The organism is Thalassoroseus sp. (assembly GCF_984380535.1).
In genome coordinates this window covers 173014-403699 of sequence record NZ_CFHRBF010000002.1, presented here as the reverse complement: position 1 = coordinate 403699, position 230686 = coordinate 173014, and the positions used below count along the sequence as shown (strand labels likewise).

Here is a 230686-nt window from a genome sequence, read left to right as displayed (position 1 = left end):
CGGGACGTACAGGAGTGGTCGGCGAGAAAGGTGTTTCAACAATCGCGGCAACGCCTGCTGCACTTGGGTCGGTTTGCGGGTCAGGATTCCCCGGTAGACTTCCAGAACCGCGATTTCTTCGGCGGACCGTTTGCGGGACTCGCCAAGCAGGTTGTAGCCCACCGGAATGCAACTTCGCAGCGACCGTTCCGCTCCCTGCAAACCGACAGTGGTCGTCATGATGGTCTGCACGAGATAGAACTGGGTTTGCACCTGCTCGTCGTATTCGATGTTCGAATCGGGATCACCTGAAGACGGCAGGATGTCGTAGTCCCAGATGGTGGTCATCAATTTCTGCAAACCACGTTGCAGGCGATTGACGTGCTGGATCCAACCTTGCACATGCGAGAGCAGGGCAGAGGTGTCGTCGTCAATCGGGTCCGAGACGTTCCGCAGTCGTTCGGCAATCGGGTGAGCCGCCATTTCCCATAATTGGGCCAAGGTTTCGAGAAACCGTAACCGCGGTTCGAGTTGGTCGGCCAGTTGTTCGATCGCGGTGTCGCCGCTGCGGCCGCCTTCGTCGACGGTGTCGCTGTCGAAGCCGTCGTCGGCACTGTCTTTGAAGACGACATCGTCGTAAGCGGCTCCGAAGAGTTTGTCTTCGTCGTCATCATCGTCGTCCCAATCGCCGGAATCGTAAGCATCTTCGAGCAGGTCCTGATCCTCGGCTTCTTCTTCCATGTCCTCGATCTCACCGATCCCAAGGACATCGCCGAGATTGGGCGGCTGCCAAAGATTTTCCGCGTTGGCTTCCAACAAAGCAAACAGTCGTACAATCGTAGACAACGCATTGCCATCGGAAGTGCCCATGGCATCGTCGGTGACTAACCGCATCCAGCGTACTAATCGGACCGTCAATGAGTACGTACCGGACTCCAGACCGATGTCGTCGGTCTCGCTGAGCCATTGCATGAGCAACCCGAGCGCCGCAACCCGGTCGCTGCGTTCGAGCAGGGCATCCACGACGACGGCGTAAGCTTTCGAGGACTGAAAATCGTCGACGTGTTGACGCCAAAAGGAAATGTCGCCCGCTGATGCCCCTGCTGATTGCCATTCGGACAATGCGGCAGCAACGTGTCGAGCAGAACTGACGGATTCCGCTCCGGAAACGTCCGGCAGATCCTCAACGATCGTGGTGGCGAACCGGTCCCACCATTCCGCGAGTCGGCCGTAACGCTGTGACAATTCCCGTCCAAGTTCCGAATTGCCCCGGGCGGCGGCCTCGGTCAAGGCATGACTGTGAGCGCGGAAAATTCGCTCCATCATCTCGATCAGCGTTTCCGCTCGCATGTCATGCAGCGAGTCTTCTCGCGTGTGAAACAGCGGGAATTGCCCCTGAAAGCCGAGGATGTTCCACGGGTCAATCAACGCACCACATTCGATGCCGCGATGGAGCATGTCCTCGATCGAGCGAACACATTCCGCCACTTTCGTGAGTTCCCCGCGTTCGCTGCGGAGGTGTGTTTCGGTGATCAGACATTGAATCTCACATTCGAAACGAGCCGACGGAACGGGAATCGTCAACGCTTGCTGTCGGGCAGCGTCGAAGTACCCCATCCGCGCGTAGAGTTGCCCGAGGTGTCGGGTTTGCACTTGCCGAGCACCGTACTTCGCCAGTTCGATATTCAACCGTTGACGCACATGGCCGAAGGGTTGCTGCGTCAGGCGGGCTTCCCGATTGAGACGTTTCGCCCGAGCGCCACTCGCTTCTTTCAAGAGTCGTTCGTAGAAGGCATCGCGTTGTCGGGCGACTTTCGGCAGAAGTGACGTGAGGGTCGTCAGTGAATCGTGCATGCCGGGGCCGCTGCCACTGATCGACGATGCCATCAACATCGTGCCACAAAGAACCGCGGAGGCATCGTGTAGTAGTTCGTCGCGTCCGATGCCACGTTGACGGCGAGCGGCGTCGGTCATCCAGACAAGTAAGGCATCTAAGATGACTTTTCGCAGCACAAACCGCTTGTAGTAGCCTTTACTGTCGATCAGGTGCGGGTCCCACTCGCCGAACATGTAGTTGGTGCGTTTGTTGGCCGGGTGGAGGTGATCATGGGCTCGCAAATCGAGTGAGATTTCATCCAACTGAGCCAAGTCGAAGTAGGAAGATTGTTGGATACCGGTCGGTGTGTTTTCAAAGAACTCCAGGGTGCGAGTAATCAACTCCTCGTAGGGACCAAAAGCCACACCGGCGTCTCGAATGTAGAGCGGGACGGGCCGGAACCGTTCGTGGGGATACGGCTGCATTTGCTGGCCGTTCTCAAGCACCGCGAGCGGGCGATATCCGAGGTAGTCGTTCAACTGATCCAATGCACCGCCGACAATGCGGTCGGTTTGGTCCCAACTCGGCCCCTGCGAAAGCACCGCTTCGAACATCCGCACCAGCAGATACGGATGGGCGAAATCTTGATCGGTCAGGTGGAAGAGTAAATCGCGGTGGAAATCCCGGTAGGCGGGCAACAAATGGTTGAGTGTGAGGTCGATAACCGATTTTGCCTGACCGACATCACTGAAAGCCGCATTTTGAGGCGAGGCGTGTTCCAAAGACGCCAGCAACGAGTCATGCAGTTCGCTGGGTTGCCAACCGGGTCCCAATTGGCGGCAGAGTTCATTGACTCCGCGTTGAAATTCCGCGTTGGCCTCGCCTCGCGAAAAGTTCAGATAGCCAACCAAGGAAATGTCCGCCACCGGAGTCGCTGGCCCCGTTTTTGGCGAGTTTTTCGTCTTCCGTTGCGTCATATTTTAACCAAACGACCGAATGCCAACCGTATATGTGCCCGATGCCGTCGTTGTGTGAACGATGCAGGTTCGGTCTCGCAATTATTGCATGAGCCCAGATTGATTTCCCACGAACCCGGCCCCCATGGCACCGGAATGGTTCGGGCCGACTTCGATAAGTGTCAAGTAGAACAAGCGAGCCTCACTTTGGAAAGGCGCGAGTCGACACCAATCGTGTTTGCGAGACGAACCGACGGTGCAGTTTCGATCGTTCTATGGAATTTCCGATCCAAAGCCAGGCAGTTTCCGTGGTCAAATGTCTGTGAGAAACAGAGGGCTAGAGTGTCTTCATGCGCAAATAATACCAAAAAATGCGGACATCCTACAATGAACGACTTGGTTTACCGTATAGTGTGATTGAAGATGTACGACTCTCGGGGGTGCATCAGTACCAAAATGCGATGTGCGATAAGGGCACGATAACATGTTGAACCTCACCGGTCGCGGAACTGCCCATACATGTGATGGCATCACTCGGCGAGACTTTCTTCAAGTCGGTACTCTGGGGGTGACCGGCCTGACCCTGGCGGATTATTACGCAGCCCAGGCTGCCGGTGCGGTCGATCAGTCCAAAGACGATCGCGCCTGCATCATGATTTTCAACCTCGGGGCACCCAGTCAGCTGGACACGTTCGATATGAAGCCGGACGCACCGGCGGAAATTCGCGGCCCGTTCAGCCCGATCGGAACATCTGTCCCAGATTTGCACCTCTCCGAAATCCTACCACGACACGCGGAAATCGCTGATAAGATTTCCTTCGTCCGCTCTTGTCACCACCGGGGGGCAGCGGTTCATGATGCCGGTTGGCAGATGATGCAAACCGGTCGGTTGTTCTCTGGCGGCGTGAACACACCGCACGTCGGAGCGACAGTCAGCTACTTGCGAGGACGAAAAACCGACTTGCCGCCGTTCGTCGTCCTGCCGGAGACCATGGGGCGGGGCGGCGGAAATCTACCGAACGGGCAAAGTGGCGGTTTTCTCGGCAAAGCACACGATCCGTTTGCGCTCATGGCGGACCCGTCGCAGCCGAATTTCCAAGTGCCCGACTTACTGCCACCGGCATCTCTCGGCGAAGCCCGGTTGGCTCGTCGGCGGAAAATGCGGGACATCGTCGATGAGACCGTCCGCAACTTCGAAGCCACCGAAAACGCCCAGCTTCTTGACGACAACTTCCACGCTGCTTTCCGCTTGATGACCAGCACACAAGCCCGTGATGCGTTCGACCTTTCCAAAGAGCCTCAGTCACTGCGTGAAAAGTACGGCATGACGCGGTTCGGCCAGTGCTGTTTGTTGGCTCGGCGTCTCATCGAAGCCGGGGTGCGGTTTATCACAATCAACACCTTTTTGACCGTGTTCGACGAACTGACCTGGGACATTCACGGCTCAAAACCGTTTACCAGCATTGAGGGGATGAAGAACATTGTCGCGCCGATGTACGATCAAGCTTACGCGGCGTTGATCGAAGATTTGGTCGATCGTGGCTTGCTTGACAAAACATTGGTCTGCAACTTGGCCGAGTTCGGTCGTACGCCGAAAGTGAACCCAGCCGGCGGACGCGATCACTGGCCGCAATGTTTTACGACTTACTTCGCCGGCGGCGGTGTCCAAGGTGGACGTGTCGTTGGTGCGAGCGATCCGGTGGGCGGCGTTCCCGCAGATCGCCCCTGTGAACCGGCCGATATCGCCGCCACGATTTATCACAGTCTGGGGTTCAACTTGGAATCCACCTTGCCCGGTCCGGCCGGTCGACCGTTCCCGCTCGTTGACTTCGGCCACAAGGAAATTCACGAATTGTTCTAACCGTGTCGGTCAGACCATGCCTTTCGAACTTCACTCCGCTTTGGCGGGTTCTGACTTTGGTTTTTCGTCGCTCGGTTGATCGCTAGGCGTCTTAGGAGCCGACGCGGTAATTTTGAAGGAGTTCAAAAATCGCTCACGTGATGCGGCTGACAACTTTCGACCAGCCGTCTCTGTGAGCATCTGTGAATACACACGGTTGCCAACTTTGACAGTCCGGCAAATGATCGAGTTCTGTTGGGAGTCCTTCCCGGATTTCGCCACGAACAATTCCGAGGGATAGCCCTGAAATTCGGTCTCGGGTTCCTGGGTGATCACAGCCCCGGGCAAACTTTCGGCGGTTCGGTTGGCAACAGATTGGAAAAACTCGGCGGCATCGGTGTCGTTCACCATTTCTTCGGGAAATGTGCTCACCGTAACGCCACAGGAAATATAGCCATTATCAGCGACACAAAGCTTGCCCACGACGGTGATCGTTTCACCCTGGATGTCGACAGTTCGGGAGATGTTTTCCGGTTTGCCAGGCAAGTCGACGCTGTATTCGCTTTTGATATCCATCACCGTGTTCCACTCCTCGCGAGCAGCACACGACGAAAGCAACACAAGGCTACAACCAACAAAACGAAACAAACGATTCATCAGCAAGTTCAAAAATAGTCAAAACTCTCGTGAGAGCTTATTGGGCCGATCGAGTCTTTCAAAAAACTGTAACGGGCTTCCATCATGAACACAATGGGCACTCTGCGAACGTTCGCCCTCGATAATTTGGGGAATGGACGAATTCCGCAGGCCTTGGGAATTCTGATCGTTGTCATCTGCGTTTTTACTTCGTCAGTGGTCTTGGCGGACGAGACGCAATCATCCGGTCAAACGGCTTCGGAAATGACGCCCCCCGAAGACGGTTGGAGTTTTCGCAACCACGTATTGCCGGTCCTGTCGCGTTATGGGTGTAACTCCGGTGCGTGTCATGGGGCATTGGCGGGCAAAGGCGGTTTCAAACTCTCATTGAGAGGTTACGATCCCGACCGTGATCACTATGTGATTACACGTCAAGCACGTGGTCGTCGAATCAGCCCTCACGATCCGGGTCGAAGTTTGCTACTTGCCAAACCGAGCGGCGCGATTCCCCATAAAGGTGGCCTACGGTTTGAGCCGGGCTCTCACGACTATCAGGTCCTCGCCGATTGGATTTCCGCAGGGGCACCGGCGCCTCGGTCTGATGATCCACGACTTCAGAAACTCGAAGTTCTGCCAAAGCAAGTCACGCTCAAACCCCAGGATCAACAAACGCTAAAAGTCCATGCGCATTATACTGATGGTCGAGTGGAAGACGTGACTCGATGGGCGATGTTCACCTCGACAAACGAAACCGTCTGCCGAGTCAGCGAAGACGGTCTAGTGAATGTGGTCGGTTCCGGCGAAGGCGCGGTAACGGTTTGGTTTTCGAGCCAGATATCTGTGGCCCGAATGACGGTGCCCTATGATCAGTCGATTCCCGAGGAAGTCTATACGAACGCCACCCGACAGAATTTCATTGATGAGCTCGTTCTCAAAAAACTCAAAGAACTCAATCTCAAACCATCACCTCCCGCAGATGATGCTACCTTTCTTCGCCGAGCATACATCGACACAATTGGCACCTTGCCAACGATCGAAGAAACTCGCAAGTTTCTCGCCGACTCTAGTCCCGATAAACGAAATCAGTTGATCGAACACCTGCTTTCGCGTCCTGAGTTTAACGACTATTGGACATTGAAATGGTCTGATATTCTGCTATTGAGTGGTACGAAACTTCGTCCAAAGGCATTAGAGACCTACTATCACTGGATTCATAACCACGTTGAACAAAACACGCCTTGGGACGAATTTGTTCGCGAGATAGTCACTGCCCAAGGATCGAGTTACGAGAATGGTGCTACGAATTTCTATTCGCTGCATCAAACACCCGAAGACATGACCGAGAATGTTTCGCAAGCATTCCTCGGGCTGTCGATTGCTTGTGCGAAGTGTCATAACCATCCGCTCGAGAAATGGACGAACAATCAATACTACGCCATGGCGAATCTCTTCGCCCGAGTTCGCACGAAAGGGTGGGGCGGGGATTCTCGGAACGGCGACGGATTGCGAACACTGTATGTGGCGACTAGCGGCGACTTGGTTCAGCCTCTCACCGGCAAACCGCAGCCGCCGACTCCGCTCGATGGTGAGCCACTCCCGTTTGATGATCCCAGTGATCGTCGTGAACTCCTCGCGGATTGGCTGACATCGCCTGAAAACCCTTATTTTTCACGTTCCATCTCGAATCGTATCTGGGCGAACTTTATGAGTGTGGGTCTCGTGGAATCCATTGACGACATGCGAGAGTCAAACCCTGCTAGTAATGAAGAATTGCTCGACGCATTAGCGAATCATCTCGTTGAAAACAAGTTTGATCTCAAAGCATTGATGCGTACGATTCTGCAGTCTGCGACCTATCAACGTAGTAGTCAGCCGCTGCCTGAGAACGAGGACGAGCATCGATATTATAGTCGTTACTATCCAGAGCGGATGATGGCGGAAGTGTTATTAGATGGCATTTCGCAAGTCACATCGGTGCCGACGGAGTTCAAGCAGATCGAGTTCCCAGGAGCTGATGTTCGTAGTACCGACTTCTATAAACCGGGAACACGTGCGATCGGGCTCTATGATTCGGCTGTGCGGTCCTATTTCCTCAAAACTTTCGGTCGCAACCCACGTGACATTACCTGTGAATGCGAACGTAGCGAAGAGCCGAGTATGGTGCAGGTGCTACATCTCTCGAATGGCGATACCGTCAATGAGAAACTTAAAGCCAAAGATAGCCGCGTGACGCAACTCTTGGAATCTAAGAAGTCGCCAACCGAGATTGTCGAAGATGTCTATCTATCAGCTCTGTCGCGACAACCAACTGACCGCGAACGTGAACAACTGGCATCGCTGATTGAAGCCGCCCCGGAACAAGAAAAACGCACGGCGATTGAAGACTTGTTCTGGGCCGTCTTAACAAGCAAAGAGTTTTTGTTTAGTCATTAGTCGATCTTGTTGGCTGACTTTGTGGTTTGAATGCGATTCCAAACTGTGAGAACAAATGCTGGGACTCGTCCCAGTCGATATTTCGCTTCGAGTTTAGGCTAGTTCGATGAGACTTTCAGATACTCTATTTGCCTTGCTTTGTCTTTGTGTTTCAGGAGTTCAAGCGGCGAGTCCCACGCCTGACTATGGCAAAGATGTCGCGCCGATTTTGCGGAAGTATTGCACGGGGTGTCACAACCCGGAGGACAAGGAAGGCGGGTTGTCGCTGGAGACGTATGCCCAGATCAATGCCGGTGGCAAACATGGTGCGGCGTTGACGGCGGGAAGCGTCGATTCCAGCCGAATGATTGCCATGATCACCGGCAAAGCCGAACCCGTCATGCCGCCGGATGGATTGGATGTGCCAACCGAATCGGAAATCGAAACGCTCAAAGCCTGGGTGGAGTCGGGAGCAAAGGGACCGGACGGTGCAGAACCCAGTCGGATGACATTGCTCGTGCCAAAATTGACACCCGCCGAGACCAATCCCGCGATCACCGCGGTCGCATGGTCGCCCGATCGCATCGTGGCCATGGGGCAGTTCAAGACAGTGAAGATCTTACCGGCCAACGGCAAGAGCGACTCAAAGTCACTGGAAATTCCGCATGGGTCGGTCAACGATCTGGAGTTCACCGCCGACGGGAAACGGCTGCTGGTCGCTACGGGGGTTTCCGGGCTTTACGGGCAGGCGATGTTGTTCGACACGACCGATTGGTCGGTCATTCAGGAGTTCCAAGGGCACCGCGACACCCTGTATTCGGCGACTCTCAGTTCCGATGGCACAACGTTGGCGACGGCTGGGTACGATCGACGGATTATTCTGTGGGATGTGAAGACCGGTCAGGCCGTGCGAACGCTGGAAGGACACAACGGCGCCGTTTACGACTTAGCTTTTGATCCCAGTGGCCAAGTGCTCGCGAGTGCCAGCGGCGATGAAACTGGGAAGGTTTGGCATGTCACTACGGGAAAACGCTTGGACACACTTTCGCAACCCGAGGCCGAGCAATATGCAATCGCGTTTCATCCAAACGGTCAGCATGTGGTGGCGGGGGGGGCGGATAATCGCATTCGCGTGTGGAAGTTCGTCTCGAAGACCAAACAGCAAATCAATCCGTTATTGCATGCTCGGTTTGCCCATGAGGGAGCGGTTGTCGCGATGGCGTTTTCGCCGGATGGCAAACGTCTACTGACGGCTTCGGAAGACCGAGTCGTCAAGCTGTGGGAAACCAAGGGCTACACGGAACTCTACGCTTGGGAAAACCAACCCGACGTTGCAGAAACGCTCGCATTTTCTCCCGACGGTCAGCGGTTTGTTGTTGGCCGAATGGATGGCACGTTGGTGACGCTCACCGTACCGGACACGACCGACGACTCCCACCAGCAGGTGGCGAAAGTGACTGCTCGGCTTGTCGACTCCGCAGGGGAAACAGTGACAGTGACTGAAGCGGAACCGAACAATCAGCCGACAACCGCAATGCCGGTCTCTGCGCCGGCAGTCATTGAAGGCGTGATCGAAGACGGTTCCGAGGTCGATCTCTTTCGCTGGACCGCCAAGGCGGGCGAGCAGTGGGTGGTTGAAACGAATGCGGCTCGTTCCAAGTCTCCGCTCGATACGAAAATTGAAGTGCTCGATAGTGAGGGCGAGCCAATTTTGCGAACGCAGTTGCAGGCGGTCCGCGATTCCTACTTCACTTTTCGGGGAAAGGATTCGGACACCAGCGACGACTTCCGCGTGCACAACTGGCAGGAAATGGAACTCGACGAATACTTCTACTCGAACGGCGAAGTGAACCGGTTGTGGCTTTATCCCCGTGGACCGGATTCGGGCTTCAAAGTCTATCCGGGACGAGGAAAGCGACACACGTTCTTTGATACGCCGGCTCTGTCGCATGCATTGGGCGAACCCGGTTACATTGTGCGACCGATTCCTCCGACGGAACAGATCGTTCCCAACGGGCTGCCCGTATTTCCGATTTACTTCGAAAATGACGACGACAGCCAACGCAAGTTGGGGGCCGATTCAAAACTCACGTTCACCGCACCGGCTGATGGTGAGTATCTCGTTCGCATTCAGGATGTGCGTGGCTTTGGCGGTCCGGACTATAAGTACAAGTTGACGATTCGCCCGCGAAAACCGGATTTCCAGGTTCGGCTGGTCGGGGCGAATCTCAAGGTCAATGCCGGGAGCGGCAAAGAGTTTCGGGTCGAAGCGACCCGCTTGGACGACTTCGACGGTGCCATTCAGGTGGACATCGCCAATGTGCCAGCCGGGTTTCAGGTGACGACACCGTTAGTCATCGAACCAGGCCAAGAACTGGCCTATGGTGTCGTGACTGCAGACCCGGAATCGCCGGCAAATGCGGAGAAGACCGGTGACAAACCGGCCGACATCCAGGTGACCGCATCGGCCGAAATTGCCGGTGAACGTGTTTCGAAGTCCGTCAACAGCCTTGGGAAAATCGAACGGATCGAAAAGCCGAGTTTGAAGGTTGAACTTCTCCCAGCCGATCCGAATGCCTCGTTTGATCCGACCAAGCCGTTGGAGCTTACGGTTTCGCCTGGTGAAACCATTGCTGCCCGCGTGCGGATTGATCGTAACGGTGATAATGGACCGATCAGTTTCGGAAAAGAAGACTCCGGGCGGAATCTGCCTCATGGAGCGTTTGTGGACAACATCGGTCTCAACGGCTTGCTCATCATGCCGGGCAAGAACGAACGCGTGTTCTTTATCACGGCTTCGCCGATCACGCGGGAGGGCACCCGGACGTTCCACCTCAATACCGGTTCAGGCGGTGGGCAGGCGTCGGCACCGGCGATCATTCACGTTCGTCGGGATCGGTCGCAAGCTTCGGCTGAATGAATTTGTCCAAATGCCGATGAAGTTCGTCGGCTCCGGCGTGAATACGCGTCCGGATGCTAACGGCCTTCAACGGCGGACCGGTCCAATTCTCGGGTGAGATTTTGACGAGATCCTTGAGCGTCGTCAGTACCGAACTGGCACTACGCTGGCGGGCGAGTTCGGCGAGCGAATCCAAATCTGATTCGGAATAAGCGTGATGATCCGGGAAAACGCCGAAGGCGTCTGCTGTTAGTTTGAAACCGGCATCGGTCAGTACTTGGCGAAAGCTGTCCGGATTGCCAATGCCGCAGAATGCAGTGATCCGTTCGTTCGGGTCCGCGTTGAGTGGCGATACTTGACCGTCGAGGCCAATCAACTGATCCGCCGGGTAACTGACTTCAACGATTTGGAGTCCGGCGGAATACCGATCGATTTGGGAGCGAAGCTCTGCGAGACGTTCGGGCGAGATTTGATCGACGCGGGTAATAACCACCAAACTTGCCCGCTTGAATCCGCTGCGGCGTTCACGCAGTAAGCCGCGTGGCAGGAGATATCCGTAGCCCCAGGGGTTCGTTGCGTCGATGAGGACGATATCCAAGTCCCGTGCGAGTCGTCGGTGTTGGAAACCGTCGTCGAGAATCAGCACGATGGTGCCGTCTTTAGAGATTGATTCCTGAGCGATCTGGACCCGATCGGGATTCTGGCGGTGAGGCACGCCGGGGCAGAGACGATTGAGGACCCGTTTTTCGTCGTTTTCTTCGCCGTCCAGCGAGCCGTAGCCACGACTGAGCAAACCGACTTTAACATTTCGCTCGGTGAAATAGTTCGCCAGATATGCCACGAATGGTGTCTTGCCGGTGCCGCCGGTAGTCAGATTGCCGACGCTGATGACGGTGCCGGGGACGCGATGGGACTTCTTCCAACCCAGGTCGAACAACCCGTTGCGGACGCGAACGGCGGCGGAATAACCGAACGAAAGCACCCGCAATCCGAGTCGCAGCCCGCTGGCAAGCAGTCCCTGTTTACGACCGGAAATCAGTTCTAGAAAGGAGGCGGTATCCATGCCCGTCGTCCACGAAAAAGCCCCAGGGGAAGTGTCCTGGGGCTTTGGATGTGTTGGGTGGCACTGGCTTTGCCAGTGCGAAGTCGGTTTGAACGTGGATTGCTGATTGCACTGGCAGAGCCAGTGGCACCCGATAATGAACCCGGAAAAGCACGGCTCACAGAGCCGTGGCACACGCTGGGTTGTGCGGAAATCTACATTTTCTTACAGATGGCTTCGGCCATTTCTTGGGTGCCGACGGCGGTGGGGTCGTTGCGGTCGGGCTTCATGTCGTAGGTGACGTCTTTGCCTTCAGCAATGACTTCCGCAACGGCGTTGTCGAGTTTCGCAGCTGCTTCATGTTCGCCAAGGTGGTCGAGCATCATTTTGCCGGAAAGAATCAACGCGGTCGGGTTAACCTTGTTCTGGCCTTTGTACTTCGGAGCACTCCCGTGAGTTGCTTCAAAGATAGCGGCATCAGGGCCGATGTTCGCACCAGGAGCCACACCCAATCCGCCGACGAGACCGGCACACAGGTCACTCAGAATGTCGCCGTAGAGGTTTTGCGTAACGATCACGTCGTACTGCTCTGGCTTTTGGACCAGTTGCATGCACATGTTGTCGATGAGTCGTTCCATGTAGGCGACTCCGCTGCCGTCTTCGACTTTGCCTTTCAGGGTTGGGTCGGCTTCCACGCCCTCGGCGAGTTCTTCCCACTCGAACTTGGCACCGTAAGCCAATGCAACGGCTCGGCATTCATCGTAGAACAGACCATCGGTGAACTTCATGATGTTCGCCTTGCAGACGCTCGTCACGGAAGAGCGTTTTTGCTTGATGGCGTAATCGAAGCTGTATTTGCAGATGTCGCGTGTGCCCGGCACGGAAATCGGCTTGATGCTGATGCCGGTTTCGGCGGCGGGCGTGTTGATCTTCTTGCCGGTCGCGATCGCGTTGATTTGATCGATCAACGTGGCTGTCTTGTCTTCACCAGCTTTGAACTCGACGCCGGCGTACAGGTCTTCCGTGTTTTCGCGGATCAGGACCAAATCGACTTTGACGTCTTCGAAGAACGTTCGCACGCCTTTGTAAGTCTTGCAGGGACGAACGCAAGCGTACAGACCGAGTTCCTGTCGCAGGTACACGTTGACGCTGCGGAAGCCTTTGCCGATCGGGGTGGTAATTGGGGCTTTCAAAGCGGCATCGGTGCTGCGGATTGATTCCAGCACGCGGGGCGGCACACCGCCTTCAGCTTCGATAACTTCGATTCCGCATTCTTGATGATCCCAATCGATCTTCACGCCGGTCGCGTCGATACATTTCCGGGTCGCTTCGGCGATTTCGGGGCCAACTCCGTCACCGGGAATCAGGGTTACTCGGTACATAATTCGCTTCGTAAATTAGAGAAATGGTTGCGCTGGAAAGCTACCATAGGCAAATTTCGATTGCAACCATTGTCATTCGGGTTCTATTGGTGGTTCGATTCTTGCGACGGGGAATTGTCAGTCGGGGAATCGGAAGACGACGCATTCGGTTTCCGTAGATACCAGAGCGGATCGAGTTGGGAGGATTGAGGAAGCGATTGGCGGGCGAGGCGACGTGTTCGACGTCCCCAAATGGCGAGCAGCGAAACCGATGCGACGCTGACGATCACGAGTAATAACAAAAGCAATCCGCCAACGATGGCCGATTGCTCTTTGCGGTCGCGTTCCTTTTCACCGTCCGGTTTGGCATTCTCGGCAACTGATTTTTGGGCGGGCGGTGATACGTCGGGCTCCTGGGCAAGCGAGACCTCCCCCAGGATTCCGACTAACACTGCGATCAAGGCCGGTAGCCATTGCCAGTGCGTATTCCTGAAATCCGAGTTTGTCAGGTGATTCGCACAGCTCACAAATTCAGGGCACGCCCTCGAAGTCCTCATGACCACAGTCCTTCGCGTGGTTGGTGGGTATTGAGGTCGCGAAGTTGCTCGTAGAGTTTGCGGGATTCGTCGTCGGCGTTTTTCGGGACGACGATTTTGACTACGACGAGCTGATCGCCTTTGGTGCCGGTTTTCCGATCCGTAACTCCAAGCCCACTCATGCGAAGTTTTCCGCCGCTGGATGTGCCGGGTGGAATTGTCAACGTGACCCGCTCACCGGAGAGGGTCGGAACTTCGACTTTCGCTCCCAAAACCGCTTCAGCGGGCGAGATTGGCACGTCGATGAGTAGGTTGTTTCCCTCACGACGGAAGTAGGGGTGGGGAGAAATCTTGAGTTTCAACAGGACATCACCCGCCGGTCCACCAAATTGTCCCGGATGGCCTTGGCCGGACAGACGGATCTTCGCGCCGTCTTGCACGCCGGCGGGAATTTTGACGCTGATGCGTTCGGTCGATCCGTCTGGGCGGCGGATGGGCACTCCGTAACTTCCACCTTCAGCGGCCATGTTAAAAGGAATTTCGGCTTCCATTTCGATGTTCTGACCGGCCGACGGTCGGGGTTGGCGGGTTTGTCGACGTCGTCCACCTCCACCACCGAAAAGATCGCCTAAATCAAGTTCCCCGCCGAAGAGATCGCCCAAATCGATCGGTCCCGCACCGCCCGGCCACGGTCCTTGACCGCCCGCTGCTCCACCGGCATGTTGAAACGCCTTGCCGAATCGGTCGTATTGGGCTCGCTTTTCCTTGTCGCTCAGAACCGAGTACGCTTCGCCGATTTCCTTGAATTTTTCGGCGGCAGAGGCGTCATCGGGGTTGCGGTCGGGGTGGTATTGCTTAGCCAATTTCCGGTAGGCTTTGCGAATCTCGTCATCAGAAGCTGATTTCGAAACGCCAAGTGTCTTGTAATAGTCGTCAGAAGCCATAGGTAAACGATCTGGGGTGAATTAACGAACCGATGTCAATTTGGCAGATGGTTCTATCATTTCGTGGAAAACTCAAGCGTCAACTGCAAAGTCGCTTGAACTGCGAACGGAACGGGGAATCTCGCTGACCGAGACTTTTGAACAGGCTTGCAATTCCATTGTCAGCCGGCGAATCATACTGCAATTGGGCTGTGAATCGGTCGAGTTATCGATAACAATCAGGATTTTTGATTTTCACGCAGTTTGCGGGAACGATTCGAACCGATTTCACCTCTAATTGGTCGGTTGCAAATTCAGTAGTGCTAAAACCGCAGTTGGGTTTACCGATGAACGAACAGTCGGCTCATGAACAACTTTCCGCTTACCTCGACGACGAGTTGTCGCCCGAGGAACGGGCTGTTGTGGAGTCGTTGTTAGAGGAATCGGCAGCGGCTCGGCAAGAATTGGCAGAACTTCGGCAAGTCCGAGAATTGTTATTTTCGCTGCCACCGGATTCGTTGTCCGAAACCTTCCCTGCAGAAGTTCTACATGCATGTGAAAAACGCATGTTGTTGGAAGACGTTCGGCCCGTGTCTCAAGATGCATCGGAAAACTCGAAGCCGAAGCGAAGCCGATTTGTTTGGCTTGGCGGTTTGGTGGCTTCAATTGCGGTCGTGGGCATCACTGCATTGTGGTGGAATGTCGACTCCCCAAGGTCGGAAATGGCGATGCAAGATGAGCGTGGCATCGTCGCAGATCGGGACTTTACGGAAATCGACGAATTGATTCCGATTTCGCGAAACCGAGCACTCGAGTCAGGGGTCGCGGAGGACGCGGAATTCGCGGACGGTGTGGCATTGCAAGACGACGCACCAATTTTGAAGTCGCGGGATCCGAGCAGCAGGGATGAGTTTTCCCCTCGGATTGCAGCGTCGGAACCGCTTGGTGCCGAAGCATTGTCGGGCATGGCCGGCGCAAGTGCGCCGTTGCCAGAAGCTCCGATGATGGCAACAGAAGCCGCTCCGCTTAGTGTGCCGGCGGATACATTGGGGCGAGCCGGAAATCACAACCTGGCATTCAAAGACGATTTGAAGACTGCGCAGGTTGGCGAGGTGGTGCGGGCTTTGCAGCGTCAGGATGACAAGGTCATTGTCGTGGAACTGACGGTCGTCGATCGTCGTCAAGGTTTGGAACAACTGCAACTGTTGTTGGCACGTCATCGGATTCTGGTCGAGGAATCGGAAACCGAAAGTGAAGGGGGCGAGGCGATAAAGTCGCCCGCGGAATCGAACTCATTGGGAGTTTCGAATCAGCTGATGGCAGTTCATGTGGAGGCCCCAAGTACGCAGTTGCAGGCGGCCTTGGCCGAGTTGCGGTCGGCGGCGGCAGTCTCCCAGATCAAACAGCGACCGTCCATTTCGCCCACCCAATTGGCAATGGCGGCGAATTTTGATTCGTACTCCTTGGAACAAGAGCGAGCCGAAGCCAAACCGAGGGACAAAAAGGATACCAGGACAGTCACAGAGCCAGCGATGAAGAAGTCTTCCGTCCCTCTGGCAGACCGCAATTCTGGAAATCGAGAACCAGCCGCCAGCCCCGATAGTTTCACTCAGCGGAAAGACAACGTCGCTGAGGAAGTTACCGTCGCTTTGCAGGCACGTCAGCGGCGATTGACTGTGAAGAACGATGTTCTGGAGGTCGGTAAGCAACTTGGAAACGGAGTCGGTGGGGGGGCATTTGGTGCGTCGGAGAAACCAGCGTCACCGTCGGGCGTCGCGGATGCGGATTCGAGCCAGTCTGACCCTGCGAAGACGGCGTTCCGAATGCGTGTGCAGGCTCCACAACGGTTTATGGTGAAAGCCCCGGGCCAGGAAAATGCTGTCCGTGGTGGCCAGCCCGTGCAGTTGTTGTTTGTTCTGGTATCACAAGATCGACAACCACCTCCGCCGCCGTTGCCCGATGATGCCGGTGCCGCCTAATCGTGTCGGGCGGACTGTGCGAGTGTCAATCTCGGAATTTTGCAAAAGCTCCGTAACGTCGCCTTGTGGCGGGACAACTCCCTACAGAACCAGTTTTATTGATTCTGTAGGAGCGTTTCTACCGTGGGTAGGTTTCGCATTGTAGTCACCGGAGTCTTGCTAACGCTGCTTGTCGCACGTCCTGTGGCGGCGGTTGGGCCGTGGGAAACGACCCCGGAAGCTGAAGCCGCCCTGGATCGCGGGTTGGAATGGTTAGCCCGTAACCAAGGTCCAAAAGGGAACTGGGGTTCCAACGACCTTGGATTGGTCGGCATGGGCACCTTGGCGTTTCTCGCCGCCGGACACATGCCGGGGCACGGTCCCTATGGGGAGCATGTCGATCGCTCGATCAACTACATTCTCGATAATGCGAAACCGTCTGGTCTGCTCAACATCGCTGATCCGCATCGCGATATGTACAATCATGGGCTGACGACGTTCGTCCTTGGTCAAGCGTATGGAATGACCGACGATGCCCGGATCGGTCGCACGCTCGATGCCGCTTTAAAACTCATTTACAATACGCAATGTCGTGATGGCGGTTGGGATTACCAAGCTCGTCGACAAGAACGCGGCCACGATTTGAGTCTCGCCGTGATGCAAGCCAAGGCGATCCGCAGTGCTGCCGATAGCGGATTAGCCGTGCCACCCGGAATTGTGCCGCTGGCAATTCAAAGTGTCCGCGAGCACTACAAAGCGGAGAACGGGACCCGCGGTTTGGACAATCCGAAAGTCAAAGACGGGCCCGGGCAGTTTACTTACGACGGCAATCGTGGCACCACCGCGATGGCTGCCGCTGGTGTTGTGTGTCTGCAAGAATATGGCCAATACGACGACTGGCGGATCCCGAAGAATATGACGCTCATCTCCCGCGAGATTGACCGACTCAAACCGAACAATAGCCATAACGGACGTTTGCCGTTCGATGCGTATACCCTGTATTACGTGGGGCAGGCGTTGTATCAGGTGGGCGATCGGGAAGACATCAACGAACCGTATTGGCGACGGAGTTACCCCAAGCTCCGCGATCATCTTGTGGGCTGTCAACGGTTGAAGCCGGGGGATGTGAACGAACACGGTTCTTGGGATGCCACCGGGCATGTGAGCGGTCAGCCGGGACGATTGTACGGCACGGCTGTCGCATGTTTCATCCTGGCAATTCCGAATCGATATCTTCCGATTCTTCAGGAAGGTAAGATCGAAGGTCTGACTCAGAAACTGGGTCTTGACTGACGTATTTATGGGGTTCTGAACGGCTTTTTCATCTCTTACCATTCGAATTGTCTTGTCTCGATGATCGACTTTCTCGTCCAACCTTTTGCCATCGCTGGAGCCATTGCCGCTGCAGGGCCGATTGTGATTCACCTGCTGAATCGGCGGCGGTTTCGGACGATTTCCTGGGGGGCGATGAACTTTCTGCGGCAGGCGATGCAACGGAATCGACGCATCCTGCAACTCCGCGATCTGTTACTGCTGTTGTTACGCTGTCTGATTGTGTTGTGCATCGGGTTGGCGTTGGCTCAACCGTTCTTTCGGAACAGCGGAAACAATTCGCTGTTGGCAACCGTTTGGCCATGGGTGGTCGGTGTGGGTGCGATTGTTGCCGGCATTTGGGCGGTGGTCGCAGCAACCAAAAGCATGAAAATTGTCGCCACCGCTGTGGCATTATTTCTCACAGGGTTCGCGGGTTGGGGTGTCTATCAGAACTTCCGATCGCGAGCGGTTGCCGATTCCGCCACCAACTCCCGGCAACCCGTGCATGCGGTACTGGTGATCGACAACAGTCTCAGCATGGCGTACGAAACGCTCGAAGGTGATCTGCTCGACCGGGCTCAGGCCAGAGCCGCGGAGTTCATCGATCAATTGCCGTCGGGCAGTCGCATCAGTGTGATTCCCACAAGCGGCGCGAGCAAATCCTTTAGCTTGGATGCCTATCGCAACAAAGACGATGCTCGGGATGCAGTCGGTCGGATCGAGGTCGTCGATCAATCGGCTTCGGTGTCGACGGCCCTTGCACTTGCGGCGGAGGCGTGTGATCGACTGCCAGAACTGGCGGCCAAACGCGTCGTCCTGTTCGGTGATCAACAAGCCTCCGGCTGGCCCGTCGAAAGAGCGGGCGACGACCTGAAGCAACTGCCCGAATTGCAAGTCGTGCAAGTCGCACCCGAGGAGCCGCAAAACGTCTGGGTATCCGAGTTTCGGTTGGCCAGTGGTGTCGCGGATATCGAAACGCCGTCCACGTTCATTGTCGAGTTGGAACATTCCGGCACACTTCCACTGGAAGATTTGCAAGTTACGTTGTCGCTGGATGGCATGTCGGTCGCGAGTCAATCGATCGATCTCGAACCGGGGCAACGACGGCAGGTCGAATTCAAGTATCAAATTGATATCCCCGCCGAACCCGGGCGACCGCAATTTGTCACGGCAGAAGTGCTTGTCGAAACACCAACTGTCGATGGCGACCGCCTCAAACGTGATAACAGCCGTTCGCTGAACGTGCCCGTCGTTGCCGGCTTGCCAGTGGTGTTTGTGGATACGCTTGGCTCGAAGGAAAATGTCGCCAGTGGGGAAGTCGGAGAAACGTACCCGCTGCGACGGTATCTGGCTCCGAAGCTCAGCCGTGATGAATACCAACGTCAGTTAATTGATGTGCGTCATCTCACCATCGACCAGGTCGACATCGCAGCGCTCGCCGATGCTCGTTTGGTTGTGGTTGCGGGGCTTGAATCTCCGGGGGCGGCTGTGGAGATGCTCCGGGAATTTGTCCAGCAGGGTGGGGCACTCGTCTTGACCGCAGGTGGCGACTTCGACCCCGCCATCTGGACGCAACTGGCCTGGAACGATGGGGCCGGAATCTTGCCGGTTCCACTCGCCGGTAACGCCTTCGGCGAAACGCCCGAACAGTTGGAACTGCAAGCCAATCTCGATTCGCTCAAGCTGTTCCATTTGGATTACAGCACGATGCAGCACCCGTACTTCGTACTCGAAAACGAAGACGACGAATTCCTCAGCGACTGGTATCGGCAAACCCTCTTCTTCAAAGCTGCGATCGCGGATACCTCGGAAGAAGTCCTTACGCGTTTATTAGAAGCCGATCGCAAACGCCTCAGTGATGTCGTCGCAACGACCGAGGATGATTCTGCAGATGACGCCACGAATGGGCCACGTTGGCTGTTGTGGGCGGCGGATCGGGCGACCGAGTTACCACGTTCAGCCGAAGCCATCGAGTCGACTGCTCGGCAAATGCAGCCGCGGGTTCTAGCCGCGTTCGATGTGACAGCGTCCGAAGCCGGTTCCGACCCGCTGCCGTTCTTGGTGGAACGCAAGGTGGGTGCGGGTCGGGTGTTGTTCTTCTCGTCCGGAGTGTATTCAAGTTGGAACACACTCTCTGGCAAGAACAGCAACATTGGGTTGTTCGATCGGATTCTGCGGCGACTCATTGAAGAGACATTACCCGAACGAAATTTTAATGCCGGCGAACGCATCGTATTGCCGGTCTCGCCGGACCGTCGCTTCCGTTACACACTCGACCGTCCTGACGGCGAAACGGAATCGCTGACCGTCGAGGCGCTCGGAGGCGATCAATTCGGTGTCGACATTTCCAATGCGGACCGTGCCGGGGTTTATCAACTTGTTCGCACCGAAGGCGACGGCAGCGAGTTGGATGAGGCGTCTCGCAAGCAAGTCACTCCTTTGGTCGTCAACGCGCCACTGCAAGAATCCGAGATGGTGTTTCTCGACGAAGCCAAGTTGGCCGAACGGTTCGGCTCCGATGAAGGAACCCCCTGGCATTGGGTCGGGCCGGGGGAGCGTATCACGACTGAAGGGGCCGAAATCCAAGGGCGGAACTACTGGCAAATGTTCGTTTTGCTCGCCATCGTGGGGTTGCTAGCCGAGATGCTGATCCTCGCTTGGCCACACCTGCGAGATTGGCAAACCGGCGAACAACCAGTCGGAGATCAAGTGAAAGTCTCTTGAGAGAATTGGCCTTCCATTGAACAGGTGTCACTGCAGGAAATTGCATGTATTAAAGACAATATTACGTAACATTCAATGCAGTTTATGTTTGGGTGGCATGCCCACCGTTTGGGGTGGGCATGGGCCAGCGGTGTTTTAATGTCCAATCATGCCCACGTAAAACCGTGGGCATGCCACCCACGATGCTATATCGATGCAGTTTCCTGCACTAGCTTTGACACTACGAATGAAGAAAGACACACAATCGGTAAGGCGTTGGCAGAGACAGTGACACACACGAGTAAGATGGCTTGATCATTCAAGCTGGCAAGCACGGCTCACACAGCTGTGGCACACCAACTTCGAACAGAACTAACGGGAATGAACGGCACGGAAACAACACCAGACCTTTGGACCAGTTGGATCGGGTGGGCACTCGGTTACGACAACGTCTCGCGGATTGAATCCTGGCGAGTCAGTTTCGGAGCCGATTGGGCACACAACGGTCCGGCGTGGTTGATCTTTGGCTGTCTGGCGGTGTCGTTGCTGTCGGTCGTGTTCTATCTGAAATTTCAAAAACAGGCCCATCGTCGTCGCCGGATTCTTCTGGGTGTCTCCCGGGCGTTTCTGATGTCGCTGCTGTTGTTCGTCCTGGCGGACCCGATTCTAGAAATTCGTCTGGTCGATCACCCGAAGCCGATTCTTTGGGTGCTTTTCGACGGCACCGAAAGTATGGCGATCGAAGATAAACTTCCCGTCGAACAACAGGAAAAACTGGCCACCGCGACGGATTGGGCCGGGTACCGCAAGCAACGAGAAGCCGCCGGGGTTGCACTCACCGAGACTCCGACACGGATGGATTACCTACACGCGTTGGTGCAAAAGTCGGACGAGAATTTCTTCACGGATCTCTCAGAACGCTATCGCCTTCGCGGTTATGTGTTGGATCGAGCCGATGGTGTGCGGGCGATTGATCTGACCGATTCCGAGAATCAATTCGATCCCAAGAAAGTCGCCGAGCAACTGACTGCCACCGGTGAGGTGACCGCTCTCGGTGCCGGCTTTGAAGATTTGGCGTTGCGTCACGCCAGCGGCCAGGTTGCCGGTTTGTTAGTGTTTTCAGACTTCAACCGCAACGCTGGCCCGATTCCCGAACCCGCCGCTAAGAAACTGAAAACACCGGTTTACACCGTTGGCTTGGGAGCCAAGTCGGCGATTGATTTGGCACTCGATCACATCGAAAGTCCGGTCAAACTCAAGAAGGCCGAACAATCCACGATTTCCGTAGCGATCCGTCAGCAAGAACTTCCCGGTGAAACAGTTCATGTGCGACTTTCGGCGCGGGAGATTGGCGGCGAATCGGGCATCGCAGCTGCACCGATTGTGATCGGTGAAAAAGATGTGCAATTCGCTGCGGGTAAACTCTCTGTCGATTTTCCCTTCACGCCGACCGAGACCGGTCGCTATGTGCTCACCGCTGAAGTCGGAGAAATCGGCGATCGCACCGATCCGCAAGGACTTACAGCAATCGAACCGCTCGGCGAGGAAATCGTCAGCCAGAATAATGCCATGACGCGGGAAATTACCGTCATCGATGATTTCATGCGACTGCTCTACGTGGCGTATGAACCAACCTGGGAATGGCGGTTTGTGAAGGAAGTGTTCCACCGCGATGAACTCGTCGGCATGCGTGGATTTCGCACGTTTTTGCGGAGTTCCGACCCGATCGTGCGGGAAAGCAACGAGTTGTTCCTGCCGAGTCTTACGCTGCCGCGGAATGAGTTTTTCAGCCACGACGTGATCTTCCTGGGCGACATGCCCGCCGACGCACTCTCCACGCGGTTCTGCGAAATGACGAAGGAGTTCGTCAGTGAATTCGGCGGCGGTTTGGTTGTCATCGCCGGCTCGCGATTCGGTCCCGGTCAGTTGGCGGGGACACCGCTTGCAGACATGTTGCCGGTGTTCGTCGATGCGGACGCCCGTCCGCGAACCGATCGCCCGTTCCGCATTCAACGCACGCCCATCGCATCAGCGGCTCAGTTCGATTTCATGCAACTGGGCGAAACGCCGGAAGAGACATCAACAGCCTGGGACAACATGGGCCGGCTCAATTGGTATCAACCCGTGCAAGCGGTGGAACCGTCTGCGACGACCGTTCTCGCCGAGCATCCCACCGATATGTGCCTCAACGGGCAAACGAAACAGCCGTTGATTGCAGTGCGTCAATACGGACGCGGCGAAGTCGTTTACATCGCGTTTGACGAACTTTGGCGACTCCGGCGGCTCTACGGTGAGAAGTACTACCGCAACTTCTGGGGTCCGCTAATCAAACGCTTGGGCCTCAGTCACGCACTCGGTCAACAGAAGCGATTCGTTGTGCGGACCGATCGCAAGGAATACCAGGCCGACGACAAAGTTCTGCTGTCGATCGAAGCCTACGACGAAGATTTTCAACCGCTTGGTGAAGACGATGTCGAATCAATGACGCTGCAGAAAAGTCTCGATTATGAACTGTTGCCACCGAATCAGGGCATTGATGTGGACAACATCCAACAAGGCCAAGTTTCGCAGCTTCGACCGGGTGTGTTTGAGGCCCGCATCCCAGTGTTTCAGCCGGGGGAATACACGCTCAAGGTGCGTGACCCTGTCACATCGGAGTGGGCTGATCCGGTGAACTTCCAGGTCGCGAGTTTGTCGGTGGAACTTCGAAACCCCACGCGGAATGTTTCGGTGCAAACAGGACTGGCGACAGCCACGAATGGCAAAACTTACGAACTCGACACGCTCCCGAACTTTCTGAGCGACACCGAACCGCCCGCACTGACCGAACGCACAACCGATATTCGCCCCTTATGGGCCACATGGCCGTGCTTTGTGCTGCTGATGCTGCTTTGTCTGAGTGAATGGTGGGTTCGAAAACTCGCCAGTCTCCCGTAGATGATTTTTTGTCGAAACTGAAAGGTAACTCGTTGATGATCCACAACGTCTCTGCGAGCAAGAATTGCGGAGAGTGGAGAACAGAGAGCCGGAATCTATCGAAACCTGCGCTGAACTAGTCTGGCTCTCCACGGGAATTCATTACGGCGAAACCAGGAACAATATCAGTGTGGCCATTAGCAAGTGACGACTCATTAGACCGTAAAAAACAATGACTCAACTTTCCGTTCTCACGACACAATTGAACCGACTCCGCCGTCGTCGCCTCTTGACGCGCTGGGCCACGGCGTGGGCGGCGACGATGCTGGCGTGTTTGTGGGCGGTGATGGTTTTGTTCGCTCTCGACTATCTGCTCGAAATGAGCGTCTCGCAACGCATTGTTGGATTGGTATTCGCTGGTCTGGCTGTCGCGTGGGTGTTCCGACGCTACACCTGGCCGTGGTTGGGGCATCGGGAAGACCTGCTCGATGTTGCATTGCTCGTTGAAGATCGACAACACATCGACAGCGATCTCGTCGCCGCGTTACAGTTTGAGCAAGCCGAATCGAAAGGCTGGGGGTCAGCGGATCTCAAGCAGGCAGTCGTCAACTACGTGGCCGAATTCAGCCCAAGTTTGGACGTGTTCGAAGGGTTCGGATATCGTCGGTTTCGGCGGCGAGTTGTCACGTTGCTGCTCACGCTGTTGGTGTTGGGTATTCTTGGGGTGTTCTGCGGGGAGTACCTCCAGGTCTTCGCGAACCGGATGTTGCTCGGAGCGGCTCACTATCCCACCGACACACAGATTGAATCCATCTCCGTTAATGGACAAACCACTTTCCAAGCTGGCGATGACGCCCAGACCCAGAAGATCACCATCCCCTATGGCCAACCGCTGACTTTTGATGTGCGGGCAGCGGGAGTGTTGCCGGAGGCCGGTCGCATTCGGCTGACCAACACGGAACGCGGTCTTTCAGTCGAGGAAGAGCTGACGAAACTTCCCGAATCGCCAGACGAAAACGTTTACCAATGCACAATTTCGAAGTTGGTCGACACCGTTTCGTATCAAGTGTTCTTGGGGGATGCCTGGGCGGACCCGCTGACGATTGACGTCATTCCCCAACCGGTAGTGGCCGTCAATCTCACACCGAACCCACCGCGATACGCCACGTTGGTCGAGGATGACCGGCTAGTCGCTCGGGAAGGCACAAGACAACTCGCAGTCATTGAAGGCACTGATGTCGTCATCGATGTTCATTGCGAAAACAAGCAACTCAGTCGGGTTTGGTTGACCGTCGATGAAAACGACTACCCTCTCGAACGTAGCGACAAAGATGGTCACGCTTGGCAGCTCGCGGGAGACGAATCGCCGTTGTGGGACGTGACGGAATCCGTCAGCTATGCCGTCCAGGTCGAAGACGAAGACGGTCTACAACTTGACCAACCAATCCGTGGCACCATTCGAATTCGGGCCGACCGCAAGCCGATTTTGCGTAACGTTCTGTTGGGCACGAAACAAGTACTTCCAACCGCGAAGCAATTAATCTCCTATCAGGCGACTGACGACTACGGGCTCTCGAAACTCCGGTTGCGAGTCCAGGTCGTGCGGAATGACGGCGAGATGGAGACGCAGAATCTCGATCTCGTGATCGTGTCAGAGAAGGAGCAACCACAGCGGACGCTCTCGGGAAATTATCGCCTCGATTTGGAACCGTTCGGTCTGGAAAAAGGCGACGAACTGAAACTCACCCTCGAAGCGTTCGATTACCGGGGCGAGGCACCGCCGCAATCGAATTTCAGTGAACCGCTGGTGATGAAAATTACCGATCTTCAAGGAATTCTGGCTGCACTCGGCGAGGGAGACGAGAAAGCGGCAGCCGACTTGGGGACGATTATCGAACTGGGAGCAGGGGACACTGAATGAACCGCTCACAAACTGTTGGCACCTCCAATCAATTCATGAACCAAGGTCGGGAGATCGCGATGGAGACTGTGAAACGAACACGATGGTCGGTCGTTTTGTTGTCGTTTGCGATGATGATGCTGATCGGTCTGATTGATTGCACGACCGTGTCGGCACAAGACGGTTCATCGGATCGAGACATCCGCGCCCGTCAGGCGGCTCAAAGCCGTGCCCGACGTCTTGCCCGGGAACTGCTGTCGAACATTCTTGATACGCAGCTCAAGCAACTCGAAATCAATGGGCTGCAGCAAGAAACCATCTACAACGACATTCGCACGATGCGGGCCAACATTGAAACGCTCGTCGAAAACGAAATGAATCAAGTCGTCGAGCTTCTCGCAGATGCCCAGGAAGCCGACGCGGCTGGTCGTCAACACAAAATCGTCGAGGCACGCCGACTGATTCGGCGAATCATCATTCAATTGTCCGTCGAACGACGGAAACTCTTGCGACGATTGAAGGCGGCGGAAATCACGGAGTTGGTTCGACAACTAATTCGCCTCGAAACCGCCGTTCAAGACAAAACCAAACGCGTCCCGTCGGAAACGCCCGGACGTCGTGAGGAACTGGCCCTCACGCTCCAGGAAGACCAACGCGACATCAACAAACTCTTCTTAAACTTGCTGGAAACATTGGCTGATGTCAGCCGGTGGGACGGTCCACTTGCGACCGGTGCAGCCAAGGGCATTCGCATTCTCGCCGCCGCCGAGACTGGCTTGCATCTTGATGAAACGCTCGTGCGGTTGGAGACGGCTCAGTACACGGCGGCTGTTGTTCACGAACAAAAAGTCATCGACGGTCTCCGGCAACTTCTGCGGGTGGTCGAACGCGCACAAGGACTGATCGGAACGGAACGGCAACAACTCTTGGCGAAAGTTCGCGAACTTCAAGAGGAGCAAACCGAACTCCGCGAAAAGACCGAGAAAACCGACCTTGCCAAAATGGACGCCGTTAAGGAATTAGTCGAGGAGCAAACCGAGATTCAAAAGGAGTTGGCCGAACTCGCGGGGCAACTGACCGACGAGCCGCGTGCGGAAACCCATCTGCAGCAAGCCCAGGAAGCCGCCGAACAAGCCACGATGGAGCTCTTCGAGGGCAACAAGGAGGAAGCCGCTAAAGATCAAGGGCAGACCTTAGGGCATCTTTCCGCGTTGGAAGAATTGCTCGAAGACATGGCGAACGGGGACTCCGCCGACAAAAGTGCGGACGAGTTGGCCAAGACCATCGAAGACTTGGAAGCCGCTCGGGAAGACGTGAAAGCTGCTCAAGAGAAACAAGCCGAAGCCTCGGCTAAGGCCGACGAAAAAACCGACGAAGCTGCGAAGGCAGAAGCGGAAGTCGCGAAGAAGACGGAAGAAGCCGCCAAGGAACGTGAACTCCCCGAGAACGTCGAGAACCGCCTCGCGGAAGCCACTGATGCCGCGAAAGCTGCTGAGGAAGCGTTGAAGGAAGCCACCAACGCGGAAACGGAAAGCGACAAACAAGCTGCCAAAGAACAAGCGGTTGAAACCGCGGAAGAGGCGCTCGAACGTGCCGCTGCGGAGATCGAAGCCACACTCGCGGAAGCCAAACGGAAGCAATTGGCCGTCAAGGTAGGAGAGTTGGCACGGGCCGCCGAGTCACTCGAACGGGCCGCCGCGGTCGAACGTGAAATTGCTCGCAAAGCCAACGATGCCGCTAAAGAAAACGGTCTGCAATCGGAAGACACAGACGATTTGCAGGCCGATCAGAACGAGGTCGACGAGATCGCGGAGAAGGTCGCTGAAGGCGTGAAGCAAACCGCTCCGCAAGCTGCGAAAGCATTGGAAGAATCGAAAAAGAAATCCGAAAATCTCAAAGCCGCGTTGGCCAAAGCAAAAGACGCTCCCGGCGAAGACTCGAAGCCGGCCGCGAAGAACATCGCCGAAGAGGCGACTGCGATGGCGAACGAGTTGTCTAAAGCTGCCGACGCCCTGCGTGAAGAGATCGGCGAAACCGCAAACGAGTTGGTCGCCGTCAGTGATGAGCAACTCAAGGCTGTCTCGCCGGTGCGGGAAGCTGTCGAGAACGCGTTGAACGAACGCCCGGATTCACTCTCGGAGCGGATCCAGCGCCTCGAAGACGCGAAAGCGAAAACCGCTACGGCGGAAATTGAACAGCAGAAAGCGAATGGTCGCCCCGAGGCGGCGGAAGCGATGGAACTTGCAGGGCAAATCGCACAAGCTCAACAAAAACAAGATGCAGCCGATCAGTCCGCGAAAGAATTAGCCAACGGGAACGCGGCCACTCCACTCGATGCGACGGCTAACCAGCAAGAAGTGGCCGACGCCCTTCAAGACGCTAAGAAGCAGGCTGAAAGTCGTGCTGCCGCCCAGGCTAAAAAGGAAGCGGGCGAAGGCGACGAACTTTCCGAAACGCTGGCGAAAGCTCAGCAAGCCGCTGCCGAGGCTGCGAAGCAAACGCTCGAAGGCAATCGTGAAGCTGCGAAGAAGGCTCGTGATGAAGCCCGCGAGGCACTCAAGCAGGCGGCCGAACTGGCACAAACGGAAGCTCAGGCCGCGACTGCAGCCGAACCCACCGGCGAACCCGACGCCGAGGCTCAACAGCAAGTTGCCAAGAACGCGGGTGAGGCTGGCGAGTTAGCACAGATGGAATCGGGCTCTGCCGCGGAAAAACTGGCCCAAGCTCAACAACAAGCGGAGAAAGCCGCCGATGCTCTCGCGAACGAGAACGCGGAAGCCGCCAAGCCCGCTCAAGCAGACGCAGGGAAAGCACTTGCGGATGCGAAGGAAGCGATTGATTCCGCACTGAAAGACTTGACCGAACAACAAAACGCTCAAATGGAACAGCAAGCCGAGCAAGCAATGAACTTGGCTCAACAGGCGGCGAATGTTGACCCCGGTGCAACATCGGCATTACGCGAAGCCGCTCAGTCGGCAAAGCCGATGCCCACACAGCCCATGAATGCCGAGGCTGTTGCGAACACTGACAAAGCCGTTCAAGAAGCGATGGAACGAGCGGTCGCCAACTTGGCGGCTCAGGAGCAACAAATTGCACAGGACAAAGCCATTGCTCAAGCCTTGGCCGACTTGGCGCAGAAACAGCAAGACGCCGCCGAGCAAATTGCGGCTAACCGCCAACCTGTGAACGAACCGGCAAAACCGATCGACCCGAATTTGGCCCGTGCGTTGCAGTTGTTCGCACAAGCTCAACGGGCGACGGGGCAGGGTGCAGCTCAAATCGCCGAACAAGAAGAAATCGCGAATCAGCCGATTCGTGAGGCCCTGGAGTTGGCTTCGAATTTGAATCCGTTTGCACCTCCTGAAGGCACACCGATGCCGACCGACCCAAGCAATCCAGTCGGAGAACCGAGCCAAACACCACCAGCCGGAGAAGGCACGCCAACCGGTCAGCCGATGCCGGGACAACCAGGCCAAACACCGCCTGGTCAAGGTGATCAACCGGCTGTCGCGCAAGCGATTGATCCGAACTTGGGCACCGGATTCGTTCCGAATTCGCCGGAACTGACGGCTCAAATGATGGCCGGTCCACAAGCCACTCAGATGGCCGCTGCCAGTCCAACCGGCCAACCAACTCCCGGCCAGCCCATGCCGGGACAACCCGGTCAAACGCCGGCGGCTCAGCCGACACCGGGTGTGCCGACCGCTTCGGTGTCGCCCGTTGCAGTCGGCGGCAGCACATCTATCGCAGGTCTCTCCGCAGAGAACGATGGACTCAAAGACGGACCGCTGGATGCTTCCCCTGTGCAAAATGAAGGCGATAGTCGAACCGGAAATAGCACCAAAGATTCCGATGCCGAATCACGCCGATTCCGACGTGACACTTGGCTGACCAAACTCCCGCCGGAAATTCGCAATGCGATTCGCTCCGGAACCACCATGCGTGCTCCACGAGCCTATGAAGAACGCCTGAAACGGTACTTCGAAAGCATCGAATGACCGCGCAGTAAGCAACAATCCAAAAAGTAACTTCAACGTTCACCGAGTCGAGGGTCACACAAAATTTTCGGGAGGGTGCCACTGGCTCTGCCAGTGCCTCACAAGTCGAATGCTAGTCTGAGTTCGCACTGGCAAAGTCAGTGGCACCCGAAAACGATCTTTTGACAGACCACTAGCAAAGATTTGACCATGACCGACACCACCGCTTCGCCCGATGATCTTGCAGCCGTCCAAGCCTGCGAGCAGTCTTACAACCGCGTTCGTGATGAACTTTCGAAGGTCATCGTGGGCCAAGATGAAGTGATCGAGCAAGTTCTCATCGCGATTTTCGCCCGTGGCCATGCCCTGCTCGAAGGGGTACCGGGATTGGCGAAAACGTTGCTGATTTCCTCGCTCGCCGAAGCACTCGATCTCACGTTTAAACGGATTCAGTTCACCCCGGACCTGATGCCGTCCGACGTAACGGGCACGGAGATTATCCAAGAGAATCTGGAAACCGGACGGCGGGAATACACCTTCTTGCCCGGTCCGATTTTCGCGAACTTGTTGCTGGCGGATGAAATCAACCGGACGCCTCCGAAAACGCAGGCGGCGATGCTCGAAGCGATGCAGGAACGGCAAGTGTCGGCCGGTGGTTCGCGGCATGTGTTGCCGAAACCGTTCTTTGTGCTCGCCACGCAAAACCCGCTCGAACAAGAAGGCACGTACCCGTTGCCGGAAGCCCAGCTCGACCGGTTCTTGCTTTACATCCGTGTGGGCTACCCGACCGGTGCGGAGGAGTGGGAGATTGCTCGCCGCGTGACTGGCGGACACATGGGCAAAATCGCGCCGGTGATGAGTGGCGAGGAAATCGTCAAATATCAGGAACTTGTCAACCGCGTGCCGGTGAGCGACCAAGTTCTCGGCTACGCATGGGCACTCGTGCGAGCTTCGCGTCCCGGCGAAGCGGAAGCGCCGGAGTTCATCAATAAATGGGCCAGTTGGGGAGCCGGTCCGCGTGGCGTGCTCACCCTCGTCACCGCCGCCAAAGCCCGGGCGATTCTCTACGGTCGCTATCATGCCACCGTCGAAGACGTCAAATCCGTCGCCGGTCCCGCATTGCGTCACCGCCTCGCCGGCAACTACGCCGCCCAAGCCAACGACATCGGTAGCGAGCAACTCATCGAAATGCTGCTGAAAGAAATCCCCAGCGACAAAAAATACGAACGCCCGGCGGCATAGAGTCCACCGTTCGAATGTTCTAAATTGAAACGCCGAGTGAGCCAATGGCAAACTCGGCGTTCTTCTTTTTCGATGGCGATTTATACTTGAGACCTCGCCCGCCAATGCCAATGATTGGGCATGATTCGAATATTCGTTGGAGCCGAAAGATTTGTCCGCGCGTGAGGTGATGACAGCCAGTATTGATGTTGATTCGCTGCTTTGTTTTCGAGAACCGTTTAGCAGTTTTAGCCACCTGATCGCTGCCGTGGTCTTTACCGGTATGACTGGGCTACTGATTCGTCGTGGACGCGGTGATTTCGGTCGAGTTGTGGCGTTGGCGGTGTTCGGGTTTACAAGTGTTTTGCTGTTGGTGATGAGCAGTCTCTATCACATGCATTGGCCTGGCAGCGGTCGGGATGTGATGGAACGCATGGACGTCGCTGCGATTTTTGCGCTGATAGCAGGCACGTTCACGCCCACATTTACAATTCTCTATCGCGGTCCCACCCGGTTGCTTCTCCTTGTCGTTGTTTGGGGAGCAGCGATCTTGGGAATGACTTTCCGAATCCTTTATTTCAATTCAACATCTGGTTGGTTTGGCACAGGCCTGTTCTTGGCATTTGGTTGGATCGGAGCGTTGTCGGCCTTGAACCTTTGGAAGCGATATTCGTTTTCGCTGATTGAGCCGTTGGTCTGGGGGGGCGTCGCTTATTCATGCGGGGCAGTTCTGCTGCAATTGCACTGGCCCATCTTGATTCCCAGGGTCCTTGGCCCACATGAACTTTGGCATGTCGCTGTATTGATTGGACTGAGTTGCCATTGGTTCTTCATCTGGCACATTGCCGATCGAGAGACGCTTGATGATCAGCGGGGGTCCACACAACATGCTCATCTTTAGAGCAGACTAAGTTTGATCGTCGCGAGTTCTGTCTCGCGAAAGTTGGAGAACAAAGGCTGCTTCGCGTACTTTACGGATACAGAGAACCGTCACACGGTCTCGGTGAAAGCTCACGCGTTTTCGACTTCCGCCGGTTTCCTGTATAGCGCAGGAATTTAGAGGCACTTCGCACTTGATGATGTTACTTCTCGCTGGAACCCAGTTCTTCAATCACGACGCCGCTGCGGGCGAAGGAGATGCCTTGTTGGGTGTTGGTGTCGATCATGATGGCTTCGATCACTGGGGCGGAGACGGTCGCGTCTGACGTCCATTTGACGAGGAAGTTCGCGCCGCTACCGCCGGTGGTGTCGTCGCGTTCGACGAGGAACTCGGTGGTCGCGAGCGGACCGAGTTTGAGTGGCTTCTTGAGATACGATTTGACTTCCTTGCCGTTGGTGTCGAAGTAGCGGACGGAGTCAACGACGATGCCATGTTGCAAACTGGTGTTGCGGACACTCAGGGTAATCGTCAGCAGAGACGGTTTGCCATCGGAGTGGTAGATGTGCGAGTAAGCCGGCACATAAACCGTCTGACCTTGCACCGGTGGGCCGATGAGTGCGGAATCTGTTTGCGGCGGTTGGTCGAGACTTTCCGCGGGTGGCCGATAGCGGGCAGCTTCCTCGAAGGTTTCCGTACTCTGATCCAAAAAGATCACCAGAAAGCCGAGTCCCAGCAGGCCCACAATACTGACAATCGCAAACAGCTTAATCTGTCGGATTGTGTGATAGAGCTCTTCATTGGTTCGATGATTCATGAATCGTATCCTGGCATCTCAATCAAATTGAGTTGCCGTTGTGAATTAATCGCCGATGCCCACACTACGAACGAAAAACATGGCTCCCACAATGATCATTCCATAATAGACAGTGAATGGCTCGCCGTCCTTAGCTGCACTCATTGTGACAGCAGTTCCTGCGACTCCCAAGAGACAAACGAAGGCTCCGAACAACGCTTTCCCGGTGCCCATTTCCGAGTTCGCTTTGGCAATTTTGCGACAAGATTCCACGACAACTTTCGCAGCCGTCTCTTCGTCGAGTCCCTGGTCGATCAATTCCTCTCGGATTCGGTCGGTCGGACAGTTCTGCTCTAAACGTACTTGGGCATATCGTCGGGCGGCTCGGTATTGACGTCGATCCTGCATTGCAATCACCTCGGTTCGTTGAATGCTTCACACTCAAATGAGATTCGCCCCCTTAGGTGATCGAAAATCCACTAGCCATCACAATGGCTCTCTGGTGTGGTTTTGTCAACGATGTTCGGCTTCGCGATCAGGAGTAGTAACGACGCATAGCAATCACGTACGCGGCGACTCCTGGCAACGAACCAACGGCGCTTGCAAGAAACAACACTTCGAGCGGGTACTGACCGCCGAGATCGAGCAGTGACGATGTGAGCCCATACGCACCGGCCCCCGCGATGGCACCGGGCACGAAGGCCAACGTAATTGGGAGTTCCTCAAACCAACTGTGAATCGCGAGCGAAAACGCCCCAGCCATCGCAGACAGGCCACAAAGCAGCGGGATAAATCCGGCCGCGTCCACCTTCCATTGATAAATCGAAAATGGCACGGCTCCAATTCCGGCGAAGAAGAATAGCCACAGCCATTCCTCCGCGGACGATCTTGGCTTCTCGGGATCGGTATCCCATTCGTCGAAATTTAATCGCATCTTGCTTAAAGTCAGTGACAAGATTCCAGGGCGGCGATGATCTTCTCCAGGTCATTTTCAACGACGACCGGGCTGTTGGCATTTGGGGTCGCGGTGATGGTTTCTTTGCCGAGAGTTGCGTTGATTTTCTCGGTATCACTCATGTGCCAACCGACGGTGATGTTCGGGTCTTTGAGCTGGTGACCGGTGAGGATACAAACCACGCGGTCGCTGGGGGCAATCACACCTTGCTCGCGGAGAAGTTTCGCACCCGCCACACTCGCACCGCTAGCGGGTTCACAACCGAAACCGCCGCGTCCCACGACCGCTTTGCCTTCGAGAATCGCTTGGTCGGGCACTTCCCTTACGACACCGTCGCACACTTCGATGGCCCGCAAACACTTGGTGAGATTCACCGGGCGGTTGATTTCGATCGCGCTGGCCAATGTCGACGCACGACGGTTTTCACTGTCCATCTCATCATAGAACTTCTGGACAAGAGCGCGGTCGACATTTCCGCCATTCCACGCGAGCCCGTCTTCCTCGACTAACCGATACAGCGTATTCGCACCGGCGGCATTGATGACGGCCAACCGTGGAATACGGTCGATCAGGCCGAGTTCCTTGAGTTCCATGAACGCTTTGCCGAACGCGCTGGAGTTGCCCAGGTTGCCGCCAGGGACGACGATCCAATCCGGCACTTCCCAATTCAGCCCTTCCAACACGCGATACATGATCGCCTTCTGGCCTTCGAGTCGGAAGGGGTTGACGCTATTGCACAGATAGATGTTCCGCTCGCGACACACCTCCCGCACGCGGATGAGCGCGTCATCGAAGTCGCCAAGAATCTGTAGTGTGAGGGCACCGTAATCCAGGGCTTGCGAGAGTTTGCCATAGGCGATTTTTCCGCTGCCGACAAACACGACGGCTCGGAATAATCCCGTCGCACTGGCGAAAATCGCGAGCGAAGCTGACGTATTCCCGGTGGACGCACACGCGGCGATTTTTGCACCGACCATCCGGGCGTGTGTCGAGGCGGCGGTCATCCCGTTATCTTTGAAACTGCCGCTGGGGTTCAATCCCTCGTACTGCAGAAACAGATTTCCGGCATTCACCCCGACATGTTTGGCGGCGACATCCGACGGGCGGAGCATCGTTTGACCTTCGCCAATCGTGACGATCTGCTCCGGCGGTGCAAATGGGAGCAACTCCCGAAATCGCCACACGCCACTGTGATCCAACGGGTTCTGGATGTTCGCCCGTCGTGCGCTGAACTCGTTCAACGACTTCGGCAGCGGTACACGATCCCAGTCGTAGGCGACGTCCAACAGTTCGCCGTCCTCCGGGCTGGCATGATGAACCTCATCAACGCCGTACTGCTGGGTCGCGGTCGGAGAAATCGATCGTTGAAAGGCCGTTTCTTCACTCAGTGCAGTAGACATCGAAGACTGGGTTCCATTGGCGACGCGGTAAAGTCATGTGAGTCTTGTATTCTGATTACCCGGGCATTCGCTGGCAACCCGCTTTTTCGATGCGGAAACGATTCGCCGTAGGATGGTGCATTTTTGGCCGTCCGTTTATAATCCGCATCGGAACAATGCGCCAAATGGTGGGGCACCCCGGATCAGGTTGGTTGATGAGGAGAGAAGTCATGCCACTTTACGAGATCGAAACCAACGCACACATCATGATTGGGTGGGCGGACAGCCAAGATGCGGCTGTCGCACTCGCCAAAGAGAATTACCCCGACGATGAAGTGCTCCGCACCACGGTTCGTCCACGCGACGTATGGGTGATTTCCAAAAGCCTACTCGGTGTGCAAGGAACGGCGGAACCGTCGGACATCGCTCGCGATTGCCTCGCGCGGGCTCGTGGCGACAAACTCCACGCCATCCGGTTGTTCATGCAAGACACCGGCTCCGATCTGCACGAAGCACAACGGGCGATCGAAACGAATATGTCGCTCGGCTGGTAGGGGCAGGAGGCAAGGAACGGGAGACAGGAGTCAGACGGTGCGGGGGTTTGAGTCCCTGGCACGCAAGAAATATTCCGATCAAAGGGTTTTAGTTCGTTGGCAGATTCATCACGGTTATTGTCGGGTCAGACGGCTCTCGTTACCGGTGCGGGGCGGGGGTTGGGGCGTGCGTTTGCAGAGCAATTGGCAGCGATGGGTTGCCAAATCGGTGTGCATGGCATGCGGGAGCATGGTCCGAGTGAATACGGCGAAGGCACCACCCTGACCGACACCGCGAAAGCCATCGGCGAGACGCACGGCGTGAAAACGCATCGTGTGCTCGCCGACCTTACAAAACCCGAAGACGTCCAACGAATCGTCGCGGAAGTCACCAGCGAACTCGGCCCAGTTGATATTCTCGTGCACAACGCTGGTGGCGACATCGCGGCAGCGGGCGGGAAACCCAATCCGAACGATTCCGTCAACATCAAACCCGAAGACGTCCGCAGCGTGCTCGAACGGAATCTGCTCACCACGGTTTACATCTGCCAAGCCGTCGCGTCCGGCATGATGGAACGCAAACAGGGCCGGATCATTACGATCAGTTCGATCGCGGCGTTCAAAGGCAACGCGAACAGTGCGATTTATTCGACCGCAAAAGCCGGGGTTGTGGAATACACGCGGTGTTTGGCCGAACAACTTCGCCCGCACAACGTGAACGTCAACACGTTGGCTCCTGGCGACACACGGACCGGGCGGTATCTCGGCACACGCCAAGCCGACCCGAACAAACTCATGGAAGGTGGCACACTCGATCGGATCGCCCTCGTCGATGAAGTCGCGCGGGTGATTCGTTTCTTCGCCGGTCCCGATGGTGCTTTCGTCAGCGGACAAGTCTTGCGAGTCGACGGTGGTAGCCAAATCTGGCCAGCATGATTGCAGATGATATGATGAGGTGTGAATAGACCAAGTTGAGTCAATCACATCATCATACCAGTCCTCATCACATCATCATCTGCTCCATCTATGCCGAATCGCATTGCGTATCTCAACGGTTCGTTCGTCCCCGAACGCGAAGCCCGCGTCTCGTTTTACGATGCCGGCGTACTGTGGGGAGAGATGGCGTTCGAATCGACCCGCACATTTCGCGGGCGTCCGTTCGAGTTGGATCATCATCTCCGTCGGTTGGAGCGAACGCTGCGGACCTTGGGAATCGACTGTGGTTTATCACGCGACGAAATCAGAACACGCACGCTCGAAACGCTAGAGATCAATCAGGCGACCGAAGCGGAAGACATGGAATGGCAAATTCTGCACAACATTTCACCAGGGCCGGGCGGTGAGTATCGTGTCGCATTCTCCGATGAGGATTTGCGACCGACCGTCTGTATTCAATGTTTCCCCTTGATTGCCCGGCTGGCGAAGTTTGCGAATTATTACGAGGCCGGTGTGCGATTGGTCGTCCCCGAGCAGCGAGCAATGCCCCCAAGTTTGCAGAATCCGCATACGAAAACCCGCAATCGCATTCACTCGCAGATCGCAATCCAACAGGCAAACGCAATTGAACCGGGGGCATGGCCATTGATGTGCACTGCCGACGGGTACGTTACGGAAGGTCCGTCGTGGAACGTCTTCATGGTCCGAAACGGCGAGCTGTTCACGCCATCCACCCGATTGGTGCTTGATGGCGTCAGCCGATTCCACACGTTACGGTTGGCTGGGGAGTTCGGAATCACCACTCATGAAGCCGACTTGACGCTTTCGGATTTTCGGGAAGCCGAGGAAATTTTTTGCACCGCGACGTCATTCTGTTTACTATACGGAGCGACATTCGAACAACATCCGGTGGGAGATGGCCGCCCCGGCCCGGTGTATCAGCGGTTGCAATCGGCATGGAAGGAGTTCGTCCAGGTCGACTTTGTGAGCCAAGCCCAAGACTTTGCGAATCGCCAACGTAGTTGGTTGGCTCGTGAGAGGACAGCTGAGTAGGTTTCATTTCCTAGACAAGAGGACTTACAAACTGTTAGCGTCGAACGATTCAGGATGCTAGACTTTGAGGAGTCTGTACGGGTCGGTACGCTGCCGTCGGGCTTTTTCTTCAGCTTTTTCGGGAGATTGAGTGTCTTGCAATCGGTTCTCGAATTCCATCAAGTTCTAAAAACAGAGCAGGGCGAACACACCATCGTCGTTTCTCCGCAGGGGGAAGCGTTTGGGTTTCGCTATACTGACATTCAGACAGAGTACAATCGGATCTATCAACTGTTCGAGCAGCCCGAGATCAAGAATCTCGTGGTCGACTTTTCGCAGATTGAATTCATCGATTCCACGTTCATTGGCGTCTGTCTCAGCTTGGCCAAGAAAGCGAAACTCTGCAAAGGTCAGAGTCGGTTGTGCGGCATCAATGAGAATGTGCGGGAGTTGCTGAAGAAATCTCAGCTCATCGAGAACGATCGCTTCGACTTTCTCTGGTCCGAATGCCCCACCCGCGAAGACGCCTTAGCCGAGTTAGAACCCTCCACGTAGACGGGTTTTTGGCCGGTAATTGGCGGCTGTGTTGCCTGTCCTCCGTGCCTCGATTAGGCTAGCTCTGGAAATGGCGCGAAATCTCTAATTATCGCGCTCGTGATATCTCCATTTCGTAAGGGCAAAGTTTAATGCGCACGTTTGGCAAATTGAGTGTTTGGGCGGTTGTTGCGATTGCATGCTGTTCGGTCGGCGTGGTTCAAGCCGATGACAAAGCCACCGATGAAGACGGCTGGGTAGAACTCTTCAACGGGAAAGATTTGACCGGTTGGCGATTCAACGAGAACGGCAAGTGGAAGGTGGAAGACGGTAAGATCGTCGTCAATGGCGAGCGGTCACACTTGTTCACCAAGCGGGAGTTCAAGGACTTCGAACTGCGAGCCGAAGTCATGACAACACCCGGTAGCAACTCCGGAATTTACTTCCACACCAAGTACCAAGAGTCCGGCTGGCCGGAATTGGGACACGAAGCGCAAGTGAACTGCACGCACAAGGACCCGGTTAAAACCGGCAGCTTGTACAACGTCAAAAAGAACTTCGAATGCCCACACAAAGATAACAAGTGGTTCGTCTACGACATCAAAGTCGAAGGGCAACACATCACGTTGACCGTGGATGGCAAAACCATCGTCGATTACACCGAGCCGACCGATATCGAAGGCGGACGCAAACTCAGCTCTGGCAGCATCGCGTTGCAAGCACACGATCCGGGTAGCGTGGTCTATTACCGTAGCATCAAAATTCGTCCGCTGAACGAAGATTAGTCAGTCCGAATTCGCGACGATTCCCCAACTTCAAATTGGTCCGGTTGAAACGATTCTGCCGTTTCGGTCGGGCCGATTTTGTTGGTTTCGTGGGTTTGCGGAAACATGAAGGTAGATTCAATCGATTTGCAAGGGATGCTGTTAGAGCAGGCTCACGACTGAATGAGTCACGTTTTCTTGCTTGAGGAACAGTCGCTGTGTCCACGACTTTAGAAGCCGAGCCTCCGCCAGTCGAAAGTTCCGCACCACACAGTTCTTGGTTCCGCCAAGATTCTGGGGTCGCCAAGATCGCCGAACGGATCGCCCACATTGTCGGTGGCGTATGCGTTCTGGGCCTGTTGCTCCGTTTGACGTTCCGAGATCACATCCCGCGGATCGCGGTTGTGTACTACATGACGCCGTTGATCGTCCAGTCTGTCAGCTATTTCGGCATCGCAGCGGTCTTCTGGTGGCGGCGGAAAATTCCATGGGCCGAGTTGTCAGTCTGCCTTGCGGTGTTGTGCGCTGGCTGGTGGGGAAGTTCGTGTCTGTTCCTGAAGGCGAACCCGAACGAACCATCGCAGGTGTCCGTGCTCCTGTGGAATACCCAACGCGGCGTACACGCTTGGCCGAAAATTGCGGAATTCCTTCGCGATCATGATGCCCCGATCATCGGCCTCGTGGAAGCCGCCACGATCACAGCCGAACGTCCGGAGTTTTGGATCAACGAGTTCACCGATCGCAACGTCGTGACGTTTCCACATCAGTTAGCAGTGATTACGAAGGCAGAAGTGCTTTCTCGAGAGCATGGGGAACTGCATCCGGGGTCATTCTACGGCCGCGTCGACTTGCGTTGGAAGCAGCAAGTACTGACGGTGTTCGTCGTCGATATCAAAAGCAAGGCGTGGGGCACGCACCGCGAGGCGGCGTTGAAATCGCTTGAAGAACTCGTTGGGAAGGTGACGGAGAACCCGGCGATTGTCATGGGCGACTTCAACACTCCGACCGATTCGGTGTTCTTCGATTCCTGGCGAACAACAATGCGGAATTCCTTCGAGGAATCCGGCCAAGGCCATGCCGCAACTTGGCCCATACCGTTCCCGGTCTTGTCGCTCGATCAAATTTGGCTCGTCGGCGACATTCACAGCGTTTCCACGCGACATTTGGCCCCACGCTTATCGGACCATCAAGTCGTCGTCACGAAGCTCGCCTGGTAGGAATCACTGGAGTTTGCCGCGACCGAGGATCGGCCAAACGGTTTCCACGATGCCATCACGAATGCCGTAGAAACGATCGTGGAGCACGGTCGTCAAATCCGCATAGCCGACGAACAATTCGACTTTGTCACCAATCGTCAGGTCCTGCGATTCCGGCCCAAGTTCGACGAGACAATGCTCTGCCGAAAGCGATTGCACCTTCGCATCGGGGAAGTGTTTGACGATCGGAAGTTCCAAATCCGCATGGAGCGTTTTGCGTCCGGAGTCGAGCACCGCGCGGGTCAGGCTTGGACGACTGACAACTGTCGCGAGCACCGTCAATGCGGAATCGTGGTCCGCGAGTGCACACTGCTTGATATAGAACGGATCGCCGAAAATCCCGCCGCCAGCTTGCAGTTCGGTGACGCCTTCGCAGTCGGCGGTAATTTGATACGAACCGGTTCCACCGGCGGAAACAATATCACAATTCAAACCGTTTTCGAGCAGCCGATCACGACAGTGAATCAGTGTGCCGATGGCCTCGTGGATTTGTCGGCGTTTTTCCTCAGGGTCGGGAATTCGTAGCAAATGCCCTTCGTACCCCATGATGCCGGCTAGTTGGACGCCCTTTAACCTGTCGATGCCCTGGGCCAACTCCAACGTGTCTCGTCCCGGCCGAACACCGACACGGTTCATACCGATGTCGACTTCAATAATCATTCGGCAAGTCACGCCACGACGACGACACACTTCCGCAAGTGCTTCCGCCTGAACGAAGTGATCACACGCGACAACGGGGTCAGCCCAGCGACACAAGCTAGCTAAGCGTTCGAGTTTCCGCTCGCCGACGATCATGTTGGCAATCAGCAAATCCCGCACGCCGGAACTGGCCATCACTTCCGCATCGGAGACTTTCGCACAGGTCATTCCCATCGCACCGGCGTCGAGCAATTTATGGGCGATCGCGGGGGTCTTGTGACACTTTTGATGCGGCCGCCATTGTACATTCCGCTCACGCAGATGCGTCGCCATCCGCTCGACGTTCCGGTCCATCGCATCCAAATCGATGCACAATGCAGGCGTATCGAGTTCGGCCAGCGGTTCGCCGTAAGGTTCTAAATTCACGAGATGAGATTCTCAATCGGTTTGGACCTGAATCCGTCGCGGCTCGGATTTTCTGGCCTTCGGGAGGACAACACGCAGTACGCCGTTGTTCAAAGTGGCTCGGATGCGGTCGTGATCGACTTCATCGCTGAGAATGAACGAACGGAGAAAGTCGCCAACCCGGTATTCGCAATGCGTCAGTTGTGCATCGGGCGGTGCAGGGGGGGCGACCCGACCGAACAGTGTGAGTTTATTGTCCTGAACCTGCAAGTCTAACGTCTCCAACGACACCCCCGGCAAGTCGGCATGGAGAACCAACCCTTCCTCGGTTTGGTAAATGTCGATTGGCGGAGTGAAGAGGAAACGTTCTTCGCTGCCGTAGTCCTCGCCAGAATACTCTTCCGGTTCAGCGGAAGTAGCATCGTCCGTGGGCAGCGGATTGGTTCCATCCGGATTCTGTTCGATCGGGACTTCGTCCGCAGATCGTGTGGGGTCGGAATGATCTGTCATGTGTCGTGACTTTCCACCACCGGGATTTGACGCGGTGACGTCTCTTCCCCTTTGGGGAGATGGACCTTCAGGATGCCATCGTTGAATTCGGCCGTCATTTCCTCGTCGCGAACGCGATCGGGAATGGTGACCGAACGCTGCCAGTTGCCATGAAACCGTTCGCTTCGCCGAAATTTCTCTTCGGGCACATCTTTGAGTTCATCGCGACGGCCTTTCAGTGTGAGAATTCCGCCGGCAACGGTCAGTTCCAGGTCTTCGCTCCGCGTTCCCGGGAGTTCCGCGGTCAGCAGGTATTCGTCCGGGAGTTCATAGAGATTCAGCGGTGGGTATTGCCGCCCGAAACGCACGCCTTCGAACGTTAAATTCACACCTTGTAACAGCCGATCGACCTCACGTTCGAGGTCGCGGAAGGCACCGCCCCAAGCTTGCCCCCAACGAAAAACGGGCATCGCTGGCTCTCCTCACTCCACATTGAATCCACAAACCGGCGGGACCGCCGATATGTAGGGATGACATCCCAATTTATGAAATCTGAGTTGTATGTCAGTTGCAACTCGCTGCAGTTGGTCTGTTCGTGCACATTTCGTACCAACGGATAGAAGTTACTAGTGAATCGACTGGTATTTTGTCAGTTCATGACGTAACTTTCACTATGTTATGTAGTTGTGGTAAGTAGTGTTCGTGGTGTCAGTGCGTGGTGTTACTGACAATTTGGCAGGGGGCAGTTTGTCACAAAGATCCTCAACCGCCGCCTCGATTTTTGTTAAGCTACGTCGTCAATGAAATTGCTTCTAGCGAAAGTTGTGCTCAATGACAGCGCCGAATTCTCGCCACGCGGTTTACGTGGGTAGTTTTGATCCTGTGACACTTGGTCACGAGGACTTGATCCGTCGTGGTGCTGAGGTGTTCGATTCGCTCACGGTTGGCGTCGGGATCAACCCCTCAAAATCTCCCTTGTTTACCGTGGAAGAACGCATCGAACTGATCCAAACGATCTTCGCGGACGTCCCCGCCGTTCGCGTCCAGGCGTTCAACGGGTTGGCTGTCGATTTCGTGCGAAGTTGCAACGCGAAAGTGATGCTCCGGGGCCTGCGGACACTGACGGACATCGAAGCCGAATTCACGATGTCGCTGGCGAACCACGTTCTCGCGCCGGAACTGGAAACCGTTTTTCTAATGTCGAGCGAGAAATACACGCACATCTCTAGCTCGCTGATCAAGCAGATCGCCCAAATGGGTGGCGACGAAACCGCGAAGCAGTTGGAAAACTTCGTTCCCGCCCCCGTCATCCCAGCGCTCTTGGAGAAACTTCACAAGTAGCGGCTGTCACTTGCGGACGACCGTCATCCGAATCGCCAAACAGTCTGCGGAGTTCACTCGTTACGGTGGACGCAGGTCACGCTAACCGTGTAAAGTTGGTGTCCGGAAGTGTTCCCGCGTTCAATGGTCGTTGTTCTCTTGCAACGACTTTTCCCAGAAAGTTCATTTGTGATGATGTTGTCGAAGCTTTTTAATTTGATTCAGGGTCAAACAGGTCGGCAGACGCGAGCAGGACGTCGCCGACGCACATGGTTGACCGGCATCGAACGGCTGGAAAGCCGAACGTTGCTGACCACGTTCCTCGTCGATGCGGCCGGCAACGGCGATTTCACGACGATCCAAGCCGCCGTCGACGCGGCTGCCAATAATGGTGAGGGTGACCATATCACCATCGCCCCTGGAACGTATGTCGAAAACATCAGCATTGGCGAACAGGATGGATTTCTTTCATTCCGAGGCTTAGGAGCCGAACCTGGCGATGTCATTATCGACGGCAGCGGGGCATTGACACCGACGGATACTTTCAACATTCGAACGTCGGGCGGTCAATCAGTGATCATGTCTTCACTCACGGTGATCGGCGGGCGTGACGGGATCCATGTGCGAGGAACGACCGCTGGCCGTACACCAAGTTCGATTCGTCTCGAAGATGTGGTTCTCCGTGACAATCAATTGAGTGGTATCGCTGTCATTGACTATGGACGGGCAACGATCATTCGAAGCGATATTCACGGGAATGGCCATCGCGGGATCTATGTTCGAAATCTCGACGATGTCTATGTCTCGGATTCCAACGTTTCGGAAAACATGCTTGATGGGATTGACGTCGGCAACACGGACGAAGTGGTTTTACGGGAAAGCCACTTCGACGATAATCAAAGCGAGGGTCTATTCGCGTTCGGTGTGGACACGTTCGATATCGCGGAATCGACATTCAATCGCAATGTCGATAACGGCATCGACATTCGCGAAAGCGGTTCCGTTGTCATCAGCCAAAGTGAAGTCAACGCGAACGGCCCAATGTCAAATGGGAATAACGTCAGCGGTTTTTTCGCCGGTGATCTCGACTTTGTCGAGTTGTACTCGACAACCATCCGCGACAACAGTTTGCTTGGTCTCGATATTTTCAACATATCAGGTCGAGCGATTGTCGATGGCTTGGAGGTCAGCGGTAATCGCTTCGCCGGGATACGGTTTATTCAGGATAAAGATGCAACGATTGCCAATGACGCCGAGGTGACGATTGCAAATACGCTCGTGCAGGGCAATGTCGGTCGTGGACTCCATTTCGAAGAGATTTCGCGAGTGAATGTGTTTAATTCGCGTGTTCTCGATAACGGTGCGACCGACCTTACGTATTCCACTCCTGGTGTTCATATCGCCGGTGGTGACGACATCCAAATCGTTCGCTCGCAGATTGCCAACAACGTTTCCGGTTTCGTCGGTGGCGCGGTTTATGTCGTTCAAGATGTCAGCCTGACGATCTCGCAAAGTGAAGTCACGGGGAATCGAACGACCTTGGCCGGCGGAGCATTTTGGATTGGTCAAGAAGCCACAGTTTCGATCAACAATTCCACTGTCTCGTTAAACTCCGCCAACGGTGTCGGTGGCGCGATCGGGAACCAAGGTGACCTTTCGATTCGGAATTCGACGCTAGTTCTTAATACTGCCGATTCCGAGTCATCAACAGGTGGCGTGGGGGGCGGCATTTGGACGGATTCGGATTCATTTGCGACCACACGGCTGCACAATTCGATCATCGCGGGCAATGAACTCGGCGATGGCACTCCTAACGACTTAGACACCGGCACGGTCGATGCAGCGAGTTCATCGAATCTTATTGGAGATGCAGCGACATCCGGCGGACTTGTCGATGGGACGAACGGCAATCAAGTCGGTGTCGACGGTACCGGCACCGTTGATCTTGGTACGGTCATCGAAACGATGCTCGCCGAGAATGGTGGACCGACCCGCACGCATGCCTTGGTTGACGGAAGTCCGGCCATCGGTGTGGGGGACAATCGTCAAATTCCAGGCGAAGCCGCAACGGATCAACGCGGTGCCGGTTTTCCTCGAATCAATGGTTTGCAAGTGGATCTGGGAGCCGTCGAAAGTTCCACGATCGAAACTGGCTTTGAAGTTGGGCCGCTGAACACGCTTGCGAGTGACCCCATTGGTACGACCGTGATCAATGGAAGTTATACCCATCAAGTCGCCGGTAACTTCGGGAACAACACGTCATCGCCCGGTCTGGATCGGGATGATGATCTCTTCTACTGGAACCCGGTTTCAGGAGAAAATCGGTTGGTCTTTGGAGATGGTCGTATTCAGACGAACGCGATTGTGCCCAGCGTGATTAACTTTGATTTCTTAGACTTCGTTGTTGGTGATTTCGACGGTGTAGGCCGAGATGAAATCCTGTTCTGGAATCGCACCACCGGGAAGAACCGTATTGTGCAATTCGAAGAAACCGTTTTCGGTGTGCGGTCGACTTTTCAGACTAATACGATTCAAACGGGCCTCCTGGACCGAAATGAATGGGATGACATGGTTGTCGGCCAGTTCGATACCGATTCGTCCGATGACTTATTCCTTTGGAATCGGCGCGTCGGTCAGAACGTTGTGTTCCTGTTCAACCAAGGGATTCAACCGGAGAACTACGCGGGTGAGCGAATCGAATTGTCGGCTCATCCGGCTGTCATTCCGATTGCTGCGATTAACGGGGAATTCGATCAAGTCGTGGCCGGAGATTTTCGCCCTGGCGGGCTGAGCGAATTGTTGTTTGTTGATTTCGCCTCGGGACGAAATCGGTTGGTGGAGTTGAAGAGCGTGTTATCGACGTCAACCTCGGCCCTGACGGATGTCGAATTCGTCGGCTTCGATCGCCTGACCAACGACGCGATTGATCCGACGGCGCTCAACGGCAACGACTTTTCCACGCTGGTTGTTGGGGACTACAACTTGGATGGTGTGGACGATGTCTTTGCCTTCCAACCAGGGAGTGGGCGGAATCGGTTGTTCCTGAATACGACCGATTCGGCAGCGGGTAACGTTTCGTTTTCCACCGTTACGCAGCCGATCCAACCGACCGTGATCAACGGGGAATTCAGCCAGATTGAGGCGGTGTTCGTGGAAGCCGAAGACGGATTGTTCAGTTTTGGTCTCGCGTTCTGGGACCCGATCACCGGTCGTAATCGCCGCACCTTTACCGACTTGATCGATACCATGTAACCCCCGCTTTACTTCCCTTCATGATCGGCCAGGACTTTTTCTTTCTCGGCGACGGCGAGGTCGTGGTCGGTCATGATTTGGGCGAGTTCGCGGAAACTAACTTTCGGTTCCCAACCGAGCACGCGACGGGCTTTGCTGAAATCGCCGTGAAGGTGATCGACTTCGCTGGGCCGGAAGAATTCCGGATCGATGACGACGTGGTCTTGCCAATCCAGATCGAGGTGGCCGAAGACTTCGTCGAGAAACTCCCGCACTGAATGCGTTTCGCCGCTGGCGATCACGTAGTCATCCGGTTCGCTGTGTTGCAGCATGAGCCACATGGCTTCGACATAATCGCCGGCAAATCCCCAATCGCGTTTGGCGTCGAGGTTGCCGAGACGGAGTTCTTTCTGCAAACCAAGTTTGATGCGAGCCGCCGCCTGCGTGATTTTGCGGGTGACAAAAGCTTGCCCACGTCGGGGGGATTCGTGATTGAACAAAATCCCGTTGCAGGCGAACATCCCGTAGGCTTCGCGGTAATTGATCGTCTGCCAGTAGGCATACACCTTCGCACAGGCATATGGGCTCCGCGGGTGAAACGGCGTGGTCTCGGTTTGCGGCGACTCGACGATTTTGCCGTACATCTCGCTGGAAGACGCCTGATAGAACTTCACCTGTCGACCGGTGTGCTCCTGATGTTCGTGGATCGCATTCAAGACCCGTGTGGTGCCGACGCCGGTCACATCCGCTGTGCGCACGGGAAGTTCGAACGACAACTTCACATGGCTTTGGGCAGCGAGATGATAGACTTCGTCCGGGCGAACGGAATCCATAATCTCTCGCAGATTCGTACCGTCGGCCAAGTCCGCGAAGTGAATGGTCGAATCGTGATTGAAAAAACCATGCGAGGTGCACGGCGAAATGCCATGCACGTCATAATCTTTCTCCAGCAAAAACTCGGTCAGGTAGGAACCGTCTTGACCGGTAATGCCGGTGATCAAAGCCACACGTTTCACTGAAATTCCAATCCCAATTGTCTTGCAATCAACGTCCAGAGCGAATTGAACCGACCACTATGACGGACACATGAGCTGGCTGGCAACGCCAACGGGCACCGTTTCCAAAGATGTTACAATTCCCGAAACGGTTCTGCGGGATCGGTGGAACCGGCTGAATTCTTCGGAAATTATCGGGTGCTTTATGCGGTACTGCACGCACCCTATGGAGTTCTCGTGCAAATCATCCGGTTTGGGGTAAGTCCATGAGATCTCCGAAGCGTTCCAGTACGCGTATTTTCGTCGGGGCAAATTCCGGTCGATCGAATTCGCCTTCCTCCACAATTCGGAAGGCAACCTTACGGGTTTCACGTAGCATTTTTTGATCGAATTCCCGTCGTAGGTCCGCCACTTTCAACGGCATCTGCCCGTGTTGCCGAGTTCCCAGGATATCTCCCGGCCCCCGCAATTCGAAGTCGGCTTCGGCAATCCGGAACCCATCGGTGGTTTGCTCCATCGCGGTGAGACGTTTATTGCCCTCGTCGGTTTCCACATCGGAGAATAAGAAGCAATACCCCTGGAACCGTCCGCGACCGATACGACCCCGCAATTGGTGCAACTGCGATAGCCCGAATCGCTCGGCTTGATTGATAATCATCATCGTGGCATTGGGCACATCGACGCCGACTTCCACGACCGTCGTCGACACCAACACTTGTGTCTCGCCATTGCGGAAGGCGTCCATCGCGTTGGCTTTGGCTTGCCGATCGAGTTGCCCATGCACCAGCCCGACCCGGAAGTCGGAAAGTTCCCCTGTTCGAAGTTGCTCGTAAACATCCTCGGCACTCGCGGGAAGGGAATTCGATTCCAAGGGCAGGGCGGGCGTGTCTTGTTCGTCGGCAGTTCCCTCACTCGCTAGCCGTGGACAGACGACATAAGCTTGCCGACCTTTTCGAAGTTGCTCTTTGATGAACTTCCATGCCCGCTCGCGGGACTTCGGACCGATCACCCGGCTGGTCATGATTTTTTGTCGTCCGGGGGGACGATCGGTGATGGCGGTGACATCGAGATCGCCAAACTGCGTGAGACACATGCTGCGTGGGATCGGTGTCGCCGTCATGACCAGTACGTGCGGCGACGTATCTTCATTGGTCGTAAAACCGGCGCGTTGCATCACGCCGAATTTGTGTTGTTCATCGACGACGGCCACTCCCAGCCGTCCGAATCGCACGCCTTCTTGAATCACCGCCTGGGTGCCGACCACAAGTTGCGTCGCCCCGACACGAATGTCGTCCAGCACGCGACGGCGTTGGCTGGCGGTCAATTGCCCGGTGAGAAAGACTCGTTTCACACGGCTGTGCGCGAGAGCCGCGTCGAATGTGGCCCAATGTTGCGAGGCGAGCACTTCGGTCGGTGCCATCAGGACTGCTTGATAACCCGCCGCGATTGCCACCAACATCGCATAGATCGCCACGGCGGTCTTGCCGGCACCCACGTCGGCTTGCAAGAGTCGGTGCATCGCTTGACCGCTAGCGAAATCCTTCGCGATATCCTCGACTGCTTGGTTTTGTCCAGCGGTAAACTGGAACGGAAACAGCCGACGAATACGGGCGTCGATTTTTGCCGTCGTCGGCAACACGGGGGCGGAATGCCGTTTTCGCCAGGCACGTCGTCGCAATGCGAGAGCCAGCTGAAACTCGAACAGATCGTCAAAGAGAATCCGTCGCAAACCGGATTGGTATTCCTCGGAAGACTCCGGCAAATGCACCGCTCGTAAGGCGGCGGAGAGTTTCAACAGATCATGGCGTTCTCGGAACGCCTCTGGTAGATGTTCCGGGACGGCATCGGCGAAACGGTCGATTGCGGTTCGCATCACGCGGCGGACGTGATCTTGCTGCAAACCTTCCGTGAGACCGTAACGGGCCAGCATTTCGCCGCCCGTTTCGTCGTCCGCACTCTGCAATTCCTGCACGATCGGATGCGTGAATTCCCAGCGACCTTGGTTTCGCTTTGGTTTGCCCGCGAAGGTGACGACGTTCCCCAACTGATATTTCCGCAGCACCCACGGTTGATTGAACCATGTGCCCCGCACGGATTCGCTGCCACAATCGATGAGGATTTTCGTCAGCGTGCGGTTGTTGCGAGTCGGTCGGCTATCACGGTCGATCACCACCCCACGCACCGTTTGCACAACATCCGGCACGAGTTCACGAGGGTCACTGATATGTGTGAGATCGAGCACTTCCCGCGGCAGATGCCACAGCAAATCTTGCACGGTTTGCAAACCGAGCCGAGCGAACAACTCCGCCCGATCCGGCCCACAACCGGGAAGATATTGCAACGGTGTCTGCAGAGGATCTTCGGACATGACTTCGCTGATCGAGCAAACCCGACCGAGTGTGGCATGCCCACAGCTTTGGGTGGGCATGAGTTTTCAGATTCGAACGACGAACCATGCCCATGCAAAGCCATGGGCATGCCACCCGATTGTGAGTAATCAACGGCTCGCGGGTTTGCGATAATCCAAAGGTGGTTTCTGTCCGGGTTGCATGAGCGATTGATATTTTCCGTCACCCAGTCGTCGATTGAGTTCTTCGTTTGCGGCTTGCAAGACGTCTGGGCTTTGGAACAAATCCCAGGCAGTCACGGCGAGTGTTTTCGCGGCGAGAACCATGCCTTTCTTGGCAATTTCCGTTCCGCCACATGCGACCGCCTGCCAAGAATGCCCGGGCGTGCCTGGCACCCAACACGCGGTGGAAAACCCCGTCGTCGGCACGACCCAAGAGACGTCACCGACGTCCGTTGAGCCTTTTCCAATGGTGCCGCTGCGGTCGTTGACCGTATAAATTTCATCAAGCGGTTTCGCGTTGGACAAGGTCGCTTGCAGCTTCAGCGCAAACTTGATTTCACTTGGTGAATATTTCAGGTCATTCAAATCTTCGAGGTTCTGCTTCGTGATTTGAGCCAGTGTATTGTTCGGCATGATTTCACGAATGCCGCCTTCGAAGCGAATCTTCAATTCGGTTTCTGTGCCGAGCGCTCCTGCCTGAGCACACTTCACCAACCGCTTGTACAAATCACGCACGACTTCGCCTTCAGGATGGCGAATGTAGTAGTAGACTTCGGCGAAGTCCGGCACGACGTTGGGGGCTCCGCCGCCTGCTGTGATCACATGGTGAATCCGCGTGAAGTCCGGTGTGTGCTCCCGCAACAGTTGAGCGGCGAAGTTGGTGAGTTCAACCGCGTCCAGAGCCGATCGACCTTGCTCCGGCGCTCCCGCCGCATGCGCACTGCGTCCATGGAATTGAAACTTGACTGCCATCCGTGCGAGTGAGGACCGATCACCCGCCGAGTTCTGCGAACTGGGATGCCAATGCAGGACGGCATCGCAATCCTTGAACAATCCCTCGCGAACCATAAAGACTTTTGCGCTGCCGCCCTCTTCCGCCGGACAACCGTAGAATCGCACGGTTCCTTTGAGTTCGCCGGATTTGATTTGCTCCGCAATGACGATCGTCGCTGCCGCGGATGCCACGCCGAACAGGTGATGTCCGCAACCGTGACCGTAGGTGAGTTTGGGATTTGCCTCGCGATACGGAACGGCGTTCTGTGTGAGACCGGGCAGGGCATCGTACTCCCCGAGAATCCCAATGACGGGTTTGCCGGAACCAAATTCTGCGGTGAAAGCCGTCGGAATGTTCGCCACACCTCGCGTGACTTTCAAGCCCGCCGCTTCCAACTGCTCAGCCAACAACGCCGATGATTGCCGTTCCTGATAACCAGGTTCCGCCCACTGCCAAATCTGAAGTGCGGTTTGCCAATCGGCATCGGCCCGGTCTTCGATTGCCTTCGGCAATTTCGACCGCTGGGCAAAACAAGGTCCTTGCGAAAGAGTTGCGGTCAGGACGATCAATCCAAGAATTCGTAACGCCATGAATCGGATCTGTTCGGTGAAGGGAGAAGTGGTGACGACTGGAATCAGTAACTAGTGAGATCGCCTGGGGAATCGAGATTTTCCCGCAACCAACGTTCGATAGAGGTGATGAACTCCGTTCGTTGAGCTTCCAACCGCGGTGCAAGCGGACGCGCGATGATGCGACCAAGCCCGCTTTCCGTGAATCTCGGTTGTGAGGCCACTTGTTCCATGATGTGGTTCAATTCATGGAGTTGTTTCTTCGAGAAACGCGGCGGCTTCGTGGTGACTTCGAATTCCGCGTCGCTGGCGGCTCCGCACTGCTGCACGTCTTTGAGCAGTGCCGCAGACCGACCCGTCAGCATTTGCCACATGTCGCGGTCGGCTTGGATGATCACGGTTCCGGTTTCCTCGTCGTATTGTCGTTTGTCGATTGCGGTGCCGAAGAAACCGGCCAATCCGCCAATCAATCCGCCGATCACCGCTCCGGTGCCGAACGACGCTCCGCCGACGAATGCATCAATCGTTCCGCCGGTGGTTGCTCCGCCAATCACGCCACCGCCAACACCTTTTCCAAAGATGCGGAGAGAATCTTTGCTGAACACTTCCCGCGTCCACAACGGAGCCGATCGACCGGCATCGCCTTGGTTGTGTAAACGCGTGGGTTCGATGTCGTAGATCTCCAAAATTCGCTGGAATGCCTGAAATTCACGGTCTTGAATCTGCTTGCGGAACTTGTCGACGACGATCGCCTCCACATCTTTCCGCGTCTCCTTCGTAACGTTCGTCGCACTTTCACGGTACGAGACGCAATCGACGAGCATCTCCGCGATCGCCCGGCGAGCGTGTTTCGCCATCTCTTCGTTGCGACGTCGACTGTCGGCCGACCGCCATTGCAGAAACTTGCGATGCAACGGATTATCGTCGAGCTTTTCGATCATCCGCTTGTAAAGTTGCTGCTCGTGCGCGGGACTGTAGTGGTGGGCGTCGTAGCGGGTGAATTCGTGATAGTTGAACCGCCGAAGCGTGGTTTTCCAGTCCTGCTCGTGGTTCTCCCGCTCGTTCCCCACAAAATTGAACAACGGCAACACCGGCACGAGACACTTCGAGAGGATATGAAAATCGTCGCGGAGTCGTTCGCTCGGTGGTTGGCTGACGTCAATCACGTACAGAATGATGTGGCTCTTGCGGGCCTGTTCGAGTGCCAACCGATCATGACGGTAGCGGTCATCTTGGAAGAACTGCTCGAAATCCTCGATCTGAGCGAGTTCGCCACAGGCTTCGATGGCGAGGCTCGAATACTGAAACCCTGGCGTGTCGTAAAGTTTGAGGTACGTTTTGCCTTGGAGAATGAACCGTGTGAAGCCGACTTCCTGTGTGACGCCAGGTTCGTCGCGAACTTCGCCAAATTTGCGATCTCGCGTGAAGGTGCGGATGATCGACGTCTTTCCGTGGTTCGCATGCCCGGCAACGGTCACAACGATCGGGTCGGCGTTGATTTGCTCCAAATCCGCGAAGCTGTAGCCGTGCAGCAGCGTATCCAGGTTGCCCGGTGTGGAATGGTTGGATTCCGTACCGCTACTCATTTCCGATCATTTCATTTCGAATGATGACACAAATTCTTCGCCAAAACATCGCACCGACGATCATGAATATCCCGCGTTCCTGACAGGTGCGTTCGAAGGATTATCGCGTTCGGCGTGCGATTCGGCAACGATGGTTTCGGTTCGACTGGCGAGTTGTTCCAGCCAAGCGTGAGTTTGTTCGGGAGTCAACAGCGGCGTATCGGGCAGCGGATCGAGAATTTGCTCGAGCAAACGGGCGATTTGTTCTTCCGCCGTGCCTTGGAATTCCAGGATTAAAGCCCACAACGCGTTCGGTCGGACCAGGTCATCCAGTGTGAAGGCCGGAAACTCCGATTCCGAGGGCGTTTCGTCTTCCGATTCCGTCGTGGAGTTCTCACTCGACCACCCCCACTTGGCGGCCAAATGCGGCGCGTGAGCCGACACCACACCGCCGAGCATGCCCGCTTTCGCACCGATCATTGCGGCCGGTACGATCGCAGGGATCAACGCCGGGGACGCCATGATTGTGAGTGCTCCGCTGCCAACGCCGCAGAGTACACCGCCCGCGATTGCCCATTTTCCGCTGAGTCGCTGTGTATAACGGCTGATGGTTTCGCTCATGCGGCTGAGTTGTTCGAGTTTCTCGAACTGACCGCCCACGGCTCCGGTGGTTTTTTGAACGGCCGCTTGGAGCCGATTGGTGTCGATCGACACATTTCGAAAAGCTGCTTCCAACTGATTCGCTTGCTTCTGATACAGCCCGCGGAGTTCATCGTGCAGACGCACCGCCTCGCTGCGAAGTTCGTCTTCCGATTTGTCCGCGACATCACGACCGACATGTCCGGAGATCAACGCCGTCGCTTTGCGGATGTGACCGGCCGCCTGGATTTTCACTCCCGATGAGTGATGTCCGTCACGCTGTGGAGAGCGTGCGGATAGACGCGACTCCAACGCGGACCGTGCGGTTGCGGTGGCGTTTTCGAAATCGTATTCGAGGATTCCGTCATTGTCGAAACCCGACTGAACCGCTCGTTGTTTCCAAAGATCCACACGGGCGGCGATCTTGGATGCATCGCCGGCAAAGCGTTGTCGGAGTCGTTCACCGCCCGAGAGCAACATCGTTTTAACGGCACGTGGATCGACGGCATCGACGACTTTCTGCGCAAAATCTTCGAACAAGCCGTCGGGGTTGTCGGTGAGATTCGCGATCAGCAGAACGCTGCCAATGTCAGATTGTTGATCGGTCAGTGTGGTTAGGATTCGCTTGCGAGAGTCACGAGTGGCACCACTGCCCAGATCAATGGGCTTGCCGAGCGGATGCAATGGCAACGCAGTGGCCCAACCATCCGCTGGCGAGTCCAAATCGAAGCCGAACACCGCAACGTTCGCTCCCAGAGGTGGAACGGTATCAACGGCCGATTCTGCTGGTGTTTCGACTGGCGGTGGCTGTGGTATCGGAGCAGGGGATACGGCCACAATTGCAACCGGTGGTTGCGGCGACGGTGATTCTTCTGTGTGAAACGGCGGGTTTTCGATCCAGTCCAGAACTTGCCGAAAGTAGGTATCGTTCGTTTTCGGCACCAACTCACGCCAACCGCGTTTCGCCAGAGCGAATGAAATCAGTGTCAGTATCAGCCGAGGAAGGACGCCGTAGTACATTAAAAACGCAAGGAACAATCGTCCCCAGGCTTGTCGTGCGGCTTGGGAGCGTTCAGCGATTTCGGTTTCTGTCAGTGTCTGGCCGGGTTCGATGGGAACTTCGCCAGTCGTCAGCCAATGGACGTCGGCTTTGTTCGGCACCATCACGAACGGCCATGACTGAATCGGTGTGGCTAACGCTCGCGTCGAGTCGAGCATGAATTCGCTCGAAACAATCGTGGCTCGCCAACGGAAATCGTATTCGCGGAACAGCCCCATTTTGCCGAGTGAAACGAAGATCCCCAGGCTGATCAATAACCAAATCAAGTTGCTAGTCGCGGCGGTCTCCAACGCAAAGCGACGGGATTGATCACTCAGTGTTTCTAGGGCGGCCTGGGAAAGTGTTTCGAGTTGGCGATCTCGTTCGGGGGTATGGTCCTTTTCGCGTTTGAGAATCCGTCGTTGCACCCAGGGCAATACCTGCCGAATGAGTAGGGACATCACCCAGTGGACGACGAGTAACTTCGAAAGTGACCGTGTTGCGAACCCCGCTTCCGATTTCGTGCCGCGTCTGGAAAAGATAGCCGTGATCATCAACAAAGTGGCGATTGTCATCGACAGCACGAGCGTGACGAGGAATCCGAAGATCCACTCGACGTTGACGACTTCGCCTTCACTCAGCCAAGGCTCGGCGGCACTGAAAGCCAAAACGAACGCCAAGATGCAGCCGATGACACGGAATATCTTCAGCCATCCGACGAGTTCGCCGACCCATCGGGTTTGAAACCCGTAACGCGTCTGCAGAATCTCACCCGCGCGATCCGCTAGAACCGCTGCAGGTTGGGTGATGTGACCGTCGCTGTCTCGGTTAGATTCCTCGGACAACCGCAGATCGACATCGGGATAGTATTTCGGGGTGTCGTCCTCAAGTCGTCGGACCGTCTGCACAGCCAATAAATCGACGAAGGGAAGCCGATCGCGAGGTGAAGTCATAACACCGGACAGAAGCGGACAGGAAGCGACGGGGCGTGAAACGAGCGAAACAAGTTCGCTTATCATAAGAGGTTCACGCCGATTGTGCCAATCCGGAATTGTTTCCGTTGGCAATGCGTCGGCGTTTCTGCGGTTGTCTCGTTCCTGATCACTCGGCCTGTTTCAGGGCAGGACAGGGGTCGTCAATTCGGCATGGCGTTCTAAAATTGGCTGTAAAGTCAACTTTTCGAAAGGAGTTTCCATGATTGACCCTCGCACACGATATCCGCAGCCACCATTCCCGCAAGAGCCGCAAGATCTTCCCGGTACCGATGAAAAGATGAATCCGCCCGCCTCGCATGGGGAAGATTCTTACCAGGGAAGCAACAAACTTGCCGGTTACCGGACATTAATCACCGGCGGGGATAGTGGAATCGGCCGCGCAGTCGCCGTTGCGTTCGCCCATGAGGGAGCCGATGTGGCGATTTCTTATCTCAGTGAAACCGCCGATGCGGAAAAGACCAAATCGCTTGTCGAAGCGGTCGGTCGCAAGGCCATTCTGATTCCCGGGGATCTGAAGGACGAGGCGAACTGTCAACGGGCCGTCGAGCAGACAGTCAAGGAACTTGGTGGCTTGGACGTGCTCGTCAACAATGCCGCCTATCAGCAGACCCGGGAATCGATCGACGAGTTCTCATCGGAACTATTCGACGACATCATCCGCACCAACTTGCATGCGCCGTTCTATCTGTGTAAAGCCGCGTTGTCGCATCTGCAGCCGGGGGCGAGCATCATCAACACGGTTTCGATTCAGGGGTATGATCCCTCTGGCATGCTTCTGCCATATGCGACGAGCAAGTCCGCATTGATCGGGTTCACCAAAGCCGCCGCCAAGTTGGCGATTTCGAAGGGAATTCGCGTGAACGCTGTGGCTCCTGGACCCGTTTGGACACCGCTCATTCCGGCCACGATGCCGAAGGAACAGGTTAAGAATTTCGGAGACAACACCTTGTTCGGTCGTCCGGCACAGCCTGCGGAGTTGGCTCCCTTGTTTGTCTGGCTGGCTTCGCCGGAGGCTAGTTATGTGACGGCGGAGGTCTACGGTGCAACGGGCGGAATGACGCCGTTCTAATCCGTGTCTCGGCACTCGTTGCCTGCGGTCGACCGGAAAACGCCATCGCGTGACTCCATCCGCAGGCAACCTGCCCAGAATGCCGATATTGAAAAAAGCCCGCCAAGAATCTTGGCGGGCTTTTTTAGGAATTGATTCAAATCTCTTAAACGGCTGACTTTCAATCGTCGTGGCTTCTGCAGATCCAGAAAACCTTGAGACGATTTAGTTGGCAGCGGTCCAATTATATTGACCGAGTTGCAACACCAGAATGACGCAGCCAAGCACCAATGACAGGAAAGCGACGAGCATCAGACCGGTGTAGATTCCCAAGGTGGGCGGTTCATTAGAGCTTCGTGGTGACATCGTCGTCCTTCTGAATTCTGCCGTTGCGGACTTCGTCGATCACGCGGCCAACGGCGGCGTCCGGCGTGGTATAGAGAATCTGAATTTGACCGAGGTATTTGCCACGCCCTTGGGTGTTATAGACGTCCAAGACGTGACCTTTGGCGATGCCGTCGTCACTGCCGATCGTGATTTCCACAAGCACGACTCCGCCATCCGATTTTCGCGTACGAACGACCTTGCCGCTGACAGCGGGCGGGGGCTCGGAGGCGGCGACGAATTCTTCGATATCAATACCAGCCTGATTGACAGCTTGCACATAGTTCGCCATTTCGTCGAGCAACTTGGTTTGCTTGACGGCGACTTGTTCGAGTTGCGTGTCCTTGCTGAAGATTTGGTCTCGCAAATCCTGCATTTGGACAACAGCTTGGTTGAGTTCTTCGTTCAACTTGGCGTTGATGACTTTGTATTCTTTCGCTTCGACGGCCCGTTGCTTGGCTTCTTGTTGGTTGAGGTCGGAAAGAACCTGCAGACGGTTGGTTTCTTCTTTCTGACGTTCCAACTCGACCTTGGTGTTTGCCAAGTCCATGTCTTGTCGTTGGAGTTGCGCTTGGGCATCTGCCAAGTCGTTCGCCAACTGCTTGAGTTGGGCCTTCACCCCGGGATCGGTGATATGAGCGGTGAGGGCATCGTAGCGGGCTTGTTGCAGGTATTCGGTGAGGTTGGTTTCGATGACCTCGTCCGCTGCTTCGTCGGCTTCCATCAGCCGAATTTTTTCGTTCGCTTCACCGAGTTGGTTATTGAGTTTGGTCACCTGATCCTGTGAGGTGTTGTAGGCGGTTTGCCAGTCTTCCTGAAAGCTGTACACAGCTCCCGCGAATGCCATAAAGCAAACGCTGAGAATCATTTGCACAACGACCAGAATTTTTCCAACAAATGTCATCCTGCCGCTCCTTGTCGAATCGATCGCCGTCTAGCAGGGCTGCAAAACGCGACGAGATCGGAAAAGTTTGAACAAATTCCTATGAGTTTTCGAACGTTCTGCCTACGAACGCTCGTTTGTGACGGCTGCAGCGGTTGGAGACGCCGCAGTCGCGGTGTCGTCCGAATCCTGATTCGCGAGCCGAGTCTTCAATTGTTCGCGTCGATGTTCCAACCGGTTGATGGTCCCCAAGTAGCGTTCCCGCACATCGCGAAGTTTGGCCTGCAACTCCACGATTCGGAACCGATCCGCTTCGAGTTCCTTGACCAAGTTCTGCAAGCGAAATACGTCGTCGCGTCGTAACTTGGCTTCGTCGTGCAAAGCTTCCGCCGCTTGGGCTTTTTGAGCCAACTGCGTTTGGGCGTCGTGAACTTGTTGATTCAAATTCGCGATAACGGTCCGTAAACTGTTCGCGGATTCTTCAAGAGCCCTGATGTCCGCTGCAATAAAACTCTGCATGGTGCTCACGCGTTGTTTCAGGAACGGAATGCTGGGCTGGTTTGGTGAACCTTGGGTCAAGGCGGTGATCCGGTTTTGTTGCTGTTGTTTCTTCTCATTCAGGGCATCAACGATTTTCTGAGCGAGCACTGGAGAAGGGGAGCCCACATTTTGACCGGTTTCCAAATTCTTCACCGACCAAGTGGGGTTCTCACCTTCGGTTCGTGTGAACTGGTATTCTGGTAATTCTTGCTCGGCGATACCCTTCCAGTTCGGTCCACCGACGCCCGCGACTCCGGCGATAGCCAGAAAGGCAATGCTGAAGACGGTAACGAGAACCGCTAAGATTTTGCTGATTGTCGTTAACACACCGCACCTTCAAGAGTTGAGTCGACCGAGTGGGTCTTCGATTATGCCGTCCCGTTGTCATCGGATTTGATCCGGCTCATGGCGGAGCCGATGGGACGTTGAATAGGCCCAATTGGGAAGGGAACCTGTACGGAACCCTGCACTGTTTGATCTTACGAGCCATTCTGAGGGCTGTCAAACAAATTCCCGCCCCCGGATTGAGACGGAAGCCAAGTCACAAACAGCCGTTGCAACGACTGATACCGCCAACACGACCGCCGCGTCCGCGCCAAGACGCGTGACCCGATTCCCTCGTCAAGTTTGGATGTCTTTTTCAAGATTTGATGAAGACGAACTTCAGAGAATTTTCCCCGGCGGACCATTGCGTTTCACGCATGAGCCGACGATGATGCAATTGCGTGTTTCATCTCGATTCTATTCCGAATTTATACATGAATCTGCGTTTTCTTCCGAAAAATTTCCATTTCGCGTAGAGTTGCCGTTCTGGCCAATCACATGGTTTTGTCTTTGCGTCAAACCGAATAACACTGATGATTTCCCGAAATTGTCGGCTCGTCATAAGGAGGGTCTCGTGTCCACAGGTGAGTCCACGTTGCACTATGAGACACTTTCAGGGCGGCATCTTGTGGTGCTCAATCCCTCGTTATCGGATGCCCCGTGGACTGATGTGGAAGCGGCCGGAGGGCGGATCATTCAGTTGATTCGCGAAGATTCCGAGCCCGGCGTCCTGGTCGATCTGACAGAACTGAATTACATCAGTAGTACCATGGTGGCGTTGGTGGTGCGGATTTGGAAATCCGTGAACTCTGTCGGCGGTCGGATGGTGGTCGTCAATTCGCATCCCGTGGTCGCCGAAGTGCTGCAAATTGCCGGTCTGCTGAAGGTTTGGGAAGTTGTCGGCTCGCGAGAGGAGGGGCTGAAAAAGCTCGGGCAACCCCGACAAGTTCAGATCGAGAAACGCGAAAGCCGGGTGGTCGCGATCGTTGCTCCACTGATGGCAATCGTCGCGTTTTGCTGCTGCATCCTGTATTGGTTGATGCCCTCACTGCTTGGACACTCCGTTTGGACAACGCTCATTCTTGGGAATGCGACCGTCGCGGCGATTCTTGGCGTGCTGTGTATCGCCAAGTATCAGCGTGGCCTGCGTGTGTTGGGTGGAGTGACGGTCGTGGTGGCGATTTCCGCGATTCTGATGAGTCAATTTGTCGACCCGACCGGACTGCGTGCCGCCTTGAGAAACGCACTGGCCGATCCGCACGAAGAAAAAGACTTCGAAACCGATGCTCATGCATCACATGGGGAAACGTCGGAGCATGGCGAGTCGTCGGAGCACGGCGAGTCGTCGGAGCATGGCGAATCGTCTTCGCATAGCGAGACACCGCCGGAAGACGATCCGTCGTTGCCTACCGAAGATCTCGGTAACGGCGGGAATTCACCCGATGCACATGCTGCCCCCACGGATTCTTCATCGGAACCTGCGAAGAATCCCGATAACACCGAAAGAAATGATCCCGAATAGGTAGCGGCGATATTTCTTGCTATCATTGATGTCCGCGATATCTGCCTTGATACCAACGATTGAAGAGTCGACTTTCCCATGAATGAGACCAAGCAGGATCATCCCGATTTGGAAGGCCGGCAAAACGCGTTGCGGGCTGAGTTGAACCAGTTACAAGATGTTGTCGGTCCCGGACCGCTCGTCGATTTGTTGTTGGAGCGAGCGTTTCAGCTCAAGGCCACCGACATTCACCTCGACCCCACCAATGATGGGTTGCGGATTCGGTTGCGAGTCGACGGCTTGCTTCACGACATCGTCAAGCTCCCGCCATCGATGACTTCGCACGTGGTTTCGCGAATCAAGTTGATGGCCAACATGAACCTCACGGAACGACGGCTGGCCCAAGATGGCCGGATTTCCGGTTCCATGTCCGATCAACCGCGGGACATTCGCGTTGGCAGCGGTCCGACAATCTACGGTGAGCGAATCGTACTACGTTTGATGCCACAGACTGAGGGTTTTCAAGAACTCGAAGACCTTGGTCTGGAACCGGAACAAGCCGATTTGCTGCGTGAGCAGTTGGAATCACCGTATGGAATGCTGCTCAGTGTCGGGCCGGTTGGCTCTGGCAAGAGTACGACGATGTACAACTGCCTGGAGCGGCTCAACGACCCTCACCGTTGTCTCACCACGCTTGAAGACCCAGTCGAACGACGAATCGACAACGTCGTGCAGGTGCAGACGGATGGGAAAATTAACTTCGGTTTCGTTGAAGCCCTTCGCGGTGTGCTTCGACAAGACCCGGATGTTTTGATGGTGGGAGAAATTCGCGACCCTGAGACCTCGCACATCGCCTGCCGGGCCGCACTGACTGGTGTGCTGGTTCTGTGTACGATGCACGCCAACGACTGTGCCAGCACGATCGACGTGTTTCGGGAATTCGACGTCCCACCGATGTTCATCGCCGATAGCGTGCGGTGCATCATCACTCAACGACTGGTCCGCCGGGTCTGCACTAATGCCCGTGAGTTGTACCATCCTGATGAAGCAACCTGTCGGATGCTGGACATCAACCCGGAAGATGCTGCCACCGTGAATTTGGCGCGAGGCATTCCGGCTGCCGAAAACTTCCACACCGGTTATTCCGGCCGGGTCGGAGTCTTCGAAGTGATGGCAATCAGCAAGGATATTCGCGATGCAATCTTGAAGGGCAAAAGCAGCTCGGAGATTCGGGAAATCGCGAAGAAAGAAGGCATGATGACGCTCGAAACCGCGGGACGAAAAAAGGTTCTCGCGGGCACGACCAGCATTGAAGAACTGCATCGGCTCTTGCTGTCGTCAACTCTGGGTGACAGCCAGCTCTAAGGTCTCTTTCAAATACATCCGAGAAAAATCTGGAAAAACTCCGGTTTTCGAGTAACTTCCTGAGCAGAAGGTTCCAACTCCTCTAAGAGCGGTTCACGTTCGGTCGGTTCGGGATTTTATCCCTCCGCAAACGTGGAGTTTGGATTCTTTCATCCACCGCCGACAAGCGAGACCGTCCTTCGGTTCAAGCTCGTTTTCACCGTTGGTTCCAACGCTTCGTGGGGGAAGATTCTCGGATGATCAAAAAATCCCGTTGGACAATCGCAATTCTCGCTGTTCTTTCTGGAACCCTTTCCCTGGGAGAGGCGGCTGAGATACCGACTATCGACGAAGTTCTGCAAACCGAACTCCGAAACGGCGGTGTGGACCGAGAACCGCTGTCACCAATTGATGACTTGGCCTACCTGAGGCGTGTCAGTGTCGATCTGATCGGGCGGATTCCCACTGGTGCGGAAATCGACGAGTACATGGCGTGGCCGGCGAAAGTTCGTCGTCAGCAAGTCGTCGAGAAGTTGCTACACCACGAACGATTTACGGATCGCTGGACGGTCTTCTTTGCGGACTTACTCCGACTCCGCAGCAACGCCGAAGGCGGTTCCGCATTGATTGCGTATGTGCACAAGGCCGTTGAAGATGGGATGCCTTACGATGAATTGGCTCGTCGACTGATTTCTTCGGGTGGAAAAGCCGGCTCGGTGCCCGAGGTCGGATTTATTCTGGGGGACGACGCTGATCCCATGGCGCTCGCTGGGATCACGTCGCAGGTTTTCATGGGTGTGCGAATCTCGTGTGCTCAGTGTCACGACCACCCGTTTGACAAATGGACCCAGAAGGATTTCTACGGCTTCGCGGCTTACTTCGGAAAAACGCGACGTCAGGAACGAAGGATCAACGACCGCATCCTGGGTGTCTATACGACCGAACTGCCGCAGTCGACGGTAATGTGGCCGCCTGAAGGGGCCGTCGACGACGAAGACCGTCGGCCGATGCCACCCGTGTTCCCGATCTCGTTCGTGAAAGAAGAAAGTCCGTACCGACCGTTGGCACGGTTGAATCAGCTTCGTGAGAAAAGTGAAACGCCGGAACCGGTCGCTTCGAACGAGCCTTCGCTCGATGACTTGTTAGCCGGGGCCGCGAAAAAAGCGAATCGGCAAACCGCGGGCTCTTTGGGGGCTCTCGATGTATTCGATGAGGCCAAGAGTGATGTTCGCGAGATCGATCTCAAAGCCGCTGCGTATCGCAACAGCGAACTACGGGCGAAACTGGCGGAGTTGGTAACTGATCCGCGAAACCCGTACTTCTCGCAGTCGTTCGTCAATCGCGTCTGGGCGGAATTATTAGGGCAGGGGTTCGTCGAGCCGCTCGACGATTTTAGTGACAACAACCCCGCCAGCCATCCCGAGACGTTGGCGTTCCTGGCCGATGAATTTGTGGCGAACGGATTCGACCTTCGCCAACTGGTGAAAATGATCGTTCTCAGTGATGCCTACCGCCGTTCTCGGGCCGACGGGCTTCCGGAACCTGATCGGTTGGCGTTGGAACGAAATTTCCAAGCGGCCCCCATGCGTCGGATGATCAGCGAAGTTCTGTACGACAGCATTATCACTGCCGGACACCTCTTTACAGTCAAACATCCGGAAGGCCAGAACTTAAAAACGGTCTGGCAGGAAAGTCGCATGACGAAGAAGCCGGCCGGGGATGATTCCATCAATCTGGCCGCTTTGGAATCCAAACCGAATGCAAACCCCGCCATGTCCAAAACGATGACGGGGCCAAGTGCGATGACCGCGAAGCAGTCCGGGTATGACTTCGAGAAGGCCATCGAAATTGACTTCGACGCCGTCCTCGCTGATGCAAAAGCCGAAGATGCGATCGAGGTCGAGCAAATGATGGTCAAAACCCCCGAAGAACTCGAAGCCGAACGCTTGGCGAACGAAATGAAACGTCAACGGATGGGTTATGTGGACGTGTTCACGCGGGCAATTATTGACGATAACCCGACGTTTTCGACTGCGATGCGGATGCCGTCACCCGCTCCCGATGGCCACTTTGTGCGAGTCTTTGGTCAGACCGACCGTAACGAACTTGGAGCGGAACGCGATCAAAGTCCGACAATGCGTCAAGCATTGATGATTCTAAACGGACAGCTGACAAATGAAGCGGCTCGTGTCGGCGAACTGGAACCAATCTACCCGCTGATTTCCGGCAAATCTCCGAACTTGAACGCTGCGATCACGTTGGCCTATCGGGAAATTCTGACTCGCAAACCAACCGAAGCCGACTTAGAAACAGGGCGAGAAGTCATCGGATTGGCGGAAACTCCACAGCAGGGCTTGGCTGACTTACGCTGGGTATTGCTGAACTCACACGAGTTCCGGTTCTTGCCGTAGCTCGAAACCATTGTTGTCTCACCATTCACCAGTTCCTATCTGGATGCAAAGGGTACCTAGTATGAGTCGAGGATGTGCGGATTATCGAATGTCTCGCCGAGCCATGCTGGGTGCCACTGGCGCGACCTTGCTCGGATTACAAGTACGACACCTGTTAGCCTACGCGGGCACGGATGGCGAGCAAAAAGCCGAGCATGTCATCCTGTTCTGGAATGGCGGCGGGATGAGCCATATCGATACTTGGGACCCAAAACCAGGGCGTCCGACGGCCGGTGAGTTTTTACCGATCGACACGTCAGCTCCCGGCGTCCAGATTTCGGAAATCTTTCCCGAACTCTCGAAGCAAATGCACCATGCCGCGTTGATTCGCTCAATCGCTGGGACGCAGGGTGCCCATGGCCAAGCGACTTACAATCTGCAAACCAGTTACACGCAAACGCCGAACATTCGGCACCCCGGCATCGGTTCGGTTGTCACGCATGAGAAACCGAAAATCGGTGACCTGCCGGCATTCGTGTCGATCAGCGGACGTGCTCCGAAGGCGACGTATCTCGGGCAGCGTTGTGAAGCTTACTTTGTGCCTCAACCGGGAGCCCAAGATCCTTATCTGGCTTTCCCCGAAGGCATCACACAGACGCGTGGTGACCGTCGACTCGAGATCCTCTCGAAATACAATCAACGCTACGCGAGCAACAAAAAAGCCGCTGCCCTTACTGCCACGGAAACGGCAATTAGCGACGCTGTGACGCTAATGCGGTCGCCAGCGTTAGAAGCGTTCGAGTTGAATACCGTGCCCACGACCACATTGAATCGCTACGGCGACACCACTTTCGGTCGTGGTGCTTTGCTCGCCAAACGCCTCGTGGAAACGGGTGTGCGATTCGTGCAAGTCAATCGCGGTGGATTCGACACGCACTCGAACAACTTCCCGGCTATGCGGGGGCATGGTCAAGCGATGGACGCAGCTCTGGCATCGCTCATCGCTGACTTGCACGAAAGTGGCATGCTTCAGAAAACGCTGATCATCATGCTCAGTGAATTCGGTCGGACGCCGAAGATCAACATGAACGCGGGACGTGATCACTGGCCGAACGTTTTCAGTTGTTTCCTAGCGGGTGGCGGGATTCAAGGCGGGCAGGTCATCGGTTCATCCGATGCCGACGGCTTCGACCCTCACGATCGTCCGGTTCAAGTTGCCGACTTGCACGCCACCATCTGTCATTCCCTCGGAATCGATCCGGATAAGGAAGTCCTCACGCCGTTGCAACGACCGATGAAACTGGTCGACAACGGCACACCGGTCGCAGAGTTATTCAGCTAATGCGACCCGCAGACTTCACGAAGCCACGAGCGATTCGCTTGTGGCTTTTTCAATATCGACAGTTCAAAATGTGATCGGCGTTTATCGCACGATCAAACATTCAATTCGCTTGGAAAATGTGATGGTCACGGTTCGTTCGTTGTTGTTCGTTTTACTTGTTGCGTTCAGTCAGTCGGTGTTGGTCGCTCAAGACTCTGAACGCCCGGCTCGCGGTTCATTTATCGAAGACCGTGCCGCGAAGAAACTCCTCGAAGCTGGCGATGCTCGGTTGGAAGCCGACGAAACTCGCAAAGCGGTCGAAATTTGGCAAAGCGTGATCGAACGATATCCTCGCAGCAAAGTTCGGTTTGAAGCCCATATGCGGTTAGGGGATTATTTCCTCAATCGAGAACGTGCCTACGACCGGGCTCGCGCTCAGTTTCAAGCTGCGGCTGATGAAGAAAACCGCGATGCGGAGGCCCGTGCGAAGGCACTCGTACAGACCGGAATCTGTTTTTACGAAGTTCGCAACTATGGCAAGTGTTTTGCGATTATGCGAGACGTCATCGAACAGTACCCGGTTAGCAGTGAGGTCAACCGCGCTTACTACTATATCGGTCTTGGTCACTTCCAACTCGGACACTACAGCCGGGCGATTGACTCGCTCGAAAAGGTCGGTACTGCATTGACCGAAGACGATAGTCGCCGCGAGAAAGCGGAAGCCGGCAAGCGACTCTTTATCAAGATCGACGATGCCGACCTCGCCGCGTTAGAACCGGGGCAGTCGATTGAAGTGCTCTGCGAAACGAGTGGTGGAGACAGTGAGAAAGTTCGATGTTTCCAGCTCGGTCGAAATGTGCGGGTGATGTTAGGGAACATCGCAACGCGGTTGGGAGCCCCACAAAAATACAATGAGTCGCTGGAAGTGAATGGCGATGATTCAATCACAATTAGTTATATCGACGAACACACCGCCGACCGCGAATTCAATCGTCCTGTGACTCGCAAGATTCCGATTGTCGCCAATGCAATCGTGCAAATGACCGATGGTGCATTCCGAGAAACGTTGCAAGGCGTAGTGCTGGGCAAACCGGTGAATGTGCAGGTGACGGACTTCGATCGAGATCGCGGCCCTAACGCAGAAACGATCACTGCTGTGGCCGAGGTTTATCGACGCAAGTCCGAAGACGAACTCAATGATGAAATCGCGACTCTTGCAGGTAGCGATACAACGGATTCGGAAACCCCAGTCGAACCGGACCCCTATAAATTGATTGATCGTGTGCAACTGACACTCACGGAATCAAAGACCGTTCAAATTGCAGAGTCTTTGCAAGATGAAGATTCGTCTGCAGACGAGACCCCTAATGAAGCGGCCGATGGTGTCTATTCCGGTGTGTTTCGGACGACGGTTCCGCTCGTCAAAACCGAGTCTGTGATCGCCGATGATGCTGCTCTACAAGCTCTCACTGGGGATGTGATCCGAATTACATATCTTGACGAACGCAATACAAGTGCCGGTGCGAATTCCGTGCAAGCGTCTGCCAAGTGTGTCGATGGAAACTTGGGCGGCGTTCGGGTGACACGCAGCGTGATTAGTGATGAAGAGTTACGTATCCGAACGCGACTGCGAACTGCGGATGCTCTTACCAATATTGGTAATCGTTACAAGGAATTTGGTCTGCAGAAACAGGCCGATGCCAAGTATCAGCAGGCACTTGAAGTTTGTGAAGATGTAACTCGCGATGCCGTCAAACTAGGAGGCACATTACTTGAGCAAACCTATGTGCAACTGTGGGAAATCTACTATGAGATGGACAATCTCAACCTTGCCGCCGCGATGGCAACTCGACTTCAACGCGAGTTTCCAAATAGTGGCTTCGTTGATGATGCACTCCTGCAGTTAGCTGATGTGGCACGCACGCAAGGGAATATCAATCGGGCGATTGGGATTTATAATCGACTGGTTGGAATGCAAAGTAGTGACTTACGTGGCGAAGCACAATTTGGAATTGCCGCATGCTATGAACAACTTGCTGAAGACACGGTCGATGCAAGACGGTCGCAACTGCTAGACCGAGCGTTTCAAGAGTACAAAAAGGTCTTCGATCAGTTTCCTGAGAGCGGTCGAGTTGGTGAAGCGGTTTCGAAGATGGCGAACCATTACTATCAACAACAAGACTATGCCCGGGCGATCGATACCTTCGAGACCGTTTTAACAGATTACCCCGATGCAAAGTTCTTAGATGTCATCCTCTTTAACTACGGTCGGTGTTTGTATCGAATGAACCGTCGTGCGGATGCTCGTCGTCGGTTTGATCAACTCATCTCTGAGTTCCCAGAAAGTCCACTCGCGACTGATGCGAAAAAGATATCGGATGCTTTGGCACGGGCTGGTGTTTAGTCGATTTCGTTCTCTGTCGACTACTCTCCGTCTCGCCGATTGATTCGAAACCTTTGGAAAGCTTCTCACTATGTTATATCGATTCTTCTGGGCTTTGTTGTTTGCATTCAGTCTCAATCCTGTCTTTGACGCGGTCGCACAGGAAGACCCCTCAGTCGACGATGTCAGCCAACAAGTTTCAGACTTGGAAGCCCAGTTGGGGAAGTATAACGATAGCACACCGGAAGCAGCCGATGTTATGACGAAACTCGTCGAGCTTTATCATAGCAACGCACGGGTGTTCGGTTTGATTCGGGTGGGTCAGCGGTTTACGGTGGCTCATCCAAATGACTCGCGACACGAGTCTGTTATGTTGAAACTGTTAGATGGGCTCGAAGCCACGAGTCGAAATCAGGATTTCACAATCTATGCTCGTCAGTTTTTAGCAAAGTATCCAAAGTCTTCCGCTTGTGCCTCTGTCGAACGCCGACTTGCGGAAACATTGAGTCAAATGGATGACGCTTTTGCGGCGGCACGCGGTTGGCATGCGGTATGGACTCGCCAACCCGATGCAAATGGACGGGCGGCTGGTGCGAAGGCTGTCGAACTTTATAGTCGAGTCAATAACTCGAAGTCGATCGAAGCGGGTGCTGAACTTGCCGCGGAGATGTTTCAGGCATTGCCAGCTGGTTCATTCACAGAGGAGTGTGGCTGGAAAGCTTTTTGGGACTGGCGACGAATTGGCAAACGCGCGGAAAGCAATCAGATCGGGACGGCCTTAATCAAGGCTGGTTTGCCGAAAGGGGAAGAACGTCGTTGGACGCTGCACCGATATCTCGCGGAGAACTATTGGTCGCTCGGTCAGCATGCGAACGCTGCTCGAAGTATCGAAGCCGCCCTGAAGATTCGTGATGATCAATACCTGCAAGGTCAACTTGTCGAGCAACTCTGTCAATCGGAAGCACCGATTTCGCAAATTGAAACAGCTGTTAAGCAATACGAAACTAAGTATCCTGATGCCGATGACCGTTGGGCGAAGCGGATTCGCTATGCTCACTCCGTTGCTAAAAGTGGTGACGAAACCAAAGCGGCACAGATTTTAGAACAGTGTCTTGCGGCTGATGCACAGTCCCATAGTGCGGCTCAATATTTCGTGCAGTGGAACGGTACCGAACCGGATCGATTGAAACACGCGGAAAATGTTCTTAAAGCTGCTATTCAGAAGAACGAAAAACATCGCGCTTATCTCCGCTATGTTTTGGCCTATACGCTCTATCGAGATCGCATCAAAGATGAGGCAAAGACGCGGGAGACACTCCGGCAACTCGTCTTTGATTCGCCTAGTAACGACGGTTACACATCAAGTGCAATGAGCTGGCTGCTCTCAACAGAGTCCGACCAAGCCGCCTTTCAGAAACTCGTCGCAGAGATATTAAAGTCGCGACGAGAGCATATTCATCACAAGAATCTTGAAAGCTATCTTCGTCAGTGGGCGAAGAATGCAAAGCGACGGGAAGAGACCGTTGCACAAGCTGAGTATCTTGAAAAGCAGCTGGATCAGCAGAATCGCGATGCGTACGTCAAGACTTGGATGGACATTACAGGGTATCGGGAGAAGGAATCAGTCGCCGCGAGACAACGGTTGTTGCAGGATGACTATTATCGCCAGTTGAGTGACGAACAGGCTGAACAAGTTCTGTATCAGCAGGCCTATTACTATCGGCATTATTCGCCAAGTGATCAGCGGTCGCAATCCGCAGAACTATACGGCCAAATGGCTGCTCGGTTCCCACAGCGTTATGACGTTGCGTTGTGGTATCTTCAATCGGCAACCGACACCGCGCCGCCAGAAGTTCAGAAACAAGCTGCCGAACATCTCCTGAAGTTTCAGCCGCAATCTCAAGATGCCGATGCTTGGCGACGGATGATGATTGCGAGCGATAAGAATCAGGACGCTCAACTCGCCAAACGCATCTTGCAATGGATCCAGACCGCGGAATCAAAGTTTGGGCCGTCTCCCTACGCTGCCGGATTTATCGGTGATGTTTTGAGTCGACTCGAACTCGAGAACGAGGCAGTGGACTATTGGACGAAACATCTCGATTTAAGCGAAACCGATAGCGATTGTTATTACTGCGTTGAGCGATTACTGAGTCGCATGGGAGACGAACAGACACAACAGCGACAGGAGTTTCTCAAGAAACGTCTCCAGGTTGAATCTGACTTTCATGGCCGATATGCGCAGTTGCTTGCGTATGAGTATTTGCGACAAAAGAATATTCAGGCATTTCTCGAGACACTAGCTGCCGCACGGTCCAGGCAAGACGAACGGCCATTTCGGAATAGTGGGTTCGATGATGGGTTGGCTAGTAACGCCATTCGGTTTGTGCAGTCGACCAATGAGAATGTGTCTGTCGAAGATCAGCAACGTGTCTTTGCTGCAATACGTGACTTGCAGTTGTCATGGGGATCAGCAGCGGCTGAATTACAGTTGTTGCAGGCCGGTCTTGAAGAAAATGGTGTACAGCTTCGGGACTTGCTCAACTTCCAGCATGTGACACGTGTTGTCGGTGACGGTTCACATCAATGGGATGTGGTATTGTCCGCAGTCCAAACGGCGATGACTCAAAAGCAATACCAAGTTGCTGCGACATTGCTCACGGGAATGTTGTCTAACATTCAGAACGTCGAGTCGCGACGTGTCGAACGCGGACGCGAGCTTGTGGCTCAGTCTTATTCTCGGATGGGAGCGGTTGGTCTAACGATTGATGAAAGCAGCCCGATCGCACCGCTCTTGCAAGCCGCTTTGTATTTACGGTTAGGTGACCGAGCCTTGGCGGATGAAACCTATCGGGCGAATATCGCTTTGTTCGATAAACATCAAACGCAGGTGCCGACGGACCTTCTCTTGTTCGTGAGTGAACGCCACCTTGCTGCCGGTGGGGATGAGAACTATCAACGTGTGGAAGACCTGCTGCGAGCTTGGTTAGTCAAGAACAGTGAATCCAAAGAGTACGACGCCCAAACAAAGGCGGAAGTTCAGCTGTTGCTCGCGAAAAGTTATGTCAAAGCGCAGCGGTATGATGTTGCTCGTAGTGAGTATCAAACGGTTTTGAATCGGTATGCCGACACGCCTGAGGCCATCGAAGCGGAGTTTGGCATTGGCGAAACTTTGATGGCACAGAAAGTCTATGACCAGGCCGAACAAGTCTTTCAAAAACTAGCAGCGAGTCGCGAAGCGGACGTCACGGTGCGGGCGGAGTTTCTGCGAGGGGTGCTTGCTTATCGGCGGGGGGACCGTGACGATGCGAGAGAAATCTTCCGCACGGTGCTGGATCGTGTGCCGAACGTCACGCTGGCGAATCAGGCGTTGTTCAATCTCGCGGAAGTCTATGGCGACGAAGAACGCTATATGGACCAACTCAACTTGTTGCGGACCGTTGGTCGACTCGGACGGGCAAGTAAACGCTGGCACCGTCCGGGGACACCGTTGTCGATTGTTGTGCAAGACAGCGACTTAGGAATCAGTCGGGGGCATAACAAGATCCCGGTTCGTATTCGCACCGTGCCCGGTGGTGATGCGGAGACCATTTACCTCACCAGCGGTGGGGCCGGGAAGGGGTTGTTCCGGGCCGATTTGGAAACGAAGCTTGGAACTGTCGAAGCGGGAGACAACGTATTGCAACTCTCAGGACGAGATGTCATCACCTGTGACTATCCCGAAGAGTTCAAGCAAGAGTTCAAAAATGTGGCGTTGTCGGATGCGGAGATTCAAGTTGCCGCTGATGCCGAATTTGAAGTGGCTAGTAGTCAGATCGTCGACGCGGACGAGGAAACATTCAGTCAACGACTGGCACGTGAGCAAGCATTGCGAAATTCCGATCAGCCGATTTCTCAGGTCCGACCGGCGAACCAGGTCAAGCCGGGGAACACTGTCTACCTACGTGTCACCGATCCGGACCGCGACATTTCAACTGAAGCAGACTCTGTGACGGTGAAAGTCACTGCCGACAGTGGCGATGAAGTTCAAGTCACGTTGAAGGAAACGGAACCGCATACCGGTTTATTCGAAGGCACACTGAGCACTCAAGAACTACCCGCCGGTGCCCTGGCGAGTGACACAGCAATCGAGCATAGTCCTTTGATGGCGATCGATCAGGATGCCGATTCGTTCTGGCTGAGCGAACCCGATGGAGCCACTCCGAAATGGCTTGCCGTCGATATGAAGGACTTGAAATCAGTGTCTCGAGTCACTGTCACAACGCCACAAACTGATGAGCACCGACCGGTGCGGGGCGGTGTCTATGGGAGCAACGACGGATTGTTGTGGTTCCATTTGGCGAGCCATCCGCAGTTGCCTAGCGTCGAACATCCTGAGTGGGATTCCCCTCAGATGACAAGACGTGTCTATCGAGGAAACCATTATCGCAAAGATTCTTGGAGTGATGTGCTGAATCTGGCGAACAATGGCAACCCTGCAGACCAAGCGGAAGTGGACACGCTCAGTTGGGTGCGTGAGGACGAGGAAGACCTGGAGGAAGGCGAACGTGGCGATTCTTATGGAGTGGTCTGGAATGGGCACTTTATTCAAGAGCGAGCCGGAGCCGTGCGTATTGCAGTGCAAGGTCAACAAACCGCGTTCGCCATCAATAACCGACTTCATTTGCCACTAGGAGCCGGCTCGCGGTTCGCCGATGTTTGGTTGGAACGTGGGCGGCATTCACTCACCATTTTTGCGGCCGCGACGACCACCACTCGCCAACTCTCGGCAACGCTGATGCGGTCTGATCATCAAGCGTCGTCCATTCAACTTCATGCGTTTCGACATTCCGATTTCGACCTGACCCAACCAGCCGCAAAGATCACTTCGAACGAGAAATCGGAAGAAGCCGTTGGCGAGTCGTTTCCGTTGTCGATCGAAACTGCGGAGATTCACAAGAAAACAGAGCAGTTCGGCATCCAGGATATGAAGGACGATCGTAAGGCGATCGGTTACTGGCAGAACACGGAAGACTGGCTGGAATGGAAAACCGCCATTCCGCAGGCGGGACGGTATGAAGTGGTATTGGATGTGTCGCATGGCGGTGGCGGTCGAAGCCAAGGTGTTTTTGCGGTTGGTGAACAGTCGATCGCATTTGAAGTTCCGAACACGGGAGATTGGAACCGCTCTCAGCCGCTGAAGATCGGTGTGGTGGAACTGACCGCCACCGACGCCGCAACGTTCTCGATCAAGCCCACGTCACTCAACGGTGGCGGGTTGATGGATCTGTTTGGCATTACGTTGAAACCTACAACTGGCGAAAGCGTGGTTCTGACAGATCGCAACTGGTCCTTCGCATTCCCCGAAAAGGATGTCCGTTATATTCGGTTCTCGATCGACGAGTATCTCGGTGAGGCAGTTGCGGTGAGCAACATCGAAATTCGCAACGAGACGGCCGCGCCCTACATTCCGACGGAAACCGACGTCCTGGCGTTGGCGTCGAACAACACGCTCGAAATCGCCGGTGGGGATGTGGTGACTGCGACCTACACCGACGAATTTACACAAAGCGTCGGCGGGCGAAGTCGATTGTTGAGTGATCGACTGACCGCCACATACTTCAACGCCGCAATTACGCCAATCGCGTACGACTTCATCAAATTGCAGAATGGAGCGGTGGATGAAGTTCGCAAGGAGATGATGCGGATCGATCCCGGCGAGCGGATCATTGTCGAAATCGTCGATTACGACCGCGATCAAACCAGCGAGCAAGACACTGTGGAGTTTGAGGTGGTCATCAATGATGGCAAGCCGGTTCGTTTTACCGCGACGGAAACGGAACCATATTCGGGGGTATTTACGAAGGAAGTCGACACTTCTGCAAAGGACGAGGACGAAGGTTTGGTGGTCAAATCCGGAGACCGAATTTTCTGCCGATATCTCGATGAGCAGAATACGTTTCCCGGTCATTCCGTGCCGCGAGAAAGTATCGTGTATGTCACCAAACCTTCGACGGCGAAGGTCCGAATTCTCGAAACGCGTCTGATTCCCTCACCACCCAATTCCAATCGTCCGCCGCGTGTCAGTTATGAACTACCGGACGAGGAACAGGAACTCAGTCGTGTGGCTTTCGAAGCTCCATTGACTGTTGAAGTTATCGATCCTGATGCGGCTCGTGATAGTCGGAGTCGGGTGCTGTTGCAGTTGTCCACGACCGATGGTGCAACCGTAGACTTGGAATGTGTGATTTCGAATGCATTCGCCACTCGGGAACAGAACGCGGGTCCGCCGAACTGGCCACTTCGCGAAGGTCGGTTCGTGGGGCAAGTCGTACTGCAACTTGGTGGGGCGAAAAGTCCGGTACTTGTGCCCTTGTCGGCCGAGATGCCACGGAATCTCATTGGCGGACCACCGATCGAAGATGAGAATCTCTCCGACTTCGACCGCAATCTGGTCACAAAGGTGTTGAATCTGACGGGACAAGACGTCATCACGGCGACTTATGCCGATAAGCGACGCGAGTCGAAAGGCCAACCGACAGTGGCTACCCAAGGCCGGTTGATTTCGAATGGCGAGTTGGCGTGCGTTGATCGCGACTATGAAAACGCGGTCGAACAGTTGCACGTCGGCGAGAAGCTGTTCCTCATGGTGACCGATGCCGACCGGGACACTTCCGACCAGCGTGACACAACGACAGTGACGGTCACGACCGAACGCGGTGAGGCGGAAGAAGTCGTGCTCGCGGAAACGCTGACGCACTCGGGCATCTTCACCGGGTCGCTGACCCTGAAAGCCAGCGAACAACCGACGCCGGGCAATCTCAGTCTCGATGAACCGACGATCGAAACCTACTTCGGCGATTCGCTCACGATCACCTACACCGACCCAGCGGCTAGTACCGAATCGGGAGAATTGGAATCGACAACGACAATTCCCGTCGTGATTGGCACCGACGGACTTGTCGCCGCTTTCAGCAAGACCTTCAGCGACGAGCAACTAGCGGTCGAGACGAAGTTTCACATCTCGGAAAGCTACTTCGAGTTGTTCAAAAGCCACAAAGAACTGGGGCGAAAAGACGAACAACAAGCCGACTTGCAAGCAGGGCGGCGATTGCTTCAGGAAGTGATGGAAGACTACCCGGATCCCAAATATGTCCCACGGGTGGCGTATTTGCTAGGCCAGTTTTCACAGGAACTTGGGGAATGGGATTCGGCAATTGATTCCTATCAGTTGATCGTCAACCAGTACCCGGAACACTCGTTGGCCCCCGATGCGCAATACAAGTTGGCTCAGGCTCATGAAGAGTCCGGCGATTTCGATGCGGCGTTGGAGGCGTATGTCACGCTAGCGGCGACGTACCCGAAAAGCCCGTTGATCGCGAGTGTGATGATTCGCATCTCTGATCACTTCTATAAGAACAAGGTCTACGATATTGCAGCTCAGGTGGGAGAACGGTTCCTGGTGAAGTTTGCGTCGCACGAGCATGCTTCGCGGATGGCGTTCCGAATTGGGCAATGCCATTTCAAGGCTGAGCAATTCCGCGAAGGCGGGACGGCGTTCGACCGATTCTCGAAAGAGTTCCCCGATGCCGAACTCGCTCCGGATGCGTTGTTCTGGGCGGGCGAAAGTTACCGGATGGCGAAGAACAATCGGGAAGCTTACCGGCGGTACAATAAATGTCGGTGGGATTACCCCGAAAGCGAAGCGGCCAAATACGCACGCGGCCGGTTGGCGTTGCCGGAGATGCTGCAACAGTTCGAAGCCGACGCCAACAGCATCGACGCACCGTGATGGCTATCCGTATCGATCCAAGGAAGTCGAGTCTGGCGACTTTGCGGAATAAGCGGCTTTGGAAATGAGGATGGAAGATAGAGAATGGCGATCGGATGCGATTGCTATCTTCCATTTTCAAATCGCAATCCTCACAACCGAATGTCTGGTCGCGGCGAAGTTCGATTTCAATCTCCAAACCGCAAGCTTGCCTGTCCTACCGAATCCGAGAAATGCAATCTTGTCAGTAGGGAAACGATCGAACCGGCCAGTCTCGGGTTGATCGCGTACCCGATTCGATTACGATAAACTCTTCGCGATGGAAATCTCTCCATCGCTGGGTGGTTCGATCCTACATTTCTTGATCGGTCTGGGCAGCGAAGATTGATCGGTCGGCTTGATTGGAAGGTGTCATCTCATGTCGGGCATTGATTTCGGGCAATTGCTGGAAGACGTTCAGAAAGATATCGAAGATGCCGAGTTGGAGATTGTCGAACTGAAGGGGATTCAGTCGTACGTCCAGCGGAAGAAAGAGAATCCGTCCGAATCGAGACTGCGACCGGAACTGTTGGATGAACTACTCACTGCCGTCGATGAAGATTTGCAAGCTGTCGAAGATAAGATTCCGGAACTCGAAGGTGTCCGCAAGTACGCTCAGATGAAAGCCGGCGGACCGATTCTGAAAAACGTCAAGAAGCAGACACCTCCGCCGCCCGGTAAACCGATCGAACAACGCGATGCTCCCAAGCCGCCGCCGTCGAAAGTGGTCGACAAAGAACCGACACCGTCGGCCAAGCCTTTCCAACCGTCTGGCGACGATGAGCCGGACGTTGCTGATTCTGGTTCGAAGGGTGGGAAAGACATGCGGACAGTCGTCTTCGGCCCTGACGGTTTCCCCGTAGGCGACTAATCGAGTTGAGGCGTTAGATTGTATATGCCCGACGCCATTCGGGGATGATCGGGTCTTCGTTGCAGTCATCGCGAATCTGCTCTGCGAGTGCGTTTGCCGCATGGGGTTCGCCGTGAACGACGAAGGCCTGACCGACGCCGCCGGTGTCCGTGAGTTTGCGGAACCACCACCGTGTATCTTCGGCGTCCGCGTGTGCCGAGAGACCGGAAAGCGTTTCCACGGTGGCTCGCACTGGTGTTTCGTAGTCAAGGACGGACACCGTTCTTGCACCTTCCTGAAGTGTCCGTCCGAGAGTATTTCGGGCTTGGTAGCCGATCAGGATGACGGTGTTGTTCTCATTGGGCAGGGCGTGTCGCAGGTGATGGCGAATCCGGCCGTGTTCGCACATGCCGCTCGCGGCGACGACAGCAAACGCGTCCTGACGAGAATTCAATGTAATGCTATCGAGCTGAGTGCGAACGGTGTGCACATTCGGTAGATCGCTGAACAATGCCACCTTGGTCGATTTCCAGGCATCGGGATGTCGTTCGTAGACTGTCTCCAAGCGATGAGCGAGAGGACTGTCGATGAACAGTGGAATGTCGGGCAGTTGCCCTGATTCGTCGAGTTCCCGCCAGATCGCGATTAGCGTTTGCGTGCGTCCTAAGCTGAATGCGGGGATGATGACGCGTCCGTTTTGCTCTGCTGCACGATTCAAGATGTGCGCGAGGCGGTCTTTCAGAACGGACAGCGACGGATGCACAGCATTCGCGTAAGTCGACTCGATGATCAACACATCGCAAGCGTCGACTTGTGTGGGGTCGGGCAGGAGGGGCATGTCGCAGCGACCTAAATCACCCGTGAAAACCAGCCGACGGAGTTCGCGGTCGTCATCGATTTCCAACTCTGTGATCGCGGCTCCCAAAATATGCCCTGCATGCTGGAAACGAATTCGAAGCGGCTTCCCCACACGGTGCCATTCGCCCGGTTCCAAGGTTTCGAACTGTTCGCAAGCGGCTCGAACGTCGGCTTCGGTGTAGAGCGGTTCGATCGGCGGGGCACCCGGGCCCAGACGGTCGGCTAGGTATGCAGCGTCTTCCTGTTGGATGTGAACACTGTCGAGCAGCATGACTTCCGCGACATCGGCCGTTGCTGGTGTGCAAAAGATAGGGCCTGCGTAACCATGTTTCACCAATCTGGGCAGATTGCCACAATGGTCGATATGACCGTGTGAGAGAATCACCCCGTCGAGTTTTGGCGGGTCGCAGAAGAAGTGAGCGTTCTTGGCGTATGTCTCCGCACGTTCACCTTGGAAAAGTCCGCAATCGAGCAGCAACCGCAGTGAATCGGTTTCAATCAAATGCTGACTGCCGGTAACTTCGCCCGCGGCTCCGAGACAAGTGAATTTCATGAGGGGGGAGGGGTTAGGGAAGGAGATGCCAGCGACGACTTCAGAATTTTAGCCCCTAAATCCTATTCCCTAAATCCTAACCCCTAAAAAGTCTTGACCCATCAGAGCGAATGTGCAACATTCCGGCCCGATGTGCGGCGACGGTCCGATTGACCGATCCAGACGCCAATTTTCATTCGTAGCCCCTGGGAAGTGAAATTCGCTGGGGTCCTTCGGCACAGCAAAGGAGTGCAGGCCGTGAAGAAGTTCACAACCCTTGTTGCAACGTTCGTTCTGGTCGCCGGACTCGCTGCCACACCCGCAGCGTACGCCCAAGCAGAGACCAGTAGCCAGTTCAAAGTGGGCCTGATCGACATGGCTCACGTGTTCAAGAACTACAAGAAGTTCGAAGCTCTCCGCAACGATTTGAAAGCGGAAATCGAACAAAGCGATCTCAAAGCCAAACAGATGGCGGGTGAGCTGAAGCAAATCCAAGAGAAAGCCAAAACCTTCAAAGAAGGTAGCCCGGAATTCAAACAGTTCGAATCCGAACTCGCTCAGAAAGCTTCGCAATTCGAAGCGTTCCGCAAGATCGCTCAACGTGATTTCCTGCGGAAAGAAGCGGAAATCTACAAGACCGTTTACCTCGAAGTCAGCGAAGCCGTCGAACTGTATGCCAAGCACTACAAGTACTCGCTGATCATGCGGTTTAGCCGCGATGGCGTGGAAACCGCTGAAGGCAATCCGCAACAAATCCTCCAAAGCATGAACCGTCAGGTTGTCAGCTTCGGCAAGGAACTCGACATCACCGACACGGTTCTCGAGTACCTCAACCGCAAGTACTCCACCGCTCAAGGCGGAACCGGCACAACGACCAAATAGTTTGTGCTTGGCACGTCAGATTTTCAGCCCGGGGGTTTGGAATTCTTGGAATTCGCCTCCGGGCTTTATCGGACCGGAATCGATTGTGTGCCACGGACACCAGAATCGAACGCTTCTGGTCATAGCATTCGCGGTTGGGAGAGCACTTGTGACGCCACGACGTCAGCAAACATTGGCTCATTCGGTGTGGACGGACGGGATCGGATTTATCACCGGTGCCGATGTCCGCGTGTACTTTCATGCGGCCGCCCCGAATCATGGAATTCGATTTCTGCGAACAGACGTTCCCGGATCGAAGGCCATCCCTGCACGAATCGAGTATGCCATTCCCCGCGAACGCCGTACGGCGATCAGCATGGATGGCGTGACGGTGGAACTCACCGAACACGTGATGGCGGCTCTGGCTGGGTTAGAAATCGACAACTGCTTGGTGGAACTCAACGCCGCGGAACCGCCCGGTTGTGACGGGTCTTCACAAGCTTTTGTAGAAGCATTGTTGAAGGCCGGCTTGGTCGAGCAAGATGCTTTCTGCTCGCACGTGGCCGTGGAACAATCGTGCGTTGTGCCTGGGAAAAACAGCAAGATCGAAGCAGAACCGGAATCGAGTGGGAAACTCATCATCGGTTATTCGCTCGACTATGGTCCGGGGTCTCCGATTCCCGCTCAAGAGCGATCGTTCGAGATTACCCGCGAAACATTCATCAACGAAATCGCGTTCGCGCGGACGTTTATTCTCGAAGAAGAAATTGAAGCCCTGCGGGCACTCGGTTACGGCAAACGCACGAACGCGAGTGACCTGTTGATCTTCGGAAAGAACGGTGTGGTCGGGAATGAATTGCGAGCCGCCGATGAGTGTGCTCGTCACAAAATTCTCGATTGTATCGGTGATTTCGCGTTGTGTGGCGCGACGTTGAGCGGCCGATTCCATGCGGACCGTTCGGGACACCAAATGAATCGCGAGATGGTTCGCGCGCTCCAAAACCAACACGGTTCCGGCGCGATCGAGAACCGAGCTGCGTAGGGCTGGAAAAGTTGGGATGGTTGGAAACCTCAAAGTTTACCAAAAGTGCCGAATTCGAATTTCTTGACTCCTGGCCGGGGGTGATGTGTGCCGATGATCGAGGAAAGGTAACCTCAATTCGGATCGAACGACTTTGGTCATGACTCGGCCCCCATGATCAGCCAGGGCGATGCAAGGACTGCGTCAGCCGGTCGTGTCGTAGCACAAGGACGATGCTATGTCTTGCAAGATTTCTCCTCTCGCTCACGTCGATACACATGCCCAACTCGGTAACGACGTCGAAGTCGGTCCGTTTTGCGTGGTTGGTCCGCATGTCACAATCGGCAACGGGACCCGCTTGCACGACCACGTGACAATTGTCGGTCATACCAAAGTTGGCCAACGCAACGAATTTTTTTCCGGTTCGGTGATCGGGTCTGCTCCACAGGATCTTAGCTACCGCGAAGAGGGCGAAACCTACGTCGAGATTGGCGACGACAACCAATTCCGCGAAGGCGTGTCTGTCAATCGGGGAGCCGAAAAAGAAGATCACACAACCCGCATCGGCAACGGCAATTTGCTGATGATCAACTCCCATGTGGCTCATAACTGTCACATTCGCAACGGCGTCATTCTGGTGAATGGCGTGTTGCTGGGCGGGCACGTGCACGTCCACGATGGAGCCATCGTCTCCGGCAACTCTGTGGTGCATCACTTCTCAACGCTGGGCAAACTCTGTTTTGTGAGCGGGGGATGTCGGGTGCCGCACGATGTGCCACCGTTCATGCTGACCGCCGGCAGCGATAATCCCGAAATCAAAACGATCAACATCGTCGGCATGCGACGCAAGGGAATTTCCAACGACACGATTCGCGTCATCAAACGTGCGCATCGGTTGTTGTACCGCGAACATAAACGACTCGAAGTCGTGCGTGACACATTCATCAGTGAACTGGGAAGCGAACTCCCGAGTGAATTGGCGATGTTGCTCGACTTCGTCGAAGCACAGCAATACGGAAAAATGGGACGGTCACGTGAGGCCGTCCGCAATGTACCGAAAACGAACGAGACTCTTCCCGCGGATTCGGCAGCGATCGAGAATCCGCAGGACACAACGATTCATCGGAGAGCGGCATGAAACGGTTGCGGATGGCAGTGGTTGGTGTGGGAGCTTTGGGACGACATCACGCGAGAATTCTCTCGGAGATGCCGGGCGTGGAACTTGTTGCCGTCGCCGACCCCAGCCCAAACGGAGAGCGTGTCGCTCAGGCGTGTCACTGCCAATGCATCGATGATTACCGTGACCTGTTGACTTCGGAATTCAAGATCGATGCGGTTTCGATCGCTGTACCGACGACGTTTCACCTCGACGTCGCATCGCAGTTCTTGAAAGCTCGCATTCCTGTCCTCGTCGAAAAGCCATTGGCGATCGATGTCGATCAGGCCCGCGAACTTTGTCGCCTGGCGGCAGAGATGAATGTGCCATTGCAAGTCGGACATGTCGAACGCTTCAACCCCGCGACCGTGGCTGCGAAGAACGGTTGTGGCTCACCGAAATACATTTCTGCCGAGCGGCTCAGTCCGTACTCGTTCCGCTCGACGGACATCGGCGTTGTTCACGACTTGATGATCCACGACATCGACTTGGTGCTCGACTTCGTCGATTCCCCGGTCCGTGACGTGCATGCGTTCGGCATGTGTGTGATGGGCGGGAATGAAGATGTCGTCAAAGCTCGGCTGACATTCGAAAGCGGATGTATCGCCGACCTAACCGCCAGCCGCGTGAATCCAAGTGGCAGCCGATCCATGCAGGTTTGGTCGCCGCAGGGGACCACAACAGTGGATTTCACGAGTCGTGAAGTCACTCGGTATGCTCCCTCGGAAACGCTGTTGTTTGGCACCTCGCCTTTGGAACGCTCCCAACAACCGGGCGCGAACATCGAGCAACTCAAGAGCAACGTCTTTGGCAAATTCGTAACTGTGGACACCATCCCAGTGCAAGAAGGCGACGCATTGACCGCGGAACTTTCGAGTTTCGCGAATAGTGTGCGAACGGGTGCCCGTCCGATCTGTTCTGGTGAAGACGCTCTGAAGGCGATGGAAGTTGCGGACCTCGTGCAACGTTGTGTGTTGGCTCACCAATGGGACGGCACACCCAGCGGCGCTGTCGGCCCCCACGCGACCTTCAGCACACCGCACCGCAAAGCCGGCTAGCTGTCCTGCGGTTCAATCTTGATTCTGGACATAGAAATTTCTGTCTTCTATGATCCGCGATCAATTTTTTGAACCCTTCAGGAAGCTTGCAGATGATCAATGGAATTCGACATCAGTTCGGAGTTGCTACCTTAGTGCTCTGTGGTGTTGGCATATTCGCCGGTTGTGGTGGTGGAGAAAGCGGCCCGGAACTGAGTGAAGTGAACGGCCGCGTTCAGCTCGATGGCACACCTGTCGAAGGGGCAACGGTTACCTTTTCCCCGATAGAAGGTGGTCGCCCGTCGTTTGGAACCACGGATGCTAATGGTGACTACGAATTAGCGTACACCGAAGACCGTTCGGGAGCCGTTGTCGGCAAACATAAGGTCGCAATTTCGACTGGCCAAGTTTCCGGCGAAGAAGCCGCTTCGGAAAGTCAAGAAAGAATCCCGCCCAAGTTCAACACACAAACGACGCTGGAAGTCGAAGTGGAATCTGGCGGTAGCGAACACAACTTCGATTTGAAATCGTGATCGACAGTGTTTCTAAGTGAAAAGAGCCGGCACCCCAGTACGGGAAGCCGGCTCTTTTCGTTTTAATTGTCCGCCAAGATCCTAGCCGTTAAACGATCTCGAAAAGTCTACTCTTCTTCGTAACGGGCTCTGTCTCGGGGAAGTTAGACAACAACGTTCTAGAATTCGCCGATCACTTCACCGCCGTCGATTGTTCCCAAAGCGGCTTGAATTCGCAGGTTGATGTTTTCGCTCAAGAATGTGACGGTTCCGTCGCCGAGCAAGAATTGGGCACCACCAGCATGTTCGCTGCCAGGATTGTAGACGGTGTTGCCGTTGATGATGTAGTCGGTGTCGTTCGACGAACGTTCCATCCGCATCCGGACTTGGAATTGAGCGATCGACCCGGTGATTGCTCCGCCGTGATCATTGTGATAACCGATCCAAAGCGATCCTGCAGGACTGCCGCTTGTGCCACGTTCAGCAACGATGACTGTGTTACTCAAACCGTCGGTGAAATCACGGAATTGCACCGCGGAGTTGTCATAGAAGGTTGCGTTTCGGTCGGTTCCACCGTTGCCGTTGGTCGCGATTGGATCCGTAGGGTTGTGGTACGCCGTAAACACGCCGACATAGTTCGATTTGCCGAATGTTTGACCACCGGAGCCACCGCCACCCAGGTCTTGATTGAGTTCGCTGCCTGGATCGGAAGGGCAGATGTATCCTGGGAGAATTGTTTTGGCAAAGGGCGTTGTTCCGGTCGTGACCATCTCCGGGATATCTTCCCACGGTTGGTCGAACGCGCCGGAATCTTTGATGGCTTCATACAGGTTGATCTGCTCGATTTGCGGGAGAATCTTGGCACTCCAGGCCAGTTGATTCGACGTTGTAATTCCCGGCGGCAATTTGCCGAAGGTGTCGTGGTAGTTGTGCAGTGCCAAGCCGATTTGTTTCAAGTTGTTCTTGCATTGAGTTCGCCGAGCAGCCTCACGGGCTTGCTGTACGGCTGGCAGCAGCAACGCAATAAGAATGGCGATAATGGCAATGACGACAAGTAGCTCAATCAGTGTGAAACCACTGCGTGAACGTACGGAATCCGAGTGCATTGACGGTCCTAAAACAAAGAAACAGAGATGGTAGAATTGTCGGCGGTAATGGCCTAGGGATGGAGTTTAGGCAGGTACTCGACGAGCAGGTGGAGCGAATGATATGTCAGTGAGAATGTAAAGACAATTATCTTTCCCGATAAATTTCCGGGGAACTAACCGCCGGTGTCGACAAGAACTTGCGACTCGGGCATCAATGAAAAAACCGGGCGGTCCGATGTATTCTCGGTCCGACCGGTTGGGAGTTGCGCAGTATCTTTGTTTAGCGTGGCGGCTGTGTTTTTCGGTAGTCGCCATAGGGATTCGCGGGAGCCGTAATGGGTGTCGGTTGTGGTGGCTTCAATGTGCTATGACCGACAAAACGAACCGGGATGCCGTTGAACACCGGGCGAGGTTCGTGTTCCGTTTTCGAGGTCGAAATTGGCGACGGGGTTGGAGCGAATTCCGGCGGAGCGGTTGGCAACGGTGGGACTTGCTGCGGCAGAACCGGAAACGACGGTGCCGGTACCGTCCAGTTGGGCAGACCTGGCACGGGAGCCGGAGGCAAATGCGGCATGGGGACGGTTGTACTTGGCGATTCCAGAACCCCCGACGGGTGCTCCTGCGGATGCCAATGAAGGTTACGCGGATCCCAGGCCCGCCAACCAGTACGATGAAACCCGTAGGAGGGCTCACAAACCGGAATGTACTGGGGCCGTTTTTCTTCCTGGCAGTACTCGCAAATACCCGCGGAAACCGGCCAGGAAGACGCGAAGATACTACCGGTCGCTAGCAACGCGGTCCACAATAAACGTTGATCGATTCGGGGCACGTTGGTTTCCTCTGATATGCGGCTAGACTGCGTCTAGTTTTCGAGCAACGACAGAAGCAAGGCATCACCGAGCGAGATTCGTTCTCAACTGTTCCATGCCGGCAAAAGGTGTTCTGCGAGACAGAGCCACGCGAAAAAATTACCGTTGGTTTCTTGCGTCAAACACGGGTTGAACTTGCTTGCGATAGTACTGGTAGTGGTTGCCGAAGAAGGCACCGTGTCCGCTACTGGGTAACAGACTTGCTGACTGTTGCGACCGTGCAAAGACCGCCGCCCGGCGAGCCTTTAACGTTTGAGTCACAATGATGTCGCTTCCCCCGAGGTTGCTACTAAACTGCGTATGATGCCCAGTGCGGGGAAGTGGAGCACCGCCGAGAGCTGGACTTGTGAATGCTTGAGGATTGGTGAGTAGTCCATCGGCTGGAGCGAGATATCGGGGCTCAGCGTTTTGCTGCGTGTATCGAATCTCACGTTGCAATTGCTGATTCGGCCGAACGATTCCGTAGTAATCCAACACGGGGTTACCTGGTTGTCGAAGCAGGTTCAGATACGGACTGACTGTCGGTCGTCCAAACGGATTCCCCGGCCCGTTCGGCAAGTAGCCGTTATACTGTGCCCATGCGGATTGACCGAAGCTCATCGCGATCAACACCACTCCAAGCCGGAGGTAATTCATCAGGAGTCTCCACTTTCAGTCGCCATTGGTTCAATAAGGCAACGATTGGACGGTGTAACGCGAGGCCCAGGGTTGAACTGGATATTGTTCGGCTCCTGCAATGCGGTTCGCATCTAGAAGCCATTGATACCAGTGCCGCCGCCGCCAAAGCGGTGGCCGAATTGAACCGATCGATAGGCTCCGTTGCCGAGCAACGTGAATCCGAGCACACGTTCAATCGGCGAGGTAATCTTTGCGACGAAGGTGTCGAACTTCACCAAGTGATCGGCTTTCACATAGATCCGGTCGCCGGGCAGAAGTTGATAGTTGGTGTCGGTCTGACCACCTTGCACGATGGCATTCCAATCGACTGGCATCACCTGATCGAACCCGCCACCGGCCGGAGAAGGGCGGGCGATCCAAATGTGCTTCTTCGATGAAACAATCGGCAAACCGTTAATCTGTGAAATCGCATCGAGAACCGTTTCGTTACCGGTGCACACAAAACGATGCACCTGTTCGCCGGCTCCACCGCCATCAGCCACGACATAGTAGAACTTGCTATTGTACGCGAGCACGTCCACGCTGACTTCCGGGTGATGCAAATACCGTGACAGATGACGTTCGATTTGCGATTTGACTTCCGGCAGCGTCATTCCGGCCACGTAAACTTCCCCATACACACCCAGCGAAAGCATGCCGTCTGGGCGAACGAGGTGTTCGCCGGAGATCAACTGTTTGCCATCCGGTTGCAAGAGGGTCACGATTAACTGCGGACGAGCTAGGCTATTGTTGTCACGCAGATGTCGTTCGATTTCCGCCTGTGCTTGTTCCACCGAAAGATCGGCCACGCGAACTTTCCCATATTCCGGACCAAAGTCGATCGTGCCATCGGTTAGCACGACGAAAATGCCATCGATTTGTTTGAAGCCTTGGACGATATCGCCGTCTCGCGGATCGATCGGTAGCGTATTGGCCACACGGATCATCAACTGATCGGCTGCCCGTAAGGGGGCGTCATGTCGTCGCAAGTTGTGGGTGGACTCCACTAGCAGAATGTCCGGCGGTTCCACGGTGTAATGGGGCAGAGAAACCTTGTTCAGTTCCCGCGGAGCCTCACACACGTCGAAACCAGAGTGGCCGACGAATGAGCCGTCGTCCATTCCCATCAAGCCACCAACGTTGCTGCAATTGGTGGTGTTGACCAATGGGGCAGCGCAACCGGGCATTACAAACAGCAGCCCGAGAAACATCGCGAGACGAATGCCGATCGACGAACACAAAGGTGGAATTGGCGATCGCATTTGTTCCTCTCACCGTCAATGTCGATCTGAGGAACCGAAATTCGGTTCCGAAACACACCGCGCACGAATCCAGCGGATTCGGTCACAGTCTTTCATCGGTCTCAGATGGGAGCGGTCTTTGATAAAATGCGTCGACTTTGCCGATTCCTACCGCCTTTTCCGATTTTGCGGGTTGTAAGTGTGACATCGTGGCAGGCTGATCGACGGATTGCGTCGGACATCACGATGAGGGGGTGATTGGTTGTCCCCGTCACTGAAACGGTTACACTGGAAGGATTACCAATCCCGTTTCATATCACTCAATTGGGAACGCTGGATGCTGGACCCGAGCGCTTGGCTACTTGACACCGAATTTATTGCCTTTGACCTAGAGACCACTGGTTGCTCCCCGGACTTTAGCGAGATTGTAGAAATTGGGGCGGTTCGCTTCCGTCTCGACGGAACTGTGCTAGGAGACTATTGCCAACTGGTCGATCCGCGGTGTCAGATTCCTTCCGCGACAACGGCCGTTCACGGAATCACCGACGACATGGTCGCTGGGCAACCAACGATCGAGGAAGCACTCCCCGAGTTCCTTGAGTTTCTCGGTGATGCCGACGCGATCGGGATGGCTCACAATGCAGCGTTCGATGTGGGTTTCATCAATCGAGCGCTCTACCGCTGCGGGGTGGTTTGTCCGTTGACTCCTGTGATCGATACGGTGCGGTTGTCGCGTCGTTGGATCCACGATTCTCGACGTCATACGCTGGCAGCACTGGGACAATATTTCGGCGTGGCGGATTATGTCGAGCACCGCGCGTTATCGGATTCGCTTGTGCTGAAGGATGTGTTCCTCGGCGTCATGCGGGCTGGAAAACCCATGGAGACCGTGGGCGATTTCCTTCGGTTTGCGAAGCCGAAATTCTTCCGAGCAACCAAGCCACCGGAAAAAACGCCATGCTTACCAAGTGAGTTTGCGGCCCTCCAAGTTGCGGCTGACAACCACTCCACCGTACGAATGCAGTACCAAAGTGCGCGACGAGCCCCCGCAGAACGCTCGGTAACGCCGCGAAAGTTCGTCCAGTTTCGCAATACCGTTTATCTGCTGGCTTTTTGCCATACCGATCGCAAAGAGAAGCAGTACCGACTCGACCGCATTCGCGGATTTGAAGTCGAATGTAGTGAGTGAGTGCCCTTGGGCAGTTCGATCGCTGGAAAATCCCCCGCAATGAAATCGACACTTTATTCCCGGAGATATTCGATGCTGCGTTTCGTATTGGTGATCGTCGTTTTTCTGTACGCGAGCATGACACATGCGAGTGAAGCAGATGGTCGATTGGACATTTACTTCATTGATGTCGAAGGCGGCGCCGCCACGTTGTTCGTGACGCCCGCCGGAGAATCGCTGCTGATCGACTCCGGCTATCCGGACAACAACGGTCGCGACCGGGATCGGATTCTCGATGTGGTGAAGAACGTCGCCAAGCTGGACCATCTCGATCATGCTGCTGTCACGCATTGGCATTTGGACCATTACGGCAACCACGCGGCGTTGTCGACGATGATTCCCATCCACACGTTCTGGGACCGAGGCATCCCAGATGACGTTCCAGAAGACAAGAATTTTTCCGAGCGAATTTTCGCTTATCGGGCTGCTGCCCAGAATCAATCAAAAAGTCTTGCAGCGGGGGATCGACTGCCGTTGAAATCAACAGACACACCGCTGAAACTTCAGATTGTCACTAGCGGTCGCAAGGTCATTCCCAATAAGGGAGAGCCAAATCCGTTCGCTTCGGAGCACAAACCAAACCCGGAAGACAAAAGCGATAATGCCGACAGTTTGAGTTTTCTGCTGACCTTCGGCGAATTCAAATTCCTATGCTGCGGGGATTTGACGTGGAACATCGAAGCTAAACTGATGACGCCGAACAATCCGATTGGTAAAGTCGATCTGTATATGGTCACCCATCACGGGTTGCCAACCAGCAACAACCCGGTCTTGGTCAAAGCGATTGATCCGGTGGTCGCGGTGATGTGCAATGGGCCGAAAAAGGGCGGGCATCCGCAAACACTCGCGACGCTCAAACAGGTTGAGTCATTGAAAGACTGGTACCAACTTCATCGCAACGTCGATGTGCCTGAGTCGGAGCAAGCACCGGCAAAGTTCATCGCCAATCACGAGACAACCGCCAATTGTCCCGGTCGCTGGGTGAAAGCTTCGATTGCAGCCGACGGAAAAAGCTACACCGTCCAAATTGGCCCCAATGGAAAGAAACGCACCTACCAAACTCGGTAATCGCGAATGGCTTCGACCAACGAATTACTGCAATGGAAGCGGCTCGGCAGCGGAAGATAGAAAGCGGTTCAAACTGCGACGCAATTGGTCGAGTTTGATCTTCGCTTTCTTCGCCTTCAATTCGAGCAAGCGAATCTGTTCTTCATGGACACGGGATGGTTTCGTTTGGCTTTCGAGCGTGGCTTCCAACACTTGAATGCGACTTTCCGCTTCGGAGACATCTGCGTTAGCTCGAGATCGTTCGCTCGGGCTACTGACTCCTCGCTTGAAAAGCTCTTCGGTTCGTTTTGCCTCGTGAACGCACCATTCCAAATTCACCTGGGCCTCTTTCAGCAAGGACTTGGTTTTGCGAATTTCTGCTGGATCGGCGGTGGCTTCGGCTTGGGCGACCCTCACCATTTGCTGGCGGATCTCAAGCTGAACTTCGGCAAGTTCGATTTTGTCACGCAGCTCGATGACAAGAGGTTTGTCCTCCAAGTCGGTATCTTGAACTGCGCCCGATAACTCGGAAACAGAAAGCCAACCCACGAGAACGATGCAGGGCAGGGTGAGGGGGGCAAACAGCAGCGAAATTCGGCGGGGCGACATCCCTCGTCTCCTCAAAAATTCGGGCGGAATTTGTGGAGGCCGATTGGGACGACTAATAATTGACTCGCTAGAACGTGTTGTGTCTCGCGGCGAAACAACGACGATGGCTTTGAAACATTCGCCGCGGACACGAACCGATGGGGAACTGTTATTCCTCGTCGTGCCAGTCGGCGTCTTCTTCATCCCAGAAGGCCGATTCTTCATCATCTTCGTCGTGATCGACCATTTGTTCAAGCATCAGTGTGATTTGCAATACTTGAATCACATTGGGAGCGACTTCGGCCTGTGGATTCTCGGCGAACATTTCCGTGAGTTCGGCCATTTCGTCATCGCCGCGACTGCGGTAGCATTCACTCAGCGATTGCCACACGCCTTTATTGTGCGGTGCGGGAATCAACTGAGCCGCTTTCTTCAGCGGAGCAATCGCTTCCTCGAACCGACGGGCGGCAATGAACGCTTCGCCTTTCATGTATTCCACGGTCGCTTCCCACGGCCCCGGATCTTTAACGGCGTCAAGTTCGATCAGCGCTCGCTCGGGCAAGTCGAGATCCAAATATCCTTCGGCCGCAGAGAGACGCTTCATCAATTTCGGAGACGCGGGAACTTTCATGCCGGCACCTGTCCAGAAGCTCGAGATAGTGTTATTAGGCATCGATGAGGGCCGCTTGCCAGCCCCGCTGGATGGAAAAAATGTCAAGATGCAACTCTTACTTGCAAATGGGTATCGAGTGGAAGGAAATTTGGTTCGACCTCCTGCCGATTGAGTTCCTCTTCCTTCTTCGGGAATCCTACGCACCCGACCGAAGGAAAGACAGGTGTTCTTCTGCGACTCTCACAATTTCGTCGTCGAGAACCAGGGTTGTAGCTGGAAAACGCAAAGAAACCGTTGCGGTGTCGGCTCGTATTTCGGGAAGCCGGACGGATTTAGCGTTCGCATCGTGAACATACTCAAAAAATCCCGAAAACCGGTGCTGAAGTTCCATTCGACACTGGCATTTTCAAGAACATCGGTTTCGAGCGACTTCCCGGTCGCTTGCAGAGCGTCTCTGGGGATACAATTTGACGAAAACAATTGAAGTTCCCGCATTCGCGGCAAATCAGACGATACTCGCGTTCTATTCATGGGTTGGGACTGGTCTGGTAAATCGATGACGGTGACTCCTGCAACAAGTGAAATGCTGGTGTGTGTCGAACGTGTGCGACACGACGAATGGTTGGCACGGTTCGAAAAGGACCCGAATGTGCGATTCGTCGGCAACTCGGCAGAAGCCGCGTTCGAAGGGTTGCTCGATCAGCATCGGGAACTGTTGCCTGAGAATTGCGGTCGCGTAGAAATCAACAGCGACTACCACCGCGGACACCTGCAATTCCTGCTATTTCCCAGATACCGCTGTCGTGACTGCAGCGGACGGGGAAAGTACATCGGTTTGATTCACGTCGAACCCTGTCAAACATGTGGCGGCACCGGGTTAGTGGTGTCGTAACGAAAAGATCGACACCACGCAGACGTGAAGGTTCACTGGCGTCGGGCGAGTTCCATTTGGACGTTGTCGATGCTCAACGTGCCGGTTCCGCCATTGAGACCCATGCGGATGACGGCTTCACGAGTTCGCGGTGGCACGACGATGGTCTGGCTGTAGACTTCCCAATCTTGCGAGCCGAGCCACGGACCGATGCTGATTTCCCCGACCGGGCGACGAACGTCGTCGTAGAAATGCACCACCAATCCCGGTTGATGAAATCGTTGCTGACCGCGACGAGCATTGAGCAACTTTACCGACATCCGAAAACGCAGCGCGGCGATCTCACGACCATCGATTGCCATGCCTTGCAGCATTTGGGCTAATCGTCCGGGTTCCTCATTCTCGAAAGTCACGAACCGACTCCCATGCGGAGCGCCCTGATTCTCCAGGGTGGTCTGGCGTTGATAATGCCAACTGTCGGCTCGGCCGTCGTTGTTGGCATCGATCTCAAAGCTACCATTCACGATTTCCGGATTCTTCGGGTCCGGCAGTTTCTCACGATTATTCTCCGAGATACCCGTCATCGGCACGAACAGAGTCGGGATGAGTCGTTCCTGTTGAAGTTTGCCATCCTTCTTTTTCAAAAGATGAAACACCTGCTGGTAACGTTCGCCGAGCGGAATGATCATCATCCCGCCTTCGCGAAGTTGCTTGACCAACGGCAACGGGACTTTCTCGGGAGAGCAGGTGACGATGATTTTGTCGAACGGAGCTTTTTCAGGCCAACCTTGGTAACCGTCACCGGTGCGAACGTGGACGTTGTCGTACTTCAACTCTTTCAACCGTCGAGCGGCCGACTCGCCGAGTGGCTCGACGATCTCGATCGTGTAAACTTCCTTGGCCAGTTCGCCCAACACCGCCGCTTGATATCCGCTGCCGGTGCCGATTTCGAGCACTTTATCGGTGGGCTGGGGATCGATCGATTCCGTCATATAGCCCACGATGAACGGCGGAGAAATCGTCTGCTTGTAACCGATCGGCAGAGCTTGGTCGGTGTAGGCGGAACGTTGATGAGTCCGCGTGACGAATTCATGTCGCGGCACTTTCTCCATTGCCTGCAAAACGCGACGATTCGAAATCCCTTCGTCACGCAGCCAACGCTGCACCATTTGTTTGCGAGCTTCCTCATACCGGTCCTGGGCGTCGGCTGTGTTCGCCAGACAAGCGAAAACAAACAGTCCAGTGGATGCAATTAGTATCTGCGTGTAGTGTGTCATGAATCCCTCCTGATCAGCAGCATCACTATCACCAGACTAATACGAATAACCGGTGACGTTCAACTCAGACGATCGAACCAACCGACCCCACCAAGAATGCGTCTCAGGCGAGGATTGCGCTCGAATCTGTGATTCGATCGTGCCGAAACAGTCAGTGCATCTGTTTTGCGAAGGAACGCAGCCATGCCGACGATACAGAACTCAGCACGAAACCAGTGGTCCGGATTGTTGATGATCGGCATGATCGTCAGCGGGGGTTGCGGCTCGGAGTCAGCAGATACCTCGGAAGCCCAGAAACCACAGCCACCCATCGTTGCAACCGCTGCAAACACTCCAGCCAAAAAAGTGGTTGAAGCGTCCGTGGACTCAGGCGACAAGTCGGTAGCCGAAACGACTGAAAAGCCGTCTGCCGAAATTGTGACGCAGACCGTTGCACTCGAATTACCAATCGAACTTCCGAAGCCACAAGCGACACCCGCCTCGATAACCGGCGAGGAGCCGAGTCGAACGCAGCCGACCAACATTCTGCCGCATTCGCGAATTCTAACGGTCCCGACACGCGCTGCAGAAATGACCGCAGCTGCAAGCACATTCGAAGAATTGCAAACGGCGTATGAATCGCAGCAACCAGTGGAATATCAGGCCGCCGAGACAAAGTTGCTACAGTTCGGTGTGGACGCGATTCCTGTGTTGCTCGATCGACTGACTGAATCCGGTTCAGCTCCGCAAGATTCCATCCGGCAGGAGTTGGCGTCAATGATGTTGCTGCAGATCGTTCCCGAGACGCTGCTCGTCAATCCGTCTTTCCCAAAAGACTTGCGAATTCGCGTGTTTCAAACCCTACCACGGGCACTCGATAATCCGTCGGCAGACGTGCGAATCAACATTGCGACGGCATTGTCGTTGTTCCAAGACCCACCGCCAGAGTTGGTGCCGGCTTTGCAGGGGTTGTTGAAATCGGATGCGGAACACCACCGGCTGATGGCACTTGTCGCGCTTGGAAATCTGGGCCCCCACTCGGTCACCGCGACAGCCGACATTCGTGAGAAGTTGAACGACGACAGCCCGGACGTTCGCGAAGCTGCGAGACAGGCGTTGGAGTTGATGGCCATCGTGCCGACTTCGCGACAGTAGTCCTTCATGCCGACTTATGTCGTCGTCGGAACACCAACCATAATCGTGTGACGAGAAACGTCAGTAGCATCACAACAAGCAAGATCGAAGTTGTGTAAGCATAGAGACCGACCAAATACGGGGCGATCACACTATCGATAAAGGTCCCGAGGATCCGGGTCACGATATACACCACGCCCAACAGCAAGACCAACCAGAGGAAGTTCTTCCAAAGATGCTTCCACGAGTTCTTGAAGTCTTGCCGACTCGGTGCCAGGGTGACTGCGAGTGACGCTGTGAGGTACAAGTAGACCCAGAAAATCCAGTTGCCGAAGTTCTCGTAGATTCGGATGGGTAGCCGACCCATAAGATAGACCATTCCCCAGATGGCACTTTGGATGTTGTGTTGAGGGGAAGCGTCATCACTGACGGCTTCGGCAGGGCTATGGTCGAGTCCCAACGGATCACCCGCGAGGACCGTGAAGAGATGGATCAGCGTTAAGCCACCGAACACAGGGGCGAACGAAATCAGAAAATCCCCCACGATCGGCAACTTCGACGGCCCATGCATCACATAGCCACCGTAAACACGTTTGCCGTCTTCGCTAGGCAGGCGACCGAAGAGTTGCATTTTCTCGACTGGCGCACCGGTCAGTTTGCAAGCAACATAGTGGGAAAGTTCGTGCACCAAGACGCCAGGGAAAACCAGCAGGCGGAATACGAATCCGTTCGTGGCCGATGTGACCATGCGTGTGATGCCCTGACTTAGCAGAATCACACCTGCAAACCAGCATACGGTCAGCAATAGGACCATAACATTACATACCTAATGGCGAACGCGAAGAAGGATGGCTTTACTATAATCGACCGACGGTTCAAAACCGAAGGATATTGTCTCGACAATTCGGCTAAACTCCGGGGTTGGAATTCGGTACGAAGGCGACTCGCTCGATGAGTTGGTCCGTTGCGATACGGGTGGACTTTCCATCGGCGGAGATCCTGCGAATGACACTCCCGTTGGTGACGAGAATTTCGCCGTCCCCATTGATGTCATAATGCACCACCCCCTCGGCGAGCACGGTTTCTTCACCATCGGTCGATCGACGCACGAGTTGCCAATCGTCGGGCACGAGTCCGGCGGGGGATTCCGGCGTGCCTTTCTGCTGACGCTTATGCAAGTCGATCGCTTGCCCGGACAACATGATGAACCGCGCTTCCGGTGTTTGCGGTCGTTTTGCTCCGCCGGAGGCAATCAGCGGTGGACCACCGAAGGCCGTCGAGAAAAAACTGAAGAAGTGATGGACCCCGATCAGAAATCGCACCGGATACAAGACGATGTCTTTTAGTACCGTGCCTAATCCGCGATGCTGGTGCCCTTGGGGACGGTATGGGCGGCGAATGAAGTACAAGGTTCCGTCGTCGGTGACTCGGGGGTGAAGTAGATCGAAGTCGGGGTCTTCGAGTAGCACGTCAAATTTTTCGGCGTCGAGGTCGGCTTGCTCGATTCGATAAGGCGACAGTCCACGTTGATAGCCCAGGTGATCACGGAGGAAACCGGCCGACTGAAACACGAGGCGACGGTGTTCGCCGGGCAACCATTGAGCGCTTTCATCGAGTGAGTCGCCGAGGGTGATGTCGCGAAGAAAGCGTCCGTCGTTCTCTCCGACGACAATGCCCACCGTGCCGTCTTCGCGGGGCAACGACAACGCAAGGCTTTCCGACTCCGCATGGTAGGCAAGATCGCGGGCGGGGAAGTCATTACGGTGCATGAGCCGCGTTTCTTCGTCGCGTTCGGTGTTGTAACGGAACAACCCGTTCACTCCATGCAAATCGAGCAGGTAAAACAAGTCCCCCGTGTTATGTCCCGATGCAAGCGAACTAAATCGAATCGGTCGACGGACAGCCACTTGCGAGGCCATCGCTTCGAGCGGGTTATCTTCCGTCATCCCCATGTTGCCCCAGAGCCCACTCGACTCCTGCCAACCCCGTGCTTGACGCTGACGCTCGCGACGCTCCATTGTCTGCCGAGCAAACGGGCTTTCCACTTCGCGAGCCGACTCATCGGGCGATTGCACCAACAATCGTCCCCGGGAGAGATATGCCACCACAGAACTCATGAACTTAACACTCATCCAAAAAAGAAAAACGACGGGTCTGGCTATCTTCGCCAAACCCGCCGGGAAATGGAATCGTATTGGAGCGACCAAGAACGTCTTGGCGGAATCAATTACCGTACGGCTGTTTCGACTTTGGCTGCCGGTTGCAAGTCATCGGCCAAATCGCGGTTCTTTTCTTTAAGCAGTTCTTCGTGCTTTTCAGCACGCCAGTCTTTCGTCGGCCAAAGGATCGCTCGTGTGTCTTCGCTGCCGGTGACGACCCATTGACCGTCGGGAGCAAAACGGACTGAAGTCACCGCACGAGTGTGACGGCGAAGAGTCAGAATTTGCTTCGCTTCGGGAACAGCCACGCCGTCTTCCTCGGGAATGCGAGTGTCCCACACGATCACACTGTTGTCTTCGCTGGCAGACATCATTCGATCCCCATAGGTTTCGAATTCGTCTTGCTCGCCGTTGTCGTTGAAGTCTTCCAATGGTGAGAACACCACATCGGTGACTGCGGCCGAGTGGCCGGAGAACGTCATCCGCTTCTTCAGCGACGTTTCGCCGCTTTCGCTTTCCACCGTCCACAAGGTCGCAATCCGATCTTTGTGTCCCACCACAATCCGCTTACCGTCGCCGCAGAAGTCGACGGAAAGAAGCGAGTCGTCTTCCGTAGGGCTGGTGAAGAGAGCCTGGCCGGTTTCCGTATCCCACAAACGAATCGTGCGATCTTTAGAGACGGTGACAATCATTTTTCCGTCTGGCGAGAATGTCCCATCCGTGACATCGTTTTGATGCCCTGTGAACGACTGGATAACAGACGCCTGCATTCGCGTTTCCCCGTTGACGTCAGTTGGTTCGACGACCCACAGTTTCGCCGTTCCATCAGCACTGACCGTGAGGATGCGTGTTCCATCGGGAGAGTAACACGCATTCAAAACCGGTGCCGTGTGGACTCCTTCGAGCTTCACCACTGTACGACGATTCTTTGTGTCCCACACGCGAGCGGAATTTTCCATCCCACTGGCAACCAGGTGGAGTCCATCTGGGGCGAAGTCGGCAGAGACAATTTGCTCGTGCGGGTTAAAGGACATGACCATTCGTATTTTCGACCGATTCTTGAAGCCCTTTTCGATGGTGTAGACACGAGCGTCGCTCAAGCCGAGGACTGCAAAGCGATGCACACCCAATTCCGGCGAGAATGTCACGCCGTGCAAAGTGCGACCGTTGGCGTTCAAATGCTGATCGGCGGTTGCGTTATCGGCAGTGTTGTCTTCCACGTTCCAGAGGCATGTCCACGAGTCATCGAAGTTCGTGGCCAAGACAATCTGGCCGTCCGGCGAAATCGCGACCGATGTCATTCGGGGTTGCAGAAGTGAATCCACACTGACATCTGTAAAGACTTCCTCTGCGAATCGTTTGGCAAACTGGCGTGCCTGACGCACGTCATTGGCAGCCGAGTCCAACTGGGAGTCGCTGTTTTCGACCGACTCAGCAAGACGTTTTGGCAGTCGGTACAGCAAGTCCGCCGCACTTTGATCCCAACCCCCACGTTCACGGAAGTCGGAAACATCGTCGTTCTCACTGACAATTCGCCATGCCTTCTCCATGATTTCGACCGGATGACGTTTTGCACCAAACTCTTCTCGAACATTGGAAATCAGCGTCTTGAGACCACCCTGCGGTGTATAGAGACGCTCGAGTTCAGCCGTATTAAGGTCCCAGACACGAACCTTGCCGTCAGCACATGACGTGACCAAGCGGTTCCCATCGGGTGTTTTTTTCATCGAGATAATCGGGGCAGGGTGCGGCATTCGCCGGCTGTCGATTTCGACTCCGGTGCCGACATTCCACAGCGAGACGACGTTGTCTGCACCGCCCGTTACGACAACTTCATCACCAGGCAGGAAGGTTGCAGCGACAATGGTTCCGTTGTGAGCGTATTTGCCTTCGAATGGGGCAATGGAACGCAACAGGTTGACGGTCGTCGTGCCCGGTTTCCAAGTCCATAATTGAAGTCGACCAGCTCGGTCTCCCGTGAGCAATACTAACTCACCGTTGTTATTGACATCGTTCGAAATCGCGACGGCGTTAACCGGCGTGGGGTGTTCGCCGAATTTCACCAGCGGTTCCGCGGACGATGTGTCACCCGTGGAACTCATCTGGGACACATCCCAAAGCTTGGCTTGCCAACCACTGTTTTTGTCAGCCGGGTTGATTTGGCCGCCAGCGGTCAGAATCCAACGACCGTTTTTCGTCGATACACTGAGGGCGGAACCATCGCCGGTGCCTTCAAGCGACATCAATTGTGTGCCCGAGGTGAGGTCCCAAATTCGAGTCGTGAAGTCGGAAGCGGCACTTACAAAGGTTTGACCATCCGAGAAAAACATTCCCGACGAGACGGCTGCATTGGTGGAATGACCTTCCGTCAAAGTTTCGGTCAGCGATTCGTTCGATTGGTCACCGTTTAGGTTATAGACTTTGACGGTCCGATCCCGGCTGACAGTTGCAACGCGGCGTTTTCCGTCATGAGTGGTGATGGCGACGTCTTCAATCGCATCCTCGTGACCACCAAGTTCCGGTCCGTCGACTAGGTAGATTGCATCTTCGGCATTATCGCCGGTGCTGAATTGTCGAACGTAACCGTCATGCCCCGTCGAGAGAATCCAAGTTCCGTCCGGGCTAAAGACACAATCGCGAACCCAACCGCCATGACCTTTGAATGTCACCTGCGGCGTGATTTCGGCGGTCGTCGTGCCTTGTGGAACTCGCCAAACCTTGACGAGGTTATCGTTTGCACCGCTGAGCACGACCAAGAAATCTTGCGAGTCGTTGAACGGCGATGTCGTCGTGTTTGCAAAACTGACGCTAGTCACCGGAGCCGAGTGACCGCTAAGCACCGTGTACTTCGTTCGCGGCACAGGTTCCTTGCGGAACAGCTTGGCGTAGTATTCTTCCTGCGTGAGTTGTGGAATGTCCGCGGGTTGCCAGACGAGAATTCGCCGGTCGTATCCGCTGGTTGCTACCGTTTGCCCATCCGGAGAGCACGCCACCGAATAGACAGGCTCGGTGTGTCCTCGGAACGGCAGCAAGGAACTGACATTTTCCTCGTCGGTCCACTGACCGGTCGGATCCCGCCAGACGATAGCCGTGCCATCTTCACTCACCGTGATGATTTGCGTTTCCGGTCCGGAACTGTTCGGAGCAAATGTGGCATCCCAAACCCAGTCGCTGTGACCATCGAAGATGCGAACCAATTCGCCCGTTGCGACTCTCCATAGACGAGCCGTTCGGTCCATGGATGCGGTCAATAGTAACTGCCCGTCATGTGAGAACTCGACACTCACTACATAATTGAGGTGACCAACCGCCATGCGTTGATCTTCATTACCCGGAATGGAGAAGATGTCTGCCGGACCGAATGAGGTGTCGACAAACTTGCGGTCGGCGACACTCCACAATTTGATGAATCCGTTGCGGGTGTCGTCGGTTCCCAATGCGATCAATTGATCGTCTGGCGAGACGGCAATCGACAATACATTCACCGAGGCGGGTAGCGAGATGTCTTGAACGTCGTCTTTGTCCAACCGGTTTTGCACCCGAGCGAGTCCTTCCGCTCCACCGATGGCGAAACGATCGCTTTGATGGAATAGGTCGATGGATTCGACTCGTTTACCCTGAGCGAACTCGAGTTCACTTTGCGAACACAAGTGCATTAAGTAGCCCCATTCCCAGTTTCGGAAGGCGGGGTTGGTTCGATTGAGCAAAACGCGGGCGAAGTCGAACGAGTTCTCTTCGATCTTCGCTTTCGCCAAACCGATGAGTGCTCCGTAAGATTCATATTCCTGTGCTCTTCTTGCGATTTCTTCCCGACGCCGCGCCGAAATCGCTTCGTTCCGTTCGACCTCCGCAATGGTGCGTTGAATAGAAGCTTCGATCGCGTTGAACTGAGCGATGGCAGCTTCGCCGTTGGCTCGTTTGCGTTGAGTCTGCGCTAAGCCGAGGTTAGCAACCGCCCGCTGTTCTTGAACACGAGCATTCTGCTCTTCGACGGACGCCTGAACTGCGTTGAACTCGGCGATGGCGGCGGACCCTTCTGCTCGACGAGCTTGAGCTTCCTCAGCAACACGGGCATCTTCCGCTTTTTGACGTTGGTCGGCTTCGGCCAAGCGAGCAATTTCCGCTTGCTTTCGTTGTGCCTGTGCTTCGATCGAGTTGAAGAACGCAACCACCGCTTCACCAGCAGCTCGTTTGCGTTGTTCGGCTTCCGCGGATTGAGCGACCTCGGCTTTGTACTGGGCCACTTCAGCTTTGCGTTGCTGAACCGTTGCTTGAACAGCATTGAAGTCTGCAATGACCGCTTCACCAGCCGCGATTCGTGCCTGTGTTTCTTCAGCCGCCTTTGCGATTTCGGCTGCTAACAACGCCTGCTCGGTTTGCTTCTTCTGAGCTTGGGCTTCAATCGCATTGAAGAACGCGATGGCGGCTTCACCGGCTGCCAAACGAGCCTGCACAGCTTCGGCTTCCTTCGCGGCTTCGGCGATCACCAAGTTATTGATGGCTTTTCGCTCTTGAATACCAGCTTCGATGGCGTTGAAATCCGCGATGGCTGCGGAACCTTCCGCTCGTTTCTCGCTGATCTCGGCAGCAATTCGCCGGTCTTCCGCTTTGGCCCGAGCATCGTTGACCCACAAGAATGCGGCTGAGATCACCACCAGAATGGTCGCGACCAAACCGTACCCCATTTGCCGGGCACGTTTCAATTTCTGAATTCGCCCGTCGCGTTCTTTCTTGGATTTGGCAATCGTCGCCAAGATCGGTTGATGATCGGGGTCTTTCTGATCCAACAAGGACGCGGCCAAGTCGAAGTCGGAGTTCTCCAACGCACGTTCGGCATAGGCGACTTGTGTCGCGGCGAGCCCGTCGATTGCAGTTTTATTGCCGGCCCAAAGCCGAAGGGCTTCTTCGAAACCAAAAATCGCTTTGTTGAAAGTTTGATAGTTGCCGGTTTCGCGGGCGTTCTTAAGATCGTCTTCTGCCCGGTCGGAGAGTTCGTAACTCTCGCTATGCGTGAGATAGTCTTCTACCGCCGAACGGAATTCGTGCACGCTGGCATGACGTTCTCGCGGGTTGGTGGCCATCGCACGCATGGCGATCGACATCAACTCGCCATCTTCCGTCGTGGGATGAATGATGTTTTTGGCGGCGGCCATCAAACACTTCATAGCGTTTTTGCCGCGGTGAGGTGGGGCACCGGTGACGATCTCGTAAAGCATCGCCCCTAAAAGATAGACGTCACTTGCCGGTCCAATCGACTTGAGCGGACCGGTCGCCATCTCAGGAGCCATATACGCGGGCGTGCCCCCCATGCTGTTGGTGGGTGTAATGCCACGTTTGCCGCGTGAGAAGTCGTCGGTCGGCATCGCCAAGCCCCAGTCCATCACCAGGACTTCACCGAATTCCCCGAGCATCACGTTCTCGGGTTTTAGGTCGCGGTGCACGACGCCCTTTGAGTGCGCGAACGCCATTGCGTCGCAAACACGCATCAGAATCTCGAGGTTCTTGTCTAACGTCTTCTGACGAAGCGTGTCGATCCAGGGGTTCCCTGTTACGTGCTTCATCGAATAGAAGAGGGCATCTTCTTCGTCTTGACCGACGTCGTAAATCGGCACGATGTTCGGATGAGCCAGGTCTCCGGTCACCACCGCTTCCGTCAAGAACTTGGCCTGTTGCTCGCGAAGCTTCTTGCTTTTCACTTTCAACATCTTGACCGCAACAGAGCGGTCGACAGACGTCTGGCGAGCGTTATAGACCTTGCCCATCCCGCCTTCGCCAAGCAGGTTCAAGAGCACGTAATCCGCGTCGTCGGCCCGGGGCGTACCCTGCAATCGCAACGAACGACGCTGAATGACCAAACCACCCGACGACATCGAGCGTTTAAAGTCGTCCGCATCCATCGCAGCAGTGCGGTCGTTGGAATAGCCAGAATCGTTCTTCGAATCGAACGTTTTGTCGTCGGAACCGAATTCGTCAGACACAATTGTCTTATCGTAGCTGTCGTCATCCGATGCCGCTTGGGGAATGCCGAACTCGTCTGTTTTCGAGTTATGATCGGCCGAATCTGCCTCAACCCCGTCGACACTGTCGGTGATGATCGTGCGGTCCGCGTCGATGTCTTCTAAACGATCGGGGCTGACTGCGCCGACGTCAGGAACTGTTGCACCGGCATCGTCAAACTCATCCGACGCCTCGATATCTGCATCAAACGTTTTGGAATCGGGTGGCTCGAATTCGTCCGAGACGATCGTCTGGTCGAAACTTCCGTCGTCGTCACTGTCGGCGGAATCCGCGGGTGCTTCGACTTCCTCACTGGAAAGGAAGGCATCGGATGCAAACGTTGCGGAATCGTGACTGGCGTCTTCCTCATCGAACTCGGAAAGGGTTCGGCTCGAGTCTTGGGATTCGTCTTGATCGACGAATTCGTCGGACTCCAAAGTGACGTCGTGACTGTCTGCTGACCAATCGTCATCGGCGGAATCCTCGGCCGAAACCGGTGGAGACGCTTCGTCGGTGGGGCTTGCTTGTTTCGTTTCCTTGCCGGTAGGGCTGTTGCCGATGCCACGATCCGGGACGGCAAAGGTCTTCGCGCTCTCGCCGGTTGCTGAGTCTACGTGTGGACCCGCCGGTTGTTCGCCCGAACCTAGCTTATCGAAGTTCTCGTCAAGGTATTGACCTTCACGGGCTTTGATGGTCATCCCCGGAGTGGCGTCTTGATTCGCCGTCGTTCCCCAAACCTGTTCCAGCCGTTTGAGGTCCTGGTTCGACATTTCACGAACATCGACGGTCATCCCGCCGTCGTCGTCATCGTCCGACCAATGCTTAGCCGGTTCTGCGGACGCACCCGCCGACGGGACATCGGCCGGGACTTCGCTCGCGTCCCATGCATACCCGCATTGGGAGCACTGTGCGGACTTGAGATCGTCTTGAGAGAGATTGACCTGACACTTGGGACAATTAGCCATGTCGCTGCCCAGCTTCGAGAAGAAACCGATCGGAAAGTGAGTTGTCTTCGACGTCAGCAGTAGAGACCGCTAACTAAGACCTTCGCATATCCGTTGAGAAAGCCGTACCGCTATGAGAACCGCTTCGACTCATCCAATCGTCGCAACGCGGACTCTGCCGCGGAAGAAAGCGCATCTGTCATATAGTACATCCTTGCGCGGACGCGTCTCAATGGGCAACTTGGGAACTTTCCGGGAAGTCCCGCTATTTCAACGCAAGATCGGATTGCGTGAATCATCAGGAATTTAGGGGCTCGTACTCTCTCCGCAACATCGGCCTCACGTTGCGAGACGGCAGAACCTGCTTAATTTGTCTGACAGCCATAACACGCGGCATCGGCAAAGTCATCCGGCAGCACGCGAGATGTTTGCTGACATAACGACGTCGGTGCCGGCTACGATCAGTTGACGCCCGAATGAAGCGAGCAACTTTGCAACATCGCTGTTGCAACTTGCCTCACTGAAACGCGGGCTCGAGCACGATCTCGCGATATTCTGAGATCCTTCAGAAATTCGGAACCTCATACCTCGAAAAGGGGTTGCAACAAATGAATGTACTTTTTCGTTAATTTTGGTGGACAAATCGAAAATTGTCGATACCTTGGAAAACCTGGGGGTGTTATCACGCCCTCATTTGACATCATGTCACACAAAATGCGGATTCTCCGCAATCTTTCTCTCTTCCTTTCTATTGGAGGCTGTGATGTCACGAACATCGCTCCGTCGTGGTTTTACCCTCATCGAATTACTTGTTGTGATTGCGATTATCGCAATCCTTATCGCGCTGCTATTACCCGCTGTTCAACAGGCACGGGAAGCAGCTCGGCGTACTGAGTGCAAAAACAATCTGAAGCAGATTGGGATCGCACTACACAATTATCATGACGTTCATGACGTCCTCCCTTCAGGCGTGATCAACGCCGGACGAAGTCACTCTGTCGACCCGCCACACGTGGCTTTGAATCACACCGGTTGGGTTCTATTGCTGCCGTTCTTAGAGCAAAACAATATGTACGAGCAATGGGACTTCGGCCAGATGTCCAATAACTATTTGGACAGCAACCCAGGAAATGCTACCGGCCCGGCCGGCGTTTGGGATCCGGCGTCGAACCCGAATGTGACGCTCGTGCAGACAAAACTCCCGATGTTGCTATGTCCTTCCGATATCGGCGACGACATCGAAGTTCGCACGGACACGACAGGTTACCATGCCAATCACGCCCGCACGAACTACGGTTTCTGTGCTGGCGGTCACGGTAATGGTTGGCCCGGTGGTGCGTACTACAGTGTGTACCAATCGAGCGCGAGCAATCTGTCAGACGGCCGCACCGGCATTCAATATCAAGGGATGTTCGGTTTCAACGGGGCTGCCAAGTTCGCTGCCGTGCGTGATGGCCTCAGTAACACGATCGCAGTTGGCGAACTCGCAATTGCCAACCGAACTCACGATGCCTACACCCCAATTTGGGGCGGCTATCGTCGGTACGGGACGTTCATCAACAACCATCCGAACATTGACCCGAATCACAACAACAACACTCGGTACCACATCAATGGTCCCTCGACAGCTACCGATCGTCGTAGTCACGTAGGTGTGACCTCAAGCGTTCACCCTGGTGGTGCACAGTATCTCTTTGGAGACGGGACCGTCAAATTCCTGAACGAAAACATGGATCAAAGCACCTACGCGTTGCTGACTCGAATTCATGACGGGCAAGTGACCGAAGGCCAATAAACTGAATTCGTTTTCCACGGACTAGTGTAAGTGAGTTTTTAGGAGGACGACTCCGTTGTCTCGAAAACATTGGCTTCCAAGCCTTCTGTTGAGTCTTTCGTTGTGCATGGTTTCATTCGCCGGGTGCTCTGGGAACACTCCATCACCCGATGACGAGGAACCCGTCGCGGATTTGGAGGATGTCAACATCAACAACCCTGGTGGCGAAGAACGTCTTGAAAGGTAAGCCAGGATTCGCGATGTTCATTGAGCTGTGAACACGGGCCGTGCCCCGTTGACAGTTCATCTCAAACACAGAAAGCGGTCGAGACGAAACAACTTCGTCTCGACCGTTCTTCTTGACGGCTCAACCTAGCAAAAGTGAATTATCGAGGGAGAGCAGTCAGACTGCTCTCAAGGCTTATCGCAGCAGATATGCGTTGCTAATCGACACACCCGAGAGCATTGCCCCGATGATACCCAGGAATCCCTGGTCTGTTCCGCAGAGGTACAAGTTTTCGAGGTGAGTGCGACCGTCGACGACCTTCTCGGCGGCTCCGTAGACGGCACCGTTCAGATGCCCGGTGTATTTGGTGATTGTGCGCGGCGTGAACATATCGGTGTCCACAATGTGCGGTCGAAAGTCGGGAATGAATTGCTGCGATGTTTCCGCGATCGCCGCACACCAACGTTCTTTCTCCGCGACGTATTTTTCCTCCGGCCAACTCATCCAGGGATCGGGGTCCGCTAACGCCGTGATCCGGATTTTGCCTTCATCGAGCGGTTCGTCGTATTGGAAATTGTTCGGCGAGCACACAATCCCGCTACGAATATCAACGGGTTCATCCGGGCATTCGTAATGAAACTGTGGAAGGGTGTTATAAAAAATCACCGTCTCTTTGTGCCCGAATTCGAGTGGTTCACGGTCGAGCGAGAAAATCGTCTCGACAAACGAGAGTTCACCAGGTTTGTATTCGGCCGCTTGATTGTTGGCATTTTCGACGAGTCGTAAGGTTTCCGTGGAACCAGCCGAGGAAAGGACATTGTCGGCTTCGATGATTTCACCGTCATCCAGTTCCACCGACACGGCCCGGTCACCACGGGTGTGAATCGTCTTCACACCACACCGCAATCGAAGTTCGCCGCCAAGACTTTTGTACTTGCGAACGAGCGGCTTGAGCATCTGCCGCACACCACCATACGGGCGGGCAAACCCTTCTTGATAGATGCTTTGAAACAAGATCACGAACTGGTTGAAATCCATGTCCCGTGGCGTCGCGCTACCATAAAGGAGCAGGGGACACAGCAGCATTTCGATCAGCAGCGGTTCAGAGATGTACTCTGCCAAAATCGGCCGCGACCAAACCGGTTCACGGTTCAAATTGAGTGCGTCATGCTGATTGATTCGTTCCACCAACCGGGCGAAGCCGTCAATCTGCGATGGAAACTGCTCCGCGACTTGGGATTCCAAAAATGCAAAATCGTTTGTGAACCGCAATGTACGATCGGGAAAGGCAACTGCCGACTCCACCTGCGGGCACAACCCGAAATCATCCCACGATAATCGAAGTTGTCGAAGGAGTTTACTCAGCGGGCCTTTCTTCGTGCCTGGCTCCGCGTAGTTCGTGACGGCGTGCAACCCGACATCATGATTCCGCGACCGTAACCGGTAAAATGAATTCAGTCCGCCGATGGTTGTGTGCCGTTCGAGAATACAGACTTTCTTCTCGAAATGAGCCAACCGAATCCCCGCCGCCAACCCGGACAGACCGGCTCCGATGATGATGGTGTCGTATTTCACGAGTCAGGGGGTAGGATTTAGGAGTCAGGGAATAGAGAGATCAAAAAGTGGGGAAATACTTACTGAAGTGGAAGATAGAGTATTTTCGTCTCAAACTCACCTTCTACGCCACATCCCGCGAGTAACAAAATATCTTCGACTGCAGTTGAGATTGCAATTGTGCTTTCAGCGATAACAACACCCGGCATCGGTAATTCGCCGGTCACTCGTTCATAAGCATACTTGGGGATAGTTTCGTAGTCATGGGTTAGCAAGAGGCGGCCATTTTCTGCTGCCCATTCTAGAACTTCTGGGTCGGAAGCCCCGGAGAGTCCGACATCTTGAACGCGAACAAGATCGAGTTCTGGAACGTTCAGAAACAATGCCCGAACAATTCGACCGTTGAAATTCTCATCCGCCAGAATTCGCAGCATGATCCTGCCCGTCATCTTGCTGCCGAGCCTGCAGGCGAGACCGAATTCCCTTGGAATCACCGTCGGCCTGTTGTCGCATTGTGTGCATTACCTGAGTGCTAAGTCCCTCTTTCCGTCGTTCTGCAAGATAGCTGTCAACCTGCGGCTGATTCTTCAAGTAGAAGGAAATCACCGCGTAGATATCGGCGAGCGTCAGTGTCGAGTAGTCTTGAGCAATTTGCTCAGCGGTCGAACCTTGTACGAATGCCGATACGATCGTGTCTAATGTGACACGGGTTCCACCGATTCGGACGACGCCGTCAGAATCCTCGTGCAACGGAACGGGTGGCATCTCCAGGACCAGACTCATGGGCTACCTTCCGGAGTTTGACCATTAACCGCCACTCGTTTTGTGTCGTAGCTGGCTGAAGTGTCAGCGTTTTGGCACGTCTTCCAGTTTCGGTTTGAGGTACTCGACGGTGCTATCCATCGAGGCGAGGGCGGGGTAGTCCTCTTCAGGGATTTGCACGCGGTATTGTTTGCGGAGTTCCATGACGATGTCGAGGAAGTCCATGCTGTCGAGTTCCATTTGCTCCCGAAATGGTTTGTTGTCTTGGAGGTCGGACAGATCCTCATCGGGGGCAATTTGATCGAGGATGTCGAGAATGACCTGTCGGATCTCTCCGGGACTCATGCAAAACTCCGATTCTCTGATCGCGGCGACGGACTTCATCACGAGAGGCAATAGTGGTGAATTCAGTCTGTCGAGTTATCAAATATCTAAAAAGGAAGGCGAACAGGAATGCCCATTCGCGTTGGGTTTCTACTCTCCGAAATATCGTCGGACGATGACCACCGAATTAATGCCCAACATACCGAACGAGTTATTCAGGATGTGATCCACCCGGTCTAGCGAACGGGGTTCGTTGGCCACAATGTTTCGCAAGGGGATGTTGGGATCAAGTTGGCCGAGATTGATTGTAGCGTGTGCGATTCGATCGTCAAACGATGGAATGTTTCCCAGCAACTCCAACGCCCCGGCGGCTCCCATCGCGTGACCAATGAAGCTCTTGGTATTGTTGACAACCGTATTTTGGCTTTCGCCAAAAACTGAGTGCAACGCGGTGGCTTCTTCAATGTCGCCCTGTTCGGTCGCGGTCGCGTGACTACTGACGATGTCGATATCGTCCGGCGTGAGGTTCGCACGCTTCAAGGCCAAGCGGATGCATTCGGCTTGGCGGTTCGAATCCGGCAGCACGAAGTCGGTGGCGTCGGAATTCATGGCGTACCCGACGATTTCGCCGTAGATCTTCGCTCCACGAGCTTTGGCGTCGGACAATCGTTCGAGTGTGCACAGTCCGCCGCCTTCCGCGACGACAATGCCATTACGATCGACATCGAACGGACGACAGGCTTTGGCGGGGTCGTCATGGCGAGCCAGTGCACCTTGGCTCTGGAAGCTCGCAAAGATGCCGAAGGTGTGGATACTTTCAGAAACACCCCCGGCGATGGCCATGTCGACTTCCCCAAGTCGCAACATTTGCACGCCTTGGATGAATCCAGCGTTTCCGGCGGCACAGGCGGCCCCAATCGTCAGGTGCGGGCCGGTAATTTTCAAACTCAACGTGACTTCACCAGCAGGGTTGTTCGCCACCGTGCGGGGATTGTGATGGTGCGACCAGCAACTGGTGTCATAGTCGAATTGGGAAATTTCCCAAATCTCGTTTTCGGTCTCGACATTCCCATGTTCGGTGATGCCGATATAAACGCCGACCCGATCTTTCTCGACACTCTCCCAGTTGAGATTCGCGTTTCGGATCGCTTCGTTGGCGCAATAGACGGCTACCGACCCGGCACGTGTGCCGCGACGGACTTCCCGCTTTTTTTGGTATCGTGTGGTTTCGAAATCGCAAACGCCCGCTAGTACGCTCCCCATGTATCGCGTTTCAAAGGGGACGACGCCGGATTGACCGGCTAGCAGAGCGGATCGAAATTCCGCGAGATTGTTCCCGTTCGGTGCGGTCAAGCCGACACCGGTTATCACCACACGTTCGTGGTCGGCCAGTGGTGTACGCATCCTGTTGCCGTGTGTGCTTGCTCGAAAACCGCCGAGAAATTTGACTTGTTGACAGCACCGCAGGTTAACCCTTTCCCCAGCGACAAGCAAGTCGTCGAAAAACCCATCTTGCGTTGGAGGCGGAAATTGGGGTAAGACCCCAAGTTTCAAACACAAGAGATATCAGCCCAAACTAGCCGTAAACGGTTCAATTTGGGGGTTTCTCTAGGTTTATCATGATTTGTGGTTCGGGGTTCAGCCAACGGGGGCGGTGCGGATGTGGTGTGTCAAATGTGAAGCCGACGTGGCGGCGGAAGTCACAACCGACAACCGGCACGCCCGTTGCGCAAATTGTGGAACGGTCATTCCGACGGCGAATGCATCCCGATCGAGCGATTCCGCAAACCACGCTCGGGAACTTTTGCAGCGTTGGTCGCAAGGTCCGTCTCTCACAGGGGTTGAGTCGAGTCACTCTGCGGAAGCCAATAAGCTGTCCGGAGCAACATCGAAGCAACCGGCTTATCGACTGGATGCTGCTCATCCGTTGCCCCACCAGTCCAAGCCAGAGCCCCAAGAGGTTCCGCACGAACCGGCTCATCCATCGCAACATCCTGTCAGGCAACACGTTGTGCATCCGCCCATGGGTACGCCGGGCCCGTTGGGCTATCCTGCGGGTCCCCAGCCAGATCCGGCTTGGTCGGCTCCGGCTCGGATGCATGATCCCCATGCAATCGGCGAACGTCCCCCGCATTTTGATATGCAATCTGTCGGTCAATCGGATTCAAAATCTAATTTGCAGGCGTTTTGGGGACAGATGCTGGCTTATGGCGGAGTGTTGGCGCTGACGATTGGGGCCGCGATGCTGCTGATGGGGTACTTCGGCAGTGCGGAATGGCAGGAATACACTCCAACTGGTTGGCTCGTCACAATTACCGGTCAGATGTTGTTGTTTCTTGGGGTGATCACACTCGTCTCCGGTGGTCTCGAGCAAACTTCGCAGGAAGTTGCCAAGCGGATTGATTACCTCGGTGATCGAATGATCCGCATCGAATGGGCGTCTCAACATGCCTTGAAAGGCCCATCGATTCCAGCCGAACAATTCGCGAACGAACACGCCGCCAGTGAACACCAACATCAGAGTGTTGGTGTGCCTCGATCGTAGTTGCTGTCAGCCGAACGGGTTACGCGACGAAAGCAACATAGTAGAACCATAATCCGGTGACCGCCGTCAAAGTGAGATCGACGGTCGATATCCAGCCAAGCGATTTGTGGAGCTGACTATGTGCTCCCGGCGTCGGTGGATCGGCGAATCGCTTCAGGGCCAAGCCCAGCGTAATCGCCCATAAGATCGGTGTGCTAATTGCGAAAATCAGGTGAATTCGCAACACACGGCTGATTTCGGTCAATTCTGATTCGGTCCGTTGCGGCGGTTCTGCTGGCTTGTTGACGATCGACTGCCATCCGCCATGCACCAGTTGAGTATCCACTTCGAACGCGATCACGGCGAGAAAAAGCACCGCCGACAACGCGATTTGCACTCGCTTGTGCAAGGCGAACGCCTGACGAAACTTGACCAACCAGATACTCCAGACGAGTACAGGCACAATCAAAACCAAAGCGGACACAACGAAGTCCAGCATGAAGGACGCATTGTAACCTAAGAATCCGTTCTTCATTGGTTTGCTCGAATTGGTCGGAGACAGAGAGGGCGATTGGTCGAGGCGACGCTTGATTCTACGGTCGGGACGGTATAACAGATCCGGGAGGGGAATTGTATCCTTGCCGGTTTTAACGCCCTTTACGTTCTCGATACCCGTCTTGATGGCTGACCATGCGTTTTTTCTCGTCTGAACGGAAGCGGCTACGGTTTTGGGTGCTGCCGATCTCTGGTCTGGCAATTGCGGCGGCATGTTTCTGGAAAGTGAGTCAGCCGGAATCGTCGCAACCGACAAGCGATGCCGCGGGCAATGTCTTGCGACAAGCCGTTCCGTTTTCAGCCCACGATTCCCGCAAGCCGCCCCGTTTGGTTCGATTAGCCAGCTACCTGGGACGACATCGAATTTTGCTAGCGTTCTTCGACGGGACACAACCGTTCGATCGTGATCCAACTCTTCAAAAGTTGGCTGATCAATTTGACGCATTGAATTCGCAAGGGATTCAGGTTTTCGCGTTGAGTGCCGCGTTACCGCAAGTGAATCGAGAACGGCTGAAAACCATCGATCCGGAGAAAACTCGATGGCTGTTCCCGATCCTATCGGACCCCACGTTGGCAACGCAGCGTCTTTACGGACGGATCGAGCAAACCTCAACTCCGCAAGAGCAGGCCACCGTTCAAGAGCGTTCTGGTCTTTTCTTGATCGACCGTGCCGGTCGTCTTCCGTATCGCAACGGCCAACCGATTCCACTCGCCGAACCACTGAAAATGATCGCTGCCTTGGCATCCGGCAGTGATGACGGGTTATGATCCTCCTTGCATGATCGACGAGTCACCTTACTGTAAATCCCATCTGATGCCTGAATCCGAAAAAATCCGTTTCACCAGTGGTCAATGGGTGGTTCTAGGCATGTTCTGCTTTGGAATCACCGCGACGTCCTTGTTGTTCTTCTATTGGGAATGGCATACGGCTCCGTTTCGTGACCTCCAAGACGCGATCGCCGCACGGTATGAGGATTCGAAACCACGCGTGGAAGCCGGACGACATAAAACCCACAAGAACGGCCCGCTAACGCTCCGCATCATCATGCAAGTGCCGTTCGACCCGGAAACCGAACACCGGAAGTCCGAAGAGTTCGTCAACGACGTTCTGCAGTTTGCCGGCCAATACCGCGATCTTCGGGTTTACGAGACGCTGCACGTTCATCTCTATCAACCCAATCCCGAGCAGCAACTTCGGCAGCAATCCTTTCACCGGGCCGTCGCGCAATAGACGAGTTGATTTGGGATCGTACCGGCTTCTGTCTTTGCGAAATGAAAACGCTGCAATCGGAAGGCAACGTCTGCGTCAACTATTCACCGATGTTGATTCGTTTTCGAGAAAAATCTTGCATCGAACGCGAAGAACGATCGAAATGTTCAGACCCGTCGTTATACTGATGAACTCTATTCTGTGATTTTCTCGGATCGTCCGATCCCTCTCGATTCAAGGAGTTTTTCTATGCGTCGTCAACGCGCGACTGTGTCTCCGTCTGGATTTACGCTCATCGAATTGTTGGTGGTGATTGCGATTATCGCAATTTTGATTGCATTGCTATTGCCTGCCGTGCAGCAGGCTCGGGAAGCAGCCCGACGAACCCAGTGTAAGAACAACCTGAAGCAACTCGGCATTGCGTTGCACAATCATCATGACACCTACGGTTTTCTGCCCTCCGGCGGACACCATTGGTCGAACGCGCCGGATTATTCGTCGGCAGGTAGCCCGGAAATTGCTCCGAAACAGCGAGCAGGATGGGCGTTTCAATTGTTGCCCTTCATGGAGCAAACGAATCTCTGGGAAGGCAGCGGCATGTCCAACAATGACGATCGGCAACGCCAAGCCATCTCGACACCTGTCGCCGGTCTCCACTGTCCAAGTCGTCGGGGACCATTCGCATTGGACCCGACTGGAAGTTGGTACGGTCCCAGTGGAAGTTACGAGCACGCGCAAACAGACTACGCGGGTAATGTTGGCAGTGGCGGAAACGGGATTATTGTCCGGACGAATTCGGATCAAACCGGACGAACTATTGCGTTTCGTGACGTGACCGATGGAACCTCTAGCACGTTCGCGATCGGCGAAAAACGTCTGAATATCGCCCAGTTGGGAAGATACCAATCCGACGACAATGAAGGATACACGTCTGGCTGGGACCATGATGTCATCCGGTATAGCAACCGGGAGCCACGACCCGACGTGCGAACCGGAACCGGTGATAGCCGCTTTGGTTCCTCACACCCGGGCGGACTTCATGCGTTGTTCACGGACGGTGCCGTTCACTTTATCAGTTACAATATCGACAATGCGACTTTCCGTGATCTCGGTTACCGCAACGATGGCAACGTGACGAACTTCCCGTAATCTGGAAAAACTTGGTCAGTCCAACTTTTCACGCAATTCACGCAAGGGGATGTCACGTTGCATCTGCGAATAAATTTTCAATTGGTATGCTCAGCCGCGGTTCTCTTGATTGGGGTGGGCTGTAGTGGGGGCTCGGGGCACGATGTGCCGGACGGCGTCATCGTTTCGGGACGAATTCTTCGAGGCGGTGAACCGCTGAAGATGGATCGCCCGGAAGTCGCGTTGGGACGGGTCGAAGTGCAATTCTATCCGACAATCGATGTCAACGACAGCGGAATGGAAGCGACGGAAGTCGACACCGAAGGCAATTTCCAATTACTCGGGCCGGGGCGGGGGATTCCGCCGGGGAAATACAAAGTCGCGATCTTCCACGATCAAACCGGCTATGGGGAAGATGTCTTACAAGGCGTATTTTCCGAAGAGAATACGCCTATCGAAATCACAATTCTCGAACAGTCTGTCGGCAGTGTTTTCAAGTTGGGTGATATCGAACTCTCAGACTATGACACGTCTGCAAAAAGCGAAGCCAATTGACGTTCGGGTAGAACCGTTACTAAAGCGATAAGCAAAAGGGCAGTCGTGCCGTCGGCTGCCCTTCTGTCGTTCTTAGTAATCGTTCACGAGCACCTATTGCAGTTGCAATCACTTCCGGTTTTATCGAGGGGCGGTCGAGAACACGTCTCACGGGCTGTGAAACCCATAAGACGTTGGACTGACAATGGACTTCTCGCGGTCTTTACGGATATGGAAGACCGTAAGACGGTCTAGTCATCGGCAAGTGCGAGATCGAACTTGTTCTCGCCATTTGCTTCGACCGTCTTCTTGAGGTTGGATTCGACATTGTATTTGGCTGGAATGTAGGACTCAGTAATGACTTCGCCATACTGATCCTTCTCGCCGGTTTCTCGAACTGCGCTGATTCGCAGAATCTTTTCGCCAGGTGGTACTTCGGCGGTGAACTGACCGTTCTCGATGCCACCCATCGCTGCAACTCCTTGGTTGTCGGCGGGGTCGAACGTAATACTGCCTTTTTCGATTGGTTTGCCGTTGTACGTCACAGTGCCAGTGACTTGATGTTTTTCGACTTCGTCAGACCCGCCACAACCTTGGAGAGTCATCAAAGCTAGGCAAAGCAAGCTGAATTTTACGTAGAGACGCATTGATCAATTTCTAAGACCAGGCTGCCCGAACCGATTGTTCGCTGTGGAACCCTTGTAAGGTTCCTACGGTACTCGATTGGGAAACTGGTGCTAAATAAGGGGGAATGGAGATGCCCAAAATCGGCCCGTTATTCACGGACCGATTTCGGCTTCATTAGGAATCCAAAGAATTCTCGATCGAGGGATTACTCGAGTTCGACAACTTCCTTGCCTCGCATCGTACCCAAGGCTTGGAAGGTGGCTTGGTTGATGTTGTCGGAAAAGAATCGAACAGAGCCATCGCCCATGGCAGCCTGAATGCCGCCAGCATGCCAACTACGGGCATGGATTTCGCCGTTGTTCGTTCGACACTCGCGACAGGGAACGTCTTCGGTACCGTTACAGTACTGCGTCGCGTCGCCGACGGGTGTGTTCGGAGACCGCATCGTGGTGAAGGTGGAGTTGCCGTGATAAGTGTTGTGGTAACGGCCACGCAAGTCGTGTGTGCCACCACAAACCACGTTGCCGGTTCCGCTGGCGGGAACACTGTCTTCTTGCAGGCGAATTTCACCGAGCATGATGGTGTTCGACGTGCCGTCCTTAACGTCGGTCAATTTCGTTTTTGAGAGTGGGTAGAACATTCCGCGAAGGTTTTGTGGAGGCACACCGTTTCCGCTCCCAGCGTCACTGGCACCATGACAAGGAATATAATTCCCGTGAAAACCCTGTTGCGTGGTCTTCGGGTTCAGGGGATCGGTCGGGCACATGAAGGTGTCGACAATCACGCTTGCTTCCGGATTCCAACTGCCGGGGAATTGCTCTGCTTCGATTTTGATCTGCATCGCCTCAAAGAGGTTGTCCTGCTCGACATACGGCAGAATCATGTGGAACCAGGACTGCCGAGCGTTAGTCGACGAACCAGGGTGGCCCCCATTGATTCGGCAGATGGTTGAGAATGGCATCACGCCGACGGAGTCGTGATAGTTGTGCAACGCCAATGCAATCTGCTTCATTTTGTTCTTGCACTGGGTTCGGCGTGCTGCCTCCCGAGCCTGTTGCACGGCGGGTAACAACAAGGCGATTAGGATCGCGATAATCGCGATCACGACCAGCAACTCAATCAAAGTGAATCCAGACCGGCGAATTATTTTGCGCATGTAAATCGTACCCGAACAAGAGAAAAGATTCCGCATCACTTGCTCAATGAGGCGGAGAGAAACAATTCAACGAAGAACTACAGTAGAAACAGATCGACAATACGTACCGAGTCTGAGGTTCGTGAACGAACCCTTAGGAAATTAGAAGGTGTACTGTAACGATTAACCGTTCTCAGCAGGAAAAGTTTTCAAAAAAATGCGAAAAAATGGATTCACATTTCAAGAGAACGGTCTGGCGTCGTACTAATTATGGGTTCCAGACGACTTACTCGCCGTCTTCACGCACGGAAAATTCTAACTTCCAGCGTTTGTCGGTCTGGGTGGACACACACCAGAGTTCCAGTAGGCCCAGTTCGTTGACTTTCGAGTGAAACTTGACGGGTACGAATGGATCTTCGCTGTCTTCATCGGGGGGGAGAACCGTTTCTAGCGGATCGGTTTCTTCCAGTTCTTCGGTCGGGGCTTTCGGTAATGTATCGCCGGGGCGGTCCTCCTTGCGGACGGACGATTTGAAAAAACGGAACTGGGCGGCTTCACCGACAACAAGACCGATTTCGCCGGATGGGACGTCCGCCTCGGTGCCTTCTTCCATTCCGAAAGGCACAACGCACAATGCTCGCAATGGACGCGGCGCTCCCGGAATGGCCAATCCGGCGGTTTCGATGCCGACGTAATACGCTCGCGCGGTCCCCCCACGAATCCGGAGACCGCCGGTCTCTTTCGACCACCCATAAAATGCCGCTCCTCGGGCAACCGCGTGATCCAAATCGTGCGTGCCTGCCAAGACTTGCGGCTTTTGTCCTTCTTCGTTGAACCAGTCGCCAAGGACATTCATGAGCCGCGTTGTCAGGTTCTCGCCTTTAAACACTCCGCCGTTGAACAACACATGCGATGGATGAACCGCCTTCCCGCTACCGTGTGCGGTCAAGAATGCCGCCAAATGCCGAGTGACCGCCGGGTCGGATTCGAAAGGTAGACCGATATCTTGGAAACCGGAAACACGCTGGCGTTTCGGGCGATCGGTGAGGGCACACTCGGGAAAGAAACCTTCCGCGAGAATTTGCTGGGCAGCTTTGCGTTCGACTTCGACAGAAACCGTGCCACCGATCAGTCGACTGCCACGTCCTAGGACGGAAACTGTGTGCGTCTCTGGTCCATCGGGTGCGAGCAGGGCTTCTTTCGCAGCTCGGCACGAATGCCATAACGACACAGACTGCCAAGGATCGAGAGAGATGCCCTTTTCTTCGAACAGTCCTGCAACATAGTGTGCGAGGGTGAGGTCCATGTTGTCGCCGCCGACCAGCAGGTGTTCGCCGACTGCGAGTCGTTGCAACACGAAATCACCGCCCTCGTCCACGACCGTAACGAGTGACAAGTCTGTGGTGCCACCACCGACGTCGCACACAAGTAGCGTGTCTTCGACGGTCAGGATCTTCCGCCATTCATCGCCAACTTCTTGTAACCAAGCGTAAACCGCGGCTTGTGGTTCTTCGAGAAGCACCAGGTCGTCTGGTAACCCGGCTGCCAGGGCTGCTTCGCGTGTCAACTCCCGGGCGGAGGCATCAAAGGAAGCCGGTACCGTTAGAACGACACGTTGGTCGGCTATCGGGGTTGACGGAAACGCTTCACTCCAAGCGGCAACGAGATGCTCCAAATACCGTCGGGATGCCTCGACGGGGGACACCTTGGGCACGTCATCTGGCGCATTCCACGGGAGAATGGCCGCATGTCGATCCACTTTGCTGTGACACAACCAGGATTTCGCTGCACCCACCGTCCGGTCGGGCACATCAGCCGACTGCTGCCGGGCGTATCGTCCCACCACCGATTCCGGATTCGACTGCCAAGGCAGGTCATGTGCTCCGTTGCCTTCCTGGCCGGTTGGCAAATAGAGAAACGAAGGTAGCGTTGTATGAGTCTCCACAGTTTGCGGAGCGACCAATTGCGGGATCGGTAGCAACTCAATGGTCGGCGTTTCCGTATTCAATGCCGCGTAGGAGAGCACACTGTTCGTGGTGCCGAGATCGATCCCAATCACAAAATCTGCGGACATGGGGCGTGCTTTCTCTAAGGAGTGGACCAAAAGCAAAGGGCGAGAGATTCCGGTCCGAAGATCTAAATCCACCGGACCCGGCGGATCGTTTCGAACGTGATCTCTTGGTTGTCGTCCGATGTCTGTTCTTTTACTTCAATTCGACTTCCGCAGGGGCGATGATGTTGGCACTCTCGTCGTTGCCTGTCCAGGCGGGTAACTGAATCGACGCCGCTTGCCAACCGTGATGGGCCAAAGTCCCGGAGTAGGGGGCTTCCCCGGTCACGTTGCCGATCAGTCGATACTGCCCTGCGTTGAATCCGGTCGGAACTTGCACGGAACTTCCTTCAGCATCGGTCAGCACTGGTTGGATTTGGAACATGCGATTGAGCGAGTCGGCCAAGTTCCGATGAATCTCCCGCACAGCAGCGCCGACTTGCGCATCGGGAATGCCGTCAAGCGGCTCTTTCACGAAGTCGATGAGGCGGGCTTCTCGTTGCAAGGTGGCGAGCAACGTCACTGCTTCGCTCCGTGCAGGTGGCTTCGGTGCTGGCGGTTGCGGTTTGGGAGCCGGTTGTTTTGGCGACTCGATTTTCGGGGCTTCCCCCGTCAAAGCCTCGCCGACTCGCGTCGCGGTTTCCGAATTGAACAAGCTACCGAAGAAAGCCCGAAAGGCCGTGCCAATACGTCCCATAAATCACTAACGATGCAAAAACCAAAGAAGAATTCGAACCGAGCCGTATTGTAGAGCGTGATGTCGGTCATGGGTACCGATCGGATTGTCTTCCCGGGAGTAGTCCAACTTCCCATTGGCAATATTTTCCGCCTGTCTTCGTGTATCGACACTTAAAATGGATTCACTATTAAGCCGTAAGAGTGTCACCAAGGCGTTGGGAAAGTTGTCTCATCTTTAAACTCAGGTGAATCCGGTCCGTTTGCTAGCGCGAGTGACAAATCCGGGCGGAGACCATGGGTTCTGATTGAGACCCGTCGATGGTCGGTCTAGAATGCAAGGGCTTTCCCGCAATTTGTGCGAAGCGGCTTCCGAAGAAAGGTTTCGAATGCGTTTTGACCGTCGGCAATCGAATACAACTCCCTATTTCAATCGTCGCGATCAGATGCGGATGTTGATGATGGTGGGCATGCTGATGGTCGTTGTGCTTGCGGCTCAGCACGCGGCGAAGCCGAGCACTTGGAAATGGATGTTCCCGAACGAACCCAACAATCCGCCAGCTGCGAATTCGGAAGAAGCCGAATCCGCGGATCAGCTCGGTGAGTTTTCCCTGGTCGAAGACACGGACGATTCGCGTAGGGATTCTGATTCGCGTGACGAACCGCAGTCCGACTTGCATGAAGAAGGCGATCCGGAACTTCCCGATACGCTTCGGCGGGAGTTGAAACAAAAGGTCAGTGACGGTTCGGTCGGTGTGCGTGCTGCAGAACGGGAGACTTTTTTTCACATCTTGGAGTACGCGAAATCAGTCGAGCCCCAGCGATTGAATTCCGATGTCGAGGACGGATTGACTTATGCAATTCTGATGGACGAGACTTCCGCATTTCGCGGTCAGGCCATTCACCTGCGTGGTACGCTTCGGCGTTTGCAACGAACCGATGCCGTCTCAAATGTCGCCGGCGTTACCGAGTTTTGGGAAGGCTGGATGATGACCGAAGATTCCGGACTATTTCCGTATCGGATCATCGCGGCTAACGTCTCAGAGGAGTTGCCAACTGGTATGGAGATCGAGGTACCGGTGGAGTTCAGCGGCTATCTCTTCAAACGTGAGGCGTATGAATCGAATGATGGCGTCAAAGAGACCCCAACACTCATTGGTCCGACGATTCAACCATTGATTGTGCGGACGCGGCCCAGAGAAGTTGAGCAGAGCGAGCAGGGGTTGATTCCCTACGTGATCGGGCTAGCGGTGGCCATTGCAATTGGCCTGAGCATTACTTTGTGGCGATTTCGAGTCAGCGACCGCCGATTTGGCGATCGCCATGTACAGACCTTCATCGCTGCCACGCCCGAATCTATGGAAACGCTACGTGATCTTGACTTCGTCGATCCCGGCGAAGCCCTCCGCAAACTCGCGGAAGGCGAAGAATCAGAAGCGTAAGCTGGGTTAGCAAAGCGTCACCCAGCATCGACGATCGCCCTCACCACAAAGAAAGGCGAGGACGAGTCTCAGCCTAGAGAAAAGTGGCGGTCTAGGCGTTGGCTTCAACAGGAGCGACGTTGACTCGTCGGCCATTGCGGTCGAAGAAAACGGTGCCGGGGACCAATGCGTAGATTGTGTAATCGCGTCCCATGCCGACATTTTGGCCGGGGTGCCATTTCGTTCCACATTGGCGGATCAAAATGTTCCCTGGAACAACGCTTTGGCCGCCAAATTTCTTCACGCCACGACGTTGTGCGTTGGAGTCCCGTCCGTTGCGGCTGGACCCTTGCCCCTTCTTATGTGCCATTGGTTCTACCCTTCAAACATGTCCGCCGCGAGGGATGGACGATTAACCTTGCAATTGCAAATGGATGGAAGTCCCGCATTTTGGTGAATTCGTCGTCAGCATGCAAGGGTGAGTTCGTAGGATTTTGGTCGTCCGATCAAACCGGTTCTCCATTCATGAGTCGGTACCTGGTTGACAATCGAAAAATTTTCTGGATACACTCACATCCCATCAGCATTGATATGCCGAAATCGTGTTCCTATCAGAAGTTGTGCGGGAGTTCGCTGCGAAAGACACCCACAGACAGTTCCATTCTTCCCTTGGTTCCAGGACAGAGAGTAGACACCACGGATGCAAACACATCGTCGCTCACCACTTTGGTCAATGTTCCCGGTCAGAATGAAGTTCCTAATCGGGTTTTTTCTCTTGCTGGCCCTGTTTGGCCCGGTCGAAGTGTGCCAAGCCGCCGAAGAAGCCGCTACCGACACGGCGGTGCATGAAACCGGTGGATGGCCCGTGGCAGTCGGTTGGGCGTTTAGCTTGCTGGCTTCGCTAACGTCTTTGTTCGTCGCGTACAAGTTCTACACCTGGATGGCAGCCCAGGACGAAGGCGATGAAAACATGATCCGCATCGCCGAACACGTTCGGCAAGGTGCGCGGGCATATCTGTTCCAGCAATACAAAGTGGTGACGGTGTTCTTCGTCATTGTGTGTGCACTCTTGGCGATCTTGGCATTCGGGTTTGGTCAGCAATCGACATGGGTGCCGTTCGCGTTCTTTACGGGTGGTGCATTTTCCGGTCTGGCCGGTTGGTACGGCATGAAAACCGCCACCATGGCCAGTTCCCGAACCACGCAAGGGGCCAAAAACTCGCTCAACGAGGGACTGCAAGTCGCCTTCCGCAGCGGTGCGGTAATGGGGTTGGTCGTCGTTGGCCTGGGGCTTCTGGATATCTGTCTCTGGTTCGGGTTTCTGAACTGGATTTGGAAAATGGAACTGACCGAAATCACCGTGACGATGCTGTGCTTCGGTATGGGGGCCAGTGCCCAGGCGTTATTTGCCCGCGTTGGTGGCGGGATCTTTACGAAAGCCGCCGATGTCGGGGCGGACATCGTCGGAAAAGTAGAATCGAACATCCCCGAAGACGACCCACGTAACCCCGCCACCATCGCGGATAACGTGGGCGATAACGTGGGTGACGTCGCCGGGATGGGAGCTGACTTGTACGAATCGTACTGCGGTTCGATTCTCGCCAGTGCCGCCCTTGGTGTGGCCGCGTTTCATGGCGTTTCGTCCCAAATGCAGTTCATGATGCTCCTACTGCCGATGTTGCTCGCGGCTTGCGGCATCGGGTTGTCGATTGGTGGGATTTACCTCGTCCGCACCGAAGAAGGCGCGACCCAACGCAACTTGTTGAGCGCACTCGCCAAGGGCATCAACGGCAGCAGCATTGGGGTGGCGGTAGTCGCGGCAATTTTGGTGATCATCACGCTCGTCTTGCCATCGAATAACCTCACTTACGCGGCCGATGTCAGCGAAAACATGCCCAGAGGGTGGAGCCTGTTTTGGGTTTATGGGTCGATTGTCACCGGTTTGCTGGCGGGTTGGGTAATTGGCAAATGGACGGAATACTCTACGAGCGAGGAATATGCTCCCACGAGACGAATCGCTGACCAGTCCGTCACCGGACCCGCGACGGTCATCATCGCCGGGGTGGCCGAAGGGTTGTACTCGGTATGGGTTCCGATTGTGACCGTCGGCGTGGCGATCTTGCTCGCCTTCGGTTTCGCCACGAATTTTAATTATGCTGACCCCCGCGTCTTCGCCCTAGGACTTTACGGCGTCGCAATTGCAGCTGTCGGGATGCTGAGCACTCTCGGAATCACCTTGGCGACCGATGCTTACGGTCCCATCGCCGACAATGCCGGTGGTAACGCGGAAATGAGTCATCAAGACCCCACCGTGCGGCAACGGACCGACGCCCTTGACAGTCTCGGCAACACCACCGCGGCGACCGGGAAGGGCTTCGCGATTGGTTCAGCCGCCCTGACGGCATTGGCACTTCTTGCGGCTTATGTCGAAGAGGTTCGCATCGGCTTCGAACGCTGGGCGGTCAAGTCGGAAGTGGTTGCCAGCGAAAGCGAAACCAATGCGACGCTGCTGAAACTCGACCGTGATGTACTTGTCTATAATGACGGTGAAGAGAACCAGGCATACTTGCTGTATCCGGTTGGCCGCAACCCGAGTCAATCGGTTCAGGCCATTCAGAAAGCGGAAATCGGCCAAACTGTCGATGTCAACTTGAAGGAAATGATTGACAACGAAGCCGCCGTGCAGAATTCCACTGCGACCATGCCGGACTTCGTGCGGTACTACAACGTCACGCTGATGAACCCTGCTGTGTTAGTTGGCATGTTCCTTGGCGTGATGTTGGCGTTCGTGTTCTGTGCTTTGACGATGAAAGCCGTCGGACGCTCGGCGAGCGACATGGTCGAGGAAGTTCGCCGACAATTCCGCGAGATTCCCGGAATCATGGACGGCACAGCCGAACCCGAGTACAGCCGGTGTGTCGCTATTAGTACGCGAGCCGCTCAGCGAGAAATGCTGATTCCCTCCGCCATTGGCTTCGGCGTGCCGATTATTGTCGGGCTACTGCTGGGAGTTCCCGGCGTGATGGGCTTGCTCGCCGGGGGATTGACCTCCGGGTTCGCAGTCGCAATTATGATGGCCAACGCTGGGGGCGCATGGGATAATGCCAAGAAGTACATTGAAGCCGGCGCACACGGCGGGAAGGGGACGGAAGCTCATAAAGCGACCGTCGTCGGCGACACCGTGGGCGACCCCTTCAAAGATACCAGCGGACCAAGCTTGAACATTTTGATTAAACTCATGAGCATGGTATCCGTCGTCTTTGCCGGATTTATCGTGCAATGTGCCCTCCGAATCTTCTAAAATTAAACCTCAGAACTCACTGAAATCTTGGAGACTCAACCGATCGTGATCGAACAAGTACAAACACGTCGCACCACCGAACAACAGCAATCTCTTGTCCAAGCCTGTCGGTGTGCTCGCATTTGTGAAGACTTTCGCGGTCGCGACACGCTCGTGCTGGACATGATCGGCATCACGCCGATTTTCGACTACTTCGTGATCACCACCGGTACCAACCGCCGACAGATGCATGCGATTTCCGACGAAGTCAGCAAGATGCAGCGGTCGAAGGGCGGAGCCAAACGGGGCAGCGAAGGGTACGACGAGAGCACCTGGATCGTGCAGGATTTCGGCGACATCGTATTGCACGTGTTCACCGAAGAATCACGGGCGATGTACGATTTGGAATCGTTATGGGCCGACGCCAAACGTGTCGATTGGCAAAGTGTCCTGGACGAATTCGACACCGAAAGCGTGTCCGACTAAATCCGCCGGACAGTCCTGTCAACCTTGAATGAACGCTCTCCAAACGCTAGACGTTGGAGGGCGTTTTTAATTGTCTTCGACTCATCACGGAACATTGCGACCAACGGTCGCGTGGCTTGAACATGAATATCACTGCAGAACTTCGTCATCGATTTGAAACCGCGTTGTCTTCTCTGACCAGCGATCCCGCTGAATATGCCACCCTGGTGCGACCGGCCCAAAATCCCCAGTTCGGCGACTATCAAGCCAACTGCGCGATGCCGCTTGCGAAGAAACTCTCTGAGAAGCCACGCGACGTCGCCGCTAAGATCGTCGAACAACTGGACGTGTCCGACTTATGTGAGACGCCAGAGATTGCCGGCCCGGGGTTTATCAATCTGAAACTCCGTAGCGACTGGCTGACGGAACATATCAATTCAATTGCCCGCGATGAACGACTCGGCGTCGAACCAGTCGAGAATCCGCAGACGATCGTGATTGACTACTCGGCTCCGAACGTCGCCAAACCGATGCACGTCGGTCACCTCCGCAGTAGCGTGATCGGAGCGGCTCTCTATAACATCCTGACGTTTCAGGGCCACAAGGTCATCAGCGATAACCACATCGGCGACTGGGGCACTCAGTTCGGGATGATCATCTACGGCTACAAAAACTTTCTCAATGAGAACGCCTACCAGCAAGACGCCGTGACGGAGTTAGCGAGGTTGTATCGCTTGGTGAACACCCTCAGCGACTACCATGCGAATGTGAATGCCAAGTTGCCAAACGCAATCGCACGTCTCAGCTGTCTCAAACAAGACCTCGCGGATGCGGAAGCAAGTTTGGACGACTCGGACAAGGCCACAAAGAAGAAACTTAAGAAGCTTCGGTCCGATGTTGAGACCGAAGAGAAATCCGTGCAATCACTTCAAAAGTCGATCCAACAGCTTGAAGCCGATCCCGAACTTCAAGAACTAGCCGATCAACATCCTGAGATTGCAAAACTCGCACGTCTGGAAACCGCCAAGCTGCATGCCGGTGATGAAGAGAACCGCAAACTCTGGAATGAGTTTTTGCCGGCGTGTCTTGCAGCATTGCAGAATGTCTACGATCGACTTGGCGTTTCGTTTGATCATACGCTAGGTGAAAGCTTCTATGATCCGATGTTGGCCGAAGTCGTAGAGGCCCTTGAAGCAAAGGGGCTCGCATCTGAAAGCAAGGGGGCGACATGTGTTTTCCTGGAACAGTTTGAGGCGCCTTTTATCGTGCGTAAGTCGGATGGGGCTTATAACTATGCCACGACCGATCTCGCGACAATTCAATACCGTGTCAATGAGTTCGACGCGGACGCGATGCTCTATGTAGTCGATTCGCGTCAAGGCGATCATTTCAAGATGCTGTTCGAGACGGCTCGCAAATGGGGCTATGACAAGAACTTTCAGCACGTCAATTTTGGCACAGTGCTAGGGAAAGACCGCAGACCATTCAAAACGAGAGCAGGGGATACAGTTGGTCTCGAGAGTTTGCTCGACGAGGCTGTGAACCGATCCTATCGAATTGTAAGCGACAACGATGAATCAAAACCCAACGGTCCTGAACTTGATGAAGCGACACGCCGGGATGTTGCGGAGAAGGTGGGGATTGGTGGAGTTAAGTACGCTGACCTGCACATTAATCGCGAGAGTGATTACGTCTTTGATTGGGACCAGATGCTAGCCACCAACGGCGATACTGCAACTTATATGCAGTACTCCTATGCCCGCGTGAATGGCATCTTTAGTCGTGGCGGGTTTGATCGAGAGATGATTCGCAACTCGGACACGCAGATTCAACTGAACGAACCGGCGGAACGGGAACTTGCACTCGCGTTGCTGAAGTTTGGCGAGGCAATTGATGATACGGCTAGCGAGTTGCGACCGCATATTCTGACAGGGTATCTTTTCGAAACTGCGAACAAGTTTAGTACGTTCTACGACCAGTGTCCTGTTCTCAAAAGTGAGGGCGAGACGCAACAAAGTCGCTTATTGTTGTGCGATCTCACCTGTCGCGTGTTACAACAAGGACTTGCATTGCTAGGCATTGAGACTTGCGAACGCATGTAAGTTTCATGTGCATTAGAATAAGCCCGCCGGAGCAAACTTCGGCGGGCTTTTTTGTTTGGTCACGGATAGCCAACGGCTACGCCAAAATGTCGTGCACGACATTCCCGTAGACATCGGTCAGACGGAAGTCGCGACCGGAGTAACGATAGGTGAGTTGTTCGTGGTTGAGGCCGAGTTGATGCAGGATGGTGGCGTGGAGATCGTGCATGTGGACTCGGTTTTCGACGGCGTAATAACCGTAGTCGTCCGTCTCGCCGTACGCGATTCCGCCTTTAACGCCACCACCGGCTAACCACATCGTGAAGCCCTGCGGGTTGTGATCGCGACCATCATTCCCTTGAGCAATTGGTGTGCGACCAAACTCACCGCCCCAAACGACGAGGGTGTCATCAAGTAAGCCGCGGGCTTTGAGATCTGCGAGTAACGCAGCGATCGGTTGGTCCACCGCGAGGCTATTTCGTGTGTGGCCGTTTCGTAAGCCGCCGTGCTGATCCCACACATTCCCGGTCGAAACTTGAATATACCGCACACCAGCCTCGGCACACCGTCGCGCGAGAATGCATTGCTTAGCGAAGTTGCTCGTCTCTTTCTTGTCGACACCGTAAAGGTCTTGAATGGACTTCGGCTCTTGAGATAAATCGAGCACATCGGGAGCTGTTTGCTGCATGCGGAAAGCAAGTTCGAAGGACTCAATCGCGCCTTCAATTTGTTCGTCTTGAACCGATCGATTGAGATGATTGCGGTTCAAACTCTGCAAGAGATCGAGTTGTTTTCGCTGGGCAGTCAGGCTTTCACCGGTGGATAAGTTTTCGATCTTTCCACTTCCGAGTTTGCCCGAACTTCCAATGGTCGTCGCTTGGTGGGCCGCCGGTAGAAATGCGGAACCGTAGTTGCGTGGGCCGCCGTGACCGCTCGGCGGGCTAATCGAAATAAACGCGGGGAGGTTTTGATTTTCCGCACCCAGACCGTAACTTACCCAAGCTCCGACGCTCGGACGAACAAAATTATCGGTGCCGGTGTGCAACATGCAAACGGCTTGCCCGTGCGATTGCCCACGACTATGCATCGAACGAATGACACAAAGGTCGTCAACGTGCTTGGCAACGTTGGGCATCAACTCAGAAACCCACAGCCCGCTTTCGCCGTGTCGATCAAACTTCCAAGGCGACTTCATCAACTTGGGTTTCGCACTGATATTCGGAGCCGGATCGAATGGCAGGTTCTTACCATCGTCAGCTTGAAGTCTTGGTTTGTAGTCGAACAGGTCGACTTGGCTAGGACCGCCATGCATAAACAGAAAGATCACTCGTTTCGCCCGCGGGGCGTGATGCGGCCGGACTGCAGCGTGTGATTGCCTATTTGCTTCGGCTGCTAGACCTGCGAATGCTAGGTAACCAAAGCCGCAGGCGCTTGATTGCAGTAGTTGTCGGCGGGTTAGCGGAGTTGCGACTGGGTTTTGAGAACGCATTGGGAATGGCCTTATTCAATCATTGAGTTTAGCTAATTGTCACAATCCGCTTGTCTAGTTTCTCGCATGACACGCTGTAGAGTCATGCAAGTCGATTGGTCTAGTCGACCAAGCGAAATTCCGTTGTCGCGAATAGTGCCTGAACTAGCTGTGTCCAAGCATCCTGTGAAAACGATTGGTCTGCTAAGTACTGTTCGGTCTGTTCGACTTCCGTCGTCGTTGGCATGCGTGCGTAGACTTTCTGATAGAGTGGGATCAGTCGGTCCGTCGTCGTTAGGGAATCGTCCTGAGTCAGCAGTTGCGTCGTAGCTTTCGCTCGGGATCTCACAAACGGCGAATTGAGCATATAGAGTGCTTGAGCCGGGACGTTTGTCAGTGATCGCTTACCGACGACGACATCTGGGTCGGCGAAGTCAAATGTTGTCAGGAAGGTGGGCAGTTGGTTTCGGATGATCGGCAAGTACATGCTGCGGCGAAGCGAGACATTGCTAGAACCGCTCGAACCCTGACTACCATTGTCGACGACGAGATATTTATAGTCTTTCATCGGGGCTTCGTTCGGACTGAGATCGAGTTCGCCGCTGACGAACAACATCGCGTCACGGATCGACTCAGCTTGCAATCGTTTGCGGTTGGCACGCCAGAGCAGTCGGTTGTCGGGATCGGTTTCCGCGAAATCGGCATGGAACTTCGTACTCATTCCGTAGGTGCGAGACAGCACGATACGGCGGATAAGTTGTTTGATGCTCCAGCCGTTCTCTACAAATTCAACCGCGAGTGTGTCGAGTAGTTCCGGATGCGATGGCGTTTCGCCGAGATGTCCAAAGTTGTCGACCGTTCGCACGAGACCACTGCCAAACAGGTGATGCCAAACTCGGTTGACGATCACGCGGGCAGTGAGTGGGTTGTCAGGGCGAACAATCCAGTCGGCAAGTTCCAGTCGACCGCTTTGTTCGGAGTTCTCGATGTGTCTGGGTTCGGAATCCAGAACTTGCAAGAACCCCCGCTGTACCTTTTGGCCTTGATTCTTGACTTCGCCGCGAATGCAGATGTTGCAGTCGTCAATTTGCGGTGCTTCACGCGCAGCCATCACAAGCGGTGCGGGAGCCGGCGCTGATTTCTCGAGGTCTTTGAGTTGCTTCTCGAACTGTTTCACGACGGCCTGAGCCGACTTCACTTGTTCACGAAGTTTCGTGGATTCGTCGGAGACTTTTTGGGCCTTGGCAGTCGCGATCGGCTGCTGTTTGACGGGGATGAATTGGACGGCGTCGGCGATCACATAATCCGTGGTGCCGGTGTTGGAGATCGTTACCGATCCGTTCTTCCCGGCTTCGAATTCAAAGGTTCCCAGCGGTTCGAACAGGGAATCGATCTTGGCGACTTTGGTCTGGTTGAGCTTGAGCTCGTGCTCGCCTTTCGCATGACGAATCGTTACCGGCACTGCGGAATCGCGACCAGAACTGCCGGCGTACGAAATACGAACTTCATAACGACCGGCTTCGGGTAAGTTTGGGGTCCAGGTGACAGACTTCGTTCCCTGACCGGTTTTTTCGTCGTGGATGTAGCCATCGCCGACGTAATTCGGACTGAATTTCGATTCCTTCCAATCACCGACGATTTTGGCGTCCGTGTTGTCGACGACAATTCCCTCATAACTACTGCTGAGTCGCCCTAAAGATTTTTCAGCGGCAGAGAGAGATTTCTTCGCCGCATCCAGCTTCGATTTGACGGCTGCGACCGCTTCCCGGTGTTGCTTCAACGCTTTCGCGTGTTCCGGTGAAACGGGCAGTGAGGTTTCTTTCCATGCCGAGACATACTGCTGACTTTCACCTTCGAGTGTGACAGTGCTCTTGAAAATGCCCGCCAGCGCGTAGTAGTCGGCTGTGGGAATGGGGTCGAACTTGTGATCGTGACAGCGGGCACAACCGAGCGTCAGCCCAAGGAACGTTTTGCCGACGGTGTCGAGTTGTTCGTCGACGACGTCCATCTGCAGCTTCTTCTTGTCGCGTTCACTGAGCATCTTCGCGCCGATGTTTAGAAACGTGGTCGCGGTCAGTTGCTCGGCCCGTTGGTGTCGGTCCTCGTATGGCAACAAATCGCCGGCGAGTTGTTCGCGGACGAATTCGTTGTACGGCTTATCATTGTTGAAGGCGTTGACAACGTAATCACGGTACCGCCAGGCATTGTAGAAACTTGCGTTGAAGTCGCTGCCATTCGAGTCGGCGTAACGGGCGACGTCCAACCAATGTCGTCCCCAACGCACGCCGTACTGAGGTGAGGCCAGCAACCGATCGACGACCTTGGCCTTTGCGACGGCATCGGTCGATTCATCGGCGAGAAACGCTTGTTGTTCTGCGATTGTCGGCGGCAAACCGATGAGATCGAATGTGACGCGTCGCAACCACGTCCGGCGGTCGGCATCCGGGGCAGGGTGCATGTTCTCGGCTTCCAGTCGGGACAGCACGAAGTAATCAATGTCATCGCGGGGCCATTGGTTATCTTCGACGGTCGGCACTCCGGACGATTCGGGCAGTTGGAAGGCCCAGAAATCGCGGGCGGTGTTCCAGTCGTAACCCTTGTGGGCGGTCTTGACCGGGGCGTCGCCCTCACGCGGATCGTAAGCGCCCGACCGCACCCATGTTTCGAGAATCTTGATGTCCGCGTCGGACAGTTTTCCCTGGGGTGGCATTTCGAAGGTGAGATACTTCACCGCATCAATAAGGGGGCTTTCGTCCGGTTTGCCGGGGATGATGGCGGGGCCGCTATCGCCACCGGTGACCCATCCGGCTTTCGTGTCGATCGCCAAACCGCCTTTGAGTTCGTCGGAATCCGCGGAGTGACACTCGTAGCAATGCTTGACGAGCAATGGCCGAACTTTGCTCTCAAAGAACTCAGCATCATTGGCGTACAGATTTCCGACGAAGTGCAGACTGAACGCGACAAGACTGAGACGCAAAGACGTTTGGAGCGCGAGCGATTGCATGGAGAGCGTCCATTTGGGAAGGATGCTGGGCGGGTATGATCAGTGATTGCCGTGTGGGGCACGACTCGCCATTTGGACAACACTCGTAAATTGTCCACGCCAAACCTTAACCGAATTTCCTGGCGTTGACAAATCGAATGTGAAATTTGTCCATGTGCTGATGCGTCTTGCGGGGGACTGTGTCGCGTCGTCGCGGATCGGCGACAGATCACTTACACTAAAGACAACGCGGATCGGTTGGCGTAGGGAGTTCCGGTGATGAAGCAGATGGTTGGGTTTCTACTGTGCGGTTGGGTGATCTGGAGCGGTTGTGCGGAAGATCCACACGCACCACCAGCGAAGACGGAAGAGAAGCCGAAGTCGCAGCCAGAGGCGAAATCCGTCGAGCACTCGTCGCCGGACAGTTCCGTCCTCACCGAACTGCAGGAAATGCGGAACGGACTGCGAAACGGGCAACCACAGGTGTTGTGGTACAAGTTGCCAGCAGATTTTCGAGACGACGCGGAGTCGCTGGTCCACGAATTTGCGGACCGCGTCGATGAGGAACTCTGGCGAAATGCGTTCGCGAGTTGGCAAAAAGTCCGGCAGATTCTCGCAGAGAAGAGCGGCTACATCCTAGCGTTGCCGGAATTCGAGGAACTCAGTGACGACGAGCAACAACGGTTGCAGACGCGGTTGCAGCAAACAGCCGGCCTGTTGGAAACGATTCTCGAAAGTGATCTATCGAGTCTCACGAAGCTTCGCCGGATCAGCATCGGGGAGTTTCTGAAGACGAACGGCTCCGAGTTACTTTCAAGTTCTTCAAAGTCGAACGAATGGATCTTCCCGACGGACGCCGATCCACAGGTGTTGGCCGAGGATGAGCAAACGACCCGCATTGGCTGGTTTCGTTCGGGCGAGGAAACGCCGACACGTGTCGAGTTGTGGGTGCGACACGGGCGACACTGGGTGTCGGCGGATTGGCTGCTGGTTTGGGAACAAATTCGGCTGGCCCGACAGGAATTGAAAACCACGACGGAACCGTTAGGAGCGGTGGCGGAACGTTTACAGTCGCTGCAAGCGGCGGACAGTGTTCTGACACAACTCGTGACCGCCAAAAACGAGTCAGAGTTCGCTGAGGTTTGGCAACGTGACGTGAACGACAACGTTCGTACGCAGATTATCGGGCAACTCCGCGGATGGGCTGGAATCGAGACGCCGATTGTCGAAGCGGAGTCGGCTACGAATCCCGATTCGAAATCAGATCCCGAAACCGGATCATCCCCGATCACGAATGCCACGCAAGCGGATTACGTCACCATCGAAGTCCGAGGCAAACTCGACGAACAAGCCGAGGACGTATTGTTTCTGGCGTTCGAAGCTGCAATTGTTGGAGATGCCGACGTGCTCGCGTTGCCTGGCGAGAAAAACTGGACGAGCCAAGTCGGGCCCGTGCGGGATGTCGAAGCGTTTGCAAAACGCCTTCGGATTGGCCGAATTGTTGAGGTCGATGCGGAAAATCGGCGAATCGTTTTGGAGTGGACCGATCCGACCAGTTTCCGTACACCGGACTGATCTGTTAGAATTGATGCGTTATTCGCATCTTCCGATTGAACCATCACGAGGTTCCATTCATGGAAATCCGTTTCAGTCTTCTTCTCCTTCCTGGTGTTCTATCTGCAATTGGTCAACCGATTCGAGCGGCCGAGCCAATTGATTTCAATCGCGATATCCGCCCGTTGTTGTCGGACCGTTGTTATCACTGTCACGGACCGGACGCCGCGCATCGCGAGTCTGGTTTGCGGTTCGACACCCAAGACGGTGCGATGGCTGAAACCGACACCGGCAATCATGCCATTGTCCCCGGTGAGCGGGCCAAGTCCGCGATGTGGGAACGAATCACGTCGACCGACCCAGCTCTGAAAATGCCACCGCCGGAGTCAGGACGGAAACTTTCGAAGTCCGACATCGAGACGCTTGGCCGGTGGATCGACGAAGGGGCACCCTGGGCGAAACATTGGTCGTTCATTGCTCCTGTGAAGGCAGAACTCGCGCAAACGAAATGGGAAGACCGCGTTCGAAACCCGATTGATCGATTCGTGTTCGCGCGGTTGGAGAAAGAGGGACTCACACCGTCTCCAGAAGCCGACCGGGAAACACTGATTCGTCGCGTGACATTCGATCTGACAGGATTGCCACCGACGCTTGATGAAATCGATGCGTTTCTCGCGGACGAGTCGCCGGATGCTTACGAGAAGGTGGTCGATCGGTTACTTCGCTCTCCACGTTTCGGCGAGCACATGGCGCGATATTGGTTGGATGCCGCCCGTTATGGCGACACGCACGGTTTGCACCTCGACAACGAACGCAGCATTTGGCCGTATCGGGATTACGTGATCGATGCGTTCAATAACAACAAACCGTTCGATGAATTTACGATCGAGCAAATCGCCGGCGATTTGTTGCCGGAACCGACTTTGCAACAACGCATCGCTACGGGGTTCAATCGCTGTAATGTCTCCACAAGTGAGGGCGGGGCGATCGCCGAGGAGTTCCGCGTTCGTTACGCCATCGATCGGACCGAAACACTAGGGACCGTGTGGATGGGACTGACGGTCGGTTGTGCGGTCTGTCACGATCACAAATACGACCCGATCTCCCAGGCCGAGTTCTTTCAACTCTATGCGTATTACAACAGCACCGCCGACAATGCGATGGACGGGAACGCATTGTTGCCACCGCCCGCGGTTCGTGTGCCTACGGAAGAACAGCGACAACAAATCGCCGATTTGCAAGCGAAGATTACCAAGCTCGAACACACGCTAACCACAAAAGCAATTAACTACCCTTATGAAGACCCCGGTCCCGAAGCCGATTCTGCCTTAGAAGGACCGCGTGAGTTTGTTTGGATCGAGGATTCCGTACCTCCTGGTGCCAGTCCGATGGGGAATTCGCCATGGGAGTTTGTGACGGCACCGGCTCCCGTGTTCAGCGGAGAAAAGGCCAGCAAACGGACCGCTACCGGACTGAGTCAGCATTTCTTTCAAGACGCTTCACCCGGATTGATCGTGGGCGAGAACGACACGTTGTTCGCTCACGTGTACCTCGATCCGAAGAATCCGCCGCAAGAAATCATGCTGCAATTCAATGATGGTAACTGGGAACATCGTGCGGTTTGGGGAGCCGACAAAATCGATTGGGGCCAAAAAGATTCTCCCAGTCGTCGGTCCTTTGGCGAACTGCCGGAAGTCGGCCAGTGGGTTCGGTTGGAAGTCAAAACCCAAGACGTCGGGTTGAAGCCGAACAGTGTAATCAAGGGGTGGGCTTTCACCCAATTCGGCGGGACCGTCTATTGGGACAAGGCCGGCATCATCTCTGAGAACCGTCAGGCGGGAGATGGCTTTGCATCGCAACTCGCTTGGGAACAATCGATGGCGACTCGCAAGTACGAAGGTCTGACAGCCGACATTACCGCTGCTCTCAAGACACCAACCGCCGAACGAACACCCGCGCAGAATGAACTCGTCAAAGCGTATTTCATTAGTGAGGTTTATCCGAAATCGCGACCGGAATTCGATCAGATGCGAAGCGAGTTGCAAAAGACTCGTGACCAAATTGCCGGAATTGAAAAGCAGGCTCCGAGCTCGCTCGTGATGGCCGACCAACCGAACTTGCGACCGACTTACGTGTTAGAGCGGGGCGAATACGACAAACCGAACAAAGAGCGTGAAGTCTTCCCGAACGTGCCAGCAGTGTTGCCCGCACTCCCGGAAGATGCTCCCAAGAATCGGTTGGCACTTGCGGAGTGGTTAGTCAGTGATTTGCATCCATTAACGGCCCGCGTGATCGTCAATCGCGATTGGCAGCGATTCTTCGGCACGGGGCTCGTGAAGACTGCGGAGGATTTCGGAGCGCAAGGCAATTGGCCTTCGCATCCTCAATTACTCGATTGGTTAGCCGTCGAGTTTCGCGAGAGCGGTTGGAACGTCAAGCACATCCAGAAGCTGATTGCGATGTCGTACACGTATCGGCAGTCGAGCCATGCCAGTCGGGAAGCGTTTACCCACGACCCCGAAAACCGTTTGCTCGCGCGAGGCTCACGATTCCGTCTCGATGCGGAAATGTTGCGAGATTACGCACTCGCTACAAGCGGATTGCTCGTCGAACAGATCGGCGGCAAGAGTGTGAAGCCGTATCAACCGGGCGGATTGTGGGAGGCGGTTGGTTATACCTCCAGCAACACCGCGAAATTCAAGCAAGACAACGGCCATGCACTTTATCGTCGCAGTATGTACACATTTTGGAAACGCACCAGTCCGCCACCGTCAATGGCCACGTTTGATGCCCCCACGCGGGAAGCGTGCACCGTGCGGCGTCCGCGAACGAACACGCCGCTGCAAGCATTGGTGTTGATGAACGACACGCAATACGTCGAAGCCGCTCGACATTTCGGCGAACGAATTGTCGAAGAGGGTGGAGAGTCCGACGACGACCGCTTGATCTTCGGATTCCGGGTCACGACAGGACGCCATCCAAATCCGCAGGAACTCCAAGTACTGAATACGGTGTTAGTCCAATATCGTCAGCAATACGAGGACGAACCCGAAGCCGCGAAAAGCCTGTTGTCCGTCGGTGACTCACCGGCCACCGAAACCGACCAACCCGGCGAACAAGCCGCGTGGACGATGATCGGGAGTTTGCTGATGAACCTCGATGAAGCCATCACCAAGGGGTGAGTCTTCGGTCGAGTGTGAACCCATGAAACAATTTCGCATTGAAGGTCAGGAATCGAGCTATGCATCCGCTGTTGCAAACACGACGTCATTTCTTCGGCCGTTCCGCGACCGGAATCGGAACGGTCGCGTTGGCCTCGTTATTGAATTCTTCGAACTCGGCCTCCGCGAATGAGACATCCCCACAGACCGGAGGAGTGCTGAAGTCATTGCCGTTCCCGGCGAAAGCGAAACGCGTCATCTATTTGTTCATGTCGGGGGCTCCGTCCCAACTCGATATGTTCGACTACAAACCCAAGATGGACGCGATGTTCGACAAAGACCTGCCAGACTCCATTCGGCAAGGTCAGCGACTGACCACCATGACCAGCGGTCAAAAGCGATTTCCCATTGCACCGACGAAATACAAGTTCGCCCAATACGGGAAGAGCGGGGCGTGGGTCAGCGAATTGTTGCCGCACACCGCGAAAATCGTCGACGACTTGGCCTTTATCAAAACGGTCAACACAGAGGCAATCAACCATGACCCGGCGATCACATACATCCAAACCGGTTCGCAGCAACCGGGGCGTCCGAGTTTAGGAGCGTGGCTGTCATACGGTCTCGGGCAAGAGAACCAAAACCTGCCTGGTTTTGTGGTACTGCACTCGACATGGAGTGCCAAACGTGATGCCCAAGCGATTTACTCTCGGTTGTGGGGCAGTGGGTTTTTGCCGTCGAAACACCAGGGTGTGTCGTTGCGATCACAAGGCGATCCGGTGTTGTACCTGTCGAATCCGCCCGGCGTGGACGGCCAAGCCCGTCGCACGATGCTCGATGCATTAGGGCAACTCAATCGGCAGCAGTTCGATGCCGTCGGTGATCCGGAAATCAATACCCGCATTGCCCAGTACGAAATGGCGTACCGTATGCAGACTTCGGTGCCGGATTTGATGGACCTCAGCGGCGAACCGAAACACATCCTCGAGCAATACGGTCCGGATGTCAGCAAGCCCGGCACGTTCGCAGCGAATTGCTTACTCGCCCGCCGACTGGCCGAACGCGACGTGCGATTTATTCAAATCTTCCACCGCGGTTGGGACCATCACGGGGCGTTGCCACGCGATTTGCCGCTGCAATGCGGAGATATCGACCAACCCGCCTCCGCCTTGGTTCAAGACCTCAAACAACGGGGACTCCTCGAAGATACCCTCGTGATTTGGGGCGGAGAATTCGGCCGGACAATTTATTGCCAAGGCGGTCTGACACGTGAGAACTACGGTCGCGACCATCACCCACGTTGCTTCACCATCTGGATGGCTGGCGGCGGTGTGAAGGGCGGAATCACGTACGGTGAAACGGACGACTTCAGTTACAATGTTGCCGAGAAACCCGTGCACATTCACGATTTGAACGCCACGGTGCTCCGCTGTTTGGGCATTGATCACGAACGGCTCGTCTACCGCTTCCAGGGCCGAGATTTCCGCCTGACCGATGTGCACGGGAACGTCGTCGAGGAAATTCTCGCTTAACACCGGTCGGTCGCTCACACGATCTCGGCAAACAATGTGCGTTCGGCGTGCGTCGAATCAGAGTGGCAACTGGCTTCCAAATCGAGCAGCTGTTTCTTGAGGGTGACTCCACCCGGGGCGGAGAAACCCCCGAATTGCCCACTCGACGGGACAACGCGATGACAGGGAATGACCACTGGCATCACATTGGAAGCCATCACGCTTCCCACCGCCCGTGCCGCTCGTGGCGACCCTGCGCGGCGGGCCAATTCGCCATAGGTGACGGTCTCGCCATGTTCGATCTGGCGACAAGCCTGCAAGACTTGTGACTGAAACGATGTCGTTGGTTTTGTCGAAATCGGAATGTCCTGAAAACTGTCGATTTCCCCAGCGATGTAATTCTTGATTCGCTTTTTCAACGCGAATGTATCGTCATTGCCAGGGGTCAAATTGCCAGCTCGTGATTGGAGGGCCTTCCAAGCGGCAGATTCCGTGCGATTCCCAATCACAACCCCCACAATCGCTGCATCCGTATAGGCATAGCCCCACCAGCCCAGCGGGGTCAGGAAAATACATCCCGCTGGCATTTCGTTTGCGGCGACATTTGCTTGGAATTCCATGATATGCTCGCTGAACGTTGGTCTTTGACCTCATTTCCCGCTCTGGATAGAATACCCTCAGACTCAACGGAGTTCGACCCGAACGAAAAGATTTGATCTCGAATGCTCATCAGACCGTTGAGCATGATGTTTGGATAGGCAAACGTGCGAAAACGATGCGCACGGTCAGAATTTTACTCCAGCACGACGACAACCACCACAAACCAGAACACGATGGCCCGTGGCGGCCCAGTTGCGTGCCCTAAATTGATGAGGTGGTCCCGATGAATCTCTATGATTCCCTCGCGGATGAATTTTATATCAATATGAACCTCAGTACGGAGATGAAACTCCCGGAGAGTCGCGAGACGATCCTCAACTTCTTTGAACGCATCCAAAAGACCTATCCGACCATGCGGAACTTTTACACGCGTGAGAACGGGGATTTTGTCTTGGAGGAAGACAAAGAGCAGGGCAGCCAGCGTTGGTTATCTCTAGAGCCCCGTTGTATTTGCAGCGGCCAAGTCAATCCGCCCGATGTGGATCTCGCCGTCGAGCAGCACGCCACCGTCTTGCAACTCGTGCCCTACATGCTCTCAGTCAGTCCTTTGGACTGCGAAGCTTTGGACTACATGATGGGCTTCGATTTCTCGTATCAGGGGAATCACGACCAACTCGTCGCCGAAGCTCTCGGGGCCGGCCCGGCTTTCGACGGACTAGTCGACGTGCCCGGCGCAAGAATTCTCAATTACAAACCCTCGATGACGCTCGTCTTGGATGAGGAATGTCGTCAATGGGCACGATTGTTGGTCGAAACCCGGACCACCCCGTATCAACTACGGCGAGGTGAATTCTCGGAAGATCAGATCAGCGTGTACTTTACAGTGCGTCAGTACGGCAGCCTCGACCCCGGCACATCATACGAGAGCGAATTGGCCGTGCTACGCTCCAAGTGTGAAGAATTACTTGATCGGTATGTCGTGGATCAAGTCCTCCGACCGCTGGCCCAAGCGATCTCGGCTCGTTAGGCAACATTGATCGACCGGAATGACAGACTTCTTAGTGCAAATACCAACATGGTATCGGAAGACAATCAGGGGGGTTGGCGGAAATCCAGAGATTCACGCATCCCCATCCTCCGTTAACGCGTCGGCTTTTGTGATCAAAGTCCGTTACACGATCTAAGCAGCACGACGAAGGTTGTTTTGCCGACGATTCCGTAGCTCATAGGTCGAATGAGCTTGGACTTGGTTGATCCGATTCGCGAGGTGTGTCTGCGCTTCAAGCAGCATCGCGGCAATGTCCGCCTGAGCAATTTCTTGTCGGTCTAGGGTCGCGGAGCGATGATCGAGATGGTCGGTCATCGCTTCAATCTGATCGAGTAATACATGCAGATCATCAATCAAGTCGATGGCTTGTGTCGTCGATTGGTCTCCCTCCTGGGCATCCTGTTGCTCAACCGCAAAGTTAGCGATGCGGTGAAGTAATGCACTTGCACCAAGTTCGCGGTTCTGTTCGAATTTTGCGACAAATTGCTCTTCGTGTTCAATGAGTTCCACAAGTTCAAGGGCAGAAAGCTCCTCGATTGCTGTCTCATCAGATTCCCAAGAGCCTAATACTTGCAACTGGTCGAAGGTATCAAAAGCCAATATGGATTCCTTGGCATTCAGCCGATTTTGGCGTTGACGATACGTAAGAATGGCTGGTTGCAATGGCCGAAGCGCACAGTCGCTCAGAAAGGCGACCGGGTTTGCATCGGACGTGCCATTCCATGGGACAGTCCGGTTGCCAGCCAGAGGAAATGTCGTCAAACCGAGACGATCGACATGAAGGAATCGGTCGCATTCAGCTTACGACCGATTGAAACGATTAGGCAAGACCGCGGTCGAACGCTATGTCGCCATATCCAGCATGCGACGGGCTCGTTCCTGTTCGCGAATTTTGTGAGCGTACTCTTCGTCGGTCGAGGCGGGTAGGGCATTCGCTGTTACGAGAGCTTCCTCGGCAACGGAACGTTGCAAATCTTTCTTGGCGATTGCTCGCTCAGTCAGCAGGGAAACAACTCCGTCGACGATTTGAACAAAGCCGCTGTCGATAAAGAACGACTTCTGCTCTGACCCGACAGTGACCAGCAATTCACCATATCCGAGTCGACCAACAAGCGGTGCACGCCCCGGCAGAATCCCGATGGAACCATCGTACAATGGGAACCGTAAGGAATCTGCAGGCGTCGAAAGCACCGTTTTTTCCGGTGTGGTGACCACAAGTTGTAATCGCTCGGAATCGGCCATGCCGTTCAACTCAATCTACGAAGGTGCATTTTTCATAAAGTTGTCACACAGAGACTGACAACCGATGCCTACGACTCTTGCATCCGCTTCGCTTGTTCTTCCGCTTGCTCGATCGAACCCACATAGCGGAACGCAGATTCTGGCAAGTGGTCCCATTTACCGTCGCAGATTTCTTCGAAGCTGCGGATGGTGTCGGCCAGTGAGGTGACTTCCCCGGGTTTACCAGTGAACGGCTCAGCGACGATGAACGGTTGCGAGAGGAACTGTTCGATTCGGCGAGCACGGTGCACGACCTGCTTGTCCTCTTCGTTCAATTCATCGACCCCGAGAATCGCGATGATGTCTTGAAGTTCGCGGTAACGCTGTAGAATCTGCTGCACGCGGCGAGCACAGTTAAAGTGTCGATCGCCCACGTACTGCGGGTCCAAAATACGACTGGAAGACGCGAGCGGGTCGATCGCCGGATACAAACCACGTTCCGCGATTCGTCGTTCCAGGTAGATGAACGCGTCCAAGTGACTAAACGCGGTCGCCGGAGCAGGGTCGGTCGGGTCGTCGGCAGGCACGTAAACGGCTTGCACCGACGTGATCGCCCCTTTGTTCGTCGAGGTGATCCGTTCTTGCAGCTCCCCTTGTTCGGTCCCAAGCGTTGGTTGGTAACCCACAGCGGATGGCATCCGTCCCAACAACGCGGACACTTCCGAACCGGCTTGCGAGAAGCGGAAGATGTTGTCGATGAAGAGCAGTGTGTCCATCCCGGTTTCATCGCGGAACCACTCGGCCATCGTGAGAGCCGACAATGCCACCCGCAAGCGGGCACCCGGCGGCTCGTTCATCTGTCCGAAGACCATGCAAGTCTGCTCGATGACGTGACGAATCCGACCGGTTTCGTCCTTCCCCATCTCTGTTTCTTGCATTTCCAACCAGAGGTCGTTTCCTTCACGCGTCCGCTCGCCGACACCGGCGAACACCGCGTAACCCCCGTGCTGGCTGGCGATCCGGGCGATCAACTCGGTCAGGATGACGGTCTTACCCAGACCTGCACCACCGAACAGACCCGCTTTCCCACCACGCACGAACGGGGTGAGCAAGTCGACCACTTTGATCCCGGTTTCGAACAACTCGGTTTTTGCGGAGAGGTTCGTGAGGTCCGGGGCAGGGCGGTGGATCGGCCAACGCACGTCGTGTTCAACGTCACCACGACCATCGATTGGCTCACCGAGCACGTTAAACACGCGGCCAAGTGTGCCCTTTCCGACCGGCACTGACAGCGGGGCACCGGTGTCTGTCACCTGCATCCCACGGACCATACCGTCGGTTGAACCCAACGCCACGCAGCGAACGCGGCCGCCCCCGAGGTGTTGTTGAACTTCCCCGGTCACTTTGATGGGGTTGCCCTTCACTTCGGCATCGACAACGCAGGCGTTGTAGATGTCCGGCATATGCGATTCTTCAAATTCGGCATCGAAAATCGAACCGATCACCTGAGTGACTTGACCGACATTGGTCGCTGTGGCTGTAGACATATTATTTATCCCACACGATTCTTCTTTGATCGAAATCAACACCCAGGCTGAAATAACGATTTAGGATGTGCGTTTCTGGTCGATTAAGGTCGAAATTCAGTCGCTTGGTGCCGGTTGTGTCCCACCGAATCAGGTCGATCGGAACTCTATTCGAGAGCTGCGGCTCCACCGATAATTTCAGCCAACTCACTTGTAATCTGTTGTTGTCGTGCTCGGTTATATCGTTGCTTGAGGTTGCCGATCATTTCATCCGCATTCTCCGTGGCCCCTTTCATGGCGACCATGCGGAAAATTTGCTCACTCACAGCGGCGTCCAAGAAACACTTAAATAACCGAGCCTTGAAGGCAGCCGGAACGATTTCCTCAAGGATCTCGTTAGCGGATGGTAGGAACTCGTAGTCGACCGACGCTTGCGGTTCTTCGCCGTTTTCGTCAGTTGTCAGGTTGCCAATTGGCAGGAGCGTCTCAACCAACGCTTCTTGCCGACTCGCCGTCCGAAACTCCATCCAAGCGACATCGAGACGGTCAATTGTCCCGTGGGTGAATTCTGCGATGTAACGCTCGGCTAGCTCGTTCACTTCCTCGAACGATGGCTTATCTTCGAAGTGCGTATAAGTCCGCTCGAGTTCGTAGCCTTGGAACCCCATGACAGAGATTCCCCGCTTACCTGCGACTTCGACCTGAGTATTAACGCCGGAACGTCGCAACTCTTGGATTCGCGAAAGTCCCTGCCGCAGTACGCTGGCATTGTAACCGCCGCACAAACCACGGTTGGCTGTGATGACGAGCACAATCGCGTTCTTGGTCTCTTCACGCTGCTGCAGAAGCGGGTGCTCAATTTTGAGATCCGCTTGGGCGAGATCCGCGACGATTTCGTTGATTTTCTTGGTATACGCCGACGCTTCGGTGGCGCGGTCCATCGCCCGTTTGAATCGGGCGGTGGCAATCAACTCCATCGTGCGGGTGATCTTGCGGATGTTACGCACCGCCCGCAGACGTTTGATAATCGCTCGGGCTTTAGCCATCTAAGCGGTTTCCTCTTCGGTCTTGTAGGTCCGGGCGGCCCAGTCAGAGAAGTGGCGAAGGGCTTCTTTCAACTGGGTTTCGAGTTCGTCGCTGAGAGCTTTCGTTTCGTCCAGTTGCTTCCAAATCTCGTTCTTCTCATCGTGCATATAGCGGAGCAACTCTTGCTCGGCTTCTGGCACTTTGTCGACGGGAACCTTATCGAAGTACCCTTTGGTTCCAGCATAGATGCTGATGACCTGGTCGGTCGTCGCCATCGGATTGTACTGCTTTTGTTTGAGCAGTTCGACCATCCGGTAACCACGGTCCAACTGTCGTTGAGCAGCGGGGTCAAGTTCGGTCCCGAGTTGAGCAAACGCTTCGAGTTCGCGGAAGGCCGCCAAGTCGAGCTTCATACCGCCGGCGACTTTCTTCATCGCTTTGGTCTGAGCGTTACCACCCACGCGGGACACACTAATCCCCACGTTAATCGCCGGGCGAACACCCGCGAAGAACAAATCCGGTTCGAGGTAAATCTGACCGTCGGTAATCGAAATCACGTTGGTCGGGATGTACGCCGAAACTTCTCCTTCGAGGGTTTCGATGATCGGCAACGCGGTTTGCGAGCCGCCACCGAGTTCATCGCTCAACTTCGCCGAACGTTCGAGCAGACGGCTGTGGGCGTAGAACACGTCACCCGGGTAGGCTTCACGACCCGGCGGACGTCGCATCAACAACGACAGTTGCCGATACGCTTGGGCTTGTTTTGAAAGGTCATCGTAGACGACGAGCGTGTGTTTGCCGTTGTACATGAAGTACTCGGACATCGCACAACCGGCGTAGGGAGCAATGTACTGAAGCGGTGCCGGGTCGGACGCGGACGAAGATACGACGATGGTGTAATCCATCGCGCCGTGTTCTTTCAGCGTTTCGACGACTTGGCGAATGTTCGCTTGGCGTTGACCACAACCGACGTAGATGCAAATGACATCGCCGCCTTTTTGGTTGATGATGGCGTCCAATGCAATCGCGGTTTTCCCGGTCTTGCGGTCACCAATGATCAATTCCCGTTGGCCACGACCGATTGGGGTCATCGCGTCGACCGCTTTGATCCCGGTTTGCATTGGTTGCTTCACCGGTTGGCGAGCAACCACGCCCGGAGCAGCGGTCTCGAGTGGACGGGTTTCCGTGGCGGCAATTGGGCCTTGGCCGTCGATCGGGTTGCCGAGCGGGTCGACAACTCGGCCGATTAGAGCATCCCCGACCGGTACGGAAAGGAGTGCACCGGTCGCGCGGACTTCATCGCCCTCTTGGATGGATTTATAGTCACCGAGCAGGATGATCCCGACGGAGTTTTCTTCCAGGTTGAAGACCAAACCGTTGACGCCATTCGGGAATTCGACCATTTCCCCCGCCATTGCGGACGAAAGACCGTACACCCGAGCGATCCCGTCACCGACTTCAAGCACGCGGCCGACTTCGGTGGTTTGAATTTGACCCTCAAAATCGCGAATTTCCGCTTCAAGAACTGAAGCGATCTCTTGCGCGTTGAATTTCATGATGGCTCCTCTGACGCAGCCGCCCGCGCAGCTGTTTCATGCGGCTACGGAGTGATGAATCGTAAACAGTATCTCCAATTTGGATGATGAGTCCGCCGAGGAGTTCCGGTTGAATTTCGACATGCAGAATCGGCTCGAACGACAATTGGCTTCGCAGCTGATTCTGAATTTGTTGGTATTGCTCGTCCGTAAGTGGTCGAGGGGTCCGCACTACCACCGGTTGCCGTCCGTTGCGTCGATCGTTCTGAATGGTTGCCATTCGCATGACCAAAGGAAGTAGTTCCATTCGGTTGTTGCGGACAAGCACACGCAGAAAGTTTGCGAACACCGGAGTGCTTCTGGGGGCGACGACTCGCTCGATCAATCCGAGCTTATCATCATGGCTGACAATATTGGAGAACAACAGGTCTTGAAACGCGGGGTTGGCCGTCAAAACATCGTCTAAGAATGAATGACCTTCTTCAAGAATATCGTTTCCGTCAGCCGCCCCTAAAAGGGCGTCAGCGTAAACTGATGCCACCGCTTGGGCACTGGGATCCTGCAATACGCTAGGGACCCGAGACGTGGGTAATTCCGATTCGGCCATAATTTGACTTTCGACGCCGTGCGATCAAGTAAAAACCGCGACAACAACTCCGATCAACGTTTCTCCGAAAACTGCGCGAGTGCATCACCGATGAGTCGCGACTGGTCTTCGTCTGTAAGACTCCGACCCAGAACGTGCTCGGTGGCATCTGCAACTCGGGCGGTCATGGCATCGAACAGTTCTTGAACAGCTTGATCTTTTGCTCGTTCAATCTCTTCGACAGCCTTCTGCTTGCGGCTTTCCGCTTCGCGGTCTGCCTCGGCGAGCTTTTCGGCTCGCAGGGCATCAGCCTTCGCGTTGGCTTCGGCAAAGATTTCTCGAACTCGATCGTCGGCTGCTTCGAGCTGTCCTTCGTAGTCTTTTCGAAGCTGTTCGGCTTTCTCGCGTTCCTGCTTGGCTTCTTCAATGTTGCTGCGAATGTTGTTCTCACGTTCTGCCAAAGCTTTCGAAATGGGTTTGAAAGCGGTGGCAGTTAAAATGACGAGCAACAAAATGAACACGACAAACGTGTAGACGGCAAGGTCCGCACGCGGATCGAGTCCCGATTCCAGGTCTACCAATTCGGCGGCTTCGTCCTCGGGAGCGGCACCGACATGCACGTGCGCGCCGTGTCCATGTTCTTCCTCAGCAGCTTCCACCCACCGAGGCAGGATCGAAACTCCGAGAAAAAGTAGTAATGTCAAGCAAAGTCTCACAGCCGGAAGCTCCTGAAGCTAGTTCCTGGAACCGAATTGCTGTCTCGCAACGAAGACGCAACGAGCAAGCGTTTAGTCTTCGGAATCAAAGACCAACGAACAGAGCAGCAAAGGTGAAACCTTCGATCAACGCAGCCGCGATGATCATGGCCAACTGTGCGTTCCCCGCAATGCTAGGTTGACGAGCCATCGCTTCCAAAGCAGCGGCTGCAATCCGAGAAATCCCGTAGGAAGCCCCGATCACGATCAGGCCAGCACCGAAAGCACTGGAGAACTCGATCAACACGGTTCCGCTTTCGCCACCTTCTTCTTGCGCCATTGCTGGAGCGGCAAAGACCAAGAGCAGAACCAACACGAGCGAGCCAATTCGAACCAACTTGTTCACGAGTCACGTCTCCCTAGTTGTGGGAAAAAGAAAAAGTCTTTGAAGGTGTCGTACCAACTTATTGACGACTAAACAGGTTTCGTTTTGATTTCAATCAGTGATTAGTGTTCGTGCACCGCGGAACCGATGAAGAGCGATGCCAACAGTGCAAAGATATAGGCTTGCAAGATCGCCACAAACAATTCGAGCAAGCTCAGCAGTGTCGTTCCGATGATGCCCGAGAAGGCAGCGATTCCAAAAGATGCATTTGGGTCTTTTGCAGCGGAGACGACCAAGCCTAGGATTGCAAGCAACACGAGGTGTCCAGCTGCCATGTTGGCGAACAAACGCAAGCCTAACACAGCATGCTTGATGAACAGCCCGAGCACTTCAATCAAGAAGATGAACAGCTTGAGTGGTGCGAGAGTCCAGTGCAAGTCCATGGTCGGCACAAATCCAGACCATAACCATTTGGGACCAAACTCTTGTAAGCCGGCGACGAATACCGAAATCAAGATCGCTGCGGCCAATGCTAATGTACAGCTCAGTGCCCCTGTCGCGGTTCCCATCCAGGGAATCAGACCAAGTAGGTCACAGAAGAGGACGAAGAAGAAGACCGTCCAAATCAAAGGGAGAAACTTCGATGCTCCGTGGTGAATGTTCGCCTTCACGATGTCGACGCGAACGAACTGCATCACCGCTTCGACCAGGTTTGCCAATCGACCTTTTGGTGGGCCGTCGGCGGTGACTTTTTTCGCCATCCAGCGGAAGAGCAAGATCATGAAGATCGCGACGACTAGCTCCAACACCATGAACTTGGAAAATGCAAATGGTGTTTCGGCTCGATACAGCGATTTCAGTTTGACACCCGGCGGCTGAGGAATCAGAACTTTCCCCGCCATTTGAGTGTTGAATTCGTGCAACGCGTGCTCGGTTTCCGCTTCCGTGTGAGCCTCTGTGTAGCCACTTTCCTCAGTGAGATGAAAGTCATCTTTATGAAGTTCGCGAAGGAACAGCGGAACATCCTTCAGGCTTTGATAGTTCGGTTTCCAGAGAAACTTAGGAACTTCAAAGTAGTAGCTATCTTTAATGTGAAGAATGTCGCTCGCCATGGCTTAGACCGCCTCCACTTTATTGACATGAGACCGTTCCAGCGAACTGGACTGATCGGTTTTTTCGTCATTGCCGACTTCGAGACCTGCAGATTGCGACTTCAACATCCACAGGCTGAGGGCGGTTTCGGTTGTTAACGTCAACAGAAAGAACACGACCACCGCGAGCCGAAAACCGGCCTCCTCGGCGTGTTCCCACCGTTCGAGTACAATAAATGCCCAGGCGAAAACGAAAGCCGTACGCACAAGCATTCCGCCAAACGCAGAAGCAATGGCATGCCGTGGGTCTCGAAACAAGAAATGCACGCCCAAGGCCAACAAGCCGGCCAACCAACAGATTGCCGCCGCTAACCCAACTGCCCAGGAGCCGTTTTCGCCGTAGCGAGAATCAAAAGCCCACAGGCACACTGGCAAGGCAAGCAGAACCGTTAGTGTCAACAGTCCACACGACGTCATTCCACGACGCCATGGAGAAGTTGGAGGAGTTGTTGACGGGACGGGAACGCTCACGGGTCGATCTATGAACTTCGAGCCAGTTTGGTGTGATGTTGAGTCACCTGAATAGTCTTACTGACAGTCAGAGTCAAGCGACTTGATTAAAAGTTTGTGATTCACTCGATTTTCTCTCGCGAGGGTCCTTTCGGAGCCTGCGAATCCATCGAGCGAGTCATTCGAATGAGGTGCCACATTCCGATCACCAGTCCAAGAACGAACCCGATGACCACACAAAATTGGGTCTCCCATTTCGAGTCAAGCCAGCGGCCGATAAGGCCCGGAATGACCATCTCCGCAACCACAGTTGTGATGCGGGCCACCCATGCCATTCCTGCGGCTAAAGGTGTTATCGCCGGTTTCTGGTCGTCTGGCATTGATGAGCCCGCAGTTTAGAGGTGGTGTGATGCTGGGTCAAAGCCGGGATTGAGTGTGAATCCATTTTCTTAAAAGTGGGAAGACGTACGGCGGTCAATCGGAGGCTCGCGCAGGATGGAAGCCTGTGGTTTTGAGATTGATGCGGTACAGCCCTTTGCCTGACGTCACGAACAGCGTCTGGGCTTGTGGGCCGATTCCAAAACTACAGTTCGTAGGCAGAGCAGGGGATGGAATGTAAGCGACTTCCTTGCCTTCGGGGGTGTAGACGGTAATTCCAAAACGGTCGGCTTGGCGAACGGCAGCGTAGATGCGGCCATCGGTATCGATTGTCATGCCATCGGTGCCGGTTTGTTGGCCAAAGTCGACCAGCATGGTTTTTTTGCCGAGGGAGCCGTCTTTCTTGATCCGGAATGCGTTGAGGGTCATACGTCCCGGATTCGCTCGTCCGCCTTCTTTACGGACATCGAGACTGCCGTTGTTCGTTTCGGCAACATACAGAGTTTTGCCATCGGGAGAGACGTGCACGCCGTTCGGTTTTTCGATGCCGTTTTTGCCCTTGGCTTTAGTTACGCGATGTACGCTACCGTCCAGGTCGAGACGGTAGACACTCATGAGATCCATCTCGACAGGCTCATTGCCGGCATACCGTGGGTCAGTGAAGTAAACGCTGCCGTTAGGATGGACAACCAAATCGTTCGGGGAGTTGAGCCGTTTGCCTTCAAACTCTTCGACAATCGGGTGGACCGAGCCGTCTTTCTTGATTTCAACAAGTGCCCGCAAGCCACCCATCGCACCGCAGCAGCCAAGCAGTCGGCCAGACTTGTCGAACATCAGGCCATTGCTTTTGCCGCTGTCTTTGCAGAAAACGCTGGTTTCCTCTGTGGTTGGATCGAACTTCAGAATTCGCCCGACACCGTCTTCCGCGAATGCAATGTCGCTGAAGTAGATCATGCCGTCCGGTGCGACGGCCACTCCCTCGGTGAATTCGCCCTCGTTCCAAAGTTCCTCAAGCTGGGCGTCTTTCGGCAGAATGGCTGCATCGCCGGTTGGGGTGTCGGCTGCAAGTGTCCACGATGTCGTGAAACCGGTAACGAGGCCGGCAAGTAGAACGGAAACTCTGAGGCGGGGTGTCATGGCTGGGGCGATCCTGATTCCACGGTGTGATGTTGAAGAAACTGCTCGGTCATTTCCCGGCGGATGCGCTGCCGGAGTTCCTGACTCATCAGCGTGCCGTGATCTTTGCCTGGATGCAACTCGACGACCGCATCGCTCCCCAATTTCTTCAGAGATTTCTGCAACAGACGCGTCGCCCCTTCCAGGTAAAACGTGTCTTCGTCACCCATGAAGACATGCAGTTTTCCGGCAAGTTTATCTTTGACCCGGCCCCAGTTTCGTTCGAGATACAGCCGGATGTCGTACTTCTTCCACTCCTCGGCAACGTCAGAGTTGACCTCGCCAGTTTCGCGGTCCCAGATCAGAGCAGGGGACCCATCCGCAGTTTTCGGGCTGAAGACGGCTTCAAAACTGTGAAGCTGTCCGCCAGGACCGAGCGTGTCTTCCATCTCGGCAAAATCTCGATACCACACCAATACCTTCCCGTTCTGCCGACCGAGTGGACGACGTTTACCGTCGGCGTCGACGTACATGTTCTCGCCGGCTTTGTAGAGGTTGATTTGCTGGAAGTCACGGAAATCGACAGGATCGGGAGCGGTGCTCCACACGCCGCCGAATGTGTCCGGGTGTGTGATCTGCACCCACAAGCTGCTCCATCCGCCCGAAGAGTGCCCGGTGAGAAACCGAGCGGTGGGTTCGGCGATGGTGCGAAATTCTTGATCGAACGTCGGGATCAGTTCTTCGACGAGTGCCGTTCCATAAGGTCCGTTATTCGCCGAGTCCGCAAATACGTGGTGACCGAGCGGGCAACTGGGGTCAAGCATGACCCGGAAGAACTCCACGCCCTCCGCGTTATTTTCGTCGACAGGACGGTCGCGGAAACCGTGTCGATGTGTGCCACCGAATCCCGGAATGGTGAATATCGTCGGGTATCGACGTTGCGGCTGGTCGTAATAACTCTTTGGCAACACCACTGTCGCGTGAAGATAGACGTCCTTTTTGTGAAAATTGCTTAAAAGTTTTGAGTGCACACGGAGCAGTTTCGACCACCGCGAGTCCGGCCATTCTGGTTCCGGCACTGTACGGTTGAGCGTCAACTCAACCTCGGATTGATTGTCGCTGGTGATCTTGACGGCCTCGCTGAAGGCGTTTCCAGGGCCGGTCCCCACCTCACGTTCCCAGGTGTTCCAACGGGCGACCGCTTGGGCTTTGTAGTTGGTCCAGTCGATCGAATCCAAGTTGCGAGGAAACGTGATCGTGTCACCGTCCGTCGCGTCAATTGTCAAGGTTTTCCCGGGGCTCCAGTTTATAACGTCTTTCGAGATAAAGGGTTCGGGATGGAACCAGTTGGGGCCGCAACGTGGTTCTCGGTTTGATGACCCACAGAACACCGTGACACGCCCGGTGAATGGGCTGCTCCGTAGCGATTTGTCGAACTTCACCTTGAATATCGGTACGTCTGCCGAAACAGACACCGGTGTAGTCCAAGACGCGAACAGGACCAGGCAGCAACCAAGTCCATACAAGCGGAATCGGCTCGTCAGATGCGGAATCATAGTTTTGTCTCGATCTGTAATACCAATAGGCCTGCATGTGATGACAGGCAGCCTCACCAACGGAAAGAAGACGCTTGACGGGTTGGTGTGCGAGTCGGTACCTTTATCCTGAATTCTGATTTGCTTTTGGATTGACAATTACTTTTGCTTATGGTTTGGACGGACCCAACATCTGACTGCGTCGTTTCGAGGTCGCGAGTTTGCCAACAAACTAGTGACGCGAGCGTTCGCTTGGAATCCTTGACTCCATTTTGTTTGACCGTTTATGCACCTGCGGAACGTCGAGATTTTCTGTGAGGTCGTTAGTCGCCGAAGTTTTTCGAAGGCGGCGGAGGTGCATCACGTCTCGCAATCGGCGGCTAGTCAAGCAGTTCATCATCTGGAAAAGCGATTGGGTGTGCAACTGATCGACCGATCGAAACGCCCCTTCGAACTGACCGCTGCCGGTCAGATTTATTATGACGGATGTCGAGATTTGCTCGATGGCTTTCGGCGAATCGAGGATCAGGCACGCGAAGCGGAGAATCTTGTCGCAGGCCGAGTGTGTGTTGCGTCAATTTATTCCGTGGGCTTGCTGCAGATGGATGCTTACGTCAAGCGGTTCCAAATCCAGTACCCGGAGGCGGAATTGCAACTGGAGTATCTGCACCCGGACGAGGTGTATGAACGAATTCTGAATGACGCAGCGGACTTAGGTCTTGTGTCATTCCCGAGAGATGGCGGAGAGATCGGCTCGATTCCTTGGCAGAACCAAGATTTGGTGTTGGTGGTGCCGAAGTCTCATCCCTTAGCGGGGCAGGAATCGATTCAACCCGGTCAGATTGATGGCGAGAAGTTCGTCGGGTTTACGACGGAATTGACACTTCGTCGACGGATTGATCGCTGGTTGCGTCGAACGCGTGTGGCGGTGGATGTGGTCCACGAGTTCGACAACGTCGAGACGATTAAACGGGCTGTTGAGATTGGGGCCGGAATCTCTTTGTTGCCCGAACCGACGGTCCTTCGCGAACGTGATGCCAAGACGCTCGCGGTTGTCCGCCTGGACATTTCGCAGGCGGAACGCGACGATGGGGAATGGATTCGCCCGCTCGGGATCGTGCATAAACGGCACAAAGCATTCTCATCGGCTGCCCAACGATTTATCGATCTTCTCAAGAGTGACATCCCGGCAGCCGTTTGATTCGGTACCCATTGAACCCAATTGATTGAGGCCCAATAGAACCGTGGCAATCGCAACCGTTCCGATTACCGTCGCAGAATATGCTCAGCTGCCCGAGAGCAGCCGGCCGACGGAATTGGTGCGCGGTGAGGTGATCGAAATGAATCCGCCGACTCCGAGACACGGGCAAGTTTGTTTGAAGGCCGGTCGACTGCTTGCCGATTTTGCGGACGAGCACCAATTGGGGCATGTGGTCAGTAACGATGCTGGTGTGATCACCGAACGAGACCCCGACACCGTTCGTGGAGCCGACGTCGCGTTTTATAGCTTTCAAAAAGTTCCACCAGGTCCGTTGCCCCAGGGATATCTGGACGTTCCGCCCGATCTGATTGTCGAAGTCTTCTCTGCCTCGGATCGATGGGGCCAAGTATTAGGCAAAGCTGCGGAACACCTGGCGGCCGGTGTGTCTGTCGTTTGTGTTTTGGACCCACGCGATCAGACGGCGACGGTGTGTTTTCCCGACCGGCCTCCGGTGACACGAACACGAGACGAAACGATTTCGTTTCCCGAGATATTGCCAGATTGGACCATCACGGTCCGCACGTTGTTTGAATGAAATGAAATCGAAGACGGCCGCGACCCACACACAGCGACCATGTTCGATGTCCTGCTAAGTATTTTGCGTGACCAAGCGAGTAACTCTCATGACTATTCTTCCGTTTCCTTCTGATCGCATCGATGGCTTGAATTCCAATTCCGGTACGCACGCTCGGAAGGCGATCACTCAAAACGGATTGCCCGAAGCGTACGGACTCTACGACCCCGAGAACGAGCACGATGCCTGTGGTGTCGGCTTCGTGGCACATATTAAAGGTCAACGTTCGCGACAAATCCTTGACGACGCCGATCGCATTCTGCTCCACATGACCCACCGTGGTGCGTGCGGTTGTGAGGAGAACACCGGCGACGGGGCAGGGATGCTGACGGCGTTGCCATACGAGTTCCTCGAGAAAGTCGCCCCGGAAGCGGGAATCGACCAACTTCCCGAACGTGGGCGATATGCCGCCGGTTTGGTATTCCTACCGACCGAAGGTGCTGAGCGGGACGAGTGCAAGCGTCTGCTGGCGGAAATCGTCGAAGAGCAGGGGCAGAAACTCCTCGGTTGGCGAGATGTCCCACAAGATGCGGACAAAGCGAACATCGGCCCAACCGCTCGCGCTGCCGAACCTCAGATGGAGATGGTGTTCATCGGGGCAGCCGACAGTATTGAGAACAAAGAGTTCGAACGCCAATGTTTCCTGATCCGTAAATGGATCAGTCGTCGGATTCGAATCGAAAGCGAACTTTCGCAACGGCTTATGTTCTATGTCTGTTCGCTTTCGCCGAACATTTTGATCTACAAGGGCATGCTGATGCCCTCACAACTGATGCCGTATTTCGCCGATCTTCGTGATCCGGATTACACCAGCCATTTGGCGATGGTGCACTCGCGGTTTAGTACGAACACGTTCCCCAGTTGGGACCGGGCACAACCGTGTCGGATGATGGCTCACAACGGGGAAATCAACACTGTTCGTGGAAACGCGAACTGGATGCTCGCTCGACAAGGCGTGATGAAAAGCGACCTTTGGAAAGACGACATCCGCAAGCTGTTCCCGTTGATCGAAGCTCAAGGTTCTGACTCGAACCGCTTCGATAACGCCCTGGAAATGCTGTATCACTCGGGGCGGGAACTGCACGAAGCCGTGCTGATGATGATCCCTGAAGCATGGCAGAACCATGCAACGATGCCGGAGGAAAAACGGGCGTTTTACGAATACAACTCCGCATTGCAGGAACCGTGGGACGGACCGGCTTCGGTCTCGTTCACCGACGGGCATTACATCGGCGCGGTGTTGGACCGGAACGGATTGCGGCCGAGTCGGTATTACGTGACACACGACGATCGTGTCGTGATGGCCAGCGAAGTCGGCGTGTTGAACATCGAACCGGAGAACGTGAAGATCAAAGGCCGATTGCAACCCGGCCGCATGTTCCTTGTCGATTTCGAAGAAGGCCGGTTGATTCCCGATGAGGAGATCAAGCACCGTGTCGCTTCGGAACGCCCGTATGGTGAATGGCTGCGGGAGCAACGGATCGAACTCAGCGAATTGCCGCACGATAATGTGCCCGGGCAACCCGATGCCGATTTCTTGCTCGATCATTTGCAGGCATTCGGTTATACGATCGAAACACTAAAATTCATGTTGATTCCGTTGATCAATGTGAAGAAAGATCCACTCGGGTCGATGGGTGACGACGCGGCTTTGGCGTGTCTCTCCGATCAACCGCGGATGCTTTACGATTACTTCAAGCAACTGTTCGCACAGGTGACGAACCCACCGATCGATTCGATCCGCGAGGAAGTCATTATGTCGCTGGAGTGTTACATCGGCCCGGAAGGCAACCTCCTCGATGTGACACCGGAACACTGCCATCGCTTACGGATTCCCCATCCGATTTTGACCAACGAAGAGTTGGCGGCATTGAAGCAGCTCGATCATCGTGGTTGGAAATCGAAGACCATTGATATTACCTGGCCACGCTCCGAAGGGGCGGACGGAATGTTGCGGGCACTCGATCGCATCCGCGATGAGGCTCGGCAAGCGATTCAAGACGGCTATAGTCTGATTATCCTGTCCGACCGGGCAGTCAGTCATGACTTGGTCGCCGTGCCGACGTTGTTGGCATCGGGAACGGTGCATCACCATCTTGTCGCTCATGAAGAGCGTACCAAAGTCGGCATCGTGCTCGAATCTGGTGAAGCTCGGGAAGTGCACCATCACTGTTGTCTTGTTGGCTACGGTGCCGATGCAATCAACCCGTACATGGCTTGGGAAGCCCTGATCCAATCCCGACGCGACGGCATTCTCAACGAGTCGTGGTCCGACGAGAAGATCATCGCCGCCTACCGCAAAGGTGTGGCGAAAGGGATGCTCAAGGTCATGGGCAAAATGGGCATCTCGACACTCGCCAGCTACAAGGGGGCTCAGATTTTCGAGGCGGTCGGGCTGAACGAAGACGTCATCAAAACCGCATTTGTTGGCACGCAAAGCCGCATCAAAGGTGTGGGCTTGGAAGTCATCGCTGAGGAATCGCTGCGTCGACATGCAATTGGTTTCCCGGCTCGCGACCAAGTGAAACTTCCGTTGTTGCCGAACCCGGGTTTGTATGCCTATCGCAAAACCGGCGAAAAGCACTCGTGGAATCCGCACACGATCGCGGCGATTCAAACGGCCGCTCGCACGAATGACGCGACCGCATATCACCGGTTCAGTCAAGCGGTCAATGAAGAAGCCAACCGCAATTGCACATTGCGGGGGTTGTTGAAATTCCGCGAAGGCAATCCGATTCCGATTGAAGAAGTCGAGCCGGCTGCGGAAATCGTCAAGCGATTCTGCACGGGAGCGATGAGCTACGGTTCAATTTCCGCGGAATCGCACGAAACACTGGCAATCGCCATGAATCGTCTCGGCGGAAAGAGCAACACCGGAGAGGGCGGCGAAGACTACAACCGCTTCACTCCCATGCCAAACGGCGACAGCAAACGCTCGGCGATCAAGCAGATCGCGTCGGGGCGGTTCGGTGTGACGTCGTACTACTTGACGAATGCCGACGAACTGCAGATCAAGATTGCTCAAGGTGCAAAACCAGGGGAGGGTGGTGAACTTCCTGGTTTCAAGGTGAATCAGATTATCGCCGCCACTCGGCATTCCACGCCGGGTGTGGGCCTGATCAGTCCACCGCCGCACCACGACATTTACTCGATCGAAGACCTTTCACAGTTGATCTTCGATTTGAAGAACTCCAACCCGTCCGCTCGCATCAGTGTGAAACTGGTGTCTGAGGTCGGAGTTGGTACGATTGCCGCCGGTGTGGCGAAAGGACATGCCGATAATATTCTGATCTCTGGTTGCGAAGGTGGTACCGGGGCGTCTCCGCTCACGAGCATCAAGCACGCTGGTTTGCCTTGGGAACTTGGCATCAGCGAAACGCACCAAACGCTGGTCATGAACGATCTTCGCAGCCGTGTTCGTCTCCAAACGGACGGCCAGCTGAAAACCGGTCGCGATATCGCCATCGCCACGTTGCTGGGTGCCGAGGAATACGGTTTCGCGACGGCTCCGCTGATCACGATGGGCTGCATCATGATGCGGAAATGTCACCTCAACACTTGCCCGGTCGGGATCGCCACGCAAGACCCAGAACTTCGCAAGAAGTTCACCGGCAAACCCGAGCACGTCGTCAACTACCTGTTTATGGTCGCTGAAGAATGTCGACAGATCATGGCGGAACTTGGTTTCCGTACGATCAACGACATGGTCGGCCGAGTCGACATGCTCGAAGCGGACGATGCCATCGAACACTGGAAAGCGAAAGGGCTGGATCTCACGCCGATTCTGACTCCCGCACTCAAGGCCCATGATGACGTGCAGACTTACTGCACGATTTCGCAGAATCACGGTCTGGACGAAGTTCTCGATAACAAACTCATCGAGAAAGCCTGGACTGCGATTCACGAAGGCACACCGGTGCGGTTCTCCATGCCGATCGAAAACATCGACCGAGCATTCGGAACCATGTTGTCGCACCAAGTGGCGAAGAAGTGGGAAGCCCGTGGTCTGCCGGAAGATACGATTCACATCGATGTCACTGGCTCGGCAGGGCAGAGCTTCGGGGCCTGGTTGGCTCCCGGTGTGACGCTGGAACTCGAAGGCGACGCCAACGACTATGTCGGCAAAGGACTCTCCGGCGGGAAGATCATCATCGCACCACCGAAAAACAGCGGCTTCGTGCCCGAGGAAAACATCCTCATCGGCAACGTAGCGTTGTACGGGGCGGTCATGGGTGAGGCGTATTTCCGAGGCGTTGCTGCCGAACGGTTCTGCGTGCGGAACTCTGGTGCGAAGGCCGTCGTGGAAGGTGTTGGCGACCACGGTTGTGAATACATGACCGGCGGTCGAGCGGTGATCCTCGGTCCGACCGGGCGGAACTTCGCTGCGGGGATGTCCGGAGGGATCGCCTACATTTACGATCCAAAAGATGAATTCCGCGTGAATTGCAACCTGGAGATGGTGGAACTCGAACGGATGGAGGAAGATGCCGACATCGCCGAACTGAAGGAGTTGATCGAAAATCACGCGAAGTACACCGGCAGTACGGTTGCCCAAAAGATCTTGGACAACTGGCAAGAGTCGGTCTCGCGATTTGTGAAAGTCATGCCTACCGATTACAAACGGGCGCTTGCCGAAATGGCCGCCCAAGCCGCCGGTCACAAAACCGAAATGGCCACTTCGTAGTTGACTCCACAATAACTCTTCACTTGTTCGTCGAACTCCGACCGGTGGCCAGACGTCGGCCACCGGGTTTTTCTCAAAGCGAGTTGAGGGTCGGCGATAATCGTCCAAGCGATCATTTTTTTGCAGACTGATACATCATGGGTAAGCCAACCGGATTTAAAGAGTTCACGCGAAAAGTTCCGACCGATCGTGATCCTGCATTGCGAATTCTCGATTGGAATGAATTCCATGAGCACATGGAAGAAGACGCCTTGCGAGAGCAGGGGGCTCGTTGCATGGATTGTGGTGTGCCGTTCTGTCACACCGGCGACCTGATGGCCAACATGGCCAGTGGTTGCCCGATCAACAACCTCATTCCGGAATGGAATGACCTGGTCTATCGCAATCAATGGCGGGAAGCCCTCGATCGGCTTCACAAGACGAACAACTTCCCGGAGTTCACCGGTCGAGTTTGCCCGGCTCCTTGTGAAGGTTCCTGCGTGCTTGGGATTATCGAGCCGGCCGTCACGATCAAGAACATCGAAGCGTCGATTATCGATCGCGGTTTCGCAGAAGGCTGGGTTCAACCGAATCCGCCGAAAGAACGGACCGGCAAGACTGTGGCCGTAGTTGGTTCGGGACCCGCAGGACTTGCCTGTGCAGCTCAACTCAATCAAGCAGGGCACAAGGTGACTGTGTACGAACGAGCCGACCGCATCGGCGGTTTGCTCGAGTACGGTATCCCGAACATGAAGCTCGAAAAGCACATCGTCAAACGACGTGTCGATCTGCTGGCGGCCGAAGGAATTGAGTTCGTCACCAACACGGAAATCGGCAAAGACGTCACCGCGAAACAACTCGTGGACGATTTCGACGCCGTTGTACTTTGCACGGGTTCAACTCGCCCGCGAGATCTGAACGTGCCCGGTCGGGAACTCGATGGCATTCACTTCGCGATGGAATTCCTCCATGCGAACACCAAGAGTTTGCTCGATTCCAACTTGGAAGATGGTCAGTATATTTCCGCGAAAGATAAGAACGTTATTGTCATCGGTGGAGGGGATACCGGGAACGACTGTCTCGGCACATCGGTGCGGCATGGTTGCAAATCGCTAATCAACTTTGAAATCGTTCCTCGACCGCCACAAGAGCGGTTGGACAATAACCCCTGGCCTGAATGGCCGAAGATTTTCCGCGTGGATTACGGTCACGCCGAAGCCGCTGCCAAGTTCGATTACAGCCAGAACGAACTCAAACATGTTCCCGACGACCCTCGCGAGTTCTGCATCTCGACCGTGGAATTCATCGGCGACGGCAACGGGCACATCAAAGCACTGAAGACGGTCGAAGTCGATTGGAATCAAGTCACCGAAGGCGGCCCCCCATTCACTGCCATTCCGGGAACCGAAAAGATTTGGGACGCGGACTTGGTCTTGTTGGCCCTCGGGTTCCTGGGACCGGAATCGATGATTTCCGATCAACTCGATCTCGAACTCGACGTGCGGACCAACTACAAAGCCGAATTCGAAAAGTACACGACGAACATCGAAGGCGTGTTCGCGGCAGGGGACTGTCGACGCGGACAAAGCTTGATCGTGTGGGCCATCAACGAAGGTCGGGGTGCCGCCCGTGAGTGTGACAAGTACCTCATGGGATCGACACAACTGCCGTAGTTGGTCGAGGGACAAAAGGCGAGGGGCCAGAGTTGGAAACGACTCTGACCCCTTTTTTGTTTCGAACATTTCCGGCTGAGACTACTTGTCCATAGCTTCCGGCCCGATAACCGGCTGGACCCAGGCTCGTTCTTTCTCGCCGACTTCCGATGGGTTCGGGTGATCTTTCGACGACGTAACGCGAGCCCGGACGTAAAGTTCGTTGCCTTCGAACTGGTACTCCGCTTCTGTGCCGGAGACGGATTTCAACACCTTACCGATGTCCGCCGTGTACTGCATCGTGACTCGCATCGGTTCACCTTTGGAATCGAGCACGGGTTTGCCTTCGGGATCGTAACCGGCACGTGTGCCGATGAACTCGATTTCGTAAGTCACACCATCCTCCGGTTCGACTTCGATCTTCAAACCCGTGGAACTCGAAATCACTTTGCGAAGTTCGACACCCGAGGACGAATAAAACTCACCGGCTTCCATGGCTTCCACAATGGTTTCCGGTTCCAGTTCATTTGCAAGCACCATCACCCAGCCCCGTCCCGGGTTACTCGATCGACTCGGAATATTGTGGTAGTTGTGTCCGTCATCGACCGCTAAGCCATACATCACCGGCAAGTCGAGTTCGCCGAGTCGTTTGGTCAAAATGATGTCCCACATTCGTTCCGTACCGGCGTGTTTGTTATCACCGGAGTTGCGAACACCAGGGTGGCCGTTGTAGACCTCGAAGAACTTTTCACCCTGAATCTGCATCAAATCTTCGGCGGTGACTGCGTAACCGAAGTTGGGGTGATTCAAGTGAATCATCATCGACTGACCGGTGCGTTGGCGTTGTGACTCGACGGCATTCACATTGTTCTGAATCGTGTCGGCCACACTCTCACCCCGCATTGGCGGAATGAGTTCTTTGACGTTACTGGCATTCATGTGAATCGGGAAGTTGCCGAAGCGGTCGGTGATCTCCTCGCCTTGAATCAGCAAGAACTTTCCAATCTCATTGAAACGCTCTGAAACTTCGGTGAATTGTTTCAGCCGAACTTCGAGTTGGTCGTTTTTCGTACGCTCTTCGATCCAGTCTTCCGAGAACGCTTTTTTGAGTTTGTCATAGGCTTTGCGTCCGCCTTTGTTTTTATCGACGGCAGTCCAGCGTTCGGTGTTTGCGAGTACGTTGTGATCGGTGAAGCAGAGGAACTGATAGCCATTGTCTTTGTACCACTTCGCGATCATCTCGGGGTAGTCGTCGCCGTCGCTCCATAGCGAGTGCGTGTGGATATTCCCGCGATACCACTTCGAGTTCCCGTTCGCCTCCAACGATGCCGCCACGACCGAGGGTGTATGTTCCGAACGCGACGAGTACCAAAGCAGCACGCCCAATAGGCAGAGAGAAACAGCTCCGGTCAACAATCGTCGTGAAGAATGCGAGTGTGAGTCGGTCATCCGCAGAGACTTTCCGTTTGGTGGGTGAGACGGGCAGAGTTTTATGCGTCCGCACTGTATCCGATCAGCAAAGCCGAATACAACAAAACCACCCAAGCGGTCTTCCACCCAAACAGTTTTTTCATCATTCGCAAAGAAGCATCACATCATTCGCGAACAAAATTGCACCTTGGTAAGTCACTCAATCGGTGTGGTATGTGAGAGTGAAGCGGCGGGGAAAAATCGAAGACGGCGACCCGGCAAAGTTTGAACTCGGTTTGCACGAGTCTGCCGAGTGGTATTACGACATACCGCCGTTAGACTGGAAGAGTGACAACGTTGCTTGATAAACCACATTGACGCTGTGGGATCGCCATCGAAGGGATTTGACTTTGCATCGTGTCACGGCAATGATGGACAGGCGTGTCTTCGGGTTCAGTGGTGCACAATGGTCGTGACGCCGAATTTGGCCAGTCAATGTTCCTAATAACGTCACAGTATGCATGTTATCAGGAATCGTTCCTGATAAACACTAGTTATGCGGCTACGCGGTGAGGGCAACCATGAGTGACATGCCGGAATTGGCGAAATCCAAAGCTGAAGCGCTAACCACAGCTATTACATCGGACAGCCGATGGCAACTCGAAGATGAGTTGATGTGTCAGGTGTTTGGTTTCACGATGTACGGTTACGTCTTTGGCGTTGGTCGCCTCGTCTGCTTCATGGATGTTGAGGACATTCAGAAGCTTGCTGCCGATCAACTCACAGGGCTGGGTATCGGGCCAAAGTACGCCGAAGGAATGATGCAAGCTGCACACAACGAATTCATGCGGGATGGGAATACGTCTCTGCATTATCAACTCATTGGAATTGGTCATTCCCACGTCGCTTCAGAGGGTCTGACCGAGTTGGTTGAGTCAATATTCCAGAACACCAAGCAAATCAGCAAGTCTATTGGTAACGGGGCGTAGCGCTCGGCAACGTCGCATAACAAGGCGTTGCACCCGACCGCCACAACGCTTTGTCAAATGGTACAATCAAACGGCGGCGGGTGAACTTTTTCGTTATCCCTCGATGGTTGCGAGAGCGATCGAGGACAAGTTGCAGAGTCGGTCTGGGCATCACGCTTATGGTTGCAGCTGAAGTGTCGCGTTTGGGGGTTCCAAAATTGGTGATACCCAACGTCCGATAATGTCCCTTATGTTACCTTCAGCTTGAAAATGCCTTGGGATTCGCAGGCATCACTCGATTGGTGTTCCGTTACTGTTCGACTCCCGGTTTCCGATTCAGATTGACGATTCGCGGGTCTGACAAGGTTCAGTCCAACATCGCGGTGATATAAGCGACTGTACCTCCCGCCACGCCAATTAGAAACCATAGCGTCTCGTAAGAGAAGCTGGCGATCGCCATCAAAGCCACGGTCAGTCGCATTCCAAGATTGAGTTGCGACGTTGCACGTTCCGGGTTTTGAGAGTTCTGTTGAGCCTGGCGGACGCCGATAACGTAGCCAACCACACAGACGAAAATCACCCAGGACGCGATCCACCCACGCCATGCGATCAGAAACAATGGGATGCCAACTGCAAGTAGACTACCAACCAGAATTCGCGTCGTTTGATAGAAACCGAATTTGCGATGGATCGTCTTGAGACGCTGGATCATCATGTCGCTCTAACAGCCGATGGTGTGCCCTATTTATCGACGGAGTTGATCTCGCAATCGGTCTCGCAAATCGGCGGAGAGTGTCGACAACGGCACGCCGGTGCGTTCGAGTTGCCGGATGATTCGTTGATCGAGTGGACTGCTCAAATCAGTTTGCGGATCGGGATCGGATGAGCGATCGAATACGAGCAAATCGGTGTACCAATCTTTGATGACAGCGAGTTTCACCCGATCCGGCAATCCGCCTAACGCGGTACTGACTTCACTCGTAATTGCGTTCTGAGCACTTGGGTCGTCGGAATAAACCGAGCCGATTTCCCGCAACAACTTCTCCCACTCTTGCCGAGCTAACGCATCATTTGCCGAGTTCCGGTCTGCGATTGGGGAATCGTTCGAGAATGGCTCGTGGCCGGTATCCCAGCCTTCATTTTCGGCTAACGGATCGGTCGGTGGGACAATCCGAATCGGAGCAGGCGGTTGGCCACGCCGGTCGTCGGTGTGTGGCTCGTCGGCGTCGTAGTGTGAGGTTTCGTCCTCGGAATGCGCATGCAGATCAAGACCAGGACGATCCAGTTGATGCAAATGCGGATGCACGATGTCATACAGTTCATTGGGCAGAACCGTATGCAAGCGGTCTGCAATCACGGCTGCATAATGCCCGGTATAAGAGTAGAACACTTCATCACGCATCTGCGGAAATTTCTGCGTCAATGTAATCGCGAAGAACGTCATCACAAAGGCAATGAGCCCGCCTTTGGCAAGTCCAAGAACAGCGCCCAAATGGCTGTCGAGTTCTTGAAACTTCGCTTTCTCAATTAGCGATTTCAGCTGGCGAGCCATCGCGAAGGAGATGATCGAGAAGATGACGTATAGCACCAACATCGCCAGCCACTTGTTCAAGGGCGGATCGACGGTGAAAAATGGAGCCATCTTCTCTGAAAGCGAGCCAGCGAAGGCGAAGCACATCAGCACCGAACCGATGACCGCCAGCTGCCAAGTGATCCCCTTCTGAGCGCCACGCAATGTCGCATAGATGAGAATACAGGCAATGAGTAGATCGTACCACATGGGGCTTCCTGCCGCTCGGTGCTCTGAGGGTCTGTGAAATTCCCGAATCCAAGTCCGACCTGATCGGGGTCACGGGCGGAGTATAACCGCTGCGGGTCATCGGTGAGAAGAGCAAATCGACCGTTCAGAATTCCTTCTGACTGTCCAAAAGTAAAGTGACTGGGCCATCGTTGACGAGCGAAACTTTCATATCTGCGCGGAAGCGTCCCGTTTCGACGTTCACACCTTCCGATCGAGCCACCGCAACGAAATGCTGATACAATTTATCCGCTTGTTCTGGTGGAGCCGCGGCTACGAAACTTGGCCGACGACCTTTACGACAGTCTCCCCAGAGGGTGAATTGACTGACCACAAGTAAGTCTCCGCCGACATCCAGCAAACCACGATTCATTTTCCCGGCGTCATCCTCGAAGACTCGCAGCCCGACGATTTTCTTGGCGAGGTAGTCGGCATCGGCGGGGGTATCGTCGGACCCCACACCGAGTAACACCAGAAATCCACAGCCGATCTGCCCGACAGTTTCGTTTTCGACCGTCACGCTGGCTTGGGAAACTCGTTGAACAACCGCACGCATGTTTGTTTTGAGAATAGAGGATCGAGGAATTTCACGACTCGTCGGCAGTAGCGGTTCGATCACATTCGAGGCCGTCGAGTGAGAAATCGAGTTCTTGACCGAGGATGAGTTGTCTCATGACCCGAGCAGTCGCCGGCGACATTTGTAGACCCGAGCGGAAATGACCGGCCGCCACGAAGAAGTTCTTCATATCCGGCACTTTTCCGAGGTAGGGGAGTTCATCCGGTGAACCTGGCCGAAGCCCGGACCACATCTGTTCGATCTTCGCGAGTTCCAAGCACGGGGCAATCTTGGCGGCGAACTGCAGTAACGCGGTGACGCCGGCGGTGGTGTTCTGCTTCGTGAAACCGGTGTCGTATTCCTCGGTGGCACCGATTAGCAACCGCCCATCTGGACGTGGCACAAGATACCGTCGCCCTTGTTGCACGATTCGTGTCAACACTCGTGGAACCGTCGAGAGCAATACGATCTGCCCACGAACAGGTTTCACCGGTAACTTCAATCCCACTTGAGATGCCAACTCACCCGACCAAGCACCGGCAGTCAGGCAAAATTGATCCCCTTCAATCGTTCCGCCCCGTGTGCGAACACCGGTAATGCGGTCGCCATCCGTTTCAAACCCCTGCACTTCGAGACTGGAATGGAACGTCACACCTCCACGGAGTCCACATCCGACGGCCAAAGCCTTGAGATGCCGAGGGTTGCGAACTTGCCCCATCTCGGGCAGCAAATAACCGGTTTCAATTTCCCGATTCAATTTTTGTTCTTGCTTGCGTAACGCATTGGAATCGAGCACATCGACCACGACCCCTTCCGACTTCCACGTCGCAATTTCATTCGCAATGCGATCGTGCTCGCCAGGGAAACCGACTTCAAGTGCTCCACAATTGCGAAAGCCGTTATCAATTCCGGTCAGGTCGGTGAGTGTTTCGCTGAGAGGTTTCCACAGTTGATGACTGTGGGCACGCAAGCGTTGCTCCGGGTTCATCGCGGGGCCAACTTTCCCCGGTGGCAACATGCCCGCACCCGCCCACGAGGCTTCTTGCCCCATCGACTGTCGATCAAGTACCGCGACCTTGGCCCCCTGCCCGGACAATTCCCAAGCCAGCGACAATCCAATGACGCCCCCGCCAATCACCACCACATCTGCCATTCACTCTCATCCCATTTTCTGACAGCGAGGTTCCGTCAAAATCGTCGGCTAAGACAAGTCTCAGCATCAGTGTGTCATTGAGGGCGGGAATGCTGGGTCGCGACCCAGCCTACAAATCTATCGCGGAGTTGCGAAGAAGTTCACCGCGAGTTGTTGTGGGGTTACACGGTAGACGCTTTGGATGGCGTTGTTGACCGTGGCTCCGGATTGCAAAGCCGCGATGAACTCGCCGAACTTCCGTTTCGTGCCGCCTTTGATCAGAAAGTCGACGATGGTGTAACCCACCGGTCCGACTTCCGTCGGCGAGAACTGTCCGTCGGCGAAGATGTCTTCGGGTCTTGTCACTCGTTGCAACGGCGTCTGGGCGGCTCTTTTGAGACCTTGCAGATACGGGTCTTCCTCGATGCTTTCAGCTGCAATGACCAAGCCCGTTCCACGTTTGAGCCACTCCGGCAACTGCCCTTCTCCGCGGGCCAAATACGCCCCAATGATTTGCGAGATTACACTCACCCGCATCCCTGGGCTAGCAGCACTGGATTCATCACCGACATCGAGTAACACCGCGTAAGCGTCTTGCCCATTCGAAGTGACTCGCGAATACCCCGTCAATTCCGCGGGACTTTCACGACGTTCGATGATGAGATTGAACTCACCGAATTCGTAGCGGTCTTTGAGGACGATAATCGCCAACCGGCCTTTCCAGAGTTCTTCGTCGGCCTTGTGGCCAAACATCTCTCGCAACGTCGCAGCTTGTTCTTCCGCCCACTTGCCGATTTCGAGCAACCGCTCACTCGGCACGTTACCAAGGATGGCGAAATCACGGGTTTCGTAAATGCGATAGCTCTGCTTTGGCAATGCCCTGCTCCACGCATCATGGCTGCGTTGCAGGCGTCGTTGTTGAAACTCTTCGGGCGTCAGGGCAGCTAATTCCCGTGCCAACAATTCCGCAGGGGTTGGTACGACATCGCGGAGCAACTTGTCCGGGTCTTCGACATCGATCTTGTTGCCTTCTTCGAACCACTTTTTGAAGTCTTCGAAGTTCTTTCGCGTGATACGAGCTTGCCCTTGTGGCATCCGCGGAGCTTCTTTGCCGGAAACTAATGCGAACATCCGGCTGTTCTCCAAATCGCCCGGCAAAATGACCATGCCAGTGTCGCCACCGAGCATCATTTTGCGAACGGTTGTCAGGTCCAACCCGCCACGCGGATTGTTCCCGCTGTGACAACCCGTGCATAAATTGACCATGAACGGTGCGATGTCTTCTTTGAACGAAACCGTTTCATTACCGGTGGGTTTAGGGACGTCCACTTTCGGCAGTTTCTTGGACGGTCCGCCTTCTTTCGCACCGTCGGCAATCCACTTGGCGAGAACAGCCACTTCCTGGGCATTCGGTTTCGGACGATTCCCCGGAGGCATTTCGCCGGCGGCAATTCGACGTAACATCAAACTGGCATTCGGATTACCGGGTACAACCGCGGCACCCTTCTGACCGCCCTGCACCGCTGCGGACGCCGATCCCAACCGCAAACCGCCGCGAGCGTTATCGATATGACAACCCCCGCAGTATTTCGCCAAAATCGGCCGCACATCGTCCGTGAAACTCATGCCACCTGCTTCGCCCTCTCCGGGTTTCGCGGGATCTTCGCCTTTGAGCGTACGGATCTTTTGCTGGTGACGTTCCATGGTCTGTTTCAGGGTTTTGACGAACCGATCGTCTTCGGCTTTCGCCTCCTTGACGATTTCGTCGATCTTCTTCTGCGTCTCGTCGAGCAGTTTTTCCGCCCCCTCGACATCCTTCCGCAGGACCATCGAGGCGACTTTCGACAGCTCGCGTTGCAACGATTGCAACTCACGACGCTGGGCCGAGTTCAACGCCGCATCGGCATTGCCACCCGCGAAAACCACACCGAACAGAATGGCCACAATTCCAATCTGACGTATTCCCATCGAATCTGCTTCCCCGTTTTGGGATCACCTGAAACGTTTTCCACGTTGTGCCAACATTTTAATGAAATCCGACCCGGTCGGCCATCATTCATCAGTTTACCCACCGAATTGCCAAAATGTTCGTGTCTTTCCGGAGCGTTGAAACGGATTCCACCAGTTGATCGCGTTGAAATCTCGTCTTACGATGATGAGAGTCGCGAAATTTTCTCAAGTGCTGGAATCTCATGCCCTCCCCCACCGAATTGCAGACCAAACTCGAGCGACTGTTGAACATTCTCCGCGAATGTAGACGGGTCGTAGTGGCGTTTTCCGCCGGCGTGGACAGTACCGTCGTCGCGAAAGCCGCTCAGCTGGGGTGTGGCGAGAATGCAGAAGCAGTGACGGCTGTGAGTTCGAGTCTCGCAAGTGGCGAACTCGAAGAGGCACAAGCACTTGCGGCACAGATCGGAATTCGGCATCGCGTGATTCACACGCAGGAGTTCGCCAATGCGGACTACACCAAAAACGCGCCGGATCGTTGTTACTTCTGCAAGACGGAACTGTATGACCGGTTGGAAAGTTTACTTTCCGAGTCTATCGACGACGGTGTTGTAATTGTCAACGGAGCGAACCTGGACGACCGTGGCGATCACCGTCCTGGCATGCGAGCGGCGAGTGAACATCGCGTTCGAAGTCCATTGATCGAAGCTGGTCTCACCAAAGCCGACGTGCGGGAGTTGGCCAAATTGTGGGACCTACCCGTGTGGGACAAACCCGCCATGCCCTGTCTTTCCAGTCGTATTGCTTACGGTGTGGAAGTCACGCCGGAACGGGTGCAACGCGTCGATGCGGCCGAACGATACCTACGACAAACATTTGGATTCCGAGAATTTCGGGTGCGTCACGAAGCCAATGACCTCGCCCGGATCGAAGTTCCGACCGAGGACCTGCCAACGTTGCTCGATTCCGCCAATCGTGGAAAAGTGACGGCGGAACTTAAACGACTTGGGTTTCGGTTCGTGACGGTGGATCTCGAAGGATTTCGATCGGGCAGCTTGAACGCCGTCATTCCCGTCGAACAACTGCAACGGTTTACCCACTGACCAACATCGTCCGGCGTCGTTCACAGAAATCTCAGATAGAGAACACTTGTTCGTTAGTAGAAGCCATGGTACAAAGACTGGTGTTCCGTGTCATTTACGCGTAAGCCGGGAGAGTTGTGATGCGTCAGTCATGTTGGTTGGTGGCGTTGGCTATGGTTCTGGGGACTACGGGGACGGCTTGGTCACAGGATGCTGCTGAAGAAGTCGATCTGGCAGAACTCGAAAAACAGTTTGAAGAGTTCGCGACTCCGGGCAAAGAGCACAAGCAGTTCCGTCGCATGGTCGGCGAGTGGGAGACAAAAACGACAAGCTTCTATCCCAACCCTTTGGAACCTTCCGTCACCAAAGGTAGTGCAACGTTCCGCGTAATTCTAGGCGGTCGCTTCCTGCAACAACGTTTCCAGGGAGAGTACGAAGGCAAGCCCTACACCGGCATCGGCATTCAAGGTTACGACAATGCGACAAAGAAATATGTCGGCAGCTGGATGGATTCGATGGGGACCGGGATTATGTCGACCACCGGCAAATACGATGAAGACAAACACCAAATGGTAGAAACCGGTACCGCGTCCACTCCGTTGGGCGAAATGAAGTTCCGGATGGTGACGGATTACGAGTCGAACGACAAATTTTCGTTTACGATGTTCATGACGATGCCAGGTGCACCGGAAATGAAATCGATGGTCATCGAATACACCCGCGTCAAAGGCGAAAACGCCCAACCCGCCAAGAAGGCCACCAACAAGAAAAAACCCGCTGCCGACAAGTGATTTTTGAGTTGTCACGAATGACTTAGGTGCCGTGCCCACTGTTCAAGGCGGGCATGGCACCTAATTGCTGTTAACGTTCTCAGGAAGCTGACGCGATGCCAGGCACAGGGAAGTTACGGGCGAATTCTTGAATTTCGCCACGGACTTTTTGAATCTCGGCGGCATCGTCGGCGGACTTCATCACCCGCAAGATCCACTGACCCACCTGCTGCATCTCGGCTTCCTTCATGCCACGTGTCGTGAGAGCGGCGGTTCCGATCCGAATCCCACTGGGGTCGAGTGGTTTGCGTTGATCGTAAGGAATCATGTTCTTGTTGACTGTGATTCCCGCTTGATCGAGTGCCTTCTCAGCGATTTTGCCGGTGAGGTCGATGGAGGTCACATCGGTCAGAATCAGGTGGTTGTCGGTTCCGCCACTCATCAAGCGAACGCCGCCACCCGCCAAAGTTTCCGCCAACGTTTTTGCGTTGGAGACAACTTGTTGGGCATAGGTTTCAAACGACGGTAACAACGCCTCACCGAAACAAACGGCTTTCGCCGCAATGATGTGCATCAACGGCCCGCCCTGCAATCCTGGGAAGACCGTACGGTCGACGTCCTTGGCGAATTCTTCCTTGCAGAGCACCATCCCGGATCGAGGACCACGCAGTGTTTTATGGGTGGTCGAGGTCACAAAGTCTGCAACGGGTACTGGGTTGTTGTGAACTTTCCCAGCCACCAAACCGGAGTAGTGAGCCATATCGACCATCAACTTCGCGCCGTTTTCGCGGGCGATATCCGCGAACTTCGCATGGTCGATTTCTCGCGGATACGCACTTGCACCCGCGACAATCATGTTAGGCTTGTGCTCTTTGGCAAGACTGGCAACCTGGTCGAAATCAATCCGATGATCGTCTTCTCGCACCCCGTAGTGAACTACGTTGTACAACTGACCGGAGAAGTTCAGATGCATTCCGTGCGTCAGGTGTCCACCCTGGGCCAAGTCCATCGCGAGGATCGTGTCACCCGGCTTTAGCACCGACATATAGGCGGCCATGTTCGCCTGGGAACCGGCGTGGGGCTGCACGTTGGCGTGTTCGGCTCCGAAGAGTTCCTTCACACGATCACGGGCCAGCGATTCCACTTCATCAACGAATTCGCACCCGCCGTAATACCGCCGACCGGGGTATCCCTCGGCGTACTTGTTCGTCAAAACCGTGCCGGCGGCTTCCTGAATGGCGGCACTGGTGTAGTTTTCCGACGCAATGAGTTCCAATCCCTCGACCTGTCGGGTTTCCTCACGCTGAATCATGTCCCAAACAGTTGGATCGGCATCTCGCAATGACATAAGTTCACCTTTGGTTCAAATCGACTTCGTCTGAGTCGTTTATAGTTTTCAGCGTCAGAATTTGCCACTCTCCACACTTGGCTCTTTGCCGATTGACAACTCGACGACGTTTGCTCGAATATAACCGTATGGCTGCGACTCATCCTCCACATTCTAGCGACTCCGAATCGACCACAACCACTGACGTGACGATGACCAGTTCACCGCCACTTCAGGGGGAACTGGTGGCGTTCACGGGCACATTGGTTTCGATGACGCATCGCGAGGCGATCGAACTTGTTGAACAGAACGGTGGGGTGGCGACCGATCATGTGGCCAAGCAGACGACGATGCTAGTGGTCGGTGATGAGGGGTGCCCGCTCGACACCGACGGCCAACCACCTCAGCGACTTGTCCGCTTTCTGGAATGGCAACAGCGTGGAGTCGCGTCGCGGTTGGTGACGGAATCGGATTGGCTCCGGTTGATCGGATTGACCGATCCGTCACGACAAACACGAAGGTTATGCACCAGCGAAACGCTCAGTCAACTTCTGAATGTTCCCATCACGACAGTTCGTCGTTGGGAACGCGTCGGATTGATTCGCCCGGTGAAGAAGGTCTTTCGGCTGGCGTACTTTGATTTCTCCGAAGTCGCTGCCGCCCGCCGACTGAGTGAATTGCTCGAAGCGGGTGTATCGAGTGCGAAACTCAAAGCGAGTTTGGAACAGATTCGCGAGTTGCTCCCGCACGTCGACCGACCATTGGCGCAACTCGACGTGCTCATGCAGAACCGGACCACCCTGCTCTACCGCGACGAAGCCGGGCTGGTCGAACCGGTGAGCCGACAACGGTATTTTGATTTTTCCGAAGTCGACCAAGACGACGAACCGGCGACATTGCCCGGTCCAATGGCGACCGACGATCACCTCACGAACACGTCTTCCGAACAAGATTCGTGGACGGCCGAGCGATGGTTCCAAGAAGGTTGCGAGTTTAGTGACTCGGGTGATTTGCCCTCGGCGATCAACGCGTTTCGACTGTGTTTGATGGAACAACCAACCGATCCGGTGGTCCACTTTCACTTGGCGGAAACTCTTTACCGGGCCGGCCAAACCGAGGCTGCTCGTGAACGGTACTATGCGGCCCTCGAACACGATTCCCAATTCATCGAAGCGTGGACACAACTTGGTTGTGTGCTTGAAGAGGCCGGCGAAACGGAATCCGCACTGATGGCTTTTGATGCCGCCTTGGATATTCACTCCGAATATCCTGATGCTCATCGACACAAAGCCGCCCTGCTCGATGGACTCGACCGCACGGACGAAGCTCTACATCATTGGCAAGCCTATCTCGATTGCGACCCGCGTGGCCCGTGGGCCCAGGAAGCGAAAGATCGGCTTGAACACACCGCCGCTCAAGAGTGACATCTCATGACACACGCCGTTTCGATTGCTCTGTTGATTGTTATGCTCATCGGGCATTTTTCGACCCCGGCGATTGCCGATGATGAGAAGTCGGGATTGGATGATGCCACCCAAACCGCGTTGGAAACAGCGATTCGTGAGTCTATGAAACTCGTCGATGCGAAAGCGGCTACAGTGGCAGTCTCTCGGAATGGCAAATTGCTATTTTCGGCGGGCTTCGGTTTTCAGGATCAGAGTCGACAAACGCCAGTCACATCGTCGGCTTTGTTTCGCATCGCCAGCGTGAGCAAACCAATTACAGCAGCGGCGATAAAATCCGCGATTCGTCAGCAAAAGTTGACGCTCAAAACCAAAGCGTTTGAGTTCTTGGAGATGTCGAAAACACACGGCGAACCCGCCGACACGCGACTGAACGACATCACCATCGAGCATCTACTAAACCATAAGGGCGGATGGGATCGCGGAGTGGGTTTCGACCCCATGTTCCAAGGCGTGCGAATTCTGCAAACGCTCAATCCGAGAAAAACGCCGACACCAAGCGACGTCGTCGCATACATGTGGCAGCAGCCCTTACAATTCCAACCTGGCTCGAAGTCGGTCTACTCCAACTTCGGGTATTGCGTGTTGGGGCGAGTGCTGGAAAAAGCCTACGACAAACCCTACTTCGAATGCGTGCAAGAACTCGTCTTCAAGCCGCACGCGATCAAAGAGGTTGCACTCGGAACAAGCGATTCGCAGAACCGCCCGGCAAGTGAAGTCGAATACCCGGTCGAGGATCGTCGGTTTTTACTCGACGTAATGGACGCGCATGGTGGATTGGTCGCATCCGCACCGGCCGTGTGTCGGTTTCTCGATCAATTTTGGATCAGCGGCGAACCACGCAAGCCGGGGCAAAACTATTCCTACACGTTCTATGGCAGTTTGCCCGGTACCACAGCAATGGCCCGACAACGCAGTGATGGCTTCAACATTGCTGTCTTGCTCAACAACCGTCGCGATGCAAAGTTCTATGATGATTTGGACGTCTTGAAGAAGACAGTCGACAGCGTCTTCGACAAGCTCAAACCGACCGAGTCTGAGTAAGGTGGGTTAGCTGAGTGTAACCCACCTTACTGACATCGACGAAGTTCCGAATATGCTGGTCCTCGTCCCTACACCCGGATGGCGTGCAAACTCAGCCGCCGAGTTTTTCGCGGTAGAAGTCTGCAGCAGCTTTGATGGCGTCTGGTAATGCAGCGGGATTTTTGCCGCCGGCTTCGGCCATGTCAGGTCTTCCGCCACCACCACCGCCAACGGCTTGAGCGGCGACTTTTACGGCATCACCGGCTTTTACGCCTTGCTTGATAAGGTCTTTGCTCACCCCGGCAATCAACGCCGCTTTGCCGTCGATTTCGGCTCCGAGCAGAATCGCAATGGGTCCGCCCTTTTGCCGAAGTTGATCGACGAAATCCCGCATCGCTTCACGGGTGATATTCTCCGCGACATGCGTCACGATTTTGACGTCGCCCACTGTCTCGGCATTGGCAAGCAGTTCGTCCACCAAACCGGAGACGTTCTGGCTGGCGACCTTTTGAATTTCCCTTTTTGTTTGTCGAAGTTCTTCCTGGAGTTGTTCGATCCGACGTGGCAGATCCGCGGGTCCTGGAGTTTTGAGGAGCGAGACTAGTTCTTTCACAAGGTTCTCGGTTTCCCGAATTTGTCCAAGTGCCTTGGGGCCGGTAAGAGCTTTGATGCGTCGCACGCCCTTGGCGACGGGTTCCTCGCTGACAATTTTGCACAGCCCAACTTGCCCGGCATTGCTGAGGTGTGTACCGCCGCAGAATTCGCGACTGAAGTCTCCAATGCTGACGACCCGCACTCGGTCTGGATATTTCTCGCCGAATAAGGCCATCGCCCCAAGTTTCTTGGCTTCTTCGATCGGCATGACGGCCGTTTCGACAGCCGCACCTGTGCTGACGCGTTCGTTGATGATGTCTTCGATCTTCAGGATCTCTTCATCACTCAACGACTTACCATGAGCGAAGTCGAAGCGGAGTTCATCGCTGTCGACTTTAGACCCCCGTTGGGTGGCGTCTTTACCGATCGTTTGATGCAAGGCGAAGTGCAACAAGTGTGTCGCCGTGTGTGCACGACGGATACCTTCCCGCCGATCGGAAACGACCTCGGCAGTCAGTTTTTGATCCAACTTCAACACGCCCTGCTTCAGGTGCCCGATATGGAGCGTGAGTTCCTTCTGTTTCTGCGTGGTGAGGACTTCGAACTCGATGCCGTCACCGCGTAGCACACCGCTATCGCCGACCTGGCCCCCTGCTTCGCCATAGAACGGCGTGCGATCGAGAATCACACCGACAGGCAACACATGGCCGACTTCTTCGAGAGACTCCACGAGTTGCTTGTTCGCGATGATGCCGATGACTTTGCCGTCAGCATGTGTTGTGTCGTAGCCAAGGAATTCGGTCGGCCCACTCGTTTTGCGAACCGCATCCAACGGACCTTCGGCCATCACGGAATCGAACCCGCTGCTGCCACCCTGACTGATGAGGGTGTGTTCGGTCATCAGGTCGTTGAACCGCTTGCGATCGACAGAAAGATTCTTCTTGTTGGCCATCGCTTCGACGAGTTCAATCAAGAACCCCTCTTGCGTATGCAGTGTGAAGGCATCTTCGCCGGAAATCTGGTTGTCTTTCGATTTGCCAGCCGACTTTACGGCCGATTCGAAGCGATGCAGTCCGCGATCAATCGTTTCGAGGAACTGCGATTCTTCTTCTTTGATCGTGCCTTGAGCGCTGGCGACGGTTTCTTTCAATTCGGGATAAGCCGACGCCATCACCTCGGCGACTTTCGGCGCGAGTTGGTACAGGAACGGCTCGGTTTGCCCAAGAAGATAGCCTTCCAGAACCGCACGCCGCAGGAGTTGCCGAACGACGTAGTTTTCCTTTTCCTTGTCCGGCATCACGCCTTCGTGGATTGCAAAAGTCACCGCCCGCACATGGTCGGCAATTCGACGAATCGGGCGACCAGCGGGATCGTCGAAACTGTACTTTTTGCCAACGACATCCCCAGCAGCGAGGCACAACTGTTTGAGCGTGTCGATTTCGAAATTGCTTTTCACGCCCTGCATGACGGACGCCATCCGCTCCAGCCCCATGCCGGTGTCGATATTCTTCTTCGGCAGCGGCCGGAGGTTGTCAGGCGGATCGCCGACGCGGTTGAACTGCGTGAATACCAGGTTCCAGATCTCGACTTCCTTCGAACCTTCGGGGTGGAAGAAAATCTCGCTACACGGACCGCAAACACCGTCGGGGCCCTCACTCGGGGCACTGGCCGGCCAGTAGTTTTCGTCTTCTTCGAGCTTGGCGATGCGATCGTCCGGCAGACCGATTTCCTCGTGCCAAATGCGGTAGGCTTCTTTGTCGAAACCGTGTTCGCCTTGGTACACACTGACCGTAAGCTGATCAGGATTGATATTCATCCACTGCTTGCCGGTCAGGAATTCCCACGCCCAGTGAATGGCTTCCTTCTTGAAGTAATCGCCGAAGGAGAAATTGCCCAGCATTTCGAAGAACGTGTGGTGATACGCGGTCACGCCGACATTGCTGATGTCACCAGTCCGCAGACACTTTTGGCAGGTGGTCGCCCGGGTGTAATCGATATTGATGCCCATGAACTGTTCTTTGAACTGGTTCATGCCGGCGGGGGTGAACAACACCGTTGGATCGTCCCGCGGAACAAGCACGTCACTGGGGCGACGTACACAGCCTTTGCTTTCAAAGAACGAGAGATACTTTTCGCGAATTTCGTCTGTTTTCATCGTCGACTTTCTCGGGGACGAGAGTTTTCGGCACGAGCTAGACCCTGTCTAACTTTCGTGTAGCGGCTGGCGTTGTGTCTTCCTGGGAAATACCCGCTCGGAAACGCGATACGTTCATTGAACGCGTTCTGGCAGCGGAATACCCCCGAAACAACAGCTCGCAGCTTTCGGAGAATCTGTGAATGTCGACAAGATGTCAAGCCCGACGGTTCGGAAGCAAGAACCCGAATGCCGGTTATTCCCGGTCAATGACGACCGGTGACGGTTTGCCGAGCACAGTGAGCGTCAACTCCGGACCGGTGGCGGCAGCGAGAGCGTCGGCGAACTGCCGAGGATTTCGCACCGGACGCCGATTGACATGAGTCACCAGATCGCCGACATGCAGTGTGTCGAAGCGTTCGTGAACCGGTTCGATCTGGGTAATGACCACAGCGTTGTGATACTGATTGCGATCGAAAAATTCCTGGCGACCGGTCGGATAATCGACCAACACGTTCGCGTACTCGATTCCCAACCGATACGGTGCCCCGTACCGCAGTCGCGTTGCGACGACTTCCTCATCGGAAAGCAACGGCCATTTCGCCAACTCGACAGGGACGTCGAGCACTTGGCGACCGCTTCCCCGCACGACCTTCAAGCGGGCTTTCGCGTCAGGGCCAAGCACGCCCACTTCGCGACGGAGATCAACCTGGGAGAAAACCGGTTGATTTTGCACGGCGAGAATCATGTCTCCTCGCACTAAACCGGCTTGCATCGCTGGTGAGTTCCGCATGACGTTTGTGATTTCCGCAGCCGATGCTTGGCGAAGACCGGGCGGAAGGAGTTGGGAGATGGTTGTTGTTTTGGGTTCGATCCCCAGCAACCCGTATTCCACTTCATACCCACGGGCTAGGTCATCAACCACACGTCGCATCCCTTGATCGAGCGGGATCGCGTACCCGACGGATTGATCGTACCCATCCAAAGCTGCCTGTGCCGTGGTAATGCCGACGAGTTCGCCACGTAGATTAACCACCGCGCCCCCACTGCTCCCCAGGTTCAAGCGGGCATCAATCTGCATCAGTGTGCCAAGGTGATGGATGGTTTCCTCATCGGCTTCGTCATCCGGTGGGGCCGGGCGTCGCGTGAGATTGCTGACCATCCCCTGCCCAACACTAGCCGATCCATCCCGTGCGATCGCATAAGGATTTCCAAATGCAAAGACCAACGATCCTTTCTGAACCAACTCCCCTTGGCCAATCGAAATCGAGGGCAACTGACGAATATCTCCGGGATATTTCTTCAAACCGTCAGATGGGTTGAGACGATCGGCTGCTGTGTAGAGTCGTAGCACAGCCAAGTCGCTACGGGGGTCGGCAGCGATAATAGCGGCATGACACGCCGTCCGGTCCGCGAACCGTACAACCAACTCGCTAGCCCCAAGCCGATTCTGCTCGAACACACGACTTCCTTTGACAACGTGATAAGCTGTCAGAATTAATCGTTGAGCGAGAACTCCCTCACCCTGAGGAGTGAACAGGACACCGGCTCCGTACTCGTTCGGAACGAACTCCGGATGCAGCGGGTCGTTTCGGGCCTCCAAATTGCGGTTGAGCGGCCCGAACTGATTGAAATTCTCGGAAGGGATGTACTGCGTTCCCGGGTTGACTCGCGCAATACTCACCACCGCAGGTTCTACCTCGGCGATGAGTTTGATGAGCGAGTCTTGAAAAGCAAGGGCGAGTGGATGTGGTTCAGCGGCGGCTACGGTTTGCAAACTTGCACTGACCCACCCACCAATCAGCAGCAAAAAAGACGTTCGGAGTGCATTGTGTTGTGACCATCGATACGGGTTGGTCCAAGCTACACTCATGGAACGTCTGCTTTCCGTTTCATCAACTCAAGGCCAACCGCTTCTCGGCTCACAAAAGACATGTAAACCGGAAACGGTTACGGTATTCACTCTTCTTCAGCATTTGCTTCGGGACTCTCGACATGACCGAAACCACGTTTTTCGAGCACACGTTGGCGGACTTCTTCCATGATTTCGGGACTTTCTTCTAGGAAGATACGGGCTTTTTCGCGTCCCTGCCCGATCCGTGTTTCGCCGTAGCTAAACCAACTGCCGCTCTTTTCAACGATTCGATCTTCTGTAGCCAAATCGAGCAAGTCGCCGCTGAAACTGATGCCACCTTCACTGAGCATATCGAACTCCGCGACACGGAACGGCGGTGCCACCTTGTTCTTGACTACCTTGGCTTTCATGCGAATGCCGGTGGTATTGTCGCCGTCTTTAAGCGTGCTGATTCGACGGACATCGATGCGACAGGAGCTGTAAAACTTTAGCGCCCGTCCACCGGGAGTTGTCTCCGGCGAACCAAACATCACGCCGATTTTCTCGCGGATTTGATTGATGAAAATCACCAGCGATTTGCTTTTAGAGATTGCTCCGGTCAGTTTCCGCATCGCTTGGCTCATCATTCGAGCTTGCAAGCCAACGTGCGAATCGCCGATTTCCCCATCGAGTTCCGCTTTCGGAGTTAGAGCGGCGACCGAGTCGACAACGATGACATCGACCGCGTTCGACTTGATCAGCATTTCCGCGATTTGCAGCCCTTCTTCACCGTAACTCGGTTGGCTAACGAGCAATTCTTCGAGGTTCACGCCTAGTCGCTTCGCCCAGGACGGGTCCAACGCGTGCTCGGCATCCACGAAGGCCGCGACTCCGCCGTTCTTCTGGGCGTTCGCGATCACGTGTAACGCGAGTGTGGTTTTCCCACTGGATTCCGGGCCGTACAATTCGACAATCCGGCCGCGTGGAAGACCAAAACCGCCAAGGGCTAAGTCGAGCGATAAAGAACCGGTCGAGATGCCATCGACGGCGGCACCTTGATCGGTCAACTTCATGATGGAGCCCTTGCCGAAGGCCTTTTCGATTTGACCTAAAGCGTTGTTGAGCATCCCATCCGGGGAGCCATTCCCGGAACTTTTTGCGGAATTGGAACGGGATCGAGCGGCTGATTTCTTCGCCATGGAATTGTCTTTTGCTTCGTTTTTTTGAGTCGACGATTGTTGAGAAGTTGCGGCGACCATCACCATCTCCTGCGGTGGAAATACGTATTGAACAAACGCACGGTTGTTATACGCAGGAATAGTAGGGGTAGATCACTACAAAAGAAGTCGAATTTCAAAAAAGTTGGTAATTTTTTAACAGCCGTCGGCAGCGACGTCACACCACATTATTGAGGCTGCCGCGTTAAAAGTAAATGAAGGTACGAAGCCGGTTCCGGATCGCCGAGTTCCAACTGCTTTGCGAGAGACAACACCGCCTGGGCAGCTTGTTCACGATCTGTGTCATCGGCCAACGTCTCGATTTCGAGAAACTCCCCCAAGTCGCGAACCCGGTCGAGACATATTTCAAGTTCTCTGCCCTGCCATTGCAAATGGTAGAACTCACGGTGTTTCACGACGTCTCGGACGACACGGAAGCCCAGCAATGTCAGTAAATCCGCCAACTCGTTCGCAGTCGTGGATTTCCCTTGGCCGACCGGGAGTTCAATTTCTCGTCGGCTTTTTACCGGACCGGGATCACGTGGTCCTTTGTAGGTGATGCAAACTTCGTCGTCCTGTCTCCGCACCCGTAAGGCTTCATCGGTCGTCGCGAAGTCTCGCTGCGGGTGAGCAAAGTAGGTGTCGGCTTGTTCGGAAGTTTGGTGATGCTTCGCACCAAGCTCGGTCAATTGATTGAGTACGCCTTGCACATTGGCAAGCGGGAATTTCAATTCGACTTCGTAGGACATGGGCCCCAATCAAGTGGTTGACACGTGTTGAACTCTTGGCAGCGAATCCATTTCCTCGAAATGATCCCACGTATACAGTCCTGTATTATGACCGTCATTCCAGGTGAATTTCAGGGCATAATTGCCGGTAAAGCTGACGTGTTCGGGGCGAATCGTATGCGGAACTGAATCAGGATCGAGGATCCGCCGCCCGGTGTTCTCGTCGACACACTGCGCACAGCGGCATTCTTCGCGAAGCAGCTTGTATGGATACCGACGCACACGGTCGTCCGACCATTCGATTTCGAGCAGGCCATCATCTTGGATCGCCCGAATGTGTTTCGGAGACGCCTTCGTCGCCATTTGCGTTAATCTCGCCAGGGGTGTTTGACTTCTTCCCAATACTTCGCAAATTCGAATTTGGGGCTGTTCTCGTGGTCGTGGCATTTGATGCACAACCGATCTTCCGCGACTTCTTTAGTGAGTGTCATTTGCCGACGACTGGCCTTCAGTTGACTTTCATCGACATTGGCTCGATCGGTTTTCCACGCCGTTTCCAACTCAACGTGTCCGCTGCCCGGTCCGTGACAGTTCTCACACTGTTGCCCTTTGAGTGCCGTGTATCGTTGCGGTTCCCCCTTTGACTCGGCAAGTCGTTCGGGCAGGAACCCACTATCGTAAGGTAAGTCGTGCTCGGGGTTCCAACCGGTGACGTGACAGCCGATACATTCGGTATCGAGATTGCGTGCAATCGGCTCGGTGAACTGTCCTTCCCGGCCTTTCACGATGCTTTCGTAAGCATGGGCGTGTTTGGTGGTACTCCACTTGGCGAAGGCCTTCGTATGACATTTGCCACAGGTTTCAGCACCGACGAACGACTGACCCGACGGATGAAAACTCTTCGGCAGCGAAGCGAACACCGATTCCAAGTCGGCTTCGATATTTCGTTGGTATTCGCGAAGGTGTTTCTCGACGAGTGTGCTATTCGTGAACCGATTCTTGTCGAGATCGATCAGCTCGAACTGAAACGGCTGCTCCGTGTTGTCCGCGTAGTATCCAAGGACACCGGCATACTTTCCTTTGCGACCGACTTGCACGATCAGTGTGTCGCCAACCGTATGCGTTTCACTAGGCGGTTCGTCACCACCTTCGGCACTCAACACAACGGCGAACTGCGGAAATTGCTTGGCCAACGCCTCGGCTTCCGGGAGCGGTGTTTGAGCCAGAAGGATGTTGAAGTCCGTTCCTGCTTCCGCGAATTTCGGGACGACATCCTCCAACGCTTCGGCCGGTGGCGAAACTTTCAATCGTGTGGGATCGTTGACATCGGCTGCGGAGAGTTTCTTGCGATAACTATCGCTTAGAACCGAAGTCACCCCGATTTTCGCATCGCCGACGGTGATGATGTCGGTCCGGCGAGGACTTAAGTCCGGAGCTTCGTAGATCGTGACGTTCGCACTAACAAAGCTTGGCTCCTGCGTGGCGAGTTCGGTCAAACGGTTCTGATGTTGGCCGATCAGTGTATCCACACCCAGCCGTAGTTCCTCGGGGCCCATGCCAATCGCTTGATAACCCAGGTCTTCCAGCACATTCAGGGTGAGGTTGAACTTGAGTTGGCTTTGGTACCGATCGCGTTCGAGTGTGCCCCCGAGATCGAGCCCAACGACATCCCAGGATTTCCCCTGTAATTGTTTGACGAGATCAGCTCGGCGAGACAACCCACCAGAGAGCATTTCCGAGCAGCCGCAAGGTTCGATGTACCCGTGTTGCTCTCCCGATAAAACCAACGCGACGGTCGGTTTCTTCCACTTCTTGAACTTCGGCGGCGGCAACTTAGGGATTCCGGAAGCCGTGTTCTTCGGGTAATCGATGGGCGGCGGTGTCTCTTTCTTCGGGTCTTTACCACACCCAATGAAGCCGACAATCATTCCGCCGAAAACAAGGAAAATGGCGAGACCGACAAACCGGTTGGCATCAAAATTCGCAGGGCGATGCGACATCTGCGTTTCGTCCTTTTCAAACGCAATGGGCAAGCTGGCGATCCCTCCCGGATCGCCGATGGGGCTGACGGATCATACACGCCAACAAACGACTGGCCAAACCGGATTGTCAAATTACGATAAATTCGACATAGAATTTGTAGCTTTCCAGCCCTTTGATGTTTGTTTTTAACGTAATTTTGGCGGATTCCTTCAACAGATGTGAGCCCTTCTTGGCGCCTGGTTTGATTCGCACCGTCACGATCAACCGCTTCGAGTTGGGGAAATCTGCAGATTCGTCTTCTTTGACTTCCACTTCCAAGTCGTCGGCGTTGAAGTTGGGAATCACCTTTTCGATGTCTTCCACGACGAGTTTTTCATCTTTGGCTCCTCGAACCAATAGCGAGAACCACCCGACTTGCCCCTCGTCAGAGCGAAGTTCACCAAGATGGATCGACGGAACGCTCGGTCTCCACTTGAGGTGTGTGAAGGACTCACCCGGAGGAACGTAACTCAAGGTTTGCACGGGACCGGGGCGTTTCGTGTAGACCGAGACCGAAAGTTTTTCGCGTTCCTCGACGTCGGTTGTTATGGTCACCAAATCGGAGTGCTTGCCGACGGCCATCGTGGGTTGAGCGGTAACTTTGACTTCAAACCCCGACTTTGCGTTGTACTGAGCCAGTTCGTCTTTCTCGAGAACACGCCATTCCGCGCTGAGATAATCAGACGGGGTGTCGACGGAAAGGATATTGAAGTCGTCCAACACGGTCGAGAAGATTCGACCCTCAATCGATCGTGGATCATCGTCGACGAGAACCGGAAGTTCCCAAGAGCCATCGGGAACCATGTGGAGGTAGTCATCGACAGTCCCAACGACGTTCAATGCGATCGTGAGGTTTTCCGGGTCATTGGTCCAGATATCCGCTTTTTGGTGGAACTGCGGTGTTGCGTCTTTGGGCGTCCATTCCAATTTGATCTCAGCGGTTCCGCCGGGTGGAATCTCGTCGTTCTCCAACTCGCTAAGCGTGCATTTGCACGTAGTGTCCCCTTTTTTGAGCTGCAACGGGGCATCGCCTTCGTTCTTGATGATAAACGTATGCTGGCCGGTGCTTCCGACATTCATGATGCCGAACTCATAATGGGCGTCTTCCTGCAGGACCGCCTTCGGCCAGGGACCCTCTTTCGAAATTCGGAGGCCGTGATTGTCGAGCGGATCACCCGTCGGTGCTTCGACGACCGGTGCCTCTTCCGTCGGGACGGGACCTTCCGAGAAGACGATAATCCCGGCTATCGCCGAGACCCCAACCAAAATCACCGCCATAATCGTGGGAAAATTCATGACCAGACTCTAGAACCAGTATGAACAAAATGAAACAAAGTCCGTACGGGTTCATTCTAAACGGTCCGGCACCGGGATCAACAGCCTGCCGGGCGGAACATTCAATCCTTGGCGGATTGCGTTGACGAATTACCGGATATGATGTGTTCCAGCTCTTCACGCTGTGACATCGCAAGCACCTTGTCGATATGTCCACCGGAACGGTAACGGTCGTCGAGAGCAATTGCGGTCTTCGCAGACTCTCTGGCGAGTTCGGTCTCTCCGGCGGCGTGCAACGCGAATGCATACTCCGCTTGGATGGCCGGCAACGTTGGGTATCGCTCGACCGCTTTCGCCAGATATTCCACCGCCTGCGTTGCATCGGCCGTTTCTTTGGTCGTCAGATATCGCTGGAAGAAGTACCGCCCTAGCGACCGATAGGTAAACGCGTTTGCAGGGTTCCGTTCGACGGCCTTCTTGCCGTACTCGATAGCTTGCCAAAAACCTTGTTCGTCACGTCGATCACTTGCGGCCCAACGCTGGAAACCCAAATCGGCCAACCGTAAGAACGGTTCCGCGGAGAATCGGTCACTCTCGGCGGCTTGTTCGTAGTTACGTGTAGCGGCGGCAAAGTTCTGATTCTCGAACCATGCCAGATCACCGCTGGCAATCTGCGTCTCTCGCTGCAGGACGGGTAATGTCGATGTCAACACGCAACCCACCGCCATCGCGATTCCGCTGCAAGCCACAAACGTGATTCCAACGACAGAAACTGCTCGTCGCGTGTGCGAACTGATTCCTAACAGAATCAGTAGCAGAACCAATTGAGTGATCGCTGGCATTTCGATTCCACCAGCTCCCAACAGGTGAACCAATATGCCGACCAGGGCGGCTCCAATCGCCAAGCGAGAAATCGGCAGCGAGGAGCGATGAATAACGGACCAAGCGGCACGGATCATCAACCACACACCGATAAGCCACACCGTGCGTGTATCAAACTGAGCGAGGAACACAAACCGATGCCCGAGCACCAATAGGAATCCCAGGATGACACCGGTGTCAATTGTTGTCCAAGTTGCTGGCGTCTGCGACGATCGGGTTTCCGTGGGCGTTTCGATCGTCTCAAAACGCTGAACGGTCAGCCAAGCCAGCCAACCGGCCCCTAAAAGAGCCAGCAGACCGCCACTGACCCAAAGATCGAGCAGATAATTATGCGGATCGGCAATTTCTTCGCTGGCCCCAGGCAGTTTGTGCTGTAAGTAGGCAGCTCGAAAGTTTCCAGGTCCGGTGCCGAGCAACGGTGAGTCTTGAATAACAGCCGCGGTACCTTGCCAGTATTCGAGTCGATAACTGAGTGATTTTGGAGCTTCGGAAAGAACCTCGCGATCAAAACCGCCACTCAATGTCGCGATCGTGAATAGCACACCCAGTACGCACAACGCACCGACGCTATACAACAGCCATCGTCCCACTTGTGGTGCTCGGTTCCGAAAACTCATCGCCGCCAGGAATGCACTACCGACGAGTAGTCCCGCCCAAGCGGTCCGGCTTTTTGTGAGGATCAGGCAATAACCGATCAAGGCTAATAGGCCGAAGATTGTGACGAGTCCGACTCGCGAGACCTTGAAACCCGCTGATCGAGTCTGCCACCACCAGCCGATTCCGATAATCCACCAACCAGCTAGGAAACCAGCGAATGTATTCGTCAACGCGAAAGTTGCGAACGGTTCTGTGGAGTGTAAACGGTCCGACCATAGTCGCTTTGCTGGTCCGTCAGTTGGGACGCCCATCACTCGAAGTTCACGTTGGATCTCCACAGCGCGAGCCGAGGGGACTGAACCAAGACCGGCTAGTTCCTGTTCCAACGATTCCACACGCTGTACGTTCGCCGGGAATTCAACATAGTGCTGCCAAAGTCCGTAAACAGATAATGTGGCCGCCAGACAGAACAAAGCAGACAGCCAACCACGACGATCGTTTTCTGTTTGAAGAAGTTGCCTGATGAGGCCAAACGCAACTCCTAACGCGAGCCACTCCCAAGTCATTGTGAGAACGGCTCGCCTGTCACCTCCAAAGATTAAAACTGAGATGGCAGATACGACATGCCCAAGCACGATCACCCAAACCGCCGCATCAATCCAATCCAGTCTGATGTGAAAGTCACGACGACGAAACTGGTCCCATGCCCAAAGTGTGACCACAAGGAACCAGAGTGGTGTCAGCCACAATGTATCACCGAGAACAGATCCTTCGGTCGGAACGAGGAGTCTGGCAACGACCAAGGCCGCAATGAGATTCTGTAGTAGGGAAGACAAGTCCGGCTGCGTAGGCGATGGGCTATGCACGGTCTTCGAGGGAGATGCCATCGAACTCTCGGTACGTCGTTGATACTAGGGACGAATATGACAGACGGGAATCAAAACAATGCTAGTTCTTAGAAGCAAGAGATGTAGAGGCTCGCAGGCCTGTCATTTCTAGAATCGCAATGATTGCCAACACACAGGCGATTAAACCACAAACTAGAACTGCCCCTGTCCAGCCAGTCACAAAGTAAAGTAATAAGCCGCCCAGTCCGGTTGTTAGAGTTGCGAGGTGAATTGTCAAAACGGCTTTCGGGCGAGACAATCCCAAATCCGTGAGACGATGGGAAAAGTGACTTTTGTCCGGGTGGAACGGACTGCGTCGTTGTCGAAGCCGAATGATAATCACCGAGCAAAAATCATAAAGTGGAATCGCAAGGATACAGAACGGTGCCAGAATGACGTGTCGACTTGCCTGGTCCTCATACTCGAAATAAGTTCCTAATACTGTCATTGATGCTAACAAAGTCCCGAGAAAGTAACTTCCGCAGTCCCCCATAAAGATTCGTGCCGGTGGCCAGTTGTGAAAGAAGAGAAACCCGGATATCGAGCCGGCTAGCACAAGCAACGCACCACCGACGAGCCAACGTTCGCCCATCAGCATCACAACGGCAAAGAGGGAGGCGGCAATCAATGCGATGCCGCTACTAAGCCCATCCATGTTGTCGAGGAAGTTGAAGGAGTTGACTAGCACGAGTATCCATAGCATTGTCATGACTTGGCTAACCAACGGCACCGGAACAAAGACAGTGCTCTGAACACCGACTCCGAAAACGAGTACCGCAGCTACCAGAAACTGAATGAGAAGCCGTGGTCGCCAAGAGATATTTTTTCGGTCGTCGATCAAGCCCATGCCAGCTAGGACTGTGGCGCAAGCTAGGATTGCCCAGAGTTGTCCTGATCGATAAAGCACACCGTCCAGGTGCGGGCGAAGAATCGTCGGCAATCGTTCAATGAGAGACGGGCGACTATGAATGAACCACGCCGACAACTGTGCGAGGGCGATGGTGCCGACCACACCAAACCAGATTCCGATTCCACCGCCGAGAGGAGTGGGAGACTCGTGAACCTTCCGATCGTTTGGTTGGTCCACAAGTCCCCAGGCAAACGCCTGCCGTCTAACAAGGGCAACCGTCAAGGCTGAAATTAGACATGATGGAACGACGCATGCGAGAACAAAAAATAACATTCGAAGTTACATCAAGTCTAAAGTGACAGCCTGTTGACGCTAACAGAGTTTCTCTAAGAGTGTCGTCGCGATTTACTTTCTCTTTCGCCGTTTGCCCTCGTCGGGGTCTTTCTCTGGCACTTGATATTGTTGGCGGAGTGTATCAAGTTCGGCTTTGAGTTGTTTCGTGATGTTTTCATAATCCGCCTTGCCGTAGACGTTTGTCATCTCTCGGGGATCTTTTTCCAGGTCGTACAGTTCCCATTCGTCGAGATTGTAGAACTTCATCAGCTTGTAGCGATCGGTGCGAACACCATAGTGTCGCCGCACCATATGAGCGCCGGGATACTCATAGTAATGATAATAGAAACTATCACGCCAATCAGACGGAGTCTGACCACGAAATAGCGGGACAAGACTGCGTCCTTGCATGTCTGCCGGAATGGCGACGCCTGCGATGTCTAAGAAGGTTTCGGCAAAGTCGAGATTCGAGACGAGATCGTCATTGCGAGACCCTGGCTCGATGACACCTGGCCAACGAACGAGCAGCGGCATCTTGAGAGATTCTTCGTACATGAAACGCTTGTCGAACCACCCATGATCACCGAGATAGAAACCTTGGTCTGACGAGTAAATGACAACCGTGTTTTTCGCGAGACCGGTCTCGTCGAGATAGTCTAGGACACGCCCTAAGTTGTCATCGACCGAGGCGACACATCGCAAATAGTCTTTCATGTACCGTTGGTACTTCCAACGCACGAGATCTTTGCCTGTTAAATTTGCTTCTCGAAATGCTTTGTTCTTGGGTTCGTAAGCAGCGTCCCAGAGTTTGCGTTGTTCGGGTGTTAGGTTGCCGGGGGCTTTGAGTTTCAAATCGTTTGCGTTGAGGTGCGTTGCGACTTCCATTTGCTGAGTTTTTGCAGCCGTTCCGCGAGTGGAATAGTCGTCGAAAAGATTGTCGGGTTCGGGGATGGTGACGTCATCGTACATCGTGAGATGTTGAGGACTTGGCTGCCAATTGCGGTGCGGCGCTTTGTGCTGATACATCAGCATGAAGGGCTGGTCTTGGTTGCGTTTTGACTTCAGCCAGTCGAGAGTGATGTCGGTGATGATATCCGTTGTATAACCTACGTGATTGATACGCTGGCCATTGCGGTTCATCGGTGGGTTGTAGTATGGACCTTGTCCATAGAGCACCTCGTAAAAATCAAACCCTTGTGGTTCAGTCACGAGATGCCATTTGCCGACAACAGCCGTTTGGTAGCCGGCTTTTTTCAGCAACTTGGGAAACGTTTGTTGATCGCCGTTGAATCGGTTTCCATTCTGAAGAAAACCGTTGAGATGCGAGTATTTTCCGGTTTGAATCACCGCTCGACTCGGTCCGCACAGCGAGTTGGTGCAGAAACAGTTTTCGAACAGCATCCCGGCAGTCGCAATGCGATCGAGATTCGGCGTCGTATTGACTTTCGAGCCGTAACACGACATCGCATGCGAGGCATGGTCGTCGGTAAAGACGAACAGAATGTTCGGACGTTCGGCGGCTGAGAGGTTCGCGTGTTCACAGCTGAGCCAAAGCCCAAGCAGTCCGCAAACTAGGTGGAAAACTGAACGCATCACAATCGGTCCCCTCTTATGGCGAAGCGCGGTTATTGGAAATTTGTGGATTTCCATCATGCGGGTTCGCCGAGGGAACTGCAACACGATCGCAAAATTTCCTGCGTGTCTATGCAGTTTCAGATCGCAAAGTCAGTTTTCGCATGTTCGGTTGTTTATGCGGCACGGCTGAGTGACTTGTCGGCAGTGAGTTGAGCGACAGTCCAGTCGACGATTCGCCACTCAGCCCAGCGGAAGTCGCCTTCGTGGTTGCTATGACTGAGGAAGCCGAGATGTCCTCCGCCGCGTGTGACATGAACATCGACGACATCGGATCGTTCATAACGATTGAAAACGGTGACCGGAACGATTGGGTCGTCATCGGAGGTGATGATCATCGTGGGCTTTTGGATGCAATTCAGCCACGGACCGGCTCCGCAAGATTCGTGGTAGCTCGAGAGAGACGTGTACCCGCGGACGGTTCGGGTGTACTCGTCATCCAGCTGATTGAGGTTTCGTGGTCGCCAGCTTGGCGTATCAATAAGTTCTGGGCGGACGAGTTGCGGTCGCTCCCGAATCTGCTGCCAGAGTTTGCGGACGAAGAATCGGTTGTACACGCGATTTTGCCAAGTTGCCAAGCGGTCGGCCGCCGCTTTCAAGCAGATTGCCGGGTTAACGCAGAAGGCGCCCGCCACGGATGTCGGCAACTCACAGGCAAACTCGCCCAATGTTTTGAGGACCGCGTTTCCTCCCAGAGAGTAACCGATGAGCATGATCGGCGCACCGATACACTGTTTGGCTACATGACGTGCCGCTGCCAATACGTCGGGAGAACATCCCGGGTAATAGGGCAACTTGGCAAGGTCGGCACCTGCTCCGGCGGCGCGAAGGTCCATCCGAAACGTGCGGACTCCACGTGCATTGAGCTTGCTAGCGGTTCGAACCATGTAGCCGCTTTGATGACAGCCGGCAAGTCCGTGGACAAGCAAGGCGACCGCATCGCCCGTTTTCCATTTCGCTGGTCGGTCGTCATGAAGTACGATCGTGTCGCCGTCACTGACCGGAACAAAGTGTTGTTCGGCGGCGTATTCGTAGCGTCCATTGGGAAGTATGTTTCCCACGATCGTCTGGATGTGCCCGTTTCGAAGAAAGGGGTGTGCCCGAAATGTTGGAAACGACACGGAAGATGCATCAAACGGCAACATAACAGCCGATCAGCTGAGAGGACCAAATCCGGCGGACGTAGGAGCGCGGCTTACAATTGCAATCGGTCCAGTCAAACGAATGGCTTAAAAAAGTCTTCGTCGAGAGATGCACCCTACCCGACTGGTCCAATCGGGGCGGTGCTTATAACCGGACGGTCGGTATAGGACAAGACGGGAATTTTGGCTCGCACGTCCTACAGCCGGGCTTACCCGTTCGCAGTCGCGAGAACTGGCGCTTCGGCACAGTTTCGGCGTTTGATCATGGTGACTTCATTCCCCGTCGAATTGAAGGAGATGGTGTCCATGAAAGTCTGCATCAACAAAAGGCCGCGTCCGCAGGGCCGCTCGATGTTGGCGGGGTCAGTTGGGTCTGGAAGGCTGCTCGGGTCGAAGCCTGGGCCTTCGTCGCGAATCTTGTAGATCGATTCTTCCTTGGTGATCTCCGCCCGAACGTAGATTTTGCGGTCTTTGTACGGCTTGAGTTTCGCGCGAGTCTCGGCTGTCTTGTAGTACAGCGAATGGTCTTGTTCCCGAAGTTCCGAACTGACTTCCAAATTGCCGTGGTAGTAGGCATTGAGTAAGGCTTCTTCGAGCGCCACCCCCGTGCGAAGGAGTTCCGACTCCTCCGGTGAACGCATACGACTCACAATATCTTGCAAATACCCGACAACGGCGGGGATCAATGTGAGATCGTTTTCGATTTCAAAAGCCGTGGTGCTCATCGTCATGCGGTTCATGAGGCGTGAACCGGAACGCGACTCTGAAGAAATCTGCAGTACCCGGTCAATCGTCGGCCGCAAATCTCGCACGAGTCTTCGTTTCGGGACGTAATTCGCCGCCCCGCGTTGCAACGCCTGCACCGCGACTTCTTCACTCCCTTTGTTCGTCATCAAAAGCACAGGGATCAGCGGGTAGTCCGCTCGGATACGGTCGACCAATTGCAAACCATTCATCCCGGGCATCTGGAGATCGGTGAGCACGATGTCGGGGATGTGGAGTTCCATCTGCTCCAACGCATCTTCACCGTCGGTGGCGAAAAGCACCTTCCAATCCGGGTTCTTACGAAGCACACCCGCGGCGAGACTGCGGTCGGTTGCCGAATCGTCAACGACGAGAATATGTGTCATCTGTGCGTCTCCCGGAAATGCTCCGCCATCGCGATTCAATCTTGTCTATCGGGGTGTTCGTCGTTGCGTGTGCTGGGCTAGTTCTAAGTTGCCAATCACGAATTGCTGATGCCACTTGGTCGTTTGATCATCTGATCAATCTCGGTGAGGGTTTCGTTGAGTTGCGAAGTGAGACGCTCAAATGCTTCGGGTGCACGATCGAGTTGTTCGTTTTTTCCGAGCATTTCCAATTCTTCGGCGGTCGCCATGACCTCGGGTTCACCGAAGATTCTTAACGCCCCCTTAATTGTATGGGCCGCACGTCGTAAAGTCACCGTGTCGGCGTCGGCGATGGCTTGTTGAGCCTCCGTAAGTTTCTCGGGGCCTTCAATGAGGAATGCCTCGAGAACTTCACGCAGGAGTTCTTCGTCTTGGTCGACACTTTCCAAGGCGAACGCCCAATCCAAGCGGTTTTCGGCGGTGTTCGGGTTGTGATTTTCGTTATGGGCCGGCTCCGCCGCCAATAATTCGTCTGTGAGAGTTGTCTCTGTCGCGGCCTGTTGTGACGGCATGATCTCGATCATTTTCCAGATCGTTTCATGAAGTTTTCGTGCCCTCACCGGTTTTGCGACATAGGCATCCATACCGGCTGACAGACACAACTCTTGGTCACCTTTCATCGCGTGTGCCGTCATGGCGATGATTGGCGTGTGTGGACTGCCAGATTCTGCTTCCCGTGTACGAATGGCTCGGGTCGCTTTCAGGCCGTCCATTTCCGGCATTTGTACGTCCATCAGTATCAGGTCGAAGTTGTGACCGACCGCAGCAAGGTCCAATGCCTCGCGACCGTTGTTCGCGACAGTGACTTCGTGTCCCCATTTCCGGAGGACCCCGACTGCCAATTTCTGATTGGCAATGCTGTCTTCGGCCAAGAGTACCTTGAGTGGCGGATGTTCTTCCATGGTTCGCGACTTGGCAACCTCTTGCTCGTCCTCGGGGGCGATCACGCCCATGGCCGAGATAATGGCGTCGAACAACTCCGATTGCTTGATCGGCTTCATCAGGTAAGCAGCTGCGCCGAGATTCTCGCAGCGAAGAACGTCGCCCGGTCGATCGCCGGACGTGAGCATCATAATGACCGTGCTGCCAAGTTCGGTGTCTTCCTTGATTTTCTTAGCCAATTGGAAGCCGTCGACGTCGGGCATATTGACATCGGATAGAACAAGCCCGAAGGAATTACCGTCGCGATGAGCATTGCGGATCGCATCGATCGCTTCTTCGGCACCTTTCACGCAAACGGGTTTCATATCCCAGTTCGTGACCATCTCCTTGAGGATCAGCCGGTTGGTGTCGTTGTCGTCGACGATTAGCACGCGTGTGCCGCCGACCATCGCGGGCATGCGATCGCGGTTCCGTTCGCCACCCGGAACAACTTCGAATTCGGCCGTGAACGTAAACGTGCTGCCCTGGCCCAACTCGCTTGTGACGGAGATGGTTCCGCCCATCAAATCCACCAGTCGGGATGAGATGGTAAGACCTAAACCGGTGCCCCCGAATCGCCGGGTCGTTGAGGTGTCGGCTTGCTCGAAGGCTTCGAAGATGGACTTCATCTTCTTCTTGGGGATGCCAATGCCGGTATCGCGAACGCTGAATCTAAGTGGCTGTTTCTTGCTCGATTTACCGGAAGCGTCGTTTGGTTCGGCTGGCGAGACGTCCAGCACGACTTCGCCTTTTTCGGTAAACTTAATCGCATTGCCGACGAGATTGACGATGATTTGCCGGAGTCGAGTCGGATCGCCACGGAATGTGTCATGCAAATCGACATCGACATGGAATGCGATTTCAATTCCCTTGCGATGCGCTCGAAGTGCCAACGATTTCATCGTGTCGCCGAGACATTCGCGAAGGCTGAACTCGGTGCGTTCCAAATCGAGTTTGCCGGCTTCGATCTTTGAGAAGTCGAGAATGTCGTTGAGCAGTGAAAGCAACGCTTCACCGGATTCCCAAACCGTTGACAGATAGTCTCGCTGGGCTGGCGTGAGTGATGTGTCTAGAACCAGTTCCGTCATTCCGATGATCGCATTCATCGGCGTGCGGATCTCGTGACTCATGTTGGCAAGAAAATCACTTTTGGCACGGTTGGCAGCTTCGGCTGCTTCCTTCGCTTCCCGGAGTGCCTCGGCTGCCATTTGTTGCCGAGTAATGTCCGTCGAAATCCCGAAAGTGCCAATGATGTTCCCGGCATGGTCGTAAAGCGGTAGCTTTGTCGTCGATGCCCACGTGATGGTGCCGTCTGTCCAGGTTTCTTTTTCCTCTTTCGAGAGAATCGGCTCACCGGTTTCCATGACTTTTCGTTCGTCAGCCAATGCCTCCTCGGCATGTTCCGGCGAAAAGAAATCGGCGTCGGTCTTGCCTTCCGCATCGCGAGGGTGCTCTAGACCAAACCGGTCGGCGAGTGCTCGGCTGATCCGCGTAAATCTGCTGAACCGATCCTTGAAGTAGATGTGGTCGGGCAGGTTGTTCATAAGCGAGTGCAGCAGATACCGCTCATGGTTTAACGCCTGTTCAGTTTTCTTGCGTTCGGTAATGTCCCGAATGAAGAAGATGAACACCGGGCGGCCTTGTAGCGAACTGGCTTGCATCGCCATTTCCGCGATGAACCGTTCGCCATTCTTGCGGATGGCCGACTGCTCGACCCGTTGCCCCATCAGCGAACCTTCACCACGACCACTGGCGTAGCGATTGGTATTTGCCTTCTGTCGCTCTTGAGATTCCGGCGGAAACAGCAGTTCGTGAATGTCCTGCCCGAGTGCCTCGTCCTTGGTCCATCCGAATGTGCGGACAGCTGCGGGGTTGAACTCGACAATTCTTCCGTCCGCATCAGCTGTGACGATGCAGTCGAGTGTGCTGTTCACGATCGCCCGGAGACGGGTTTCGCTTTCCTTGAGCGATTCCTCCGCCTGCTTCCGATCAGTGACGTCCCAGAACATCCCCTGCAATCCGACGACTTCCCCATCGGCATTCAGTACGGGACTTTTCAGAACATGCACGTATAAGTCGGGGCCGTCGGCTCGACGATGTCGTTCCACATCCTCGAGCACGATCCCTTCAGACATGATTTTGCTGTCGTCGTTGGTGTACTTCTCGGCTAACTCATGAGGGAAGAGATCGAAATCCGTCTTGCCGATCAGTTCCTCGGCGGACCGTTTCATCGTCTTGCAATACAGGCCATTGACGAACGATAAACGCCCTTGCCGATCTTTTCGAATGACATTGATTGGCAGACTTTCCAACAGCGAGCGGTATTCGGCTTCGTTGTCGCGTAAGGCGTCGACCGCTTGACGACGGTCGGTGACATCCGTGATCGATCCGAAAATGTAGAATCCATGGTCCGTGCGAATCGGGTTGAACTCGACTTCCGCATGGAACGGGATTCCGTCGCAGGTCAATACATCGATTTCTCGTTCGCCGGTAAGGCAGTCGCAACTTTGTTCGAGATTGGTCTGGTCGACGTCGTCTCCGAAGTGCGTCCACAAATCAGGCAAAAGATCTGTGGCTGGTTGACCGATGAGCGATTTGGCCTCGTGTTTGAACAGCCTCTCTAAGGCTCGATTCACGAGAACCAGTCGCCCTCCACGATCAAGAACCAAAATTGGCTGCGGAATCGCATCAGCCATTTGGCGGAACAAACTCAGGGCAACTTCGGGGTCAGTGACGGCCATTGGGAAATCCACAGCCTACCTGAACCGGCATACCGGACAGGAATTCGAAGGTGGTTGTCGAAACTTTGTGAATACAGTTGAGAACGCTGGAACTTCAGTCCTGTCAACCGAGAGGTCGAACTCCCATCAGCCTACACCTCAAATCCTCCCGATGCAAGAACTCGCATTTTCCCCAACTTAGAAAGCGTTCGAACGATTTTGCCGCAAATTGCAAACTTTTCGAAAACCGAGGAATCGGTCGAGAGCCTCCGTATTACCCAGCCAAAAGAATTCATTTTGTTTATGCCGGATAAGTATGCGGTGTGTTGACGGCTCGTGTCTGTGAGTGTACGCTCTCGCTCGTCGTCCGATTTTGGTCCTGAATTCGCGGTCGTGTTGTGAATTATAAGCCCGTCCCGCTTCCGAATTTAACGCATTTGCAAGCCCTTGTTTGTTGGGCGTTGCATTCGCCGTATTGGGAGAGTTTGACAGTTCGTGAACTGCTCGGCCTCTTGCAAGAACACGGTGCCAACCTGAGCGAGTCGGCGTTCTATCAACTGATGCAACGCATGGAATCGGCCGAGTTGGTGGTGACGGAAGTCGAGTTGCCAAAACGAGTTCGGCAACGGATGCAGTCTCGGCGATACCGGTTGACTCGTCTGGGGCGTGAGGAGCTCGCTCGCACGATGGATTTCTACGAGCATCATCGGGAACATCCGCGACGCTTCTTCCACGCTGGTATGCAAGTTTCCTTGCTGACCGAAGACGACTGGAATGGCGACCGGGCCGTCAAACCATAACGAATCGAAGATCCGCTGGTGCCGCGACTTGATGAGTCGTGCCAAGCGATTCCCATATGTCATGCACGGCTCTACAGCCGTAGCACACGTTAGCACCTAAGAAGAATCGAGGAAAATCACGATGCCGAAGAACATGATCGTCGCCCAATCCGGCGGGCCATCGCCTGTGATTAACAACACGCTTCGAGGGATTGTCGAGACGGCTCGACAGATGGACGAAATTGGCACCGTGTACGCCGGTTGGCATGGCATCGAAGGGGTTCTCAAAGAAGAACTGCTCGACCTGACTGCTCAATGCCCCGAGGAAATCGCCCTGCTCCGCACAACACCCGCGGCCGGTTCGATCGGCACGTGTCGGTACAAATTGAAAGAGGGGCAGAACGAAGACTTCGACCGCGTGATGGACGTGTTCAAAGCCCACGACATCGGCTACTTCTGCTACATCGGCGGCAACGACTCGATGGACACCGCCAATAAAGTCGCCAACATGGCCCGCGAACGCGGACTTGATGTATGCGGTATCGGTGGGCCGAAGACGATCGACAACGATGTCGGAGACAGCGAGTTCAAGCTCGTCGACCACACACCGGGGTACGGCTCGACCGCTCGGTATTGGGCTCACTACGTGCAACAATCGAACGAGGAAAACAACGGGTCCTGCCCGGCTGACCCGGTGTTGGTGTTGCAAGCGATGGGCCGGAAGATCGGTTACATCCCTGCCGCCGCTCGATTGGGCGACCCAAACCGGGAAATGCCGTTGCAAATCTATCTGGCCGAGCGAAAAGTCTCGCTCGATCAGATCCGCGAGAACATCCACTCCAGCCTCAAAGAACACGGCCGCGCGATTGTGGTGGTCAGTGAAGGGTTGGAAATCGAGGGGCTTAAGATTCCCGAAGAGTTCATCGTCCGCGACTCCTTCGGCCATGCGATGTTGTCGTCGAGCAAAATTACCATTGCTCAAATGCTGACGAACGCGTTGAACGAAGAGAAACTTCCGGTCAAAGGCGCCGCTCGTTGCAATGTGCCGGGTACACATCAACGCAACGATATGGCCTACGCTTCGACAGTCGACTTGGAAGAGTCGTACTACGTTGGTCAGAAAGCCGCCTTGTTGGCTGGTGCCGGCGAGCACGGCTATATGGCGACGATCTTGCGAGCCGACTGGGATAACTACCAACCGCGTTACGACAAAGCTCCGCTGAGTGAAGTCGCCGAGAAAGACCGCAAGTTCCCAAGTCATTGGATCAGCGAAGACGGCACCGACGTGACCGACGAGTTCGTCAAATACGCCCGTCCGCTCATCGGCGATAACTGGATCAGCGTGCCTTTGATCGACGGTCGCATTCGGTTTGCTCAGCTGAAGAAAATCTTCGCGGACCAAAAACTCGACAAGTACATCCCACAAAGCGACCGCAAGTAATTCATTCGTAGGGTGCGTCGCGACGCACCAAATTTCATCTGCATTCATGGTGCGTCACGACGCACCCTACTGAGGAAAATACCGACAATGTCTGATAATCCACTCAACGATGGCTTTGCGAAGAAGAACGAATTTCTCATCGGGATCGATTCCGATGGATGTGCGTTCGACACGATGGAAATTAAGCATAAAGAATGTTTCATTCCGAACACGGTGAAATATTTCGACCTCCAACCGTGCTCGAAGTTTGCTCGGGAAGCAGCGGAGTTCGTGAACTTGTATTCCAAATGGCGGGGCATCAACCGATTCCCGGCTCTCACGATGACGCTCGATTTGCTCGAAGAATGGCCGGACGTGCAACGTCGTGGCGTGAAGATTCCCAAGCTACAAGGCGTGCGGGATTGGATCGAACGCGAAACGAAGCTTGGTAATCCCGCTCTGAAAGCCGAAGTCGAAAAGACCGGCGATGCCGACCTGAAACGGGCCTTGGATTGGTCGGTGGCAGTCAACGATATGGTCGCTGACATGGTTCATGGTGTGTCGCCGTTCCCGAACGTGCGTGAGTCGCTGCAGAAGTTGGCACCGGTCGCCGACATGATTGTCTGCTCCGCAACACCGAATGCGGCTCTCCAACAAGAGTGGGACGAGCACGGCATTTCCGAATTCGTCGAAGCGATTTGCGGCCAAGAAGCCGGTAGCAAGAAAGAGACGCTCGGCCAAGCGAAGGGCATGGGTTACGAGGAAGGCAAAGTCCTGATGATCGGCGATGCCCCTGGTGACATGAAAGCCGCGAAGGCGGTTGGGGCGTTGTTCTACCCCATCAACCCGGGCAACGAAGAAGCCAGTTGGGAACGATTCTTGAACGAATCCTGCGACAAATTCCTGAACGGCGAATACGCTGGTGATTACGAAAAAGCTCTAATCGCCGAATTCGACGAGTACCTTCCGGAAGTGCCGCCGTGGAAGAAATAGTGTAGGCGGCGTCGAGCGTTTTCTTCGAGTTGTCCTTCTCCGCAGTCGGAGGAGCTCACATAATGATTGGTGGACCAACCGTCAATTGACTCACGAAATTCGGGGGAGACGCTCGGTATGCCCATTCATGTCCAGTGCCGCAAGTGCGGACGCGAATACGACATTAAAGAGAAATTCGCGGGCCGCACGTTGCCCTGTAAGGAATGCGGTGCGAAGTTCCGTGTTCCAGCGGAAGCGGCCGATGAGTTTGTCGACTACGATGACGATTTCGACGATATGTTCGGAGGCGATTCGTCTGGTTCCAGTCGTCGCCGACGGTCATCGAGTTCGCCATCGCGGTCTTCCGCATCCTCTGGAAGTTCCGCAAAACGCAAACGCTCCCGGTCTGCAGACGAAGCTCCACCGCCTCCGTCGCGTTCCGGTTCTCGACGTTCGAAAAGTCCCTCGAAATCGCGGCGTTCGAAAGCTGCTCCGCCGCCTGAGGACTTTCTGGATAGTGACAAATTCCGCTACGTCGCTGTCGGCGTAATTGCCGTGATGATCATCCTAGCCGGCATCTGGTGGGCGATCACGGTGGCCTCGATGAAGTCTGGTGGCGGTGGAGGCAATAGCGGTATCGGTTCCGGGAATGCCGGCGGTTTGTTTTCGGTCGCAAGCGTACCGCTGCCGAGCTTTCCGCAGCTTCCACCGAACGGACGTCCGTTGCCCTCCGGTGTGCGGGTTTACGATGTTCGGTCGAACCAGACAAACACTCCCGGCGGAGCGATGCAATTCCGGGTTTACCTGCCGCCCGGTCAACATGCTCCGGGGTCATTGGGTTGCGTGCTAGTGGCACCCGCGGGATCCAATTTGCTCTGCGGGAATAGCTTGGATGACTCGAACTATCACGACGAAACCGAACCGTATGCCAAAGCCGGATTCGCAGTCGTTTCCTATTCCATTGACGGCGGTATCGAGGACCTCGACTTCGCGGAGGATCTCGAGATCGCCGAAGCATATACCGAATTCAAAGACGCGCACGCTGGTGTGGTCAATGCGCGAAATGCGTTGGAGTTCGTTTTGGCTCGATTGCCACAAGTGAACCCGCAGGCGATTTATTCCGCCGGTCACAGTTCCGCCGGAACGCTTTCGTTGCTATTTGCAGAACACGAACCGCGATTGGCTGGCAGCATCGCCTATGCACCCGCGACCGATGTGGTGGCTCGATTGGGTGAAGTCACGCTTGATCCATACACCGTATCGCTCCTGCCAGGTATTGCGGATTTTATCGTGCAGAGTTCTCCGCGAACGCACGTAGGAAGTTTGAGCTGTCCTGTCTTCCTGTTTCATGCCCGTGACGATAGCAACGAACCCTTTGGTACAACCGAACAATTTGCCAATCAAGCCAGTTCGCTGGGCAAAGACGTCACATTGCGGCTAGTTGCGAGCGGAGACCACTACGATTCAATGATCCGCGAGGGCATCCCCGCAGGAATTCAATGGCTCAAGCAAAAGATGGTCGTGCCCGCAACACCGTCGAACCAAACACCGAAAACGAATACCGCAAGGCCTGCACACTCGGAACCGTCTCAGCCGGTTGTACACTCCGAACCGCAACCCCAACCGATGCCAACAGCACCGCAATCAACACCGACGACTAGCAACTCACTTCCCGTTCGAGACATGGGACCGCCGATTCCTCCTGGCATGGCTGTCATGGCCTTCGAGGTAAAGGGGTACCAGGGTGCTGAGGAGCCATATCGGGTGATCCAACGGGTTCTTTTCCGGGAGCCATGGGTTCGACGGCCGTTCATTCGTTGGGAGGCCAGTCAATCACGAGTTCTCGTTGCAACCCGTGGTGGTCTCGCAGCGACAACAGACGCAGAAACAAAGTTGAAAGCAGCCGGTTTTGAACTCGGCACAGTCGAACTTACCGAGGGGAGCCTACCCTAACACATCGGAATGACGGTTTCCGGTTTTTGAGAGGGCAGATTAATGAGCATGGTGGTAGCCGAAGGCTTGATGACACACGAAGAGTTTATGGCTCTCCCGGAAGACGGCACAGAGCGAATGCTAATTCGTGGAAAACTCTGGGAGAAACCAATGACGCGGCGGAACCGTCACCACAGCCGTATCGAAGCTGAAATCGCCTTCTTATTAAAGGCGTGGTTGAAATCTCAGTCTGAACCGCAGGGCGAAGTTTACTCGGGTGAAGCGGGATGTCGACTTTCGGATGATCCGGCTTCGACCGTTGGAATCGATGTGTGCTACGTCTCCGCAGAAACCGCGGCCCGCGAACCAGAAGAAACCAGCCTAATTGATGGTCCACCGATTCTGGCAGTCGAAATCCTTTCTCCCAGTGACAAACAAGAGGAAATTGATGCCAAGTTGCAGGCCTATCTTGCAGCCGGAGTCCAACTTGTTTGGATTGTCAATCCCGTGATGGAAACAGTGACAGTCTATCGACCCAATGCAAAACCACAAATCTTCTCAGGAGACGATCGCATCGACGATCAAACGCACCTGCCCGGCTTCCAAGTGACCGCCAATTCGATTTTCCATCGCTCAGATACTTAACACGTGATCAGAAACTAACAAACTCAAACTCACATTCAATCGTCGTTCCTTCCAAATCCGTCCGGATTCGCTAGCATGGGGCGACACCACGCGAAACGGCTTTTCCAGAGAGACTTAGAATCATGTCACAACACGATATCGGACTAATCGGCCTCGCCGTCATGGGGCAAAATTTGGTCCTGAACATGGCGAACAATGGTTACTCCGTCGGCGTCTACAACCGGACTCAAGCCACGACCGATGAATTCGTCGGTGGTCTGAAAGATCGTCCGGAAGACGTCGTTCATCCCGGTACCGCTGACCGGGTTGTCGGTTACGATTCGGTCGAGGGTTTGCTCAAAGACCTGAAAAGCCCGCGTCGTGTGATGATCATGGTCAAAGCTGGTGGTCCGGTCGATGCGGTGATCGATCAACTGAAACCGTTGCTCGACCCCGGTGATATCATCATCGACGGTGGAAACTCAGACTATGCCGACACCAATCGTCGCTACGCCGACTTGAAAGCTGCCGGTCTGCGGTTCCTCGGCACCGGCGTTTCCGGTGGTGAGGAAGGGGCACTCAAAGGCCCGAGTATCATGCCCGGTGGTGATCCTGAGGCGTGGCCGTTCGTCAAAGAGATCATGCAGAAGATCTCCGCGAAAGTCGGTGAGAACAACGACATCCCCTGCTGTGACTGGGTCGGCGAAGCCGGTGCCGGGCACTATGTGAAGATGGTGCACAATGGCATCGAATACGGCGACATGCAGCTGATCTGCGAAGCCTACTTCATCCTCAAGCATGCACTTGGTCTGACCAATGAAGAACTCTACCAAGTCTTCAAAAGCTGGAACGAGAGCGAACTTGAAAGCTACTTGATCGAAATCACACGGGACATTTTCACTGTCAAGGATCCGGAAACGGGGAATTTCCTCGTCGATCAAGTCGTCGACACTGCCAAGCAAAAAGGCACCGGCAAATGGATGAGCCAACACGCGCTCGACCTTGGTGTGCCGACGACTCTGATCACCGAAGCCGTCTACGCTCGGTGTTTGTCGGCTCAGAAAGATGCGCGTGTGCGGGCTTCGGAAGTGCTTTCAGGTCCCGATGGTAAATTCGAAGGTGACAAAGAGCAGTTCATCAACGACGTCGGCAAAGCGTTGTACGCCTCCAAGTTGGTGAGCTACGCCCAAGGGTACGTGCAACTCGATGCCGCTGCCGAAGAGTTCGGTTGGAAACTGAACAACGGCAGCATCGCCCTGCTCTGGCGTGGCGGTTGCATCATTCGTTCGCGGTTCCTGCAAGACATCAAAGCTGCTTTCGACAAAGAGCCGAATCTCGAAAACTTGCTTCTCGACGACTTCTTCAAGAAAGCCATCGACGAAGCTCAATCGAGTTGGCGACGTGTGGTCTCGGCGGCTGTTGAACTCGGACTGCCCGTGCCTGGTTTCGCGGCTGCTTTGTCCTACTACGACGGTTACCGTCGCGATCGTTTGCCCGCCAACTTGCTGCAATCGCAACGCGATTACTTCGGTGCCCACACCTACGAACGCATCGACAAACCGCGTGGTGAAACCTTCCATACCGATTGGATTCGCGAACGCAACCTGAGCTAGTCAGCCGTTCAAAGACGCGAGTTTCCGAACGGAACTTGGTTTGACTTTATGAAGATTCAATTCCTAGGCACCTCCGGTCATCATCCAACCGAGCATCGGCACACATCGTGTGTGATGTTGCCGGAGGTGGGAATTGTCTTCGATGCCGGTACCGGATTCTTCCGGGTGCAAGAGCATGTGCAAACCCGCGAGTTGGATGTCTTTCTTTCGCATGCCCATCTCGATCATGTCTGCGGTCTGACGTACTTCCTCGTTCCTATGCTGAAAGGCATCGTCGACAAGGTTCGAGTACATGCAAACGCCGCCACGTTGGAGACCGTGCAAACGCACTTGCTCTCTCAGGGCTTGTTCCCGGCACCTCTGAATTTTGAGTACCACGAACTCGGTGACGGATGGGAACTCGCGGACGGTGGCCGATTGACTTGGCGACCATTAACGCACCCCGGTGGCTCGATGGGGTACCGGATTGATTGGCCGGATAAATCATTTGCGTTTATCACTGATACGACGACCAGCGAAGACTATCTCGATTTCATCGCCGAAGTGGATGTGCTCATTCACGAGTGCAACTTTCCAGACGCGATGGCGGAGTATGCCGAGCCGACAGGTCATAGCCACTCCACCGCCGTGGCTGAACTCGCCAAACAAGCAGGTGTGGGGCGTCTAATCCTGACGCACTTTGGCCCGGATCAGCCTCAAGACGACCCGGTCGGAATCGACGGCGTTCGCAAGATCTTTCCCGCTTCAGAAATCGCTCGCGATCCGTGGACTGTTGAATTCTAAGAGTGTAAGCCCATGGCCGAATGGCAGACGCAACTCCGATGCCCGGCTGACGGCAGTCCACTTTCCGAGGTCGATCAAACGCAGCTCGGTTGCTCATCGTGTGGCACTCGCTACCCCGTTGTAAGCGGCATTCCCCGGTTTGTGGAATCCGAGCATCTCGAAAGCTTTGGTTTCCAATGGAATCGTTACGAAGTCGCCCACGCCGACGAGGACCGTGCAACATTCGAGGCGAAAACCGGTTTTCGACTCGCGGAATTATCAGGGCTTAAAGTTCTTGATGCCGGTTGTGGTGGAGGCCGGTATTGCAAGATCGTGGGTGAGTCCGGCGCAAATGTCTTTGGGGCGGACCATAGCAATGCAGTCGACAAGGCTCAGCAACTCTGCGAAAACTTGCCGAATGTGCGATTCGTGCAGGCTGACCTCAAAGCGTTGCCATTCCCCGAACAGAGTTTCAACGCCGTATTTTCCATCGGTGTCATGCACCACGATGCCAACACTCGCGATGTGTTTGATGCAGTCGCGAAAATGGTGAAACCCGGTGGGCGACTCGCGGTCTGGTTGTATCGCCGAAACCAATGGTGGCAGGAGTGGATCAATAATCGACTGCGTCACCGGTCCGTCAATCTTAGTCGTGATCGTCTTGAGCGTTGGTCTCGGCGTGGTGCCACCCTTGGCGGTATTCCGATACTCAATCGAACGCTGAATAAGGTCGTCAATTTTAGTAATCACCCCTGCCGCGAGAATCGAATTTGTGACACATTCGACTGGTACGCACCAGCTTATCAACATCATCACACCATCGCCGAACTGACCGAATGGTTTCAGGCGGCTGGATTCGACGATCTGCGAGTTTTGCCTCCGGAAAAATCTGGGCGATTTTACAGTTGGTGCTATCGGAACAATCTGATTATTGGTAGTGGTGTCAACATTCAGGGAACTCGAACCGGCAAAGTCTAACTCTTACGTACTAGGATTGTGATCCGTTAGGTATCGATGCGTCAATTTCGCGAAGGACTTCTGTTCGTTTCTCCATGGGTCATCGGGTTTCTGGCGTTAACCGCCTATCCGTTTGTGTTGACACTCTATTGGAGTTTCTGCCGTTATGATTTACTCACCCAACCGACTTGGATTGGCACAGAAAACTATGAGCGGCTGATTCAAGAAATTGCTGATGGCGATGGGTTTGGCGTAGCACTCTGGAATACATGCTACTATGCCATGCTTTCAATACCCGGAAGCATTTTGCTAGGTGTCGGACTAGCGGTATTACTCAATCAGAAGGTGCGTGGACAAGCCGTCTATCGGACTCTGTTTTTCGTACCATCGGTTGTGCCGACGGTGGCTACGGCGATTGTGTGGGTCTGGCTGCTAGATCCCCAACAAGGGCTTGCGAATCATTGGTTGAGTTGGATTGGGCTCTCCCCGAATTGGTTTAATAGTTCTGCAGAAGCATTCAATCTGTCTTCGCTGGTCACCGGATCTGCCGGGTTCGGTTCTAAAGACGCACTCGTACTAATGTCCTTTTGGGGGATTGGCAACTTTATTCTCATTTACCTGGCAGCGTTACAAGATGTTCCCCGCGAACTCTACGAGGCTGCAGAGATTGACGGTGCCAGTTCCTTCAAAAAATTTTGGCATGTGACATTGCCCCATCTAACTCCCGTCATCTTCTTCAATGCGGTGATGGGAATCGTGCAGAGCGTGCAATATTTTACGCAACCTTATGTTGTCAGCGGCGGAACAGGTGGGCCTGATCGCTCAACACTCGTTGTTTCTTTGCATATATTCTTATGGGCATTTAAGTATCTTGATGCAGGCTATGCGAGTGCGGTTTGCTGGTCATTGTTTGTGATTGTTATCCTTCTAACAGTCTTGATGTTTCGCTCTTCGAAGCATTGGGTTCACTATCGAAGCTAAATCCAGGTTGCATTCGATGCGTCGAGTTTCCATTCAAACCGTGTTGCTAGTCGGAGTTGTTAGTTTGGCGGTCGGCTGGTCGATTGCTAGGCAAGTACAAGACTCGATATCAGAGCACGAGGACCGCGAACGCATTGTTTTTTGGCACTTCTGGGGCGGCGCGGACCGAAAGATCGTTCAAGAAATCGTCCGCCGATTCAATCAGTCACAGCCTAACTATCGAGTCGAAGAAATTGCGGTTCCCGGGCAGAATCTCGACATGAAGTTTTTTATGTCTCTTCAGGGTGGTGACGCACCTGATTTGCTCAATCAGGATGATCAGGTTATCGCACAATGGGCAAATGCCGGGGTCCTGATGCCGATTCGAGAGTTATGCCCCGATGAAACGACTTACAGGGAACTTGAAGAATGGCTCTATCCACCGGCCAAGCAAATCGGGACTTATGACAACGAGCTTTATGCAATCTGTAATGCGCTCGATATTCGTGTACTGTTCTATCGAGAATCTGCGATTGCTCCGTTTGAACCACCTCAGACGATTCAACAACTCGATAGAATCGCCAAGCGGCCTCTTGCAACGAATGAGACAATTCCATACCTCCCCGACAATCGTCGACTTTGGGCTTGGGGCATCGCCTTTGGAGGGGACTTTTACGATGAGCAGTCAGGGATGGTCACACCCGATGATCCTAAGATTGTCGAGGCTCTCGAATGGATGACGTCTTATTCTCGGGAGCTAGGTTTGGAGAAGATTCGTGCCTTTCGCAGTACGAATCGTGAGGCGGGTGCGGGGTCGATGTTGCGTGATGGTCGTTATGGATTGATGATGGATGGGCAATGGCGAGTGGCTGAACTCGACCGTGTTGTTGAAGAGTCTGAAGGGGAGTTTCAATATGGAGTGGCACCGCTTCCCTACCCTCCAAATGGACGAGCGAATGCAGGCTGGGTCAACGGGAACTTTTTTGTGGTTCCTCAAGGCTGCCAGAAGAAACGAGGCGTATGGGAGTTTATTAAGTTTTGGTCGGGGTTTGGGGGTCATGAAGCGGAAGCCGCGATGACTGCTAGTTCTGGTGGCTGGATTCCGGCAAGTTCGCTTGTGACTGCTCAGCCACACTTTCAAGATTATCTCCGGCGACATCCACGTTTTCGGTTGTTTGTTGAACTAGCAGAGTCGGAATCTCAAGTTCCTACACCTGCGATTCCGGTTCAAGCTTATTACTATGAGCGAGTCAATCAAGCGGCTGACGAGGCATTAACACTTCAGAAAAGTCCGCGTGAGGCACTTAGAGAGGCGGCTCGCGACGTACAGTCGCAACTCGATAAGGTTCGAAATGAACGCTAAACGTCTAACACATCCGCTACTAGTTTTGATGGCTGTCGCGTTCTCTTTGCCTTTATTGTATATGGTGCTAGGTTCGCTCAAACCGCCCGGACAGCTTGAGACAGAACTGTGGCCGAATCAGTTATATTGGCATAACTACCGAGTCGCTGTGCAGTCAGGTCATTACCTGCAAAGTCTGGCTAATTCGATACTGTTGTCGGTGTGTACTGTCATCGGCACCCTTGTGAGTTGCACACTCGTCGCTTATGGGTTCTCACGACTACGGTGGCCGGGTCGGGATGTCCTGTTCTTCGTGTTGATTTCGACGATGTTGCTGCCGTTTCACGTCACGATGTTACCGCGGTTTGAACTGTTCGCCACATTAGGACTCTACAACACCTGGTGGCCTCTCGTTTTGCCGAGTTTTTTGGCGGGAGAAGCATTTTATGTGTTTCTACTCAGACAATTCTTTATGACGATTCCTGAAGAACTGTCAGAAGCGGCTCGGCTGGATGGCGCAAGTGAATGGACAATCTTGCGAACGATCATCGTTCCTCTTTCATGGCCAGCTTTAGCAACGGTGTCGCTGTTTCAGTTTCTGCATACGTGGAATGAGTTCGCAGGGCCACTTCTGTACTTGAATGATCCCAGCCGATTGCCGTTGGCCTATGAACTCCAACAATATCTTAGTAGTTATCGCACGGAATTCGGGCCACTGATGGCTGGGGCGGTCTTGTTTACACTGCCTGTGATTGTCTTGTTTTTTCTAGCACAGAAAACGTTCATTCAAGGCATTTCCACGAGTGGCTTAAAAGGCTAGTTGCGATTCGATGGTTCTGCTTGAGCATGGTTGACAACCTGCCTCCAGGTCCAACGACTTTGTTCTTCCGAACATCTCGTTCGCAGTAGGAACGCTAGAACAACACCTGTGAGAACAGTGACAAACCAGGCCCCGGGAACAACTAAATGTGTCGAGAACGGCGTTCCTTGGTAGACCGAGAGTTGACCGGCTTCAATAGTCGGTCCACCTAAAGTTTCCGCCCACCATCCTCCTTGAGTATTCGCAAGCCAGGCTGTGATTTCTCGGAAATAACTAGTGAAAACCCCAAAGACCTCGCCAAGCAATAAAGCGAGCATGGCGATCGTCGACGTCACACGACGAGTAAACATGCCTAGCACGAACAGACCACCCAGTCCGCCAAGGAAACAGTTAAAGCCTTTCTGAGTGAGGTCGATGATGTTCGTGCCTTTTGAGATCTGATAGAGCAGTATTGTATAGACAACGACCGTAACGCCGGCAGCCGCGGTGAGTTTTCGTGCCCGCTGTAACTCTTGGTGAGAGGTAGCGGGTGTCTTTGCGAATGGTCGAATAAAGTCGACTGTGATAATCGTCGAGGCTGAGTTAGCACCAGAGTCGATTGTCGACATCGCAGCTGCAAACAATGCAGCTACAACGAGTCCTTTCAAGCCGGCTGGTAAATACATGCGAATAAACTGCGGGAAGACTTGATCGGGCAAGTCGCCTCTTGCACCCACCTGTGAATTGAGCAATTGTTCTTTAACTGGTAGATCCGACTGTTGCAGAAAAGACATCAACGCAATGCCAACTCCGGCTAGCAACACACCGATAAGTATGCTAGCGACAGCGCTGACAAGATAGGTTCGTCGGGCAGCGGAGATGTCCTTGACAGTAAAGTAACGTTGCAACGCCACTTGGTTCGCGCCATGGGTGCAGATGAACCAAAAGAACATGTTGAGTGTGATTGTGAACACCGTCGAGCGATTGGAAACGTTCCAGTCAAACCACTGCACTTCTTCATGCTGATACTGCTGACTGGTGGCGATCCAATCGCTGATTCCGGTGCCTGTCATCGAAGCGATGGATGTCATCGTCACGATTGCTCCGACGAGCAGCACCGTAAATTGAACGACATCAGTCCAGACAACGGCTCGAATACCGCCGAGAGTGGTATAAATGACGGAGAACATCCCAACACCGATAATGATTCCGAACATCATCTGGTTGAGTGTTTCAGCTCTGGCGATCGGATCGGCGATGGCGGGAACAGTGATTTCGGCCATCGCTCTGGATGCCGTCAGCACGACCACGGAAATCCAGCCGAATAGTAGCAGTAAGCAAAATACGGCGGCGAATGCGCGAACCGGATAGTTGAATCGTCGCTCTAAATATTCGTAAGCACTCGTGAGTCGCAGTCGCATGAAGAAGGGAATCCACAACCCCCATACGACGGCTAACACCAACGGAATCGGCAATTGGCGGGTGAGAAATGCAACGCCGGTGCGGAACATTTCACCGGGCATGCCGAGGTAGGTAATCGTGGACAGCAGCGAAGCGAACAGACTGATTCCCACTGCCCAAGCCGGCATGTTGCGACCGGCGACGAAGAAGTCATCACTCGATTGTTGTCTGCGAGCAATCACCACCCCCATCGCCAGCATACCCGCCAAAAACGCGGCAAGCACGAAATAGTCCGGAAACGTCAAACCCGCAGCGGTTTCAGCAAACATGGGCGTCTCGCACAAATCAACAAAACGGCATTTGTTTGCTTGGCGAGTATAACGTTACTCCGTCGGGATCTCGCCTCTTCGCCGAGTTTCTGCGGAAACGGACATTGATCAGACTAGTGAATAAGTAGGCTGGGACATGTCCCAGCTTTTTTCAGATCGTTGCCAAGCACGATGCTGGGTCGCGACCCAGCCTACAAGACTCCTACGGTTTGTGTTTCGGTGATTCTTGCTCAATGTGATTCGGATGTTTAGTAGTAGGCCGTCGGCCGACCGAAAAGTCAAGCAGTGGCAACTTGTTGGCATCTGGGCGATCGCTGAGCGGATGCCTTCCATTCGCTGGGTGTCCACCTACAATTGACGCTCTGTTTGGGCTGTTCCACATCTACTTTTGCTGTGTTCGACTGTCATGATGTTTCAAAAAGCTGGTGATTCTGAGTTTCTCCGAGGCGAGCACGACGCGCTGCGGTTTTGGAGTGCGTCCGATATTTTCGGGAAACTCCGTGAGAAAAACGCCGGGAAGCCGAAGTGGAGCTTTCTCGACGGGCCGATCACCGCGAACAACCCAATGGGCGTGCATCACGCGTGGGGACGCACGTACAAGGATGCCTTCCAACGTTACTTCGCCATGACCGGGCACGAACTGCGTTATCAGAACGGGTTCGATTGCCAAGGGTTGTGGGTGGAAGTCGAAGTTGAAAAGGAGATGGGCTTTGGCACGAAGCGAGCCATCGAGGATTATGGCATCGATCACTTCGTGAATGAATGCAAGCGGCGGGTGTTACGGTTCGCGGCTCGGCAGACGGAGCAATCGATTCGGCTTGGTTATTGGATGGATTGGGATAACCCCGATCAACTTCGCGAACTTGCGGAAGCGCTCGGCACCGACCAAACGGTGACGATTACCGCACCGAGTGGAGAAACCGAAACTGGCCCTGCTCACCAATTGGTCGCGCGGCTTGGCAATCCGAAGTGGGGCGGGAGTTACTTCACGTTCTCCACCGAGAACAACGAAACCATCTGGACGTTCCTCAAGAAGTGCTTTAACCGCAAGAAAGTCTACCGTGGCCACGATGTGATGCCCTGGTCCGGTCGGGCTGGGAGTGCGTACTCGCAGATGGAAGTGGCCGACGGTCGGAAACTGACGGTGCACCGCTCGGTGTTCGTGCGATTTCCGCTGGTTGACAGAGACAACGAGAATCTCCTCATCTGGACAACGACTCCTTGGACGCTGACCAGCAACGTGGCGGCGGCGGTCAATCCGGATTTGGATTACGTCAAACTCAAGTCCAAACGCGATGGTTCGATCTACTACTTCGCCAAGGACAACTTGGACACCAAACGGATGGAAACCGAGTTCAAGGAGGGTTTCGGACGGCCTGAGTGGAAATGGCCGGACGGTGTACCGAAGTTGAAGTCGCTGGCGCAGATCTTCAAAGAGCAAGGCGGCTATGAAATCGAAGACACGCTGAAAGGCTCCGAACTGGTCGGCTGGCGATATCGCGGCCCGTTCGATGAGTTGAGCGTTCAGAAAGATCATCAACATGATTCTATTCAGCGTCCCACTGACCCATGGTTTATCAACGAAAACGCAGGTAAATCGTTAGAGCAGTTCGTGGACGAATATGTGTCTCATTGGCAGGAGTTTGCCCGCGATGAGATTTATGAGGACACGCCCTCGAAACAACTCTTTGTGAAACTTCGCTTTGCAATTATCCAGGTTTTTGCAAATCTGGATGCTACTTGGTACATGTTCAGTGAAGTAGAGAAGGAACGACGGTTGACTCGCCTCCCTGATGTACGCGACGAGCCCTACTTGCGGCTCCAGGGATGGACTCTCGAAGCAAGAAGTTTTGGGTTAATCGAAGCAATTGCGTCACATTGGGCGACTCTAACCAATGTGGACAATAGATTTTGCGATGGAGAGCCAATCGCGACAGAAGAATTTCAGGAAGTTAGCAGGTTTGCTCATTCATTATGGACAGAACTCAATTCGAGGCTTGCAGGTCTAACTTCTCGCCGTGCGAAAGAATGTCATCGTGTGATTGACGGTGGCCGTGATAACAAAGGCAATCCAATGGTCACCGCTGGTGAGGGAACCGGGATTGTGCACATCGCTCCCGGTTGCGGGGACATCGACCATACGCTCGGTGAGAGACTCCTTCTGCCGAGTATCGCGCCGCTGAAGGAAGACGGACGGTTCGCGGAGGGTTTCGGTCCGTTCACTGGGCGAGAAGCGATCGACTCCGAAACCGCCGATTTGGTCTTCGAGCAACTCAAAGAGAAAGGGCTGCTCCTGGCCGTTGAAAAGTATCCGCATATCTATCCGCATTGTTGGCGGACGGGCGATGAACTTGTCTTCCGGTTGGTGGATGAGTGGTTCATCAATATGGACTGGCGACAGGAGATCATGGATGTCACGCAAGAGATCGATTGGCTGCCAGAATCGATCCAGGGCAAGGAACGCGAAACCGAATGGCTCTCGAACATGCGGGATTGGATGATCTCCAAGAAACGCTTTTGGGGACTCGCGCTTCCGATTTGGGTCAACCCCGAAGACCCAAGCGATTTCGAGGTCATCGGCTCACTCGATGAATTGAAAGAGCGTGCGGTTGAGGGTTGGGATGAATTCGAAGGCAACACACCGCACCGTCCGTGGATCGACAAAGTCAAAATCAAAAGTGAAGCAACCGGAGCGGTGTTGAGCCGGATTGTCGACGTGGGGAATCCATGGTTGGACGCGGGCATCACGCCGTTCTCGACGATGGGTTACCGTGAAGACCCGGCAATGTGGAACGAATGGTACCCGGCGGATTTTGTTACCGAGTGTTTCCCCGGCCAATTCCGCAATTGGTTCTATTCGATGTTGGCCTTGTCGACGATGATGCGATACGACGAGACCGACAATGCGAAGGAAAAACGCCCGTTCAAAACGCTGCTGGGGCATCGTCTGGTGATGGATGAGGCAGGCCAACCGATGCACAAATCTGACGGCACCGCGATCTGGTTCGAAGAGGCCGCCGAACAGGTGGGCGTCGATACATTGCGGTGGATGTACCTCGCGCAAAACCCGGCTGCGGACTTGCGGTTCGGCACACGGCATCCCGACGAACCCGTCGCATTGAACACACCGGACGGCACGATCTCGGAAACCAAGGAAGGACTGCCGACCTGCAAAGTGACCAGTAATCCCGCTGATGAAGTGCGACGACAAATCCTGATTCCGTTGTGGAATAGCTATTCGTTCTTCGTGAACTATGCCGCCCTCGACGGATTCGATCCGCAGAACTCGACTGTCGTGCCGGTCAGTGAACGGCCGGAACTCGACCGTTGGATTCTGTCAAACTTGCAGCAACTGACAAAGACGTGTCGTGAGTCGTTCGAAGCGTTCAATACACCCGGTGTGTGTAGTGCGGCGGCGGCGTTCATTGATGACTTGTCGAACTGGTACATTCGTCGTAGTCGTCGTCGGTTCTGGCGGAAGAACGAAGATGCCAGCAGCGAGAACCAACAAGACAAACTCGCCGCGTATCAAACGCTACATCATGTGTTGCTCACGCTGACGAAACTGCTCGCCCCGTGTGTGCCGTTCATGTCCGAACGTCTCTATCAGAATTTGGCATTGGGGCGAAATTTGGAAGACGCGGGTCAACCGTCGTCGATCGACGGCGTACCGGAATCGGTGCATCTTTGCGATTACCCGGAGCCGGACGAAAGCCTGCTGGATGAGGAACTCAATCAACGTGCGGCCACGGCTCAAGCGGTGGTGCGGCTTGCGTTGAAATTGCGAGAGGAAAGCAGTTTGCGTGTGCGACAACCACTCGCAGAATTGCGGATTGCCTCCAGTGATGCCGAACAAGCCGCGGCTGTGAAGAATCTGAGCGAGTTGATCGCCGACGAACTCAACGTGAAAACGGTGACGTTTCAAGACAGTCTCGGCGATTTAGTTCGCTACAAATACAAGCCGAACTTGAAAACACTCGGCCCGAAATACGGCAAGCTGTTAGGGGTGATCCGCAAGGAATTGCCGAACATGGATGCGGCCGAACTTGCCCCGCTGCAGAATGGCGATTCCGTCACCATTACGTTGGCCGGGAACGAGATTTCACTCACGGCGGATGATGTGCTGACCGAAACGGAGCAGGCAGCCGGTTGGTTGACGTCCTCCGAAAACACGCTGCAAATCGCGCTCAACACGGACCTTACGCCGGAGTTGGAAGCCGAGGGGATGGCTCGAGACTTCATCCGTCATGTGCAACAACTTCGGAAGGATAACGGACTCGAAGAAAACCAACGAATTCGGATCGGCTACAAAACGGAAGAGTCCGCTGTGCAGTCCGCTGTGAGTGCCTGGACCGAGACCATCCAGAGCGAAACACGGGCCGACCGGATTGATTCCGACGGCAATTTGGCATCGCCCAAGAGCGTCAACGTGGGCGATCATAAAATCGCGTTGTCGATTGAAGTGTGTTAGCATGGATGGGCGACCTGTGACAGGAGTTCAATTCAAATGCCCAGTCCGTTCCCCGGCATGGACCCGTACCTCGAAGTCTCGCGGTTGTTTGAGGACTTCCATGCGAAGTTCATCAACTATCTCCAAGAGTCGCTTGCAGACCTTGTTTCCGAGCAGTACGACGTCCGCGTCCGGGAAAAAGTGTATCTCGTGCATTCGGATGAAGACGACGCGATTATCGCGAAACGAATCGAACCTGATGTCGCAGTCACAACAAGGGAGCCTCAAGAAGGGAGTGTTGTGACCAAAGAGTCTGTCACAATATTGGAACCTGTCGTGGTCCCGCTCGTATCTCCGGGCACCGTCAGAGAGACAGAAATCGAGATAATACATCGTGATAGTCAATCACTGGTCACTTGTCTCGAAGTCTTGTCTCCATCGAACAAAGACTCGCGTGGTCGGGCGTTGTATGACGAGAAGCGGCAGTCCATTCTGTTGCGACCCGTGCACTTAGTCGAGTTGGATTTGTTGTTTCACGGGCAACGGATGACGTTTGCGCGTCGGTTGCCACCGGGAGACTATTATGCAATGGTATCCCGATCCGAGAAACGCCCACTCTGCGATGTGTACGCTTGGTCGGTTCGACAGAGGTTACCTCAGATCCCGGTTCCGTTGAAGCAGCCAGATCCCGATGTGACTCTCGATCTGCAAGAAGTGTTCGAGACCACATTCGAACGCGGACGATACGCCCGTTCGATCGACTATACTGTCGATTTTACCGAGAACGTGGCTCCCGAAACTCGCATATGGATCGAACAGCGAGCCCGAAATTCCGAATCGTCGCCAGACTCCTCCAAGACGCCGCCGCATGACTGAATCTACTGAACCGTTATTACACGTCGCCCTTTATCAGCCCGACATCCCGCAGAACACCGGCAATATCGGCCGGACGTGTGTGGCGGTCCGGGCGAAACTTTGGCTGATTCGCCCGCTTGGTTTCCGCCTGGACGACCGCTACCTTAAACGGGCCGGGATGGATTATTGGCAGCATTTGGATTGGCAAACCGTCGAAAGTTACAGCGAGTTGGTCGAACACCTCCCGGATCGGCGGATTTGGTGTCTGACCAAGACAGCAACGCGGCTTGCATGGGATGTCGAATTCTCACCAGGCGACGTGCTGCTCTTCGGAAGTGAAAGTCGCGGGCTGCCGGCTTCGATTCTCGGCGAAGATGCGACACGAAATCTCCGGCTACCGATGTATGAGGAAGTCCGCAGTCTCAACCTAGCCAGCACCGCCAACACGATCGTTTATGAAGCTGTCCGGCAGTTCGGTGGTTTGCCTGGTGTTTCGTGATTCCCTTGTCGAATAGGGGTTTTGACGGTATACTTAGTTTGCACAACTATCAGTTTATGAGATATTCAACAGAATAGGAGACAAACCGGGATGGGTGTGAAGAAGTCAGGTAAAGGTCGTCGGAAACTGGGACGAAAGAAACGCCGTAACCGGGCCAAAATTCGGCACCGGAAAGACTAAACCGTGCTGCGGTCTGGTTGCATCTGCAATTAACCCGCATGGTCATTCGGTGAGAGTCAGGAAGCGAGCGACTTCAATTCCCGTCGACTTGATTGAAACACCGTTTCGATTTGTTATCAGCATTCAGCCACAGGTCATTACCTGTGGCTTTTTTTGTGGGTTGATTTGATCGCCGAGAACCATCAACCACTCTTGATGCCTTGACACTCTGGGTTTGGGCAATCACCCTGGTAAGACCTGCGTGTTCTATTTTCCGACCGCCCAAGGTTCCCGCCATGCTGCCCGTCCAGACGATTCTTTCCGCCGCCCTGCTCTGCTTTGTCAGTCTTGTCGCTGTTGCTGAGGAAACTCCGCTCGTCGACCTTAAAAAAGCTGCCGCCGAAGCCAAAACGCGACGTGATGCAGCCAAGGTGTCCGTCGATGCCGCCGAAACGCTTGTCCAGACGGCGACGGAAGATTTACTGCGTGCGAAGTCAATTCCTCGGCAAGCCGACCGCACGTTGAGTGAAACGGAAAAGACGCTGAAAGCCCAAGAGACAGCAGTCAAGACAGCGACCGAAGCCGTGCAAAAGGCGGAGCAAGCGAAACAGCAGGCGGACAAAGCTGTGACCGATGCCGGCGAAGACGAAGCCAAGAAGTCGGCCGCCGAAAAGCAACAAGCAGCGGCTCAAGCTGAGCTCGAAAAGCAACGCGAATTGTTAGAGTCTGCGACGAAAACACTGAACGAAACCCAAATACAGCGCACCGCAGCAGAACAGGCCAAGCAAGACGCCCCAAAGAAAATCGAAGTTGCGGAAGCGGTCTTGAAGCAGGCCATGCAAAAGCGTGATGAAAGTCAGAAAGCCTACGAAACGGTTGCGGCGGAGTGGCTGACACATCAGCAGGCCGTCGAAGCTCATTTGATTGAGCACGGCCAGCTTGTTTCGTTCAGCGAAAAAGTGGCTCCAATTTTCCATCGTCGTTGTGTGGCGTGTCACAATGCACGGCTGGCTCAGGGACGGTTGAACATGGACACGTTCGCGACATTGGCGAAAGGTGGCGAGTCGGGCGAATCGTTTGTGCCCGGCGATCCTGATTCGTCGATGCTCTGGACAATGATCGAGATCGGCGAAATGCCGAAAGACGCCGATCCACTCACGGCCGAGGAAATGGCGGTTGTGCGGAAGTGGATCGAAACAGGAGCAGTTCTCGACGCGGGCAAACCGGCCGATGCCTCGCTCCTGACGATCATGCCGAAACCGCAGCAGCCACAGCCGCCGGAAACCTACAGAGCGACCATTCCCGTCACCGCACTCGCCTTCAGTCCGGATGGCAATTTGTTGGCGAGTTCCGGCTATCACGAAGTGCTGCTGTGGAATACTGAGGACGGGACATTGGTCCGCCGAATCTCAAATCTGGCGGAACGCGTGTATGACCTTCAATTTAGCCCGGATGGTGCATCAATCGTGGTGGCTGCCGGCACACCGGCACAGATCGGAGAGGTCAAACAGTTTGCTGTCGCCGATGGAAATTTACTGGCCGACTTGGTCATTACCCCTGATTCCGTCTTTGCCGTCGCGCTGAGCCCGGATGGAACTCGACTCGCATTCGCCGGAGCCGACCGCTCGATTCGCGTATTCGATCTTGCGTCTCAAGCCGAATTGCTGCACGTGGAAGATCACGCGGATTGGGTGATGGACGTCGCATGGAGTCCCGATGGCAAGCAACTCGTGTCTGCCAGTCGTGACAAGACGGCGAAAATCGTGAATGCGGAAACCGGCGAAGCCGTCATTACCTTCAACGGCCACACCGATGCCGTTTACACAATCGCCTTCAGTGCGGATGGCAAGCAGGTTGTTAGTGGCGGCGAAGACAATCAAATCCGGCTGTGGAACGTCGCTGATGCCAAAGCTGCCAAGGCGGTAAGGTCTTCAGGGGCGATATTCGATCTCCAGCAACTTCCAGATGGGCGAACGGCCGTTGCTGCCGCCGACAAGTCCGTGCGAATTGTCGTTTGGCCCGCCGGTCAAATTGCCAAGACATTCAGTGGCTCTCCGGAGTGGCTCTACAGCGTGGCAACTTCGCCGTCGACACAACGAATCGCCGGCGGCGGATACGACGGAACCATCCGCATTTGGAACATGGAAGACGGCAAGGAAGTCTTAAAGTTCGTCGCGAAGCCGTAGGTCACGACTTCATGCGTGGCCCAAGCCGGTGTTTGACGGCCATAAGTTCTGGTGGATCTTCCCCGAATACGTAGGTTCGGAATGCTCGAAGTCGCGGAAGAACATTTGGTGAAGCGAGCGGTCGCAAGCAATTCCGCACGGTTTCCTCGCTGATGTTTTCGGTCTGACCGTAGCTGAACAAGAACGACAAGCGAAGACTCTCGACAGTCTTCAGGAGAGATGACTGGAAAATCGCCTCCGCCTGTTTCTTGCTAAGATCAGTGGCAATGCAAAGAGCGACATAAGTCAACTTTGCGTGGCAACGCTCGATGCTGGCTACGTCGTCATCAGATTGAATTCGAATCCCAGTGAGCGTTCTAAGATTCCGAGACAGATTCGGCGATTCCAATACGCGATGGGCTTGGCTCCGACCAAAATAATCGTCGGACAACTCCAAGGTCTCTAGCTGCTTCTGCCCGTGCCAACCGTCGAGAGATCGCACGAAGTCCTGGTCGGCAAACTCATGTGTTTTCAACTCGCACAATCGCGGTGCTGCGTTTGTGGTTAATAGCTTTGCGATCGTCTCGGTGTGGAAAAATCCTTCCGACTGCGAATCATTATCGATGTGCAACGAACGCAAGTTTCGCAGCCATCCGCTAGTCGCCATCGTCTCGATGATCTTCGGGGCAATATCCTGGCAGACGAGGTGCAACCGTCGCGGTGGGCGAGCGGTTTTGATCAATTCATACCAAGCGTTTTCGGCTTCCTGCGATCGGCTATCATCGCTCCAACCAACACGGAGGTCTCTTAGTTCCTGGGCCAACGAAGACCTTGCAAACAATAGAAAACCTGCATCAGAGACGCTGAAATCTCGCAGCCGTTTCAGGAAAGGAGAATGCAATAACGCATTCCAGCCGGCGCGAGTGAGCTTGTTGGCATCCAGCGTGAGTTGGGTTAGATTTCGCAGATTTGGGGAAGTTGCCAGCGTTTCCGCGGCTGCGTCCGTCAGTCGACAATTATCCAAATGCAGTCGTTTAAGACGTTTGGCAAACGAGGCATTTACCACAAGCTCGGCCAGCCGATTCGAATTCCCTGCTGGAGCGAGCGGGCAACCGGTCAAATCGAGACGGGAAAGCGTCCGCAAGTGCTCTGCCCGACAGAAGATCTCGAATGCGGATGCAACAGTTCCAGTTCCTTCGCCAAACTCATTGAATAACCGCAGCCTTGTTCCGGGAACGAAACTTTTTAATCGTTGTACATGTGTTGCGTGCCCGAGTGCGTCGAGCCAAGCGGCCAGCGGTACGGGTGGTTGAGACCAGTCGTTGTGCCAATGAGGTTCGTTGAGAGGAGCGGCACCAATGATGTCGAGCGATCGCACATGGCGAAATGCGGGGTTGGATACAACTTCGCGGAGGGCATCGGGCTGGAGTGGTTCGCCTTCGTCATCGGTAAAACCGAGTCGCCACAGCGGTTCGGTTTGGAAGACGGATTCGCCGTGCTTAAGGAAGGCGTCTGCCGTCATCGTGGCGGAATGCAGAAAACCTCGCCGAAATTTCCAACGGACGATTTGCTCCGTCTTCTCGCCGAGCCATTCGGATTCGTGCTCGAACAGCAACTCGTCCGCACGCAATTCCAACGCCTGCCGACGCGGACTCCCCTTTCGGAGCCTCGCGGACTCGCATTGTAGGCGGATGAATTCGGCTCGTGTCGATTGGCCCTGGGCATCGAGCCAATCTGCATAGATCAGCCTTGGGGTGTCGTTGTGCGGGTCGGCAACGATCGCTTGCAAGAAGGGAGCAGAGGACTGAGACATGCTGACTCCCGCAGGCGATTACAGTTGTTCCAACACTCCGCCGATGAGTTTCCCAAGCCTTGCCCCACCTTCACCGGCAACTCGGATGATCTTCTCCAACTCGACCGGCTCCAACGCATCCGGCAGGCAGAGGTCCGTGACAATAGAAAATCCAAGCGTCCGCAGACCGGCGTGTTTGGCGACAATCGCCTCCGGTACGGTGCTCATTCCCACGACATCCGCTCCGAAGCCCCGCAACATGCGGTATTCCGCGCGGGTTTCCAAGTTCGGACCGGCAACGGCTACAAACACGCCTTTCGTGGCGGGAATGGACAGTTCCAACGCCGTTTTCTGAGCCAAAGCGATTAACTCGCGGTCGTAGGTTTCGAGCATATCGGGAAACCGAGGACCGAGTTCGTCATCATTGACACCCCGCAGCGGGTTGTCGGGCAGAAAATCAATGTGATCCTCGATGATGACAATATCCGCCAGCGAAAATTGGGGGTTCATTCCACCCGCGGCATTCGTGACGATGAGAATCTCCGCACCAAGCGCCTTCATCACCCGGATCGGAAAGGTGATTTGCTGCATCGAGTATCCCTCGTAGTAATGGAAGCGACCTTCCATCGCCACGAGAGGTATGCCCTTCAGCGTTCCACAGACCAATTGACCTGCATGTGAGGCGACTGTCGATGTGGGAAAGTGCGGGATATCGGCATACGGTAGTTTGGCCTCCGCATGAATCTCGGCAGCTAAGCCGCCCAGACCGGTTCCCAAAATCAAGCCGATTCGTGGTGTGCCGGCCCAATGCTTTCGGATGGCCTGAACCGCTTCCGAGATCTGCTCAGACAAACCTTGCATGGATTTTCCGTCTCTCTCGCGAAGTTACGACGGCACACAGACCGCTCTACCGACCACACCAGCGAAAAGCTAGCACGGGTTAATCGTCGTCGTCGAAATCATCGAAGTCATCATCGTCGTCGTCGTCATCATCATCGTCGTCGTCATCATAGTCATCATCGTCGAGATCATCGAAGTCGTCGTCGAAGTCCTCGTCTTCTTCGTCGAAATCGTCATCGTCTTCGAAGTCATCATCAAAATCATCATCGTCGAAGTCGTCGTCTTCTTCGTCGTCGTCTTCGTCATCGAAGTCGTCGAAGTCGTCGTCATCGCTCATGTAGATGTCATCGGACGGCGCAGCCTGGTCGAAATCAAGCAGATCATCCGCATCATTGTTCCAGAAATTCGTTGGACCCATGCCGATTCCGGCCATGTTGGCTTCCTTACTGAAAACGAATACTTCTCGCTACTTACGACTCAATCATTGCGTCAAGGCATATGTGTTGGAAGGTGTTGCTTATAAAAGTTCGGAGGCCATGTCAAGCGTTTTCAAATTCAGTACTCGAATTGATAAGCAGACAATCTCTCCGGGAACCTCTTGGAAGCCGAAATCCAGGCTCAGCCTTACCTTCCTGAGCTGGGGCTTCCCACGCGAACGATGAGAACCAATGGGTCGAGTTCTCGTTCCTCGTCCAAGAAGCGGCGAACGGTCGTCGTCAGGCGACAGTGCGTTTTCCAATCATCGGCTGACAGTGTCAGCGAACGTAATGCTGGCGGTCACTCCGACGGAATAATAAAACCATTTCAACGAGTGCGGATCGATACCACCGAACACAACTCAGTTGATAGATTGGGAGTGCAAGCAAGATCAGCCAACTTGATCACAGAGAGATGATCGGCGCGTAAGCGAGCATCGACTTGAAATACCGTTTCGGTTGTCTCAAGTCGACAGTGCACTCGGACAGACAGGCAAATCGAGAAACCAATACCGGAGATGGTGGCAAAGCAGCCAAGCTCTCAATTCGCCTTGATCAGTTTCCGATCCGCTTAATCGTTAAGAATTTGCCTTCTCGCGGGCGGATTCTTCTTCGACCAAATTCACGAGAGGACTGACGAGACGGACTTTCTCGATAATGTCGGGACGTTCGGATTCATTGGCTTTCCGATACTTCTCCCGCAATCGGCGTAATTTGGCTCGCCGAGTCCGCTTTCGAGCTAATTCGCGCTGCCGTTCCACACGTCCCATAACACTTCATTCTCACAAAGAAACGATATTGATATCAACAGTTGATTGCTGCTTCGCAAACCGGCAAATTATCAGGCGTTCTTGAGTCCGTCAACTCTGGCGAATTGATCGAAGACAGCGATTCCTCGGATTCGTAAAAAAAGCCCCCGATTGTTCGCTTCGGGAGCTTAAATGGATACGAAATCCAAAGATAATTAGTTGTACTGACGGACAACACCGACCACAACGCCAAGTACTTCGACATCGTCCGCGAAGATCGATTTCATCGATGAGTTCGCTGGCTCGAGACGGAAACGGCCGTTCTCTTTGTAGAATCGTTTCAGTGTGGCGTCTTGACCTTCCACCAATGCAACAACGATTTCCCCGTTACGGGCATCGCTTTGCTTGTTGACGATGACGTAATCGCCTTCCGCAATCGAGTCTTCGATCATCGAATCGCCTTTGACTTTCAGGCAAAAATGATCGTCTGAATCAAAGAGACTCGCGAAATCGACTCGCTCGACATCTTCCACGGCTTCTACCGGATGGCCGGCAACAATCTGCCCTGCCAGGGGAAGACTCATGCGTTTTTGGGGAGAGTCGGTCAACTGAATCGCCCGAGACATGTGAGACTCGCGGGTGATCAGGCCTTTTTTCTCAAGGGCCTTCAGGTGGCACATGACCCCGTTCGGGCTTTTGATCTCAAAATGAGTGCCAATTTCGCGAACCGTTGGCCCATATCCACGATTGACAATTTTGTCTTTGAGAAATTCGTAAATCTCGCGCTGTCTCGGAGTAAGTGCGGGACGTTTTGTACCGTTTCCGTCAACCATGTCGTTTCCTTTTGTTACAAAAATCTGAAAAGGCTGATTACTCCTTTTCGAGAACTTTCGTGACTCCAATTAAAAAGGGAGGCTCTTAAGGATATCTACTAAAGGGTATTTCAGTTCACTGCGGGTCAAACATAGTTTCACTAAGGAAAATACTAATGGACTCTCATACATAGTTCAAGCCTGAACAATATTTTTGCAGCGATTTTCACCGAAAAAGGCCATTTGTTCGGTGCGCGTGATCAGTAAGTGGTGTTATGAGGACTGCCAAGGGATGTCGTTCTACACAAAAAAACACCGATGGCAAGGAGCCATCGGTGTTGGTTGTTTATAGGTAGAACTATTGGTTGTAATTCGCCCTGGCTAACACCAAGTGTGTATTGAAGTTTACTTCAGCAGGTCGGTGCACTGCTCTGTCAGTTCCGAAATGGTTGCGGATGTGCTGATCACGCTTCCATCCGCACCGACTAACCAATACGCCGGAATGCTACGGAGACCGTAATACTTCACGACAGGGTTCTTCCAGCCGCGTTGAGCGGGATCCGCGTAGAAAATTGTGGGCCATTGAATGGAATGACGATCGAGAAATCCGCGGACTTGGGACTCTTCGAAATCCAAGTTCACGCTGACGACCTTCAACCCTTTGGAGGCGAATTGATCAGCGAGACTCTTTAACTCAGGCAATTGCTCTTCCACACCGGAGGTTTCGCTCGCCCAGAAAGCGACGATCACCGGGGCTCCTTGAAGTTCATCGACGTTGATGAATCCGCCATCGATCGTCGGACCGGCGAGTTTCAACGGTTGGCCGACAAGTGACAAGCGTCGCAGTACTGCCGGAACGTGGGCCGTCCGCGGGTCGTCGGGGCAGAGTTCTTGGAGTGTGGCGTAACACGCTGCTGCTGGCTCCGTCAGCCCGTGAGCATCGCAACTCCAACCAGCCGCATCGAGAGATTTGATGACTTGATCGGTTTCCCCTGGGAACCGTCGGGCAAACAATTGGGCTTGTCGGCTGTATTCCTCGAGCCAACGTGGTTCCTTGTCACCGAAATTCCGAGCCATCGTCTCAGAGAACGTGACCAGAGCCAGTCCGGCTTCCAACGCGGCTGGCGAGTCTGCGTCAGCCTCGATGATTTGCTCAGCATGATCGTAAAGGGTCGCGATATCCGCGTCCCGTTTGGCTTCCTCACCGATCGGGTGTTGCAACGCCAATTGCGTGCGAGCTTCGAGCAGATGATGGACGGCTTGCTGATATTCGGTCGCTTTTGCGTCGTCTGCGTGAGATTGAGTGATCGCATGTTGGGCGAGGGCCACAATCTCGACGTTTCGTTGCCGTTGAAACTCTCGAACTCCCGCGACCGAACTTTCGGTTGGCAGGGCTTTCAGACGCAACAATGCAATTTCTTGCAATGCGACTTCCGCGGAATCCGCTGGAGCGCCGGTTTCAAATTTCGGTTGCATTCTCGGGTTGGCAACCGAGAGCGTGGGCAACTGATTCGACGATTTTCCCGCAGTCGGCTGATCTTTACCGCACCCAGCCCCACTACAAATCAGTGCTCCGCCAAGACATGCGGTTCCAATTCTTCCGATCCACGTCCGTGTCGCGCTCATGAGTTCCTCATCCTTGAGAAAAAACGACGATCATCCCAAAGCCGCTTCGTTCCCGCACCACCACGGCGCGACCACCCGCAGAAAGGGCATACGGCGTTGCCGAGGGTTTTAGGAGATTTTTCCGACTAGGGAAAGATCAGACTCAAGTTTTCTCAAGAATCATCCGAGCTGAACTCGACTGTGGTCTTTTGTGCACCTGCGGTGAGCGTGGTTTTGGCGACTCGGATGAAGCAATCAACGCCCGCTTATCGGAATTTGAGAATCGATCGCTAAGCGCTTGTCCGCCTTGGGATTGCGAATAATCCGTCGACGGCTACTGCCAGGTCTTCGACGTCGAATGGTTTGGCGAAGAATCCGTCGACCCCGCGACTGAGGGCAAAATCTCGATGTCGCGGTTCGTCGTTGCCCGTCATGAGAATGATTCGGGGCGGACCGGGGTGCCAATGTCGGGTCCGTTCCAGCAGCACTAGTCCACTTCGGCGTGGCAGAACGACATCGAGAATAATCAGTTCGGGAAAATCTCGCTCGGCACGACACAGTCCTTCAGTGCCGTCGGCCGCTAAAAGAACCTGGTAGCCACGGGCTGTCAGAGCAAATTCGATGCACTCGGCAATTGCAGGGTCATCTTCGACGACTAACACCCGTCGCTTGGGACGGGCTGGCCTCATTCCAGGGACTCGATTGGGCTTCACTCCAGAATCCATGCGAGCTGCATCAGGGTTGGTCATCAAACGTTCCTCAAGGCGAGAGTCCGGGCGGGTTTGCTCCGCTTTGTATTCATCGGACTTTCCCCTGGCCGATCCCCAACTCGTCTGGAAATCCGACCTGAACTTCGGCAAATCTTTTCCAGCTCTTTATTCCCGAATAGCCGTTACACTCGCGAAACTGTAGCGGTTCCCCTAAACTCGTCCGGGCTTTTTTGACCGCAGCCGCAGTTCCAGGTCATTCGTGGACGCGGCGAAATCCAAATTGAGGGTGAACTATCGTGGCTGCAACGGCTGTCATTGGTCTCCAATGGGGGGATGAAGCAAAAGGGAAAATCGTCGACCTGCTAACCGAAGATCACGACATCGTCGTGCGATACCTCGGAGGCAACAACGCCGGTCACACGGTGGTGTTCAATGGGAAGACGTATAAACTCTCCTTGCTTCCGGCGGGTGTGCTGCACCCGGAAAAAACGTCCGTGATCGCCGGCGGTGTGGTCATCAATCCCAAAGCATTTCTGCAAGAACTCGACAGCATCGAGCAGCAGAACAATGCGCCAGTCAACAACTTGGTCATCAGCGACCGGGCTCACGTCATTTTTCCTTGGCATCAATTGGAAGAAGCAGCTCTGGAGAAAGCCCGCAAGGACGACGCCATCGGCACGACGATGCGGGGAATCGGCCCGTGTTACCGCGACAAAGCCGGCCGCACGCACGCCATCCGCATGGGCGATTTCATCCGTCCTGATGTCTTCCGCAGACGGCTCGAAGAAATCGTCCCGCAGAAAAACATCATCATTCAGGCCCTTGATCCCGATGCCGAACCGTTAAACGCGGACGCCATCTTCGAGGACTTCCAAGCCGCCGCCGACCGTTTGCGTCCCCGCATCACCGACACCACCGCCCTGCTCCATCGTGAGTTGAAAGCCGGGAAGAAATTGCTCTTCGAAGGTGCCCAGGGAAGCTTGCTGGACATCGATCATGGCACATTCCCGTTCGTGACGTCTTCGAATAGTTCCGGGTGTGGGATTCACGCCGGCAGTGGTGTGCCGGAGCGTGTGATTGATCGCATGATTGGCGTTGTCAAAGCCTACACGACCCGCGTGGGCGGCGGACCATTCCCAACGGAACTCCACGACGAAACCGGCCAACGCATCCGCGATGTGGGTCGCGAATACGGCACCGTCACCGGTCGTCCGCGTCGGTGTGGTTGGTTGGATGCCGTCGCCACGCGATATGGGGCGATGATCAGCGGCGTGGATTGCATCGCCGTCGCCCTACTCGATGTTCTCACCGGTCTGCCGGAACTCAGCATCTGCGAGGCGTACGAAATCGACGGCGAACGCACGACCGACTTCCCCAGCCACATCGAAGACCTCGCAAAAGCCAAACCGGTCTACCGCACCCTACCCGGCTGGACGGAAGACATCTGCGGCGTGAAGAAACTCGCCGACTTCCCCAAAGCCGCCCGCGAATACCTCGACGCCCTCGCCGAACTCGTCGAACGCCCCGTCGAAATCATCTCCGTCGGCCCGGATCGCGAACAAACGGTGATCTTATAGCCGAGTTTTGGAAACCCAAGCTCAGGACATTGTGATGGAAAACAAAGGCAATCCCGTTGTAACCTTCATCGTCAACCACTGGGTTTCATGGGTGATCGAAATCGCCATTTTGTCCGTCGTTGCTTACATCACAATCGCCGAAACGCGGAAAACAGCCGAACAAACACGAGACATGTTGGCCCGTTTTGAAGCGTCAGTTGCGAAATATGCTTCCGAGAAATCTCAGAAAATTGATGCAGCGGCCGCCAGCGGTTTCGAAGCAACGAAGGCCAAAACAAAAGCAGTCGAGGAAGCTCTCTTGAAAGGCTTGCTGAACAAACTCGAGGAAGAACAAGATAAAGCGAACAAGTAGGGGCCGCTATGCGGACCATTTCTACATTCCACCATCGAATGAGCGGTCCGCACAGCGGACCCTACTTGCTCGCTACGAAAACCGACGCATCTATGATTCGCTGGGACACATGCCGACGAGAGTTTGAGCCTGATGGAGCACTTCGCGACATCTACGTTCTTGATACAACCATCAAGCATTGGCAAATATTATTCGATGTGCTCCGTGCGACCTACACATTGGAGTATTCAGTTGATCATACAGTACGTCCAGTTCCAGCAACCGTCGAAGAGGTGTTCAACAATCGCAATACTGTAAGCCCATTATTAAAATTTCATGTCGGCAGCATTTTGGTTGCATGCCACTTCTTCACCACCACGGCGATTGAGTTTGACATCTGCCCTCGCCAGGTGACTTCAGAGGTGGTACTCCACGAGTTACTAGGCCTTTTGCAACTGGTTGGTGATACTCTTGGGAAGGCAGTTATTATGAGTCATGAGTTCGACGAGCAGCATCCCTTCATCACCTATGAGCCGAGCGGAAAAAAGTTTCAATATCAAAAAGTTGCAGACTAACCCTGCGGTGCAGCGAGTAGGGTCCGATGTGCGGACCGTTCATTCTGAGTCGTGGTTCGACAATTTGAGTCCTTATGGCACTCAATGACTATAAGTGTGACCAATGTCTAGCGGTCAAACAGAGCAGTTACGAACAGGTTACACTTGCCTGAGAATTTCGTGGTAGGATGCGAACATGAAAACGGCAGGGTGGCACTGTCGAATGGTGTTTCTTTGGGTGCCACTGGCTTTGCCAGTGCCGTTGGGGATCCAGTCGAGGAATCAGAGTGAAGGGTCGTGAATAAACGTTCGATCGGGATCCTGTTGTTTTGCCGTTTGACCACGATCATAACGAACCGACAACTATTTCCAGTCGACAGCTCGCCGGCACGATTGTCGGCGTGGGGATTCTCGTGGATAGAGTCGATCGAACGTTGCACTGGCAAAGCCAGTGGCACCCTTGAAATCTCATTTCGACAGTACCACCGCGCCGGGAGCCTAGAAAGATTTCTTTCTGGGCTGCGAAGCAGCAAGAGGTTATTTGAGCAAGGGCAGCTAACTTGAGACCTCTTGATCACTACGTGATCCCAGTTTGCAAGCAACCTGGGCCACCCTACGTTGAACATGTTTTGATTGTTCAACAGTCACCGGCGAAAATGCTCAAGCTCTGAAGCTTGTGCATGCCACCCGGCCGTTACAGACAGGTTACACTTGCCTGAGAATTTCGTGGTAGGATGCGAACATGAAAACGCAACTACCAATTCTCGCTGCTCTTATCTTGTTCACGACGTGTCTGCGGGCGGCGGAACCGGCGGCATTGCCAGAACCCGGGCCTGAGGATGGCGGACTACGCCTGGGGTTGTTGGTCACTCCGCGATCGGACACGAACGAGGAGGGATTCAATGTGCGTTTGGATTTGCACAACACGTCGAATGCTGCGATGACATTGCGGGCCGGTTGGAGACACGACGAACCCGGCGATGTGAAGGATTACCTCGCAGCGGCCACTAGCATCCAGTGTGTGCCGGCGGTTGTGCCGTGGCGGGGTGGCGTGCTCGGACCACGGCGTGAGCTCCCGCAACCGGAGTACGTGTTGAAGGCGGGTGAAGTTTTGTCGATCCCTTGGCAGACGAAGGGACGGCATCTTAAGAATCGGGTGACAGATCCCAATGAAGTGCAAAACCCGGAGTTTCCGTTTCCGGGTCTGTATTCCGTCCACGCCAACCTTGACGTGATCACCAGCGAGCGCGTGATTACTCTACGGAGTAATGAGCAACTCGTTCCCGTCGGTGGCAGCCGAGCGATGCCAAAGTCTACATATGGCCGTTTGCTTTCGGTGGATTCCGAGGGGAAGACGGCCGTACTGGACCTCGGGGCGCGGCACAAGGTGAAGCCAGGCGATCAATTCATGTATTACTCGAAGGTGACGCCGTGGAAATTGACCATCGCAAGAGTGTCACCGAATCATTCCTGGGGTCAGCTTGAGTTGCTTTCATCAAACAACAAGCAACTCCCACGACCGGGCATGGGGGCTACGCTTAAGCCAGAAGAATAATGCCCCAGGGTGGCCCAGAAAGATTTCTTTCTGGGCTGCGAAGCAGTAAGAGGTCGTTCGCGTTGGGGCGATTGACTTGAGACCTCTTGATCACTTCGTGATCCCAGTTTGCAAGCAACCTGGGCCACCCTAAGAATTAGGAATCTCGCACTACGCCTTTCTTGAGAATCAGATTCGCGTAAATCGCCGTCTCCCCCGTCGCCACGATCGCGTAAGCAGCTTTCGCCCGTTCGTAGAATGCGAAGCGTTCAACGCGTTCGAGTTCGATCCGGCGTTCGGCAGTTGAGTTGATGTGGTGTTCGAACTCCGTCCAAATGGGTGGCGTCTCGGCGGTGTTGTCGACGGGTTGCATGACCGCTGCGGGGGATTTGACGAAGTCATCGAGCGGCAGGAACTGCAGAATCGCGGCGAGCAAATCCGGTACGCCGTGTCCGTCGGCTCGAATCAGTCGCTGCGCGTGTGAATCGGCCGGGAAGTTGCCGTCGGCGAGCACGATTTCATCGCCGTGCCCCATTTTCATCAGGGCGTACATCAATTCCGGTGAGATGATTGGCGGAATTCCGTTGAGCATGACGGTGGCTTTCTGCTGACAGGTGTGAGTTTGCGGCGTTCATCGAAAACCCATCGGAGCAAGTGGATTCCCTGCCCCAAGCTGGCTATGATACGGCGGTTCGTTTCGAGAGCAATCGAGGAGAGCGCGATCGAACGTCCGCCACAACTACATCGCTCATTCACCACCGAAAATTGTTGATTCCATGAAGATTCACGAGTATCAAGCGAAACAACTTCTCCGGGAAGCCGGCGTGCCCGTGCCGCGGGGCATCGTGGCCAAATCTGCCGACGAAGCCGCGAAAGCCTACACTGAACTGGGTGGCGACTTGGCCGTGGTGAAAAGCCAAATTCACGCCGGTGGTCGGGGCAAAGGCCGCTTCAAAGAACAACCTGAACAACCCGGCGTCGTGCTGGTGCGTTCCGCCGACGAAGCAAAAGCAAACGCCGAACGGATGCTTGGCAACACGCTCGTCACGATCCAAACCGGCGACGAAGGCAAGCAGGTCAACACGCTGTTCGTCGAAGAGGGTTTGCCGATCGAGAACGAGTTGTACCTCGGGATCGTCGTCGACCGTGAATATGGTTCGCCGGTCGTGATTATGTCGTCCGAAGGCGGCATGGAGATCGAAGAAGTCGCCCATAACACGCCCGAAAAAATCATCAAAGAACCGTTCGGCACCGCATACGGTTTGCAACCCTATCAAGCCCGCCGATTGGCATACGCTTTAGGGCTTTCCGATGCCGCCGTCCGCAGTGCGGAAAACTTCCTGACCAAGTTCTGCAAGTTCTTCATCGAGAACGATTGCAGCATGGCGGAAGTCAATCCGCTCGTGGTCACGAAAGATCAGAAACTCGTTGCCCTCGATGCGAAAGTCACTTTCGATGAAAACGCCCTGTTCCGTCACAAGAACTTCGTCGAGGAACTTCGCGACCTGACCGAAGAAGAACCGACCGAAGTCCAAGCCGCCGAGGCTGGGCTGAGTTACGTGAAACTCGACGGCAACATCGGCTGTCTTGTGAACGGGGCTGGTCTGGCGATGAGCACGATGGACCTGATCAAACTCCACGGCGGCGAACCGGCGAACTTCCTGGACGTCGGCGGCGGAGCGAACGTCGATCAAGTCACCGAAGCCTTCCGCATCATCCTTGCCGATGACAATGTGAAGGCCATTCTGGTGAATATCTTCGGCGGAATTATGAAATGCGACACCATCGTCGAAGCTCTACTCACTGCTTATGACAAGATCGGGATCACACTGCCGTTGGTGGTTCGTCTCGAAGGCACGAACGTCGAACTCGCCCGCAAGATGCTCAGCGAAAGCGGCAAAAAAATTACGACCGCTACCGACCTGACCGACGCCGCTCAGAAAGTCGTCGCGACGTTGAATGCATAACCGACGTCGGTCCGCATTTGGAACGTTTCCTTCTCGAATTCACATATTGAATCTTCAAAGCAATGAGCATCTTAGTCGATAAAAACACTCGTGTGATCACCCAAGGCATTACCGGCAAGGCGGGGTTGTTTCATAGCCAGAAGTGCCGGGAATATGCTGCCGAGGTGCGGCCTGGTGAGGACGTCATTGTCGGCGGGGTTACGCCTGGCAAAGGCGGGACCGATGTGGATGGCTTCCCCGTCTTCAATTCCGTCGCTGACGCCGTCAAGGAAACCGGCGCGAATGCTTCCTTGATTTTCGTGCCGCCGCCGTTCGCCGCTGATGCAATCATCTCGGCGGCCTATGAAGGTATCGAATTGATCGTCGCGATCACCGAAGGCATTCCGGTCATGGACATGCTCAAGGTGCAAGACTGCATCAAAGGCAGCGGTGCCCGACTCATCGGCCCGAACTGCCCCGGTGTGATCACGCCTGGTATTGCGAAGCTTGGGATTATGCCGGGGTACATCCACAAACCGGGTAGCATCGGTTTGATCAGCAAGAGCGGCACGCTGACCTACGAAGCGACTTGGCAGCTCGGCAATGTCGGACTTGGACAAAGCACCGCGGTCGGTATCGGTGGTGATCCGATCATCGGCACGAGCTACATTGAACTGCTCGAAATGTTCGAAAACGACCCCGACACCGAAGCGATGCTGATCATCGGCGAGATCGGCGGAAACGCGGAGATCCTCGCAGCGGAATACATCGACGCTCATGTGACAAAACCCGTCGCTGCCTTCATTGCCGGTCAGACGGCTCCTCCCGGAAAACGCATGGGCCACGCGGGTGCCATCATCTCTGGTGGAGCCGGCACCGCGGAAGAAAAAATCGCCGCCCTCGAAAAAGCGAACGTTGCCGTCGCCCGCAGCCCCGCCGACATGGGCAAAGCAGTGCAAAAAGCGATGGGAGTGACCGCGAGTTAGTTTTCACAGTCTAGGAGCGACGAAACGATGGCTCATCTGACTTCGCTGGAAGGGATTGAAGTTTCGTATGAGGCGTTGGATGCCGTTCCTAGATCGATTGCGTTTGATTTCCCAGCCTTGCCGATTGCGGCCACGGCGGACTCCTTGCACCTCGTGCTGCCGCAGTCGGTTCAATTGCTTGATCAAATTGCACAGCTTGACTTCCTGTTCCCTGGCTACCGGATCAACGTCGATACGGCCGATCGAATGCAGATCGAGGAAGCCGTCGAGTTTCACTACCTTGCCCGAGCGGCGAAGGTTGTCAACTGTGAGCCGGTGTTTCGCTTTCGGTGTCCGAATCGCTGGGAGTCGCTCGATCGAACCGAAACGAGTGATGTGCGATACTGCGAAGAGTGTGATCAGAACGTCTACTTTTGCCGATCCGACGATGAAATCGCCATACACGTCGAACTCCGACATTGCGTGGCGTTTGCTCCCCCGTCGGTCGATGAAACATCATTTACTACGATGGGAATTATCGACTTCGTGGATTCCGACGACACAGAATTCGCGTAGGCTGGGTCGGGACCCAGCATCGAAATCGGGCAGAATGCTGGGACACATCCGAATAAGTCCCGGCCGACGGGAATAAGTTCCGATGCAACTCTTTTGCATCATATTCGCACAGCTTCTAACGTGGGCGTGGTTGGCGTATGCGCTCTTTCCGGCAATCGATATTGTCCCGGCTGATTCCGTTGATGCTGGCTCGAGTTACTTGATGACACCCGGATGGTGCCTCGCCGTCGTTTCTCTGGTTGCAACATCGCTCCCCTGCGGACTGTTTTCAACTCGCAATCTCATTCGAGTGGCCGCCGTTCTGATCATGATTGCAATCCTGATTACCCCCTGGCTGTACGTTGGTCGAGAACCCGCAAACGCACGCAGCTGGTTGCATTCCCTCACCATTGCTTGCATTGTCTTCGGGACAACTTGTTCCTATTCATGGAAAACGGAAACGACGCACCGCTGACAATGGGGGATTTCAAGTCGCTTAGTCTAGAACTTGATCCAGCATTGCATTCAAGTGGAATGCTGGGTCACGACCCAGCCTACTGATTCACACCACCACCCATTGAGAATCGCGAGCGCTCGCCAGAATGGCTTCGATGACGCGCATGTTGGCGACGGCGTCTTTGATGGGAGTGGGGACGGGGGTGTTTTCGAGGATCGCCTTGGAGAACAAGTCGCCTTGGATCGTGTATTGATCGCAGATGTCGAAGGTGATTTCTTTGATTTCGCTGCCGCGTTGATGCCAGATTTTGCAGGGTTTGTCGGGCGGTGCGTTGAAGGGGATTTCGATTTCCACGCGGCCTTCGGTGCCGAAAATATTCACTCGTTGATACGGCACGAGTTGTGTCGAACAGGTGAATGTCGCGGTGCCGTTGTGGAACTTCATGATCGCCGAGGCGATGCGGTCGGTGTGAAATTTTGGATCGAACTCGACTTCCCCAATCACGCGTTCCGGTTCGTCGTCAAAGAGGAATCGCGAGAGTGAGATCGGATAACAGCCAATGTCCATCAACCCGCCGCCGCCCGCGTCGGCTTGGTTGCGGATGTCGTCGGGATTGTCGTTGAAGTAGGCGAACGAAGTCTGCACGGTTCGGAACTTGCCGATTGACCCGTTCGTGGCCAACTCCTTGGCCTTCTGCCATTGTGGATGATGGCGGTACATGAAGGCTTCCATGAGCTTCACATCCGGGTGAGCCTTCCCAGCTTCGACCAACTCCTGCCCTTCCGCCGAGGTCAAACCGATCGGCTTTTCACAGAGTACGTGTTTGCCGGCTTCGAGGGCTTTGATCGACCATGGCACGTGCAGATGGTTCGGCAGCGGATTGTAGACGGCATCGATTTCCGGATCGGCGAGGAGTTCCTCGTAACTGCCATAGGCTTTCGGAATGCCCAGTTCATCGGCTGCTGCTTTCGCCCGATCTACGCCTCGCGATGCGATCCCCGCGATTTCACAGAACTGGCCCTTCTGCATCGCAGGAATGACTTTGACCGTGCCAATTTTCGCGGTGCTGAGGATACCCCATCGAACCTTGCTCATTGTCGCGCTTGCCTACCGTTTTATAGAACTTTGAAGTGTCGATCCGCGAATTATAGCCGCTTCGAACACTGAATCGAAGCGGCATGGACGCCAAGAAAATCTCGCCAATCAGTTCGGCAATGGTGGTAACAGTTGGGGCCCTTCCTTGGGATCATTCGGATCGGGCTCCGGACTTTCCCGTCGCGGTACGACCGTCTCGGGTGCCAATGGTGTGGGCAATGGCGGCGCGTTCAACCGGTTCTCTGTTCGCGGCGGTTCGGTCTGCGGTCGTAATGGCGTTTCGCGAGGCATTTCGAATTGTCTTCGAAGTGACGGAGGCAGTGCGTCGGATGGAGCTTCCCGGGGGATAAACTCCGGTTGCTCCTGGGGATATTCGAAGAACTGGGCTGCACCGGGATTGCGTTGTGCCAGGGCAACTTGTAGCACATCGATTTGTTCCCCATCGCGAAGAAACTCACCCGGTGGCAAATCGAAGACGCCCAAGCTGACAGCTGTTTTGAGATCGAAGTCGGGTAAAACGCTGACGCCTTTGGGGTCGATGTAGGAGTATGTCGTGCGATTGGCCCAGGCGACGACGGTGAATCTTTGCTGCGGTGCCAGCGGGATTTCGCTGACTTCCTCAACCCACCCCGTTGGCGTGAGAACCGTATGGACTTCCCGCAAGACACCGCCGGCATCGCGGGGGATTTCAATTGGAATGCTTCCTCGGGGCGGAATCTTGTGACGGGCCGGCGGACCGGGAGCAAATAAGTCCGCAAGCTGCATGATCAATTCTTCCTCGCCCGAATTGACAAAGTTGACCCGTGCCGGTGGCAATGGTGCGGCGGCGACGAGTTGTCGCGAGCGAATTCGCGGCGTGTAGTCGAGTCCTGGTAACAGCAGGAACGAGTCCCAACCTTGAGGTCCGTAAGTGTTTGCGAGCAGACGGCCGGTGGCGTCAATTCCGAACCCGGTCATCGAGAGCGGATCGATTGCGATCGGGGCAGCCACGGAAAATCCTGATGCAACCTGCTGAGCGGCCCAACCGTTCACCTCTTGTCGCCATGTCTGCCATTCGCCGCGTCCGTTGACGCTGGAGAGCATCAGCCCATTCGGCGTGTTGACGAGAGAAACCGGTGCGTTCGGTGCCAGTCCCTGTTGCACGACGGGCGTTGCGTTCCAGCGTCGCCCTTGCCGGCTAAGTAGCTGCATTCGTCCCACGGTATCCACGGCGGCCGCATATGTAATGGACGCGTTGCCGTTCGGTAGAGACACGGCCGTCAATGGTGCTCCCGGAGGAAACCCATTGCCCACGACATTTGGCCCGGCCCAACGATTGCCGGATTGCGCGTAACTTACGAGCGATCCGTTCCGATCGACGCCGAACAGTTCCGGTTGGCCGCCGAGTCCATCGTTGACATAAGCAAGCGGAACGCCGGGATCGAAGCGGTTGGGTTGCGGGTCGATCAAACGGTGTTGTTGCACATTGTCGAAATCCAATTGCCACAGTCGCCCTTGCCGGTCGACACTGAACCCATTGATGTCGGCACCATTCTGATGGGCTAGCAAATGGCTTCCCGGTTCAAAGATATCTGGTTTCGTCAGCGGTTCGATTTGGCCACGGTCATCGAGACCGATCAATCGACCGTCCGGAGTTACGGTATATGCCCGTGAACTACCGTCGTTCCAGGTCGACATTGCGAGTGGTGCGCCGGGCACGAGCCGTTCTCGGGCCGGCACAGAAACTTGGTTCCACGAGTCCTTCCAACCGCGATAAAGTTGGTATTGGCCACGATCATCGATGTAACCGACGTCAAGCGAATCCCGTTGACGCGGGAGAAATGCGACTTCCGCCAACGAACGTTTCAAGGCCGATTTCGTTTGCGGCAACTGGCCGGTCTGACGATCACGTGGATCGACGATTGGGCGTCGTGTTTCCACTTGTTGCATTGGTTGACTTCCGCGTCCATAGCCCAACCCCGGAAGCTCGATCTGACGCGGATCGTAGAACTGCTCCACTCCTGGTATATTTCTGCCGACGGGGCCAAATCCCGTCGGTGGCCGATTCGTCGGTCGGGCTGCTGGCCGACCAGCGGGCTGAATACGTTGCTGACTCTTCCGCCAATTGCCGCCGGCATCGCCAATGAGCATCGAACCTCGGGAATCCGTCGGCCATCGCAATGCTTGTCGTGCGCCGCGTGAATAGAAACCAAGGTATTCACCGTCACGGGTGTCCAGGCGTCGGTCACGTTCGTAAACGAAGCGTTGGCCTTGGGAATCACGGATGACGATTTGCGATTCGTCGACAATCGCCGACGAGGTCAACGCATCCTGTCCCGGAACTCTGAGGACAAATTCGCTTTGGGCAATCGCTGTCGTTGTGAAGCCGAGCGAACAAATGTAAGCCGCAGTTAGGAATGTCAATCGCTGAGGGGACATAATGTCGGATACTCCTTGTGAATACACCCGCACACGGAAATTGTACCCATCGGGAATCCAACGTGGGGAAGACATTGGCGATTCCGGGGGAAGAATCCGCAATTCCGCACCAATCGGGCCATGAGATTCGGTGTCAATTGCCGGAATTTCCTGGGCGGCTTGACGTGTTCACCCGGTTCCCCTAAGTTTCGATCGATTGTGGACCCACCTTCTTTTGACAACGAGAGTCTATTTCCATGGCCGATCTCATCGCCCCTCACGGCGGTCTGTCCGAACCCGTCAACCGCACCGTTCCCGCTGATCAACAGGCAGCATTCCTCGAAGAAGCCAA

At 54.7% G+C, this 230686-nt stretch carries 172 protein-coding genes and 1 pseudogene (2 of these 173 running past the window's edge); 82 read left to right on the top strand and 91 right to left on the bottom strand.

All coding sequences use genetic code 11. From position 1 onward, the window contains the following. Positions 1-2772, bottom strand: the 5' portion of a protein-coding gene (locus tag AC5DDB_RS03935) for a hypothetical protein (RefSeq protein WP_491738373.1). 1386 nt of this gene lie to the left of the window's left edge; 2772 of the gene's 4158 nt are visible here — the first part of the coding sequence; its start codon is at positions 2770-2772; its stop codon lies off the left edge, out of view. Between the two features lie 463 nt (positions 2773-3235). On the opposite strand from AC5DDB_RS03935, the gene AC5DDB_RS03930 reads away from it, so the two are divergent. After that, a complete protein-coding gene (locus tag AC5DDB_RS03930; protein WP_491738372.1) occupies positions 3236-4612 on the top strand; it encodes a DUF1501 domain-containing protein in 1377 nt (458 codons plus the stop codon). Between the two features lie 30 nt (positions 4613-4642). Here AC5DDB_RS03930 and AC5DDB_RS03925 read toward each other — a convergent pair whose 3' ends face one another. Then, entirely contained in the window at positions 4643-5248 is a 606-nt protein-coding gene (locus AC5DDB_RS03925) for a hypothetical protein (protein ID WP_491738371.1), read from the bottom strand. A gap of 84 nt (positions 5249-5332) precedes the next feature. Between AC5DDB_RS03925 and AC5DDB_RS03920 the strand changes: the two genes are divergently transcribed. Beyond that, positions 5333-7660 (top strand): DUF1549 domain-containing protein, encoded by a 2328-nt coding sequence (locus tag AC5DDB_RS03920; RefSeq protein ID WP_491738370.1) that lies wholly within the window; start codon positions 5333-5335, stop codon positions 7658-7660. A gap of 106 nt (positions 7661-7766) precedes the next feature. Beyond that, on the top strand, positions 7767-10559 hold the full coding sequence (locus AC5DDB_RS03915) for a c-type cytochrome domain-containing protein (protein WP_491738369.1): 2793 nt from the start codon (positions 7767-7769) through the stop codon (positions 10557-10559). Here AC5DDB_RS03915 and lpxK read toward each other — a convergent pair. The 4 genes from lpxK to AC5DDB_RS03895 all read right to left on the bottom strand — a co-directional run bounded on the left by lpxK (position 10516) and on the right by AC5DDB_RS03895 (position 14421). After that, positions 10516-11601 carry a tetraacyldisaccharide 4'-kinase gene (gene lpxK / locus AC5DDB_RS03910; protein WP_491738368.1) on the bottom strand — a complete coding sequence of 362 codons (1086 nt, stop codon included), beginning with the start codon at positions 11599-11601 and terminating at the stop codon, positions 10516-10518. The genes AC5DDB_RS03915 and lpxK overlap by 44 nt on opposite strands. A 194-nt stretch (positions 11602-11795) precedes the next feature. Beyond that, a complete protein-coding gene (locus AC5DDB_RS03905) occupies positions 11796-12962 on the bottom strand; it encodes an isocitrate/isopropylmalate dehydrogenase family protein (RefSeq protein ID WP_491738367.1) in 1167 nt (388 codons plus the stop codon). An 83-nt stretch (positions 12963-13045) separates the two neighbouring features. Continuing rightward, a complete protein-coding gene (locus AC5DDB_RS03900) occupies positions 13046-13498 on the bottom strand; it encodes a hypothetical protein (protein ID WP_491738366.1) in 453 nt (150 codons plus the stop codon). Further along, positions 13495-14421: a DnaJ C-terminal domain-containing protein gene (locus tag AC5DDB_RS03895; protein WP_491738365.1), complete on the bottom strand. Its 927-nt coding sequence runs from the start codon at positions 14419-14421 to the stop codon at positions 13495-13497. Before AC5DDB_RS03895 ends, AC5DDB_RS03900 begins: the two co-directional genes overlap by 4 nt. A 326-nt stretch (positions 14422-14747) precedes the next feature. Here AC5DDB_RS03895 and AC5DDB_RS03890 point away from each other — a divergent pair, with 326 nt between their 5' ends. The 8 genes from AC5DDB_RS03890 (at position 14748) to trhA (ending at position 31290) form a co-directional block, all read left to right on the top strand. After that, positions 14748-16379: a zf-HC2 domain-containing protein gene (locus AC5DDB_RS03890; RefSeq protein WP_491738364.1), complete on the top strand. Its 1632-nt coding sequence runs from the start codon at positions 14748-14750 to the stop codon at positions 16377-16379. Between the two features lie 123 nt (positions 16380-16502). After that, positions 16503-17651 (top strand): prenyltransferase/squalene oxidase repeat-containing protein, encoded by a 1149-nt coding sequence (locus AC5DDB_RS03885; RefSeq protein ID WP_491738363.1) that lies wholly within the window; start codon positions 16503-16505, stop codon positions 17649-17651. 60 nt (positions 17652-17711) lie between these two features. Next, positions 17712-20396 carry a BatA domain-containing protein gene (locus tag AC5DDB_RS03880; RefSeq protein ID WP_491738362.1) on the top strand — a complete coding sequence of 895 codons (2685 nt, stop codon included), beginning with the start codon at positions 17712-17714 and terminating at the stop codon, positions 20394-20396. A 360-nt stretch (positions 20397-20756) separates the two neighbouring features. Next, positions 20757-23312, top strand: coding sequence for a hypothetical protein (locus AC5DDB_RS03875; RefSeq protein WP_491738361.1), 2556 nt, complete (start codon positions 20757-20759; stop codon positions 23310-23312). A gap of 211 nt (positions 23313-23523) precedes the next feature. Next, on the top strand, positions 23524-25212 hold the full coding sequence (locus tag AC5DDB_RS03870; RefSeq protein ID WP_491738360.1) for a hypothetical protein: 1689 nt from the start codon (positions 23524-23526) through the stop codon (positions 25210-25212). Beyond that, positions 25209-29189: a hypothetical protein gene (locus AC5DDB_RS03865; RefSeq protein ID WP_491738359.1), complete on the top strand. Its 3981-nt coding sequence runs from the start codon at positions 25209-25211 to the stop codon at positions 29187-29189. Before AC5DDB_RS03870 ends, AC5DDB_RS03865 begins: the two co-directional genes overlap by 4 nt. Positions 29190-29378: 189 nt before the next feature. Next, entirely contained in the window at positions 29379-30410 is a 1032-nt protein-coding gene (locus tag AC5DDB_RS03860) for an AAA family ATPase (RefSeq protein ID WP_491738358.1), read from the top strand. Between the two features lie 169 nt (positions 30411-30579). Continuing rightward, entirely contained in the window at positions 30580-31290 is a 711-nt protein-coding gene (gene trhA, locus AC5DDB_RS03855; RefSeq protein WP_491738357.1) for a PAQR family membrane homeostasis protein TrhA, read from the top strand. A gap of 181 nt (positions 31291-31471) precedes the next feature. Here the strand turns inward: trhA and AC5DDB_RS03850 are convergent, their stop codons facing one another. The 4 genes from AC5DDB_RS03850 to thrC form a co-directional block, all read right to left on the bottom strand. Next, positions 31472-32083, bottom strand: a complete 612-nt coding sequence (locus AC5DDB_RS03850; protein ID WP_491738356.1) for a DUF3124 domain-containing protein — start codon at positions 32081-32083, stop codon at positions 31472-31474. A gap of 45 nt (positions 32084-32128) precedes the next feature. Next, positions 32129-32470 (bottom strand): hypothetical protein, encoded by a 342-nt coding sequence (locus AC5DDB_RS03845; RefSeq protein ID WP_491738355.1) that lies wholly within the window; start codon positions 32468-32470, stop codon positions 32129-32131. 127 nt (positions 32471-32597) lie between these two features. After that, entirely contained in the window at positions 32598-32996 is a 399-nt protein-coding gene (locus AC5DDB_RS03840) for a hypothetical protein (protein WP_491738354.1), read from the bottom strand. An 11-nt stretch (positions 32997-33007) separates the two neighbouring features. Beyond that, positions 33008-34417, bottom strand: coding sequence for a threonine synthase (gene thrC, locus AC5DDB_RS03835; RefSeq protein WP_491738353.1), 1410 nt, complete (start codon positions 34415-34417; stop codon positions 33008-33010). Positions 34418-34626: 209 nt separating this feature from the next. Here thrC and AC5DDB_RS03830 point away from each other — a divergent pair, with 209 nt between their 5' ends. From AC5DDB_RS03830 to AC5DDB_RS03805, 6 genes are all read left to right on the top strand, one after another. After that, on the top strand, positions 34627-34950 hold the full coding sequence (locus AC5DDB_RS03830; RefSeq protein ID WP_491738352.1) for a DUF6793 family protein: 324 nt from the start codon (positions 34627-34629) through the stop codon (positions 34948-34950). A 96-nt stretch (positions 34951-35046) separates the two neighbouring features. Beyond that, positions 35047-35865, top strand: a complete 819-nt coding sequence (locus tag AC5DDB_RS03825; protein WP_491738351.1) for an SDR family NAD(P)-dependent oxidoreductase — start codon at positions 35047-35049, stop codon at positions 35863-35865. A gap of 90 nt (positions 35866-35955) precedes the next feature. Continuing rightward, positions 35956-36918, top strand: a complete 963-nt coding sequence (locus AC5DDB_RS03820; protein ID WP_491738350.1) for an aminotransferase class IV — start codon at positions 35956-35958, stop codon at positions 36916-36918. Positions 36919-37053: 135 nt separating this feature from the next. Continuing rightward, entirely contained in the window at positions 37054-37452 is a 399-nt protein-coding gene (locus AC5DDB_RS03815) for an STAS domain-containing protein (RefSeq protein WP_491738349.1), read from the top strand. A 131-nt stretch (positions 37453-37583) separates the two neighbouring features. Next, entirely contained in the window at positions 37584-38216 is a 633-nt protein-coding gene (locus tag AC5DDB_RS03810; protein ID WP_491738348.1) for a 3-keto-disaccharide hydrolase, read from the top strand. Between the two features lie 197 nt (positions 38217-38413). After that, positions 38414-39412 (top strand): endonuclease/exonuclease/phosphatase family protein, encoded by a 999-nt coding sequence (locus AC5DDB_RS03805; RefSeq protein WP_491738347.1) that lies wholly within the window; start codon positions 38414-38416, stop codon positions 39410-39412. A gap of 3 nt (positions 39413-39415) precedes the next feature. Here AC5DDB_RS03805 and AC5DDB_RS03800 read toward each other — a convergent pair whose 3' ends face one another. Genes AC5DDB_RS03800 through AC5DDB_RS03790 form a run of 3 tightly spaced genes read right to left on the bottom strand, consistent with a single transcriptional unit; the run spans position 39416 to position 41454 of the window. Continuing rightward, positions 39416-40516 (bottom strand): DSD1 family PLP-dependent enzyme, encoded by a 1101-nt coding sequence (locus AC5DDB_RS03800; RefSeq protein WP_491738346.1) that lies wholly within the window; start codon positions 40514-40516, stop codon positions 39416-39418. Positions 40517-40528: 12 nt separating this feature from the next. Continuing rightward, positions 40529-41005, bottom strand: coding sequence for an Hsp20/alpha crystallin family protein (locus AC5DDB_RS03795; RefSeq protein WP_491738345.1), 477 nt, complete (start codon positions 41003-41005; stop codon positions 40529-40531). Continuing rightward, positions 41002-41454, bottom strand: a complete 453-nt coding sequence (locus tag AC5DDB_RS03790) for an Hsp20/alpha crystallin family protein (protein WP_491738344.1) — start codon at positions 41452-41454, stop codon at positions 41002-41004. Before AC5DDB_RS03790 ends, AC5DDB_RS03795 begins: the two co-directional genes overlap by 4 nt. A 361-nt stretch (positions 41455-41815) precedes the next feature. Between AC5DDB_RS03790 and coaD the strand changes: the two genes are divergently transcribed. Both coaD and AC5DDB_RS03780 read left to right on the top strand, forming a co-directional pair. Next, the gene (gene coaD, locus AC5DDB_RS03785) at positions 41816-42325 is read left to right on the top strand and encodes a pantetheine-phosphate adenylyltransferase (RefSeq protein ID WP_491738343.1); all 510 of its coding nucleotides are present in this window, start codon (positions 41816-41818) and stop codon (positions 42323-42325) included. Positions 42326-42496: 171 nt separating this feature from the next. Next, complete coding sequence (locus AC5DDB_RS03780) at positions 42497-45556, top strand: right-handed parallel beta-helix repeat-containing protein (RefSeq protein WP_491738342.1); 3060 nt, start codon at positions 42497-42499, stop codon at positions 45554-45556. Between the two features lie 8 nt (positions 45557-45564). Here AC5DDB_RS03780 and gmd read toward each other — a convergent pair whose 3' ends face one another. From gmd to AC5DDB_RS03755, 5 genes are all read right to left on the bottom strand, one after another. Beyond that, a complete protein-coding gene (gene gmd, locus AC5DDB_RS03775; RefSeq protein ID WP_491738520.1) occupies positions 45565-46557 on the bottom strand; it encodes a GDP-mannose 4,6-dehydratase in 993 nt (330 codons plus the stop codon). A gap of 217 nt (positions 46558-46774) precedes the next feature. Beyond that, a complete protein-coding gene (recG, locus tag AC5DDB_RS03770; RefSeq protein WP_491738341.1) occupies positions 46775-48958 on the bottom strand; it encodes an ATP-dependent DNA helicase RecG in 2184 nt (727 codons plus the stop codon). A gap of 69 nt (positions 48959-49027) precedes the next feature. After that, on the bottom strand, positions 49028-50464 hold the full coding sequence (locus AC5DDB_RS03765) for an amidohydrolase (protein ID WP_491738340.1): 1437 nt from the start codon (positions 50462-50464) through the stop codon (positions 49028-49030). Positions 50465-50508: 44 nt separating this feature from the next. Beyond that, positions 50509-52029: a DUF3482 domain-containing protein gene (locus tag AC5DDB_RS03760; RefSeq protein WP_491738339.1), complete on the bottom strand. Its 1521-nt coding sequence runs from the start codon at positions 52027-52029 to the stop codon at positions 50509-50511. A 60-nt stretch (positions 52030-52089) separates the two neighbouring features. Beyond that, positions 52090-54639 carry a DUF2868 domain-containing protein gene (locus AC5DDB_RS03755; RefSeq protein WP_491738338.1) on the bottom strand — a complete coding sequence of 850 codons (2550 nt, stop codon included), beginning with the start codon at positions 54637-54639 and terminating at the stop codon, positions 52090-52092. Between the two features lie 241 nt (positions 54640-54880). Between AC5DDB_RS03755 and AC5DDB_RS03750 the strand changes: the two genes are divergently transcribed. After that, positions 54881-55750 (top strand): SDR family oxidoreductase, encoded by an 870-nt coding sequence (locus AC5DDB_RS03750; RefSeq protein WP_491738337.1) that lies wholly within the window; start codon positions 54881-54883, stop codon positions 55748-55750. A 204-nt stretch (positions 55751-55954) separates the two neighbouring features. On the opposite strand, the gene AC5DDB_RS03745 is transcribed toward AC5DDB_RS03750, so the two are convergent. The 3 genes from AC5DDB_RS03745 to AC5DDB_RS03735 all read right to left on the bottom strand — a co-directional run bounded on the left by AC5DDB_RS03745 (position 55955) and on the right by AC5DDB_RS03735 (position 57863). Continuing rightward, positions 55955-56095: a hypothetical protein gene (locus AC5DDB_RS03745; protein ID WP_491738336.1), complete on the bottom strand. Its 141-nt coding sequence runs from the start codon at positions 56093-56095 to the stop codon at positions 55955-55957. Then, positions 56076-57017, bottom strand: a complete 942-nt coding sequence (locus AC5DDB_RS03740; protein ID WP_491738335.1) for a hypothetical protein — start codon at positions 57015-57017, stop codon at positions 56076-56078. The genes AC5DDB_RS03745 and AC5DDB_RS03740 overlap by 20 nt, the downstream gene beginning before the upstream one ends. A gap of 102 nt (positions 57018-57119) precedes the next feature. After that, on the bottom strand, positions 57120-57863 hold the full coding sequence (locus AC5DDB_RS03735) for a hypothetical protein (RefSeq protein WP_491738334.1): 744 nt from the start codon (positions 57861-57863) through the stop codon (positions 57120-57122). Between the two features lie 571 nt (positions 57864-58434). Here AC5DDB_RS03735 and AC5DDB_RS03730 point away from each other — a divergent pair. From AC5DDB_RS03730 to AC5DDB_RS03700, 7 genes are all read left to right on the top strand, one after another. Further along, on the top strand, positions 58435-59382 hold the full coding sequence (locus AC5DDB_RS03730) for an STAS domain-containing protein (protein ID WP_491738333.1): 948 nt from the start codon (positions 58435-58437) through the stop codon (positions 59380-59382). 78 nt (positions 59383-59460) lie between these two features. Continuing rightward, the gene (locus tag AC5DDB_RS03725; RefSeq protein WP_491738332.1) at positions 59461-60726 is read left to right on the top strand and encodes a GspE/PulE family protein; all 1266 of its coding nucleotides are present in this window, start codon (positions 59461-59463) and stop codon (positions 60724-60726) included. 236 nt (positions 60727-60962) lie between these two features. After that, entirely contained in the window at positions 60963-63116 is a 2154-nt protein-coding gene (locus tag AC5DDB_RS03720; protein ID WP_491738331.1) for a DUF1553 domain-containing protein, read from the top strand. Positions 63117-63204: 88 nt separating this feature from the next. Then, positions 63205-64437, top strand: a complete 1233-nt coding sequence (locus AC5DDB_RS03715) for a DUF1501 domain-containing protein (protein WP_491738330.1) — start codon at positions 63205-63207, stop codon at positions 64435-64437. A gap of 121 nt (positions 64438-64558) precedes the next feature. Next, positions 64559-66820: a tetratricopeptide repeat protein gene (locus AC5DDB_RS03710; protein WP_491738329.1), complete on the top strand. Its 2262-nt coding sequence runs from the start codon at positions 64559-64561 to the stop codon at positions 66818-66820. Between the two features lie 70 nt (positions 66821-66890). Beyond that, positions 66891-74570, top strand: coding sequence for a tetratricopeptide repeat protein (locus tag AC5DDB_RS03705; RefSeq protein ID WP_491738328.1), 7680 nt, complete (start codon positions 66891-66893; stop codon positions 74568-74570). 397 nt (positions 74571-74967) lie between these two features. Then, entirely contained in the window at positions 74968-75459 is a 492-nt protein-coding gene (locus AC5DDB_RS03700; protein WP_491738327.1) for a hypothetical protein, read from the top strand. Between the two features lie 13 nt (positions 75460-75472). Here the strand turns inward: AC5DDB_RS03700 and AC5DDB_RS03695 are convergent, their stop codons facing one another. Continuing rightward, positions 75473-76849 carry an MBL fold metallo-hydrolase RNA specificity domain-containing protein gene (locus tag AC5DDB_RS03695; RefSeq protein ID WP_491738326.1) on the bottom strand — a complete coding sequence of 459 codons (1377 nt, stop codon included), beginning with the start codon at positions 76847-76849 and terminating at the stop codon, positions 75473-75475. 237 nt (positions 76850-77086) lie between these two features. Between AC5DDB_RS03695 and AC5DDB_RS03690 the strand changes: the two genes are divergently transcribed. From AC5DDB_RS03690 to AC5DDB_RS03670, 5 genes are all read left to right on the top strand, one after another. Beyond that, positions 77087-77710 carry an OmpH/Skp family outer membrane protein gene (locus AC5DDB_RS03690; protein ID WP_491738325.1) on the top strand — a complete coding sequence of 208 codons (624 nt, stop codon included), beginning with the start codon at positions 77087-77089 and terminating at the stop codon, positions 77708-77710. 148 nt (positions 77711-77858) lie between these two features. After that, the gene (locus AC5DDB_RS03685; protein WP_491738324.1) at positions 77859-78731 is read left to right on the top strand and encodes a UDP-3-O-acyl-N-acetylglucosamine deacetylase; all 873 of its coding nucleotides are present in this window, start codon (positions 77859-77861) and stop codon (positions 78729-78731) included. Between the two features lie 217 nt (positions 78732-78948). Further along, positions 78949-79848, top strand: coding sequence for an acyl-ACP--UDP-N-acetylglucosamine O-acyltransferase (gene lpxA, locus AC5DDB_RS03680; protein WP_491738323.1), 900 nt, complete (start codon positions 78949-78951; stop codon positions 79846-79848). After that, on the top strand, positions 79845-80924 hold the full coding sequence (locus tag AC5DDB_RS03675) for a Gfo/Idh/MocA family oxidoreductase (protein WP_491738322.1): 1080 nt from the start codon (positions 79845-79847) through the stop codon (positions 80922-80924). Before lpxA ends, AC5DDB_RS03675 begins: the two co-directional genes overlap by 4 nt. Before the next feature lie 92 nt (positions 80925-81016). Beyond that, entirely contained in the window at positions 81017-81436 is a 420-nt protein-coding gene (locus AC5DDB_RS03670) for a carboxypeptidase-like regulatory domain-containing protein (protein ID WP_491738321.1), read from the top strand. A 158-nt stretch (positions 81437-81594) separates the two neighbouring features. Here the strand turns inward: AC5DDB_RS03670 and AC5DDB_RS03665 are convergent, their stop codons facing one another. The 4 genes from AC5DDB_RS03665 to AC5DDB_RS03650 form a co-directional block, all read right to left on the bottom strand. After that, positions 81595-82521, bottom strand: a complete 927-nt coding sequence (locus AC5DDB_RS03665) for a DUF1559 domain-containing protein (RefSeq protein WP_491738320.1) — start codon at positions 82519-82521, stop codon at positions 81595-81597. Between the two features lie 262 nt (positions 82522-82783). Then, complete coding sequence (locus AC5DDB_RS03660; RefSeq protein WP_491738319.1) at positions 82784-83332, bottom strand: hypothetical protein; 549 nt, start codon at positions 83330-83332, stop codon at positions 82784-82786. A gap of 139 nt (positions 83333-83471) precedes the next feature. Then, positions 83472-84008 carry a hypothetical protein gene (locus tag AC5DDB_RS03655; RefSeq protein WP_491738318.1) on the bottom strand — a complete coding sequence of 179 codons (537 nt, stop codon included), beginning with the start codon at positions 84006-84008 and terminating at the stop codon, positions 83472-83474. Between the two features lie 113 nt (positions 84009-84121). After that, on the bottom strand, positions 84122-85291 hold the full coding sequence (locus AC5DDB_RS03650; RefSeq protein ID WP_491738317.1) for a polysaccharide biosynthesis/export family protein: 1170 nt from the start codon (positions 85289-85291) through the stop codon (positions 84122-84124). A 316-nt stretch (positions 85292-85607) separates the two neighbouring features. On the opposite strand from AC5DDB_RS03650, the gene AC5DDB_RS03645 reads away from it, so the two are divergent. Beyond that, complete coding sequence (locus AC5DDB_RS03645; RefSeq protein ID WP_491738316.1) at positions 85608-86459, top strand: 3'-5' exonuclease; 852 nt, start codon at positions 85608-85610, stop codon at positions 86457-86459. Positions 86460-86531: 72 nt separating this feature from the next. Further along, a complete protein-coding gene (locus AC5DDB_RS03640; protein WP_491738315.1) occupies positions 86532-87566 on the top strand; it encodes a ComEC/Rec2 family competence protein in 1035 nt (344 codons plus the stop codon). A 24-nt stretch (positions 87567-87590) separates the two neighbouring features. On the opposite strand, the gene AC5DDB_RS03635 is transcribed toward AC5DDB_RS03640, so the two are convergent. Together AC5DDB_RS03635 and AC5DDB_RS03630 are read right to left on the bottom strand one after the other, a co-directional pair. Further along, positions 87591-88154 (bottom strand): hypothetical protein, encoded by a 564-nt coding sequence (locus tag AC5DDB_RS03635; protein WP_491738314.1) that lies wholly within the window; start codon positions 88152-88154, stop codon positions 87591-87593. A 148-nt stretch (positions 88155-88302) separates the two neighbouring features. Continuing rightward, on the bottom strand, positions 88303-88737 hold the full coding sequence (locus tag AC5DDB_RS03630; protein WP_491738313.1) for a hypothetical protein: 435 nt from the start codon (positions 88735-88737) through the stop codon (positions 88303-88305). Between the two features lie 565 nt (positions 88738-89302). On the opposite strand from AC5DDB_RS03630, the gene AC5DDB_RS03625 reads away from it, so the two are divergent. Beyond that, positions 89303-89638 carry a hypothetical protein gene (locus tag AC5DDB_RS03625; protein WP_491738312.1) on the top strand — a complete coding sequence of 112 codons (336 nt, stop codon included), beginning with the start codon at positions 89303-89305 and terminating at the stop codon, positions 89636-89638. Between the two features lie 32 nt (positions 89639-89670). On the opposite strand, the gene AC5DDB_RS03620 is transcribed toward AC5DDB_RS03625, so the two are convergent. Continuing rightward, entirely contained in the window at positions 89671-90894 is a 1224-nt protein-coding gene (locus AC5DDB_RS03620; RefSeq protein WP_491738311.1) for a protein-L-isoaspartate(D-aspartate) O-methyltransferase, read from the bottom strand. Positions 90895-91077: 183 nt separating this feature from the next. On the opposite strand from AC5DDB_RS03620, the gene AC5DDB_RS03615 reads away from it, so the two are divergent. Further along, the gene (locus AC5DDB_RS03615) at positions 91078-92028 is read left to right on the top strand and encodes a HEAT repeat domain-containing protein (RefSeq protein WP_491738310.1); all 951 of its coding nucleotides are present in this window, start codon (positions 91078-91080) and stop codon (positions 92026-92028) included. Between the two features lie 4 nt (positions 92029-92032). Here the strand turns inward: AC5DDB_RS03615 and AC5DDB_RS03610 are convergent, their stop codons facing one another. The 4 genes and pseudogenes from AC5DDB_RS03610 to AC5DDB_RS03595 form a co-directional block, all read right to left on the bottom strand. After that, complete coding sequence (locus tag AC5DDB_RS03610) at positions 92033-92821, bottom strand: hypothetical protein (protein ID WP_491738309.1); 789 nt, start codon at positions 92819-92821, stop codon at positions 92033-92035. A 94-nt stretch (positions 92822-92915) separates the two neighbouring features. After that, positions 92916-94124 (bottom strand): hypothetical protein, encoded by a 1209-nt coding sequence (locus tag AC5DDB_RS03605; protein WP_491738308.1) that lies wholly within the window; start codon positions 94122-94124, stop codon positions 92916-92918. A 110-nt stretch (positions 94125-94234) separates the two neighbouring features. Then, the gene (locus tag AC5DDB_RS03600; RefSeq protein ID WP_491738519.1) at positions 94235-97273 is read right to left on the bottom strand and encodes a WD40 repeat domain-containing protein; all 3039 of its coding nucleotides are present in this window, start codon (positions 97271-97273) and stop codon (positions 94235-94237) included. Positions 97274-97297: 24 nt separating this feature from the next. Further along, a pseudogene (locus AC5DDB_RS03595) lies at positions 97298-100036 on the bottom strand (WD40 repeat domain-containing serine/threonine protein kinase); the annotation flags it as partial. A 1834-nt stretch (positions 100037-101870) separates the two neighbouring features. On the opposite strand from AC5DDB_RS03595, the gene AC5DDB_RS03590 reads away from it, so the two are divergent. Beyond that, positions 101871-102902, top strand: coding sequence for a DUF1559 domain-containing protein (locus AC5DDB_RS03590; protein ID WP_491738307.1), 1032 nt, complete (start codon positions 101871-101873; stop codon positions 102900-102902). A gap of 400 nt (positions 102903-103302) precedes the next feature. Here the strand turns inward: AC5DDB_RS03590 and AC5DDB_RS03585 are convergent, their stop codons facing one another. The 5 genes from AC5DDB_RS03585 to AC5DDB_RS03565 all read right to left on the bottom strand — a co-directional run bounded on the left by AC5DDB_RS03585 (position 103303) and on the right by AC5DDB_RS03565 (position 107151). After that, positions 103303-104682, bottom strand: a complete 1380-nt coding sequence (locus tag AC5DDB_RS03585; RefSeq protein ID WP_491738306.1) for a phytoene desaturase family protein — start codon at positions 104680-104682, stop codon at positions 103303-103305. A 59-nt stretch (positions 104683-104741) separates the two neighbouring features. Continuing rightward, entirely contained in the window at positions 104742-105095 is a 354-nt protein-coding gene (locus tag AC5DDB_RS03580) for a DUF5615 family PIN-like protein (RefSeq protein WP_491738305.1), read from the bottom strand. Next, positions 105073-105444 (bottom strand): DUF433 domain-containing protein, encoded by a 372-nt coding sequence (locus AC5DDB_RS03575; RefSeq protein WP_491738304.1) that lies wholly within the window; start codon positions 105442-105444, stop codon positions 105073-105075. Before AC5DDB_RS03575 ends, AC5DDB_RS03580 begins: the two co-directional genes overlap by 23 nt. Positions 105445-105507: 63 nt before the next feature. Continuing rightward, positions 105508-105768: an acyl carrier protein gene (locus AC5DDB_RS03570; protein WP_491738303.1), complete on the bottom strand. Its 261-nt coding sequence runs from the start codon at positions 105766-105768 to the stop codon at positions 105508-105510. A gap of 129 nt (positions 105769-105897) precedes the next feature. After that, positions 105898-107151, bottom strand: coding sequence for a beta-ketoacyl-[acyl-carrier-protein] synthase family protein (locus tag AC5DDB_RS03565; protein ID WP_491738302.1), 1254 nt, complete (start codon positions 107149-107151; stop codon positions 105898-105900). Positions 107152-107407: 256 nt separating this feature from the next. On the opposite strand from AC5DDB_RS03565, the gene AC5DDB_RS03560 reads away from it, so the two are divergent. Beyond that, positions 107408-108292, top strand: coding sequence for a hypothetical protein (locus tag AC5DDB_RS03560; RefSeq protein ID WP_491738301.1), 885 nt, complete (start codon positions 107408-107410; stop codon positions 108290-108292). A gap of 19 nt (positions 108293-108311) precedes the next feature. Here AC5DDB_RS03560 and AC5DDB_RS03555 read toward each other — a convergent pair whose 3' ends face one another. Next, positions 108312-108806, bottom strand: a complete 495-nt coding sequence (locus AC5DDB_RS03555; protein WP_491738300.1) for a DUF420 domain-containing protein — start codon at positions 108804-108806, stop codon at positions 108312-108314. A 155-nt stretch (positions 108807-108961) separates the two neighbouring features. Between AC5DDB_RS03555 and AC5DDB_RS03550 the strand changes: the two genes are divergently transcribed. From AC5DDB_RS03550 to AC5DDB_RS03535, 4 genes are all read left to right on the top strand, one after another. Continuing rightward, positions 108962-109594, top strand: coding sequence for a peroxiredoxin family protein (locus tag AC5DDB_RS03550; RefSeq protein ID WP_491738299.1), 633 nt, complete (start codon positions 108962-108964; stop codon positions 109592-109594). Positions 109595-109640: 46 nt separating this feature from the next. Next, positions 109641-110057, top strand: coding sequence for a hypothetical protein (locus AC5DDB_RS03545; RefSeq protein WP_491738298.1), 417 nt, complete (start codon positions 109641-109643; stop codon positions 110055-110057). A 228-nt stretch (positions 110058-110285) separates the two neighbouring features. After that, positions 110286-111185 carry a DUF1559 domain-containing protein gene (locus tag AC5DDB_RS03540; protein WP_491738297.1) on the top strand — a complete coding sequence of 300 codons (900 nt, stop codon included), beginning with the start codon at positions 110286-110288 and terminating at the stop codon, positions 111183-111185. Between the two features lie 144 nt (positions 111186-111329). Further along, the gene (locus tag AC5DDB_RS03535; RefSeq protein WP_491738296.1) at positions 111330-111719 is read left to right on the top strand and encodes a hypothetical protein; all 390 of its coding nucleotides are present in this window, start codon (positions 111330-111332) and stop codon (positions 111717-111719) included. A 230-nt stretch (positions 111720-111949) separates the two neighbouring features. Here AC5DDB_RS03535 and AC5DDB_RS03530 read toward each other — a convergent pair whose 3' ends face one another. The 4 genes from AC5DDB_RS03530 to AC5DDB_RS03515 form a co-directional block, all read right to left on the bottom strand. Then, positions 111950-112345 carry a hypothetical protein gene (locus tag AC5DDB_RS03530; protein ID WP_491738295.1) on the bottom strand — a complete coding sequence of 132 codons (396 nt, stop codon included), beginning with the start codon at positions 112343-112345 and terminating at the stop codon, positions 111950-111952. A 185-nt stretch (positions 112346-112530) separates the two neighbouring features. Beyond that, positions 112531-113481, bottom strand: a complete 951-nt coding sequence (locus AC5DDB_RS03525; protein ID WP_491738294.1) for a DUF1559 domain-containing protein — start codon at positions 113479-113481, stop codon at positions 112531-112533. A gap of 265 nt (positions 113482-113746) precedes the next feature. Further along, the gene (locus AC5DDB_RS03520) at positions 113747-115534 is read right to left on the bottom strand and encodes an Hsp70 family protein (protein ID WP_491738293.1); all 1788 of its coding nucleotides are present in this window, start codon (positions 115532-115534) and stop codon (positions 113747-113749) included. A gap of 130 nt (positions 115535-115664) precedes the next feature. Beyond that, entirely contained in the window at positions 115665-116207 is a 543-nt protein-coding gene (locus tag AC5DDB_RS03515; protein WP_491738292.1) for a DUF2760 domain-containing protein, read from the bottom strand. A 367-nt stretch (positions 116208-116574) separates the two neighbouring features. Between AC5DDB_RS03515 and AC5DDB_RS03510 the strand changes: the two genes are divergently transcribed. After that, positions 116575-117627 (top strand): hypothetical protein, encoded by a 1053-nt coding sequence (locus AC5DDB_RS03510; RefSeq protein WP_491738291.1) that lies wholly within the window; start codon positions 116575-116577, stop codon positions 117625-117627. Positions 117628-117718: 91 nt separating this feature from the next. On the opposite strand, the gene rpmA is transcribed toward AC5DDB_RS03510, so the two are convergent. Then, complete coding sequence (gene rpmA, locus AC5DDB_RS03505; protein WP_491738290.1) at positions 117719-117976, bottom strand: 50S ribosomal protein L27; 258 nt, start codon at positions 117974-117976, stop codon at positions 117719-117721. A 378-nt stretch (positions 117977-118354) separates the two neighbouring features. Here rpmA and AC5DDB_RS03500 point away from each other — a divergent pair, with 378 nt between their 5' ends. The 3 genes from AC5DDB_RS03500 (at position 118355) to argS (ending at position 123453) form a co-directional block, all read left to right on the top strand. Then, complete coding sequence (locus tag AC5DDB_RS03500) at positions 118355-120907, top strand: sodium-translocating pyrophosphatase (protein WP_491738289.1); 2553 nt, start codon at positions 118355-118357, stop codon at positions 120905-120907. A gap of 45 nt (positions 120908-120952) precedes the next feature. Continuing rightward, positions 120953-121372, top strand: a complete 420-nt coding sequence (gene rsfS, locus AC5DDB_RS03495) for a ribosome silencing factor (protein ID WP_491738288.1) — start codon at positions 120953-120955, stop codon at positions 121370-121372. A gap of 122 nt (positions 121373-121494) precedes the next feature. Beyond that, on the top strand, positions 121495-123453 hold the full coding sequence (argS, locus tag AC5DDB_RS03490; RefSeq protein ID WP_491738287.1) for an arginine--tRNA ligase: 1959 nt from the start codon (positions 121495-121497) through the stop codon (positions 123451-123453). Positions 123454-123529: 76 nt separating this feature from the next. Here the strand turns inward: argS and AC5DDB_RS03485 are convergent, their stop codons facing one another. Further along, positions 123530-124921 carry a DUF1501 domain-containing protein gene (locus tag AC5DDB_RS03485; RefSeq protein WP_491738286.1) on the bottom strand — a complete coding sequence of 464 codons (1392 nt, stop codon included), beginning with the start codon at positions 124919-124921 and terminating at the stop codon, positions 123530-123532. 100 nt (positions 124922-125021) lie between these two features. Beyond that, a complete protein-coding gene (locus AC5DDB_RS03480) occupies positions 125022-127904 on the bottom strand; it encodes a DUF1553 domain-containing protein (protein WP_491738285.1) in 2883 nt (960 codons plus the stop codon). 258 nt (positions 127905-128162) lie between these two features. On the opposite strand from AC5DDB_RS03480, the gene AC5DDB_RS03475 reads away from it, so the two are divergent. The 3 genes from AC5DDB_RS03475 to AC5DDB_RS03465 are packed head-to-tail and all read left to right on the top strand — an operon-like array spanning position 128163 to position 134127. Beyond that, positions 128163-129458, top strand: a complete 1296-nt coding sequence (locus AC5DDB_RS03475; protein WP_491738284.1) for a hypothetical protein — start codon at positions 128163-128165, stop codon at positions 129456-129458. Between the two features lie 59 nt (positions 129459-129517). Then, positions 129518-132619 (top strand): PSD1 and planctomycete cytochrome C domain-containing protein, encoded by a 3102-nt coding sequence (locus AC5DDB_RS03470; RefSeq protein ID WP_491738283.1) that lies wholly within the window; start codon positions 129518-129520, stop codon positions 132617-132619. Between the two features lie 59 nt (positions 132620-132678). Beyond that, positions 132679-134127 carry a DUF1501 domain-containing protein gene (locus AC5DDB_RS03465; protein ID WP_491738282.1) on the top strand — a complete coding sequence of 483 codons (1449 nt, stop codon included), beginning with the start codon at positions 132679-132681 and terminating at the stop codon, positions 134125-134127. A gap of 14 nt (positions 134128-134141) precedes the next feature. Here the strand turns inward: AC5DDB_RS03465 and AC5DDB_RS03460 are convergent, their stop codons facing one another. Beyond that, positions 134142-134726, bottom strand: coding sequence for a methylated-DNA--[protein]-cysteine S-methyltransferase (locus tag AC5DDB_RS03460; protein WP_491738281.1), 585 nt, complete (start codon positions 134724-134726; stop codon positions 134142-134144). A gap of 263 nt (positions 134727-134989) precedes the next feature. Here AC5DDB_RS03460 and AC5DDB_RS03455 point away from each other — a divergent pair, with 263 nt between their 5' ends. Beyond that, positions 134990-135733: a hypothetical protein gene (locus AC5DDB_RS03455; protein WP_491738280.1), complete on the top strand. Its 744-nt coding sequence runs from the start codon at positions 134990-134992 to the stop codon at positions 135731-135733. Between the two features lie 153 nt (positions 135734-135886). Here the strand turns inward: AC5DDB_RS03455 and AC5DDB_RS03450 are convergent, their stop codons facing one another. The 13 genes from AC5DDB_RS03450 to AC5DDB_RS03390 form a co-directional block, all read right to left on the bottom strand. Then, positions 135887-136354 carry a hypothetical protein gene (locus AC5DDB_RS03450; protein ID WP_491738279.1) on the bottom strand — a complete coding sequence of 156 codons (468 nt, stop codon included), beginning with the start codon at positions 136352-136354 and terminating at the stop codon, positions 135887-135889. Positions 136355-136597: 243 nt separating this feature from the next. Then, the gene (locus AC5DDB_RS03445) at positions 136598-136996 is read right to left on the bottom strand and encodes a FoF1 ATP synthase subunit delta/epsilon (protein WP_491738278.1); all 399 of its coding nucleotides are present in this window, start codon (positions 136994-136996) and stop codon (positions 136598-136600) included. Positions 136997-137064: 68 nt separating this feature from the next. Next, entirely contained in the window at positions 137065-138522 is a 1458-nt protein-coding gene (gene atpD / locus AC5DDB_RS03440; protein ID WP_491738277.1) for a F0F1 ATP synthase subunit beta, read from the bottom strand. A gap of 146 nt (positions 138523-138668) precedes the next feature. After that, a complete protein-coding gene (atpG, locus tag AC5DDB_RS03435; RefSeq protein WP_491738276.1) occupies positions 138669-139547 on the bottom strand; it encodes an ATP synthase F1 subunit gamma in 879 nt (292 codons plus the stop codon). Then, positions 139548-141083 carry a F0F1 ATP synthase subunit alpha gene (atpA, locus tag AC5DDB_RS03430; protein WP_491738275.1) on the bottom strand — a complete coding sequence of 512 codons (1536 nt, stop codon included), beginning with the start codon at positions 141081-141083 and terminating at the stop codon, positions 139548-139550. Continuing rightward, on the bottom strand, positions 141046-141669 hold the full coding sequence (gene atpH / locus AC5DDB_RS03425) for an ATP synthase F1 subunit delta (RefSeq protein ID WP_491738274.1): 624 nt from the start codon (positions 141667-141669) through the stop codon (positions 141046-141048). Before atpH ends, atpA begins: the two co-directional genes overlap by 38 nt. A gap of 53 nt (positions 141670-141722) precedes the next feature. After that, complete coding sequence (locus tag AC5DDB_RS03420; RefSeq protein WP_491738273.1) at positions 141723-142352, bottom strand: F0F1 ATP synthase subunit B; 630 nt, start codon at positions 142350-142352, stop codon at positions 141723-141725. Positions 142353-142449: 97 nt separating this feature from the next. After that, the gene (locus tag AC5DDB_RS03415; protein ID WP_491738272.1) at positions 142450-142749 is read right to left on the bottom strand and encodes an ATP synthase F0 subunit C; all 300 of its coding nucleotides are present in this window, start codon (positions 142747-142749) and stop codon (positions 142450-142452) included. 101 nt (positions 142750-142850) lie between these two features. Continuing rightward, the gene (gene atpB, locus AC5DDB_RS03410; protein ID WP_491738271.1) at positions 142851-143840 is read right to left on the bottom strand and encodes a F0F1 ATP synthase subunit A; all 990 of its coding nucleotides are present in this window, start codon (positions 143838-143840) and stop codon (positions 142851-142853) included. 3 nt (positions 143841-143843) lie between these two features. Beyond that, positions 143844-144296 carry a hypothetical protein gene (locus AC5DDB_RS03405; RefSeq protein ID WP_491738270.1) on the bottom strand — a complete coding sequence of 151 codons (453 nt, stop codon included), beginning with the start codon at positions 144294-144296 and terminating at the stop codon, positions 143844-143846. A 155-nt stretch (positions 144297-144451) separates the two neighbouring features. Then, entirely contained in the window at positions 144452-144664 is a 213-nt protein-coding gene (locus tag AC5DDB_RS03400) for an AtpZ/AtpI family protein (RefSeq protein WP_491738518.1), read from the bottom strand. 139 nt (positions 144665-144803) lie between these two features. Further along, on the bottom strand, positions 144804-145844 hold the full coding sequence (locus AC5DDB_RS03395; protein ID WP_491738269.1) for an SMP-30/gluconolactonase/LRE family protein: 1041 nt from the start codon (positions 145842-145844) through the stop codon (positions 144804-144806). Continuing rightward, on the bottom strand, positions 145841-147109 hold the full coding sequence (locus tag AC5DDB_RS03390) for an alpha/beta hydrolase (protein WP_491738268.1): 1269 nt from the start codon (positions 147107-147109) through the stop codon (positions 145841-145843). The genes AC5DDB_RS03395 and AC5DDB_RS03390 overlap by 4 nt, the downstream gene beginning before the upstream one ends. Before the next feature lie 535 nt (positions 147110-147644). On the opposite strand from AC5DDB_RS03390, the gene AC5DDB_RS03385 reads away from it, so the two are divergent. From AC5DDB_RS03385 to AC5DDB_RS03370, 4 genes are all read left to right on the top strand, one after another. Continuing rightward, on the top strand, positions 147645-148559 hold the full coding sequence (locus AC5DDB_RS03385) for a LysR family transcriptional regulator (RefSeq protein ID WP_491738267.1): 915 nt from the start codon (positions 147645-147647) through the stop codon (positions 148557-148559). Positions 148560-148602: 43 nt separating this feature from the next. Continuing rightward, positions 148603-149154, top strand: coding sequence for a Uma2 family endonuclease (locus AC5DDB_RS03380; RefSeq protein WP_491738266.1), 552 nt, complete (start codon positions 148603-148605; stop codon positions 149152-149154). Between the two features lie 88 nt (positions 149155-149242). Then, entirely contained in the window at positions 149243-153877 is a 4635-nt protein-coding gene (gene gltB, locus AC5DDB_RS03375) for a glutamate synthase large subunit (protein WP_491738265.1), read from the top strand. Positions 153878-154014: 137 nt separating this feature from the next. Then, on the top strand, positions 154015-155529 hold the full coding sequence (locus AC5DDB_RS03370; RefSeq protein ID WP_491738264.1) for a glutamate synthase subunit beta: 1515 nt from the start codon (positions 154015-154017) through the stop codon (positions 155527-155529). Between the two features lie 81 nt (positions 155530-155610). On the opposite strand, the gene AC5DDB_RS03365 is transcribed toward AC5DDB_RS03370, so the two are convergent. Then, positions 155611-156957, bottom strand: a complete 1347-nt coding sequence (locus tag AC5DDB_RS03365; RefSeq protein ID WP_491738263.1) for a CehA/McbA family metallohydrolase domain-containing protein — start codon at positions 156955-156957, stop codon at positions 155611-155613. A gap of 542 nt (positions 156958-157499) precedes the next feature. On the opposite strand from AC5DDB_RS03365, the gene AC5DDB_RS03360 reads away from it, so the two are divergent. Beyond that, positions 157500-157907, top strand: coding sequence for a hypothetical protein (locus AC5DDB_RS03360; RefSeq protein WP_491738262.1), 408 nt, complete (start codon positions 157500-157502; stop codon positions 157905-157907). 346 nt (positions 157908-158253) lie between these two features. Here AC5DDB_RS03360 and AC5DDB_RS03355 read toward each other — a convergent pair whose 3' ends face one another. The 5 genes from AC5DDB_RS03355 to AC5DDB_RS03335 all read right to left on the bottom strand — a co-directional run bounded on the left by AC5DDB_RS03355 (position 158254) and on the right by AC5DDB_RS03335 (position 163340). Then, entirely contained in the window at positions 158254-158601 is a 348-nt protein-coding gene (locus tag AC5DDB_RS03355; RefSeq protein ID WP_491738261.1) for a hypothetical protein, read from the bottom strand. Between the two features lie 30 nt (positions 158602-158631). Then, a complete protein-coding gene (locus AC5DDB_RS03350) occupies positions 158632-159666 on the bottom strand; it encodes a CvpA family protein (protein ID WP_491738260.1) in 1035 nt (344 codons plus the stop codon). A 124-nt stretch (positions 159667-159790) separates the two neighbouring features. After that, a complete protein-coding gene (gene dtd / locus AC5DDB_RS03345) occupies positions 159791-160240 on the bottom strand; it encodes a D-aminoacyl-tRNA deacylase (protein ID WP_491738259.1) in 450 nt (149 codons plus the stop codon). A gap of 31 nt (positions 160241-160271) precedes the next feature. Continuing rightward, the gene (gene thiO, locus AC5DDB_RS03340; protein WP_491738258.1) at positions 160272-161393 is read right to left on the bottom strand and encodes a glycine oxidase ThiO; all 1122 of its coding nucleotides are present in this window, start codon (positions 161391-161393) and stop codon (positions 160272-160274) included. 117 nt (positions 161394-161510) lie between these two features. Next, on the bottom strand, positions 161511-163340 hold the full coding sequence (locus AC5DDB_RS03335; RefSeq protein WP_491738257.1) for a c-type cytochrome domain-containing protein: 1830 nt from the start codon (positions 163338-163340) through the stop codon (positions 161511-161513). A 224-nt stretch (positions 163341-163564) separates the two neighbouring features. Between AC5DDB_RS03335 and larE the strand changes: the two genes are divergently transcribed. Further along, on the top strand, positions 163565-164422 hold the full coding sequence (larE, locus tag AC5DDB_RS03330) for an ATP-dependent sacrificial sulfur transferase LarE (RefSeq protein ID WP_491738256.1): 858 nt from the start codon (positions 163565-163567) through the stop codon (positions 164420-164422). Positions 164423-164541: 119 nt separating this feature from the next. Continuing rightward, positions 164542-165192: a DUF1579 domain-containing protein gene (locus AC5DDB_RS03325; RefSeq protein ID WP_491738255.1), complete on the top strand. Its 651-nt coding sequence runs from the start codon at positions 164542-164544 to the stop codon at positions 165190-165192. Between the two features lie 79 nt (positions 165193-165271). Here AC5DDB_RS03325 and glyA read toward each other — a convergent pair whose 3' ends face one another. Beyond that, complete coding sequence (glyA, locus tag AC5DDB_RS03320; protein WP_491738254.1) at positions 165272-166519, bottom strand: serine hydroxymethyltransferase; 1248 nt, start codon at positions 166517-166519, stop codon at positions 165272-165274. A 191-nt stretch (positions 166520-166710) separates the two neighbouring features. Between glyA and AC5DDB_RS03315 the strand changes: the two genes are divergently transcribed. Together AC5DDB_RS03315 and AC5DDB_RS03310 are read left to right on the top strand one after the other, a co-directional pair. Next, positions 166711-167922 (top strand): tetratricopeptide repeat protein, encoded by a 1212-nt coding sequence (locus AC5DDB_RS03315; protein ID WP_491738253.1) that lies wholly within the window; start codon positions 166711-166713, stop codon positions 167920-167922. Positions 167923-167928: 6 nt separating this feature from the next. Continuing rightward, positions 167929-169005, top strand: a complete 1077-nt coding sequence (locus AC5DDB_RS03310; protein WP_491738252.1) for a serine hydrolase domain-containing protein — start codon at positions 167929-167931, stop codon at positions 169003-169005. Positions 169006-169096: 91 nt separating this feature from the next. On the opposite strand, the gene alaS is transcribed toward AC5DDB_RS03310, so the two are convergent. From alaS to AC5DDB_RS03245, 13 genes are all read right to left on the bottom strand, one after another. Next, positions 169097-171733, bottom strand: a complete 2637-nt coding sequence (alaS, locus tag AC5DDB_RS03305; RefSeq protein ID WP_491738251.1) for an alanine--tRNA ligase — start codon at positions 171731-171733, stop codon at positions 169097-169099. A gap of 235 nt (positions 171734-171968) precedes the next feature. Next, complete coding sequence (locus AC5DDB_RS03300) at positions 171969-173585, bottom strand: trypsin-like peptidase domain-containing protein (RefSeq protein WP_491738250.1); 1617 nt, start codon at positions 173583-173585, stop codon at positions 171969-171971. Positions 173586-173671: 86 nt separating this feature from the next. Next, positions 173672-174745 carry a recombinase RecA gene (gene recA, locus AC5DDB_RS03295; RefSeq protein ID WP_491738249.1) on the bottom strand — a complete coding sequence of 358 codons (1074 nt, stop codon included), beginning with the start codon at positions 174743-174745 and terminating at the stop codon, positions 173672-173674. A 206-nt stretch (positions 174746-174951) separates the two neighbouring features. Next, positions 174952-175512: a class IV adenylate cyclase gene (gene cyaB / locus AC5DDB_RS03290; protein ID WP_491738248.1), complete on the bottom strand. Its 561-nt coding sequence runs from the start codon at positions 175510-175512 to the stop codon at positions 174952-174954. Positions 175513-175521: 9 nt separating this feature from the next. Beyond that, positions 175522-175854, bottom strand: a complete 333-nt coding sequence (locus AC5DDB_RS03285; protein WP_491738247.1) for a DUF971 domain-containing protein — start codon at positions 175852-175854, stop codon at positions 175522-175524. Positions 175855-175859: 5 nt separating this feature from the next. Beyond that, a complete protein-coding gene (locus tag AC5DDB_RS03280) occupies positions 175860-177491 on the bottom strand; it encodes a multiheme c-type cytochrome (protein ID WP_491738246.1) in 1632 nt (543 codons plus the stop codon). Between the two features lie 109 nt (positions 177492-177600). After that, the gene (locus tag AC5DDB_RS03275; RefSeq protein ID WP_491738245.1) at positions 177601-178809 is read right to left on the bottom strand and encodes a DUF1573 domain-containing protein; all 1209 of its coding nucleotides are present in this window, start codon (positions 178807-178809) and stop codon (positions 177601-177603) included. 101 nt (positions 178810-178910) lie between these two features. Further along, positions 178911-181154 (bottom strand): O-antigen ligase family protein, encoded by a 2244-nt coding sequence (locus tag AC5DDB_RS03270; RefSeq protein WP_491738244.1) that lies wholly within the window; start codon positions 181152-181154, stop codon positions 178911-178913. A gap of 61 nt (positions 181155-181215) precedes the next feature. Continuing rightward, entirely contained in the window at positions 181216-182286 is a 1071-nt protein-coding gene (locus tag AC5DDB_RS03265) for an MraY family glycosyltransferase (RefSeq protein ID WP_491738243.1), read from the bottom strand. Between the two features lie 123 nt (positions 182287-182409). Beyond that, a complete protein-coding gene (locus tag AC5DDB_RS03260; protein ID WP_491738242.1) occupies positions 182410-183930 on the bottom strand; it encodes a sulfatase family protein in 1521 nt (506 codons plus the stop codon). Between the two features lie 155 nt (positions 183931-184085). Beyond that, complete coding sequence (locus AC5DDB_RS03255) at positions 184086-185090, bottom strand: YheT family hydrolase (protein WP_491738241.1); 1005 nt, start codon at positions 185088-185090, stop codon at positions 184086-184088. Between the two features lie 230 nt (positions 185091-185320). After that, positions 185321-186241, bottom strand: coding sequence for an ATP-binding protein (locus tag AC5DDB_RS03250; RefSeq protein WP_491738240.1), 921 nt, complete (start codon positions 186239-186241; stop codon positions 185321-185323). Between the two features lie 95 nt (positions 186242-186336). Then, positions 186337-189942: a PAS domain S-box protein gene (locus AC5DDB_RS03245; protein ID WP_491738239.1), complete on the bottom strand. Its 3606-nt coding sequence runs from the start codon at positions 189940-189942 to the stop codon at positions 186337-186339. A 377-nt stretch (positions 189943-190319) separates the two neighbouring features. On the opposite strand from AC5DDB_RS03245, the gene AC5DDB_RS03240 reads away from it, so the two are divergent. The 11 genes from AC5DDB_RS03240 (at position 190320) to AC5DDB_RS03190 (ending at position 202102) form a co-directional block, all read left to right on the top strand. Further along, positions 190320-190721, top strand: coding sequence for a hypothetical protein (locus tag AC5DDB_RS03240; protein ID WP_491738238.1), 402 nt, complete (start codon positions 190320-190322; stop codon positions 190719-190721). A 121-nt stretch (positions 190722-190842) separates the two neighbouring features. Then, positions 190843-192141 carry a diphosphate--fructose-6-phosphate 1-phosphotransferase gene (locus AC5DDB_RS03235; RefSeq protein WP_491738237.1) on the top strand — a complete coding sequence of 433 codons (1299 nt, stop codon included), beginning with the start codon at positions 190843-190845 and terminating at the stop codon, positions 192139-192141. Positions 192142-192228: 87 nt separating this feature from the next. After that, entirely contained in the window at positions 192229-193113 is an 885-nt protein-coding gene (locus tag AC5DDB_RS03230) for an HAD family hydrolase (protein WP_491738236.1), read from the top strand. 117 nt (positions 193114-193230) lie between these two features. Continuing rightward, a complete protein-coding gene (locus AC5DDB_RS03225; RefSeq protein ID WP_491738235.1) occupies positions 193231-195045 on the top strand; it encodes an alpha/beta hydrolase family protein in 1815 nt (604 codons plus the stop codon). Between the two features lie 42 nt (positions 195046-195087). Continuing rightward, positions 195088-195669 (top strand): Uma2 family endonuclease, encoded by a 582-nt coding sequence (locus tag AC5DDB_RS03220; RefSeq protein WP_491738234.1) that lies wholly within the window; start codon positions 195088-195090, stop codon positions 195667-195669. Between the two features lie 122 nt (positions 195670-195791). Then, positions 195792-197261, top strand: coding sequence for a decarboxylating NADP(+)-dependent phosphogluconate dehydrogenase (gene gnd, locus AC5DDB_RS03215; protein WP_491738233.1), 1470 nt, complete (start codon positions 195792-195794; stop codon positions 197259-197261). A gap of 48 nt (positions 197262-197309) precedes the next feature. Beyond that, positions 197310-198044, top strand: a complete 735-nt coding sequence (locus AC5DDB_RS03210; protein WP_491738232.1) for an MBL fold metallo-hydrolase — start codon at positions 197310-197312, stop codon at positions 198042-198044. 12 nt (positions 198045-198056) lie between these two features. Further along, positions 198057-199001 carry a methyltransferase domain-containing protein gene (locus AC5DDB_RS03205; RefSeq protein ID WP_491738231.1) on the top strand — a complete coding sequence of 315 codons (945 nt, stop codon included), beginning with the start codon at positions 198057-198059 and terminating at the stop codon, positions 198999-199001. 36 nt (positions 199002-199037) lie between these two features. Next, positions 199038-199961 carry a carbohydrate ABC transporter permease gene (locus tag AC5DDB_RS03200; protein WP_491738230.1) on the top strand — a complete coding sequence of 308 codons (924 nt, stop codon included), beginning with the start codon at positions 199038-199040 and terminating at the stop codon, positions 199959-199961. A 16-nt stretch (positions 199962-199977) separates the two neighbouring features. Beyond that, complete coding sequence (locus tag AC5DDB_RS03195) at positions 199978-201303, top strand: ABC transporter substrate-binding protein (RefSeq protein WP_491738229.1); 1326 nt, start codon at positions 199978-199980, stop codon at positions 201301-201303. Further along, the gene (locus tag AC5DDB_RS03190; protein WP_491738228.1) at positions 201293-202102 is read left to right on the top strand and encodes a carbohydrate ABC transporter permease; all 810 of its coding nucleotides are present in this window, start codon (positions 201293-201295) and stop codon (positions 202100-202102) included. The genes AC5DDB_RS03195 and AC5DDB_RS03190 overlap by 11 nt, the downstream gene beginning before the upstream one ends. On the opposite strand, the gene AC5DDB_RS03185 is transcribed toward AC5DDB_RS03190, so the two are convergent. After that, positions 202099-203811 (bottom strand): sodium:solute symporter family transporter, encoded by a 1713-nt coding sequence (locus AC5DDB_RS03185; protein WP_491738227.1) that lies wholly within the window; start codon positions 203809-203811, stop codon positions 202099-202101. The genes AC5DDB_RS03190 and AC5DDB_RS03185 overlap by 4 nt on opposite strands. 409 nt (positions 203812-204220) lie before the next feature. Between AC5DDB_RS03185 and AC5DDB_RS03180 the strand changes: the two genes are divergently transcribed. From AC5DDB_RS03180 to AC5DDB_RS03165, 4 genes are all read left to right on the top strand, one after another. Continuing rightward, positions 204221-208282 (top strand): isoleucine--tRNA ligase, encoded by a 4062-nt coding sequence (locus AC5DDB_RS03180; protein WP_491738517.1) that lies wholly within the window; start codon positions 204221-204223, stop codon positions 208280-208282. Positions 208283-208318: 36 nt separating this feature from the next. Then, positions 208319-209137, top strand: a complete 819-nt coding sequence (locus AC5DDB_RS03175) for a DUF4058 family protein (RefSeq protein ID WP_491738226.1) — start codon at positions 208319-208321, stop codon at positions 209135-209137. After that, entirely contained in the window at positions 209130-209615 is a 486-nt protein-coding gene (locus tag AC5DDB_RS03170) for a tRNA (cytidine(34)-2'-O)-methyltransferase (protein WP_491738225.1), read from the top strand. Before AC5DDB_RS03175 ends, AC5DDB_RS03170 begins: the two co-directional genes overlap by 8 nt. Positions 209616-210070: 455 nt before the next feature. Next, the gene (locus tag AC5DDB_RS03165; RefSeq protein WP_491738224.1) at positions 210071-211960 is read left to right on the top strand and encodes a WD40 domain-containing protein; all 1890 of its coding nucleotides are present in this window, start codon (positions 210071-210073) and stop codon (positions 211958-211960) included. A 1-nt stretch (position 211961) separates the two neighbouring features. On the opposite strand, the gene AC5DDB_RS03160 is transcribed toward AC5DDB_RS03165, so the two are convergent. The 7 genes from AC5DDB_RS03160 to AC5DDB_RS03130 form a co-directional block, all read right to left on the bottom strand. Next, complete coding sequence (locus AC5DDB_RS03160) at positions 211962-213752, bottom strand: TIGR02996 domain-containing protein (protein ID WP_491738223.1); 1791 nt, start codon at positions 213750-213752, stop codon at positions 211962-211964. Positions 213753-213770: 18 nt separating this feature from the next. Beyond that, positions 213771-214592 carry a purine-nucleoside phosphorylase gene (locus AC5DDB_RS03155; protein WP_491738222.1) on the bottom strand — a complete coding sequence of 274 codons (822 nt, stop codon included), beginning with the start codon at positions 214590-214592 and terminating at the stop codon, positions 213771-213773. Positions 214593-214671: 79 nt separating this feature from the next. Continuing rightward, positions 214672-215004: a hypothetical protein gene (locus tag AC5DDB_RS03150; protein WP_491738221.1), complete on the bottom strand. Its 333-nt coding sequence runs from the start codon at positions 215002-215004 to the stop codon at positions 214672-214674. 621 nt (positions 215005-215625) lie between these two features. Beyond that, positions 215626-215817, bottom strand: coding sequence for a DUF6800 family protein (locus AC5DDB_RS03145; protein WP_491738220.1), 192 nt, complete (start codon positions 215815-215817; stop codon positions 215626-215628). A 194-nt stretch (positions 215818-216011) separates the two neighbouring features. Beyond that, on the bottom strand, positions 216012-216629 hold the full coding sequence (gene lexA, locus AC5DDB_RS03140) for a transcriptional repressor LexA (protein WP_491738219.1): 618 nt from the start codon (positions 216627-216629) through the stop codon (positions 216012-216014). Between the two features lie 384 nt (positions 216630-217013). Then, complete coding sequence (locus AC5DDB_RS03135) at positions 217014-218234, bottom strand: peroxiredoxin family protein (protein ID WP_491738218.1); 1221 nt, start codon at positions 218232-218234, stop codon at positions 217014-217016. Positions 218235-218503: 269 nt separating this feature from the next. Further along, the gene (locus AC5DDB_RS03130; protein WP_491738217.1) at positions 218504-218962 is read right to left on the bottom strand and encodes a response regulator; all 459 of its coding nucleotides are present in this window, start codon (positions 218960-218962) and stop codon (positions 218504-218506) included. 257 nt (positions 218963-219219) lie between these two features. On the opposite strand from AC5DDB_RS03130, the gene AC5DDB_RS03125 reads away from it, so the two are divergent. From AC5DDB_RS03125 to AC5DDB_RS03110, 4 genes are all read left to right on the top strand, one after another. Next, positions 219220-220500: an adenylosuccinate synthase gene (locus tag AC5DDB_RS03125; protein ID WP_491738216.1), complete on the top strand. Its 1281-nt coding sequence runs from the start codon at positions 219220-219222 to the stop codon at positions 220498-220500. A gap of 34 nt (positions 220501-220534) precedes the next feature. After that, a complete protein-coding gene (locus tag AC5DDB_RS03120) occupies positions 220535-220852 on the top strand; it encodes a hypothetical protein (protein WP_491738215.1) in 318 nt (105 codons plus the stop codon). 92 nt (positions 220853-220944) lie between these two features. After that, on the top strand, positions 220945-221406 hold the full coding sequence (locus tag AC5DDB_RS03115; protein WP_491738214.1) for a hypothetical protein: 462 nt from the start codon (positions 220945-220947) through the stop codon (positions 221404-221406). A gap of 721 nt (positions 221407-222127) precedes the next feature. Then, a complete protein-coding gene (locus tag AC5DDB_RS03110; protein ID WP_491738213.1) occupies positions 222128-222940 on the top strand; it encodes a hypothetical protein in 813 nt (270 codons plus the stop codon). 136 nt (positions 222941-223076) lie between these two features. On the opposite strand, the gene AC5DDB_RS03105 is transcribed toward AC5DDB_RS03110, so the two are convergent. Further along, positions 223077-223511, bottom strand: a complete 435-nt coding sequence (locus tag AC5DDB_RS03105) for an RbsD/FucU family protein (protein ID WP_491738212.1) — start codon at positions 223509-223511, stop codon at positions 223077-223079. A gap of 184 nt (positions 223512-223695) precedes the next feature. Here AC5DDB_RS03105 and sucC point away from each other — a divergent pair, with 184 nt between their 5' ends. The 3 genes from sucC to AC5DDB_RS03090 all read left to right on the top strand — a co-directional run bounded on the left by sucC (position 223696) and on the right by AC5DDB_RS03090 (position 226406). Next, positions 223696-224886, top strand: a complete 1191-nt coding sequence (sucC, locus tag AC5DDB_RS03100) for an ADP-forming succinate--CoA ligase subunit beta (RefSeq protein WP_491738211.1) — start codon at positions 223696-223698, stop codon at positions 224884-224886. A gap of 62 nt (positions 224887-224948) precedes the next feature. Next, positions 224949-225851 carry a succinate--CoA ligase subunit alpha gene (sucD, locus tag AC5DDB_RS03095; RefSeq protein ID WP_491738210.1) on the top strand — a complete coding sequence of 301 codons (903 nt, stop codon included), beginning with the start codon at positions 224949-224951 and terminating at the stop codon, positions 225849-225851. 27 nt (positions 225852-225878) lie between these two features. Next, positions 225879-226406, top strand: a complete 528-nt coding sequence (locus AC5DDB_RS03090) for a hypothetical protein (RefSeq protein WP_491738209.1) — start codon at positions 225879-225881, stop codon at positions 226404-226406. 541 nt (positions 226407-226947) lie between these two features. Here the strand turns inward: AC5DDB_RS03090 and AC5DDB_RS03085 are convergent. Together AC5DDB_RS03085 and AC5DDB_RS03080 are read right to left on the bottom strand one after the other, a co-directional pair. After that, positions 226948-227937 carry a Gfo/Idh/MocA family protein gene (locus AC5DDB_RS03085; protein WP_491738208.1) on the bottom strand — a complete coding sequence of 330 codons (990 nt, stop codon included), beginning with the start codon at positions 227935-227937 and terminating at the stop codon, positions 226948-226950. A 108-nt stretch (positions 227938-228045) separates the two neighbouring features. Beyond that, entirely contained in the window at positions 228046-230430 is a 2385-nt protein-coding gene (locus tag AC5DDB_RS03080; RefSeq protein ID WP_491738207.1) for a hypothetical protein, read from the bottom strand. 161 nt (positions 230431-230591) lie between these two features. On the opposite strand from AC5DDB_RS03080, the gene AC5DDB_RS03075 reads away from it, so the two are divergent. After that, positions 230592-230686 carry the 5' end (the start) of a sulfate adenylyltransferase gene (locus tag AC5DDB_RS03075; RefSeq protein WP_491738206.1) on the top strand. The gene runs 1162 nt beyond the window's last position, so 95 of the gene's 1257 nt are visible here — the first part of the coding sequence; the start codon lies at positions 230592-230594; its stop codon lies off the right edge, out of view.

What these genes read in the sequence shown, in the direction of transcription:
- AC5DDB_RS03930 (WP_491738372.1), top strand. Translation starts at nt 3,236, where the DNA reads ATGTTGAACCTCACCGGTCGCGGAACTGCCCATACATGTGATGGCATC.
- AC5DDB_RS03925 (WP_491738371.1), bottom strand. Translation starts at nt 5,248, where the DNA reads ATGAATCGTTTGTTTCGTTTTGTTGGTTGTAGCCTTGTGTTGCTTTCG.
- AC5DDB_RS03920 (WP_491738370.1), top strand. Translation starts at nt 5,333, where the DNA reads ATGAACACAATGGGCACTCTGCGAACGTTCGCCCTCGATAATTTGGGG.
- AC5DDB_RS03915 (WP_491738369.1), top strand. Translation starts at nt 7,767, where the DNA reads ATGAGACTTTCAGATACTCTATTTGCCTTGCTTTGTCTTTGTGTTTCA.
- lpxK (WP_491738368.1), bottom strand. Translation starts at nt 11,601, where the DNA reads ATGGATACCGCCTCCTTTCTAGAACTGATTTCCGGTCGTAAACAGGGA.
- AC5DDB_RS03905 (WP_491738367.1), bottom strand. Translation starts at nt 12,962, where the DNA reads ATGTACCGAGTAACCCTGATTCCCGGTGACGGAGTTGGCCCCGAAATC.
- AC5DDB_RS03900 (WP_491738366.1), bottom strand. Translation starts at nt 13,498, where the DNA reads ATGAGGACTTCGAGGGCGTGCCCTGAATTTGTGAGCTGTGCGAATCAC.
- AC5DDB_RS03895 (WP_491738365.1), bottom strand. Translation starts at nt 14,421, where the DNA reads ATGGCTTCTGACGACTATTACAAGACACTTGGCGTTTCGAAATCAGCT.
- AC5DDB_RS03890 (WP_491738364.1), top strand. Translation starts at nt 14,748, where the DNA reads ATGAACGAACAGTCGGCTCATGAACAACTTTCCGCTTACCTCGACGAC.
- AC5DDB_RS03880 (WP_491738362.1), top strand. Translation starts at nt 17,712, where the DNA reads ATGATCGACTTTCTCGTCCAACCTTTTGCCATCGCTGGAGCCATTGCC.
- AC5DDB_RS03875 (WP_491738361.1), top strand. Translation starts at nt 20,757, where the DNA reads ATGAACGGCACGGAAACAACACCAGACCTTTGGACCAGTTGGATCGGG.
- AC5DDB_RS03870 (WP_491738360.1), top strand. Translation starts at nt 23,524, where the DNA reads ATGACTCAACTTTCCGTTCTCACGACACAATTGAACCGACTCCGCCGT.
- AC5DDB_RS03865 (WP_491738359.1), top strand. Translation starts at nt 25,209, where the DNA reads ATGAACCGCTCACAAACTGTTGGCACCTCCAATCAATTCATGAACCAA.
- AC5DDB_RS03860 (WP_491738358.1), top strand. Translation starts at nt 29,379, where the DNA reads ATGACCGACACCACCGCTTCGCCCGATGATCTTGCAGCCGTCCAAGCC.
- trhA (WP_491738357.1), top strand. Translation starts at nt 30,580, where the DNA reads ATGACAGCCAGTATTGATGTTGATTCGCTGCTTTGTTTTCGAGAACCG.
- AC5DDB_RS03850 (WP_491738356.1), bottom strand. Translation starts at nt 32,083, where the DNA reads ATGAATCATCGAACCAATGAAGAGCTCTATCACACAATCCGACAGATT.
- AC5DDB_RS03845 (WP_491738355.1), bottom strand. Translation starts at nt 32,470, where the DNA reads ATGCAGGATCGACGTCAATACCGAGCCGCCCGACGATATGCCCAAGTA.
- AC5DDB_RS03840 (WP_491738354.1), bottom strand. Translation starts at nt 32,996, where the DNA reads ATGCGATTAAATTTCGACGAATGGGATACCGATCCCGAGAAGCCAAGA.
- thrC (WP_491738353.1), bottom strand. Translation starts at nt 34,417, where the DNA reads ATGTCTACTGCACTGAGTGAAGAAACGGCCTTTCAACGATCGATTTCT.
- AC5DDB_RS03830 (WP_491738352.1), top strand. Translation starts at nt 34,627, where the DNA reads ATGCCACTTTACGAGATCGAAACCAACGCACACATCATGATTGGGTGG.
- AC5DDB_RS03820 (WP_491738350.1), top strand. Translation starts at nt 35,956, where the DNA reads ATGCCGAATCGCATTGCGTATCTCAACGGTTCGTTCGTCCCCGAACGC.
- AC5DDB_RS03810 (WP_491738348.1), top strand. Translation starts at nt 37,584, where the DNA reads ATGCGCACGTTTGGCAAATTGAGTGTTTGGGCGGTTGTTGCGATTGCA.
- AC5DDB_RS03795 (WP_491738345.1), bottom strand. Translation starts at nt 41,005, where the DNA reads ATGACAGATCATTCCGACCCCACACGATCTGCGGACGAAGTCCCGATC.
- AC5DDB_RS03790 (WP_491738344.1), bottom strand. Translation starts at nt 41,454, where the DNA reads ATGCCCGTTTTTCGTTGGGGGCAAGCTTGGGGCGGTGCCTTCCGCGAC.
- coaD (WP_491738343.1), top strand. Translation starts at nt 41,816, where the DNA reads ATGACAGCGCCGAATTCTCGCCACGCGGTTTACGTGGGTAGTTTTGAT.
- AC5DDB_RS03780 (WP_491738342.1), top strand. Translation starts at nt 42,497, where the DNA reads ATGATGTTGTCGAAGCTTTTTAATTTGATTCAGGGTCAAACAGGTCGG.
- recG (WP_491738341.1), bottom strand. Translation starts at nt 48,958, where the DNA reads ATGCCCACCCAAAGCTGTGGGCATGCCACACTCGGTCGGGTTTGCTCG.
- AC5DDB_RS03765 (WP_491738340.1), bottom strand. Translation starts at nt 50,464, where the DNA reads ATGGCGTTACGAATTCTTGGATTGATCGTCCTGACCGCAACTCTTTCG.
- AC5DDB_RS03760 (WP_491738339.1), bottom strand. Translation starts at nt 52,029, where the DNA reads ATGAGTAGCGGTACGGAATCCAACCATTCCACACCGGGCAACCTGGAT.
- AC5DDB_RS03755 (WP_491738338.1), bottom strand. Translation starts at nt 54,639, where the DNA reads ATGACTTCACCTCGCGATCGGCTTCCCTTCGTCGATTTATTGGCTGTG.
- AC5DDB_RS03750 (WP_491738337.1), top strand. Translation starts at nt 54,881, where the DNA reads ATGATTGACCCTCGCACACGATATCCGCAGCCACCATTCCCGCAAGAG.
- AC5DDB_RS03745 (WP_491738336.1), bottom strand. Translation starts at nt 56,095, where the DNA reads ATGTCACCACGAAGCTCTAATGAACCGCCCACCTTGGGAATCTACACC.
- AC5DDB_RS03740 (WP_491738335.1), bottom strand. Translation starts at nt 57,017, where the DNA reads ATGACATTTGTTGGAAAAATTCTGGTCGTTGTGCAAATGATTCTCAGC.
- AC5DDB_RS03725 (WP_491738332.1), top strand. Translation starts at nt 59,461, where the DNA reads ATGAATGAGACCAAGCAGGATCATCCCGATTTGGAAGGCCGGCAAAAC.
- AC5DDB_RS03720 (WP_491738331.1), top strand. Translation starts at nt 60,963, where the DNA reads ATGATCAAAAAATCCCGTTGGACAATCGCAATTCTCGCTGTTCTTTCT.
- AC5DDB_RS03715 (WP_491738330.1), top strand. Translation starts at nt 63,205, where the DNA reads ATGTCTCGCCGAGCCATGCTGGGTGCCACTGGCGCGACCTTGCTCGGA.
- AC5DDB_RS03710 (WP_491738329.1), top strand. Translation starts at nt 64,559, where the DNA reads ATGGTCACGGTTCGTTCGTTGTTGTTCGTTTTACTTGTTGCGTTCAGT.
- AC5DDB_RS03705 (WP_491738328.1), top strand. Translation starts at nt 66,891, where the DNA reads ATGTTATATCGATTCTTCTGGGCTTTGTTGTTTGCATTCAGTCTCAAT.
- AC5DDB_RS03700 (WP_491738327.1), top strand. Translation starts at nt 74,968, where the DNA reads ATGTCGGGCATTGATTTCGGGCAATTGCTGGAAGACGTTCAGAAAGAT.
- AC5DDB_RS03695 (WP_491738326.1), bottom strand. Translation starts at nt 76,849, where the DNA reads ATGAAATTCACTTGTCTCGGAGCCGCGGGCGAAGTTACCGGCAGTCAG.
- lpxA (WP_491738323.1), top strand. Translation starts at nt 78,949, where the DNA reads ATGTCTTGCAAGATTTCTCCTCTCGCTCACGTCGATACACATGCCCAA.
- AC5DDB_RS03675 (WP_491738322.1), top strand. Translation starts at nt 79,845, where the DNA reads ATGAAACGGTTGCGGATGGCAGTGGTTGGTGTGGGAGCTTTGGGACGA.
- AC5DDB_RS03670 (WP_491738321.1), top strand. Translation starts at nt 81,017, where the DNA reads ATGATCAATGGAATTCGACATCAGTTCGGAGTTGCTACCTTAGTGCTC.
- AC5DDB_RS03665 (WP_491738320.1), bottom strand. Translation starts at nt 82,521, where the DNA reads ATGCACTCGGATTCCGTACGTTCACGCAGTGGTTTCACACTGATTGAG.
- AC5DDB_RS03655 (WP_491738318.1), bottom strand. Translation starts at nt 84,008, where the DNA reads ATGAATTACCTCCGGCTTGGAGTGGTGTTGATCGCGATGAGCTTCGGT.
- AC5DDB_RS03650 (WP_491738317.1), bottom strand. Translation starts at nt 85,291, where the DNA reads ATGCGATCGCCAATTCCACCTTTGTGTTCGTCGATCGGCATTCGTCTC.
- AC5DDB_RS03645 (WP_491738316.1), top strand. Translation starts at nt 85,608, where the DNA reads ATGCTGGACCCGAGCGCTTGGCTACTTGACACCGAATTTATTGCCTTT.
- AC5DDB_RS03640 (WP_491738315.1), top strand. Translation starts at nt 86,532, where the DNA reads ATGCTGCGTTTCGTATTGGTGATCGTCGTTTTTCTGTACGCGAGCATG.
- AC5DDB_RS03635 (WP_491738314.1), bottom strand. Translation starts at nt 88,154, where the DNA reads ATGTCGCCCCGCCGAATTTCGCTGCTGTTTGCCCCCCTCACCCTGCCC.
- AC5DDB_RS03630 (WP_491738313.1), bottom strand. Translation starts at nt 88,737, where the DNA reads ATGAAGCGTCTCTCTGCGGCCGAAGGATATTTGGATCTCGACTTGCCC.
- AC5DDB_RS03625 (WP_491738312.1), top strand. Translation starts at nt 89,303, where the DNA reads ATGACGGTGACTCCTGCAACAAGTGAAATGCTGGTGTGTGTCGAACGT.
- AC5DDB_RS03620 (WP_491738311.1), bottom strand. Translation starts at nt 90,894, where the DNA reads ATGACACACTACACGCAGATACTAATTGCATCCACTGGACTGTTTGTT.
- AC5DDB_RS03615 (WP_491738310.1), top strand. Translation starts at nt 91,078, where the DNA reads ATGCCGACGATACAGAACTCAGCACGAAACCAGTGGTCCGGATTGTTG.
- AC5DDB_RS03610 (WP_491738309.1), bottom strand. Translation starts at nt 92,821, where the DNA reads ATGGTCCTATTGCTGACCGTATGCTGGTTTGCAGGTGTGATTCTGCTA.
- AC5DDB_RS03605 (WP_491738308.1), bottom strand. Translation starts at nt 94,124, where the DNA reads ATGAGTTCTGTGGTGGCATATCTCTCCCGGGGACGATTGTTGGTGCAA.
- AC5DDB_RS03590 (WP_491738307.1), top strand. Translation starts at nt 101,871, where the DNA reads ATGTCACGAACATCGCTCCGTCGTGGTTTTACCCTCATCGAATTACTT.
- AC5DDB_RS03580 (WP_491738305.1), bottom strand. Translation starts at nt 105,095, where the DNA reads ATGCTGCGAATTCTGGCGGATGAGAATTTCAACGGTCGAATTGTTCGG.
- AC5DDB_RS03575 (WP_491738304.1), bottom strand. Translation starts at nt 105,444, where the DNA reads ATGAGTCTGGTCCTGGAGATGCCACCCGTTCCGTTGCACGAGGATTCT.
- AC5DDB_RS03570 (WP_491738303.1), bottom strand. Translation starts at nt 105,768, where the DNA reads ATGAGTCCCGGAGAGATCCGACAGGTCATTCTCGACATCCTCGATCAA.
- AC5DDB_RS03565 (WP_491738302.1), bottom strand. Translation starts at nt 107,151, where the DNA reads ATGCGTACACCACTGGCCGACCACGAACGTGTGGTGATAACCGGTGTC.
- AC5DDB_RS03560 (WP_491738301.1), top strand. Translation starts at nt 107,408, where the DNA reads ATGTGGTGTGTCAAATGTGAAGCCGACGTGGCGGCGGAAGTCACAACC.
- AC5DDB_RS03555 (WP_491738300.1), bottom strand. Translation starts at nt 108,806, where the DNA reads ATGAAGAACGGATTCTTAGGTTACAATGCGTCCTTCATGCTGGACTTC.
- AC5DDB_RS03550 (WP_491738299.1), top strand. Translation starts at nt 108,962, where the DNA reads ATGCGTTTTTTCTCGTCTGAACGGAAGCGGCTACGGTTTTGGGTGCTG.
- AC5DDB_RS03545 (WP_491738298.1), top strand. Translation starts at nt 109,641, where the DNA reads ATGCCTGAATCCGAAAAAATCCGTTTCACCAGTGGTCAATGGGTGGTT.
- AC5DDB_RS03540 (WP_491738297.1), top strand. Translation starts at nt 110,286, where the DNA reads ATGCGTCGTCAACGCGCGACTGTGTCTCCGTCTGGATTTACGCTCATC.
- AC5DDB_RS03530 (WP_491738295.1), bottom strand. Translation starts at nt 112,345, where the DNA reads ATGCGTCTCTACGTAAAATTCAGCTTGCTTTGCCTAGCTTTGATGACT.
- AC5DDB_RS03525 (WP_491738294.1), bottom strand. Translation starts at nt 113,481, where the DNA reads ATGCGCAAAATAATTCGCCGGTCTGGATTCACTTTGATTGAGTTGCTG.
- AC5DDB_RS03520 (WP_491738293.1), bottom strand. Translation starts at nt 115,534, where the DNA reads ATGTCCGCAGATTTTGTGATTGGGATCGATCTCGGCACCACGAACAGT.
- AC5DDB_RS03515 (WP_491738292.1), bottom strand. Translation starts at nt 116,207, where the DNA reads ATGGGACGTATTGGCACGGCCTTTCGGGCTTTCTTCGGTAGCTTGTTC.
- AC5DDB_RS03510 (WP_491738291.1), top strand. Translation starts at nt 116,575, where the DNA reads ATGCGTTTTGACCGTCGGCAATCGAATACAACTCCCTATTTCAATCGT.
- rpmA (WP_491738290.1), bottom strand. Translation starts at nt 117,976, where the DNA reads ATGGCACATAAGAAGGGGCAAGGGTCCAGCCGCAACGGACGGGACTCC.
- AC5DDB_RS03500 (WP_491738289.1), top strand. Translation starts at nt 118,355, where the DNA reads ATGAAGTTCCTAATCGGGTTTTTTCTCTTGCTGGCCCTGTTTGGCCCG.
- argS (WP_491738287.1), top strand. Translation starts at nt 121,495, where the DNA reads ATGAATATCACTGCAGAACTTCGTCATCGATTTGAAACCGCGTTGTCT.
- AC5DDB_RS03485 (WP_491738286.1), bottom strand. Translation starts at nt 124,921, where the DNA reads ATGCGTTCTCAAAACCCAGTCGCAACTCCGCTAACCCGCCGACAACTA.
- AC5DDB_RS03480 (WP_491738285.1), bottom strand. Translation starts at nt 127,904, where the DNA reads ATGCAATCGCTCGCGCTCCAAACGTCTTTGCGTCTCAGTCTTGTCGCG.
- AC5DDB_RS03475 (WP_491738284.1), top strand. Translation starts at nt 128,163, where the DNA reads ATGAAGCAGATGGTTGGGTTTCTACTGTGCGGTTGGGTGATCTGGAGC.
- AC5DDB_RS03470 (WP_491738283.1), top strand. Translation starts at nt 129,518, where the DNA reads ATGGAAATCCGTTTCAGTCTTCTTCTCCTTCCTGGTGTTCTATCTGCA.
- AC5DDB_RS03465 (WP_491738282.1), top strand. Translation starts at nt 132,679, where the DNA reads ATGCATCCGCTGTTGCAAACACGACGTCATTTCTTCGGCCGTTCCGCG.
- AC5DDB_RS03460 (WP_491738281.1), bottom strand. Translation starts at nt 134,726, where the DNA reads ATGGAATTCCAAGCAAATGTCGCCGCAAACGAAATGCCAGCGGGATGT.
- AC5DDB_RS03455 (WP_491738280.1), top strand. Translation starts at nt 134,990, where the DNA reads ATGAATCTCTATGATTCCCTCGCGGATGAATTTTATATCAATATGAAC.
- AC5DDB_RS03445 (WP_491738278.1), bottom strand. Translation starts at nt 136,996, where the DNA reads ATGGCCGATTCCGAGCGATTACAACTTGTGGTCACCACACCGGAAAAA.
- atpD (WP_491738277.1), bottom strand. Translation starts at nt 138,522, where the DNA reads ATGTCTACAGCCACAGCGACCAATGTCGGTCAAGTCACTCAGGTGATC.
- atpG (WP_491738276.1), bottom strand. Translation starts at nt 139,547, where the DNA reads ATGGCTAAAGCCCGAGCGATTATCAAACGTCTGCGGGCGGTGCGTAAC.
- atpA (WP_491738275.1), bottom strand. Translation starts at nt 141,083, where the DNA reads ATGAAATTCAACGCGCAAGAGATCGCTTCAGTTCTTGAAGCGGAAATT.
- atpH (WP_491738274.1), bottom strand. Translation starts at nt 141,669, where the DNA reads ATGGCCGAATCGGAATTACCCACGTCTCGGGTCCCTAGCGTATTGCAG.
- atpB (WP_491738271.1), bottom strand. Translation starts at nt 143,840, where the DNA reads ATGGCGAGCGACATTCTTCACATTAAAGATAGCTACTACTTTGAAGTT.
- AC5DDB_RS03405 (WP_491738270.1), bottom strand. Translation starts at nt 144,296, where the DNA reads ATGACGTCGTGTGGACTGTTGACACTAACGGTTCTGCTTGCCTTGCCA.
- AC5DDB_RS03400 (WP_491738518.1), bottom strand. Translation starts at nt 144,664, where the DNA reads ATGGCATGGGTGGCCCGCATCACAACTGTGGTTGCGGAGATGGTCATT.
- AC5DDB_RS03395 (WP_491738269.1), bottom strand. Translation starts at nt 145,844, where the DNA reads ATGACACCCCGCCTCAGAGTTTCCGTTCTACTTGCCGGCCTCGTTACC.
- AC5DDB_RS03385 (WP_491738267.1), top strand. Translation starts at nt 147,645, where the DNA reads ATGCACCTGCGGAACGTCGAGATTTTCTGTGAGGTCGTTAGTCGCCGA.
- gltB (WP_491738265.1), top strand. Translation starts at nt 149,243, where the DNA reads ATGACTATTCTTCCGTTTCCTTCTGATCGCATCGATGGCTTGAATTCC.
- AC5DDB_RS03370 (WP_491738264.1), top strand. Translation starts at nt 154,015, where the DNA reads ATGGGTAAGCCAACCGGATTTAAAGAGTTCACGCGAAAAGTTCCGACC.
- AC5DDB_RS03365 (WP_491738263.1), bottom strand. Translation starts at nt 156,957, where the DNA reads ATGACCGACTCACACTCGCATTCTTCACGACGATTGTTGACCGGAGCT.
- AC5DDB_RS03360 (WP_491738262.1), top strand. Translation starts at nt 157,500, where the DNA reads ATGAGTGACATGCCGGAATTGGCGAAATCCAAAGCTGAAGCGCTAACC.
- AC5DDB_RS03355 (WP_491738261.1), bottom strand. Translation starts at nt 158,601, where the DNA reads ATGATGATCCAGCGTCTCAAGACGATCCATCGCAAATTCGGTTTCTAT.
- AC5DDB_RS03350 (WP_491738260.1), bottom strand. Translation starts at nt 159,666, where the DNA reads ATGTGGTACGATCTACTCATTGCCTGTATTCTCATCTATGCGACATTG.
- dtd (WP_491738259.1), bottom strand. Translation starts at nt 160,240, where the DNA reads ATGCGTGCGGTTGTTCAACGAGTTTCCCAAGCCAGCGTGACGGTCGAA.
- thiO (WP_491738258.1), bottom strand. Translation starts at nt 161,393, where the DNA reads ATGGCAGATGTGGTGGTGATTGGCGGGGGCGTCATTGGATTGTCGCTG.
- AC5DDB_RS03335 (WP_491738257.1), bottom strand. Translation starts at nt 163,340, where the DNA reads ATGGGAATACGTCAGATTGGAATTGTGGCCATTCTGTTCGGTGTGGTT.
- larE (WP_491738256.1), top strand. Translation starts at nt 163,565, where the DNA reads ATGCCCTCCCCCACCGAATTGCAGACCAAACTCGAGCGACTGTTGAAC.
- AC5DDB_RS03325 (WP_491738255.1), top strand. Translation starts at nt 164,542, where the DNA reads ATGCGTCAGTCATGTTGGTTGGTGGCGTTGGCTATGGTTCTGGGGACT.
- glyA (WP_491738254.1), bottom strand. Translation starts at nt 166,519, where the DNA reads ATGTCATTGCGAGATGCCGATCCAACTGTTTGGGACATGATTCAGCGT.
- AC5DDB_RS03315 (WP_491738253.1), top strand. Translation starts at nt 166,711, where the DNA reads ATGACCAGTTCACCGCCACTTCAGGGGGAACTGGTGGCGTTCACGGGC.
- AC5DDB_RS03310 (WP_491738252.1), top strand. Translation starts at nt 167,929, where the DNA reads ATGACACACGCCGTTTCGATTGCTCTGTTGATTGTTATGCTCATCGGG.
- alaS (WP_491738251.1), bottom strand. Translation starts at nt 171,733, where the DNA reads ATGAAAACAGACGAAATTCGCGAAAAGTATCTCTCGTTCTTTGAAAGC.
- AC5DDB_RS03300 (WP_491738250.1), bottom strand. Translation starts at nt 173,585, where the DNA reads ATGAGTGTAGCTTGGACCAACCCGTATCGATGGTCACAACACAATGCA.
- recA (WP_491738249.1), bottom strand. Translation starts at nt 174,745, where the DNA reads ATGGCGAAGAAATCAGCCGCTCGATCCCGTTCCAATTCCGCAAAAAGT.
- cyaB (WP_491738248.1), bottom strand. Translation starts at nt 175,512, where the DNA reads ATGTCCTACGAAGTCGAATTGAAATTCCCGCTTGCCAATGTGCAAGGC.
- AC5DDB_RS03285 (WP_491738247.1), bottom strand. Translation starts at nt 175,854, where the DNA reads ATGGCGACGAAGGCGTCTCCGAAACACATTCGGGCGATCCAAGATGAT.
- AC5DDB_RS03280 (WP_491738246.1), bottom strand. Translation starts at nt 177,491, where the DNA reads ATGTCGCATCGCCCTGCGAATTTTGATGCCAACCGGTTTGTCGGTCTC.
- AC5DDB_RS03275 (WP_491738245.1), bottom strand. Translation starts at nt 178,809, where the DNA reads ATGAATTTTCCCACGATTATGGCGGTGATTTTGGTTGGGGTCTCGGCG.
- AC5DDB_RS03270 (WP_491738244.1), bottom strand. Translation starts at nt 181,154, where the DNA reads ATGGCATCTCCCTCGAAGACCGTGCATAGCCCATCGCCTACGCAGCCG.
- AC5DDB_RS03260 (WP_491738242.1), bottom strand. Translation starts at nt 183,930, where the DNA reads ATGCGTTCAGTTTTCCACCTAGTTTGCGGACTGCTTGGGCTTTGGCTC.
- AC5DDB_RS03250 (WP_491738240.1), bottom strand. Translation starts at nt 186,241, where the DNA reads ATGACACATATTCTCGTCGTTGACGATTCGGCAACCGACCGCAGTCTC.
- AC5DDB_RS03245 (WP_491738239.1), bottom strand. Translation starts at nt 189,942, where the DNA reads ATGGCCGTCACTGACCCCGAAGTTGCCCTGAGTTTGTTCCGCCAAATG.
- AC5DDB_RS03235 (WP_491738237.1), top strand. Translation starts at nt 190,843, where the DNA reads ATGCCGAAGAACATGATCGTCGCCCAATCCGGCGGGCCATCGCCTGTG.
- AC5DDB_RS03230 (WP_491738236.1), top strand. Translation starts at nt 192,229, where the DNA reads ATGTCTGATAATCCACTCAACGATGGCTTTGCGAAGAAGAACGAATTT.
- AC5DDB_RS03225 (WP_491738235.1), top strand. Translation starts at nt 193,231, where the DNA reads ATGCCCATTCATGTCCAGTGCCGCAAGTGCGGACGCGAATACGACATT.
- AC5DDB_RS03220 (WP_491738234.1), top strand. Translation starts at nt 195,088, where the DNA reads ATGAGCATGGTGGTAGCCGAAGGCTTGATGACACACGAAGAGTTTATG.
- gnd (WP_491738233.1), top strand. Translation starts at nt 195,792, where the DNA reads ATGTCACAACACGATATCGGACTAATCGGCCTCGCCGTCATGGGGCAA.
- AC5DDB_RS03210 (WP_491738232.1), top strand. Translation starts at nt 197,310, where the DNA reads ATGAAGATTCAATTCCTAGGCACCTCCGGTCATCATCCAACCGAGCAT.
- AC5DDB_RS03205 (WP_491738231.1), top strand. Translation starts at nt 198,057, where the DNA reads ATGGCCGAATGGCAGACGCAACTCCGATGCCCGGCTGACGGCAGTCCA.
- AC5DDB_RS03200 (WP_491738230.1), top strand. Translation starts at nt 199,038, where the DNA reads ATGCGTCAATTTCGCGAAGGACTTCTGTTCGTTTCTCCATGGGTCATC.
- AC5DDB_RS03195 (WP_491738229.1), top strand. Translation starts at nt 199,978, where the DNA reads ATGCGTCGAGTTTCCATTCAAACCGTGTTGCTAGTCGGAGTTGTTAGT.
- AC5DDB_RS03190 (WP_491738228.1), top strand. Translation starts at nt 201,293, where the DNA reads ATGAACGCTAAACGTCTAACACATCCGCTACTAGTTTTGATGGCTGTC.
- AC5DDB_RS03185 (WP_491738227.1), bottom strand. Translation starts at nt 203,811, where the DNA reads ATGTTTGCTGAAACCGCTGCGGGTTTGACGTTTCCGGACTATTTCGTG.
- AC5DDB_RS03180 (WP_491738517.1), top strand. Translation starts at nt 204,221, where the DNA reads ATGTTTCAAAAAGCTGGTGATTCTGAGTTTCTCCGAGGCGAGCACGAC.
- AC5DDB_RS03175 (WP_491738226.1), top strand. Translation starts at nt 208,319, where the DNA reads ATGCCCAGTCCGTTCCCCGGCATGGACCCGTACCTCGAAGTCTCGCGG.
- AC5DDB_RS03170 (WP_491738225.1), top strand. Translation starts at nt 209,130, where the DNA reads ATGACTGAATCTACTGAACCGTTATTACACGTCGCCCTTTATCAGCCC.
- AC5DDB_RS03165 (WP_491738224.1), top strand. Translation starts at nt 210,071, where the DNA reads ATGCTGCCCGTCCAGACGATTCTTTCCGCCGCCCTGCTCTGCTTTGTC.
- AC5DDB_RS03160 (WP_491738223.1), bottom strand. Translation starts at nt 213,752, where the DNA reads ATGTCTCAGTCCTCTGCTCCCTTCTTGCAAGCGATCGTTGCCGACCCG.
- AC5DDB_RS03155 (WP_491738222.1), bottom strand. Translation starts at nt 214,592, where the DNA reads ATGCAAGGTTTGTCTGAGCAGATCTCGGAAGCGGTTCAGGCCATCCGA.
- AC5DDB_RS03150 (WP_491738221.1), bottom strand. Translation starts at nt 215,004, where the DNA reads ATGGCCGGAATCGGCATGGGTCCAACGAATTTCTGGAACAATGATGCG.
- AC5DDB_RS03145 (WP_491738220.1), bottom strand. Translation starts at nt 215,817, where the DNA reads ATGGGACGTGTGGAACGGCAGCGCGAATTAGCTCGAAAGCGGACTCGG.
- lexA (WP_491738219.1), bottom strand. Translation starts at nt 216,629, where the DNA reads ATGGTTGACGGAAACGGTACAAAACGTCCCGCACTTACTCCGAGACAG.
- AC5DDB_RS03135 (WP_491738218.1), bottom strand. Translation starts at nt 218,234, where the DNA reads ATGAGCGCGACACGGACGTGGATCGGAAGAATTGGAACCGCATGTCTT.
- AC5DDB_RS03130 (WP_491738217.1), bottom strand. Translation starts at nt 218,962, where the DNA reads ATGACCAACCCTGATGCAGCTCGCATGGATTCTGGAGTGAAGCCCAAT.
- AC5DDB_RS03120 (WP_491738215.1), top strand. Translation starts at nt 220,535, where the DNA reads ATGGAAAACAAAGGCAATCCCGTTGTAACCTTCATCGTCAACCACTGG.
- AC5DDB_RS03115 (WP_491738214.1), top strand. Translation starts at nt 220,945, where the DNA reads ATGATTCGCTGGGACACATGCCGACGAGAGTTTGAGCCTGATGGAGCA.
- AC5DDB_RS03110 (WP_491738213.1), top strand. Translation starts at nt 222,128, where the DNA reads ATGAAAACGCAACTACCAATTCTCGCTGCTCTTATCTTGTTCACGACG.
- AC5DDB_RS03105 (WP_491738212.1), bottom strand. Translation starts at nt 223,511, where the DNA reads ATGCTCAACGGAATTCCGCCAATCATCTCACCGGAATTGATGTACGCC.
- sucC (WP_491738211.1), top strand. Translation starts at nt 223,696, where the DNA reads ATGAAGATTCACGAGTATCAAGCGAAACAACTTCTCCGGGAAGCCGGC.
- sucD (WP_491738210.1), top strand. Translation starts at nt 224,949, where the DNA reads ATGAGCATCTTAGTCGATAAAAACACTCGTGTGATCACCCAAGGCATT.
- AC5DDB_RS03090 (WP_491738209.1), top strand. Translation starts at nt 225,879, where the DNA reads ATGGCTCATCTGACTTCGCTGGAAGGGATTGAAGTTTCGTATGAGGCG.
- AC5DDB_RS03085 (WP_491738208.1), bottom strand. Translation starts at nt 227,937, where the DNA reads ATGAGCAAGGTTCGATGGGGTATCCTCAGCACCGCGAAAATTGGCACG.
- AC5DDB_RS03080 (WP_491738207.1), bottom strand. Translation starts at nt 230,430, where the DNA reads ATGTCTTCCCCACGTTGGATTCCCGATGGGTACAATTTCCGTGTGCGG.